The 228,172-nt window shown below is 39.7% G+C and carries 248 protein-coding genes, 15 tRNA genes, 4 other RNA genes, 8 pseudogenes, 2 riboswitches and 1 other annotated feature (2 of these 278 only partly in view); of the genes and pseudogenes, 46 read left to right on the top strand and 229 right to left on the bottom strand.

Translation table 11 applies throughout. The features are described 5' to 3' along the window. From AC6HZ4_RS14165 to AC6HZ4_RS14155, 3 genes are all read left to right on the top strand, one after another. Window positions 1-428, top strand: the end of a protein-coding gene (locus AC6HZ4_RS14165) for a LysR family transcriptional regulator (RefSeq protein WP_497490205.1). The gene continues 457 nt to the left of window position 1, outside the view; the window shows 428 of its 885 coding nt (coding positions 458-885); its start codon lies beyond the left edge, outside the window; the stop codon is at window positions 426-428. 211 nt (window positions 429-639) lie between these two features. Further along, entirely contained in the window at window positions 640-798 is a 159-nt protein-coding gene (locus AC6HZ4_RS14160) for a hypothetical protein (protein ID WP_497490204.1), read from the top strand. A gap of 138 nt (window positions 799-936) precedes the next feature. Continuing rightward, complete coding sequence (locus AC6HZ4_RS14155) at window positions 937-1,068, top strand: hypothetical protein (protein WP_497495850.1); 132 nt, start codon at window positions 937-939, stop codon at window positions 1,066-1,068. A gap of 205 nt (window positions 1,069-1,273) precedes the next feature. Here the strand turns inward: AC6HZ4_RS14155 and AC6HZ4_RS14150 are convergent, their stop codons facing one another. From AC6HZ4_RS14150 to AC6HZ4_RS14130, 5 genes are all read right to left on the bottom strand, one after another. After that, entirely contained in the window at window positions 1,274-3,439 is a 2,166-nt protein-coding gene (locus AC6HZ4_RS14150) for a type IV secretory system conjugative DNA transfer family protein (protein ID WP_497490203.1), read from the bottom strand. A gap of 100 nt (window positions 3,440-3,539) precedes the next feature. Further along, window positions 3,540-3,920 (bottom strand): hypothetical protein, encoded by a 381-nt coding sequence (locus tag AC6HZ4_RS14145; protein WP_497490202.1) that lies wholly within the window; start codon window positions 3,918-3,920, stop codon window positions 3,540-3,542. A 189-nt stretch (window positions 3,921-4,109) separates the two neighbouring features. Next, window positions 4,110-4,364: a hypothetical protein gene (locus AC6HZ4_RS14140; RefSeq protein WP_497490201.1), complete on the bottom strand. Its 255-nt coding sequence runs from the start codon at window positions 4,362-4,364 to the stop codon at window positions 4,110-4,112. Beyond that, window positions 4,352-5,305 (bottom strand): ParM/StbA family protein, encoded by a 954-nt coding sequence (locus tag AC6HZ4_RS14135; protein WP_497490200.1) that lies wholly within the window; start codon window positions 5,303-5,305, stop codon window positions 4,352-4,354. The genes AC6HZ4_RS14140 and AC6HZ4_RS14135 overlap by 13 nt, the downstream gene beginning before the upstream one ends. Beyond that, a complete protein-coding gene (locus tag AC6HZ4_RS14130) occupies window positions 5,247-5,537 on the bottom strand; it encodes a hypothetical protein (RefSeq protein ID WP_497490199.1) in 291 nt (96 codons plus the stop codon). The genes AC6HZ4_RS14135 and AC6HZ4_RS14130 overlap by 59 nt, the downstream gene beginning before the upstream one ends. Before the next feature lie 159 nt (window positions 5,538-5,696). Between AC6HZ4_RS14130 and AC6HZ4_RS14125 the strand changes: the two genes are divergently transcribed. Beyond that, complete coding sequence (locus AC6HZ4_RS14125) at window positions 5,697-5,900, top strand: helix-turn-helix transcriptional regulator (RefSeq protein ID WP_497490197.1); 204 nt, start codon at window positions 5,697-5,699, stop codon at window positions 5,898-5,900. A 17-nt stretch (window positions 5,901-5,917) separates the two neighbouring features. Here AC6HZ4_RS14125 and AC6HZ4_RS14120 read toward each other — a convergent pair whose 3' ends face one another. After that, the gene (locus AC6HZ4_RS14120; RefSeq protein WP_497490196.1) at window positions 5,918-6,274 is read right to left on the bottom strand and encodes a hypothetical protein; all 357 of its coding nucleotides are present in this window, start codon (window positions 6,272-6,274) and stop codon (window positions 5,918-5,920) included. Window positions 6,275-6,419: 145 nt separating this feature from the next. Here AC6HZ4_RS14120 and AC6HZ4_RS14115 point away from each other — a divergent pair, with 145 nt between their 5' ends. The 3 genes from AC6HZ4_RS14115 to AC6HZ4_RS14105 all read left to right on the top strand — a co-directional run bounded on the left by AC6HZ4_RS14115 (window position 6,420) and on the right by AC6HZ4_RS14105 (window position 8,809). Continuing rightward, window positions 6,420-6,776 carry a hypothetical protein gene (locus tag AC6HZ4_RS14115; protein WP_497490195.1) on the top strand — a complete coding sequence of 119 codons (357 nt, stop codon included), beginning with the start codon at window positions 6,420-6,422 and terminating at the stop codon, window positions 6,774-6,776. A 290-nt stretch (window positions 6,777-7,066) separates the two neighbouring features. Then, entirely contained in the window at window positions 7,067-8,434 is a 1,368-nt protein-coding gene (locus AC6HZ4_RS14110) for an SNIPE associated domain-containing protein (RefSeq protein WP_497490194.1), read from the top strand. Between the two features lie 69 nt (window positions 8,435-8,503). Further along, complete coding sequence (locus tag AC6HZ4_RS14105; RefSeq protein ID WP_497490193.1) at window positions 8,504-8,809, top strand: hypothetical protein; 306 nt, start codon at window positions 8,504-8,506, stop codon at window positions 8,807-8,809. Window positions 8,810-8,856: 47 nt separating this feature from the next. On the opposite strand, the gene AC6HZ4_RS14100 is transcribed toward AC6HZ4_RS14105, so the two are convergent. The 26 genes from AC6HZ4_RS14100 to AC6HZ4_RS13975 form a co-directional block, all read right to left on the bottom strand. Then, window positions 8,857-9,030: a hypothetical protein gene (locus tag AC6HZ4_RS14100; RefSeq protein ID WP_497490192.1), complete on the bottom strand. Its 174-nt coding sequence runs from the start codon at window positions 9,028-9,030 to the stop codon at window positions 8,857-8,859. Then, on the bottom strand, window positions 9,020-10,321 hold the full coding sequence (locus AC6HZ4_RS14095; RefSeq protein ID WP_497490191.1) for a hypothetical protein: 1,302 nt from the start codon (window positions 10,319-10,321) through the stop codon (window positions 9,020-9,022). Before AC6HZ4_RS14095 ends, AC6HZ4_RS14100 begins: the two co-directional genes overlap by 11 nt. Window positions 10,322-10,441: 120 nt before the next feature. Further along, window positions 10,442-11,362 (bottom strand): M15 family metallopeptidase, encoded by a 921-nt coding sequence (locus tag AC6HZ4_RS14090; protein WP_497490190.1) that lies wholly within the window; start codon window positions 11,360-11,362, stop codon window positions 10,442-10,444. After that, on the bottom strand, window positions 11,359-11,574 hold the full coding sequence (locus AC6HZ4_RS14085; protein ID WP_497490189.1) for a hypothetical protein: 216 nt from the start codon (window positions 11,572-11,574) through the stop codon (window positions 11,359-11,361). The genes AC6HZ4_RS14090 and AC6HZ4_RS14085 overlap by 4 nt, the downstream gene beginning before the upstream one ends. A gap of 17 nt (window positions 11,575-11,591) precedes the next feature. Next, on the bottom strand, window positions 11,592-11,864 hold the full coding sequence (locus tag AC6HZ4_RS14080; RefSeq protein ID WP_497490188.1) for a hemolysin XhlA family protein: 273 nt from the start codon (window positions 11,862-11,864) through the stop codon (window positions 11,592-11,594). Window positions 11,865-12,004: 140 nt separating this feature from the next. Next, window positions 12,005-12,214, bottom strand: coding sequence for a hypothetical protein (locus AC6HZ4_RS14075; protein WP_497490187.1), 210 nt, complete (start codon window positions 12,212-12,214; stop codon window positions 12,005-12,007). Window positions 12,215-12,302: 88 nt separating this feature from the next. Further along, window positions 12,303-13,658, bottom strand: a complete 1,356-nt coding sequence (locus tag AC6HZ4_RS14070; RefSeq protein ID WP_497490186.1) for a hypothetical protein — start codon at window positions 13,656-13,658, stop codon at window positions 12,303-12,305. After that, window positions 13,658-13,891 (bottom strand): hypothetical protein, encoded by a 234-nt coding sequence (locus AC6HZ4_RS14065; protein WP_497490185.1) that lies wholly within the window; start codon window positions 13,889-13,891, stop codon window positions 13,658-13,660. Before AC6HZ4_RS14065 ends, AC6HZ4_RS14070 begins: the two co-directional genes overlap by 1 nt. A 33-nt stretch (window positions 13,892-13,924) precedes the next feature. Further along, the gene (locus AC6HZ4_RS14060) at window positions 13,925-14,116 is read right to left on the bottom strand and encodes a hypothetical protein (RefSeq protein WP_497490184.1); all 192 of its coding nucleotides are present in this window, start codon (window positions 14,114-14,116) and stop codon (window positions 13,925-13,927) included. Next, complete coding sequence (locus AC6HZ4_RS14055; protein WP_497490183.1) at window positions 14,116-16,089, bottom strand: phage tail spike protein; 1,974 nt, start codon at window positions 16,087-16,089, stop codon at window positions 14,116-14,118. Before AC6HZ4_RS14055 ends, AC6HZ4_RS14060 begins: the two co-directional genes overlap by 1 nt. Window positions 16,090-16,108: 19 nt before the next feature. Further along, on the bottom strand, window positions 16,109-16,741 hold the full coding sequence (locus AC6HZ4_RS14050) for an SGNH/GDSL hydrolase family protein (RefSeq protein ID WP_497490182.1): 633 nt from the start codon (window positions 16,739-16,741) through the stop codon (window positions 16,109-16,111). Between the two features lie 13 nt (window positions 16,742-16,754). Then, window positions 16,755-17,243, bottom strand: a complete 489-nt coding sequence (locus AC6HZ4_RS14045; RefSeq protein ID WP_497490181.1) for a hypothetical protein — start codon at window positions 17,241-17,243, stop codon at window positions 16,755-16,757. A 12-nt stretch (window positions 17,244-17,255) separates the two neighbouring features. Further along, window positions 17,256-18,098 carry a phage tail domain-containing protein gene (locus AC6HZ4_RS14040; RefSeq protein WP_497490180.1) on the bottom strand — a complete coding sequence of 281 codons (843 nt, stop codon included), beginning with the start codon at window positions 18,096-18,098 and terminating at the stop codon, window positions 17,256-17,258. Then, window positions 18,095-20,812 carry a phage tail protein gene (locus tag AC6HZ4_RS14035; RefSeq protein ID WP_497490179.1) on the bottom strand — a complete coding sequence of 906 codons (2,718 nt, stop codon included), beginning with the start codon at window positions 20,810-20,812 and terminating at the stop codon, window positions 18,095-18,097. Before AC6HZ4_RS14035 ends, AC6HZ4_RS14040 begins: the two co-directional genes overlap by 4 nt. Continuing rightward, entirely contained in the window at window positions 20,813-21,133 is a 321-nt protein-coding gene (locus AC6HZ4_RS14030) for a hypothetical protein (protein ID WP_497490178.1), read from the bottom strand. 17 nt (window positions 21,134-21,150) lie between these two features. Beyond that, on the bottom strand, window positions 21,151-21,516 hold the full coding sequence (locus AC6HZ4_RS14025) for a tail assembly chaperone (RefSeq protein WP_497490177.1): 366 nt from the start codon (window positions 21,514-21,516) through the stop codon (window positions 21,151-21,153). 52 nt (window positions 21,517-21,568) lie between these two features. Further along, window positions 21,569-22,006: a phage major tail protein, TP901-1 family gene (locus tag AC6HZ4_RS14020; RefSeq protein WP_497490176.1), complete on the bottom strand. Its 438-nt coding sequence runs from the start codon at window positions 22,004-22,006 to the stop codon at window positions 21,569-21,571. A 5-nt stretch (window positions 22,007-22,011) separates the two neighbouring features. After that, entirely contained in the window at window positions 22,012-22,407 is a 396-nt protein-coding gene (locus AC6HZ4_RS14015) for a hypothetical protein (protein WP_497490175.1), read from the bottom strand. A 1-nt stretch (window position 22,408) separates the two neighbouring features. Beyond that, entirely contained in the window at window positions 22,409-22,912 is a 504-nt protein-coding gene (locus AC6HZ4_RS14010; RefSeq protein ID WP_497490173.1) for an HK97 gp10 family phage protein, read from the bottom strand. Continuing rightward, window positions 22,912-23,253, bottom strand: a complete 342-nt coding sequence (locus AC6HZ4_RS14005; RefSeq protein ID WP_497490171.1) for a DUF3599 family protein — start codon at window positions 23,251-23,253, stop codon at window positions 22,912-22,914. The genes AC6HZ4_RS14010 and AC6HZ4_RS14005 overlap by 1 nt, the downstream gene beginning before the upstream one ends. Further along, a complete protein-coding gene (gene yqbG / locus AC6HZ4_RS14000) occupies window positions 23,250-23,627 on the bottom strand; it encodes a protein YqbG (RefSeq protein WP_497490170.1) in 378 nt (125 codons plus the stop codon). Before yqbG ends, AC6HZ4_RS14005 begins: the two co-directional genes overlap by 4 nt. 5 nt (window positions 23,628-23,632) lie before the next feature. Then, window positions 23,633-23,845 carry a hypothetical protein gene (locus AC6HZ4_RS13995; protein ID WP_497490168.1) on the bottom strand — a complete coding sequence of 71 codons (213 nt, stop codon included), beginning with the start codon at window positions 23,843-23,845 and terminating at the stop codon, window positions 23,633-23,635. A gap of 13 nt (window positions 23,846-23,858) precedes the next feature. Further along, a complete protein-coding gene (locus AC6HZ4_RS13990) occupies window positions 23,859-24,776 on the bottom strand; it encodes a phage major capsid protein (RefSeq protein WP_497490167.1) in 918 nt (305 codons plus the stop codon). A gap of 20 nt (window positions 24,777-24,796) precedes the next feature. Further along, a complete protein-coding gene (locus AC6HZ4_RS13985) occupies window positions 24,797-25,987 on the bottom strand; it encodes an XkdF-like putative serine protease domain-containing protein (RefSeq protein WP_497490166.1) in 1,191 nt (396 codons plus the stop codon). Between the two features lie 15 nt (window positions 25,988-26,002). After that, complete coding sequence (locus AC6HZ4_RS13980) at window positions 26,003-26,224, bottom strand: hypothetical protein (RefSeq protein WP_497490165.1); 222 nt, start codon at window positions 26,222-26,224, stop codon at window positions 26,003-26,005. A gap of 302 nt (window positions 26,225-26,526) precedes the next feature. Then, window positions 26,527-27,468 (bottom strand): endonuclease domain-containing protein, encoded by a 942-nt coding sequence (locus AC6HZ4_RS13975; protein ID WP_497490163.1) that lies wholly within the window; start codon window positions 27,466-27,468, stop codon window positions 26,527-26,529. Between the two features lie 108 nt (window positions 27,469-27,576). Between AC6HZ4_RS13975 and AC6HZ4_RS13970 the strand changes: the two genes are divergently transcribed. Beyond that, entirely contained in the window at window positions 27,577-27,738 is a 162-nt protein-coding gene (locus AC6HZ4_RS13970) for a ribbon-helix-helix domain-containing protein (protein WP_497490162.1), read from the top strand. A gap of 15 nt (window positions 27,739-27,753) precedes the next feature. Here AC6HZ4_RS13970 and AC6HZ4_RS13965 read toward each other — a convergent pair whose 3' ends face one another. From AC6HZ4_RS13965 to AC6HZ4_RS13790, 36 genes are all read right to left on the bottom strand, one after another. Beyond that, window positions 27,754-28,668: a phage minor head protein gene (locus tag AC6HZ4_RS13965; protein WP_497490161.1), complete on the bottom strand. Its 915-nt coding sequence runs from the start codon at window positions 28,666-28,668 to the stop codon at window positions 27,754-27,756. Further along, window positions 28,655-30,130, bottom strand: a complete 1,476-nt coding sequence (locus AC6HZ4_RS13960; RefSeq protein ID WP_497490160.1) for a phage portal protein — start codon at window positions 30,128-30,130, stop codon at window positions 28,655-28,657. Before AC6HZ4_RS13960 ends, AC6HZ4_RS13965 begins: the two co-directional genes overlap by 14 nt. 11 nt (window positions 30,131-30,141) lie before the next feature. Then, window positions 30,142-31,710, bottom strand: a complete 1,569-nt coding sequence (terL, locus tag AC6HZ4_RS13955) for a phage terminase large subunit (RefSeq protein ID WP_497490159.1) — start codon at window positions 31,708-31,710, stop codon at window positions 30,142-30,144. Further along, window positions 31,697-32,329: a terminase small subunit gene (locus tag AC6HZ4_RS13950; protein ID WP_497490157.1), complete on the bottom strand. Its 633-nt coding sequence runs from the start codon at window positions 32,327-32,329 to the stop codon at window positions 31,697-31,699. The genes terL and AC6HZ4_RS13950 overlap by 14 nt, the downstream gene beginning before the upstream one ends. 310 nt (window positions 32,330-32,639) lie before the next feature. Next, complete coding sequence (locus tag AC6HZ4_RS13945) at window positions 32,640-32,915, bottom strand: ArsR/SmtB family transcription factor (RefSeq protein ID WP_497490156.1); 276 nt, start codon at window positions 32,913-32,915, stop codon at window positions 32,640-32,642. Between the two features lie 103 nt (window positions 32,916-33,018). Then, window positions 33,019-33,210 (bottom strand): hypothetical protein, encoded by a 192-nt coding sequence (locus AC6HZ4_RS13940; protein ID WP_497490155.1) that lies wholly within the window; start codon window positions 33,208-33,210, stop codon window positions 33,019-33,021. Between the two features lie 35 nt (window positions 33,211-33,245). Beyond that, window positions 33,246-33,902, bottom strand: a complete 657-nt coding sequence (locus AC6HZ4_RS13935; RefSeq protein WP_497490154.1) for a hypothetical protein — start codon at window positions 33,900-33,902, stop codon at window positions 33,246-33,248. Window positions 33,903-33,940: 38 nt separating this feature from the next. Continuing rightward, window positions 33,941-34,168 carry a hypothetical protein gene (locus AC6HZ4_RS13930; protein ID WP_497490153.1) on the bottom strand — a complete coding sequence of 76 codons (228 nt, stop codon included), beginning with the start codon at window positions 34,166-34,168 and terminating at the stop codon, window positions 33,941-33,943. Window positions 34,169-34,361: 193 nt separating this feature from the next. Beyond that, a complete protein-coding gene (locus AC6HZ4_RS13925) occupies window positions 34,362-34,532 on the bottom strand; it encodes a hypothetical protein (protein WP_497490152.1) in 171 nt (56 codons plus the stop codon). Window positions 34,533-34,535: 3 nt separating this feature from the next. After that, window positions 34,536-34,733: a hypothetical protein gene (locus AC6HZ4_RS13920; protein WP_497490150.1), complete on the bottom strand. Its 198-nt coding sequence runs from the start codon at window positions 34,731-34,733 to the stop codon at window positions 34,536-34,538. A gap of 63 nt (window positions 34,734-34,796) precedes the next feature. Then, window positions 34,797-35,885: a DNA cytosine methyltransferase gene (locus tag AC6HZ4_RS13915; RefSeq protein WP_497490148.1), complete on the bottom strand. Its 1,089-nt coding sequence runs from the start codon at window positions 35,883-35,885 to the stop codon at window positions 34,797-34,799. 37 nt (window positions 35,886-35,922) lie between these two features. Beyond that, a complete protein-coding gene (locus tag AC6HZ4_RS13910) occupies window positions 35,923-36,327 on the bottom strand; it encodes a YoqU family phage-derived protein (RefSeq protein ID WP_497490146.1) in 405 nt (134 codons plus the stop codon). A gap of 55 nt (window positions 36,328-36,382) precedes the next feature. After that, the gene (locus AC6HZ4_RS13905) at window positions 36,383-36,994 is read right to left on the bottom strand and encodes a hypothetical protein (RefSeq protein WP_497490145.1); all 612 of its coding nucleotides are present in this window, start codon (window positions 36,992-36,994) and stop codon (window positions 36,383-36,385) included. After that, entirely contained in the window at window positions 36,991-37,275 is a 285-nt protein-coding gene (locus tag AC6HZ4_RS13900) for a hypothetical protein (RefSeq protein WP_497490143.1), read from the bottom strand. The genes AC6HZ4_RS13905 and AC6HZ4_RS13900 overlap by 4 nt, the downstream gene beginning before the upstream one ends. Before the next feature lie 12 nt (window positions 37,276-37,287). Continuing rightward, window positions 37,288-37,479: a hypothetical protein gene (locus tag AC6HZ4_RS13895; RefSeq protein WP_497490142.1), complete on the bottom strand. Its 192-nt coding sequence runs from the start codon at window positions 37,477-37,479 to the stop codon at window positions 37,288-37,290. A gap of 36 nt (window positions 37,480-37,515) precedes the next feature. Then, entirely contained in the window at window positions 37,516-37,689 is a 174-nt protein-coding gene (locus AC6HZ4_RS13890) for a hypothetical protein (protein WP_497490141.1), read from the bottom strand. Window positions 37,690-37,857: 168 nt separating this feature from the next. Next, complete coding sequence (locus tag AC6HZ4_RS13885) at window positions 37,858-38,409, bottom strand: dUTP diphosphatase (protein ID WP_497490139.1); 552 nt, start codon at window positions 38,407-38,409, stop codon at window positions 37,858-37,860. Then, on the bottom strand, window positions 38,375-38,584 hold the full coding sequence (locus tag AC6HZ4_RS13880; protein ID WP_497490138.1) for a hypothetical protein: 210 nt from the start codon (window positions 38,582-38,584) through the stop codon (window positions 38,375-38,377). The genes AC6HZ4_RS13885 and AC6HZ4_RS13880 overlap by 35 nt, the downstream gene beginning before the upstream one ends. Before the next feature lie 25 nt (window positions 38,585-38,609). Then, window positions 38,610-39,275, bottom strand: a complete 666-nt coding sequence (locus AC6HZ4_RS13875) for a hypothetical protein (RefSeq protein ID WP_497490136.1) — start codon at window positions 39,273-39,275, stop codon at window positions 38,610-38,612. Then, a complete protein-coding gene (locus tag AC6HZ4_RS13870) occupies window positions 39,256-39,642 on the bottom strand; it encodes an IDEAL domain-containing protein (RefSeq protein WP_497490135.1) in 387 nt (128 codons plus the stop codon). Before AC6HZ4_RS13870 ends, AC6HZ4_RS13875 begins: the two co-directional genes overlap by 20 nt. Window positions 39,643-39,644: 2 nt before the next feature. After that, a complete protein-coding gene (locus AC6HZ4_RS13865; RefSeq protein WP_497490134.1) occupies window positions 39,645-39,890 on the bottom strand; it encodes a helix-turn-helix domain containing protein in 246 nt (81 codons plus the stop codon). Between the two features lie 172 nt (window positions 39,891-40,062). Continuing rightward, entirely contained in the window at window positions 40,063-40,965 is a 903-nt protein-coding gene (locus AC6HZ4_RS13860) for a DnaA ATPase domain-containing protein (protein ID WP_497490133.1), read from the bottom strand. Then, window positions 40,856-41,725, bottom strand: coding sequence for a DnaD domain protein (locus tag AC6HZ4_RS13855; RefSeq protein WP_497490132.1), 870 nt, complete (start codon window positions 41,723-41,725; stop codon window positions 40,856-40,858). Before AC6HZ4_RS13855 ends, AC6HZ4_RS13860 begins: the two co-directional genes overlap by 110 nt. Window positions 41,726-41,832: 107 nt before the next feature. Then, window positions 41,833-42,534, bottom strand: coding sequence for an MBL fold metallo-hydrolase (locus AC6HZ4_RS13850; RefSeq protein ID WP_497490130.1), 702 nt, complete (start codon window positions 42,532-42,534; stop codon window positions 41,833-41,835). Beyond that, window positions 42,534-43,451, bottom strand: coding sequence for a recombinase RecT (locus tag AC6HZ4_RS13845; protein WP_497490128.1), 918 nt, complete (start codon window positions 43,449-43,451; stop codon window positions 42,534-42,536). Before AC6HZ4_RS13845 ends, AC6HZ4_RS13850 begins: the two co-directional genes overlap by 1 nt. Continuing rightward, window positions 43,448-43,660 (bottom strand): hypothetical protein, encoded by a 213-nt coding sequence (locus AC6HZ4_RS13840; protein ID WP_497490127.1) that lies wholly within the window; start codon window positions 43,658-43,660, stop codon window positions 43,448-43,450. Before AC6HZ4_RS13840 ends, AC6HZ4_RS13845 begins: the two co-directional genes overlap by 4 nt. Continuing rightward, entirely contained in the window at window positions 43,660-43,836 is a 177-nt protein-coding gene (locus AC6HZ4_RS13835) for a hypothetical protein (RefSeq protein WP_497490126.1), read from the bottom strand. The genes AC6HZ4_RS13840 and AC6HZ4_RS13835 overlap by 1 nt, the downstream gene beginning before the upstream one ends. Beyond that, window positions 43,836-44,084 (bottom strand): hypothetical protein, encoded by a 249-nt coding sequence (locus AC6HZ4_RS13830; protein WP_497490124.1) that lies wholly within the window; start codon window positions 44,082-44,084, stop codon window positions 43,836-43,838. Before AC6HZ4_RS13830 ends, AC6HZ4_RS13835 begins: the two co-directional genes overlap by 1 nt. Beyond that, a complete protein-coding gene (locus tag AC6HZ4_RS13825) occupies window positions 44,081-46,081 on the bottom strand; it encodes an AAA family ATPase (RefSeq protein ID WP_497490123.1) in 2,001 nt (666 codons plus the stop codon). The genes AC6HZ4_RS13830 and AC6HZ4_RS13825 overlap by 4 nt, the downstream gene beginning before the upstream one ends. Window positions 46,082-46,156: 75 nt before the next feature. Next, window positions 46,157-46,339, bottom strand: a complete 183-nt coding sequence (locus AC6HZ4_RS13820) for a hypothetical protein (RefSeq protein ID WP_497490122.1) — start codon at window positions 46,337-46,339, stop codon at window positions 46,157-46,159. Window positions 46,340-46,354: 15 nt separating this feature from the next. Further along, window positions 46,355-46,585 carry a hypothetical protein gene (locus AC6HZ4_RS13815; protein ID WP_497490120.1) on the bottom strand — a complete coding sequence of 77 codons (231 nt, stop codon included), beginning with the start codon at window positions 46,583-46,585 and terminating at the stop codon, window positions 46,355-46,357. A 6-nt stretch (window positions 46,586-46,591) separates the two neighbouring features. Further along, window positions 46,592-46,846, bottom strand: a complete 255-nt coding sequence (locus AC6HZ4_RS13810; RefSeq protein ID WP_497490119.1) for a hypothetical protein — start codon at window positions 46,844-46,846, stop codon at window positions 46,592-46,594. Next, window positions 46,843-47,145 carry a hypothetical protein gene (locus AC6HZ4_RS13805; RefSeq protein WP_497490118.1) on the bottom strand — a complete coding sequence of 101 codons (303 nt, stop codon included), beginning with the start codon at window positions 47,143-47,145 and terminating at the stop codon, window positions 46,843-46,845. Before AC6HZ4_RS13805 ends, AC6HZ4_RS13810 begins: the two co-directional genes overlap by 4 nt. Beyond that, window positions 47,142-48,005, bottom strand: coding sequence for an ORF6N domain-containing protein (locus tag AC6HZ4_RS13800; protein WP_497490116.1), 864 nt, complete (start codon window positions 48,003-48,005; stop codon window positions 47,142-47,144). The genes AC6HZ4_RS13805 and AC6HZ4_RS13800 overlap by 4 nt, the downstream gene beginning before the upstream one ends. A 22-nt stretch (window positions 48,006-48,027) precedes the next feature. After that, window positions 48,028-48,171, bottom strand: coding sequence for a hypothetical protein (locus AC6HZ4_RS13795; protein ID WP_497490115.1), 144 nt, complete (start codon window positions 48,169-48,171; stop codon window positions 48,028-48,030). Then, window positions 48,156-48,674: a hypothetical protein gene (locus AC6HZ4_RS13790; protein ID WP_497490114.1), complete on the bottom strand. Its 519-nt coding sequence runs from the start codon at window positions 48,672-48,674 to the stop codon at window positions 48,156-48,158. Before AC6HZ4_RS13790 ends, AC6HZ4_RS13795 begins: the two co-directional genes overlap by 16 nt. 72 nt (window positions 48,675-48,746) lie before the next feature. Here AC6HZ4_RS13790 and AC6HZ4_RS13785 point away from each other — a divergent pair, with 72 nt between their 5' ends. Further along, window positions 48,747-49,130, top strand: a complete 384-nt coding sequence (locus AC6HZ4_RS13785; protein ID WP_497490113.1) for a hypothetical protein — start codon at window positions 48,747-48,749, stop codon at window positions 49,128-49,130. Here AC6HZ4_RS13785 and AC6HZ4_RS13780 read toward each other — a convergent pair. Genes AC6HZ4_RS13780 through AC6HZ4_RS13760 form a run of 5 tightly spaced genes read right to left on the bottom strand, consistent with a single transcriptional unit; the run spans window position 49,127 to window position 50,142 of the window. Then, window positions 49,127-49,378 (bottom strand): hypothetical protein, encoded by a 252-nt coding sequence (locus AC6HZ4_RS13780; protein WP_497490111.1) that lies wholly within the window; start codon window positions 49,376-49,378, stop codon window positions 49,127-49,129. The two genes, AC6HZ4_RS13785 and AC6HZ4_RS13780, sit on opposite strands and share 4 nt — an antisense overlap. 17 nt (window positions 49,379-49,395) lie before the next feature. Continuing rightward, window positions 49,396-49,575 (bottom strand): hypothetical protein, encoded by a 180-nt coding sequence (locus AC6HZ4_RS13775; protein ID WP_497490110.1) that lies wholly within the window; start codon window positions 49,573-49,575, stop codon window positions 49,396-49,398. Continuing rightward, window positions 49,556-49,747, bottom strand: a complete 192-nt coding sequence (locus AC6HZ4_RS13770; protein WP_497490109.1) for a hypothetical protein — start codon at window positions 49,745-49,747, stop codon at window positions 49,556-49,558. The genes AC6HZ4_RS13775 and AC6HZ4_RS13770 overlap by 20 nt, the downstream gene beginning before the upstream one ends. Next, on the bottom strand, window positions 49,744-49,887 hold the full coding sequence (locus tag AC6HZ4_RS13765; RefSeq protein ID WP_497490108.1) for a hypothetical protein: 144 nt from the start codon (window positions 49,885-49,887) through the stop codon (window positions 49,744-49,746). Before AC6HZ4_RS13765 ends, AC6HZ4_RS13770 begins: the two co-directional genes overlap by 4 nt. Before the next feature lie 39 nt (window positions 49,888-49,926). Beyond that, window positions 49,927-50,142 carry a helix-turn-helix transcriptional regulator gene (locus AC6HZ4_RS13760; protein WP_497490107.1) on the bottom strand — a complete coding sequence of 72 codons (216 nt, stop codon included), beginning with the start codon at window positions 50,140-50,142 and terminating at the stop codon, window positions 49,927-49,929. Window positions 50,143-50,306: 164 nt separating this feature from the next. On the opposite strand from AC6HZ4_RS13760, the gene AC6HZ4_RS13755 reads away from it, so the two are divergent. From AC6HZ4_RS13755 to AC6HZ4_RS13725, 7 genes and pseudogenes are all read left to right on the top strand, one after another. After that, the gene (locus AC6HZ4_RS13755; protein ID WP_497490106.1) at window positions 50,307-50,720 is read left to right on the top strand and encodes a helix-turn-helix domain-containing protein; all 414 of its coding nucleotides are present in this window, start codon (window positions 50,307-50,309) and stop codon (window positions 50,718-50,720) included. A gap of 339 nt (window positions 50,721-51,059) precedes the next feature. Further along, on the top strand, window positions 51,060-51,332 hold the full coding sequence (locus AC6HZ4_RS13750; RefSeq protein ID WP_497490105.1) for an excalibur calcium-binding domain-containing protein: 273 nt from the start codon (window positions 51,060-51,062) through the stop codon (window positions 51,330-51,332). Window positions 51,333-51,435: 103 nt separating this feature from the next. Further along, window positions 51,436-53,427: a DEAD/DEAH box helicase gene (locus AC6HZ4_RS13745; RefSeq protein ID WP_497490104.1), complete on the top strand. Its 1,992-nt coding sequence runs from the start codon at window positions 51,436-51,438 to the stop codon at window positions 53,425-53,427. A gap of 16 nt (window positions 53,428-53,443) precedes the next feature. Further along, a complete protein-coding gene (locus tag AC6HZ4_RS13740; protein WP_497490103.1) occupies window positions 53,444-53,773 on the top strand; it encodes a hypothetical protein in 330 nt (109 codons plus the stop codon). A gap of 104 nt (window positions 53,774-53,877) precedes the next feature. Continuing rightward, window positions 53,878-54,393, top strand: a complete 516-nt coding sequence (locus AC6HZ4_RS13735) for an ImmA/IrrE family metallo-endopeptidase (RefSeq protein WP_497490102.1) — start codon at window positions 53,878-53,880, stop codon at window positions 54,391-54,393. A 14-nt stretch (window positions 54,394-54,407) separates the two neighbouring features. Continuing rightward, window positions 54,408-55,859, top strand: a complete 1,452-nt coding sequence (locus tag AC6HZ4_RS13730) for a recombinase family protein (RefSeq protein ID WP_497490101.1) — start codon at window positions 54,408-54,410, stop codon at window positions 55,857-55,859. A 37-nt stretch (window positions 55,860-55,896) separates the two neighbouring features. Next, window positions 55,897-56,148 (top strand): annotated as a pseudogene (locus tag AC6HZ4_RS13725) (hypothetical protein); the annotation flags it as partial. A gap of 126 nt (window positions 56,149-56,274) precedes the next feature. On the opposite strand, the gene AC6HZ4_RS13720 reads toward AC6HZ4_RS13725, so the two are convergent. Both AC6HZ4_RS13720 and AC6HZ4_RS13715 read right to left on the bottom strand, forming a co-directional pair. Then, window positions 56,275-57,456: an MFS transporter gene (locus tag AC6HZ4_RS13720; protein WP_497490100.1), complete on the bottom strand. Its 1,182-nt coding sequence runs from the start codon at window positions 57,454-57,456 to the stop codon at window positions 56,275-56,277. A 258-nt stretch (window positions 57,457-57,714) separates the two neighbouring features. After that, on the bottom strand, window positions 57,715-57,867 hold the full coding sequence (locus tag AC6HZ4_RS13715; protein ID WP_497490099.1) for a hypothetical protein: 153 nt from the start codon (window positions 57,865-57,867) through the stop codon (window positions 57,715-57,717). Window positions 57,868-57,999: 132 nt separating this feature from the next. Here AC6HZ4_RS13715 and AC6HZ4_RS13710 point away from each other — a divergent pair, with 132 nt between their 5' ends. Beyond that, on the top strand, window positions 58,000-58,230 hold the full coding sequence (locus tag AC6HZ4_RS13710) for a hypothetical protein (RefSeq protein WP_497490098.1): 231 nt from the start codon (window positions 58,000-58,002) through the stop codon (window positions 58,228-58,230). Between the two features lie 245 nt (window positions 58,231-58,475). Continuing rightward, complete coding sequence (locus AC6HZ4_RS13705; RefSeq protein WP_497495716.1) at window positions 58,476-59,729, top strand: MFS transporter; 1,254 nt, start codon at window positions 58,476-58,478, stop codon at window positions 59,727-59,729. 170 nt (window positions 59,730-59,899) lie between these two features. Here AC6HZ4_RS13705 and AC6HZ4_RS13700 read toward each other — a convergent pair whose 3' ends face one another. Further along, on the bottom strand, window positions 59,900-60,433 hold the full coding sequence (locus AC6HZ4_RS13700; RefSeq protein WP_497490097.1) for a hypothetical protein: 534 nt from the start codon (window positions 60,431-60,433) through the stop codon (window positions 59,900-59,902). Between the two features lie 228 nt (window positions 60,434-60,661). Between AC6HZ4_RS13700 and AC6HZ4_RS13695 the strand changes: the two genes are divergently transcribed. Continuing rightward, window positions 60,662-61,510, top strand: coding sequence for a hypothetical protein (locus tag AC6HZ4_RS13695; protein WP_497490096.1), 849 nt, complete (start codon window positions 60,662-60,664; stop codon window positions 61,508-61,510). Between the two features lie 186 nt (window positions 61,511-61,696). Here the strand turns inward: AC6HZ4_RS13695 and AC6HZ4_RS13690 are convergent, their stop codons facing one another. Then, window positions 61,697-62,827, bottom strand: a complete 1,131-nt coding sequence (locus AC6HZ4_RS13690) for an NAD(P)/FAD-dependent oxidoreductase (protein ID WP_497495547.1) — start codon at window positions 62,825-62,827, stop codon at window positions 61,697-61,699. A 667-nt stretch (window positions 62,828-63,494) separates the two neighbouring features. On the opposite strand from AC6HZ4_RS13690, the gene AC6HZ4_RS13685 reads away from it, so the two are divergent. Further along, window positions 63,495-64,073, top strand: coding sequence for a DUF502 domain-containing protein (locus AC6HZ4_RS13685; protein WP_497495546.1), 579 nt, complete (start codon window positions 63,495-63,497; stop codon window positions 64,071-64,073). A gap of 257 nt (window positions 64,074-64,330) precedes the next feature. Beyond that, complete coding sequence (locus tag AC6HZ4_RS13680) at window positions 64,331-64,708, top strand: dUTPase (RefSeq protein ID WP_497495545.1); 378 nt, start codon at window positions 64,331-64,333, stop codon at window positions 64,706-64,708. A 149-nt stretch (window positions 64,709-64,857) separates the two neighbouring features. On the opposite strand, the gene AC6HZ4_RS13675 is transcribed toward AC6HZ4_RS13680, so the two are convergent. From AC6HZ4_RS13675 to AC6HZ4_RS13660, 4 genes are all read right to left on the bottom strand, one after another. After that, a complete protein-coding gene (locus tag AC6HZ4_RS13675) occupies window positions 64,858-65,508 on the bottom strand; it encodes a peptidylprolyl isomerase (protein WP_497495544.1) in 651 nt (216 codons plus the stop codon). Window positions 65,509-65,816: 308 nt separating this feature from the next. After that, window positions 65,817-67,136, bottom strand: coding sequence for an NAD-dependent malic enzyme (locus tag AC6HZ4_RS13670; RefSeq protein ID WP_497495543.1), 1,320 nt, complete (start codon window positions 67,134-67,136; stop codon window positions 65,817-65,819). Between the two features lie 321 nt (window positions 67,137-67,457). Next, window positions 67,458-68,909 carry an aspartate ammonia-lyase gene (gene aspA / locus AC6HZ4_RS13665; protein WP_497495542.1) on the bottom strand — a complete coding sequence of 484 codons (1,452 nt, stop codon included), beginning with the start codon at window positions 68,907-68,909 and terminating at the stop codon, window positions 67,458-67,460. Between the two features lie 26 nt (window positions 68,910-68,935). Next, the gene (locus AC6HZ4_RS13660) at window positions 68,936-69,925 is read right to left on the bottom strand and encodes an asparaginase (RefSeq protein ID WP_497495541.1); all 990 of its coding nucleotides are present in this window, start codon (window positions 69,923-69,925) and stop codon (window positions 68,936-68,938) included. Window positions 69,926-70,790: 865 nt separating this feature from the next. Here AC6HZ4_RS13660 and AC6HZ4_RS13655 point away from each other — a divergent pair. After that, window positions 70,791-71,813, top strand: coding sequence for a potassium channel family protein (locus AC6HZ4_RS13655; protein ID WP_497495540.1), 1,023 nt, complete (start codon window positions 70,791-70,793; stop codon window positions 71,811-71,813). Window positions 71,814-72,034: 221 nt separating this feature from the next. Here AC6HZ4_RS13655 and fabF read toward each other — a convergent pair whose 3' ends face one another. The 4 genes from fabF to AC6HZ4_RS13635 all read right to left on the bottom strand — a co-directional run bounded on the left by fabF (window position 72,035) and on the right by AC6HZ4_RS13635 (window position 76,062). After that, a complete protein-coding gene (gene fabF / locus AC6HZ4_RS13650) occupies window positions 72,035-73,270 on the bottom strand; it encodes a beta-ketoacyl-ACP synthase II (protein WP_497495539.1) in 1,236 nt (411 codons plus the stop codon). 26 nt (window positions 73,271-73,296) lie between these two features. Continuing rightward, window positions 73,297-74,241, bottom strand: coding sequence for a beta-ketoacyl-ACP synthase III (locus tag AC6HZ4_RS13645; protein ID WP_497495538.1), 945 nt, complete (start codon window positions 74,239-74,241; stop codon window positions 73,297-73,299). Window positions 74,242-74,489: 248 nt separating this feature from the next. Next, window positions 74,490-75,014, bottom strand: coding sequence for a type 1 glutamine amidotransferase domain-containing protein (locus tag AC6HZ4_RS13640; protein ID WP_497495537.1), 525 nt, complete (start codon window positions 75,012-75,014; stop codon window positions 74,490-74,492). A 289-nt stretch (window positions 75,015-75,303) separates the two neighbouring features. Beyond that, a complete protein-coding gene (locus AC6HZ4_RS13635) occupies window positions 75,304-76,062 on the bottom strand; it encodes an exodeoxyribonuclease III (RefSeq protein WP_497495536.1) in 759 nt (252 codons plus the stop codon). A gap of 163 nt (window positions 76,063-76,225) precedes the next feature. Here AC6HZ4_RS13635 and AC6HZ4_RS13630 point away from each other — a divergent pair, with 163 nt between their 5' ends. Together AC6HZ4_RS13630 and AC6HZ4_RS13625 are read left to right on the top strand one after the other, a co-directional pair. Beyond that, window positions 76,226-76,561: a hypothetical protein gene (locus AC6HZ4_RS13630; protein ID WP_497495535.1), complete on the top strand. Its 336-nt coding sequence runs from the start codon at window positions 76,226-76,228 to the stop codon at window positions 76,559-76,561. 153 nt (window positions 76,562-76,714) lie between these two features. Then, the gene (locus AC6HZ4_RS13625) at window positions 76,715-76,990 is read left to right on the top strand and encodes a hypothetical protein (protein ID WP_497495534.1); all 276 of its coding nucleotides are present in this window, start codon (window positions 76,715-76,717) and stop codon (window positions 76,988-76,990) included. Window positions 76,991-77,246: 256 nt separating this feature from the next. Here the strand turns inward: AC6HZ4_RS13625 and AC6HZ4_RS13620 are convergent, their stop codons facing one another. Then, on the bottom strand, window positions 77,247-77,792 hold the full coding sequence (locus AC6HZ4_RS13620) for a pyridoxamine 5'-phosphate oxidase family protein (protein WP_497495533.1): 546 nt from the start codon (window positions 77,790-77,792) through the stop codon (window positions 77,247-77,249). A gap of 156 nt (window positions 77,793-77,948) precedes the next feature. On the opposite strand from AC6HZ4_RS13620, the gene pdxR reads away from it, so the two are divergent. Then, entirely contained in the window at window positions 77,949-79,358 is a 1,410-nt protein-coding gene (pdxR, locus tag AC6HZ4_RS13615) for a MocR-like pyridoxine biosynthesis transcription factor PdxR (RefSeq protein WP_497495532.1), read from the top strand. A 123-nt stretch (window positions 79,359-79,481) separates the two neighbouring features. Here pdxR and AC6HZ4_RS13610 read toward each other — a convergent pair whose 3' ends face one another. The 14 genes from AC6HZ4_RS13610 to AC6HZ4_RS13545 all read right to left on the bottom strand — a co-directional run bounded on the left by AC6HZ4_RS13610 (window position 79,482) and on the right by AC6HZ4_RS13545 (window position 92,536). After that, window positions 79,482-80,606, bottom strand: a complete 1,125-nt coding sequence (locus tag AC6HZ4_RS13610) for a GGDEF domain-containing protein (RefSeq protein WP_497495531.1) — start codon at window positions 80,604-80,606, stop codon at window positions 79,482-79,484. 333 nt (window positions 80,607-80,939) lie between these two features. Next, the gene (locus AC6HZ4_RS13605; protein ID WP_497495530.1) at window positions 80,940-81,149 is read right to left on the bottom strand and encodes an alpha/beta-type small acid-soluble spore protein; all 210 of its coding nucleotides are present in this window, start codon (window positions 81,147-81,149) and stop codon (window positions 80,940-80,942) included. 85 nt (window positions 81,150-81,234) lie between these two features. Further along, the gene (locus tag AC6HZ4_RS13600; protein ID WP_497495529.1) at window positions 81,235-81,624 is read right to left on the bottom strand and encodes a tautomerase family protein; all 390 of its coding nucleotides are present in this window, start codon (window positions 81,622-81,624) and stop codon (window positions 81,235-81,237) included. A 14-nt stretch (window positions 81,625-81,638) separates the two neighbouring features. Next, entirely contained in the window at window positions 81,639-82,334 is a 696-nt protein-coding gene (locus AC6HZ4_RS13595; RefSeq protein ID WP_497495528.1) for an SAM-dependent methyltransferase, read from the bottom strand. A gap of 54 nt (window positions 82,335-82,388) precedes the next feature. Continuing rightward, window positions 82,389-82,636 (bottom strand) — a binding site (T-box leader). Window positions 82,637-82,805: 169 nt separating this feature from the next. Continuing rightward, window positions 82,806-83,963 carry an ABC transporter permease gene (locus AC6HZ4_RS13590; RefSeq protein ID WP_497495715.1) on the bottom strand — a complete coding sequence of 386 codons (1,158 nt, stop codon included), beginning with the start codon at window positions 83,961-83,963 and terminating at the stop codon, window positions 82,806-82,808. 10 nt (window positions 83,964-83,973) lie between these two features. Then, window positions 83,974-85,176, bottom strand: a complete 1,203-nt coding sequence (locus AC6HZ4_RS13585; protein ID WP_497495527.1) for an ABC transporter permease — start codon at window positions 85,174-85,176, stop codon at window positions 83,974-83,976. A gap of 13 nt (window positions 85,177-85,189) precedes the next feature. Then, window positions 85,190-86,122 (bottom strand): ABC transporter ATP-binding protein, encoded by a 933-nt coding sequence (locus tag AC6HZ4_RS13580; protein ID WP_497495526.1) that lies wholly within the window; start codon window positions 86,120-86,122, stop codon window positions 85,190-85,192. 138 nt (window positions 86,123-86,260) lie between these two features. Beyond that, on the bottom strand, window positions 86,261-86,923 hold the full coding sequence (locus AC6HZ4_RS13575; protein WP_497495525.1) for a response regulator: 663 nt from the start codon (window positions 86,921-86,923) through the stop codon (window positions 86,261-86,263). Next, entirely contained in the window at window positions 86,923-88,119 is a 1,197-nt protein-coding gene (locus tag AC6HZ4_RS13570; RefSeq protein ID WP_497495524.1) for a sensor histidine kinase, read from the bottom strand. The genes AC6HZ4_RS13575 and AC6HZ4_RS13570 overlap by 1 nt, the downstream gene beginning before the upstream one ends. A 228-nt stretch (window positions 88,120-88,347) precedes the next feature. After that, window positions 88,348-89,775, bottom strand: coding sequence for a PAS domain S-box protein (locus AC6HZ4_RS13565; RefSeq protein WP_497495523.1), 1,428 nt, complete (start codon window positions 89,773-89,775; stop codon window positions 88,348-88,350). A gap of 161 nt (window positions 89,776-89,936) precedes the next feature. Beyond that, on the bottom strand, window positions 89,937-90,089 hold the full coding sequence (locus AC6HZ4_RS13560; protein WP_497495522.1) for a hypothetical protein: 153 nt from the start codon (window positions 90,087-90,089) through the stop codon (window positions 89,937-89,939). Window positions 90,090-90,365: 276 nt separating this feature from the next. Further along, window positions 90,366-91,526, bottom strand: a complete 1,161-nt coding sequence (gene purT / locus AC6HZ4_RS13555) for a phosphoribosylglycinamide formyltransferase 2 (protein WP_497495521.1) — start codon at window positions 91,524-91,526, stop codon at window positions 90,366-90,368. 202 nt (window positions 91,527-91,728) lie between these two features. Beyond that, window positions 91,729-92,130 carry a secondary thiamine-phosphate synthase enzyme YjbQ gene (locus AC6HZ4_RS13550; protein WP_497495520.1) on the bottom strand — a complete coding sequence of 134 codons (402 nt, stop codon included), beginning with the start codon at window positions 92,128-92,130 and terminating at the stop codon, window positions 91,729-91,731. A 70-nt stretch (window positions 92,131-92,200) separates the two neighbouring features. After that, entirely contained in the window at window positions 92,201-92,536 is a 336-nt protein-coding gene (locus AC6HZ4_RS13545; protein WP_497495519.1) for a helix-turn-helix domain-containing protein, read from the bottom strand. A gap of 173 nt (window positions 92,537-92,709) precedes the next feature. Between AC6HZ4_RS13545 and AC6HZ4_RS13540 the strand changes: the two genes are divergently transcribed. Continuing rightward, entirely contained in the window at window positions 92,710-93,714 is a 1,005-nt protein-coding gene (locus AC6HZ4_RS13540; RefSeq protein ID WP_497495518.1) for an asparaginase, read from the top strand. A 43-nt stretch (window positions 93,715-93,757) separates the two neighbouring features. On the opposite strand, the gene AC6HZ4_RS13535 is transcribed toward AC6HZ4_RS13540, so the two are convergent. Next, complete coding sequence (locus AC6HZ4_RS13535) at window positions 93,758-94,753, bottom strand: bile acid:sodium symporter family protein (RefSeq protein ID WP_497495517.1); 996 nt, start codon at window positions 94,751-94,753, stop codon at window positions 93,758-93,760. Between the two features lie 279 nt (window positions 94,754-95,032). Between AC6HZ4_RS13535 and AC6HZ4_RS13530 the strand changes: the two genes are divergently transcribed. Beyond that, complete coding sequence (locus tag AC6HZ4_RS13530; protein WP_497495516.1) at window positions 95,033-95,188, top strand: hypothetical protein; 156 nt, start codon at window positions 95,033-95,035, stop codon at window positions 95,186-95,188. Between the two features lie 110 nt (window positions 95,189-95,298). Here the strand turns inward: AC6HZ4_RS13530 and AC6HZ4_RS13525 are convergent, their stop codons facing one another. From AC6HZ4_RS13525 to AC6HZ4_RS13510, 4 genes are all read right to left on the bottom strand, one after another. Continuing rightward, complete coding sequence (locus AC6HZ4_RS13525) at window positions 95,299-95,451, bottom strand: hypothetical protein (protein ID WP_497495515.1); 153 nt, start codon at window positions 95,449-95,451, stop codon at window positions 95,299-95,301. 99 nt (window positions 95,452-95,550) lie between these two features. Continuing rightward, the gene (locus AC6HZ4_RS13520) at window positions 95,551-96,228 is read right to left on the bottom strand and encodes an MgtC/SapB family protein (protein WP_497495714.1); all 678 of its coding nucleotides are present in this window, start codon (window positions 96,226-96,228) and stop codon (window positions 95,551-95,553) included. A gap of 229 nt (window positions 96,229-96,457) precedes the next feature. Further along, on the bottom strand, window positions 96,458-97,177 hold the full coding sequence (locus tag AC6HZ4_RS13515; protein ID WP_497495514.1) for a DsbA family oxidoreductase: 720 nt from the start codon (window positions 97,175-97,177) through the stop codon (window positions 96,458-96,460). A gap of 357 nt (window positions 97,178-97,534) precedes the next feature. Next, window positions 97,535-98,245, bottom strand: a complete 711-nt coding sequence (locus AC6HZ4_RS13510) for a hypothetical protein (protein ID WP_497495513.1) — start codon at window positions 98,243-98,245, stop codon at window positions 97,535-97,537. Between the two features lie 345 nt (window positions 98,246-98,590). Between AC6HZ4_RS13510 and AC6HZ4_RS13505 the strand changes: the two genes are divergently transcribed. Further along, window positions 98,591-99,523 (top strand): manganese-dependent inorganic pyrophosphatase, encoded by a 933-nt coding sequence (locus tag AC6HZ4_RS13505; protein WP_497495512.1) that lies wholly within the window; start codon window positions 98,591-98,593, stop codon window positions 99,521-99,523. Window positions 99,524-99,640: 117 nt separating this feature from the next. Here AC6HZ4_RS13505 and AC6HZ4_RS13500 read toward each other — a convergent pair whose 3' ends face one another. The 3 genes from AC6HZ4_RS13500 to AC6HZ4_RS13490 form a co-directional block, all read right to left on the bottom strand. Then, a complete protein-coding gene (locus tag AC6HZ4_RS13500; protein WP_497495511.1) occupies window positions 99,641-100,777 on the bottom strand; it encodes a metallophosphoesterase in 1,137 nt (378 codons plus the stop codon). A gap of 589 nt (window positions 100,778-101,366) precedes the next feature. Next, on the bottom strand, window positions 101,367-101,966 hold the full coding sequence (locus AC6HZ4_RS13495; RefSeq protein ID WP_497495510.1) for a YdcF family protein: 600 nt from the start codon (window positions 101,964-101,966) through the stop codon (window positions 101,367-101,369). Between the two features lie 106 nt (window positions 101,967-102,072). Then, a complete protein-coding gene (locus tag AC6HZ4_RS13490) occupies window positions 102,073-103,302 on the bottom strand; it encodes a hydrolase (RefSeq protein ID WP_497495509.1) in 1,230 nt (409 codons plus the stop codon). 276 nt (window positions 103,303-103,578) lie between these two features. On the opposite strand from AC6HZ4_RS13490, the gene AC6HZ4_RS13485 reads away from it, so the two are divergent. Then, window positions 103,579-104,694, top strand: coding sequence for a M20 peptidase aminoacylase family protein (locus AC6HZ4_RS13485; RefSeq protein WP_497495508.1), 1,116 nt, complete (start codon window positions 103,579-103,581; stop codon window positions 104,692-104,694). 225 nt (window positions 104,695-104,919) lie between these two features. Here AC6HZ4_RS13485 and AC6HZ4_RS13480 read toward each other — a convergent pair whose 3' ends face one another. The 5 genes from AC6HZ4_RS13480 to AC6HZ4_RS13460 all read right to left on the bottom strand — a co-directional run bounded on the left by AC6HZ4_RS13480 (window position 104,920) and on the right by AC6HZ4_RS13460 (window position 109,516). Further along, window positions 104,920-105,357 carry a TMEM164-related integral membrane acyltransferase gene (locus AC6HZ4_RS13480; protein WP_497495713.1) on the bottom strand — a complete coding sequence of 146 codons (438 nt, stop codon included), beginning with the start codon at window positions 105,355-105,357 and terminating at the stop codon, window positions 104,920-104,922. Window positions 105,358-105,597: 240 nt separating this feature from the next. Continuing rightward, complete coding sequence (locus AC6HZ4_RS13475; RefSeq protein WP_497495507.1) at window positions 105,598-106,440, bottom strand: hypothetical protein; 843 nt, start codon at window positions 106,438-106,440, stop codon at window positions 105,598-105,600. A 114-nt stretch (window positions 106,441-106,554) separates the two neighbouring features. Beyond that, a complete protein-coding gene (locus AC6HZ4_RS13470; RefSeq protein WP_497495506.1) occupies window positions 106,555-107,415 on the bottom strand; it encodes an exonuclease in 861 nt (286 codons plus the stop codon). A 279-nt stretch (window positions 107,416-107,694) separates the two neighbouring features. Continuing rightward, the gene (locus AC6HZ4_RS13465) at window positions 107,695-108,597 is read right to left on the bottom strand and encodes a DMT family transporter (protein WP_497495505.1); all 903 of its coding nucleotides are present in this window, start codon (window positions 108,595-108,597) and stop codon (window positions 107,695-107,697) included. Between the two features lie 286 nt (window positions 108,598-108,883). Next, the gene (locus AC6HZ4_RS13460; RefSeq protein ID WP_497495504.1) at window positions 108,884-109,516 is read right to left on the bottom strand and encodes a YitT family protein; all 633 of its coding nucleotides are present in this window, start codon (window positions 109,514-109,516) and stop codon (window positions 108,884-108,886) included. 165 nt (window positions 109,517-109,681) lie between these two features. Between AC6HZ4_RS13460 and AC6HZ4_RS13455 the strand changes: the two genes are divergently transcribed. Beyond that, the gene (locus AC6HZ4_RS13455; RefSeq protein ID WP_497495503.1) at window positions 109,682-110,125 is read left to right on the top strand and encodes an Lrp/AsnC family transcriptional regulator; all 444 of its coding nucleotides are present in this window, start codon (window positions 109,682-109,684) and stop codon (window positions 110,123-110,125) included. Window positions 110,126-110,291: 166 nt separating this feature from the next. Here AC6HZ4_RS13455 and AC6HZ4_RS13450 read toward each other — a convergent pair whose 3' ends face one another. The 4 genes from AC6HZ4_RS13450 to AC6HZ4_RS13435 all read right to left on the bottom strand — a co-directional run bounded on the left by AC6HZ4_RS13450 (window position 110,292) and on the right by AC6HZ4_RS13435 (window position 112,637). Continuing rightward, window positions 110,292-110,513: a hypothetical protein gene (locus AC6HZ4_RS13450; protein ID WP_497495502.1), complete on the bottom strand. Its 222-nt coding sequence runs from the start codon at window positions 110,511-110,513 to the stop codon at window positions 110,292-110,294. Between the two features lie 297 nt (window positions 110,514-110,810). Further along, window positions 110,811-111,428: a DedA family protein gene (locus AC6HZ4_RS13445; protein WP_497495501.1), complete on the bottom strand. Its 618-nt coding sequence runs from the start codon at window positions 111,426-111,428 to the stop codon at window positions 110,811-110,813. Between the two features lie 168 nt (window positions 111,429-111,596). Then, complete coding sequence (locus tag AC6HZ4_RS13440) at window positions 111,597-111,722, bottom strand: FbpB family small basic protein (protein WP_497495500.1); 126 nt, start codon at window positions 111,720-111,722, stop codon at window positions 111,597-111,599. A gap of 477 nt (window positions 111,723-112,199) precedes the next feature. Continuing rightward, window positions 112,200-112,637, bottom strand: coding sequence for a hypothetical protein (locus AC6HZ4_RS13435; RefSeq protein ID WP_497495499.1), 438 nt, complete (start codon window positions 112,635-112,637; stop codon window positions 112,200-112,202). A gap of 222 nt (window positions 112,638-112,859) precedes the next feature. On the opposite strand from AC6HZ4_RS13435, the gene AC6HZ4_RS13430 reads away from it, so the two are divergent. Further along, window positions 112,860-113,570 (top strand): YhcN/YlaJ family sporulation lipoprotein, encoded by a 711-nt coding sequence (locus tag AC6HZ4_RS13430; RefSeq protein WP_497495498.1) that lies wholly within the window; start codon window positions 112,860-112,862, stop codon window positions 113,568-113,570. A gap of 615 nt (window positions 113,571-114,185) precedes the next feature. Here the strand turns inward: AC6HZ4_RS13430 and AC6HZ4_RS13425 are convergent. Together AC6HZ4_RS13425 and AC6HZ4_RS13420 are read right to left on the bottom strand one after the other, a co-directional pair. Then, entirely contained in the window at window positions 114,186-115,688 is a 1,503-nt protein-coding gene (locus AC6HZ4_RS13425; RefSeq protein WP_497495497.1) for a malate:quinone oxidoreductase, read from the bottom strand. Window positions 115,689-116,430: 742 nt separating this feature from the next. Continuing rightward, window positions 116,431-117,321, bottom strand: coding sequence for an SDR family oxidoreductase (locus AC6HZ4_RS13420; protein ID WP_497495496.1), 891 nt, complete (start codon window positions 117,319-117,321; stop codon window positions 116,431-116,433). A 1,168-nt stretch (window positions 117,322-118,489) separates the two neighbouring features. Here AC6HZ4_RS13420 and AC6HZ4_RS13415 point away from each other — a divergent pair. After that, window positions 118,490-120,271 (top strand): GMC family oxidoreductase, encoded by a 1,782-nt coding sequence (locus AC6HZ4_RS13415; protein ID WP_497495712.1) that lies wholly within the window; start codon window positions 118,490-118,492, stop codon window positions 120,269-120,271. 1,116 nt (window positions 120,272-121,387) lie between these two features. Here AC6HZ4_RS13415 and AC6HZ4_RS13410 read toward each other — a convergent pair. Further along, entirely contained in the window at window positions 121,388-121,786 is a 399-nt protein-coding gene (locus tag AC6HZ4_RS13410) for a nuclear transport factor 2 family protein (protein WP_497495495.1), read from the bottom strand. A gap of 121 nt (window positions 121,787-121,907) precedes the next feature. Here AC6HZ4_RS13410 and AC6HZ4_RS13405 point away from each other — a divergent pair, with 121 nt between their 5' ends. The 4 genes from AC6HZ4_RS13405 (at window position 121,908) to AC6HZ4_RS13390 (ending at window position 124,050) form a co-directional block, all read left to right on the top strand. Continuing rightward, on the top strand, window positions 121,908-122,201 hold the full coding sequence (locus AC6HZ4_RS13405) for a GNAT family N-acetyltransferase (protein WP_497495494.1): 294 nt from the start codon (window positions 121,908-121,910) through the stop codon (window positions 122,199-122,201). Window positions 122,202-122,574: 373 nt separating this feature from the next. Beyond that, the gene (locus AC6HZ4_RS13400) at window positions 122,575-123,021 is read left to right on the top strand and encodes a hypothetical protein (RefSeq protein WP_497495493.1); all 447 of its coding nucleotides are present in this window, start codon (window positions 122,575-122,577) and stop codon (window positions 123,019-123,021) included. A 1-nt stretch (window position 123,022) separates the two neighbouring features. After that, complete coding sequence (locus AC6HZ4_RS13395; protein WP_497495492.1) at window positions 123,023-123,247, top strand: helix-turn-helix transcriptional regulator; 225 nt, start codon at window positions 123,023-123,025, stop codon at window positions 123,245-123,247. Window positions 123,248-123,306: 59 nt separating this feature from the next. After that, window positions 123,307-124,050, top strand: coding sequence for a DUF4386 domain-containing protein (locus AC6HZ4_RS13390; protein ID WP_497495711.1), 744 nt, complete (start codon window positions 123,307-123,309; stop codon window positions 124,048-124,050). Between the two features lie 753 nt (window positions 124,051-124,803). Here the strand turns inward: AC6HZ4_RS13390 and AC6HZ4_RS13385 are convergent. Then, on the bottom strand, window positions 124,804-125,391 hold the full coding sequence (locus AC6HZ4_RS13385) for an NAD(P)H-dependent oxidoreductase (protein WP_497495491.1): 588 nt from the start codon (window positions 125,389-125,391) through the stop codon (window positions 124,804-124,806). Window positions 125,392-125,507: 116 nt separating this feature from the next. On the opposite strand from AC6HZ4_RS13385, the gene AC6HZ4_RS13380 reads away from it, so the two are divergent. Then, a complete protein-coding gene (locus tag AC6HZ4_RS13380) occupies window positions 125,508-125,939 on the top strand; it encodes a MarR family winged helix-turn-helix transcriptional regulator (RefSeq protein ID WP_497495490.1) in 432 nt (143 codons plus the stop codon). 1,043 nt (window positions 125,940-126,982) lie between these two features. Here the strand turns inward: AC6HZ4_RS13380 and AC6HZ4_RS13375 are convergent. From AC6HZ4_RS13375 to AC6HZ4_RS13280, 20 genes are all read right to left on the bottom strand, one after another. Next, complete coding sequence (locus AC6HZ4_RS13375; protein ID WP_497495489.1) at window positions 126,983-127,585, bottom strand: response regulator; 603 nt, start codon at window positions 127,583-127,585, stop codon at window positions 126,983-126,985. Then, window positions 127,582-128,733, bottom strand: coding sequence for a sensor histidine kinase (locus AC6HZ4_RS13370; protein ID WP_497495710.1), 1,152 nt, complete (start codon window positions 128,731-128,733; stop codon window positions 127,582-127,584). Before AC6HZ4_RS13370 ends, AC6HZ4_RS13375 begins: the two co-directional genes overlap by 4 nt. 5 nt (window positions 128,734-128,738) lie before the next feature. Next, window positions 128,739-129,476, bottom strand: a complete 738-nt coding sequence (locus AC6HZ4_RS13365) for an ABC transporter permease (protein WP_497495488.1) — start codon at window positions 129,474-129,476, stop codon at window positions 128,739-128,741. Window position 129,477: 1 nt separating this feature from the next. Then, on the bottom strand, window positions 129,478-130,380 hold the full coding sequence (locus tag AC6HZ4_RS13360) for an ABC transporter ATP-binding protein (protein ID WP_497495487.1): 903 nt from the start codon (window positions 130,378-130,380) through the stop codon (window positions 129,478-129,480). Between the two features lie 325 nt (window positions 130,381-130,705). Further along, window positions 130,706-132,874: a transglycosylase domain-containing protein gene (locus AC6HZ4_RS13355; protein WP_497495709.1), complete on the bottom strand. Its 2,169-nt coding sequence runs from the start codon at window positions 132,872-132,874 to the stop codon at window positions 130,706-130,708. A 151-nt stretch (window positions 132,875-133,025) separates the two neighbouring features. After that, entirely contained in the window at window positions 133,026-133,250 is a 225-nt protein-coding gene (locus AC6HZ4_RS13350) for a hypothetical protein (RefSeq protein ID WP_497495486.1), read from the bottom strand. Between the two features lie 613 nt (window positions 133,251-133,863). Continuing rightward, entirely contained in the window at window positions 133,864-135,390 is a 1,527-nt protein-coding gene (locus AC6HZ4_RS13345) for an FAD-dependent oxidoreductase (protein WP_497495708.1), read from the bottom strand. Window positions 135,391-135,562: 172 nt separating this feature from the next. Continuing rightward, window positions 135,563-135,635: transfer RNA gene (locus AC6HZ4_RS13340), tRNA-His, on the bottom strand. A gap of 92 nt (window positions 135,636-135,727) precedes the next feature. Beyond that, window positions 135,728-135,818, bottom strand: a tRNA-Ser gene (locus AC6HZ4_RS13335). Window positions 135,819-135,824: 6 nt separating this feature from the next. Continuing rightward, window positions 135,825-135,899, bottom strand: a tRNA-Asn gene (locus AC6HZ4_RS13330). Window positions 135,900-135,905: 6 nt separating this feature from the next. After that, window positions 135,906-135,981: transfer RNA gene (locus tag AC6HZ4_RS13325), tRNA-Ala, on the bottom strand. A gap of 11 nt (window positions 135,982-135,992) precedes the next feature. Next, an RNA gene (gene ffs / locus AC6HZ4_RS13320) (signal recognition particle sRNA large type) lies at window positions 135,993-136,258 on the bottom strand. A 38-nt stretch (window positions 136,259-136,296) separates the two neighbouring features. Beyond that, window positions 136,297-136,476: non-coding RNA, 6S RNA (gene ssrS / locus AC6HZ4_RS13315), on the bottom strand. A gap of 2 nt (window positions 136,477-136,478) precedes the next feature. Beyond that, window positions 136,479-136,561 (bottom strand) — tRNA-Leu (locus AC6HZ4_RS13310). Between the two features lie 41 nt (window positions 136,562-136,602). Continuing rightward, window positions 136,603-136,678: transfer RNA gene (locus AC6HZ4_RS13305), tRNA-Thr, on the bottom strand. 872 nt (window positions 136,679-137,550) lie between these two features. After that, the gene (locus AC6HZ4_RS13300) at window positions 137,551-137,796 is read right to left on the bottom strand and encodes a hypothetical protein (RefSeq protein ID WP_497495485.1); all 246 of its coding nucleotides are present in this window, start codon (window positions 137,794-137,796) and stop codon (window positions 137,551-137,553) included. Window positions 137,797-138,509: 713 nt separating this feature from the next. Beyond that, on the bottom strand, window positions 138,510-139,727 hold the full coding sequence (sstT, locus tag AC6HZ4_RS13295; protein WP_497495484.1) for a serine/threonine transporter SstT: 1,218 nt from the start codon (window positions 139,725-139,727) through the stop codon (window positions 138,510-138,512). Window positions 139,728-140,612: 885 nt separating this feature from the next. Continuing rightward, window positions 140,613-140,867: a hypothetical protein gene (locus AC6HZ4_RS13290; RefSeq protein WP_497495483.1), complete on the bottom strand. Its 255-nt coding sequence runs from the start codon at window positions 140,865-140,867 to the stop codon at window positions 140,613-140,615. Between the two features lie 2 nt (window positions 140,868-140,869). Continuing rightward, window positions 140,870-141,019: a hypothetical protein gene (locus AC6HZ4_RS13285; RefSeq protein ID WP_497495482.1), complete on the bottom strand. Its 150-nt coding sequence runs from the start codon at window positions 141,017-141,019 to the stop codon at window positions 140,870-140,872. A 155-nt stretch (window positions 141,020-141,174) separates the two neighbouring features. Then, the gene (locus AC6HZ4_RS13280) at window positions 141,175-141,681 is read right to left on the bottom strand and encodes a CBO0543 family protein (protein ID WP_497495481.1); all 507 of its coding nucleotides are present in this window, start codon (window positions 141,679-141,681) and stop codon (window positions 141,175-141,177) included. Window positions 141,682-142,178: 497 nt separating this feature from the next. Here AC6HZ4_RS13280 and AC6HZ4_RS13275 point away from each other — a divergent pair. Next, window positions 142,179-142,398 (top strand): annotated as a pseudogene (locus tag AC6HZ4_RS13275) (NAD(P)-dependent oxidoreductase); the annotation flags it as partial. Window positions 142,399-142,803: 405 nt separating this feature from the next. Here AC6HZ4_RS13275 and AC6HZ4_RS13270 read toward each other — a convergent pair. Further along, window positions 142,804-143,076: a hypothetical protein gene (locus AC6HZ4_RS13270; RefSeq protein ID WP_497495480.1), complete on the bottom strand. Its 273-nt coding sequence runs from the start codon at window positions 143,074-143,076 to the stop codon at window positions 142,804-142,806. 201 nt (window positions 143,077-143,277) lie between these two features. Here AC6HZ4_RS13270 and AC6HZ4_RS13265 point away from each other — a divergent pair, with 201 nt between their 5' ends. Then, window positions 143,278-144,291, top strand: a complete 1,014-nt coding sequence (locus AC6HZ4_RS13265) for a DUF3231 family protein (protein WP_497495479.1) — start codon at window positions 143,278-143,280, stop codon at window positions 144,289-144,291. Window positions 144,292-144,410: 119 nt separating this feature from the next. Here AC6HZ4_RS13265 and AC6HZ4_RS13260 read toward each other — a convergent pair whose 3' ends face one another. From AC6HZ4_RS13260 to AC6HZ4_RS13215, 10 genes and pseudogenes are all read right to left on the bottom strand, one after another. Next, complete coding sequence (locus AC6HZ4_RS13260) at window positions 144,411-144,707, bottom strand: hypothetical protein (protein WP_497495478.1); 297 nt, start codon at window positions 144,705-144,707, stop codon at window positions 144,411-144,413. Between the two features lie 95 nt (window positions 144,708-144,802). After that, entirely contained in the window at window positions 144,803-145,066 is a 264-nt protein-coding gene (locus tag AC6HZ4_RS13255) for a hypothetical protein (RefSeq protein WP_497495477.1), read from the bottom strand. Window positions 145,067-145,274: 208 nt separating this feature from the next. After that, window positions 145,275-147,407, bottom strand: coding sequence for a DNA helicase RecQ (recQ, locus tag AC6HZ4_RS13250; RefSeq protein ID WP_497495476.1), 2,133 nt, complete (start codon window positions 147,405-147,407; stop codon window positions 145,275-145,277). 358 nt (window positions 147,408-147,765) lie between these two features. Further along, entirely contained in the window at window positions 147,766-147,987 is a 222-nt protein-coding gene (locus AC6HZ4_RS13245; protein WP_497495475.1) for a spore germination protein, read from the bottom strand. Window positions 147,988-148,496: 509 nt separating this feature from the next. Further along, window positions 148,497-149,213, bottom strand: a complete 717-nt coding sequence (locus tag AC6HZ4_RS13240) for an MBL fold metallo-hydrolase (protein WP_497495474.1) — start codon at window positions 149,211-149,213, stop codon at window positions 148,497-148,499. 408 nt (window positions 149,214-149,621) lie between these two features. Continuing rightward, window positions 149,622-150,179 (bottom strand): AAA family ATPase, encoded by a 558-nt coding sequence (locus AC6HZ4_RS13235; protein ID WP_497495473.1) that lies wholly within the window; start codon window positions 150,177-150,179, stop codon window positions 149,622-149,624. Window positions 150,180-150,388: 209 nt separating this feature from the next. Further along, window positions 150,389-150,586 (bottom strand): annotated as a pseudogene (locus AC6HZ4_RS13230) (hypothetical protein); the annotation flags it as partial. An 18-nt stretch (window positions 150,587-150,604) separates the two neighbouring features. Next, window positions 150,605-151,318: a vanadium-dependent haloperoxidase gene (locus tag AC6HZ4_RS13225; protein WP_497495472.1), complete on the bottom strand. Its 714-nt coding sequence runs from the start codon at window positions 151,316-151,318 to the stop codon at window positions 150,605-150,607. 190 nt (window positions 151,319-151,508) lie between these two features. Further along, window positions 151,509-151,722 (bottom strand): annotated as a pseudogene (locus AC6HZ4_RS13220) (DDE-type integrase/transposase/recombinase); the annotation flags it as partial. Between the two features lie 172 nt (window positions 151,723-151,894). Next, window positions 151,895-152,356, bottom strand: a complete 462-nt coding sequence (locus AC6HZ4_RS13215) for a DUF1259 domain-containing protein (RefSeq protein ID WP_497495471.1) — start codon at window positions 152,354-152,356, stop codon at window positions 151,895-151,897. Window positions 152,357-152,676: 320 nt separating this feature from the next. Here AC6HZ4_RS13215 and AC6HZ4_RS13210 point away from each other — a divergent pair, with 320 nt between their 5' ends. Further along, window positions 152,677-153,021, top strand: a complete 345-nt coding sequence (locus AC6HZ4_RS13210) for a four-helix bundle copper-binding protein (RefSeq protein WP_497495470.1) — start codon at window positions 152,677-152,679, stop codon at window positions 153,019-153,021. 86 nt (window positions 153,022-153,107) lie between these two features. Here AC6HZ4_RS13210 and AC6HZ4_RS13205 read toward each other — a convergent pair. From AC6HZ4_RS13205 to AC6HZ4_RS13145, 13 genes and pseudogenes are all read right to left on the bottom strand, one after another. Further along, window positions 153,108-153,401, bottom strand: a pseudogene (locus AC6HZ4_RS13205) (SCO family protein); the annotation flags it as partial. 37 nt (window positions 153,402-153,438) lie between these two features. Then, a complete protein-coding gene (locus AC6HZ4_RS13200; protein ID WP_497495469.1) occupies window positions 153,439-153,861 on the bottom strand; it encodes a DUF1801 domain-containing protein in 423 nt (140 codons plus the stop codon). Between the two features lie 211 nt (window positions 153,862-154,072). Next, window positions 154,073-156,046 carry a TRAP transporter permease gene (locus tag AC6HZ4_RS13195; RefSeq protein ID WP_497495468.1) on the bottom strand — a complete coding sequence of 658 codons (1,974 nt, stop codon included), beginning with the start codon at window positions 156,044-156,046 and terminating at the stop codon, window positions 154,073-154,075. Continuing rightward, window positions 156,039-156,548 carry a DUF1850 domain-containing protein gene (locus AC6HZ4_RS13190; protein ID WP_497495467.1) on the bottom strand — a complete coding sequence of 170 codons (510 nt, stop codon included), beginning with the start codon at window positions 156,546-156,548 and terminating at the stop codon, window positions 156,039-156,041. The genes AC6HZ4_RS13195 and AC6HZ4_RS13190 overlap by 8 nt, the downstream gene beginning before the upstream one ends. Before the next feature lie 86 nt (window positions 156,549-156,634). Beyond that, window positions 156,635-157,627 (bottom strand): TAXI family TRAP transporter solute-binding subunit, encoded by a 993-nt coding sequence (locus AC6HZ4_RS13185; RefSeq protein WP_497495466.1) that lies wholly within the window; start codon window positions 157,625-157,627, stop codon window positions 156,635-156,637. A gap of 244 nt (window positions 157,628-157,871) precedes the next feature. Then, window positions 157,872-157,952, bottom strand: a tRNA-Leu gene (locus AC6HZ4_RS13180). A gap of 5 nt (window positions 157,953-157,957) precedes the next feature. Then, window positions 157,958-158,029 (bottom strand) — tRNA-Gly (locus AC6HZ4_RS13175). A gap of 32 nt (window positions 158,030-158,061) precedes the next feature. After that, window positions 158,062-158,145: transfer RNA gene (locus tag AC6HZ4_RS13170), tRNA-Leu, on the bottom strand. Between the two features lie 85 nt (window positions 158,146-158,230). Then, window positions 158,231-158,306, bottom strand: a tRNA-Ala gene (locus tag AC6HZ4_RS13165). A gap of 11 nt (window positions 158,307-158,317) precedes the next feature. Continuing rightward, window positions 158,318-158,583: signal recognition particle sRNA large type (ffs, locus tag AC6HZ4_RS13160), an RNA gene on the bottom strand. A 38-nt stretch (window positions 158,584-158,621) separates the two neighbouring features. Then, window positions 158,622-158,801: non-coding RNA, 6S RNA (ssrS, locus tag AC6HZ4_RS13155), on the bottom strand. Between the two features lie 2 nt (window positions 158,802-158,803). Then, window positions 158,804-158,886 (bottom strand) — tRNA-Leu (locus AC6HZ4_RS13150). 41 nt (window positions 158,887-158,927) lie between these two features. Next, window positions 158,928-159,003 (bottom strand) — tRNA-Thr (locus AC6HZ4_RS13145). 780 nt (window positions 159,004-159,783) lie between these two features. Here AC6HZ4_RS13145 and AC6HZ4_RS13140 point away from each other — a divergent pair. Then, window positions 159,784-161,007 (top strand): cation:proton antiporter, encoded by a 1,224-nt coding sequence (locus tag AC6HZ4_RS13140; RefSeq protein ID WP_497495465.1) that lies wholly within the window; start codon window positions 159,784-159,786, stop codon window positions 161,005-161,007. Window positions 161,008-161,118: 111 nt separating this feature from the next. On the opposite strand, the gene AC6HZ4_RS13135 is transcribed toward AC6HZ4_RS13140, so the two are convergent. Both AC6HZ4_RS13135 and AC6HZ4_RS13130 read right to left on the bottom strand, forming a co-directional pair. Further along, window positions 161,119-164,733: a bifunctional 2',3'-cyclic-nucleotide 2'-phosphodiesterase/3'-nucleotidase gene (locus AC6HZ4_RS13135; RefSeq protein WP_497495464.1), complete on the bottom strand. Its 3,615-nt coding sequence runs from the start codon at window positions 164,731-164,733 to the stop codon at window positions 161,119-161,121. 476 nt (window positions 164,734-165,209) lie between these two features. After that, window positions 165,210-165,542, bottom strand: coding sequence for a hypothetical protein (locus tag AC6HZ4_RS13130; protein WP_497495463.1), 333 nt, complete (start codon window positions 165,540-165,542; stop codon window positions 165,210-165,212). 251 nt (window positions 165,543-165,793) lie between these two features. Here AC6HZ4_RS13130 and AC6HZ4_RS13125 point away from each other — a divergent pair, with 251 nt between their 5' ends. After that, a complete protein-coding gene (locus AC6HZ4_RS13125; RefSeq protein ID WP_497495462.1) occupies window positions 165,794-166,828 on the top strand; it encodes a hypothetical protein in 1,035 nt (344 codons plus the stop codon). A 189-nt stretch (window positions 166,829-167,017) separates the two neighbouring features. Here the strand turns inward: AC6HZ4_RS13125 and AC6HZ4_RS13120 are convergent, their stop codons facing one another. The 18 genes and pseudogenes from AC6HZ4_RS13120 to AC6HZ4_RS13035 all read right to left on the bottom strand — a co-directional run bounded on the left by AC6HZ4_RS13120 (window position 167,018) and on the right by AC6HZ4_RS13035 (window position 183,115). Then, window positions 167,018-167,629 carry a hypothetical protein gene (locus AC6HZ4_RS13120; protein WP_497495461.1) on the bottom strand — a complete coding sequence of 204 codons (612 nt, stop codon included), beginning with the start codon at window positions 167,627-167,629 and terminating at the stop codon, window positions 167,018-167,020. Between the two features lie 245 nt (window positions 167,630-167,874). After that, window positions 167,875-168,315, bottom strand: a complete 441-nt coding sequence (locus AC6HZ4_RS13115; RefSeq protein ID WP_497495460.1) for a MarR family winged helix-turn-helix transcriptional regulator — start codon at window positions 168,313-168,315, stop codon at window positions 167,875-167,877. A gap of 198 nt (window positions 168,316-168,513) precedes the next feature. Continuing rightward, a pseudogene (locus tag AC6HZ4_RS13110) lies at window positions 168,514-168,651 on the bottom strand (flavin reductase family protein); the annotation flags it as partial. A gap of 124 nt (window positions 168,652-168,775) precedes the next feature. Further along, window positions 168,776-169,723: a ring-cleaving dioxygenase gene (locus tag AC6HZ4_RS13105; protein ID WP_497495459.1), complete on the bottom strand. Its 948-nt coding sequence runs from the start codon at window positions 169,721-169,723 to the stop codon at window positions 168,776-168,778. A gap of 233 nt (window positions 169,724-169,956) precedes the next feature. Continuing rightward, the gene (locus AC6HZ4_RS13100) at window positions 169,957-170,355 is read right to left on the bottom strand and encodes a DoxX family protein (RefSeq protein WP_497495458.1); all 399 of its coding nucleotides are present in this window, start codon (window positions 170,353-170,355) and stop codon (window positions 169,957-169,959) included. Window positions 170,356-170,716: 361 nt separating this feature from the next. Beyond that, window positions 170,717-170,794 carry a hypothetical protein gene (locus AC6HZ4_RS13095; protein WP_497495707.1) on the bottom strand — a complete coding sequence of 26 codons (78 nt, stop codon included), beginning with the start codon at window positions 170,792-170,794 and terminating at the stop codon, window positions 170,717-170,719. Between the two features lie 419 nt (window positions 170,795-171,213). Beyond that, on the bottom strand, window positions 171,214-171,918 hold the full coding sequence (locus AC6HZ4_RS13090; protein ID WP_497495706.1) for a YybI family spore inner coat protein: 705 nt from the start codon (window positions 171,916-171,918) through the stop codon (window positions 171,214-171,216). Window positions 171,919-172,212: 294 nt separating this feature from the next. Then, entirely contained in the window at window positions 172,213-172,410 is a 198-nt protein-coding gene (locus AC6HZ4_RS13085; protein WP_497495457.1) for a hypothetical protein, read from the bottom strand. After that, a pseudogene (locus AC6HZ4_RS13080) lies at window positions 172,410-172,940 on the bottom strand (ABC transporter permease); the annotation flags it as partial. The gene AC6HZ4_RS13085 and the pseudogene AC6HZ4_RS13080, both read right to left, overlap by 1 nt. Beyond that, window positions 172,931-173,305 (bottom strand): ABC transporter substrate-binding protein, encoded by a 375-nt coding sequence (locus AC6HZ4_RS13075; RefSeq protein ID WP_497495456.1) that lies wholly within the window; start codon window positions 173,303-173,305, stop codon window positions 172,931-172,933. The gene AC6HZ4_RS13075 and the pseudogene AC6HZ4_RS13080, both read right to left, overlap by 10 nt. Before the next feature lie 392 nt (window positions 173,306-173,697). After that, window positions 173,698-174,003, bottom strand: a complete 306-nt coding sequence (gene cyoD, locus AC6HZ4_RS13070; RefSeq protein WP_497495455.1) for a cytochrome o ubiquinol oxidase subunit IV — start codon at window positions 174,001-174,003, stop codon at window positions 173,698-173,700. A 1-nt stretch (window position 174,004) separates the two neighbouring features. Next, window positions 174,005-174,601: a cytochrome o ubiquinol oxidase subunit III gene (cyoC, locus tag AC6HZ4_RS13065; protein ID WP_497495454.1), complete on the bottom strand. Its 597-nt coding sequence runs from the start codon at window positions 174,599-174,601 to the stop codon at window positions 174,005-174,007. Next, window positions 174,601-176,571, bottom strand: a complete 1,971-nt coding sequence (qoxB, locus tag AC6HZ4_RS13060) for a cytochrome aa3 quinol oxidase subunit I (RefSeq protein WP_497495453.1) — start codon at window positions 176,569-176,571, stop codon at window positions 174,601-174,603. The genes cyoC and qoxB overlap by 1 nt, the downstream gene beginning before the upstream one ends. Window positions 176,572-176,599: 28 nt before the next feature. Beyond that, entirely contained in the window at window positions 176,600-177,511 is a 912-nt protein-coding gene (locus AC6HZ4_RS13055; protein ID WP_497495452.1) for a ubiquinol oxidase subunit II, read from the bottom strand. Window positions 177,512-177,894: 383 nt separating this feature from the next. Further along, on the bottom strand, window positions 177,895-178,548 hold the full coding sequence (locus AC6HZ4_RS13050) for a potassium channel family protein (RefSeq protein ID WP_497495705.1): 654 nt from the start codon (window positions 178,546-178,548) through the stop codon (window positions 177,895-177,897). A gap of 49 nt (window positions 178,549-178,597) precedes the next feature. Continuing rightward, window positions 178,598-179,938, bottom strand: coding sequence for a TrkH family potassium uptake protein (locus AC6HZ4_RS13045; RefSeq protein ID WP_497495451.1), 1,341 nt, complete (start codon window positions 179,936-179,938; stop codon window positions 178,598-178,600). Window positions 179,939-180,380: 442 nt separating this feature from the next. After that, window positions 180,381-182,093, bottom strand: coding sequence for a methyl-accepting chemotaxis protein (locus AC6HZ4_RS13040; RefSeq protein WP_497495450.1), 1,713 nt, complete (start codon window positions 182,091-182,093; stop codon window positions 180,381-180,383). A gap of 320 nt (window positions 182,094-182,413) precedes the next feature. Further along, a complete protein-coding gene (locus AC6HZ4_RS13035; RefSeq protein ID WP_497495449.1) occupies window positions 182,414-183,115 on the bottom strand; it encodes a hypothetical protein in 702 nt (233 codons plus the stop codon). Between the two features lie 206 nt (window positions 183,116-183,321). Between AC6HZ4_RS13035 and AC6HZ4_RS13030 the strand changes: the two are divergent. Next, window positions 183,322-183,494, top strand: a pseudogene (locus AC6HZ4_RS13030) (asparagine synthase). A 51-nt stretch (window positions 183,495-183,545) separates the two neighbouring features. Here AC6HZ4_RS13030 and AC6HZ4_RS13025 read toward each other — a convergent pair. The 34 genes from AC6HZ4_RS13025 to pduL form a co-directional block, all read right to left on the bottom strand. Then, complete coding sequence (locus AC6HZ4_RS13025; RefSeq protein ID WP_497495448.1) at window positions 183,546-184,391, bottom strand: GHMP family kinase ATP-binding protein; 846 nt, start codon at window positions 184,389-184,391, stop codon at window positions 183,546-183,548. A gap of 30 nt (window positions 184,392-184,421) precedes the next feature. Next, window positions 184,422-185,381, bottom strand: a complete 960-nt coding sequence (gene cbiB / locus AC6HZ4_RS13020) for an adenosylcobinamide-phosphate synthase CbiB (protein WP_497495447.1) — start codon at window positions 185,379-185,381, stop codon at window positions 184,422-184,424. A 3-nt stretch (window positions 185,382-185,384) separates the two neighbouring features. Beyond that, complete coding sequence (locus AC6HZ4_RS13015; protein ID WP_497495446.1) at window positions 185,385-186,089, bottom strand: adenosylcobinamide amidohydrolase; 705 nt, start codon at window positions 186,087-186,089, stop codon at window positions 185,385-185,387. A 13-nt stretch (window positions 186,090-186,102) separates the two neighbouring features. After that, window positions 186,103-186,714 carry a histidine phosphatase family protein gene (locus AC6HZ4_RS13010; RefSeq protein WP_497495445.1) on the bottom strand — a complete coding sequence of 204 codons (612 nt, stop codon included), beginning with the start codon at window positions 186,712-186,714 and terminating at the stop codon, window positions 186,103-186,105. After that, window positions 186,711-187,454, bottom strand: coding sequence for an adenosylcobinamide-GDP ribazoletransferase (cobS, locus tag AC6HZ4_RS13005; RefSeq protein ID WP_497495444.1), 744 nt, complete (start codon window positions 187,452-187,454; stop codon window positions 186,711-186,713). The genes AC6HZ4_RS13010 and cobS overlap by 4 nt, the downstream gene beginning before the upstream one ends. Continuing rightward, a complete protein-coding gene (gene cobU, locus AC6HZ4_RS13000; protein WP_497495443.1) occupies window positions 187,451-187,990 on the bottom strand; it encodes a bifunctional adenosylcobinamide kinase/adenosylcobinamide-phosphate guanylyltransferase in 540 nt (179 codons plus the stop codon). The genes cobS and cobU overlap by 4 nt, the downstream gene beginning before the upstream one ends. 12 nt (window positions 187,991-188,002) lie before the next feature. Then, the gene (gene cobD / locus AC6HZ4_RS12995) at window positions 188,003-189,085 is read right to left on the bottom strand and encodes a threonine-phosphate decarboxylase CobD (protein ID WP_497495442.1); all 1,083 of its coding nucleotides are present in this window, start codon (window positions 189,083-189,085) and stop codon (window positions 188,003-188,005) included. Continuing rightward, a complete protein-coding gene (cobO, locus tag AC6HZ4_RS12990) occupies window positions 189,085-189,630 on the bottom strand; it encodes a cob(I)yrinic acid a,c-diamide adenosyltransferase (RefSeq protein WP_497495441.1) in 546 nt (181 codons plus the stop codon). Before cobO ends, cobD begins: the two co-directional genes overlap by 1 nt. Before the next feature lie 12 nt (window positions 189,631-189,642). Further along, a complete protein-coding gene (gene cobA / locus AC6HZ4_RS12985; RefSeq protein ID WP_497495440.1) occupies window positions 189,643-190,500 on the bottom strand; it encodes a uroporphyrinogen-III C-methyltransferase in 858 nt (285 codons plus the stop codon). 22 nt (window positions 190,501-190,522) lie between these two features. Next, complete coding sequence (cobT, locus tag AC6HZ4_RS12980) at window positions 190,523-191,563, bottom strand: nicotinate-nucleotide--dimethylbenzimidazole phosphoribosyltransferase (protein ID WP_497495439.1); 1,041 nt, start codon at window positions 191,561-191,563, stop codon at window positions 190,523-190,525. Beyond that, entirely contained in the window at window positions 191,560-193,080 is a 1,521-nt protein-coding gene (locus AC6HZ4_RS12975; RefSeq protein ID WP_497495438.1) for a cobyric acid synthase, read from the bottom strand. Before AC6HZ4_RS12975 ends, cobT begins: the two co-directional genes overlap by 4 nt. Further along, window positions 193,073-194,440 (bottom strand): cobyrinic acid a,c-diamide synthase CobB, encoded by a 1,368-nt coding sequence (locus AC6HZ4_RS12970; protein WP_497495437.1) that lies wholly within the window; start codon window positions 194,438-194,440, stop codon window positions 193,073-193,075. Before AC6HZ4_RS12970 ends, AC6HZ4_RS12975 begins: the two co-directional genes overlap by 8 nt. An 18-nt stretch (window positions 194,441-194,458) precedes the next feature. Then, window positions 194,459-195,583: a cobalt-precorrin 5A hydrolase gene (locus AC6HZ4_RS12965; protein WP_497495436.1), complete on the bottom strand. Its 1,125-nt coding sequence runs from the start codon at window positions 195,581-195,583 to the stop codon at window positions 194,459-194,461. After that, window positions 195,580-196,353, bottom strand: a complete 774-nt coding sequence (cobM, locus tag AC6HZ4_RS12960; RefSeq protein WP_497495435.1) for a precorrin-4 C(11)-methyltransferase — start codon at window positions 196,351-196,353, stop codon at window positions 195,580-195,582. The genes AC6HZ4_RS12965 and cobM overlap by 4 nt, the downstream gene beginning before the upstream one ends. Beyond that, window positions 196,350-197,051 (bottom strand): precorrin-2 C(20)-methyltransferase, encoded by a 702-nt coding sequence (gene cobI, locus AC6HZ4_RS12955; RefSeq protein WP_497495434.1) that lies wholly within the window; start codon window positions 197,049-197,051, stop codon window positions 196,350-196,352. The genes cobM and cobI overlap by 4 nt, the downstream gene beginning before the upstream one ends. Before the next feature lie 2 nt (window positions 197,052-197,053). Further along, window positions 197,054-198,256, bottom strand: coding sequence for a precorrin-6y C5,15-methyltransferase (decarboxylating) subunit CbiE (cbiE, locus tag AC6HZ4_RS12950; RefSeq protein WP_497495433.1), 1,203 nt, complete (start codon window positions 198,254-198,256; stop codon window positions 197,054-197,056). Further along, window positions 198,247-199,341, bottom strand: a complete 1,095-nt coding sequence (locus AC6HZ4_RS12945; RefSeq protein WP_497495432.1) for a cobalt-precorrin-5B (C(1))-methyltransferase — start codon at window positions 199,339-199,341, stop codon at window positions 198,247-198,249. The genes cbiE and AC6HZ4_RS12945 overlap by 10 nt, the downstream gene beginning before the upstream one ends. A gap of 3 nt (window positions 199,342-199,344) precedes the next feature. Beyond that, a complete protein-coding gene (locus AC6HZ4_RS12940) occupies window positions 199,345-199,992 on the bottom strand; it encodes a precorrin-8X methylmutase (RefSeq protein ID WP_497495431.1) in 648 nt (215 codons plus the stop codon). 24 nt (window positions 199,993-200,016) lie between these two features. After that, window positions 200,017-200,784: a precorrin-6A reductase gene (cobK, locus tag AC6HZ4_RS12935; protein WP_497495430.1), complete on the bottom strand. Its 768-nt coding sequence runs from the start codon at window positions 200,782-200,784 to the stop codon at window positions 200,017-200,019. Beyond that, the gene (locus AC6HZ4_RS12930) at window positions 200,781-201,716 is read right to left on the bottom strand and encodes a sirohydrochlorin chelatase (RefSeq protein WP_497495429.1); all 936 of its coding nucleotides are present in this window, start codon (window positions 201,714-201,716) and stop codon (window positions 200,781-200,783) included. The genes cobK and AC6HZ4_RS12930 overlap by 4 nt, the downstream gene beginning before the upstream one ends. A 37-nt stretch (window positions 201,717-201,753) precedes the next feature. Continuing rightward, window positions 201,754-203,358, bottom strand: a complete 1,605-nt coding sequence (cobJ, locus tag AC6HZ4_RS12925; protein WP_497495428.1) for a precorrin-3B C(17)-methyltransferase — start codon at window positions 203,356-203,358, stop codon at window positions 201,754-201,756. Window position 203,359: 1 nt separating this feature from the next. Beyond that, window positions 203,360-204,064, bottom strand: coding sequence for a HoxN/HupN/NixA family nickel/cobalt transporter (locus AC6HZ4_RS12920; protein ID WP_497495427.1), 705 nt, complete (start codon window positions 204,062-204,064; stop codon window positions 203,360-203,362). Next, window positions 204,065-204,448, bottom strand: a complete 384-nt coding sequence (locus AC6HZ4_RS12915) for a (2Fe-2S) ferredoxin domain-containing protein (protein WP_497495426.1) — start codon at window positions 204,446-204,448, stop codon at window positions 204,065-204,067. A 119-nt stretch (window positions 204,449-204,567) separates the two neighbouring features. Further along, window positions 204,568-204,753, bottom strand: a riboswitch (cobalamin riboswitch). A 183-nt stretch (window positions 204,754-204,936) separates the two neighbouring features. Continuing rightward, window positions 204,937-205,135: riboswitch (cobalamin riboswitch) on the bottom strand. Window positions 205,136-205,253: 118 nt separating this feature from the next. Continuing rightward, on the bottom strand, window positions 205,254-205,874 hold the full coding sequence (locus tag AC6HZ4_RS12910) for an NUDIX hydrolase (protein ID WP_497495704.1): 621 nt from the start codon (window positions 205,872-205,874) through the stop codon (window positions 205,254-205,256). Window positions 205,875-206,025: 151 nt separating this feature from the next. Further along, complete coding sequence (locus tag AC6HZ4_RS12905) at window positions 206,026-206,220, bottom strand: cold-inducible protein YdjO-related protein (RefSeq protein ID WP_497495425.1); 195 nt, start codon at window positions 206,218-206,220, stop codon at window positions 206,026-206,028. Window positions 206,221-206,329: 109 nt separating this feature from the next. Next, window positions 206,330-206,533, bottom strand: coding sequence for a cold-shock protein (locus tag AC6HZ4_RS12900; protein WP_497495424.1), 204 nt, complete (start codon window positions 206,531-206,533; stop codon window positions 206,330-206,332). Window positions 206,534-206,856: 323 nt separating this feature from the next. After that, window positions 206,857-206,929 (bottom strand) — tRNA-Ala (locus AC6HZ4_RS12895). 78 nt (window positions 206,930-207,007) lie between these two features. Then, window positions 207,008-207,079, bottom strand: a tRNA-Gly gene (locus AC6HZ4_RS12890). 8 nt (window positions 207,080-207,087) lie between these two features. Further along, window positions 207,088-207,170: transfer RNA gene (locus AC6HZ4_RS12885), tRNA-Leu, on the bottom strand. A 159-nt stretch (window positions 207,171-207,329) separates the two neighbouring features. Continuing rightward, window positions 207,330-207,923: a YhcN/YlaJ family sporulation lipoprotein gene (locus AC6HZ4_RS12880; protein ID WP_497495423.1), complete on the bottom strand. Its 594-nt coding sequence runs from the start codon at window positions 207,921-207,923 to the stop codon at window positions 207,330-207,332. A 16-nt stretch (window positions 207,924-207,939) separates the two neighbouring features. After that, window positions 207,940-209,280, bottom strand: coding sequence for a germination protein YpeB (gene ypeB / locus AC6HZ4_RS12875; RefSeq protein WP_497495422.1), 1,341 nt, complete (start codon window positions 209,278-209,280; stop codon window positions 207,940-207,942). Window positions 209,281-209,297: 17 nt separating this feature from the next. After that, window positions 209,298-210,146: a spore cortex-lytic enzyme gene (gene sleB, locus AC6HZ4_RS12870; protein ID WP_497495421.1), complete on the bottom strand. Its 849-nt coding sequence runs from the start codon at window positions 210,144-210,146 to the stop codon at window positions 209,298-209,300. A gap of 157 nt (window positions 210,147-210,303) precedes the next feature. Beyond that, a complete protein-coding gene (locus tag AC6HZ4_RS12865; RefSeq protein WP_497495703.1) occupies window positions 210,304-210,585 on the bottom strand; it encodes a DUF3889 domain-containing protein in 282 nt (93 codons plus the stop codon). A gap of 125 nt (window positions 210,586-210,710) precedes the next feature. Beyond that, the gene (pduL, locus tag AC6HZ4_RS12860) at window positions 210,711-211,280 is read right to left on the bottom strand and encodes a phosphate propanoyltransferase (protein ID WP_497495420.1); all 570 of its coding nucleotides are present in this window, start codon (window positions 211,278-211,280) and stop codon (window positions 210,711-210,713) included. Window positions 211,281-211,409: 129 nt separating this feature from the next. Between pduL and AC6HZ4_RS12855 the strand changes: the two genes are divergently transcribed. Continuing rightward, a complete protein-coding gene (locus AC6HZ4_RS12855; RefSeq protein WP_497495419.1) occupies window positions 211,410-211,676 on the top strand; it encodes a hypothetical protein in 267 nt (88 codons plus the stop codon). A gap of 344 nt (window positions 211,677-212,020) precedes the next feature. Here the strand turns inward: AC6HZ4_RS12855 and AC6HZ4_RS12850 are convergent, their stop codons facing one another. The 3 genes from AC6HZ4_RS12850 to gltB form a co-directional block, all read right to left on the bottom strand. Continuing rightward, entirely contained in the window at window positions 212,021-212,872 is an 852-nt protein-coding gene (locus AC6HZ4_RS12850; protein ID WP_497495418.1) for a patatin-like phospholipase family protein, read from the bottom strand. Window positions 212,873-213,011: 139 nt separating this feature from the next. Further along, window positions 213,012-214,493 (bottom strand): glutamate synthase small subunit, encoded by a 1,482-nt coding sequence (gltD, locus tag AC6HZ4_RS12845; protein ID WP_497495417.1) that lies wholly within the window; start codon window positions 214,491-214,493, stop codon window positions 213,012-213,014. Window positions 214,494-214,505: 12 nt separating this feature from the next. Then, entirely contained in the window at window positions 214,506-219,080 is a 4,575-nt protein-coding gene (gltB, locus tag AC6HZ4_RS12840) for a glutamate synthase large subunit (RefSeq protein WP_497495416.1), read from the bottom strand. 137 nt (window positions 219,081-219,217) lie between these two features. Between gltB and gltC the strand changes: the two genes are divergently transcribed. Further along, the gene (gene gltC, locus AC6HZ4_RS12835) at window positions 219,218-220,129 is read left to right on the top strand and encodes a glutamate biosynthesis transcriptional regulator GltC (RefSeq protein WP_497495415.1); all 912 of its coding nucleotides are present in this window, start codon (window positions 219,218-219,220) and stop codon (window positions 220,127-220,129) included. A gap of 120 nt (window positions 220,130-220,249) precedes the next feature. On the opposite strand, the gene AC6HZ4_RS12830 is transcribed toward gltC, so the two are convergent. Further along, the gene (locus AC6HZ4_RS12830) at window positions 220,250-220,765 is read right to left on the bottom strand and encodes an acyl-CoA thioesterase (RefSeq protein ID WP_497495414.1); all 516 of its coding nucleotides are present in this window, start codon (window positions 220,763-220,765) and stop codon (window positions 220,250-220,252) included. Window positions 220,766-221,106: 341 nt separating this feature from the next. On the opposite strand from AC6HZ4_RS12830, the gene AC6HZ4_RS12825 reads away from it, so the two are divergent. Then, on the top strand, window positions 221,107-222,297 hold the full coding sequence (locus AC6HZ4_RS12825) for an MFS transporter (protein ID WP_497495413.1): 1,191 nt from the start codon (window positions 221,107-221,109) through the stop codon (window positions 222,295-222,297). 135 nt (window positions 222,298-222,432) lie between these two features. Here the strand turns inward: AC6HZ4_RS12825 and lepB are convergent, their stop codons facing one another. The 6 genes from lepB to AC6HZ4_RS12795 all read right to left on the bottom strand — a co-directional run. Beyond that, a complete protein-coding gene (lepB, locus tag AC6HZ4_RS12820; RefSeq protein ID WP_497495702.1) occupies window positions 222,433-222,984 on the bottom strand; it encodes a signal peptidase I in 552 nt (183 codons plus the stop codon). A gap of 156 nt (window positions 222,985-223,140) precedes the next feature. Further along, entirely contained in the window at window positions 223,141-223,920 is a 780-nt protein-coding gene (locus tag AC6HZ4_RS12815) for an undecaprenyl-diphosphate phosphatase (RefSeq protein ID WP_497495701.1), read from the bottom strand. Between the two features lie 167 nt (window positions 223,921-224,087). Then, window positions 224,088-224,378, bottom strand: coding sequence for a hypothetical protein (locus tag AC6HZ4_RS12810; RefSeq protein WP_497495412.1), 291 nt, complete (start codon window positions 224,376-224,378; stop codon window positions 224,088-224,090). Between the two features lie 144 nt (window positions 224,379-224,522). Beyond that, window positions 224,523-226,457, bottom strand: a complete 1,935-nt coding sequence (locus AC6HZ4_RS12805) for an AMP-binding protein (protein ID WP_497495411.1) — start codon at window positions 226,455-226,457, stop codon at window positions 224,523-224,525. 46 nt (window positions 226,458-226,503) lie between these two features. Then, entirely contained in the window at window positions 226,504-228,042 is a 1,539-nt protein-coding gene (locus AC6HZ4_RS12800; RefSeq protein ID WP_497495410.1) for an acyl-CoA carboxylase subunit beta, read from the bottom strand. Between the two features lie 3 nt (window positions 228,043-228,045). Then, window positions 228,046-228,172, bottom strand: partial view of an enoyl-CoA hydratase gene (locus AC6HZ4_RS12795; protein WP_497495409.1) — the 3' portion only. 662 nt of this gene lie beyond the right edge of the window; the window shows 127 of its 789 coding nt (coding positions 663-789); its start codon lies off the right edge, out of view; it ends in the stop codon at window positions 228,046-228,048.

The raw sequence follows: 228,172 nt of genomic DNA, 5'->3' as shown, positions 1-228,172 counted from the left end.
ACTATAGCTGCAGGGGACTATTGAAACATCTATTATTTGAAGAAACAATATGCATTGCATCAAAGGAAGAGATTGATATGACAAATCTCCCTCATCTTCCTAGAATCGATTATAGAGGGGATTACTTATTAAAATCATTAATTGATAATTGGTGGGCTGAAAACTATGCGCAAGCGCCTTTTATCAGTATAGAAGTCGATCAAGTTGATACTTGTAAAGAAATGGTTATAAATGGTTTAGGCTATGGCATCTTATCCAGCAGGATACTTACCGGGATAGAGGAATTGCATAAAATTGATTTAACTGATCAAAAAGGGAATTCTATATTACGAAGAACGTGGATGTATTATCATAAGGAATCCTTAGAATGGAATGTCGTTAAGGCATTTGTCAATTTCATAGAAAATTTTAATTGGAAAGCCAATTGAATAATAGATTCTGGTGCAAAAATAATTTATAAAAAACGCAGGATATGAATTTCCTGCTAACTTACGGATTATGATGCGATGCTAAACAGTTTATTAATGAATTACTTTCGATTTTTTGGGGTGTTTATTTTCACTAGCTTGACAGACATGCAGCAATACCCAAATAGTTCTTAGAGAAATGGTCATCCTAAGGTAAAAGGAGGCTATTATTTTGAAAAATAAAACTAACGATATAGACGAAACAAGTGAAGGCTTGAACCAAATTGTTGAAATTATTAATGCCAAAGGAGATGAAGGTGAGCTTAGACAAATTGTTGGCAACACAAAAACAACATCTAATCAAGAAAAGGTAAAGCCTCAAAATAATTAGCGGGGTTGGCGATAATAATGTGTTTTGTCAACAACTGCCTCATGGGCAAAAACAATCGATGGAGACGCTAAGAATAAAACATAAAAAAGAATTTTGCAACCAAAGAAGACACCTCGCCGATAACGCAGGAGGATTTTTATGGAAGATAACATTGTGGATGCAATAAATCCAGAAATGAAGCAGCAAATTGAATATGTAATCAGCGGTATGACATTTACAAAAAACTTTCGATCTGCCACAGCAGAAGAGTGGTACGTTTTTCTTCCTTGAAACATTATGATAGACCACAAACCAATCAAGTTAAGCGTTTACAAATATTCAACACCTATGTTCTAGGACCTTTTCAATGGACGTAATGTGAATCAGAGTATATAATATTACTTAGACAACACCGCGTTGTTGCTGTTTGCGACCAACGAACAGTTAAAGAAAAGAGCGCCATCTTACGCCTGGCGCTCTTTTTGTTTGCTCATCACTATACTCTTTGACTAGGTGGGGCTGCCATATGAGCAATGAAAGGCTTCACAGTTTCTCCACCAGTCCGTAAGATGTTAATCGCATGGAATCTTTTTAAATTGAAGCAGTCTGCTAAATCGAATGGCGCAATTTCTTCCTTAAAAGCATAAAACGTTTCCTTGCTCGTCGGATACAAGTGATAATGCGGTAATGCATTCTTAATAGCTTGCTGCGCTTTTTTCGGGAGCTGCTCCCAGTAATGAAACAGCCACACAAAACCTACACGCCACTTCCGGCTTTCCACCGCCATGCTTTCCCAAAGCTTTGCACTCTTGCTGAACTGGTGTGGCTCATCAATGATGACAAAAAACGGGAATTGCTCCTCTTCCTTTCGCATCTGCATTGCAAGATTAATCTTTGTCATGAGGAGATTACCAATCAAATTAATCTGTTTCGGTGTTAATCCATCCTTTTTCGCTACATCAATCACAATAGCTTTACGCTGGCTCATAAGCTGCACGAAGTCTAAAGATACTTCACTATTAAAACAGTCCATCATGAAGGAATCACCCATAATCATATCCATACGGTTGTAAATCGGCTTCACGATCCGCATTCTCATATTCTCACTTTCTTTCGAGAACTGAAGCAAGGTCTGCTTATGGATCCCTTCCGAAAGCTTCTTTGAAACTTCTTTCAGATATTCCATATCCTCCATAATACGGAATATCTCATTCAGTTTAGGCGTCTGCATTCCCATGATAAAAGCTCGTAAATAACGTTCTGTTTGCACGCTATCTTCTAAGCTATCTTCAAAGAATGATAGTACAGCATCCGCAAGCAAACCTTTTCCGTATTCGCTGTATTGCACCTCGCACCAATCAAAAGAAGGTTTTAATTGTTTAATATTGATAATCTCCAGTTGTTCCGAATTAAGCACCTTCTGCAATTCTTGCCCAACCTCATGTTTTGCTGGATCGATGAATAGTGCTCCGAAACCATTCCGTACTGCTTCGACCATTCTATTGGCACCGAAACCTTTTGTTTTCCCTTGCCCCATGCCACCGATCGCACAGACCGGTAGGCAGGTTTCATCATCATTAGTAATTGGCATATATACTTTTTTCGACTCTCCTCGATGTGTTTGGTCTCCCAAGAGGAGACCGCCCTCAAAGAGAGCGGCAGCTGCTTCTGTTTCCTGTAGCTTGATACCTTCAATGTGATATTTTTCTTGCAAAGAAAGTGGCGGCAATACGAATAAACGAGCAATTTCAGGAATAGACATGTAATCACTAGTCATCTTAATTCCTTTTCGGCGTTCTTTCATGAGAGAGAATGTCTTTTTTGTGTTTGTGATACGGTTTATAAGCTGATTATCTCCATCAAACTCTCGAAATGCAGTCGATACAGACCGATTTAAAAGCTGCGCCTGCTTATCATCTCTTGCCTGGACTGCAATCCTAATGCTTATGTCAAATGCATCTCCTCGCGTCTTCTGCATCGTTTCAGGGCGTAAATGACCGTCCTTCAGTATCAATGCTCTCTCCCCCGCTGAAAGGTCTATTTTTTCAGGTTCTTCACCTGTTATAAGCTCTGTGACCACACCGATAGCCCCAAATACCGTATAAGCTGCCAATTTTACTCCTGTCATCACCGCTTCTTTTTTAGTGAAACGTAGACGCTGCCGTAGATGCCCTTTCTTGAAGTCTGTATAGGCTTCTGCTGCTTCCGTATACCAATCGTGATAGGCAGGTTCGCAATATACCTGCACAATAGCTTTGTCGCCTTCTTGCATAACATTGAGCACTTCTAAAAGAGAATTTAGCCAATTCGTGCGCCGATCTACCAGCGTTGCTAAGAAATAATGATGTCGTAATTCCAGAACAGATGTAAGAGATGGGTTCGTGGTATCAAGTGGATTTTCGCTAGGTTGTAAAGTGACATTTGGCCAGGACGAGTGTACTGCTTTTTGCGCAACACGCTCAGCCTCATCAGGTATTGTCAAAAAGAATTGTGTATTTTTCGGTTCGAGAATAATTTCCCATGACATGAAGTTCGGGTCCAATCTCCTCTTTTCGCGGTTGAAGCGTTCTAACATCGAGCGATACATACAGAGGGACTGTGCAAAATGTTCTACTTTCCCATTTTCTAGCCGACTGTCTGGAAGGATACGAAAGACTTTCATTTCTCATCCTCCTCGCGATCAAGGCAACCATTCGGGCAAGTCAATCCATACTCCTTAGGAATTTCGGCGCCACAATGTCCGCAAGTGAATTTTACATTACTCATTTCGCCATCATCGCCTTTCCTACTTCTACAAGGATCTGCATAATAGCTGGAGCGAATTGTAAGCCGATGTATCCGACTCCAGCCCATTTCATCATGGCTAAACCTTTGCTACGCTGCCCTAAGATAATGAGGAGAAACCCGCCACTGATCATAAGAAACGTAACCGGATAGGCAATGCCTTGCACAAGACTGATAATCGGGTCGAACGCACTGATAATGCGTGTTGTCATATCGGCAGCTGCTACAGGATGAAAACCGCCAAAAGCAAGGGAAGTTCCCAAACCTAACCCATAAAGTACAGAATTAGGTTCTTTCTCCTTTAACTTATAATCACCGCTCATAAATTCTTTGATGGAGTAACTCTCAACTTTTGCCATTCATCATCTCTCCCTTTTTCTCAAATAATAAGAACAAAACCAAGAAGGGAGCTGCGTGTATGCCACTTGTTGTAATCGGAAAAATCATGGTCGCTTCTGGAACAGGACTACTCATTTTAAAAATTATCGCTGATATTGTACGTTAAATCGATTCTGCCCTGTGTTTATACAGGGCTTTTTTTTAATTCCTTAAAACACATCAAACAGCTTATCTGTAGCGTTATCCAGTTCTTCATCTGTTTTCTGTATTTTCTCTAGTTGAATATCTTTTTGTTCCATTTCAATATCTCTAATCGACGCTGGAGATGTTTTGAACAAATACTCCCGTAGCGCCTTTCTTGTAATATCACTTACATCTAGTTTTTCAGCCTCAATTTGTTTCGGTAAAGCGTTCCTAATATCGTCATCTAAGCTTTTACGTAAGCGGAAATTTATTCTTTCCATACACGTACACCAATTTTTTCATATCCACGAACATTTCCTAACTGTGGATCGTTTAATAAAACTTTGTTAGGTACATCAATCAACTCCATAATTTTACCTGCCCACCCTCCAGTAAATAGAACGATATCAAAAGATGTATTTAAACCTTCAATCTCCCCTTGAATTTGCGTTGCTAACGAAGCAAACGCTTTATTCACCAAAGGCGTAATATCCCGTTGCTCATACTCACCTTTTAATGTACTTCGATCAATTTCATAAAGCGGTGGATTTTTCCCTAGATGCTCCTTAAGGTACTGCTGTATCAATCGATAGGCTGCTGATATTCCAAGACCATGAGGGCTACAGCTCCTGCTATCAATCTCCATCCCATTTAAAATCAGCAAATCTAATGTATAGAATCCAAGATCGACCACTAAGATTTTCTTTTTCGCTTCTTCTTTGCGAACCAGTTCCCCCTTTTCGTTCATTAAATAATCCATCGCGCTTCCTAGTGGCTGTGGAACGATTTTAAATTGACTAATAGTTGGCCGGGCGGTGCATGAGTATTCCTTCAATAATTCAATGTGATAATAATCCGATTGATTAAAGTTTCGTAGGAAAGATTCAAACCCCGCTTTTTGTTTCTGATAAAAATCGACTGGAAGTCCCGTCACTAATTTTACAGTGCCCCTGGGTGCTATAATCCCCACCGCTGTCTTGAGTAGAATTTCACTCGTCCATGTCTCTGCCTTCGCTTCTTTTGTAGATGTATAGCGAATCTCACTATGCCGTACTGCTAAATTTCCCACAAAAAATTTACGGTCAAAAATAATGTCTCCTTTTTGCTGTTGCTCCTCGAATAATTGCTTTGCCTCTCCAATTACAGAAGGTTGTCGCCAAATGCTATTCCCTTTTTTTGCTTTTATCCAACCAAAACCGATGTCTACAGCTACAATATCCATTCTCAAATGCCACCTTCCTATCTAAAATATCATTTAAACATGCAACGATATTGACAGCACGCGTCATGGTGAAATTTGGATTTTTTGAATTTCTACAAATCAATTCTGTTTCTTCTTCCAAAATACTGTACACTTCATTGATCGATTTTTCTTTTAATTGCTGTTCTACGTTATGCAACCTTTCTTTAATTTCCGCTATCCAGATTTCATAATCATAAGGATATTCTTTCATTCAGACCCTCCTTCTCTGTAGGCTTTTGCTCTTGATGGTAAAGTGTATGACATTGTATGACGCTTTTTGCCTGTACGATTCAATATTTGTTGTTTTTAGCTTGCACTTTTTTAAAGGATTAGTTATTTGTTTATGGAATTAAACAACGAGGTGATATAAATGGAATTCAAATGCCGACTAAAGGTTATTTTCGCCGAAAGAGATATAAAAATTGGGGATTTTGCAGATCAGGTTGGAATAAATCGCTCAACCATGAGTTTAATCTTAAATGGTAAAACATTACCGAATTTCACTAATGCTTATATAATCGCAAAACAGTTAGGGTTATATATCGAGGACATTTGGGTGCTGGAAGAAGAATAAAACAAAAAAACCATCACTTACTTGTGATGGTTCAATGCTTCTAATAACCGTACATAATATTGTAAATTTTCGAGTTCTCGCCGCTTTGCATATAAAAGCGGTTTTTGTTTGTTCATTTTCTTCTCTATATCTTTAATTCGTTCTTGTATATGCCCTGTGTACTCGAAGAGTTGTGCATTCCTAATTTGTTCGTTCCGTCCGTCAATAGTACCTTTCTGAAATAACTCTGATTCCGTACGTGCTAGTAGTAACTTCTCCTCCAGTAACTCATTTTGCAATGTGTAGTAAAACTCTTCTTCCCTCCGTATCTCCTGAACAATCCGTTCCAATCGTTCGGCATAGCGAGACACACTACTCTTTGCTCCTGTCTGCATAGGCTCTCCCATCCCCTTTCTTAGACATGCCCTGATAGCGGCTTCTAGCCCTATCAGCGTATGCTAAAAATAGGTTGTCAGTTGCAAGTCCTATGCAAAATGAACAAGCCTTCTGAATAAATTTAACATGAGAGGAGGCTTTCCAATGAAAAAAGATATTTTGGGCGAATACTCTGAATTAATTGACCCATCAAAAGACGAGAAAGAGTGGTATAACCCTGAACTCGTGGTTTTGAAAGAAAAGAATGGATCTATCTACTCAATTCAAGAAGTCACGAAATACTACAGCGAAAAAGCGTACTGTTATTACTATGTATTCCATTGTTTATATGGAAGAAATGCATTAAATTTTTCTTCTAGAGACTATGAGGACATCAAAAAACAAATTGATATTACTGACGAAGACTTAATTATTGACGATTTTCGACCAAGAGAGCGGGTCGTTAAGAATGTGGATTTATGGCTAGTATCCAAAAGTAGGTATCTCGATAACCGAGAATAAAGGAAACATTATATAATACCCTAGGTTTTCTTTTTTGTTATATAATGAAAAGCCCGTAGGATTCATTGTCCCACGGGCTTTCTCGTACATATATAGATATTGCACAACATCCCCACAGACGCTGCTGCGTGCTCTTAGCGCTGCTTGCGAGCGTTACGCTACAGCTTATGCGGCTAGGGGCAGAAAAATGCAAGTCAACAGGATAAATTAACAAAAAATTCTAAATTTACCCCTTTTATTCTGCTATACTTAATATTGTAACATTCATACATAATAAAGGGGGATTTAATTTGTATCAACGGAAATGGTATCTGTCTACCTGGGTAATCGCTCTATGTTTTGCTTTTTCTTTTTATGGTTTCCCTGCGATTATAGGCCTTGTTCTACTCATTCTACAGATGAAAGAGGATAAAAAGATCAAGCAAGATTGGGAAAACAGCGGGTTTGGAGATACGGTGCAAACAAGACATGAGAAAGAGCGTTTAGAGAAAGAACAAGAACGTATAAAAGCACAAGGGGTAAATGTTCAAGCTGAATTGCATGCACTCAATCAAGAAATCGCGCGGAAAAAGAATGAAATCATCGTGCTTGATGAGGAAATTCTCATGCAATCATTTGGATTTTACAAACCCAAATATGGATTTGATGCTTCAGATTTATATGAGAAAAAACTTGAGCTTGTTCGAAAAAAACAAAAGTACATGGTTAAAGAACAAATTGCAACAGATCACCGCTTAGATTGGACGATTGGTAATGATAAGAAAAAAGGCCGCGAATTTATTCTAGACACAATCAAGTTAACATTACGAGCTTTTAACAACGAATGTGACAATATCATCATGAACGTCAAATATAACAATTTATCAACTAGCGAAAAGCGTATTAACAAAGTATACGAAGATCTAAACAAATTGACTGACATGCAGCATGTTTCGATTACCAGAGAATATTTGAAGCTGAAACTGGAAGAGCTCTACCTAAAGTATGAATTTGAACAAAAGAAGCAAGAGGAAAAAGAGGAACAACAGGCTATTAAAGAACGCATGCGCGAGGAAGCAAAAGTCTTAAAAGAGCTTGAAAAAGCGCGGGAGAAAATTGAAAAAGAAGAAAAACATTTTGCACAAGCTATTGCGAACATGAATCAACAGTTGGAAAATGCTAAAGATGAAGAACGCGAAAATCTGTTGGCTAAACTAAAAGAATTAGAAGCGCAGCTCGCGGAAGTTAAACAGAATAAAGAAGATCTCCTATATCGTGAGCAAAACACACGCGCTGGTTATGTGTACGTCATTTCTAATATAGGCTCATTCGGAGAAAATGTCTACAAAATCGGCATGACACGTCGATTAGAGCCTATGGACCGTGTTAAAGAACTTGGCGACGCCTCTGTTCCGTTCACCTTCGATGTTCATGCTATGATTTTTAGCGAGGATGCTCCAACGCTTGAAAATGCATTGCATCGTTCTTTTGCTTCTAAACGCGTGAATCTTGTCAATGAACGAAAAGAGTTTTTCAAGGTTTCGTTGCAGGAAATTGAAGATGTTGTAAAACGAAGCCACAATAAGACCGTTGAATTTACAAAGTTAGCCGAGGCGGAAGAGTATAGAAAAACTCTGCAACTTCACAATCAACCGGAAAAAGTCGCTCAACCGGTTTAATAATAAGAAAGTCGCTCGATGAGCGGCTTTTTTTACAGAGATACAAAAATCTTCACATGAGGTATACATATGAGGCTAAAATTAGTCGCTCTGAGTGAGGAATCTTTTATCGATGGATGTGTAGAGGCAATTTTACAGAATAATGTAAGTCATACGCATGTCTTAGCGCGTGACGGAGAGCAATTTATGTATTTTATCACTACTGGGCCCTGCACATTCAATACAGTGATACCAGGTAAGAAGTCGCTTGAAATTGAATGCATATTTGATGCAGAAGGGGTTTTGAGCTTTCGCGAGGAATCCGATGATCCTGAGGTAGTAAGAAAAAGTTTTATTAACTTTGTAGCGATGATGAAAAGTGTTCAAGCGATATAAGAAAAACCGCCCTGAAAAGCGGTTTTTATACTTCAAACTTTATCTAATTATTTCTTTGTATTTCCAATAATCCTCTTTACAATTTTCTTACCAATTTCTTTCCCTAATCTCTCTTCTTGCTTCTTGTCTTGCAGGTAGTCTCTTTGTTTTTTTGGAATTTCAAAATAGCTTAAGCTTACATTCTTATTGTTAAATTCGGAAGACACTACGTTAATCAACATTATCTCCACCTCTCAAATAATTTTGGAAGAACAAGTAGTTCAATTCCGGTTTAAAATAATGCTTGCGCTTGATCCAGATAAATCCATCCCCTTTAGAAATAACAGCTACATCGATAGGACCGCCTACTGTCTCTGCATCAATTGTAACTTTTCTTTTGAAAGATGTTAAATTCACTAAAGCTTCCGCCATAGCGGCTAATTCTTCCTTAGGCAACACATCTACAATTTCCAATACAGGGTTTATATATTTTTCTTGTTGTATCTTACGTATTTCTTCTTGAAAGAATTCTAGTGCGGATTTGCCAATTTCTTTAATTCCAGCCTCTTGTTCAGCAGAAAATAACATATTCAGCTTATTTTCCAGTATTGAAGGGAATGTATCAAATACTTGAGACAAGATGTCTAACATGGTGTTATTCAAGTATGGATCAACACCTCTAAGAAAAGCGTCCACCATCTCTTTCTGTGCAAAAGCCCTTACTGATGACGTTGTTTTTCCGTTACCCTGCTCTGCTCCAATTAGTGTAGCTGAACTATCTTTCTTTTTTAACTTTCGGCAGAATATGCCCTCTACTTCGTATTCATATAGCGCCGGAAATATCTCACTTTCTCCGAAGCCTGCTATGACAATTCCTGTTGTGGCATCAGAGAAAAAATCCTTGGTAAATATATTCCCAGCCATCTCTTGTATCAGTTGGATCGTCTCTTCTTTCAGCGGAATGTTAATTTGGTGTTCAACGACTTTATTAATCACACTTGCGTGAGCTGTAATAAATTCTTCTATAGATTCCTCCTTAAATCCTTCTACAAATTCGATTCCATTTAAGCGTAACAAAAGGTCCTTCACTTTCTCAGCAATTAATTCTTCCACCTCATCTTCAGATGGCTCTTGCATATGGAATTTTTCGTAAATGTCCTCATTTACACTATGTAGTAACTCTGTCAAATATGTATTGAATATCCTTAGCACTAGTCGAGATTCAGACAGCGGACTAACAAACCTTGGATCGGATTTAAGAAAGTCAAAAAATTCATTACAATAATCAATTAACTCATTCCGTTTAGTGTCACCAATAACTTCTCTAAATTCTTTTATTATTGTTTCCCAAGGAACACCCATAAACTCAGCATTCCCATAAACCATGATTCCAACTGGATGACGCTTTGATAATGCAAATAATTTATTTGCTGAATTATAAACTTTTTGAGTGCCACCTGCTCCTATAGTCACTGCGCTATCTGCAGCTAAGGCTACTCCGGTCCTGTTTAAAATGCCTATTTCTGCTGTCATATATGCACCTCATTTAATATATTGAAATGTAATTTATTCAAATTTCAATTTTCGACATCTTAAACAAAATACCTTCTCGGCAATAAAAAAAACCGCCCCGAAAGGAGCGGCTTCGTTCATTTACTTCGCTTCACCAAACACATCCGTATAGCCTTTTGCACCTAAATCAATAACAAGCAGCCGCGCTTGGGCAAGTGTGACACCATCCACAACTACGCGGTACGGATCATTGTCAGATGGTCCACCATCACGAGGTGTTTTCCATTGTCCTTCTGCATTTTTAAATCCTTGTGCACCTAGTTCAATGACGAGCGCTCGTGCTTGGGCATGAGTAATTTCATCGATAACCACACGATACGGCCAATCTTCTGGCTTCGGGTTCACATCTACATACTCGGCATCTGCGGTACGATACTTTCCATCATGGCATTTGAGCATTCTCCCGCCATTTACGCACAGCTCCTCCACGATGATGAATTTATCCCCAGCATTGCTCGTTCCGGCACATACATCCCAACGTGGCGTGTCATAGTACCAAAGCCCATCCTCTTTTACAGTAAGTTTTTTCCCGACATACTCACTGTTCGGCACAAGATTCACAATAGCCGGTGTTGAAAGTACAGGCAATTTATACGGTACATTTCCGTTGTCTGTACCGTAGCCTTTATGATTCCATTGCATATGAGGCGAATCCACGAATCCTTTCCAGTCTCCACCCCATTCAAAGCCAAGTTGCTTTGCATAGTTCACAGCAGAAAGAAATGGTTCCTTTTTATATAGCGAATAGTCCGGTTTCCCGTTGACCATCGGTACAAAGTCAAATGCTTGTCCGACGATGTGATAGGACTTCAGCGTTTTCGATGCTCCTTGTGCTAAGAGCTCCTTTTGGCGTGCTAAAGTGCGGAGTGTTTCTGTTACATACACATCAATTTGACGGTCCAGACAGAATTGGTACCAAAGAAAAGCAGCCGCCCTTGTATGTGGTGCCAGCTGCATCAAACGTTCAATATTGCGCTCATGCCATTTTGGTTGCCAAGTCATTGCACATCCTCTCCTTTCCCTTTCGCTTCATGGTCTGTCCAAAATCCCAAAAGAACACCAACTGAAAATACAACTTCTTGCCAAAAGTCTAGCTCATCTTTAAAATGCAAAAGATTATAATGAGTTGCAATTAAGCCAGCCAATGAAAAAAGCGCAACTATGGTTTTCCAGTTGCGTAGCCGTTTAGCAATATTTTCTTTTGTGAGTTTCATGTTTAATTCAGCTCCTCTCACTTTAGGTAATTTAAGATACTAAATAAAATAAGGACTATCAAAGATAGTCCTGAAATTCCTAATGAAATATTTGATTTTTTATCCGCCTTTAATTCTTCTATAGCTTTTTCATTCTGTTTCGCAAGCTGTAATGCCGCATTCGCTGTATCCCCTGCTTTCGACACTTGTTCTTTTACATCTGAAAGAGCTTCTAATTTCCCATCAATACGTATAAGCCATTCCCGTACTTCTTGAATGCTGTCTCGAAAATCTTTGCTTTCGTTTGTCATGATCACCTCTCCCTTCCAAATAAAAAAGAGAGCTGTGCAGCTCCCTTCAAAAAGTATCTATGCAATAAAAAAGAGCGACCTAAGTCGCTCCTTGGATTACTACAACATGGTGTTTTCGTACGAAATACGGGACTTCCCTTCTAATCTTCGTCTTCAGCCTCATTATCGTCTTCAAAATCAAAATCTTTAATATCATCAGCGGATTTAGCAATATAACCCGGATATTTTCTCTCTATCTTTCCAGCGCAGGATGCACAGTAGAGACTACCCTCTTCTTGTTCAAAATAATATGTTTTTTCACCTGGATAGAAATCTCGACATTCACAACCGTCTCCGTTACAATAAGCCATATTTCTCATCCCCCTCGTAAATTTGTAAGCTTATCTTACCATATTTTAAAGGGGACACGATAGAAGCCGTATTTTGTTAAAAAATTATTTATGCTCTAGGGTATGAGAGACTACCCCTAAAATTAGCCCCTGCCCCACTTGCTATGCTGTTTGTAATAGGTGTTACCATTACGTCACCCGCACTGTTAATTTCTAATAGCGAACGTTCCTTATAACCAACATTGTCTTTTAGCCAAATATCATCATAAAGGTATGCAGCAGGTTTTAACCCTGTCGGCAAAGTAAACAATGTAATTCTAGTACCTGCCGTAGTACTTGGTACATTACATGAAAAACTTAGAGTTACCATGTTATTACTATCAACATTCCCTTTTAAGGTCGTCACAGTGTTAGAACCTGTATTTGTTACATCCGTTGTTCCGTATGTGCGATAGCCATCGACGAACGTCCCGAAAACACTCATTAATGATGTTGGAATGTTGTTACTTCCATCAAAAATAAACATGCCGATGGTTGGTTCTATATTGCAAAGTCGGTTAACTGTAGTATTTAGACCTTCTATATAAGTACCGCTCACTTTCACTTTACAATTAGTAATACCTGTGTCGATATAAAAAGTGGTGACTGTTGCGTTGTTAACAGTGTACCTTAAAATAATATTTGAGTGGGTAATTCTAACCAGTGCATTTGATGTTATCTTGTATGCTATCGCTATATTACTGCAATTACAATTTGTCATGACTGTTTCAGAATTGACAATCATAAACACAGTGTCCGTAAAAAAGCTGTTACATATAGAACCATTCCAACCATGAACTTCATGGAACCAGTTGACACCTGATTGATGATCGATATGCGTTTTATAGCTCACAGTGATAATATCATTGAACCAGTTATCTTGTTCGTTAATTTTTAAAGCAACACAATTTTCTGTACCCGCAAGAATGGAATTTCTTCTACATCTAATTTTCTCAAACGTAAGCTGGTTTGACGCAATCGAACCTTTTCGTACGTATATTTCCGCAACGATTGAGTTAATAGCGTTGATACTTTCAAATGTGCTATCTGTTATCGTTGACACATTTAAACCATAATTCGATTTTGCATTACCATCTAATGAAAGGTTTGCGATTTTTAACCCTGCAATACGTGTGGTGCTTTCAATTTTAATAATGGAATCCATAAGTTGTGTTGCTTTAATGGTGGCATTATTAAAATCTACTCGTATCGGGAAATCAATAGTTAAAGGTTGTGAGACACTATAAACCTTACCGTTTTCCCCAGACAAGATTTTATTATTTGCTTTACAATCAGCAATGGCATTTTGTAAAGCTACTGTATAATCCGCTTCCCCAACTGTGAAATACATGTCAGGTGTAACAAAAACTGATAGATTCCCAATTTGGTCGGAGAGTATTTTGTCTTTCGTATTTTTAAATCCCATCAGCGCAACACCTCGCCTTTATACGTGCTCGTAGCAGTGATTGTCAGCTCTTTAAAAGGTGTCGTGAATACGCCTTCGTACGATTCGCCAGCATCAAGTTCAGCTGTTTCGTCGTTAATTGTGAAACTTAAGCTCGCTGTGCCGTTGTTCACAATATTTATCCCGCGCACTGGGACATCATATGTAAATGTCTGATTCCCAGTTCCTTGAAAAAACTTATGATGATTGAGCATACTTATCCTCCTTTCAAAATAGAAAAAGAAGCGTTAATTCGCTTCTGGTGTTAGTTCATTTATTGGCTCAACCCGCTTAATATCAATCCGTGAAAAAATCATATCGCCGATTAAGACTGTATGGACATCGTTGTTATTAAGTTGTTCATTTAGCACTTCTGGTTCGTATACGTCTACAGTCAACTCGAATTCCTTACCACTATGCGTGAGCACTTTTACATTCATTAGAACGTTCCTCCGATTCTACTTTGAATAAAAAGCCGTGAAATAATATTCGCATTAATTCGAGCAAGTTCATCCGGGAAAATTTCAACTTTATGCCATTGACCTCTTCTCACTTTTCCAGAACTGTCTTTTGACAAGTACGGGATGATATTAAAGTCATTGATTGAAGTTGCTGTCAGTCCTGGAATTTCTTGACCATCCACTTTAACAACGACTGAAGAAGCTGACTCGTTTAGTTCATAAATTCCAAAATCCATCTCATGAATATGATCAGGCAGTGTAACCTGATGGGAGTGATCTGGAATTGTCACTTGATGGGTGTGAGCAGGTGTTGAAACTTGATGAGTATGAGCTGGCACACTGAATTGATGAGTATGTGCAGGAACAGTAATGTCATGAGTGTGGTTTCCATCTGCTTCAAATGTGTACATGTTTCCATCAACAGCAGACTCAACATTGATTGCCACTGCGATATTTTCCTCTTTTAAATACGTGTAATACTCTCGCTTTGTCAGAGTTGTAGGTGTTGGACTTCCCACATTAAACAACTTATGATAATGGTTTCCACCGGCAGGAGTTGAGGTTGTTGTTCCTCCTCCTGATTCAGTTGAAGTGCTCACTCCTCCTCCTGAAGAGCTTGTCTGAGTGCTTGCCCCTCCTGATGAACTTGTCGCTGTTGTCCCTCCACCACTTGTGCTTGTCGCTGTTGTTCCTCCGCCGCCTTTTGTCGCTCTCTCATAAGCTCTAAACGCCTCTGTCTCATAGGAAAGAGTCATCGTATTGATATTCACCAAGTCAGAAGGAAGGTAAAACTTAATAATAGCAGGATGGGTAGCATCGCAGTTGTCATTGTAATTATGACTATCTATGTTGGTTGCCCCCTGCGCATACGTTTCATTGATTTTCTGCCTACGTTCCAAGTCAGCTTGTGTTGTACCAAGGTCTTCAAGCAAATCTCCAATTTCTAAATTCATATCATACGGATTGCCCTTTGTGTCCGGTTTCGATTTCTTTTTCACGCGCTGGAGTTCCACTATGCCCAAATCATCATCATAAATACGTACAAGTTTGCCAACTTCATATTTTTCAAGCTTGTAGGGATCAATCAACTCATAGTCCAGTGCTTCAACAAAATAAGTTGCCTTGGGTCGCTTGTTCTTATCTAAGATTGCTTTCCCTGAATTAAAAAGGGCATCTGCATTCTCAAAGCGACGATCTACCCAAATATAAGGATGTAATCCATATTCCTCGATGAACTCTGGCTCTGCATCAATGTAAGGTAATCCTGTTGGGTTCACCTTCATGATATTCAACTGATTAACCCCTTCGCCATAACCAAGCGGATAGATACGGGTAATAATACCCGTTGGATCTTCAATTTTCTTAATCCCATTCAGGTTCTTTCGATAACGTAGCTCCCCTGTAATTTCATCCGTTACCTTCACAAGATTTAATGTCCACGGATAGGAGCTATCGTCCCATGTCCATTGATATTCTTCATCAAACGGATTTGGTACGCTGAATAAAGCAGTAATCAGGTTCTCATGCTCCCATGAATAGTGAAAGTACTTTGTGAATTCCACGGTACCAAGCTGCCAATGCGGCGTTTCCTGTTTACTCAGGATGTAGACGAGAACATCTCTGGTTACATAATTAGAAAGTTGATGATACGAAAAAAGCACGTCATCCAGCAAAGTTGCTAGTACGTGCTCACATTTGTAGGTAATCGTTTTTTCTTCTTCATTTCTAACCGTTTCAGTCGGGATGATGCGGAACAGACCGATACGTTTTTCTCCATCGAAAATTTCCACACGATCGAACGCTGAGATTTCATTATTTTTCGGATCGTCAAACGGCAGTGAAAAAGCAGCCGTCCAAATTTCGTTGAATGACTGATCATAAGGAACAGAAAAAGCATTCTCAAGGAACGCTTTCAGTTTCATATTTTTATCGTAGACTTTTATATGTTGCATGGTATCGCCTCACTTCTCATCATAGCGACCGAATGAATGCTGCGATTTTAGGTGCTATGATTTGATGCCCTAATGCATTGAGGTGCAATTTGTCTGGAGCATACAAATCTGTAATAGCAGTGCTTCGGAAGTTGATACCACTACCACTAAATAGATCAAGATGTGGAATAGAATAGTATGCAGCAACCTCTGCTTCTATCTCAGCAATTTGTGTTAAATCATATCCATCATTGCGAGGAAGCGGCAAGATGATACCTATTTTTGCGCCTGGATACTTTTCAGTGAGTCCATTATATAGCAAGTGACAAGCACCATAAAATGTAGTGCCTATACGATCTCCGAAGCTGCCGATAGGAATTTGTATGTCATTGTGCCCACCGAATACAGTAATGAGCTGAGCATTGTTGTCCATGTTAGGATAACGCTCAACAAAAGAGTCAGTTCTTCCTGAGCGTATACCATAGCTCGTACCGCCTACACCATAATTTCGGAACGTTTTAATGCCGAGTATTTCCATTACATACTCATGGTAAAACTTTGTTGTGAAGCTTGTATTTACTGTGATAGAGTCGCCTAAGCCATTCCAAATAATATCTTCAAAACCAGTAATAGGAGTATTCAGTACGTTACTTGGATTTAAACCGTTCGACATTACAAACACCTCCTTATACTGTCAGATAGATCGAGCAGTAATAACTTCTTTCAGCAGAACTTAAATTTTTAATGTACAGCCGCTCTCTCGGCGCGACTACTTTAATTTGTTCCCAGCCGCCGCGTTGCTGCGAGAACTGTGCAAACGTGTTAGCAAGTTGAAAAGCCCTATTCGTTTTCGAATACGGCTGTCGTTGTAATTCAAAATCGTGATTCGTTGAAGCACTTTCCTGCACTGCCAATGTCAGCCCTGTGTATCCGTCACAATCGACATATGTTAAACCAGGTGGATCTATTCTGACTGTTGCACCTGCTGCAACAGTAATGAGAATATCTTCAGCAACAACCTTCAAAGGATTGCGAACATATACATCTGAAGCATAACGACCATTTCCTAAGTCTGTTACCGTCTGTGGTTTATAGGAATCTCCAGAAGGTTCATATCCTTGCGGCACCGGATTACCGTTGAAGTCTGTGGTAATTGTCTTTGTATTGTATGCCATTGTTTTACCTCCTTATAAGAATTTATGGTACCAATGAAACTTAACATCTGCACCAATATCTGGAGCTTCAAAATACAAGGTATTGTCTCCCGGTATTAAATTAAAGAAGTCTCCAGTGTACTTAGAAAGTAAATTCGTTTTACCTGTCTGTGTTTCAAACTGTGCAGGGAAGGAAGGAGACAGGAACAATGTATCCTCTTCAAGCACATATTTGTATACAGTGAAAGTCTTTGAATCTATTACAATAGTCTCATTCGCTGCTGTTGTCTCATTTATTTGAATCCATTTTCTTGATTCAAGATGAGTGATTTTTACGTTAGCAAATGCACCTGTCATGGTTATTATTAGTGAAGTTTCTAAATAACTACTATTCTTCAATACAACTGATTGACCACTTACATTAAATGTAAATCCATTAATGTTATCGCCATATGCATTAAATTCTGCATACTTGTAAGGGTCATAAGCAATGAATGGAAGTCTGAACTGCGCGCCCCTTAATAACCTACTAAGTGGAATAGAACCGCTATATCTTACGCTCATCCACTTTTCTGGCTCGTCTCCGAATCTGATTTTTACAGTTCTTGGCGTTCCATCAGGATTTATTAACAGTTTAATAAGTAGCTCTGCTTTCTGTTTTAGTTCTGTATGTCCTGTTAGTCCTTTATACGTACATTGCAAAGCAAGGGGGCGGGGTTGCATATATGCGCCCATGTCCCTTGCTCCATGAATTCCAGGTATTACAATTGTCCTATCCCTTGTTGGAGGAAGGAGAGGCTCATCGGAATCAAGAGTGATTATGAGTCCTAAGTCTTGAAGTAGTACATCATCTAACCATACGTTGCTCTCACTCATCGATTTCCCCTCCTTCTCTTTGCTGATTGTGCGTATTCGTATGCCTCTCTCATCATTCTCTTCACATCATAATCGCCTTGAATCACTATGTTTGCACCTTCAAACATACGTTCAAGGTTTACAGTTTCAGAAGCAACTTGATTTCTTGCGCTGTTAGCAGGGAGGGACACTCCATACGTACCAGTAACTGCCGCAGTTTGAACATTATATCCAAGCTGAATATTCGATAAATCCGGCTTCATCCAATCTGTCATCGCTGCTACAGTTCCCATTACAGATTGCTTCATTCCTTCAATACCTTTAATCCATCCGAGAATCATGTTCTCACCAATCATGTCTCTCATCCATGTAGAAGGAGAATGAATGCCGAGCATGCTCATCATTGTCTCTTTTACTCCACCTGCAACCTCCTGAATCTTGCTGATTACCGACCCTGCCATCGAGCCGATACCGTCAATCAAACCTTGGATGATATTTACTCCAATGCTAGACAGGTCAAGACCATTTAATGGTTCCGTGATAGTGTTAATGACATCATTCGATATGGCGCTTGCCAATCCCCAAATCATTTGTAAAATACCTTCAATTAAAGCATCAAGTATTTGAACACCCGCAGCAATAATTTGAGGTAAGTTATCAATGATTGCTTCCGCAATTGTTCTAATCAGTTCGAGTGCAGCTGCAATTAATTGAGGTAACACTTGAATAATGCCATCGATCAGAGCATTTAGAATTTCAATCCCTGCAGCAATGATTTGAGGTAAATTGTCAATCAGCGCATTTACAATTGCATCAATTAACTGAATCGCCGCATCTATTAATTGAGGTAGAATCTGAATAATCCCCTCTATTAGAGACATTAAAATTTTGATTCCTGCATCTATAAGTAGAGGTAAATTTTGAACGATTAAATTGACTAATTCGGTAATAATCGTAACAGCAAGCTGAATGAGCTGAGGAAGCATTTGAATAATTCCATTTATTAATGCCACCAAAATTTGAATGCCCGCATTAATAATAAGAGGTAAATACTGAACAAATGCATTCAAAAGGAAAGTTATCAACTGCAAGACAGCATTCACAATCATAGGCAGATTTTGAACAATCCCATTTATAAGCATTGTCAGAATTTGAACTCCTGCCTGAATTAATTGCGGCAGTGCAGTGCCGATGAATGTGATGAAGTTCTGAATGATTGTATTCACGACTTCCATAATCATAGGCAAATTACTCTGTATTCCTTCCACAATTGCAGGAAGATAACGAGCAGCAGCCATAATAATTGAAGGAAGTCCGCCTAGCAAAGCTCCAATAATCATAGGTGCTATCTTTGTAAATACTTCAGCTAACCCACTAAAGTCACCACTAAATGCATCTTTAATCGCTGCTCCGAACTGCTTGAATCCTTCAATAAATTTTTGTATGAATGGTTGTAAGAATCCAAATACAGCAATTGCAGTTTCTTTGATTGCATTCCATGCGCCGATAACAGTGTTGCGGAAGGTTTCATTGGTTTTATAGAAGTAAATAAAAATTCCTATAAGAGCAAGGATTGCTGCAATAGTTAAGCCTACTGGACTAACTAAGAAAGCAAGAGCTCTTCCAAGCATTGTGGTTTTGTCTCCTGCTTTTTTCATAATATCGCCGACAACTCCAACAGCATCAGTTATTTTGAAGAATGCAGCACTCGCAACCATTGAAGCGCCCACAAACATTGTGAGAGTTGCTATTGTGCTACCGAGTGCAGGATTTGCTTGGAGTAGCCCTGCAACAAAACCTGTAATACCCTCTAATGCAGCAAGAGCAGCTTGCCCAAATGGAGCAAAAGCAAACGCAAGCTCTTTGATAATAGAAATAATGTTACCTATTACTGATAACATAACAGGACCATTTGTTTTTATATATTGTATAAACGTTTCAAATGCTGTCGATTTCCCTAAGCCTTCCGCCCATGTGGCGAAAGCTTTGCTCATATTGACTAATCCTTTTTCCATCTGTACCGCGATTGGATCAAATGCAATTATAAGAGCCATGATTCCTCTCATTACATTTCCGAATATCATTCCAAAGTTTATTGTCCTGTCATAAGCTGTCTCACCCAAAAATGTGAAAAAATCTTTAACTGGTTGTGCATTTAAACCTTGATTGAACATGTCCAACAGTTTGCTAAAAGCTGCTGCTGTTTCGCTAATTGTTGGTTTGAGTGGCTCTAATACACCTCGTAGAGCAATAAGAGAACCACTAAATATATCCAGCACAGGGTTTTCAAACTCTTTTGCAAAGCTACCCCAAAAGCTTTTAAAGTCCTGTAAATTCTTCACTGCTTCTCTTTGTTTATCACTTAAACCCGCGTAAGCTGCCTCTAACTCCTTCAAAGCCTTTTCCTTTTCTTTTTCGGTTGTCGCTTCATTGAGCTTTTTCTGCGCTTCCTCAACGCTCTTTTGTGTTTCAAATATCTTGCCGAGTGTAGGTATCGCCACAGCACCAAAAGTAGCCACTCCCGCTCCTGCTGCAGCGAATGAACCCCCTAAGGCGACTGCACTAGCTCCTAACGCTGCTATCATAGGAATAACAGAAGGGGCCATCAGTGTTCCTGCACCGATGAGCCCCCCTTTAAAGCTGCTGAATACTCCCAACTGCGTACGAACTGCAGCCATTTTTCGTGAGAAGTCCGAGATATCAGCTCCTATTCTGGCTATCATATCAAAGCCCATTTACTTCCCTCCCTTCACAGAAGAAAAATCAATTTGATTGAGCCACTCTTGCTGCTGTTTAGCTTCTTCAACTTTCTGAGCAAAAGCTCTTGCTCTGTCAGCTTCGGACATAGATGCTTTCTCTCTGTCAAAGAAATCAAGAACAGTCATGTTCTTCTTGTCACTGTGATATGCTTTTCTCATCATGAGAGCTTTCACTGCTTCAAATTCTAAATTATCAAGTCTTTTTTCTTCATTCGCCTGCATGAGAAGATAAAATTCTCTGGGAGTGTACTTCATAACTTGGTGTGGTTCCAAGTCCAGATAGCGATATCCATCCATGATTGCTTGGTCTACATCTATTCGCTTAACAACATCTCGAACTGCAGTTTTGTCTTCTCGTCCTTCATCATTTTCGCTACTGTCTTCTTGTAGAAAAAACTGTTACAAATAATGTCATTGCCGATTTTCACCATGGCATCAACATCTAACTCACCTTTTTCGAACAACATCTCAATTTCTTTTTCAATTATCTTGAGAGGAAAATTCTTTTCTGTATGAAATAGTGAAGCATAGATAATATTCACAAACGTATTTACATCACCAGTAATAGCTTTAGCCACCAAATGCAAAGCTCCACCTTCATGTAAAGCGTTCAAATGTTTAACACTGGCAAATGTAATTTTCAACTCATATTCATTTCCTTGTACTGTAAAACGTTCCATGATATCACTCCTCAGCTATAGTCAAATAAAAAAAGAGCCGAAGCTCTTTATATTAAGCAGGTGCTCCTGCTGGAATTGTTGTTAATGTTACTTCTGTTAATGTGCCATCAAGTGTAGCTTCTAAGGAATAAGTAACATACTCGCCATTTCCTTCAGATTGCTCAAACTTAGAAACAGCATATAAGCCCCATTTCGCAACTTTCGTTTTCTTATTGATGCGATAAATACGAATAAGTGTTTCATCATCCATGGCAGTTTCAATTGCATCAATGGCAGTATCTCCTTCGGTGAATACACCTTCAAGAGAGAGAGTTGTGCTGTCTGTTCCATCATAGGAAACGCCGCTGCGGTCTTTTGTTTGTAATTCAAGAAGCCCTTTTTTTCTTGCAAAGCTCCCGCCTGTTTGGTTGAAAATACGAATTAAAGCACCTGCACCATCACCATCAGGGTCGACTGCATAGATAATATCTTTACCTCTTACTTCTGGCATTCAACTCACTCCTCATAATAATTTTGTGTTTCAAATATCATCGTGATCTGTGCTGTGTAGTCAGCAATAATGTTGGTACTGATACGAGAAAAATGGAGCACCTTCCCTGTTTCTGTTCCGTCCTCATTCAATATAGGAACGCAGTACCCATTCTTTCGGATGGAATCGGCAATCTCTTCTGCTTTCAATAAAGCGGCAGTGTCGGAATACATGCGGCACAGTACACGCTGCGTGTATAAATTAGAAAAAGCGTCTTTGGAAAAGTCATCATCGTTCGTTGAAGGTGGCGGGAAGTACATAGATGGAATTTCGATGTTATCTGGAATTTTCTCTGTATAGAGCTTTACGGACCATTGCTTATAACAATACGCCTGCACAGAACCTAATAGTTGTTCTAACATCCTACCAACCCATTTCCTTCACCCATTTTTCAAACCGTCTCTCAAAAGATGCCTTAAACATGCGCTCAAGTATGACAAGTGCATTATCCCAATATGGCCTACCATCAACCCACTGCGCTTTTAGCAACATTCCTGTCTCAGCGCCTGGTGTATATCTAAAACTATCTCCTTCCCAAATGCCAGGGATCCAACGTGTTTCCCCTGTAAAATGACCCGAATTTACAAGGGATGCATACTTTAGGTTCGTTCCAATATCAAGCGTAAGACCGCCATTTGAAGTGCGCCAAATATTTTCTGCATCTCCTTTGTCAAACGACGCAAGAAGTCTGCGCGTATCTACAACTTCCATAGCAATGATTTGATCTTGAACTTCTTTCAGAAAATCTTTCCCATTCGCGTTGAGCCACATAGCAACCCTCGGTTTAAGGGTTCCTTTTGTCTTTTCTACTTTCTTCAGGAACTTTTCAAGTCCATCAACTTTTACTGTCATTCTCTCTTTTGCCATTACAGCTTCATCCTCTCTGCTTCCGCTTCGATATGATGACCACGAATTGGCAACGGATTTCGAATAACATAAGCAACACCGTTATAGATTACTTTGTCGTTATGTTTGACTGTAGAACGCGATGAAAAATGAACCATGTAGCGTTCTGTGATTTGTTGATTCGGCTCTAGCTGCACAACAGCTGCTTGCTTTCGATAAAAATAACAAGGCTCCTGCGCGATGTCAGGAGCGTTAGGATATGTGTACTTTTCTTCACCTGGCAACCCGTATTTCCCCGCCTGTGTATCCTTTTTCAAATGGAACACATCACACCGATGAATCAGCATATGATCGTAACTCATAGCGCCCTCATCCTCATCTGTACGCCATTCTTTGCCGCAGTCTGAATATGGGCTTGCAATAAAGAAGAAACATCAGGTTTTTGCAAACCGTCACGCTGGTAGGTGTAGTCACCTATCTTCTCTGACTTCATTCGCTTCATTTCGGATTCATCCGCATTCAACAGTGCATAATACTGCGCCAGCTTCTTGCAAGCGAGTTTCACTTCAGCAGGGATAGTAGAGTATTTCTCGGTATCTGTAAATCGATGGTTCACAATACTGTATATCTCCATCTCCGCTTCGAGAATGTCATCCTGCAGTAAAGCGGGGGCACGGTCTTTCACAACCGGAAACGATGTATACTGAGTTAATTCAGAAGGAGTAATCAGCGCCATGCCGATCACTCCCCTGCAGGTTCTTTATCGCCTTCTCCACCATCTGGAGGTTCAGTTACTTGTTTTTTAGGCTCCGATACTTCCTCTAAGTCTTCATAAGCTTCAAGGAGTGCATCTCGCTCTTTTGCGTTTACCTTTTGTGGCTCACCTGCATAAAAGAAACGCCCTCCACCAATGTGAAGAGCGCCTGTTTCGTGTTTCAATTGAATGTATGGCATATATGCTACCTCCTTATAGTTTCGTTCCTGTCATCCAAGCAACGGCTTCAACTTCACGCACTACGCAATCCAAGTAAGCGAACATGATGTGGTATGTCGCATCCTTAGCCGCAGCCGTTGCACCTTGTGCTGTACGGTTGTAACGAACGTCGCGTGTAAAGATTGGAACAAGGTTCGCAGCAGGAGTCAGCATAGCGAATCCCGTTTGCATTTCTGCTACTACCTCTACTGGATAGCCAGCAATACGAGTTACTTTTCCATCTACTAATGTCGCATCACCATATCCTGTTTGGCGACCGACTATCAAAGCCACAAGCTTATCATGTGTCTTTTGCGTGATAAACCAAGTAATATCTGTGCGAGATTTATATCTCTCAGGAAGCAATTGGACATGGTTCACGAAGTCCATGATAGTTGGTTCATTTGTTGTTAAATCTGTTTTGTACGTGGAGACTTTCGCTTTCTTCACAAATCCGTCAATGATGTTTAAGAATGCATCGCCGGACGCTGTGTCACCGTTGAAAACAAGGTCTTGTAAATCCACACCGAACTGTTCTTGGATCAATTGAACCACGACATTTTCAACGTTCTGGCCGCGGGAAGCCATTGCGTAGTATACATCATCATTTTGAATCCACTCATCCCAGCGCACTTTCTTAACCGCATATGGAATCTGGCGGTTCGCAACTGCACCAACACCTGTAGGCTCATCTGTTTTAGATGCAAGGCGTAACTTGCGGCGGCCAACGGAAAGGACGTCGATATTGCCCGCAGGAGCATCCTTATACATTGGACGTAGTTTTGGAAGCGTAGAAGCATTATTAATTGTATCCGTTAAAAATGCCTCAGCAGCCGCTTGTGGAAGCGGAATGTTTACATCTTTCATAACGAAGGTAGTTGAACCACCTGCAAGAATTTGTTGATTATCCATAGATATATCCTCCTCTCAAATTAGCCGAAGTAACGGCTGTACATTGGGCCTTCAGATTTATTAACTGGTGCAGGAATAGGTTCTTGCATCTGCTTGCTAATACCGCGTGCCTTCTCTACAGCTTCAAGACGAGCATTAAATGGCTCTAATGCTTTTGTCACTGCTTCTCCTACCTGTTTCAACACATCATCTTGCTGTGGTTCTGTTTGCGGCTCTGTTCCTTTTTCTAAAGCTGTTAAACGGGCGTTAACAGGCTCTAATGCTGCTTCAACAGCTTTTTGAATGTCTTCTGCTTTCATAACTTCATCTTCCTCCTTTTCATCACTCACGCGAGCTTTCAGGTTTTGTAAAGCACTGATTGCTGCATCAATGTCGTTCATGTTTTCTGTACTGATCTTGCGGCCGGCTTTTTGAATAGCAACTGGTCGTTCGCCCATTGCTTTCACAATATCCTCGGCAATCAATACTTCTTGTGCAATGTCTACAAAATCTTGTAGAGCCTCACGAATCTTATCAGCATCGGTAATTAATCCACTTGAGTTCCAGTTGTCCCAATCAAACAGAATTGAATTGAGAGCATCCTGCGCTGCCCAAAATTCACGATGTTTGCGGTTTTTGTTGTATTTATCAGCAACCGCACCTTTTTGCACTGCTGTTTTACCAGTGAAAAAGTTTTTAAGCAAATTAAAAAGCCCTGTCTCATCGTTTGTTGGAGGAGCAGGACTTACTTGCTTTTCGATTACCTCTGCTGTACCAGCAAGAGAGTAACCTGTATATTCGCCTTTTTGAATTGCTTCCCAAATTTCATCGGTAGCTTTTGTCACAAGGACCCATGTACCTTTTGTGATAACTTCGCCCGCAATCTCCATGTCAGCAGGAGCAATATAGGACTCTACTACTTCGCCCGCCCCGGCTTCAAAATCATGCTGTGTATCGATTTGACGGTACTTTGTTAAAAAGTCATGTGCCGCCTTCTCGATAGCTTCAGCAGTCGCAAAGTCTCCATGGGTATCTTCCACACCCGGCTCATATACAATTCCGTACACGAGTTGTTTCGGGTCGTTATCGTCCTTCACAATACGAACAGACTTTGTAAAAATGGGCTCTGGCTGCTGTTCAGCACTCTTCGTAAGGAAGAATTTACGCTGATTTGCAGCTTTATCTACAAAACTAACAAACTGTACATCAATGCTTTTCAGTTCTCTTGGCAATTATTTCACCTCCCCTCATTTACTGCATTTTGAATGGTAAAATATCTTATCCAATGCTGTTTTACCCAGGAACTCATCTACAGCCCCCGGCATTACTGGACCCAATGGGAATGGTTTAAGAGTAATAGCATATTCCTTCTTCTCTAACTCCTTCATCGCTTTCATAAGCTGAATGATTTCATCCGGTGTACCTTCAAAACACTGCTCAGCTTCCCCTATCCTAAATGTGTAGTACATTTCAGTTACCTCCCCAAAATAAAAAGCACCCGAATGGATACTTATCTTTTAAGATCTTGTTTAAATGTGCCGATGCCTTTCCACCATAAACATGAGCTTTTATACAACCCTAACTTATGGAGAAAATACATAGATAATCCATTTAAGTAATACTTCTTAGCCCACTTGATTTCCTTAAACCACAATAAAAGTAGTCTCATAGGTTCTTCACCATCACTTCATATTCTCTAAAGCTTCCTGCCGCAACTGCTCTTTTTCTTCCTCAAAAATAAAAACACCCAATTGGGTGTTTACGCATTATTCTAGGTATTTATTACCGTAAGTATCTTATCGACACAACCGTTTATATCATTGTTTATTTCATCTTCCCAAAGACGAATGATAGTCCATCCTTTTTTAGCGATGTCATTATTCTTACGTTCGTCCTTAGCTCTTTGCTTAGGAAGGTTATGCCAATACATTCCATCACATTCAACGATTAACTTATGCTTTGGAATACCAAAATCACAAATCCACCTACCTAGCTTATACTGGGATTCAAAAGGTATGCCAAGTTTGATTAGTTGTTCCTCTATTTTCAACTCAATCGAACTTCTTTTACCACCCTGTAATTTTGTAGTATAGGCTCCAACGCAGTTAATGGAGCAAAGTTTTCCCCATCCCATTTTTATGAGTGACGGCTTTGTTGTAAATTCAGTTCCACAAATTAAACAACTTTGTTTCACTTGATTATATAGAGGGTGTTCCTCGCCTGTTCTTTCTTTCTTTGCTAGCAGTCCGCATTCTTTTGAACAATATTTGTAAACGTCACGATTTTTATAGGATGTAGTAAAGGTTTTCTTACACCTTTGACATTGTTTTTCTACATCTTCACCTTTGTTCCATGCTGTCCGTTTAACTTCACCATTACGGATTTTCTCACAGTACTTATCATAATTAGCTCTCGCTTTTGGTGTATGCAAGTGTCGCCACAATTCGTTCTCTCTAGCTAAGACCTTAGCGGAACATTCTCTAGAACAAAATCTCCCCTGCCCTCTTTCTATTCTGGATGTATATTGGTTAAACACTCTTCCACAACACTCACATATCACATCTATATTACGCGGATTTTTAGCTCTATAATGCTTAACAGCGCAACTTTTGCTACAGCAATTCCCTGTATCCTTAAATTTAGACTTAGGAACTTCGATACTAATACCGCACCATGAGCAATTTGTATTTATTGCTGTTTTCGGTCTCGCCATTTTGTTCACCTCTTAGTTATATAACTTATATAACCATTATACCAAATGATTAGGCACTTTTCTATATAGGTTATATAACTTATAATACTTTTTAGGAGGTGTTTCATTATGGCAATTGATAAAACAAAAAATACACAAGTGCTAGTCACATTCCCTAATGAAATGTTAGAAATGATTGACGAGTATTGGCATGAAAAACGACTAAAAAATAGGACTGAAGCTATAAGAGAGCTTGTTAAGAAGGCATTAGAGCTAGAAGAACAGCGGTAAAAACTGCTGTTTTTTTTATTCCATGCTTTTTAGTGCTTCTTGTCTCAAAGCTTCCTTTTCTTTTTTAGATAGCCCTAAAATTTCTTCGTCTACTACAGGTGAGAGCACACAATGACAATTAACAGATTGCTTAGCGCTCAAAGTTATTGCCCTTGGATATAGTCCTTCCTCGCCTCCGACATCAAACATTTCCTCTACTGGAATTTCCACACCATCTAATTTAAGATGGTCTTTACGTGGATTGTTTTTTCGACTACCACTATGGCGCCACTTCTTCTTCACGACCACAGGACTTTGACTATATGCCTCGAATTGGCTAACCGATGCGGCTCTAAGCATTTCAGTGATAGCCACTGTTCTTGCCCTTTTACGATTGAATTGCGGCAAGTCTTTCAGCTTCAGTTCAATCTCAGCAATACTTTCACCATTTGCAATTCCATCTTTCAGCACCTGTTCAACCGCTTCATGTGTATTCAACTTCATGAGCTCGGCTAAGTCTGTTGCCCATGATTCAATCCACTTCACAGTACGTTCGGACAGGATATCGAACATTACATCCTTATCAATGGCCTCCATCATGACCGCTGTAAGTTCGGAAATAGTTGAGGTAAGGATAGCAATCGTTTCTTCTCCAAACTGCTCAACGAACTGATCGGCAGCAAATAAGCTGTTCGTATAATAGATAAGCAGTTCCTCGATTGTCGGTTCCTCTTCACCTTCTGCCTTCTGCACAGTGCCTTTCAAACCATTGAGGAAGTATTTCTTCTGCTCCCGCAGCAGCTTTGCAATCTTCTTTTCATAATCCTCAACATATCCAGCGACTTTATCAAGACCTGGGAAGTCAGGAATATCTTTTGTGATATCATCCTCTTCTTCAGCCTTCTGAATCCATGCATTCAAGGAAGTTAGCAACCTGTCAATCTTTCGCATGCTGCAACTCCTCCAACACATCCCGAATATCCTTCATGAGACTAACGAGATTGCTTTCCTGCGCCTTCTGAAGAGGAATAGATGTATTTGCATTCGTGCCCATAGGAACGTCGTATTTCTCGTCTTGGAATGGCTCAAGAGGCTTACCAATAACCTTCCCTGCTAAGTCGCGCGTATCATTTGGAGCAACAGAACCAATATCTTTCAACACACCTAGCATGGATACTTGATCCTCAATATCAGTTAAATCAGGAGTATTCAGTACCACTTTCGTGTATTTAAAACCGTGTGGCACAAGGAGCACATCGTTCAGCAGGAATTCAAGTGTTTCGCGTTCTGGCATGAACACTTGCTCCTCTGTGACTTCCTTAGCCGTTTTGATTGTGGCCCGATTGTAATCATTTGTTTCTCCGATATACACACCTGGAAGACGAAACGCAGAACGTACTTTGTCACGACTGCTCTTATCGTAATCTAAGAACATTGCATCCTCTTGAAGAAGGTCTGCAAGGCTTTTGATTTCAATTTTCACTTTCTTGTCGTCAGAAAGCCCAATATCGTCTGCTCCATCCGCTTCAAGAACAATGAACTTGTGAGAGTTTTCTACGCCTTCAATATTGTTCGCGTACTCTTGTAGCGCCGCTTCGCTATCTTCGGACAGCGTACCATTTGAGATTACGATAGCCGCAGGAGTATGACGACCTTGTACAAAGTACAGATAATTCAACTCATCCGCTTTTCGGCTGCCTGACATATGAATAAGATGAGATACCCAGCGTGGCACACCATATACATCATCACCAATTTTAAGATGAATGATTTCTGTTGCTTGATATTCTGCTGGCGTATCGTCTTTAAATTCACCTGTACGGCAATCCATAATGCGTGGATCACCAAACTGCTTAAACCATACAACCGGCACACCGTTATCAAGCTGCACAAAGCGGCGGAACTTCTTCCTGCGCTTTACGGTCGCACCGCCAATGATGTACTCAACATCTACAGGTTCTGTATATTTGGTCACTCGCATCGTCTCAGGCAATACATTCAGCAATTCAGCAGGTAATCCCAATCCATCACGAATCACTTCCATAAAAGCATTTCCTGACTCTTCCCTATGCTCAACGGACTGTTCAAATACTTCTTTAAGCGGTTTATCTACACTCATATACTTCAATACTGTCTGCAGCCGGTCCCATTCACTTTTCATTTCAGCGGTTTCTTTGCTATTATCGTTTTCAATGTATTGCTGAGAAAGACCAAATCCCGCTATATTCCGTTTGTAAGCATCCACACATTGCCCTAACACTGTTGACATTTCACGAAACTGACGCAGCAGAAGCATATCGTACCGCGGCTGAATAATCTCTTCATACTCGGTTTTTTGCTGCTTGGAATCCGTTTTTAAGCTGGGTAACTGTATGGTCTGTGCTTTAAACACTCGCACCTTTGCTTGTTTCACTCACTCACCCCCTAAAACAATCCTTTTCGTTTTCGTTCTTTTTTCTTTTCTTCCCCAGATGTATCGACCTGGCGTTTACCGTTTATCAATTCTGCAATTCCGGTTGTACAGTCAGGCGCATCATCATGAGCGTTTTTTCCTTCCTTCTGATAACTGTTCATAGCAGCATAGTATTCAGGCCATCTATCCTTCCAATTCACCGGAAAGTACAAATGGTTCATCACGAATGTACTGTTAGTCAGGATGCGCGCCGCTTTATTCTTGTTTTGGTGAAACCATTTAACAGCAACACTTTTCGTTTTATGTCGCTCCCAGATCAGACGTTGCACATTTCGAGCGAATCCTTTTCCTCCATTGTTGCTTTCGATAATACCGACATGTACATCATTTTCAACAAGGAAGTCTGCTGTCTGTGGCTCTGTGACTTCCATGCCTTCTTTCGTGTACAATACATCTAAGACATATCCTTCACCTTGATATACGCCTGCAACGATAGAACACAGGTAGTCATTTCCGTCATCTGCTGTATCTGTATAGTTGATAATGCGTTCAAACAGAGGATGACCGCTACTATCTTTTGGCACATCTTCATACGTTTTGAACGATTTATAGAGTTTACCTTTCACATCCACAGGACGTTGATGGTAGTTGGCTAAAAAGATAATTTCATTCATTTCTTTTTTGAAATACTCGTAGCGCTTGCGTGACAACAACTCTTCGCACAGCATTTCACCTGTTTGACTCTGCACCTCAATGTGAAGAACAAACCATTCTTTTCCATTATCACCATCAAGGATACGCCCACACAGATCTTTCTTTGCCCAGCGAGTCATATTGATAATTTCAATTGGCCGCTCTCCCGATTCTTCCAAACGACTGAGGAATGTACCTGTATACCAAATCCATTGTTTTTCAAGTGTGTTATCATTGAAGGCTTCCTCGGCGTTTTTAACTGGGTCATCAACAATGAGGATATTTCCCCCTTTACCTGTAATGGAGCCGCCAAGACCAGCGCCCTTATACGTGAAAAAGCAACCTTCTAGCGCCCACTGCCGATAAGATGCATCCCCTTTTTTGATACGAACGTCAGGGAAAATATCAGAAAACACAATATCAGTTACAGTTGCCTTTTCTGCTCCAATGCCATCACGCGTATAGCGGCTAAAATCTGTTGCTAAGTCCTCGTTATAGGACGTTGTAATGATTTTGTTTAGTTTGTCTTTGCCAAGTGCCCATTGGCAAAATAAAATAAGCGTCCGGCTTTTTCCATGACGCGGGGGCATATTAATCATAAGTTTCTGGAATACTACATCATCAGCGATTGCAGTCCAGTTGAATTCGTTCATGAACCACTGCGGCGCAATTTCTTCTGCTAATCGATGGAACCGTTCTTTTGTGAGCTCCTTGTTATATAGTGCTTGCAATGTGTGACAATACAACTTCAGGTACCAACGACCTTCTTTATAGAAGTCAGGAGCAATCGTTTTGCAATACTCCCAAAAGGACGTCTGCGACAATTCCACGCGCTTTTGGAGCAACCGACGTAACTTTTCTTCTCGCAGCTCCCTAATTGTCGTCATACTTCTTCAACGCCTTTTCAAGCTCTTCATCCGATAAACTAGAAAGATCAACTCGATGGCTCACGTTGCCACTATGTTCTACCTCCTGTTTATCAGTCCACATGATATATCGCTTACCAAGTAACTCAGCTGCTTTATTTGCATCCGATAACTTAGCTGGAATTTGCACAATCTCAGCAGTTTCCGTTTCCTCTGTATGCTTCTTACCTTTAGAATCGTACCAACTTCTACTACTTTTCAACGTAACAACAGTGTGTTCCATCTCTTGACGGCGCATAACCCTCGTTAGATATCTAAGTATTTCATCTTGCTTAGCGATGAGCTCGGATTCTTTCTCCGCCATACGTTCTTCGATATATTCCCGAACGTTAGCATTTGTTAGCAATCTACTTGCATTCGCTCTAGCTGCACCGTCACTTTTCACTTTATATCCAGCACGCAAATAAGCTTCTGTCGCATTACCAGTTTCAATGTAATAATCTGCAAATTTCTTTTGGTTTTCGGTAAGGTTCACTCCCACCACCCCTATGATAATTTCACTATATATTCCCTTTACAAAATAAAAACCGCCTGCAATAGCAAGCGGCATACATAAAAGGGGATAAAGCTTTCGCTTCATTCAGCCACCTCACATGAAGTAGCTCAACAAAACGGGAGAGGGGACAAAACTCTCCACTCAAGAAGCATTTTCCGAAGAATTTGGTTGTCGAACGATTGATCAAATTAAAGTTTTCACTGCGAACAACCAGCAGTTTCCGCTACTGCTTGTCCATGTATCGAATACACACTCTGATTATACAATTCTAGTTATGCTTGTTTCAAAAAACGTACAATTTGCCTGTTTTGCCTGTTTTGCTTGGTAAAAATAAAGAGCGAACTGCCGCAGCAATTCGCCTCTAAAGAATTTATTTATTAATAGCTAATGATACTTAAGCACTGACTAGCGTATTAAGAATACTTTCTACCCGCTTGTCGTTTACCTCATAGTAAATCTCCAAACCTTTACGTGTTCCTGAGATAACCTTAGCAGTCTTTAATTTCGCTAGATGCTGACTAACTGTACTTTGCGGCGCTTTAAGCTCCTCATAAAGAGTAGTTACATTTACGGGACCTTTTTCCATCATGAATTTTACAAGCGCGATTCGTGCAGGATGGGCTAGTACCTTTAAAAATTCCGCGCCATCATTAAATCTTTCAATATTCATTTCATTATCCCCCTTCTCCTTTTTCATCCCTATCTATTATATTATAGTAAACTTGATTAAATATTAATATAATAATATTTCCAATTAATTTCGGGATGTAAGTTCATTCATTAATCCCTAAGTTTTTGTACTCCCAAATACGATCATAAAATTCATCGTCGTAATCATTTGATAGTTCTGTGTTATGTCCAGGATGAAACTCTTTATGCCATTTTTCCGCCTGTTCCTCTGGACATTTCGCCCACATGATTTTTTCCTTACAATCATGACATGCAGATAGGTAGTAAATAGCCATATTTCACCTCATCCTCTTTCCAAATAACTTTTTGGTTAGACTTTATCTAAACTTTTATCTCGTTCCATAACCATGCGGTACACTTTCTTGTATTCCAATCTGGTCAAACGGTCTTGATCAAGTTCGTCATCACATTCCATACATCCGTGATGTAGCACCTTCCAAAGAAATTCACAACGTTCATCAGAATTAGAATCCATAGCAAGAGCTGCATCTATCTTTTCTTTAGCTTCTGTATTTAAACGATCCGTAATAAGACCTTCCATACAGTTAGGACAGATTCCATAATAGTTCACTTCAACTACCTTGTTTTGCACTAGAAATTCTCTAATTAATTTAGCCTTTTCCTCACTCCTGGCTATTCTCCACAAATTAGATACATACTCACCTACTCGATGCTTAGCCAAATATTTATCAAGTTCTAACTTCTGTTCATCTGTCAAAAATGTAATCTGCTTCAAAACTGGATAACGATGTACTCCTAACAATTCCGGATATTCCATAAATTTCATTTCTTCCGTAATTTTTCTTATGTCATAAGAAAGGGAGCGTAAATTAAAATTGCTAACTTTACTTGCTAATTCATTTAACTCATGGCGAGTGTGTTGCTTTCGTAATTCCTCAAGGTCGATTGACTGTAAAAAGCTATTAAACTCGTTATACCGCGCAACAATAGTTTCAAATGTAGTCATAGCTCTCATTCCTTTCTCAATGCGGGATCTGTAGTAAATTACTGAAATAACGAATCGTGTAACGCTTTAAGCTGACTCAAACACATAACATCAATGGTGTTATGAAGTTTCTTTCTTAATTTTTCTTCCTGTGTATCTTCCTCATTTTCTTTGAACATTACAGTACCTTCTTTTTTGCAGTCCAAACACTTTTTATAATGATTGTAAGTTTCTCTGCCGCACTCTGAACACTGATAATCTCTAGGAACAGCAACATATTTAATCATTATGCCCTCTCCATTCACTAACAAATTTGGTATCTGTTTTAATTTTTATAAAATGCCTTTCCTTTACAATGTGGTAATGCCGCTGATTTACAAAGACCTTTAAATAAACATTTCTCGCATAATTTTTGTTGTTTTTTGCGAATCCTCTTTTTCAATCAAATCCCCTCCGCTTCCTTACACAATCGGATTTGTGTTATAAATACTTTTCAATATCCTTATCCTTAACTCCATTGGATTTTAAGTATTTAATTTTTTCTTCTTCTGATAATTTCGTCCAAGGCGCTAACAATTTTTCTGTGCATTTATCGCAAACCCACTCACTGGGATTTGTTATATATTCACCACATTCAAGACAACCCGCCATTTTTCAGCCCTCCATTTCTTTTCTGTTTGAAACGAAGTATTCTCTTGCAAGGTTTTTCAACTTATCTAAATTAGAACAAAATTCTTCAAGCATTTCTTTATCATAAAAGCATTCAGCATGGTCTATATCACCAGAGATTTCATACCCTAAATCAATTATTTCTTGTCTCAATTTAAGATTGTTTTTTGTTTCGATATCCATAAATTTCTCCTTTCCCAACCAAATCAAGTTTGTATAGCGAAGGAGTGTTTTCACTCCCTCGCCTTATTGCAGCAGCTTTGCTATTTCATAGATTACATTCACCGTGACGGAATTGCCGGCCTGTTTGTAAAGTTGGCTATCCGAATTAACAGCAGCCGCCCGATCAAATGCCCAATCAGGGAAACCTTGCAATCGGAAGCACTCCCTAGGAGTTAATTTTCTGATTTGGTACCCGTTTAACATCACACCATGCCGATCTTGCGCTGTTAATGTGAACATCGGCTCCCCTTCTTCTTTAAAACGTCTGCCATTCTGCCTTTTCTCTGCTCTATCTGGCGTAAGAACCGCTTGTGCTATTTTCAACCCTTCTCCTTTGTTTGTTGTTAATGTCGGGCTTAATCCTTTGGAATCATAAACATTCCCGTTCATTCCTTTTCCAGATGGATTAACGTTTCCTTTCACTATGACATGCGGTCCTCTTCCTCCACCTTGAGCGGTGTCTATTGCTTCTGTAGCTCCGTCCGGCGAAAATGTTTGAAAACTCCTTCTAAACCCCTCTCTATGAGCAACTATTTTGATTGGTACACCAATTTCTCCATCTGCTGCTTTGATAGGAAATACTTTTCTGGCACTTGATCCTCTAAGATGTCCGATAATGAACACCCTTTCTCTATTTTGCGGGACTCCAAAGTGCTTAGAGTTAAGACAATCCCATTCCGCATCATACCCGATCTCATCCAAGGTTCTGAGGATTGTCTCGAACGTAATCCCTTTATCATGGTTAAGGAGTCCTGTGACGTTCTCAAGGAATAAATAGCGTGGTCTGACGATATTGGCGATGCGTGCGACTTCAAAGAATAAAGTCCCTCTAGTGTCATCAAACCCTCCTCGTTTTCCAGCAACTGAAAAAGCTTGGCATGGGAATCCTGCGCAGATAACGTCCACTCGTCCTCGATATGGTCGAACATCGTCATTTGTAACTGTTGTGATATCATGCGCTGTCCACTCTCCTTCTGTATTATGAATAGCTTCGTATGACTTACGAGCAAATTTATCCCATTCTACATACGCTTCACACTTATGTCCGGCCATTTCCATGCCGAGACGGAACCCCCCAATCCCGGCAAAGAAATCCCAAAATGTTAAAGTCATTTTCTCCACTCCATTTCGTTACTAAATGGATTTTTAGTTAAATATTGCGCGGTTGCAAATACCCAAGTTCAACCGCTCTTTCTCGAATAGCTTCCATATCCTCCGCAGAATATCCCCAATGAGGACAATACAGACCACCGTAACCATTTTTACCGTTTGTCATTTTTCCGGTAAGGATATATTCACTAAAATCATGGACCAAAGCCCAAAGCGTACCACCATCTGAAAAATGATAATCTCTATGACGGTTAGAAGGATAAGGATTCACCTTACCGCCCCTCTTATCACAAAACCACAAACGGTTTTTCTTCAACCCGATATAAGTAAACTGCGAAACGGTTCCGTATTCACTGTCATAAAAGAATCTTCTTCCCCTACTTGCGATTGCACGAATGATTGCATTAACTATTTCAACGCGCTCCAGCCGTTGTTGCTTCTTCATTACTCCATCCCCCTTTTCAGAATCCGACAAAACAATCATTTGGCAGAGAAGGGAGTTACCCCCTCTCTAACTCCTCTTTATAGATTTCATTCGCGAGCTTTGTAATGATAGTTCGTTTCAATTCATCCATCGTGGACCGTGATACTTCGACATGCTGCGCAATCATGTTCATCCGCACCCCGTCAAGCATGCACTCCATTACTACCTGTTGCCGCTCATCCACATCGACCTTTTTCACCGCTACATCGATTCTATCTATCTTGTTTTGCAATCGTTCTAACCGCTCCATTTGCCGTTTTAGGCGTTTTTCGTTTATGGCAGACCTTAGCCCCTTCCCCTTCGGCAAAGTCGCTTCTACACCCCACTGCGCGACCATAGACGAATCCACACCTACGTCATTAAGGTCTTTGATAATGCGCTCAACTTCTTTCTGCATCCATCGATAGTTCCGTACATCTTCCTCAGTCCGCTGGATAATATCCATGAGTTTGGAAGGATCGTGCATGGTGAGTTGTCCGCTTTTTTCCATGTATAACTTTGCTTCCCATTCCTGACAAACCGTAATTTCATGGAATTTCTTCTGATGTATCGAACAAAAGTTGCTGTCTCCCCACTTTGATCCTGGGCAGGTAATGCAAATGTCTGTTTTTTGTACTGCGTCCTTCATCGAATCACCTTCCTAACAGTAAAGCGGGGCTTTCTATCTAAGACTTGGTGCTTCCGTCTGCTATCAGCACATGGTACCCAACTGGAACGAACATGATGTATCTTTTCTTGTTCAACAAAGTAAACCTCATCTATCCACATAGCGATATTTTTCTCACGGTCTACCAGTTGCGCTAAAACTTCAGTCATTTTTCTAAAGAATTCTTTAATCTTTCTAAAGGCTTCTTTGACCCAATCTACTAATGCTTCTATAGCTTGTAGCTGCTCATCGATTAGTTCCAAGATAATCCCCCCTTACCTTTGACGAATGGCCCCTCGATGGCGGGAATAGCTTCTAGCCTGCATACAATCCAACACATCACGGCGGCTAACTTCTTTTTTAACAGGCTGGGCTTTCGCTTTGCGTTTCTTGCGCTTTACTTTTACCTCAGCAGCATCCTTCTTCCATCCCTTAAGCTTTTGTTTCTCCGTTCCCCAATCCGGCATTCTCCCATTCTCCCTTCATTCATCCACTCGAAAGGACTACTTTTTCCTTTTCATCGCTGCTTCCCATTTCCAGCGAGTGATTTGCTGTATCTGCCTTACGCATTCATACCCGCGCTTTTCTAATTCCTGAACTGCTTGTACTACTTCTTGTTGGGTGCGTCGATATATTATGATTTCTCCTTGCCTTGCTCCGTATTGTCTGATGAGCATTTGATTTTCCCCCTATCAACTTCGGTATTTCTGAGCCTCCAAGACGTTTACAATCCATTCCAAAGCGATTAGAGCAATATTTATATACAGGGCACCGTAACAAGCAAGCCATGATACGATCTTCCTCTTTCATCCATGAGGGCCGGTCGTCAGCGATAATGATGTTCATCACTTCACCCCAGTAGAACCAAACCCACCTGTTCCGCGTTCGCTGTCACTTAACTCCTCTGATTCTATAAAACTAGCTGTTTCCACCGGGGCAATCACACCTTGAGCTATCCTTTCCCCTTTACGGATGAGATAAGAACCGACTTTTGCATCTTCACAAAGCCGCGCGAACGTCTCGTTGATGTCATAGACTACATTGGAATACCCAACCTCGATGTATGAATCTCCCTCGTCTTTTACATGCACATGATTTGAGAGTTCGTTCTCGGCGTTTTCTACGATTACCCCTACCTCACCCCTATACGAACTATCTACCGTGCCTAGAATAACGCGCAAACGCGTTTTAAGTGATATCCCAGAACGTGGTCTGACTTGCAATTCATATCCTATTGGTATCTCAAATACTAAACCTGTGGGCACAACCTTTGTTTCGCCTGGCTCAATCACCATATCCTCCGCTGCAACTAAATCGAATCCTGCATCACCTTCCTTCGCATACACAGGAAGCGATACATCGTCACGCATCTTTTTCACTTTTATTTGTAATCCCATTTCCTTCTCTCCCCTCGTTCTCAATCATCCGTTGTAGCTTTGCTAACTCATTCTGATGATGTCTTTTCATTGCGCTGGCATGCGCTAACTTAGAAAGCAAAGCCTGTTCTTTCGCCGTCCAGTAACGAACATGCTCTGCTTCGTATAGCAATGCTTGTCTATTAAAATCTTCCATTACATTCCTCTCCTAGGTGCCAAGCTTATTTATCTAAACGTTGCTCAACCGGTGCAACTAACTTCAAATACTTCGTATAGATCGGTACATCCGCTTCAGCGATATAGACAGACCGCAAGTCATTAGATGCATGCTCAGCAACCGTTTGAATTCTCCCGTCATCACGTTGAACAACATCCCCTGCACGATATTCATCCACCTCACGCCCGAGCTCCGCCCACCAACGCCGTTTCTTATCTGCGGCTATTTCTTCGGCTGTAGCACGACGAACGTTATATACTTCCAAAGACACATCCATGTCACCCATGTCCCAAAACTTTCTTTGCATTGGAGCAACATTACTCACTCTGATTACCTTTTCTTGTCCCTGTCCTGAAAATTTCGCTATCCATGATTCGCCTTTGTACTCAATTACAATGAGGTCCCCGACTTTGAATTTCGGCTCAAGTAGCAGTTCCCATTCCTCATCTTCAAACCATCCTGCTTGTAACATACGGTTATCTTCATTTTTCAAAGCAATCATTCGCCGTTTATATGGAGTGTTGATATTAACAGGCGTTAAAAATTCGGAAACTACTATAATGTCAGCTTCTTTAAATCTTCTATGCCTTTTCACCTTCACGGGCAATTCAATCATCCCTTGCGCCGCTTTACGTAGCACATCCCACGGCTTATGCAGTTTCTTTTCCATCAAGCATCCCCCTTTTCAATTCTTCCGTCAGATCCAGAAACGCCGCTTCATCCCGTTCCTCTAGCGCCTTATCTATTCGCAGCTTCAACCGTAACTTGTTGCATTCCTCGAACAACTGAACCCAATCCTCGTCCGTGTAAGGCGTATACAGCTTGAGTTTTTCTTCCGTCACCCACTCTACTGTCATACCGAATTTTGGTCGCTCTTCCGATGTAACCGCATATACCGCCTCCGGCTGCCGATGTTGCACCGCTACAACCACTAAGTACGGCTGGCCCTTATCTTTCGCTTTCTTCCACTGAGAGGAGTTTTCGTCAAGCGGAACTACTTTTGTGCCGAGTTCGATTGCACCAAATTTGATTTCCATGCTTATATCACCCATCCCCATAACCCGCCTGGCCGCGGTTTGATTTTCTTTTCCTCTGCCTGATCTAATATGAGAACAGCAACCTCGTTTTGTTTTCTTTTGAGCTCCTTGGCGATGTCAGGAAGAGAAAGGCCCTCTTCCCACATCTCGCGAAACTTAAGTACTTCATCCTCATCCCACAAGAAATTCAAGTTTTCTAGCGCAATATAGGTAACTCTCCGTTCAACAGCTACGCGTGATTTGTACATCTTGCTAACTCCTGTTCCGCAGCCACCAAACGATCTTCAAACGCTGCCATCCTTTCTAAAGAGCGTGATACTCCTTCTTGAGCCACTTCGCAGGAGCAAGGAAGAAAAGTTATCATCCCTGCGCCTAGCGGCTGTATAAGTTTGCCCGTGCCATTACATCCACACATGATTATCATCCTTTCGTCCGATAGTCATCGCCTGATACCGCAACAAGATAATCCTTTGCCATCCCCTGCAGCCGGCTCCATGCTGCATACCCAATCTTTTCTGCGATTGTTTCATCATCTTCATTGGAGCTGAAGATGATTGGCTTTTTCTTACGATAACGACCGTCAATGATTTGGTAATACAGATTTTCCTTTGCTTCTGAGTGCTTTGATTTCCCAATATCATCCCAAATAAGGACATCTACTGAAATTGCATATCCGAGAAGGCGGTTCAGTTCCTCTCCATCGTCTTTCGCCATCTTTGCGGCAATGAGGTCGTCCATAAAACTTGCATCAGCAATCATCAACACACGCTTGCCTTTACCATGCTTCATAAGGTATTTCGCAGCTGCTACCTGCAGGTGTGTCTTACCTAGCCCAAAATTGTTATATTTCAGCTTCGCTTCTGCTCGCTCTTTGGGCGGAAGCTGCCGGATACGAAGCTCTCCAAACTCAGCCATAAAGCCGAGTGAATTATGCCTTGTTCCTTCAATCTCAGGGAAAGCTCGTAAATAGTCAGCCATGGTCTTATACAGCAACTGCTGCGCTGTGGTTTCTTGGATGTAGCTGTCAAACCGAGCGTTTGCAAACTCTTCTGGAATAAGAGCATTTTGCAAGCGCCGTTCTAGCATCCGTTGGTTCCGGCAATCACAAGGCTCTCCTACTTCCACGTAGTACACTTTTTCCTGACCTTCACTGTCGTATCGGATCTGCGGCTCTTTCCTGAACACAAACTCTGTATCTTTGCATTTCAGACATTTATACTCGCTTGATGAAACTTGGCATGTTTCTTCGTCTGTTTGCATATTCTTCTGCATAGCTTCGGCTCGCTGGAGAATAGCTTCCATAGCCACTCCGATGTGTTGCATTCGTTCCACCGCCTTTTCTGTTTTTAAACTGAGCATCTAAAGCCGCTATGTCCGCAATACTTTTCACGCCTGCATTTTGCCAAGGGATGAGAATACCGCGTATATAATTCCATCTTGGCGCATTCTCATCTATCGCTCGATTGATTGCTTCCTGTACAACTGCTTCTCCAAGCGTGTCCGTAAATTCGCCGAGCTCTTGTTGTGCTTTTACACTCAATGGAATTCCATTCGTTTGTAACGCTGCGTAGCAATTTTTATAAGCAACATCAATTAATTGGTGAGGCTCTATATCATCATCATTAGTAGAGTTAGTACTTAGTTCTTCAGTACTTAGTAAAAGATTAGTATTTTGTAGTGTCGGAAAATCCACTGACTGGTTTTCCACCGGGGTGGTTTTCCACATGGTGGTTTTTCCACTAGGTGGTTCTTCCACTGACTGGTTTTCTGCCGGGGTGGTTTCTAAGTTCGGTGTTTCATAAACCGCTGTTTCCCAGTGTGTGATTTTCCCAGTACTCGGATCCTGTACCGGAAACCTACGTAGATAACCAGCTTTCTTCAATTCACTCACTGCCTTGCGCGTAGTGTCCTCGCTGTCCTTTGAATGCTTGCTAAGCTCTTCAATGTAGAACGTCCAATCATCCGGCAAAGAGAGTATGTAGATTAGCAATCCTTTCGCGCGCCAACTTAATGTACTGTCTTGAATCGGTGTATTGTGGATGACTGAATAATTACTGTCTTTCTTTACTCGAAAAATTCCCATGTTGTATCACCGTCCGCATAAGAAGTACAGTTTCTGCATAACCTGTACTATCGAATATTTTTTAAGACTTCCCTTATTGCTCCCTCTCTTCCCAGAGGGAGCTTTTTCTATGGAATCCGAACCATCTTTCCTGTCAATTCCATCACTTCACGTTTGAATCGTTCCTCGTCGCTATTGCTGTCACTAAGATGTAGTAGCCATATTTCCTGTACTTGTTCCAAGTCATTAGCCAAAAGAAACTCTTTCACGTTTTCAAGGCTGAAATGTGACCGCATAAGCCGTTTCTTCATCACAGTTGGTGTTCTACCCGTTACAATATTTGCTTCCAAAATATCCATTGCGTAGTTGCACTCGACCATAATGTAATTGAGCCCCGGGAACCGGTACTTGATGTAATAGGTGTCTGTTGCGAATAAAAGCTTTTCCCCTTGTTGATTAACCATTAGAAAACCTAACGGATTCCCTGTATCATGGTTTACGTCAAACGGCAGTATCGTCCACGTACGAATTTTGAATTGCTCTAAGGGTTTAATTGTCTTTATCCTATGGTGAGTGATGCCTATAGCCTGTCTTTCTTCCTCAGATAAATAGGTATCAATTCCTGCCTTAACTACATCCCGGATTGCTCTACAATGATCTAAATGACTATGTGATACTAAGCAACCTGCAACCTGTGACATTTGAAAATCAAATCCCTTTTGAATATCACGATAGCTTATCCCGCATTCCAGCAAGAGAGGAGTACTACCGTCTGTCACCCGGTAGCAGTTCCCCTTTGAACCGGAAGCAAGGGCTGTAATCTCAATCATTAGAAACCGGGCCCGCCTGCAACGAACTCCATTTGCGTTTGTTGCGGTACTTGTTGCTGGAATTCCACTGTTTGATTGGTATTAGCTTCAATCTGCTTTGGTTCTTGTTGCTCTTCATAAGTCACATCAATAATTTCCTGATTGGCATTTTGCTGAATTTCTTCTTGTAAGCGATCTTCATCCGTTACTTCATCTTCGCGGTTGAAGCTATCCAATAACAGGCTGCTGTCATCGGAAGAATTCATGAATTTCTTACAAGCACGATTGATAACCGTTTTCTTAGCCATTTCTTGTCGGAACTCTTCATGAGTGCTTCCTACCTTTTCCTCAGTCTGTTCCTTACCCCAAAATTGCGCCTTGCTCCAAGACTTGCGAATCTCATCTATTGTCATCAACTCGCTGTACACGTTGTCTTTGTTAATAACAATGGTGCAGTATGCGCCAAGAATCTTATCTTTGTTGATATTGCCGAATTTTTGTTTGTGCTTCAGGTTGACGATCCGACCATTTTCCATTTCGTATTCCACTTCATCGCCCTCGTAAATAACAGCAGCGTCAATGCTTTTTGCACCTGTCACACGCTTCGTGACAGCCATTGTTCCGAAATAAGAGCGTTGGAACACCAATTGATTACCATATACAATGAAGTACCCTTGCTTCTTTGCCGGATTCAGCCCTTGCACTACCATGTCTAAAAGCGCATTAGCGATGCTATCCTTTGTACAAACTTCCAAAGCAGGTCTTTTATTGCGATCTAGCGTACTTTGGAGAATGAGCCATGCACTCTTCATTGCGTTTTCAGGGTTATAGCCGGCGGGGAAGTGAATCTCCCCGCGTGACTGGAATTCCTTGACCTTAGCAGCTACTACATCAATCGTATCCTTCTTAACCATCGCTAACTGATTTTGACTACTCATTTAATTCCCTCCGTTTTTTCTAATTTGTAGAATTTCTTCACTTGTACAGTTGGATAAATATTTTCATTAGCTAACGAATCATAGATAAAACCTTTAGGAAAACGTTCATTTATTACTTGCTCTATTTCCTCATCAGATGGATAACTATCATATTCTTTAGATGCAGGAATCCCGTTCACTTCAATGACAAAATAACTTTTTAACGCCATTAGATAGCCCCCTTTTCCTTGATTGGGGTTATAGTGACATGAGAATCCTCTGACATTTCGATGACATGTCTGTCTTTTGTAGTTCTAAATTTCCTAAGAGCTTCTTGAGCATCTTCTGCTTCAACTGTTACTTGCATAATGATTTGCTTGGTCTCCTCTATCACGAATGTTCTCACTAGATGTCCTCCTCCTCGTCCTCATAGACAAATTTGACTTTCTTTCCCTTGTGTTCAATTAAGAAATTTTCTAATAGGCTAGCAAATCGAGAAGCACCTACAATATCTCGTTCCAGTGTTGCATCCTCTGGACATTCATAAAGTGGGTAAGTGCTGATGCATGATTTACCGTTGATATATAATGTTTCATGACTAACTCCATCGGAGTTATAGCCAGTGACAACTTTCACTGTTACAATTTCGCTCATGCGATCACCTCGATATCAACAGGTACCAGGTCATTATCATCAATTTCGACTCTTAATGCCTTATCCGGTTCAGAAACAATGAGACTGACTGTTTGTGCTTTTGTATCGATAAGCTTCGTAACTGCTTCACTGTTATCGATAAAAATAGGAGCTGAGAAGTCATAGTGCTCAGAAAGTGTATTGATGATATCTAAGCCGATATTGATTTTTGCTGCATTGTTCAATCCGGAACCGTAAGGGACACCTTGGAAGGTTGTTTCACATACCTCAGTAAGTCCTCCATTGATTTGTGCTTCAAATAACTTGAAGCGTGCATATTTAAAGCGGCTATTGATTTTCTCTTCCAGCAAATTAACCTTCGTACGGATAAACTCTTCCGTCAGGAACAGTTCATGCTCTAGCTTTTCAAACTCCGCTGCCAATTCACGTTCCTGCTGCGTAAGTTCTTCAATCCGATTGTTGGACTGTTCCACAAGAGCAAATTTTCCGGCCTCTGCCTGTAATTGATCGCGTTTTTGTTTCAGCGAAATAATTTCCGTTTGGATATCTTGAACCGCCTGTTCAGACATATCACGAACGCTTTTCATTTCTGCTTCTATACTCTGCTTTTCTTGAAGCTTTGCAACGTATTGCGGATTATCCAAAATGTCAGTAACAAGGCTTTCTTGCTCTGTCAGTTGAGTATTTAACTTGGCAATAAGTGTTTGCTTCTCAGTAATCTGACCACTCAATTTTTCGTACTCTACTGCAAGTTTTTCATTTTCTTGAATGAGCCCTTGCTTACGTTCATTCCCTTGCTTTCCTTTGTCTTGAATTCCCTCAAGCTTCTGAGCTTTCTGTAAGTTGAATTGAGCTAGTGCTTTGCTTCTTGTTTCTTCAATTTGTTCTTCAGGTAGAGACTGACCGCATGTCGGGCACTCACAAGCATCTGTATGCTTGAATTCCTGACTGTTCACTTCATGCCATTCCTTCCTTAGCTGTACCAATTGTTCTTCGGTGCGCTGAATGTTCTCATCGTTGAATCGCTTCTGATTCTTGATGGTTTCTAACTTGGAATTAAGAATGGAAACGTTGGATTGTTCCTCTTGAATGCGAGCTTTCAACTGATACAATTTGTCCTTAGAATCAGAATCATGACCGCGCTTGATCTCAAGAAGCTGAATTTCAATTTCTTGAATAGCCTTTTGCTTATCCGCAATGGCTTTTCCGTTACGAATATTGCTAATCTGCGTCATAGCTTCGTCAATTTGAGCGTTTAAACGATTGGCTTCCGTTTCTAATGCTTGCTTGTCTAATTCATCCAACTGCGGCAAGCTACGCTGTATTTCATCGATACGAACAGGAATTTTTTCAAGCTCCTTATTGATTTCAGCACGACGAGCTGCGATAACCTTACGGTGATTTTCAATTGTGCGGCCTTGTAAGATAGCTGGAAGCTTCGCTAAAGCATTGTCACTTGCGATTACTTCTTCATCCGAAATATCCCCACAGATTTCTAAAAGTGTTTTGCGACGGTCCTGCCATTTCAATTGCTCATTGAAGAATGATGGGCTTGTTAGCAACTTAAAAATATCCTCTTTCACAATGCTATCTACTTGCTTTTGATACTCACCTTTTTTAGTTGGAACACCGTCCACATAGTAATCAGTGGTATGTCCTGTGAACTCTGCTGTTGCAGATCCGCGCTTCTTCGTCCATTTTTCAGCAAATACTTTTCGTAAAGTGATGGTCTGACCATCTAGTAAAAAGCTTCCTTCTACCTCATGTTCGAGCATATGTAGCTCTTTACCATGCACATCAAGAGTCTTTAAGGAGAAGTCCTTTTTGTTGTTAGAATCCTTATCGAACAGCAGCCAAACAAAAGCATCGAACAATGTAGTCTTACCGGTTGCGTTATCCCCGTAAACCTTAACGTTCTCGCCTTGGGCGTCTAGCGTAAATTGCTTTATCCCCTTGAAATTTTTCAAATTAAGACCAACAAGTTTTAATTGCTTCATGGTTAATCCCTCCGTTTTCGTGGTATAATGATTCAAACTGTTTTTTTCAAAGGGCTCCTGTTGCAGCAGGAGTCTTTATACTGCACATGGTTGTTCATCATGCTTTAAAGCTTCTTGCGCACGTTTCAATTCTTGTACCGCTATTTTGTAACCGAATACAACACCGAGTGTGTATGAATCTTGTGTACCTTCATTCTCCGCAATAAGTGCTTCGAGAACAGCGATTGAAGCATTAAGCGAGATTCTTGTATTTACCATGTTTCTCACCTTCTTTTATCGTTTTATCTCGTATACAATTAGCACTGAATAATCAATTTCTGCATCCCATCCGTATCGTTCAACATCAGGGAAAGAAGCTGCTCTGTATTGAATATCCCGAATCGTCACGTCAGGATTTTCCTCCATAAACTTGTTAACCTGCTCATCTATGTTTTTGTCGCCTAATGAACTAAAATGGGCAACACGCAATGACCAACCATAGTTTTCTAATCCGACTACATCCATCTTTCATTACTCTCCTTTCGTTAAAAGTTCGACTTCATCAGAAGAAAGAAAATCCCAAAAGCTACTGAACTGAAGCAAGAGATTCTTAAGTCGGTTCATATCAACGACGATATTAGAAGTCACTTCATCCGCTTCGTCGTTGTACTCTTCAACTTCCTCAAATAACGTTTGGATTTCTTCGCGTAATTTTAGAAGAGCTTTTTCTTGGTTACGTAACTTATCGAATTCTGTTAGCGGCATCGTTACAGTTGTGTCTCTCATTTGTTCCCACCCTCCTTCAAGTGATACGCCCGAATCACATCGGCATTTGCTCCAATCTCCTCCATACGATCAATCACCATTTGCACCTTTGAGCGTTCGTCTTTCAATTCATTTAGCCGTGTTTGCAAATCAATTTCACGGAGTTTCCAGTGACGAAACGCCGCATTATCATCGTTATCAATCGCCTTCCACTGATGTCCCGACACATATTCCAATTCAGCGCGAATCCTGACAGCTTCTTCGAGATGCTCTGGTAAAACCTGAGTAGAGAGTGCTGCACGTTTAAAGCTTGTTATCATGCTGTTCCCTCATTTCTGACTTGGTTATATTCAACCTGATACTTAATCGCCATTTCCTTTACAACCGCTAAATAAATCTCCAACAAGCGTTTATCCTCTTCGATCACATCAAGCTTCGACACCTTAGAAATTTTGGATTTCGCAACACCTTCAAGAGCCATCTTCTTTTGTTTATTAGTGACGCGAATACCAAGGTTTGCATTAGCTCGTTGCTCTAGCAGCTCGTAGCTTTCGTTACGGATGTTGCGATATTGTTCATATCCACCTGTTTTCAGTGCGATTTTATTAATGATTGCAGTTGTATCTTCACGCCAACCGGTTGAATTAAGTGCTACAATTTCAGTGATGCTATCGACTTTGCGTTCTGTTTCCGCTGCTTTCTGTTTCGTTTCAGCAAGTTCTTGATTTAAGCGTTTCTGTTCTAGTTCCATTTTGATTAGGATTTGTAGTTGAGGACTTAACCCCTGTAAGTCGCTTCTCATGCTGAAATAACCATCAACGAATTGGTCGTATAATTCCCACGCTGTATCGTCTTCGAGAATTTTTAATAACTTTGCATACCCTCGTTCCGATAAAATATAAACATTGTTGGATTGATTGAACGACTGCTTTGTGTAACCAAAGTCTTCATACCCTAATGGCTCAAACCCATTAGCCTTTAAATCCACAATATCAACACCGGTTTGGAACCTTTTGCGGTTATCATTAATTCTTCTGTTCACTTCTCCTAATTGTTGCTTGTGAATCTCTGCAATCTCCTTAACTAACATCGCTTTCTTACCTTCACCGAATCCTCCCTCGATTCCAGTGAATTCATAACCAGCAACATTTTGTTTTCCTAATAATTGCAATTGCTGCATTCGCTTTTCCCTCCTGTTTTCATCAAAGCGGCTTCAAATATCTCGGACGCGGCTTTTTAACCTCAACCGTTTCGCCTGTATCATTATTTGTTAAGAACTTCTTTCCTGAATGACTTTCGTGAAGTGTGTACGTTGGAATACCTTTATCCTCTAGAAACTCTTCCATAAGTCCTTTTTACCCTCAGCTCTTCGAATATCACTTACAACCGACAAGGAATTCACGATAAATTTCCCTACTTCCCGGTTCTGATAATCCCAAAGAAAATCATCAATGTTGTCTCCTATCGGATCATCTTCACCCATATCTTCAATCACTTTCTTTGTGAAGAAGTAATCCTTTACTCCGTATCGCTCTCCATCGTATTCCTTGGCTACTGGAAAAACAGTTTGAAATTCGTTTGGGGTTAATGAACTTGCTATGACTTTGATGCAATCGATAAGTTTGAATCTGCCAACAAGGTCTTCATAACCCATATTTTTTTGACGGTCGGCATTAATCATTTTCACACCGGATAGAACGATTTTTCTTGTAGTGTCTAAGTTGAATACTCCGGTTTCTTCTATTTGCTGTTCCGCTTCATTTAAAGCGTTCATGAACATTTTTGTGTAGATAGAGTGGTAATCGCGTTTGTTTTTGCGAATTCCCTGTATCACCTTGAGTTCAGGCATCCTGTTTCCTCTCTCTTTCAAGGATTTTCCTCTTTTCTGTCGAATTGTGATATTCGGAAAGGAGGTGTTAATATGGCAGACTATCCAGATGGGAGTGTCTTAGTTGAAGCCGTCTCTGGTAAATGGCACCGTCTTGCTCAAGGCAATAAGCGCGGAACCATGCTCTTAGAGTTACCAAACAAAATTTTGCTTGGAATTAATGTTTCTTCTGAAGTGATTGATGTCTTTATCCCTAATGAAGAAGGCATCTACAATACGGTTGGAGATATTTCTTTCAAAATGGAAGACGGAAAAGCTAAGGTTCATTTATTCAGCACGGCTCTAGAAGAAATTCAATTAGACACCAATGGCTCAAAAATCTTGAACAGTTTTAGCGACATTACTTCTGTCTTTGCTACGCTTAACCTAGATAAAACTAAGCAATGGCGAGAAAAGAGAATTCCAAAAGATTTTTAATCTGCCTTTGGGAACACTCTTCCCGGGAAAAATTCCATAAGATTTCTAACTGGTATTAAGCGATATCCACAGTAACCGCATAGTCTTAGGCGGTTGCTCCACCCTCTACCGCATTGGGTGCAGCCTTTTAAATCCAAATGAGCATTTTCATTTTCAGCCGTCGTTGCCGCGGCGGCTTCTTTTGCCAGCAACCTTTCCAAATTTGCAACACGCTCTTCTAATTGGGCAATTCGTTCTTGATCTGTCATTCCGATTTCTCCTCTTCTTATCTCTTTCTTAACTGCTCGATTTGCTCAAATCGCGCGAGTTTTGCTCTAAGCTGTTCATTCTCTTTCATCAATTTGTCAATGAATGTTCCAACGAATCCGATTGTGACGACTACGAGAACAAAACATGCTGCGAAAATCAACAAGTGATTCACGTTTTCAACCGTGCTTGCGTCCATGTTCCTCTTCCTCCTCTGGAATCATTAATTGCGTTTCATTCATGCCGTTAAGGATTGCCAGTAACTCTACCCGCACATCATCTTTTGAGTAATGTTGGTCATCTAATGACATAATGATTTTTGCAATTGCCAACTGCACCTCTAAACGAAATGCATACTCCTCGATGTTCACGCTTTTTCCTCCTTTTTTTTCGCACGTTCCTTAGCAATAATTCGCGGGACGGAAGTTTTCATCAGGAAGCGGATCATTGCGCGAATTGCTTCTGGACTTGGTTCATTTGCTATCGGTTGTTTTGGGATTTGATCACTCATGTTCTCACCTCACTAAAAAAACAACAAAATGTTGTGTTCTTATCCAAAAAAAATATGCTCTGGGCTTTGTCTGAATACTTTCGATATAGCTAAAGCTATTTCTAGGCTTGGAGTTCTAACCCCTTGCTCAATCATGCCATAATAACTTTCTGTGATTAGCACACCGTATTCTTTTTTGAGGATATCTACAATATCTTTTTGTAACAAACTTTTTTCCTTTCTAAGTTGAACTAACTTGGAGCGTCGTCTTGTCATTTCTCTTTAGCACCTCCCAACGTTTTGTTGTTTTTATAATACCCAACTTATTGTTGTTTGTAAACCTCTTAAAACAATTTTATGTTGTATTTATTTATTTTATTTTTAACCGCCCAACTCAAAGTTGTATAATGTATGTAAATTAAGTTAGAAAGGGAGTTATCATGCCTAACATTAAAGAGCGGCTAAAAAAACTAAGAAAGTTACATAAATTGAAACAACGAGACGTCGCTGAATATCTCGGTATTTCAGAAAGTGCTTATGGCTACTATGAACAAGGAAGGAATGAACCTTCCCTTGAAAACGTCAAAAAATTAGCTGAAAAGTATGATGTGTCAGTTGATTATTTGCTTGGAGAAACAGGTCAGGAAGGAAAATACTTAAAAAGTAGTGAACCCTACGACTCCCTCGCCGAGATCACTAATTACTTAGAAAGCCTCGGCGTGAAAAGCATGGGCTTCTTCGATATCGAAAAGTGGAAGAATCTTTCACCAGAGGATGTTGAGGACATCAAGAGGCATTTCGAGTACACGTTACATAAGGCCATGGAGCGAAAAAAGCAGCAGGAGAAGAGCTAAGTGTGAACTTCTGATACGTTATTGTATATTACATACTACATACCGATGCATGTTACATAAGGCAACGGAGCGGCAAAAGTCGCAAATTTGATTAATCATATAACAAAATTCACTGCTATTGAACCACACTTACAGACATTGAATGATGCACAGCGTTACACATCATGAATAGACATCACAAGAAAACACGCTTATTTGGCGTGTTTTTAATTCGCTAATAAATATCAGAATATTCCTTATGCTATGTATTTTCAGTCTAAACAGTATTTTAAGGGGGTGGTTACTATACAATAATTCAAATTATTACTATAGAAAAACAAAGGGAAGGAACGATTAAATATGAAGAGAAAGCTTGCAATTCTATTATCTTTAGGACTAGCTGTTGGTATCTCCGTGGGGGCTACTGAAACTACAGAAGCGGCACAACCAGCTGCCAAAACGTATAAAAACTGCACAGAATTAAATAAAGACTACAAAGGCGGCGTTGCTCGTTCCTCTTCGGTTAAAAATAAAGGCGGAAAAACAAAGTACAAGCCTTTTGTTTCAAAGGCATTATACGATGCTAATAAAAAGAGTGATCGTGATAAAGACTTGATTGCATGTGAACGATGATTAAGGTAAAACCCATAAGTTTTAGAGTTTTGGTAATACCCAACGACAAGCAGTGACAAACAAACAACACTTCTTACTACAAAATAGAAACCGGGGTGCAAATATGAGTATTTTCCAAGAAGTCAAACCTAATATTGACCATAATGATCATCTGTATCCTCCACAAATTAGTGCTTACAGAGCTGCTCTATCTCACTACCAAGAATTTCAGGAACCTAAATATCGTGAAACACTAATTGTCATGCCTACAGGATCCGGAAAAACTGGGGTCATGGCTATGCTTCCTTTTGAGTTGAGTACAGGTCGTGTCCTTATTATCACTCCAGGAAAAATTGTTAGAAAAACTGTGTTTAAAGAGTTTGATTCTTTAACGAATCCTGAGAATACATTTTGGTATAAGCGACGTGTCATTCTTGACAGAAAAAAGTTCCCTAAAAGTTATCTATATCAAGGATTTAATACAAATGATGAAAATGCAAAACAGCAAATGCTTGTAAAATTAGATATAGCTGATATTGTAATCACTAATATTCATAAAATTGTGGGTAGCAGCGAGGAGGTTAATCTTAAAGGCTTAGTCTCTCCTGACTTCTTCGATATGATAATTATCGACGAGGCACACCATGTAGCTGCGGATATGTGGCAAAAGACACTGGATTATTTCCAGGCTACTAAGGTCATAAAACTGACGGCTACCCCTTTCCGCAGTGACAACCTCAGTATCACAAGTAACGAGTATGACCCTATTTACGAATACACTTTAGCAGAGGCTATTCAAGACGGATTAGTAAAAAATGTCGTCAAGGCAGAGGACATTGCGGACGTAATGGAATTTATTGACCTGAAGACTGGCAGAAGACTTACTCTGGAACAAGCAAAGCGGGAAATGGGTAATGATTGGGTGAGTAAGTCCGTTGCTATGAGTAAAGACTCTTCTATGCAAGTAATCGCCCATACGAAAGAAGTATTGCAACTAAAACGGAAAAGTTATCCTCACCATCAAGTTCTGGCAATTACCTGTAATGATGAGCATGCACAGTCAGTTACTAGCTGGTTTGAAGAAAGTGGTCTCTCATGTACTTATGTCAGCAGCAGATTACCAGAGCAAGAAATTGAAATTAGGCTTACTGATTTTGCGAACGGAAAATATGACGTTATGGTAAGCATTCAGATGTTAGGAGAAGGTTATGATAACCCTAACATTTCTGTTGTCTCTATATTCCGTCCATTCAAGACACTTTCACCTTATGCTCAAGCAATCGGACGAGGATTAAGAAAAATATCTGCTAAAGATAGTTTTGGTATGAATAACTTTTGTAACGTAGTATATCATAAAGAATTAGGGCTTGAAGAACTTTGGAATTACTATAAAACGCAAGAAGCCTATGGAGACATCCTAAAGCAGCAAATCGTTACTATATCTGAGCAGCTTTCATTTGCTTTTGACGAACTTGGCTATGTAGAGAAACAACCTGCCGGGCGTAAATCAAATCCTTCTGACGACCTCGAACCAAATAGTGGTAAGGTCGTAAATATCGGACTTTTACGTTCTTATTCTTCTAGAGGGATGGGAAACCAAGACTCTTTTACGAAAGATGGTTATAACGATTATCTCCAAGCCACTTATGCCATTCTCAATGCGGAGGAAACAAAGTTACAGAGCAGTATTCAAAGAATGAAAGACCTTGTTTCATCAGGTATTCTAAGCGAAGAGCAAGCTCAGACGCTTATTGCACAAGAGGAAGCTAAAATTCAAGGGGAATATGATGATACCTTTAGCGCATATCACGAATTGGTTATGGGCGAACGGATGCGTTCTGATTTTATAAGTTGGATGAATTTGAAGATAGAAGAGTTTTTCAAAACATCTGTTCTCCAAAAAGAAGGATTTGATCTTTTTGAAGCAGAAGATATTACTGGAATTTCCAAAATTAATAACGTAGGATATATAGTACGGAATTTCCGGCAGGGGCTATTCCAAGAAACGCGGAAGAAAGTCAGTTCATACTTACCACAGGATTATGCCCTGGCAAAAAAGCGTTTGTTAGAGAAACTAGATTTTTACTTGAATCAATTCGGGAAAAAAGAAGAATGAAAGGAGAGTTGAAAAGTTGAAGGTGGAACAGTTGCAAGACAGCCCTACTGCTGTCTATAAAGGGTGTCGCTACATGGACATTTTGGAGCGAAACATGAAAAATGGAGGCAGCATCATTGATTTAGAGGTTTCCAATGAACAGAACGGCCTGTTAGTTGTGCGCATTACAACTAGTTATGTTGATGGTATGACAATAGTGACAGATAAAATGGTATATAGTGATGATGTTCTTTTGACTTGGGAGCTAGTTACGATGTACGGTGTACACACAATTTTTTCCAGAAAACTTCTGGATAGCTACAGTGCTAAACGGGAAAAAGAGAAAGTACAAAAAGTGAGCGCGTAGCATAAGAACCGAACAAATTTCTTAAAAGCCTCTTTGCAGGCTTTTTCTTTTTATATTAGAATAGAACATAAGTTCGTTTTATATACATCTACGAGGTGACATTCATGTTTTCGGGATATCGTACTACTCCACTTGAGGATTGGGTTATTGCTTTTTACAAACGTATTGGTATACAAAAACCTTCTGATTTACAAATTGATATCATCGCTGAACATTGTGATATCATTTTAATAATCGATGAGGCAGAATCCAGCTATATTATCACTGAGCTTTTTCAAATCATTACAGTGGATTCTCGCCTGTCACCTGAAAAACAAAAAGAAACATTCTTTCATGAGCTGTGCCATATTCTTCGCCATGAAGGGATGCAAGGAAAAATGCCTTCCCTCTTTCGCGAGTGGCAAGAATGGGATGCGGTAAATTTCACCAAATACGCGGCGATTCCAGTCCATATGCTACAATATATCCGTCTTGATCGGGACCCTATCACTGAAATGTCTAACCTATTTAAGGTAACTCCAGAATTGTGTCAAAAGAGGTTGGAACAAATTTATAACAGAATGTACATGAATAACTTTCTTTTAAAAAGTACTACCGTGAAGGAAAAGCATAAACCATGAAAGAAGGTAATGCTATGAATAGATATAAAGTTGCTGTATATGTCCGTGTCTCAACTGAAGAGCAAGCTCTAGAAGGCTACTCCATCGCAGCTCAAAAACAGCGGTTAAGCGCGTACTGCGAGTCGCAAGAATGGGAGATTGCCGGATTTTATGTAGATGAGGGTATTTCCGCCAAGGATATGAACCGTCCAGAGCTGAAACGGATGCTTAGAGATGTAGAGGAAAAGAAAGTAGACTGTATCCTTGTCTATCGGTTAGATCGTTTAACACGATCTGTACTGGATTTATATAAAATCTTAGAGATACTCGATAAATCAAACTGTAAGTTTAAGTCTGCTACGGAAGTGTACGATACAACTAGTGCAATCGGTCGCCTATTTATCACACTTGTGGCCGCTCTTGCTCAATGGGAGCGTGAAAATACAGGTGAGCGAATCCGTATGGGCCGACATGAAAAAGTGCGGCAAGGGAAATACACCAGCAACCGTCGCCCGTTTGGGTATCATCTGAATTTAGAGACTGGCGAACTTACAGAGCATGAAGAAGAAGCGCCAATCGTAAGGATGATCTACGAGCTATACAATCAAGGACACTCTGCGCCGAAAATAACCAAGCTTCTTAATGCTCAAGCAGCAGGCAAGGATAATTGGATTGTTAGCACGATCATGTATATGCTGACGAATCCTCTGTACAAGGGTGTACTCCGCTGGAATCGAAATTCAGAACAATATTTTGAAGTAGAGGATGCCGTCCCCGCTCTCATTACAAAAGAACTGTATGACCAAACGCAAAGAGTGCTTGAATCAAGAAAAGATATGCACCCGCGCAGCATTGCGTTTGACTATATTTTCAGCGGTGTTCTTAAATGTTCCAAGTGCGGATATCCCCTCGTTGGGAATTTCAATACTCACAAAAAGGAAGATGGCACGATATCAAAATATAAACATTACAGATGCCGGCGGACGAAATTCGGGTTGTGTGAAGGCGTTTATATATCTGAACATGCATTAGAAAAAGCGTTTGTTGAACATTTAGATGCCCTGCAGCTTCCTATTACAGAAAATGCCGCATCATTAGAAGAAGAAACAGATGCATCCTCACAGGATACACAAAGCAATGTAATGAAAATACAGGCAGAACTTACGGAAATCGAAAAACGGCGTAAAAAATGGCAGTATGCTTGGGCTAATGAAATGATTGGAGATGAGGATTTTTCCAAACGGATGAAGGAAGAAAGTGAGAAAGAACGCATATTAAAAGAGCGTTTAGAAGAATTTTCCCCGGCTGAAGAATCAATTGATCTAGAGAAGATGTTGAACATCATCCAAAACATCAAAAATAACTGGCAAGAAATAAATGATCGTGAGAAAAAGACACTTGTGCAAATCTTATTAAAACGGATTGTTGTGGAGCGCCGTGAAGATAAGAAAAGAGCCGTTCGCATTACCGAGATAGAATTTAACTAATTCTATCTCTTTTTTATGGTGTATTATAGCAATTCAACCCGGATTTCAAGATCCTCGAACAGGCGGGGCTGCGGGAAAAGCGATGATTCACTATAATCTTTACGGAAATAGGGATGTTTTTATCAATACAACTGTTATCCTGGATGATCCCGCCTTATATAGGTCGGACTTACACCCTCTTGTTTATGCCATCGCAAATGAACTAGTCAATCGCCTGGTTGGATATGCCGATACTCTTCTATCCGTTCACGCTGGTAAAAATTCATTTGATGCTGAATATAAACAATGAAAAGCGGTAGAGATTAGTATGAAGGAAACCTTTTTGCTTGTACGCCTTTTCCTACGACATGTAAGCGGTATCGTAATAATAGGTAAATATTTTTAGTAGAAAATAAAAGTGCATAAACTATATAGTTCATGCACTTTTATTAATATTTATATTTGTTTTTGTTTTATGAATTCCTGTGTGATTAAGGATTAAACAAAATAGAGAAAAAGCAGCTAATAATACAAATCCTAAAAAATAATTTCCACTTACATCCTTTACAAGACCTAGGACAATTGGAGGAAAGAAGCCTCCAATACCTCCGATTGCACCGACAATACCCGTTACCGCTCCGGTATTTGCTGAGGAAATCTCGGGAACCATCTTGAAAACTGCGCCATTTCCTATCCCTAACATGACAGCAATTATGGCACAACTCATACTAAACAAAGCCAAATTTTCCGTAGTAAAAGCGATAAAAATCCCACATAATAATATACTATTAAAAACAACAGTTAATAATTTTTTTGCCCCAAAGCGATCAGACAAATACCCGCCAATCGGACGGACAAGTGTAGCAAGTACAACAAATCCTGCTGCTCTTATTCCTGCAGATAAACCTGTAATGTTAAATAATTCGGATAATAAAGTAGGTAAATAACTGCTAAAGGTAACAAAGGTTCCAAAGGTTAGAAAATAAAAAATAGATAACAGCCAAGTTTCTTTAAACTTTAATACAGATAAAGACTCCTTTAATGTCTTAGTTCCGCTTGAAACCTGCATATCTTCTGTTCCAATCCAAAAGATAACGGCTGTAATCCCTATTGCACACGCTAATCCCCAAAACACCCAAGAAAGACCATAGGAAGTAAAAATCACAGGGACCAAAAAGTTTGCCACTGCTGATCCCAAATTCCCCATACCTGCAATTCCTAGAATTAGACCTTGTTTTTCCTTTGGATACCACCTGGATACGTATGTAATCGAGATGGCGAATGTTGTTCCTGCCATACCAATAAAGAAGGCCCAAAATAACAGCATTCCATAAGAATGGGTGAATCCAGCTCCGATTAGGGGTACTATAAGAAATAACATAGTTAAGACGTATATTCTTCTCCCGCCATATCGATCCGTTAAAATCCCCATGGGAATGCGCATCAAAGATCCTAACAAAACTGGAGCTGCTATGAGAATGCTTTTTTCAGTTGTACTTAGATGATACATCTGTTGAATTTTCGTAGCGATAGGTGCAAAGACCGACCAAACAGCAAATGAGATTATCATAGCTATAGTTGATAGTACTAGTATCGATGTTTTTCCTTTTACTTCCATCTTATTAACCCGCCTTGTGTGTTTATTAGATGTTCTCATGCCGATGATGTTATGTTTAATTACATAAATACGATGCTTTTTTATTTACATGAATGTATCATACTAGATTCTTCGCGAGATATGTCGTTTGTTGTCATGAAATCTAACATAATTTCTTTCTGCGTTCACTGAATCGACACAAAATACCAATCATAGGCTATTATTCATTCATCTAACAAAGAAACCACGCCGTTAAAAGCTTAGCGTGGTTTGTGTTTTTCAGTCCTTCATTTTTAAATCATCCTCGTAAGGATTAGAAACAACATTGCTGTTTTTCTTGAAGTTAACCGGTGGTAGATCCATATGATATTGTTGTTGGTTTCGTTCTCCGGGTGAGCCGAGCGGATTCTTCTGGTTTTTCTTATCTGTCATCTTGTTATGCCTCCATGTCCCATTTCTTTTTACAATTAACGTGGGGTTCCTTCTTTATTTATTATTTCATTGAAATTTTGCTTTATTCCTTACAGAATGTCCGAAATCCATAACAGCTGTGAACAACTTATTTTGAAAGAGATTGAAAATGATGAATTTGGTGAAGCTATATATACAGAAATTCATTTGCAAATGTATAAAATAAAGGGAGTGAGAGGAATGGAACAAGTTCATAAGCCTTGTCTTTGTAGTATAACTAAAGAAGAAATGGAACAACTGGTAGATCGAAATGCTTTGCATATTTGCGAATCCTGTTTAGAGGATGAAAAATTCACCTTATATTTAGACAAACTATTTCTTTGATAGGGCTCCACCGCCAAAATAAGAAAGTAATATGTCATCATGAGCAAGCTTCATCGTCAATGGAGAAGGTGACATTACTTGTATAAGCAATGCCACCTTCCATTATTTTTATGGTTTTCAAGAAAATCCTTGCCCGTTCTCCTATTCAATGTTATATTGATACCAATTTCTTCAAGTATCTCTGGTACTTTTCGACTTTTTATATTTAGGGGGATTTCTTCTTGGATACTAATTCCGTTTCTTCTATGCTTAGTCACCGCAAACCGTCTAAATTAGAGAAATATAATTATCTTTTTCTAGTACTTGTTGTATTTGGCGGATTTTTTATTTTTGGTTTCTCCGAGAATATTAAAGGCCCTGCTCTTCCTAGAATGCAATCCGAGTTCACTCTGAATGAAATGCAGCTAGGCTGGCTATTAGCGTTCAATTCTCTTGGATATCTAATTGCTTGCTCCTTCACTGGAACCTTATCAAAAAAAATTGGGGTTAAAGCAACCGGAATTATCGCATTTCTATCCATGGCCGCTTGCGGCATACTTATGTACCTGTCTATGAATTATGCTTTCCTATCCATTTCCTACTTCCTGTTGTACGTAGGAAATGGAATACTGGAAATCGCTCTAGCTATCATGGCTGCCCGTATCTTCACCAAAAATACAGGAGCTATGATGAATCTAGCTCACTTTTTTTATGGGCTAAGTTCTACTGTAGCCCCTATATGTGCGTCAGCACTTATGGGCTGGAGCATTCTTGGAAATGAGTTCGGTTGGCGCGGCATGTATCTCTCAATGTTATCCCTTTCACTATTACCTATCATCCCAGCCTTGCTTTCTAAGATACCGGGAAATGATATTCAGGAAAAGGAACGGACATCACTGAAAAAATATATACAGGATCCGGCTGCATGGATAATTATCATTATTCTCTCATTTGGTGTCGTATCAGAAATGGCGGTTGGCGGCTGGCTTGTAAACTATCTGGAGAAGGTGTATGATTGGAAAATGAATGAAGCTTCTGGTATGCTGTCACTATTTTTCGTCTTCTTCATGCTCTCCAGGCTTCTTCTGGGTCCATTAACGGACAAAATCGGATATACCATATCTATTATGGTCTTTTCTGCTTTTTCTGGTATCTGCAGCTTAGCGGCAGTCATCATCGGAGAAAAGGGAGCTATTCTATTTGCGATTGCAGGTATTGGTATTGCCCCTATTTATCCAACTGTTATGGCAATGTTAGCGAAGCGTTATCCAAAAGGAACAGATACGGCAATTACCTTTACCGTTATGCTCCTGGGTATTGCAAGCGTTGTCGGCAACCTGCTCATCGGAGCCATTATCGATTGGTTTGATCATATATTCACTTCTATTCGGGATGCAAAAACTGGACTTATCATCGGTTTGCAGGCAGGATACAGCTTTATCGCGATTCTTGCTCTTCTCTGTTCAGTTGCATGTATGGTGCTGTATATATATCTGCGAAAAAGAAATGAAGTTATATAATAAGCAAACGCCAGCCAAGCCGCTAGGGTATCCTAGCGGCTTACATGCATTTGAATTAAAATATCTAATTAATAAAAAGTGATAAAAATGACGAATTTGGACATTATTTTTAGTGTCTTGATATATTTTTATATTCTTCCCATGTGTACGTTAAGTTCTCTCTGATTCCTTTATTCCTCCCTTTTTTTCTTCTCATCATAATATCTTTCAAATGCGATAGCTCTTGTTACCTCGTCTATTAAAATTGTAAAAAACAAATTTGGAATAGCGCTTGGATCCCGTACCTGATGTTCAAGCAACTTATATTCTTGCTGCGTGTAGAGTTGTCTTTCTGTATTTTGAAGAACTTTAGAATAATATAGATTTCTAGTCGTTGTATCTAATAAAGATTGATGGGATAAGGAATGACTTTTAGAAAAACGTACAATTTTAAAATCAACTAATGTAATGAGCCCGTCTTCCTGCATCTTGAGTAATTTTCCCATAGTGGATAATTTGGAGGGAAGCCACATCGGTTGGCATTTCCACTGCAGTTCTATTGATAATCCATCCCTTGGATACACATGAGTAGATTGCAGTTCTTGTTGATTCTTAGATTGAAAAGGCCTGGAAATATATACAATATGATGAGGAAATGTTTGGAGATAACGAAATATTTCTTCACATTCATACGGACGGTCTTGATGATAAATTGGGTAATTCATTGATCGCACCCCGTTTTCATTTCTTGTGGTTATACATATATGCAGGAGGACAAAAGCAAATGAGAACAAAATAAAGAAAGAAAATCCTTTGATTCAAGCCAATATACTTCCTGATTCATATACCATTAAAAACGCAAATGAATTACAGAAGTTTAAGTAAGTAAGAAGGAGAATGGACAAGGTGTATAGTAAAAGTAATAATACCAACAACAAGGAGGGCTGAAAAATATGAATATAAGCGAAGGCATTGCAATGCTAGTAACACATTCGTTTGAGGTGAATAACACCGGCCAAACCGACCAAGGAGAAAAAATAATATTGAAAAGGGGCGAAATATACCCTCTGTTGCATTCATACGTAAGCTTACTTGATAATGGAGATGGTTCCTATACAGACGTTCCCACTTACCTTATAAATTACAAAAAGAATGGAACTTATATTCCAATTTATATCCAGGCATGCTCTGGAATAAAAATTATCAACCAAAATAAATTTGATACAGACAAATATCTTGCATTTCTAAATAACACGCATTCCGATGCTTCGAGTTATAGAAGGCTTGATCCAATTAGAAATGTACATGACATTCTGCCCATAACACCTGCTGGTGAACTGGAGTTTACCTTTGACGGGAAGACAGTTAGAGCATCTGCAAATTTCTTGCGTATTAGGCCAGCTTCCCTTTTCCCTCTCGACACTCCTATAGAAATTACAGATGGGGCTTGGAATACAAGCACGTATGCTATCAATATATCTTTTTCCCTTTACATACTAGACAGTAACGAGATCCGTATTGCATTCGAAGCGAATAGCTCCCGTGAATATTGGGATGGTAACGGTTCATATGATGACTACATAGATAAGATGAAGGAAATCATAGAGGAATATCCATATTTAGTAATGGATCACTTTCAAGATGACGCAACGCGAACACACTTTGCATTTTCTTGCCCATATAAGACAGAGACAAAGGACGAGCCATTGGAACGCGTTATAAATTGGGCATACGACATCATTAGCGATATTAGAAGTTTTACAGATAAGAGGATTATGTTCTTATTACAAGAACAGGAGTAGCTGCCCCTCTTCTCAGATTATACTCCGATTTTTTCGTGAGGCAGGCAATTGAAAATGCAAAGGAGCCCGGTATCTACCGGGCTCCTTTTAGGTCTGCATAATACTTGAAACTCAATTGCTGCAGCGGCACTTCAAATAAAGAATATTGAAATCAATGCTATACCTATTTAATCATACAAATGCTTATCATGGTGTATTAGGCTCTTGAATCGCTGCAGCTACACTATAGTGATGAAGTTCAATTTCTACCGGTTGGCCAAGAGCAAGTTTTGCAAGTTCAGAGCCTAAGTAAGGTCCTGCCGTTAACCCTGAAGCACCAAGCCCATTAGCTATCAATAATCCCTCATAACCTGGTAAGGAACCAATGACTGGAAGAAAACCTGGTGTAAACGGTCTAAACCCTACCCTTGTCTCAAGCATCGTGCTATTCGACAAACCCGGGGCAATTGACAATGCTTTATCAAAAATTTCATGCAGTCCGCCCGCTGTCACTCGGTAATCGAGTCCTGTTCCATTCTCATGTGTTGCTCCTACGATGACTCGCCCGTCCTCAAACGCGAGAATATACTGGTCATTGGGCGGCATAACAACTGGCCAATCGCTGGTATCCGTATCTGGTACGTGAAGATGCACGATTTGCGCCTTTTGATATGTCACTAAAAAATGAACACCAAGCGGCTGCAATAATTCGTTTGCCCAAGCACCGGCTGTTACGATAACTTGATCAGCTAGTAATGTCCTACCTTCTACATGAACGCCAATAACCCTTTTATCTTTATAAACTAATTCTGCATTTCCTTGAAGAATGCTGGCTCCATGTTTTCTGGCAGCATTCATAAGAGACTGACGCAGTGCCCTTCCGTTTACACGAGCTGCACCGCTTATATGAACAGAACTATATCGCTCAGATAAAGGCGGAAATAAAGTTTTAGTTTCAGCCGATGATAGTCGAGTAATTTCACCAATTTCCGGTGCATCCTGGTGCCGTTTATGTGCCCGTTCCTCCATCTTATCTAGCTTTTCATCCTCTGTATGAATACTAATGGCTCCTACTCGTTTATAACCCGTATCTGCTTCGCCATCTGCTTCTAATTGCTGAATTAGAGCAGAATAATACTTAGCCCCATTTTTCGCCAATTGATACCAGGCTTGATTGCGACGTTGCGAGAGCCAAGGACAGATAATCCCTGCTGCCGCATCAGTAGCCTGTCCTAAATCTTGGCGATCCACCACTGTCACACTTGCTCCTGCCTTTGCAAGATGGTAAGCAGTAGACGCTCCAAGAATCCCAGCTCCAACTACAATATATGTTTGCATAAAAACACCTTTTCTCTTTTGATTCTTCAATCATATATCTATTTTACCTTCTCATTACAAATAATATCATATTGAAAGCAGTTGATTTACAAAATTTTATAAGCATGTACCTCCCTATATTCAGCTCTCCTACATGTCTCTTTTTCACCCTTCACTTGTTTTATGATAAGGTGATTTTCTTTTCTCGATATATGTGTAAAACTCATTCGAATTGAATAATAGTTCTTACTTTTTTATTTTATGATTTATAGCTTTAATACAGTAATTGAAATTTCCAGCTGTGTTCCTTTTTTATTTTGTATTATGATCTCTATTAAAACACAGATGTTCTTCTAAAATTCTAGTTTTTATCCTTTTTGTGTGATTTTTTATACTAAGTTCTCTAAATGTTATAATTATTTTGATGATTGTAAAATCTTCCTCAGAATTTGTTTGGAATAATGCAGGAGAAAGAGAATCTCTGCATATCCGCCCGTGTTCAATATAGTATCTTAACGCTGTTTTCTTTATGAAAATTTCTATAAAAAGCTGCATTTTTGCATTTTAAGACATTATAAGTTACTATGATTCATAAATCCATATAAATGACTCACTTACATTTTCTTACAACACAGACAATACTATATAGAATAGGCTGTTATTTTCTTAATGAAAGAGGTGCATCTACATGAAGCGTTGGATAAAGCATTTTTTAAACGGGATTTTAACAATTGTTCCGATTCTTTTGATTGTATATGTTGTGTTTGCAACATTTACATTTTTAGATGGAATAGTAGGCAGACTTATTAAAAAGTATATAGGGGAAGCCTATGTACCGGGGATAGGAATCGTTGTTACCATAGTATTTCTTACATTTCTTGGCTGGCTGTCAACTCATTATGTGCTAAAGGGAATTTTAAGTTTGGTAGACCGTCTGCTTCGCAAGGTTCCTCTTGTAAAAATATTGTACACTTCCATCCAAGATATTCTTCAATCATTGTTAGGAGAAAAACGTTCATTTTCTAAAGTTGTACTTGTAACTATCCCAGGTACAAATATGAAGAGCCTTGGATTTGTAACATCTGAAGATCTGCATACGCTATATGAACCTTTACAAGAATATGCTGCTGTTTTCATCCCGCAGACATTCCAGGTGGCAGGGATAACGTTTCTTGTTCCGAAAAGCGATATTGAAGTACTCGATATAAAGCCAGAAGACGCAATGAAGTTCATTTTATCAGCAGGCATGACAAATCCATCTGAATGATCATGATCAAATAGACTGGACTTACGGAAATTAGTATTTGTTTCATACAAGAAATTGCAGCAATATGGAAATCTAGGAAAAAATTGAGGGTCCAAAATATAAGAATAGTTGTGTAATAATGATTACGAACTGCCATACGACTGGAAATTGATGCATTCATACCTTCTTTATTCATTTTAGGTTGTTTTATAGCGTCGAATTATTGTATGGTAAGGAAGGCATGTAAGAATGCGAGAAGTTACAGGAGGATCATAACAATGGATAAGTTAGACAAAATTTTCGCTTTGCAACAGAAACTAGATGACAAGATTATTGAAGAACGTAAAATTGACAAGAATTTAGCCGATTGGGTGTTGGGTATTACGGTTGCGATGGATTCTGAAATCGAAGAGATCCGACAGTTGTTACCGTGGAAATGGTGGAAGAATGAGAAAGAAATAGATATGGAGGAACTGCGCAAAGAGGTTATCGATCTATGGCACTTCCTGCCGAGCTTATCTATGAAGGTTGGTTTAACTGCAGAGGACGTGTATAAAATGTATATGGAAAAAAATCAGGAGAACCACGACCGTCAGGATGGCAAGAGCAGCAAGGAAGGGTATGCAGTTAAGAATACTGAATCTGTCCTTAAATAAGAAGGCAATTTTTTAGAAAATTGTTGTGATCGAAGGAAGATTCATTTATCTTCTTTCGATCACAACAAAAAGACGATTTTAACACTTTATTGAACCGAAATACATAACTAGAGATTTAACTTGTGCCGACAGGTTGTTTGTAGTATATATTATTTTATAACCTCAGGTTTATCATAATTTTCACCAAAGGTTTCAACCGTTACCTTTTTCATTTTTTGCTCATGAATCGGCTTGTCTTTACTATCTCGTTCCACATTTACGATTTCATTAACCGTATCCATCCCCTCGATTACTTTACCGAGGGCAGCATATTCACCATCAAGATGGGTTGCATTTTTTACCATAATAAAAAACTGTGATCCCGCAGAATCTGGATCATTGGATCTAGCCATCGAAATAACTCCTGTTTCATGCTTTAAATTGTTCTTAAATCCATTCGAGCTAAATTCTCCCTTAATTTTATATCCAGGACCTCCAGTGCCTATCCCTTCAGGATCTCCTCCCTGAATCATAAAGCCCGGAATAACTCGATGAAACGTTAACCCGTCATAAAATCCTTTTTGCACCAAGGAAATGAAATTTAAGACCGTATTTGGAGCGATTTCAGGATATAGCTCCAGTTTAATCTGCTTATCATTCTCCATTACAATTGTAACAATCGGATTTTTCTCAACTTTAATTTTTTTAGTATCCTGTGTCTCCGTTCCTTTTTTCTCAGCGTTTATACCACATCCCGCTAAGGCCAAAGCAAGAATTACAATGACTGCACAGAGCAAACAAATCATGTTCTTTCGCTGCATGATTACTGTCTCCTTCATAAATGTTTGATTTCGTTTCTCTTTATTATAGATGATAGAATAAAGCTTTTACAAATAGAGGCGCAGCGGATAAACAGAGCACTTACGGCTTACTGTTCCAAGTTTTTCAGACACCTTCAATCGACCAAAGATACATAAGGATGAATTGTTTCTTATAATACTTCTAACAAAAAAACCTATCACATTCTGATAGGTTTCTTCTAGTTCTATCCAGGCATGTTATAAGCCCTGTAATTAGCCTTCCTTAGACTCAGGAATAACTAAAAAACTTGAAAAATATTTCAATTACGTTATTTCACAGCCATGTAAGATGCTTTAGCAACCTCCTGAGCAACCACCTCATGAACCTTCGGATCTAACGGATGAGGTACCAGGTCGCCTGGTTGGGTGCAAGATTGAATTGCTTTAGCTGCAGCCACAAGCATTTGGTGAGTAATTTGTTTAGCTTTGGCATCTAATGCCCCCCGGAAGATGCCGGGAAATCCAAGAACATTGTTTACAGATCTTCCATCAGCCGCGTATGCCGCTCCAGCCCGCAGCGCAGCTTCTGGTTCAATCTCTGGTTTCGGATTAGACAATGCAAGAATTATTTGTCCCTGTCTCACCCACTTTTCTTGGATTAGTCCAGGAACACCCGTAGTGGCAATAACAATATCGCATTTTTCCATTAATTCTTCAAGAGAATCAACTACATTTCCGCCAAATCTCTGCAAGCGTGCTTTTGCATCCGCTGATTTATCCGCTCCAATCACATTTTTAACCCCGTAAGCCATGAACATCTGACAAATCGCTAATCCTGCTGCTCCTAATCCAATTTGTCCGACCGACGCTTCTCTTAAATCTACTCCAACACTTTTACAGGCGGAAATAGCAGCAGCAAGGGTGACAACGGCCGTACCATGTTGATCATCGTGCATTACTGGAATATCTAACTCATTTTTAAGCCGTTCCTCTATCTCAAAGCAATGCGGAGAACCAATATCCTCCAGTAAAATTCCGCCAAACCCCGGGGAAATATTTTTCACTGTACGTACAATTTCTTCAGGATCTTTCGTGTTTAAAAGGATGGGAATTCCGTTGATTCCAGCTAATTGATCAAACAGAGCCGATTTACCCTCCATAACCGGCATCCCTGCAACCGGACCTATGTCTCCAAGACCAAGAATAGCTGTCCCATCAGTCACAATAGCCACTGTCTTCCCAATACTAGTATAAACACTTGCTTTTTCGGGATCCTCCTTTATAACTTGACACACACTAGCGACTCCTGGTGTATATACACGTCTTAAATCTGCAAGAGATTGAATTTTCATTTTGCTTTTTATATGAATTTTACCGCCTTCATGGGCGCGAAGTACCTCATCTGAGATAGCATGAAGGTGGATTCCACCTTCCAAACCGCGAATAACATCTGCCAGTTCTAATAACTGCTTCTCATGTTCAACCTGAACAGTGATGTTGCGTACTGTATAATTAGGTCCGATTTGCACCGTTTCAATCTCACCTATATCCCCGCCAGCTAGTCCAATTGCGGTTGCAACCCTCCCGAGGTTTCCTGGAAAGGAAGGGGTTTCTATTCTTAACGTCCGAATGATGTTCTTACTATTCATATATGAGTGCCTCCAGATGAAATTCAACAAAATGGAAAGAGTAGAGGAGCTTCTTTACCCTTTCATCTTAGTTATTTAGAACTTAGTTTTTAAAATTAGATAATCCAAGAAAATGGATTAAATGGTTAAAGATTCCTATGCAAGTCCCCTGAATCTTGTAAATAAGTCCTTTCAAGATTACCTTTAGTGGTTTGCTGCAGTACTTCTTTGTTATTTTTAGGGCTCAAATATACTTTCCTGTATAAGCATCAATTGTGACAGATCCAATGGAAGCATATTTTCCTGATCGATATTTAGATTCTATAGAAATCCAATACATATCTATCTAATTTTTAGGTATGTTGGTTGATCCTGATTGAGAAGAGCACTTCCTGCAATTCCAGGGTTTGTCATCTCATACGGATTTAAAATTAAATCAAGCTCTTCCTCCGTTAGCACATCATATTGGAGACAAAGTTCCCGTACAGGTTTGCCTTTTAAAATAGCTTCTCGCGCAATGCGTGATACTACTTCATACCCCAAGTGTGGATTGACAGCTGTGAGGATCCCTACACTTTTTTCCACATATTCTTTCATTCGTTCCTCATTTGCCTCGATACCGCTCAAGCAATGATCTGTAAAACTTCGAAATCCATTGTTCATAATACTAATTGATTGAAGCAAGTTAAATACAAGCACAGGTTCCATCACGTTCAATTCCAGTTGTCCCGCTTCAGAGGCTAGACAAATCGTATGGTCGTTTCCGATAACCTGAAAGGCGATTTGATTGATGAGCTCTGCCATAACCGGATTGACTTTACCAGGCATGATGGAAGAACCAGGTTGACGAGCTGGCAAGGTAATTTCGCCGAATCCTGTACGCGGGCCAGATGCCATCAATCTTAAGTCATTCGCAATTTTAGACATATTCATCATGCAGACCTTCAGTGCAGCTGACACTTCTGTATAGGCGTCGGTATTTTGCGTCGCATCGACAAGATGCTCTGCTCCGATAAGCGGCAGTCCGCTAATATCCGCCAGATATTTTACGACATTTTCGATATAACGGGGATCCGCATTTAAGCCTGTCCCTACAGCTGTCGCTCCCATATTTACTTCGTATAAATGTTGACGTGTTTGTTCAATTCGCTTAATATCACGTTCCAATACACGACTGTATGCTTCAAATTCTTGACCAAGACGAATCGGTACAGCATCTTGAAGATGGGTACGTCCCATCTTTATGATATGATCGAATTGTTGAGCTTTCCTCTTGAAGACATCCAACATATCATTCATCGTATGAAGTAACTTCTCTAGTAAATTAAGAGTTGAGATATGAATAGCTGTTGGAAACACATCATTCGTAGATTGTGACATATTTACATGAGTGTTTGGGCTTAACTTTCCATATTCACCCTTGTTATGACCAAGCAGCTCAAGTGCACGGTTTGCAATAATTTCATTTGCGTTCATGTTCATCGAAGTCCCAGCGCCACCCTGAATCGGGTCGACAATAAAATACTCATGCCATTTCCCTTCCAAAATTTCATCTGAGGCCTGAACGATTACTTTTCCAATCCCCTCATATAGGCGCTTACTATCCATATTTGCTAATGCTGCTGCTTTTTTGACCATTGCCAGGGCTCTAATCATTTCTTCATGAATTCTATACCCAGTAACAGGAAAATTTTCTACAGCCCGTAATGTTTGTATTCCATAATAAACATCTGCTGGAATTTCCTTTTCACCAAGAAAATCTTTCTCGATCCTGTATGCTCTCTCACTTTTCACTATATTTCCTGCTTTCTTTATATATTTTAGAATGTAATATCATCTGCAACTGGTGTTTCCATCATTTCCTTAACCCTTTGAGGATCCTGAGTTTTCCCTAATACCCACATCAGCTTAGGAATAATTGCTTCTGTATTCATATTTCTGGAGCGAATAATGGTATCCTGATTTACTTTTCTTCCTACTTCATATATATCCATATCCTCTCCTTCCTCTAGACACTGGGTAGTAATAACAACAGATATTCCAGATTGAGTCAATTCATTTAATTTCTCCAAAATGTTTCTTCTTTGAAACGGGATACCGCCACTTCCATAACTCTCAATTACAACCCCCTGACATAAACTTTTAAACGAGTCAAAGAATTCTGGTTTTATTCCAGGATGTAACTTAACTAATGAAACATCTGTACGAAGGGAGGTATCTAACTTAATCTCTTTATTCTTTGGTGTATGAACCGGTTTATTATACTGAATATCCTTCTTGTTTATATAAGCAACGTATGGATAATTGATGCTTTCAAACGCATCATAGCTTTTTGTTCTAACTTTAATAGCCCTTGTTCCCTGAATAACCCTTCCGTCAAAAACGACATATACCCCGCCAATTTCTTCACAAGCAAATCGAAGAGCATCAGAGATATTTCTTTTAGCATCTGTTCTCTCAAAAGCAATTGGAATTTGAGACCCTGTAATTACAATTGGTTTTGTTATGTCTTGCAACATATACGAAAGCGCAGCTGAAGTATAAGCCATAGTATCAGTTCCATGAGTGATAACAAAACCGTCATAATCGTGGTAATGTTCATAGATAGCTTTTGCGATTTCGACCCAGTATTCTGGTTGCATGTTTGTACTATCGATATTCATTAATGGCTTAGTATCAATTCGACAGGGAAAATCAAGTCCCGGTAGATGGCTTAAAAGTTCCTCTGCTTTCAATTCAGGAACTAGGCCATTCTCTGCCTCTAATGAAGCGATTGTTCCGCCAGTAGTGAACAACATCAGCTTTTTCAATCTAATGCACTCCTTTAATTGTTATCTGTTTTGCTATTTAAATTTTTGTAGATTTCGAGTTGATACGTTCTCGTTTCGCGTTCATTTTGATTCTATAAAACTGTATGCTAACTTGAAACAAGATGAGTCTGGTTTTTCCTTGAAATTATGATCCATAATAACAGACGAGTATGACTCGATCTCTTTCGTTCTCGTTTCGCGGATATATCTGTATTATATCCATGAAAAATAAATAAAACAAGCAAAAAAATACTCATTTCGCGAACATTCTACTTCTATCATAATGTAGTGCACTAGAATAAAAGATCCCTGTTTCATCATTGGAATTATCTTGAATATAATGACAAAAGAGGTATACTCCCAACTAAACCGTTCTCTTTTAGCGTACAAAAAAATAATCGTCTTTCAGAGATAAAAAAATCAAGGCTTTATTCATTTCATATATATATTTTATTTTTATAAAATGATATAAAAACTGAAAGAAAGTAATGGTTTAAAGCTATTTTAAATAGCCTGAGGAAAAATGAAGGGCATTGAAGTATAAATAGGTGGAATATTTTAGATAGGAGCACTCCTAATTCTCAGTGATGTTTTATTAGTTATACGAGCATCAAAACAAAATCGTATATCTGGCGAATAAAGGGCATCATTTTATTATTGGCGGTGTAATATAATTGCTTGATAGGTTGAGTTATACACTTTATCCCATTCTCTATCGCATCTTCTTTGTAATTTTCCATACTTATAACATAGATGATTACTACTAGTTTTGAGCAACTAAAAATGAATTAGTTCATATACTAAACCTGTAAGATAGAGATATCTATAATAGAGCCTTCAGCTAATAGCAAAGGAAGTGAACAAGTTGCTTCTTCTAAAAAAACTATGGATTCGAGCAATACGATTTAATACCTGGACATTGGTATTTGCCACTATTTCCCTCATTTTATTAAGCAGCATATTTATGACTCATGTGGAGCCAGAAACCTTTCCAAGCGCCTTTGATGGTCTATGGTGGACGATGACTACTATGGCAACCGTAGGATATGGAGATTTATATCCTACTACTGTTACCGGTAAAATATTCGCTATGACTTTGTATGTTGTCGGCATCGGACTCATGACATTACTCATTGGAAAAGTTATCGATTTTTTCATGATACGAAAAAAACTCAGGGAGGAAGGCAAGTTGCAAATTAAAGATTCTAAGCATGTTATTTTAGCAGGTTGGAGTAAAAAAGCACAAATCACACTACATGAAATCCTAGCAGCCTCCGAAGAAATGGTTGTTGTGATTATTGATGAGGTCTTGGAGAGAATACCGATTCTGCATGAGCGTGTCAAATTTGTAAAAGGAGACCCCTCCTCAGAAAACTCCCTTCTTCAAGCGAACATTTTAGAATGTTCAAAAGTATTTATTTTTTCACCTGAATCTGCTGCATCCTCTAGAGAAGCTGATGGCTCAACCGTACTAACCGCTTTATCTATCGAAGGAATTGGCTCCAAAAACAATATAAATATTTACACAATTTGTGAGATTCAGGATTCTAAGCATGTACAAAGCTTTAGAAATGCAAAGGTAGAGGAATTTATTACACCTAACGATACAGCCGGCCATTTAGCTGCCCGAACGATTTTATTTAGTGGATCAAGCGAAGTAATTCGTCAACTAACAAGCAATGCAGGGTACGATTTGTACATAATAGATAAAAAACCAGCCTGGAACACATATGCAGATGCTAAAGAATATCTATCACATCATGGAGCTACACTGCTTTCTGACGGTACCGACTTTTCTATTTCCAAACGATTAGGTGACTCTATTCCAGAACAAGCAAAGCTATTTGTAGTATGTGATGAAGAAACGTATAAAAGTATATGCAAATAAGATTATTTGCTATAGCCAATGATACTTTACTACGCATTTTGAGTCGGAGACAAGGTTTCTTATAGATTTAAAAATGATTATCCACTCTTAAAAGAGGAAGTTACAGCAATGAAAAGAGCTTCCTGTTTTTTAGTATATCCTACATAAGAAAACATATTAAAAAACAAAAAACATCGGTATGAGCACCGATGTTTTTGTACTGTGGTATATATATAAACTTCTTATAGCTTTTTGAAGATTAATGTTGCATTATGGCCGCCAAAGCCCAATGAATTGGATAAAACAACATTTACGTTAGATTTCCTTGCCGCATTTGGAACATAGTCCAAATCGAGTTCTTCATCTGGTGTTTCATAATTGATCGTTGGAGGAATAATTCCTTCCTTAATCGCAAAAAGAGAAAAAATTGCCTCAATCGCTCCAGCTGCCCCTAGCAAATGTCCGGTCATCGATTTCGTTGAGCTTACAGCCAACTTATAAGCATGTTCCCCAAAAACCTCTTTAATTGCCTTTGTTTCATACAAATCATTGTAATGTGTAGACGTACCATGGGCATTAATATAATCAACTTGTTCATAAGAAATACCCGCATCTTGAATTGCTAATTTCATCGCACGTTGACCGCCTTCACCATTCGGCGCAGGAGTTGTAATATGATGCGCATCACCTGTAGCACCATACCCAACAAGCTCTCCATAAATGTTAGCACCACGTGCCATTGCATGCTCTAGCTCTTCCATAATAATGATTCCTGAACCTTCCGCAATCACAAATCCATCGCGGTTTTTATCAAAGGGACGGCTTGCCGTTTTGGGATCAGGATTCGTAGAAAGTGCTGTCATATTCGAAAATCCCGCTACTGTCATGTCTGTAATGGCTGCTTCTGTTCCACCTGCAATCATAATATCCGCATCACCATTTTGAATCACACGAAATGCATCCCCAATGGAATTTGCGCCAGAGGCGCACGCAGTAACGGAACAGTTGTTGATACCCTTTGCTCCTAATTCAATGGATACACGCCCTGAAGCCATATCTGGTATAAGCATTGGAATGATAAACGGACTTACACGTTTTGGACCTTTGTCTAAAAATCGTTTATGTTGTTCTTCAAACGCATCTAAACCGCCAATCCCAGAACCAATCCATACTCCGATACGTTCTGGATTTACATTTTCTCCAATTTGGAGTCCTGCATCTTCCACAGCCATTTTGCTCGCGGCAATCGCAAGCTGTGTAAAACGAGCCATTCTTTTTGATTCTTTGCTGTCCATAAATTCTTCTGGCACGAAGTTTTTTACTTCTCCTGCTACCTTTACATTAAACTTCTCCGTATCAATCCTAGTCATAGGAGCAATACCTGACACACCATTTTTAATATTTCCCCATGTGGTGTGAGCATCATTCCCCAAAGGCGTTATAGCCCCAACGCCTGTAATAACTACTCGTTTTTTCATATGTTGTTCCCCCTCTTTATATAAAGCTATTTACCCCACCTTAAGCATACAGCACCCCAAGTTAACCCAGCCCCAAAACCAACCATTACAACCACATCATCGTCCTGAATGAGGCCATTTTGAATTTCAGTAAACAAAGCTAACGGAATAGAGGCTGCAGAAGTATTTCCATGTTTCTTTACAGTTGTAGAAACCTTCTCATGCGCAAGACCGAGTCTTTCTCTTGCTGCATCAATAATGCGGATATTTGCTTGGTGTGGTACAAGAAAATTAACATCCTCTTTCTGGAGACCCGCCTTTTCTACAACATTCAGGCTGGATTCAGGCATTTGGCGAACAGCAAATTTAAAAACCTCTCTGCCGTTCATTTTTACAGTATTAGTTACATGATCCACTAGCAGGTGTTTTCCCCCAGCACCTTCCGCACCTAGTTCAAAAGATAAAATCCCTCTTCCTTCGGAGACTTCACTGAGTACAACAGCACCAGCACCATCACCAAATAATACACATGTATTTTTATCTGACCAATCAATAATTTTGGAGAATTTTTCACTGCCAATTACTAAAACATTTTTATACGTATTGGTTTCAATGAATTGTTGGGCGGTAACTAACGCATATACAAACCCTGAACAGGCGACACTGATATCCATCGCAGGTATATGTTTTACACCAAGAGCCTCTTGCACCATACAAGCAACAGATGGAAAAGCATAATCAGGCGTTGCTGTAGCGACTAAAATCAAATCTATATCCTCAGCATCTAAAGATGCATGTAAAAGGGCATTTTTCGCGGCAATAATTGCCATGTGAGACGTATCCATATCATCAATAGCGATTCTACGTTCTTCAATGCCTGTTCTTGTGCGGATCCACTCATCACTTGTATCCACTGTTTTTTCCAAATCATAATTTGTCACAATATTATCTGGAACATAAGCACCGACACCGATAATACCAACACATTTCATTTCATCACCCTAACTCCTTAAATTATGACCAGTTCATAATATCTACTATCTATTTGTTATTTTACAGTAAACACTTATGAAAAAAAAGGTTTAAGCAAATAAAAAAGAGAGTGAGTACAATAAAGCTGGCATTACATGCAGCGTAAGATGTTTTGATCTAAATACCCCAAAGTAAAAGAGGATTCCTTAAGGGAATCCTCAAACTATAAAACCATGTTCTCTTAAAAAGAGAAGCCCTTTCCTCTTGTTCATTGCTGAGCTAACACATCGGCAAAAACTTTTACATACTCAGGTAAATCTGGGGGACGGCGACTTGAAACAAGATGTCCATCCACCACCACAGGCTCATCAAACCATTGTGCTCCTGCATTTTCCATATCATCGCGGATACCCGGTGTGCTTGTTACTTTTTTTCCCTGCAGAATTTTTGCAGAAATCAGCACCCAGCCCGCATGGCAAATTTGACCAATTGGCTTTTTTCTTTCCTCCATATGCTGCACTAACGCAAGCACCTCAGGAAAACGGCGCAGCTTATCCGGTGCCCATCCTCCTGGTACGAGCAGTGCATCATACTCCTCAGGATTAATATCATCAAATGCAAAATCAGATTCTGCCGGAACCCCGTATTTACCTATGTACGTTTCCTTTGCCTTCTCCCCGGCAAGATGAACAATTGCACCTTCTTCTCGTAAACGAAGAATCGGATACCATAATTCTAAATCCTCACATTCATGATGCACAAGACTAATGATTTTCTTTCCCTTTAATCGCACTAACAGAACACCTCCTAATGATGTATAAACTTATTGTAATCTTTTCTTGTAGTTATGGGTAGTATGCATCTATTCCTAGAATTGAAGTTGATTACTAAGCAAAGTATAATGCATCATTACAAAATTCAACCTTATCTTACATGCGATCTTTGTTTTTGTGGATTTCAACGTAATAGAATGATAACAAACGGACTACTCCTCTAAGCTCATCCATAGTTTAAAATTATAGTTGCATTACAAATCAATGATCATCAAAAAAATATAACGTAAAAAATATTCTCTATATGTATTATGTCAATGCTATTTCTAAAGCAATCGGACAATGATCGCTCCCCAGTACATGGGAATGAATTTGTGCCTCTTTTATTATATCCTTCAGTCTTTTCGATACAATAAAATAATCAATGCGCCATCCTATATTTCTTTCCCGCACCTGATTCATATACGACCACCATGTATACGCATCTATTTTGTTTGGGTATAGAAACCTGAAAGTGTCAATAAAACCAGAATCTAATAGTGTCGTCATCTTTCCGCGCTCTTCTTCTGTAAAGCCGGAATTTCCTTTGTTGGCTCTTGGATTTTTTAAATCGATTTCATGATGGGCTACATTTAAATCCCCACATAGAACTACGGGCTTGATTTTGTCCAATTCCTGAAGATAATTACGTATCTCATCTTCCCAAGAAAGTCTAAAGTCGAGTCTGGCTAAATCTCTTTGGGAATTTGGCGTATATACATTAACCAAATAAAATTCCTCAAACTCTAGAGTAATGATTCTCCCTTCAGGTTCTTCATCCTTTATACCGATGCCATACTTTACAGATAGCGGTTTCTTCTTTGTAAATATAGCTGTACCGGAATATCCTTTTTTCATCGCATAATTCCAATATTGAAAGTAGTTTTCTAAGTCAAGCTCGATTTGTCCTGCCTGTAATTTTGTTTCTTGAATACAAAATATATCTGCATCTACCTCCTTAAAATATTCTAAAAACCCCTTGCGTACACATGCTCTAATGCCATTAACATTCCAAGAAATAAATTTCATAAATGCTAGCGTTCTCCTTGTTGACTAATTTAAAATTTTGTTCTTGCAAGCGAACTCTTGTAAGAAAAATGCAGAAGTAAAAAATAGACTATATTTCTTCCGTTCTGCATAGGATACAGCAGATTCATCTTAATTTTAATATATTTTTAGGATGGTGAGTAGGATGGATACAGTTCAAATGAGACTTCCCGGTGTTATATATGAAGTAAAGCATTATCGTTTTACCTTACTTAGCCGCATTGCAGCTGAAATAGAAATCTTAAAATTTGATGAATCCCAGTATGGTTCCTCTGCAAAGATTATAGAAACAGGTGAAGGGATTGGCGGACAAATGCTCCCCACCTTAGAAGAAGCATTGCAGGATATCGTGTCCCGTGTGGAAAACAGGCTGGAAAATACGGAGCAGATGCAACAAGCAATACAGGTGTACCAAAGTATAGGGAAGTTTCTGGATTATGTGCCGAAACATAAACTTAGAGAAAAGAATAACCAAGAGTAGCAGGCGCACCTTCAACATATGTATGCATTTTTACTAGTTTAAATATCATCAAAGCCATTTAAACTCATCTTTCTCAAAATTTTGTATGAAACCAGTTTCTTTTTACTCTTTTAAGTAGTAAAATACGCTTATAAAAATGAAGGAGCGAGAAAGATGAAATTTCCCAAAGATGTAATACTAGAATCTGTTGCTGAACGCAAAAACCATGAAAGTTACGGTCTAGAATTCATTCAGGAACTTGGAAATGATGATGCAGGATATTCTGAAATGGTAGTCATTATTTTCAAATACAAAGATAAATATTATAGTGTTGACATTCACCATATAAATGGAGAAAACAATTACGACTATTGGGGCGATGAAGTCGAGTGCCCAGAAGTAGTTCGAAAAGAGGCTATTCAATATTATTGGGAAGAAGTGAAACAATAAAGCCACCGTTTTATTAAAGAATCGCTTTCTTGTAAAAAAGGAGCGATTCTTTATTATATAGGCTCTGTTAATTAACATACAAGGTAGCAATGGCTTATTGTGAAGCGGTACTTTTACCTTACCACTCTGAATGAAAGTACTCCTACAATTTATAAGAGTAGGAGTACTTTATCAGAAATGGCCTTTATAGGAATCCAATGGATAGTCCTTGAGAAGATGTAATGCTCTTCACGCTTTCCATGTCTCCCCCTTCAGGCTATACATCCATCTTCCGCTCACGTCCGGGATAAAATTTCATCCCCTCATCCAATAGATTTTCTTTGGCGGTGAGATGCTCTACACAGATGCGGAACACTGAAACGACGCTGCCCAAGCGAGAACGATATTTTTCCACATGCTCTTTGGACAAGGGTGTTTCGAAATAACCTGGCACATATTTATCCAACAGTTGCTGCAATGCCTCTTTCGCTTCTGCCAAGTCAGTGACGCGGTCCGCTTTTCCAAAAGCCATCACACTCATGTAGGCGGTGTCTGTATGAGCTGGGACGGGGTTGGCGACTGTTCCATATTCCTCGCTTACTGTGAAGCATACGTGAGGATTCTCTTCTATCATGTCAACCTTCCGACCTGTACTAGCCCCGTGGAAATAGATCTTGCCCTGCCACCACACATAGTTTAATGGAACAACATACGGTTGTTCTCTCTGGGCCAAACCCAGGTACCCCACTCTCGCGTTTCTCAAAAAGTGATGAATCTTTTTCTCATCCCTGCACTCCAAGAAATGATAACGTATTGGCATCATATCTGTAGCCTCCTATATGCTCAGCTCTTTTTCTACTACTAGTGTAAATATTATTGTCCCTGATTGTTAGAGCCAATTTTAACATTTATAATGGGGTCAATTATAAAAATAATTGGAAAGTCCGGGGAGGTATACATGCTGGAGATTACCCTTAATTTGCGCGAGGACAGAAAAGACCCTTATTATGTACAGCTGTATCGGCATATTCGCCAAGAAATCCAGAGCGGGCGTATCCCTGCAGGAACCAGATTACCTGCCATACGACGGATATCGGAACACTTGAGTATAAGCCGAAATACGGTAGAGGCTGCCTATCTGCAGCTGGTTTCCGAAGGATATGTGGAAAGCAGGCCGCGAAGCGGATTGTATGTGCTTGAGCTTGAAGAAGATTTTTCTGTGCCAAAGGAACAGACCAAACAAAAAGACAAACGGCAGGATGCGGCAGAATCCTTAGAATCCAAGTCGTCTGACTCTCCTGCGATCCGTTGTGATTTTCGAAATGGCACGATCGATTTGAGATCTTTTCCTTTTCCCGTTTGGAACAAGATCTCCCATCAAGTCATGCAGGAATATACACGACCCTTGTCGTTATACGGTGACCCGCAGGGAGAATATGGTCTTCGCTATCATTTGGCCGGATATCTGCGCCAATCCAGAGGAGTTCATTGTTCTCCAGAACAAGTTGTCATAGGAGCAGGTACTCAACAGCTGCTACTGTTGCTTTGTCAGCTCATTGGAACCGAACAGCAGTCTGTTGCCGTGGAAGAGCCTGGCTACAATGGGGCAAAGGCGGTTTTTTCTCAGCTTAATTTTCAGATGACGCCAATTCCCTTAGAAGAAGACGGGATTAATGTGGAATACCTGAAGCAATCAGGCGCAAAGCTTGTGTATGTAACTCCCTCTCACCAGTTTCCTTTTGGCATGGTATTACCCGTACACAAACGCATGAAGCTGCTGCAGTGGGCAGCTAAACACGAGGGACTCATTATCGAAGACGATTACGACAGTGAATTTCGCTATCAGGGACGACCTATTCCCGCACTTCAAGGGCTAGATACTAAAGGCAATGTAATCTATATGGGAACCTTCTCTAAGTCCCTATTGTCAGCGATTCGCATCAGCTATATGATACTTCCCGAATCCTTGCTGCCAGCCTTTAGGAAAAAGAAAGCCTTCCTTGAACCGACAGCCTCTCTTATCCATACGCAAACACTGGAACGCTTCATGGCAGAGGGCTGGTGGGAAAAGCATCTGCGTAGAATGAAGAATGTGTACCAGAAAAAACATACTTATCTTCTATCAGCCATCAACCGCTATTTGGGAACGAGGGTAAAGGTTATTGGACAGCATTCCGGTCTGCACATCGTTCTGGAGGTGCATGATGGACGTTCTGAATCCGAGCTCATACGCAGAGCAGAAGAAAAAGGAGTAAGGGTCTATGCTACATCCCAGTATTGGCTGGGCCCCAACACCCAATCGCCTCCCCGCCTCCTTTTAGGTTTTGGGTGTCTATCAGAAAATGAACTGGAGGAAGGCATACGATTGCTGCAAGAAGCCTGGACGTGATATCTCCTGAACAGGAGCGTTACAGAAGTACTCTCTTTTTTTAGGCTTTGTTTAATCAATAATGTTGGTAATTCATCAAAGTAAAAAGGACCTATTTTTGGTCCTTTCTTGAACTTTATTTCTTTAACATTCAACTCGATTGCGGCCTTTTTGTTTCGCCTGGTATAGTGTTCTATCTGCTTCAAGAATTAGACCTTCTGAATTAGAATTTGAATGTGGGAATATTGTAGCAACCCCAACACTAACAGTAACAAATTTACTAACCTTGGATCCTATATGCGGAATGCACAACTCTTCAATGGTAGAACGTATTTTTTCTGCCACAATACAAGCACCGTTCATGTCAGTTTCTGGCAAAATAACAGCAAACTCCTCACCACCATAGCGAGCAACTAAATCTGTCAATCTCTTGACTGTCTCCTCTAGTATACTTGCTACTCGTTTTAAGCATTCGTCACCTTCCAGATGACCATAATTATCGTTAAATTCCTTAAAATAATCAATATCGAGCATAATTAGAGATAATGGTTTGTGATAGCTTACAGCCCATTCCCATTCTCGAATCAAATATTCATTAAAATAACGGCGATTCGCAATGCCAGTTAATCCGTCTTTATTCGAAAGATATTCCATCTCCTGATAAGCCTCTTGAAGACGCTGTTCAGCTATCTTGCGTTCCGTAATATCCGTTACCATTCCAAAAACATAAGACGATTCACCATTTTCATCAGGATAAAGACATGCAGTTACATTCCCCCAAGCTAATTGTCCATCCCTACGAAAATAACGCTTTTCTAATTGATAATGTTCGATTTTTCCTGCCATTAATTCCTTTAAAAGCTTCATATTTATTGCAGTATCATCTGGATGACTAAAACTGCTAAGAGTCATAGTGCATAATTCTTTCTCACTATACCCAAGCATATCTTGTAACTTTGGATTCACCATAATAGGTCTACCCTCTGTATTCAAAAGGGCCATACCAATAGGCGCTTTCTCAAATATAGCTCGAAGCTGTTCCTTACGCGTTTGTAATTCCTTGCTTTGAGCTCTATCTTTTTCTACGAGTAATTTCATTTTGTCATACTGTTTACCGTACCACCAAGCGAGCGTAAGAAGAATCGGCAACACTATAAAATCAACAGTATTAATGTATCCATCTCTAAAAAAATGAAAAGTTATAAACGAACAATTAATAATTAAAACAACAATAAACGCAGTTATTCTGCCCCTATATTTCATTTTCATCACTCTTCCTTAAAAACCGCTTAACATAGACAATTATATACTGTGATAAGGAAGAAGAACTACTTACATTTTTTAACTCTATTCTTGGACTTTAAATTGGTTTTACTCCGTTCCTCCTATATTTCCTAAATAAGAAAACAAGACATTTAGATAGTTGCTATGATATTCACATAGGTTCCCAAACTTAAGTTATCAAATAGAACAGGATGCCAGAATAAAAGAGGCGCGAAAATGAGTTAATGTAGTTACTCAAGAAAAGGATTATAAGCCCCTACTCGTTGTAGATAGAAAATCAGGTAGTTGAAGCAGGGGCTAGGAGAACTGAAGAACATCTTAGGAATATCTGTTTGCTCCACCAAGCTGCTGCTCAGCCAATGCTACCAAACGCTTTGTAATTTCTCCACCCACAGACCCGTTCGCACGTGAAGTTGTATCAGGGCCGAGTGTGACGCCAAATTCCTGTGCAATTTCGTATTTCATTTGGTCAAGAGCTGCTTCTGCACTTCCTACTAATACTTCGTTGTTATTGTTTCTGCGTGCCATACTATATCACCTCCATTTGTAGTTGTAGCATTCACAAACATTTCAATATTTATGTATAAATTAAAATAAAATAAGCTTTTAAAACTTAGACATCAACTTTATAAGTTAGTGTTAATTCATCCCCGGGCAATCCCCTTATTCCCCAATTATGTCTTGGAGTCTCAAAAATAGTTATTTCAACATCCTGCGGGGATATGCTTAATTCACTATGTATCCGTTCAAATAGCAGCTTTATCAATCGCTTTTTAGCCTTAACCGTTCTACCTTCAAAAATACTAATCTCAATGACCGTATATGCTTCTGTTCTTCCACCTGCAAAGTAAAAATCCTCGTTATCCAGTGAAAAAAATCGTTGAAATCTCTTGTCAGCCGGATACTCCAATGCATCCATTACGCACGAATGTATAATATTCGATAGTGTCTCTTTAATTATATTTAACCTTTCTTTAATGCCATAAATTTTAATTTGTGCCATTTCCATCCCCTCACTTAACTTTGATTCTTAATGATTAACATAGAATTGGCATTTGCTTGAAATTCATATGAGGTATGTACCTCTTCAACATGAAATCCTTTTTTATCCAAGTAATCCATTACATGATCCAAATGTGCATAACGTTTTCCTTCCAAGTCTACCAATGGAAAAATCCGAATCTCTTCTTTAGCTGCCCTCAATAATTCATTTAATGTTTTAATGTGAAACTCATAATCTAACCGGTCCGCATATGTGAATAAGAAGTGTGCAGACAGAATTATGTCAAATTCCTTATCTTTGAAAGGCAATTCGGGTAAAGCAGCTGGAACGTAACGCTCATTGTTTTCTCTCATATCATTTGCACAATCATGTAAAGCGCTTAATCGATGTTTCTTCAAATCTTCTATATCTTTAAAATAATCCCATTTATAGTTATCCTTAACTTTTTCCATACTCTCCATAGCATGTTCAACATCCCGAAGCCCTTTGTTTTTTAGGTCTGCTCCTTGATGATAATAAGCAATATCACATGCAGTTATGTCTAAGCCTTTTTGGTTACCAATGGCAGTAAAGGAACACGCTCCTGCTGGACAATCCAGTATTTTCTTACCTTCGAGTTCATCTGCTGTAATAGAAAACATATCTAAATATTCTTCAAATGTCCTACCGATAAATACGACTCTTGCCAAATCTAATCCGACTTTACCCATGGTTAAACAACTCCTTAAACATGTTTTTATATAAAAAAAGGGTTTCCCATCCTAAAAAAGGACGGGAAACCCGTGGTGCCACCTTTATTCGTTTACTAAATAAACGCACTTACTGTACAGAAACAATATAAAATTGTTCGATACATTGTCCCTTTTATCGGTGAGACTTTCCGCCATGACCTACTAATCATTCAGTCTGGTTGCTCAGAAGCCCATTCAACAAAATTCCCACACTGATTCTCACCAACCATCAGCTCTCTGAAGTGTTCCTAATGTCTACTCCTCTTCATCATCGCATCGTTTATTTACTTGTTTAATTTTCCATATTATATTATTTATTCAGATAATTATCAACCTATATTTTCCATATCATATTAGATTAACTCGATTCACTAGTATAGAAAACGGCACCGTAGTAACCCCTATTGTATCAAGCATTTACGAGCTTCGCTGCCTTTTATAGCTCTCCCCCTACTTATAACGGATCCGAGTCAGTCCAATGCCAAAGAAAACAATAGCAAAAATAAGTAAAACTCCTGTGTATGACATAACATCTACAATAGATCCACCTTTTGCAATTAACTCTGTAAACCCTCGCATAGCCCATGTTTGCGGGACGAAATCTGCCATTCTTTGCATGAATTGCGGCTCAATTTCAAGAGGCCAATATACACCGCCAATCATACAGGTAGAAACAACAAGTAAATTACCGAGAGACGATTGTTGTTCCGCTGTTTTAACAATTCCTGCCACAAGAAGCGCCAGTCCGATAATAGCCAAAAGCATTGCCGAAACGAGGATCAGCAAACCAAGCATATCTCCCCACTGTACGCGAAAAAAACAATTTGTAAATAGCATCAACAAACCGAATTGCAGCCAGCCGAGCAGGAAGAACGAAAGAAGATACCCACTTAATACTTGCGACCTTGAAGCTGGAGCTGATAGCATCCGATACCATATCCCCGTTCTCTGCGCATCTAAGATAGCACCAGTTGCACTCATCATAACAATCATAACGAACATAATGGAAAAGCCAGACGCCCGTTCTGCCACATTACTCATTCCTGCCTGTGTTTGATTATCAATTATAGTTTCCTTCTGCAAGGAAATTGGAACTGCGGAGGCTTCCTGGTCAATCTTCCTGTACATACCTTCCCAGGGCTCCCCGCTGTGCTCGCTCCAGGAAACGGACGCTTTCACTTCTGTGTTAATCTTTTTAAGTGTATTAGCTAGGAGCTGCTTTACTACTGCTCCCGTTGTAAAATCTGGGTTATGTAAAAAAACAATCTCCGTTTTCTCCCCAGTAATGATGCGGCTCTGAAATCCTTTTGGGATCTTGATAATACCCGAAGCCTTTTTGTCTTGTACTTGGTTCTTCGCTGTAGACATGGAGGCTGTTTGAAAAGCTAGGCCCGTTTCATGCTTCAGTTGATCAGCATATGCTTGTGATAGTACGGTTTCATCTTCATCTACGAGCATTAGCTTAACCTTAATATCGCTCGAGCCGTCCAACAAATTACCGAACAGCAGCGTAAAAACAATGGGCATGCCAAACATTAGCAGATAGCTTTGAGGCTTTTGCAGCAGACGCTTTAATTCACACATACAAATCGCTAGTATTTGTCTCATCATTTTCCCCCTATCTTACCTTCAAGCGCATTGTTCCGACTGTCACTGATATAAGACCAATCGCTATCAAAACCAGTACTGCTGGCAGAAGCGAGATCCAAGTTGTTCCCCCCATAATGTCAAGAAAGCTTGTAAGCGCCCATTTATTAGGAGTTATATTCGCTATATTGCGCAGTGTCTCAGGAAAAGCATAGATCGGGAGCATCGACCCGCCAAGTAAAGATAGCAGCTGTATCCCAATACCGCCAATGATATCTGCAGTTTTTTCATTTTGGATAGTCGCAGCAATGATCATAGATAAACCAGATACACAAATACTATAAGCAATACCGACAGTTAACAACTGTCCAATATTATCCCCCCAGTTAACGCCAAATGCGTAATGGGTCGCACTAATAAAAATCAAAAACTGAACAAACGCAAACAACAGTGTCCCGAAAAATTTCCCCAATAATATAGATACAGTACGTGTTGGTGTGCTTAATAAACGGGCTAAGGTCTCTATTGACCGTTCATGCACAATCATCTTTGCTCCAACCGTTGCATTGAATAAAAGAAACATTACGCCCATGCCAGCAGCATAATACTGCTTGGAGGATACAGTCTTATTTCCGATCGTACCTTCCTTAATGGCGAAATTTGATTCCTGCTGTACCTCCTTACGAATTTTATTAGAAAAGGCGTTCATATCCATTTTTATGGTTGATGCTGGCGTTGATTGGGTCAAATCTGTTACAACCATCTGAATGGAAATGGTTGTTGTTTTCAATTCGTTAGAAAAGGCTAAGATAATATTTTCAATAATGGAGGAACGAACTGCTTTAGCAGGATCTGTAAGCAGCGTTGGTTCCTTCAAAATTCCCGCCCTAAGATCTGCACTCCACCCTGGCGGGATGATTAATCCTACATCTGCCTTGCCGCTCTTTACTAACCGCACAGCCTCCTCCTTTGAGGAAACCTCCTTTACCTGAACCACATTCTTAAAGCTGCTTCCAGCTAACACATCATTTTTCAGCATAACAGCCGCAGCATCAGAGTCGGCTTGATAATAAGCAAGCACCGTGGTTGGGAGATTTTCATTGTTCATGGTTCCACTAAGTGCGGATCCAAGAATAGCTGTTAATACAAGCGGCATGAGAATCATCATCATGAATCCGCGGCGATCACGCATCCGAATCTTAAAATCCTTCCATGCGATAAGTAAGCTTTTCATCCCTTCCTCCCCCTCAATTGCGTAGTGAGCGACCGGTTAATTGTAAAAACAATGTTTCTAGATTGGGGTCCTTTACTTCCAGAGCCAGCACCTGTAAATCGTGTTGTATTGTACAAGCGGTAATATCACTAATTGCCTGTTTACTCGCGACAAAAATATCAATAATACTCTCATCCTGCTGTATCATTAGGCGTTCCACAAATGGCAACTCTTTTAAATGGGTTAGAAATGCTTCATTCCATTTGTTGAGCTTCAGTTTAATGACGGTACCATCAACAAGACGGCTGCACAAATCTTCCTTTGTTCCAATAGCAATAAGCTTTCCGTGGTCAACAACCGCAATACGCTTACACAAATACTCAACCTCCTCCATGTAGTGGCTTGTATAGATAATCGTCATCCCTTTCTCGTTCAAGCTTTTGATCATTTCAAGGATATGATTGCGAGATTGAGGATCAATACCGACAGTTGGTTCATCCATAATCAATAGCTCAGGATCGTGCATTAAAGCTGCACCGATATTAATACGGCGCTTCATTCCTCCAGAGAAGGTTTCGATTCTGTCACGTGCCCGTTCCTGTAGTCCGACATATTGAAGAATTTCCTCTGCTTTACGTCTTGCTTCACTTCTCTTTAAACCATACATACTACCCCAAAAGATAAGATTATCCCGCGCGGACATTGTTGGATACAAAGCAATATCCTGCGGTACAATTCCAATCTTTCTCTTTGCTTCCATCGAATGTTTCTTAATAGATAGACCACCAATCCGTACCTCTCCACGATCACACGGAACAAGGCCGCAAATCATTGAAATTGTAGTAGACTTTCCAGCACCGTTCGGTCCAAGTAAACCGAACGATTCCCCCTTCTCCACTGTAAAAGAAACTCCGCGTACTACATCTTTTTTGCCGAACGATTTTGTAATGTTTTGAACATCCAGCATATAAAAACAGCTCCTTCTTTTGATCTTACTAACAGTGTATTAAAAAAGAATATTTTCCCCATCGTACCTACGATAGAATTTGCACATGAAAAAAAGCAGCTAACAAAGCTGCTTTTTTGTATCGGTATATGCCAAAAGTCATAGGAACTTTGTAATATGGTAACGAACAGCAAAAACAGCAGCTTGTGTACGATCGCGAAGCTCCAATTTGCTAATAATATTGGAAACATGATTTTTGACCGTCCCCTCCGTAATATAAAGCTCAGCAGCAATTTCACGATTGCTAAGACCCCTTCCAAGCTGTTGCAGCACCTCATATTCCCGTTCTGTCAGTTGCTCTACTGTTTTTGGAATCCCTTGATCCTGAGAATCAGGATTCTTCGTCCTTTTTAGTTCCTTTAGCACCTGCACTGTAACATCCTGAGGTAAAACGACTCCCCCAGATTGAACAGTAAGAATAGCCTGAACAATTGCCTCTGTTGGCATATCCTTTAGTAAATATCCGGCCGCTCCATTTTCCAGCGCTTCGAAAATAAGTTCGCTATCTTTAAATGTCGTAAGCATAAGTACCTTCGCTTTAGGCATATGTTCACGAAGCAGCCTTGTTCCTTCCACCCCGTTTGTACCTGGCATACGGATATCCATTAAGATAATATCAGGTTCTAGCTGTTTAGCGTGCTCAAAGGCCTCTTTTCCGTCGTTGGCAGTGCCCACGACCTCTAATTCCGACCGTAAATTCAGCAGCATTGCTAACCCATCACGTACCAGAGGCTGATCATCAACCACCATAACTTTAATCATTACCTATTCCCCCTGATCATCCATTTCTTTTCCTCTAAGGGAAACTCCACCCTTACTTGAAATCCTGTGCCTTTCTTACTTTGAAACGAAATATCACCCCCATGCTCCTCAACACGTTCTTTCATATTCACCAAACCAAAGCCAAGATGAATATGCCCCGCTCCTGTCCCGTTATCCTCAATTGAGACAATCACCTTTTGCTCCATACAGGCTAAAGCTACAACACACCGTGAGGCACCTCCATGTTTTTTTGCATTTGTCAACGACTCCTGTACAATCCGAGCAAGCGTTGGGTGAAGCGATATCGGTATGCAGGTTGGATCTCCCTTTAGCTCAAATTTTATTTCCATATTTGTCGTATTGGAAAAGTCCTCCAACAACGTCCTGAGAACAGATACAAGATGCTGGGATTCTGCCTCCTCCTCTTTTAAAGTTCGAACGGAGAGTCTTACTTCCTGCAAGGAATTTCGTGCAAGGCCATAGCATGTTTGCAGTGTTTGTTCAGCTTGTTTCGGACTATGCTTTAACAATTCTTGCGCCAGCTGAATCTGCACAAGAAGAGCTGTTATATTGTGACCGACTGTATCATGAATCTCACGGGCAATATGGTTGCGTTCACGTATAACGGTTAATGCCTCTACCTCCTTGGCATATAGGCGCAGCTGTTCATGTGCTTCTTGCAACGATATATGCGACTCATTTAATCTCTCATACTGTTGATCTACCGTTTGTCTAGCGAGCATGAGTTTACGAATGAGACTTCCAACAAGTGCTTGGAAGAACACAAACATAAAACTTATAATATTCTCCGCCGCATCTACTCCCTGAAAAAAAATATATGTATAAAGCAGAACCCCACTCCAACAGACAAAAAACCATACAGAAAAGCCGATGGTGATCACCCGTTTCTCTGTATATAAAAATAGGGTAAGAGCATGTACGCCAAATAGGATTAGATACAGTGTACCGGGGGCGAATAAAAAACCCAAGCTTGCCGCAGCGGCACTATCAACAAAGAGCAGCATAAGCAATTGCCAAGGCTTACAACGCTCCGACATAATATAAAAATGATTCAGGGTATACAGCAGCATAACCGCACCGACAAAAATCCTTGTTCCTGTTTCCTTATCTGGTATGTGTACGTAATACGTGTAGGAAATCAGCAGCAGCATAAATAATCGTGTCATCTTTAACATGGTGTCCCCTCACTTTCCCTTCCAACTCCTGCAATGCCGCGCATCCAGAAAACAGTCAAAGCCCACCAAGAACCATTTCTGCGCTTGGTGGGCTTTACGATTACATAGAACAAACATTGAATTTACTAGTATTATATACTAAATATCCTTGTTTACAACCATATATCCAGAATTTCCCCTTTATTTTTTGTTATATTCATTTGCAGCGCTTGTAATCCGTTTCCATGATCAGACTGGATTCTCTCTAAAATCTTTCTCGTCAATATTTTTTACAGCTAATGAATTAACAGGTATATGTATATTAATTGTCGTACCTTTGCCGACTTGGCTTAAAATATCTACTGTTCCCCCGTGAGATTCAATAATTTTCAAGGTAGTCATCATCCCTAACCCAGTTCCTTTATCCTTTGTTGTATAAAATGGCAGTCCGATTTTTGGGAGTAATTCTTCCGGGATTCCACAACCTTGGTCGATAACTTGGATAAATACACTATCTTTAGAATCGTTGTGCAGGTTGATTTTTATCTTTCCTCCATCAGGCATAGATTCAATGGCATTTTTTATGAGATTGATAAAGACTTGTTTAAGCTGGTTTCCAATACAATTCACAAGAGGCAGTTCATCCGAATTAACATAAATATCAATCTTATTCATGAGAGCTTGAGAACGAATAAGGATAACAACATTCTCTATCATTTCTTTTATATTCTCAAAGTGAAACTGATGGACTTGCGGTTTAGCTAGCAGGAGCAGCTCCCCTGTAATCGTTTCAATTCGAGTAATTTCATCTAACATAATTCGAAAGTAATTTTGTAAATCATCTGTAGTTGAGGTTTTCATTAATTGCAAGAAACCTTTCAGCGATGTAAGAGGGTTTCGTATTTCATGCGCAATGGAAGCGGAAAGCTCTCCAACAGCCGAAAGCTTCTCAGACCGAAGCAGTCTTTCTTCCGTTTGTTTCTGCATTGTGATATCTTTCGCAATTCCATATACACCGACAATCTCTCCATCTACTATAATTGGCATGTTTGTTACATTCACATGAACGACATGCCCATCCTTATGCAGTGCTTTTGCTTCATAATTTTGAGTTATACCGCTGGCAGCTTTTTTATAATGTTGAACGGTCCGTTCTAGATCATCTTGATTAACCAGTGGCACAAACGACAGTTGTAACAATTCTTCTTCGGTATAGCCAAACATTTTTTCTGTTTTTGAGTTCACACTTAAATAGTTTCCATTTAAATCAAAGGAATAAACAGCATCAGGGTTTTGTTCAAACAACGATTTGTAATGCTGCTCATGTTGTTTCAGCATCTTCTTTTTTTCTGTAATATCCTTAAAAAATACAGAAAGACCATTTGGTGAAGGATACGCTCGTACATCAAACCATGTATCAAGCGGTGGAAAATACGCATCAAATGTAACAGATATTTGTTCTGCGAGAGCTTTATGGTACTGTTTATAGAACTGTAAGTTAACGGCTTCCGGGAACTCTTCCCATATATTCTTGCCGATTAAATCATCACGATTACAAAACAAAAGATGACTTGCCTCTTCATTCATGTAGGTAAAGCGCCAACTTTCATCTAGCGCAAAGAAACCATCGGTGATTCTATCTAGGACCTCTATTGCGTTTACTTGCAAAATTTTCATAAGAAATCATCACCCCTACAAATATGATAGATATATGTCATATTCCATTTATTGTAAGGGAATTCCTTCTTTACAAATACTAATTAACCAACCTGAAATATTTTAGTAACAAAGCCTGCCCAAGCGCATACCGAATGCTGAGAGGGTTTTAATTCTTACTTTTACTGTTTAAAGTAAGGAAAATAAGGGATTGGGACCGTGCTTTTTATATCTGGCTTTATAACAATTTGCTTTCCATTCTTTGTTGCATTTATTTGCAAGGATAAGGAACCGCTTCCATCATAATACAGCGGTTTCTCTGCTGCATTATCCAAATAATCACCTCCTATCTTATTTTAGATATTAAAAGGAATCTTTTATACGCTATATTCTATAATTCTATTTAAAATATCATACTACCTTTTTATAAAGTAATAATATTACAGCAAATTTCAAAATTAACATGGGTAGATAGATTTTAAAAAAACTCAATATCTGGTCTAGTTTATTTAATTTTGGTGCAGTTAAATTGCTATCCAATCGTCTTGATAGAATGAATAACAATAAAAAAACCTGCCTCGTACTCATATAAAGGCAGGTTTTTTATACTTTTATGCTTTTTGTATATTTAAGTGGTCTAGTGCTAGCTTAGCATTCTCTCTCGCTTTTTCTACTGTATCAGCGGTCGACAAGGTTACAGCAACTCGGCGTCCTACCTTTGTTACTGGTTTTCCGAATACACGAACTTGTGTGTTCGGCACAGCTAATGCTTCGCCCAATCCACTAATTATGTACTCATTCAATTCATCAGTTGATTTTAACGGACGGCTCGCCCCAGGTGTTACAAGAGTAATCTCAGGAATAGGGAATCCTAAAATCGCTCGAACATGCAATGCAAACTCTGATAAATTTTGCGTAACGAGTGTAACAAGGCCTGTATCATGCGGACGCGGAGACACTTCGCTAAAATACACCTTTTCTCCGGACAGGAAGAGCTCCACGCCAAATAGTCCATAGCCTCCAAGCTCCTCTGTAATCGTTTGAGCAATTCTCTTTGCTTCTTGCACTTGCTGCTCTGTCATATGATGAGGCTGCCAGGATTCGATATAGTCTCCATCCTTTTGTATATGACCGATTGGAGCACAAAATAATGTTCCATTCACCGCGCGTACAGTAAGAAGAGTGATTTCTGAATCAAATCGGATGAACTCTTCGATAATGACTCTTCCCTTTTGCACCCGGCCTCCTTCCATAGCTATTTTCCAGCATTCCTCTAATTGTTCTTCAGAACGACATACACTTTGTCCTTTTCCTGAAGAGCTCATAAGAGGCTTAATAACGCACGGAAACCCGATTTCTTTGGCAGCCTGTACAAATTCTTCATATGTATCAGCAAATTGATATTTTGCTGTCGGAAGCTGCAGCGTTTCAGCAGCTAACCGACGAATCCCTTCACGGTCCATCGTGAGTTTAGCTGCACGTGCAGTAGGAATTACACGAAATCCTTCCTCTTCTAACTTGATTAGTTCAGATGTAGCGATAGCCTCGATTTCCGGTACAATTAAATCTGGCTGCTCCTTTTCAACAATCTCTCTAACCCGCTCTGCATCCAGCATGTCAATGACATAGCTTCGATGTGCTACCTGCATAGCCGGAGCATGCTCATATCGATCAACAGCAATCGTCTCAACACCAAGACGCTGCGCTTCAATTACAACCTCTTTCCCTAACTCACCTGATCCTAACAATAAAATCTTCTTCGATTGATACATATGATTGCTCCTTCCTTATCTCTTCATAGTTATTATAAACGAACTATCAGAAAATAAGAATAATTTTTATTCGTTTTTTCAGGTTATATATAAGGTTAGAAATTGTTTTCCTGCAAAATCATTTGATAATTAACGAACGATAAATAAAAACCTATGTATATTTACATGCATTTTGGGAATGAAACGTGATGTTATACTACCTCTAGTCTCGTATCTCTTTTATATAAAACGTGCGTTGCCGCGGCCCATCAAACTCACAAAAATAAACCCCTTGCCAGGTTCCAAGCAGAAGCTTCCCATTTGTGACAATCACATGCTGTGACGCACCAACTGTACTCGCCTTCATATGCGCCGCTGTATTTCCTTCTGCATGGCAATCTAGCGAATGATGCCACGGATACACTTCATCAAAGCGGCGGATCATATCTCGTTTCACATCAGGATCCGCGTTCTCGTTAATTGTAATCCCCGCCGTTGTATGCGGACAATATATGATTACCGCACCTTCATTAAGATGCCGTTCAGTTATAAACGATTGAACGACATGGGTAATTTCGATCATTTCATCTCGTTTTGATGTACGCAATGTGAATTTTTTAAGCATATTTCCTTCTCCTTACATTTCTTCGCACATAGTTTTAGCATGAAAAGTCGGTTATTCCGGTTATATACCATCATTGGGAATCGATATCCCGTTTATACCTAATAAAAGCTATAAAATCACGTATTTCTTCGGGTGTTAACGGATGCTGATCAAGAGTAATGTTCTGATTAGTTGATTTTAACAGTGACGTAAGTTCTAACTGAACTATGTTATGATCGGATCGAGCTAGGATATAGTCCACCGTTGTATTAAATAAATCCGCCATTTGACATAAAGCATGTAGCGGCGGTTCCCTATATCCAGACTCATAACCGGCATACGTGCTTTTGGCAATTCCAAGACGGTCCGCTGTTTCTTGCATAGACCAATTTCTGCTTTTTCTGAGATCTGCCAAACGTTTTAGCATGATTTTCCTACTTTCTACATTAATTTTTCATGATTATAACATGCAAGGGAACAATAAGAAAGATAGATGTACGCACTTTGAATACAACAGTTGCCTTTTTAGCTCTTTTAATTTTATAATATTTCATACAAATACGCAAAATGCGCACAACAATATAAATAGGGGGGTTAACAATGAAGAAATTACTCTTACTTGCAACGGGAGGAACAATTGCATCTGTAGAAAGCAATGAGGGACTGGCTCCAGGAATGTCCGCTGAGGAACTGCTGTATCATTTTAAAAATACTCCTCAAACTATAGAGGTAGATTGTAAAATCCTAATGAATCGCGACAGCACAAATATGCAGCCTGAGCATTGGATTCAAATTGCACAAGCCGTTGCAGATCATTATGAGCAATACGACGGATTTGTAATTACACATGGGACGGATACGCTAGGCTACACTTCTGCTGCATTATCTTATATGCTGAAAAATTTACAAAAACCCGTTGTTATCACAGGTTCACAGGTTCCGATTAGCTTTAAGAAAACGGATGCGAAAAAGAATGTTGCAGATGCGCTTCGATTTGCGAGCGAAGACATTGGCGGTGTTTTTGTAGTATTCGACAGCCGTGTTATTCTTGGAACAAGAGCTGTAAAAATGAGAACGAAGAGCTATGATGCTTTTGAAAGCATTAATCATCCATATGTCGCATATATAAGCGGAAATGATGTTGCATACAGCTGGAAACCCGCACAAACTCAAAGCCCGTTTGCACTTGATGCTAGCCTTTGTCCCGATGTATTTTTGATGAAATTATATCCCGGAATGAAGCCGGAGGTGTTTGATTTTATCAAAAAGACGTACAAGGGCGTTATTATCGAGAGCTTTGGAAACGGGGGATTACCATTTGAAGAAAGAAGCTTACTGCCAAAAATAAAGGATTTGATAGAAGCTGGTGTTTCAATCGTAATTACAACGCAATGCTTAGAAGAAGGCGAAGATCTATACCTATATGAGGTAGGAAGAAAGGTAGCCCAATATAATGTCATCCTATCAGGAGATATGAATACAGAAGCAATTGTCACAAAGCTTATGTGGACACTTGGAAAAGCAATGGAAATAGCAGACGTGAAACAAATCATGGAGTCTCCAATCGCTTGGGATCGCTCCATCGATTCTGAAAAAGAAGAGTAAAAAAACAAAACAGGGAGCGTAGTTATACTCCCTGTTTTGTTTTTTACTGTTGCAGCTGTTTTTTGGGTACATATTCCGTTACTATGCTATTTTGATCATTCTTTTTCGTATAAATTTTATGAAGCATATAACCATATAAGGAAGCTAGTACCTGCTGAAACAACATACCAATGACAACCGGTACAGCCACAGGAGACGGGAAATACGATACAGCCAAAACAGCACCTGCACTAATATTCCTCATACCGCCAGTAAATACAAGCGTCACAGTGTCATCTCGTCCCCACTTAAAAAGACTGCTAGTTAACCAAGAAAATAAATAGCCTGATGAAGCAATACTAAACACAACAATAGCAATTAAAATGAGCTTACCATCTATATGAGATAGATGCGGAGCAATAATAGAGCTATTAATCATCACAACGGCAGCCAAGCCGATTTTAGAAAAAGGAGCTAATCTTGTTCCTAAGGTTTCTTTTATTCTGCCCGCAGTGAGCTCATTCAAAAACATCCCCAAAATAGAAGGAATCACTACCATTCCGAATAACCCTTTCATCATTCCCAAAACATCCATTACGATTTTCTCTCCGACAAACAGCGAGAGGCTGTATGGCACAATAAAAGGAGAAAGGAATGTATCAATTAAAATAATAGAAAGAGCTAGGGCTATGTTCCCTTTATAAATAGAAACCCAAATAAAGCTTGTAATTCCTGTTGGGATCATGACAGCTAAAATAAGCCCTGTAACGGTAAACATATCATTACTGAAAATAAGATGACCCAATCCCCAAGCCCAAGCAGGCATAATGATGTGTAAAATGAGAAGTGCTGTTAGCATAGGCAAAGGGTGAGAAACCGCTCGCCGAAGAGATTTAAAATTGGAGCTTAAGCTTCCAGCAAAAGTCATAAAGGCGAAAATCCACGGAACTAAATCTGAATAAGACTTAAAACTATCCGTCAACAACACCCCTGTTACTACACTGATTGGAGTAATGGCCGGCATACACTTTTCCAACTGCCGGTTTATTTTTTGCAGCATCTCCCTTTTCACTCCTATTGATTATTCTATTTGTATGTATATAAAGACTGCATGTTTTCAACTGTTGTATTATACCACAGTTATGCTAAAACATTTGAGAATATCGTGTAAGCCTTTAAACTATTTTACAAAAAAGATAACAAAGCTGTATTCATAAAATAACCTTCTGCACTAATGAAAAGCCCTGAACAATCCATACTATAAAGTGTAAGCAAAGCTTTCGGAATAGATTGGTTCCCATTTGCTTGCGACAGCTTTGAACAGGAGGTGAAATTACTCATGGCAAATAAGTATTTTCAAAAAGGAAAAATCAACCAAAATGCGGATGCGACATCTAGTTCTAAATATGAATTTTCCACAGAGACCGATCCGAAGTCATCTCTGAAAGCTGCTGGGAATACAACTAAAAAACAAAATGCTAATAAACAGCAATAGTGTAGTGTATAGTTGCAGAAAACAGCCAACATACATGTAAGAGATAAAATGTATCTTGCAACGTAACATGAAAAATCCCCGCTTTACAGTGCGGGGATTTTCAATACATATTATCCTTGCTGTTTTCCAGCATTTTTATGATTTGGTGTATCCTGATATTTTTGCTTTCCGTTATTGGTAGCTTGTGCACTAAACTCTCTGGAATACTCTGTGTTGAGATTTGCATGAATTCGATCATTCTTAGATGCTTTATCTTTTCCCATGTTTCAGCCTCCTGCGAAATATTGAAGAGAGACGGATATGGCTCCCTTCTCCTTGCTCTTCGCTCATAGTTTGACCGCAAACATGAAAATCATACTGGTTTATCTGCTTTCAACATCCACTGAAACAACTTCGTTCAATTCCTTCAAGGAGCTGTATATATCTGTTGTATATAGAGTTTCAGCAGCGAGAATAACCATTTCTAATTGCCGCTGTCCTTCCTTTATATCCTTCACTTTAACCCGTTTCACTTGAATCTGCATTTTCTTAATTTGTTTAAAAATTTCGTTTAAATCTTGACTCTCTTTTACAATCAGTTTAATAGACAAATCCTTCTGTCTTAAAGAACTAGGGCCGATTCGCTTGATAACAAACGGAAGTACATTAATTGCAAGGATAATGAGTATCATGGCCACGACCGCTTCTAAATAAAAACCTGCTCCTACGGCAATTCCTAAAGCTGAGGCCGCCCAAACCATGGAAGCAGTCGTCAAACCTGAAATTACATCATTGCTCCTCCTTAAAATAACACCTGCCCCTAAGAAACCGACACCGCTGACAATTTGTGCAGCAAGACGCATTGGATCCATATTCGTATGCCCTGGCAAAGAGTATTTCTCAACCGATTCAATCGAAACGATTGTGATCAAACAGCTTGCCACAGAAATGACCATGCTCGTCTTTACTCCAAGCGGTTTATTCTTTAACTGCCTGTCAAGACCGATGAGTAAACCAAGAAAAAGGGAAATAAATAGTTTTGCAAAAAATGGTAGAGTCATCATCAGTCCTCCTTGTCTTCGAATCACTTCTATGGTTAATTTATTCCTTATAATACCATAGAAAATGAAACGTGTGTAACAAAAGAACAAGAAATCAACCAAAAAAAGGAAGACTCCAGTTGTATTTAGCAACAGGAATCTTCTCTTTATCAGATAAGAAAGTATACCTTTTTGCGGGGGTGCTGTCTCCACAGGGAGCAGGGCAGACTGTGTCCACTCTTCTTATTTTCTAGTTTGTATCTCTTTCGCTGCTTGGTGCACAAGCTGTGTCAGTACATCCATCACCCGCTGCATCGTGCAAGATTGTAAGAGGCTGCTCTTCGCTCCAAGCTTTTTCTAATGCTGATAGAAAAACTTCACTTGATTGTGCACCAGAAATTGCATATTTTTGGTTTATTACAAAAAATGGAACACCCTGGATACCAATCGCTCTCGCTTCTTGCTCATCATTGCGTACTTCCTTTGTATACTCCTCTCCAGCTAACATCTTAGCTGCAGCATTTACATCTAAACCAATTTCTTTTGCCAAGGCTACTAATGTTTCAGGATTGCCGATATGTTCTGAATCAGTAAAATGAGCCTGTAATAGCCGTTCTGTCATTTCATGCATCTTTCCATGATGAGCTGCGAAATACATAAGACGGTGTGCATCAAACGTGTTTGTTGGAACCATTGTGTCAAAGTGAAAGGTCAATCCAATCGCTGCCGCTTGCTGCGCAACGTTATTTGTCATTGCTCGTGCTTGTTCATAGCTCATCCCGTATTTTGCAGCAAGCATTTCGTACTCATTTTGCTTACTATCACGGTCAGCATATGGATCAAGCTCAAAGCTGCGGTAGATCACCTCTACATGATTTTTATGCGGGAATTTTGCCAGTGCTTCCTCAAAACGGCGTTTTCCGATATAACAAAATGGACATACAAAATCTGACCAAATATCAACTCTCATTGTATAACCTCCATGTCAAAAAGAATCCTTACCTATCATATCATGTTCATTTCTAAAACGATATGTTCCACGCTTTAAACACCAAATAAAGAAAACTCGCCGATTGGCGAGCCGTTAGGCGAAGACAGAGGCGTAGTTGCACTGATATTTTACCCCTAAAATTTCCCACTATATCAAATTTGCTTCTAGCCGGAAATTTATACTTTCTTAAAGCACAAAAAAGCCGCGCAACATGCGCAGCTAGTATAAAAGAATTCCCTCTATTCCTCCCTCCATTTTTTCTTTCATCTATGAAAGATCGTCTACAGATCTTATTGCCTAATAAAAGATGAGTTCCCTCCTTAAATAGATTATGGTTTATTTCGATATGCTAGGCTCTGCCCTCGGGAGCGGAAAATTCCAATCACCTGGACCGAGAAAGCGTAAAGAAACCGTACCGAGCCAGACATCCCTTTCGAATGACCTCATCTTAAGTACCCTAATTGGAGTATCCTTAATCTTTTCACGAACTGCATATATGTTATTTGGCTTCTTCTTATGATCTACTCGGACAATTCTTGCAACAGTTCGTTTCACAGCTCTTTCTTTCCCTCTTCGACTTCCTTTCTCGCCCGTCTTCGGAACAATAAACAATAGCTGTTCTGTTACTTTTATCTTCTCCGGCTTTTTGCGCTTCACTTTACGCCGCACTGTCGCTGCCTTCTCTTTTTCTTTGTGCACGAGAATGTATTCATAGGCATGGTCCGTTTCTCTTCGAATGATAGAAAGCATCGGCGTTATCACGCACTCTAATTCTTCTCCTGCTGCTGTCGCATTTATTGGCGAAGGAGGTTTTAGCTTCAAAACCTGAGGGGCTGACTTCCCTTCCTTCTTAGCAACAAAGCTAGATTGCAGCAGTGCAACCGTCCCTACAAAGCTGAATTCCTGTAGTTCACCCTGCTCGTCTAACAGTACACGCAACAGCGGCTCCCTTACGGTTGCTCCATCAGCAATTTTTGCTTTTAAACCAGAAAAGCTAACAAAGATGCAAGTGTGATTTTCTTCTAGTTGCGTTCTCACCACTCCCATGCTATCCCCACCTTCTCCGGACACTTACAGGTACCTCTCACCTGTAACTACTATTTCCTCATATCATCCTGTATTCCTTCTGTTATATGCACACTTCCTCTCGTCATCTTTCTATCAATACCGAGCCCCCTCTTCTTTTATCGAACAATTACTAGTAAACTCCCTATCGAAATAATTGGATTGCCGATGTATTTTGTAAAATGATTAAAATTACTTTTAAAAAAGGATATTTCATCACATAACAATATTTAGGGGTAAAATATGCTAGAAATGTGCTAAAATAGGTTTTGGTGCGGAGGACTAAATCCTTCCGTGAGATTTTTACAGTGATAAAGGAGAGTAACAATGGAAAAAGTACTTGTTTTCGGACACAAAAACCCAGACACAGATTCAATTTGTTCCGCAATCGCTTATGCAGCATTAAAGAAAGAGCTTGGTGTGGATGCAGAGCCAATCCGTTTAGGCAGTGTAAACAACGAAACACAATTTGCTTTAGACTATTTCAAAGCAGAAGCGCCTCGTTTAGTAGAAAAGGTTGCGGCTGAAGTAAACAACGTGATCTTGGTAGACCATAACGAACGCCAGCAAAGTGCAGATGATATCGATCAAGTTCGTGTATTAGAGGTTATCGACCATCACCGTATTGCGAACTTTGAAACAAGCGACCCATTATACTACCGCGCAGAGCCTGTTGGCTGCACAGCAACAATTTTGAATAAAATGTACAAAGAGCGCGGCGTAGAAATTTCCAAACAGGTGGCAGGTCTTATGCTATCCGCTATTATTTCTGACTCTTTACTATTTAAATCTCCAACATGCACAGAGGAAGATGTAGCAGCAGCTCGCGAGCTTGCTGAAATTGCAGGTGTAGATGCAGAGAAGTATGGATTAGACATGCTAAAAGCAGGCGCTGATTTAAGCGATAAAACTGTTGAGCAATTAATTTCCCTTGATGCAAAAGAATTCCAGATGGGTAACTACAAGGTAGAAATCGCACAGGTTAACGCAGTTGACACAAATGATGTTCTTTCCAAGCAAGCAGAAATCGAAGCAGTGTTGAATCGCGTAATTGAAGAAAAAGGATTAGATTTATTCCTATTCGTCGTGACTGATATTTTAACAAACGATTCTGTTGGCTTAGCTCTTGGACGTGCAGCAAATGCAGTAGAAAAAGCATACAACGTAACACTTACAAACAATACAGCTGTCTTGAAGGGCGTTGTATCACGTAAAAAGCAAATTGTTCCTGTTTTAACAGATACATTCAGCGTGCTGTAATGTATTAAATAAAAAGGCCGCTCCGTTTATCATACATACTTGGAGCGGCTTTTTACATGTTAGGAAAAAAAGTGTAGCTACGCCTCTGTCTTCGCCTAACGGCGGGTTTTCTTTATGCTATGCACGAAAGCGTACAATAAGTTCAATAATTTCGCAGCGGCTAGCAAGCCGAATTGGCGGACCCCATGTACCAAAACCGGAAGAAACAACAACATGCATCTTATCCTTTAACATATATCCCCAGTCCAGCTCGAATATTCTGCCTGTAATCCAGTGATTAGGAGCAAACTGCCCGCGATGCGTATGACCGCATAACAGTAGATCAACACCAGCGGCAGCTGCTTTATCAAAGTGATAAGGCTGATGATCCATCATAATGATTGGCCGTGCTGCATTTAAATCTTGGAGTAACTCCTGTACACTCATTCGACCGACAGGATCCATCGTTTCGGCTGTTTTATCCTTCCTTCCTGCCAAATAAAAGGAATTATGAATAAGTACTGACTCATCCTTTAAAACGCGAATGCCAATTGCATTCATTTGCTGTACATACTCCTCTACATGACCGCCATAATAGTCATGATTACCAAGCACAGCATATACGCCAAACGGTGCTTGCAGCTGCTTCATAACCTTGGACATTTCTTTTCGCATAAATGGCTCAATTACATCGTCGATCACGTCCCCAGGAAGAAGTACTAAGTCAGGCCGCATATCGTTGACCTGTTCAACAAGTCGAGTTAAATGGCGGTTTTCTACTATATTCCCCAAATGAAGATCTGATGCAACAGCAATTCGCAGCTCCCGTAAATCTCCCGCCGGCTTATCAATCTGAATCTCATATGTGCGTACAATGGGTGACCATGCATTCCAGGATCCCCAAATCAGTAACGCAGCTAGAAGAAGCAAGACTGTGCTTGTAAGAAGCGGCATATATGCTGCCGCTTGAACACCTGCGATTCTCGAAAACCATGCAACGAGGTCTGCTAAAGGTAAAAGAATGATTGCAAACTCCATTACCGCAAAATAGTAGGAGCCAATAAGCTGCATGAGTCTTCGAATCGGCCCTGGCAGCAATTTCATTCTTCCGAACAGGTAAGAGAAGGCAATCACGAAAAATATCAGCCAGTATACAGTATAAGAGACATCAGGTAAAAAATGTGATAAAACGAGCGATCCATGCCAGCCGATGTAAACATTTACCATAAGATATATTGATAATATAAGAGTAAACATTATAATTGCTTTATACATGATTTGTATCCTTTCCATAAAAAGATGTCTGGACAGCTTTCATTACTCTTCTTAATTGAACAGCTTGCGCAGAATCTTTTGTTTTCATCCCCCGATTTCCCTATCTTTACTGAACCTGTCCACTGTACAGGAAAAATTCCCGCTAGGATAAGGAGCCCCCGGAGTAACACGTAAGAGTGCAGTTGTTCACCTCTTAGCTGTTTTCTTTGAGCTTATCTATTCCATGCACATACAACGTTACTGTGGCATATCATGCTGATAATGATATTGCTAAGGAGGTCTGCAGAAATGACCGTATCAAATAATTCATGCGATAACAATTATTCTGAAGAATTCTTGTTAGTTATTATCATTCTACTATTTGTATTATTCGCTGTATCTGAGATCTATCATTTAGTGTCTTATACCGTAACTAATGCACTTTATACTGTATCCCCTAACACGATTCGATAAAAGATCGCATTATATTATTTCTTCGTTAAAGCTTTTTATATGAGTAAGACTATATTACATTTTATACACTATATAAACAGAAAACGAGGTACAGGCTACAGCCACTAGCATTTTATACATGTACGTTAGCAAAATATCATATCCACCCTTCGAGGAAGTATTTTGTTAGCGCCGCATATTCACGAACATATGATTTGATGAGTACTTTTCTTGGTGTACGCGCGCTTAAACCTTGAACAGACAATCCTTCTTTCTTCGCAACTGATACTGCCCGATACATATGATAATCGTTGGTAACAAGCAGGCCTATCTTGGCGTTTGCAGGGATAAGAGACTTCGAAAAAGCAATATTTTCTTTTGTATTCGTTGACTCATTTTCTATGAAAATACGCTTCTCGGAAATTCCCCGTTTAATAAGTTCACGCTTCATTACCTCGGCCTCAGACATATCCTCCCCATTCCCTTTTCCACCTGAAACAATTGCGATCGTGTGCGAATTATCTTCTAAATACTGCGCTGCCCTATCAATGCGATAACGCAGTGACAACGAGGGGACTTCTCCTTTTACACGCGCACCCAGCACTATGATATAATCGGCGTGAGATGGCGACTTCATATGACCATATTGATACATAAATGTATGTAGAGTCATGATGTACACAATCATCAGACTTATTGTAATAGCTGAGTATCTAAATAATTTCTTTTGTAACCACATAAACTTCTCCTTCTTCATGCTTGTACAACTACCCCCAGCATAACTCATCACTGGATTTGATAAGCTCCCCTTGAAGAAGGCACATAGTGCTCCCTTCTATTCGGAAGGCACGAACTCTTTAAGTTCACTTGACTTCCTCAGTTCTTTCATACCGAGAATCAAGAAAATCTACAATATGAATGAGATGCCCTTCAATTGTCGATGGCGTTACACATGCACCCCATTCCAGCTTATCATGGTGGCATAAAATATTGTGCATCAGATGATGTATATCGGTAATTGGAAGTGAAATATGCTCCGTCTCCAGCATCTTTACTAGCAGCATTGTCCCATAGGGAATATGACCAACATACATGCCGATTGGATCCATAGAAATACCGGTCGGCTTTCTTTCTGAAAGGGCTGACAAATCCGCTGTTGGAAAGAGAAAGTGAAAATCATCGTATCCTTTTCCTGCATGATGATATTCAAGCAATTTGCCGATATCATGATAAAAAATAGAACAAAGCAAGCGTGAATAATTCGGTTTCTCCTCTTTATACTTCATCATGCTGTAAAAATGATTATATACATGGTCAATCGCATCCCTCCAAACGAGGTTTCTCACATTCCCGCCTGGATTGTCCGACATATAATCCTTCCGAAGCTCATTTTTATACTCTCGTTCAATAACAGCAATGAGATCCAGAACACCTTTATATGGATTGGTAGACTTTACAATATATCGAGCCAAGCGCATTAATCCCACCGTATGCTTCAATAATCCGCCTAAGTATGCATGGTGATGACCTTTTGCAGCCGGACGCACTGAAAAATCGTTCCAAAACCGTTTCATCGCTGAAAGCACAAGAGTCCGATAGGGATCTTCTGTTTCCTGTATGTAGCAATATAGCTCTACAATGAAGTCCTCTATGTTTTGCTGTGTAGCCGGAATAAGAGAAAATGGGTTCACATGTCCGCTTACCGGAATAAGCTGATCAATTGTAATACTTTTAAATCCTTGGTATTCCTCTACCTTCCCAGATATTTCGAAGACAGCGTATTCTTCTAGAAGCGGTACATGTGCAGCCACTGATCCATCATTATCCCACATTTTCGTATTTATCGTACATATGTTATTGCTAAAACGAATTTTTAAATATGGTTTATCGGTTTTAGTCCGTTCCACGGAGTGATCTACATATAAAAAGCGAGCACTGTTTATACGAGTACCTGCCTGCGCGTGTTCAATGTCAAATGTTTCTGATCCGTTTACAAGCCTAGGCGCAGGAAATTCTCTTAAAATCTCTTGCTTCTCAGCATCGGAGATTTGTATAGCAACTGGTACATCGCCGTAAAAATATGATTGAGCCAATAGCTTTCCCTCCTCTATTATCTTTCAAAAATATTTCTCCCTCTACTTTATCACGAAATGGTCTCTTCTGAAAATTTGATAGAGAGTTAAGTATTTATTTGTGGCATTCAAATACGGTATGTGAAATTACAATCACTTTCTTACATTCTTAGGGTATCCCTTCTTGTTTATACTCCTTATTTTTCATCATTGTTCCCTGCAAAAACATTAGCATTCCTATTTTTTGTTATAGCCTTATATAATAAATGTATCAATGGATATATTGGAGGGATGAAAATGAAGCGCCATATCCAACAACTCAAACCATTACTGCACACTGTATTTACTCATTTACATAACAATCCTGAGGTAAGCTGGCAGGAATATAACACAACTTTATACATTGAGAAATTTTTAAAGGAGCAGGGCTTCTCGGTTCAAACATTTTCCGATTGTCCCGGTTTAATTTCCGAAATCGGTAATGGTGATGTTTGCGTTATGCTGCGCGCTGATATGGATGCACTTTGGCAGGAGGTTGATGGCGAATTTCGTGCCAACCATTCATGCGGACATGATGCGCATATGACCATTGTCCTAGGAGCTATGCTTCTTTTACAAAAGCTTGGTGTCCCAGGCAAAGTAAAGTTTTTATTTCAGCCTGCGGAAGAAAAAGGGTCCGGTGCTTTAAAGATGCTGGAGAAAAACGTATTGGATGACGTTGATTTTTTATACGGTGTCCATCTAAGACCCATTCAGGAATTGCAGGATGGTGAAGCCTCGCCGGCTATTTATCACGGAGCTGCCGCATTTTTAGAGGGAGCCATTCGTGGAGAAGACGCACACGGTGCACGCCCTCACCTTGGACAAAATGCAATTGAAGTTGGTGCTTCGATTATAAATGAGATAAAAGGCATTCATTTAAATCCGATGGTTCCATATACAGCAAAAATGACAAAGTTTCATGCAGGTGGAGACTCAACCAATATTATTCCTGGAACAGCCTCCTTCTCGATTGATGTTAGATCGCAAACAAATGAAATCATGAAAGAACTACTCCAGAAAATTCATTCGATAACAGAAACCGTTTCCATGTTGTATGGAGTCAAAATAACATTAGAAACGAAGGCAGCCATGGTCGCGGCTGAAGTCAATGAGGATGCCATGCGCTTTATGGAAAAAGCAATCGTTGATACTCTTGGCAAACAACGAACAAAAACTGCTGTAGTGACTTCAGGAGGAGAAGACTTTCATTTTTATACATTCCATAAACCGCGCATAAAAGCTACTATGCTTGGGCTTGGCTGTGGACTAAAACCAGGGTTGCATCACCCTCATATGGCTTTTAATCATGACGCTATCTATACAGGGATTGAAATCTTGACAAAAGCAGTGCTGCATACCTTAGAGCTGTGATGTATTTAATTGAGCCTAGAATTACCATGCAAAATGGGATAATAACGGTGTCAAATGAACTGGAAATTAGTTATCAGCCGAATAGAAGCAACATTCACAGTTTTCCATATGTAAGTTAATCTAGAGAAAGAGAGGAGATTTAAGCCTCCCTTTCTCTGGACCTCTCTCTTCCTTTCCCGCGAAAAGGAAGCCATAAAAGAAAGAACATGACGAGAGTTACTCCTTCTAAGGATACAAGATACCATGGATATGGGCCCAGTATGTCCAACAATGATTGACTCGGGGCTTATGCATCAAAAACATATAATTTCCACCTGTTAGACGGTTTACCACAAAAGCGATCCCTGCTGCTATATGCAGAAAAACGTACGCTTTCCAAATAGAACGGCCATATACTATGTATTGCTTTGCAAATACAAAGAAAGCAATAACCCAAATAACAATAGAGTGCACGAAAAAGAAATGAAAAAAACGAAAATGCGGAAATGAAAAGGACAAAGCAGGAGTAAGAATGGCCTGCAGCTCTCCGCCTATGCCATTGAAATAAAGAATCTCAAATAATAAAAAGCGTTTTGTGCACAAAAGCAGAATGCATATGTACACATTTATATTGCACAATTCAAGCGGCAGGGATGTGCTAAGTTTCCACGACTTAGCACAGATGAGTCAGCTATGATACCCTATTTCAAATACAACTAGCAACAGGAGTGCGATACGGATGAAAACAGCCTCATGCCGACGGAAAAATGAACGGTATATAAAGATTACTGCAAGACCAACTAATAATACTCCTATCATTATGATATGCTCAAAGGAATAGGCTTCAAAACGGTTATGATGATTCGCTGAAAAAAAGATACTTCTCCCTCCTTTGCTTATGGGTACACGATTAACCACACAGAATTATTTTGTAAAATTTTCCAAAAAGGCTGTTGAATCAATTCTCCACCGGTCTGCTATACTATCCCGCCGCATAATAAAACGAACGTTTTTTTTGCTCTTCCCTTCCCCTCTCAAGTATAAATCAGCTTTTAATGGTATCTCCATATACAGCAGTTCACTTGTGTTCTTTGGAGAACGTAAAGGCTGATTTGCAAACCTGATGGACTCAATCTGTGAAACAATAGGATACAGCTTGTTTGCCTTACCTGGGTTTGTAATGACCATATCCAACATAGTCGCATCCTGCTGATTCACAGCAACCGTAAACGTGTTCACTACTTGATAAGGATCTGCATACCGCAAATACTCTTCCAGTTTCCCTGCCGCCTTCAAAATCATCATTTCATGAGATATATCAGCGCGGCCAGATCTGTGCGTCGTGCTTCCAGCAAAATGAATGCAAAAGTGTCCTGGAAAGCCATTTATAAGAGCCCCCGCGCCATGCGGCATTCCATGCATAGAAGCCGCAATCATTTGATCATGAGATAAAACAATGATTGCTCTCCGTTTCCAGCTCCATTTGCCGTTATAAATTTTTTTCATAATTTTTGTATCTGCTCTCGTTAAAGGCTGTACGTCAGCATGCTTATTTCCAGCTCTTCTCTGAACCCGGAACTGCAGTCCTGTCTCCACGTCTATAACTGTAAATTTCGATTTGTTCGGCAACACTTGATTTACTTCTTTCCACGGAAGCATTTCAACTTTGAAGCTAATTGGTGCATGTTCATCCTCAAGCTTAGCAGCTGCTGCAGATTGGATCATACAGAAAAAAAGAAAAAATATGATGGTCTTTGTTGTCTTCATTGTCTTTCCCTCTCTCCAACCATATTCTTTCTTACATTTCCCGAAAAACGTATATTTATGATAATGACAAACCCTTCAGTTTACATAATATTTTTATGGTTATTATCACAAAATTTATATCGGCTTTTGATCCATTCCATCACTTTGCTTTTTCATTGCATTCAATGCGTGAAGCTGTTGTTTTGCTTTGCGCAAGGCCGTTTTAAAATACCCTTTCAGCTGCTGCAAAGCTGTATCGTCAAAATCATGTTGATCAAGCGCATTTTCCCATGTACGGCTCTTTATAAATAACTCCCATGTTAATGAGGAATGCTCACCCTTCCTCAGTTCCTTAAACACCCACCGGGTCATTTTCTTTCTTCCTTTATCTGTAAGCTTCCCCTCCTCAAAAAGCAAAGACTCGCCCTGCCTCCTGTATGAACCATATAAGTCTTTTTCCATGGCTACCTTTAGAAAAATACTTGCGGTATTTTTCGCATCATCGAACGCGCGATGCTGCTCCCCCTCCCACTGTAAAGCAAGCTTCTCAACCGCCAGCTTTAGACTTGGTTGATTGGGAAATAACTCCTCATAGGCATAAAAGACAAACTTCTGCAAATCAAATCGTTTACTTTTCTCTAAATTCGGACATTCTACACCGTGCATCGTACAGTCATCCTTCAAAAAGGAATAATCCTCCTTCCCCCACGTTACAAGCATATAATTTTCTCCAACAAACTCCCGAAATCGTTCAATAGCTTGGGGAAATCGTTCTGCTTCCTTTATATCCCGCTTTGTAATTCCTGTTAGTTTTGTTGTATGTCGAGAGAGAGAGGATTTCGGCTTTACAAGAGAAGAAAAGCTATCTACAACGTGCATCGTACACGCTTCAATTTTAATCGCACCTATATCCACAATTTCTGCCGGGATATCCGACTGATACGGCCTAAAATTCCGTTCAATATCAAAAACAATGTAATAATCAGGCTTATACATATGACGTACCTCTTCTTTATCTTTTTTTTCATTATATCGTTTATTTTTTTCATGTGCAGAACGTTTATGAAGGTTAAAGAGGTTTATATGTTGAATATTTCTTTATTTTTTATACGAATATAAAGCTAAAACATCATTTCAAATTGTTTTTACAATTACAAAAAGATGCTGAAGCAATAGACGAGCTGCTTTTTCCTGATTTCCATAGAAAAACAGTCTCACATCACATGAGACTGTTTTTAATTAACGCACTTAAATTTATAACAATCCATCAGCAAATCAACGATGCTCTGCCTCGTTAGTCTGGATTATCTTCTGATGCTTTACAAACCATAAACCAACAAAAATGATACTCCCTCCAACTATCTGTTGAAAATAAATATGTTCATTTGCCCATATAGCAGCAAATAAAACCGCCGCTAAGGGAGTCACATACATATATACCATTGTATTTGTTGCTCCAATTTTTTGGACTCCTACATACCATGTGACAAGCCCAAAGATTGTGACAAAAAAGATAGAATACGATAATGATAGCCAAGTTGTAAGCTTTAAGTTAAAAGAAAGAGATACCAGATTCGAACTGCTTAACAGAAGTAATGGAAAGGCTCCAATCATAGCTGACCATGCTGTCACCCTTAAAGCTGAGTACTTATTTATTAATGGATTCGCCAAAATAGGATACAACCCCCAGCTAACAGATGCAAGAATCCCAATGATAGTACCTATCACTACATTCTTTTGATGGCCAGATGGATCTTGAACAAGCAACACAAGCGCAGCTCCTATAAATGCTATAAGGGAACCTATCAGCTTTTGGATCGAAAATTTCTCCTGTCTCACTAACAAAGAGAAGACCGTTGTAAAAATAGGTGATAGCGAAATTAAAAGCGAAGCATTCGTCGCAGAAATATATTTAATGGTTTCCATAAATAATGTCTGATAGAGAGTAATTCCCACTATACTCACTATAACTAAGCGCCCCAAGTCTTCCTGTTTAATAAAAATAGAACGTTCTATCCCTAATGTAATCAGCAGTAATAACGGAGCAGCTACTATCATCCGGATTGCAGTAAAATCGATAGAAGTTAATTCTGTTAACCCATACTTCCCAATCGTATAGTTAATGCCCCAAATTATGACAACACCTAGTAATAAGAGTTCAATTATCCACCGTTTCATTTCTATTCTCCCTGCATCTTCGATTTTCATGGATCCTTTGTAAGGGACAAACTACAATAAAGCCATTCTTCTAGTCCCCTTCATAAAACACTCCTCTGTTTTAAACAATTTAATTATGTTTATAGTTATTATAATAAAATAAAAAACACTTCTTGTATTCATCCAATTAAACGATTATATCATAATCCAATTATCAAATACCCCATTATGTTAATTTCGATTGAGCATGATAATACAAAAAAGCAGGCTTCTCCCGCTCCAAGGCGGAGAGAAGCCTGCTTTTTTATTAATTGACTTTGACCGTTGTCTTGACTGAATATTGTTTTACATTGCTATGGAGTTTAACAGTCTGATTGCTGACTGCAATCTTGCTTTTAAAATAGCTAATGATACTAGAAGTAATTGCAATAGACAAAATAGACAGCAATCCCTGCATCACTCCTATAGAATACAATCCGAAGCATACAACAAGAAAATCAAATATAAAATTAAGCGTTCCTGGATTCCAATTGAATTTTTTTTGCAGAATAAGAGCAAGAATATTCGTACCCCCAAGCGAAGTACGGTTCATAAATAATATTGATAATCCAACTCCGATAATTGCACCTCCCGCCACGGCACCAACAGACATAGGAATAGAAAAGGCAGGAAGCAACCGGTCTAGTCCTGTCATAAAAGACAACAATGTAACAGAAAAAAGGGTAGATAGAGTAAAGCTCCAACCCATCATTTTAACCGCCAACACATAAAACGGAATATTAATGAGAAAAAACACCGCACCAAAAGGAATATTTGAAATATAGCTCAAAATCAACGAGAGTCCCGCAGTTCCTCCTGTCATAACATGAGCATGTTGTAGAATAATTGTTCCGATGCTCGTAAGGAAGCACCCTAGTAATATGTGGAATAATCTCTTCATAATCTTCTCCTTACCAAACAGCTTCAGCATATGTAAATGTTCTATTTACATGATACAATCTGAATTGTAAGCTTTATATGCAAAAATAAACATTTTTCCCCCTTTACGCTTTACATATTGAACACATTTTATTAAAAAATCCTTCACTATGAGAGGTGCATAACTATGGATCAAATTGATATTGATTTACTTCATCTTTTACAGGAAAATGCGCGTATGACTGTTAGCGAACTTTCAAAAAAATTGTCTCTAAGCCGCCCAAGCATTACTGAACGCTTGCTTAGGCTCCAAGAACGAGGAGTAATTGAAGGCTTCTCCGCAAGAGTATCTCCAGCTGCGGTAGGAAGAGATACGCTCTTAATTATCCAAATCAGCGATCTTAAAGTCTCTGTAACTGAGTTTGAGAAAATGATTGCCGAGGATTTGGATATTATTGAATGCCATCGTGTAACTGGTCATATCGGATATTTTATGAAGGCTGCTGTATCAGGGATGGACGGCTTACGTTTACTTGTAGATCGATTAATGCCTTATGGTAACTTATATACCTCAGTTGTCTTAACCTCTCCCGTAACGTTTCGTCCTATCTTGCCTAATTCAGAAACCTAAAAGACAAGCCATACATAGCTCATTTTTAATAGTAATACTCTGAGCATAAATCACATTGGCAGCAGACTTTACATAGCATCAAACTAATTTGATACTATAAACATTCGATTACAGTGATGTAACAAACAAAACAACACAGAGGTTACTCTCCTCTGTGTTGTTTTGTTTATTCAAGCATTACCCCTGCTTTATAATCTGTCATAAAAGCTTCTACTGCTTCCTCTAATTCCCCGTTTGCCTCAGGAACTTGTACAATGAGTTCTTTTTTCTCATTAACAGGTACTACCGTCACATTCCTAAAGCGGTTAATTTCCAACTGAACCTTTAAATCCTCTGCAAGCTGATCTGCTTCCATTTTGTCATTAAGAAAATAAACCAAATTTCTCATCAAGTTTCCATCCCTTCCAACATTCTGCAAAGGTTAGTTTTTCTCAAAGTCCCCAATGCTATAAGCAATAGCAAAAAATTTCGAGAATGTTGAAAGAAAGACTTAAAAATATTAACATGACAATGATCTCTTCCGTGACGAATATAACTTTATACACTTTTACCAACTAGAGACGTTTGTAAAATTTTTTAATACATACAATCCAGTACGTGAAATTAAACACGCGCTATTTATGAAGCACTGTACACAAAAAGAGCTATAAGGCTTATCCCCCTATAGCTCCGATAGATTATATGGTCATTTCATTTCCGCTGCTTTCCTTTTTCTTAGCGCCATTACTACAAATAAAAGAAAAAGGCACCCCAATCCTACGTAGATTATATTCGAGTATATATCCATGTAACCTACAATACTCTCCCAAGATCCTCCCACTGCGGCACCTAGATTCACAAGAATCACATTCCAGATAAGTGTTCCAAGTGTTGTCAGCAGTAAGAAAACACCGAAGTTCATACGTGCCATGCCGGCTGGGATGGAAATCAAGCTTCTTACTAATGGGATAAGCCGACAAAAAAACACAGTCCATACCCCATATTTCGTAAACCAAGCATTTGCCTTATGAATATCCTTTCTCGTCAAGCGCAGAATAAATCCCCATTTATCAACAATCTTCTCTAGCCTATTTACATCTATAAGTAAACCTATACCATATAAAATAACAGCTCCACCAACAGAACCAAGCGTCGCAAACAGGACAACTCCCGTTACACTTAATTTTGTCGTAGTGGTCATAAATCCTCCAAACGTCAAAATCACTTCGGAGGGGATAGGGGGAAATATATTCTCCAATGCAATTAATAAAAGAATCCCCATATATCCGAATTGTTCTATTATATTTGTAATCCAGTTCTCCACTATTATATGCTCCTTATCGCTACACTTAGAAAATGATTTATGGATGAAGTCGTTAGCATAATTCGTCTAAGTGAAAGACAGCTAACAGTCCTTCAAATCCCCTTAAAAGCAGTAATTCATTCCCAACTATTTCCTAACAAAATGGAGTTCACTTCATGTAATATAATCCTATTTAGCGTTTAGATATTTTTCATCAATACGTTTTTCGATTTTCTCAAGTTGTATCTTATCCTTCAAAAGCTCCTCTTTATTTTTTCTGATTAACTCCGATAAAGGTATTTTAATTTTTTTCATAGTTCTATCTCCCATCATTATAAACTGTTTTACATTTGGCTGTATCCGTCTGCTCCGTACAGCTCGCTTAGATAAAAACTCCAAATATACTAGGTTCTCTTGGTCTTATAATAAGAGCTTACTGTCTATTGTTTATATACCCACCTCCAATTGTAAGAAGCCAAACAAAAAACCTTTACCGCATTTGGCAAAGGTTTTTTACACACACATATGAAAGACCCTTACCAAAAAAAGCAAAGGTCTTGCTAACAACATTATGTTGCCAACAAAGCCGGGAGCGGTAAAGCTCCGAAATGACGACTTTGTTGTAAAAGCTACTCCCCTTTAGGAGATTTATTCGACTATTTGAAATAATCATAATATATTTTTCATTCTTCTGTCAATGATTTTTGCCATGTAACTCCGTATCATTTTGATACATTCCATGCTCTTATATCAAAAATGTAACTGGAAGCTAGCAGGATATCTTCTGCCTTTTTAGGATTGAAGCTGCTTTAAAAACATTTTCAAATCGTCTTGCACCTTTTTGATTAAATCCTGAATTTTTGCTATATCAAGCTGCGGCTTTCCTGTCTCAGCAATGAGAGGATATAAATTCGCTTCAATTTTGTTATACTGATCTGGATATGCATCCTCTACCTCATCCTCAAACAAATCCCATTTTTTAGCGATTTCTTTTCCGAACTTATTAATTATTTCTTGTTGAGATGAGGTTTTCAAATAATCCTCCAGCTTTTGAACCTCCTGCAGCACACTATTCACTCCCGTTTTGAGATCAGGCTGCATCTGATTTACGGATTGAGCCTCCTCCTTCGGTGCTTGTGCTCCCTCTCCTCTTTCAGAAGCACTGCAGCCAGTAATAGCCAGAACTCCAGCAAGAACAACCAAAGACAACCATTTGTGATTGTATTTCATGACAAAACCTCCTTTTCAATGTCAGTTTTGTCCAAATTATTCCATTCTAATACTTTTTGTATTATAGATTCTGTTAGTATTCCATGATCCCACCTCGCTCATTCACTCCAAAACATCAAGATCTTTTCAATATTCCTAATTTTTGCTTTCCGTTTACTTCGAATAGTTCTCTTTAAAGTAGCCAACCTATTCTTGTATTGCTAACTTTAAGGAGTGACCATAATGAATAAGAAGTGTATAACTTTAGCTTTAGCCACTTTCCTCTCAGGTTTAGCCGGCTGTGGAGGAGATCTGGATAATAATGCAGCAAATAACAGAAATGGCAACGTCCAAATGCACAAAGTTGGAACCAATAATCAAAATGGTACTATTGGAAATAATGCTAACCAAAATTTAAGAGTTTCAATTAATGCAGCCAATCATGTTGAACGCTTGAAGGAAGTCGATGAGGCACAGGTAATTATAAGAGATAATGATGCATATGTAGCTGTAAGACTTGAAAATGGCAGAAATGGCACAGGTGCAGGATATAACGCTGGTACAGGCACTGCTAACACTGGAACTGGCACTACTGGAACTGGTGCAGGCTACGATACTGGTACAGGCACTACTAACACTAGAACTGGTGTAGGATATGGCACTGGTAGAGGCTACGGTACTGGTACAGGATATGACGCTGGTACAGGCACTACTAACACTGGCACAGGTACTACTGGCCTAGGCAGAACGAGAGATGGACGAGTTTCTTCTGCCTTAGAACGAAAAATAGCTAATCAGGTACGAGCAGCTGATAGGGATATTCGCAACGTATATGTATCAGTTAATCCAACTTTTTTCGGACAAATGACAAACTATACAAACAACATTCGTGACGGACGAGACAGAAATGGTCTTTTTGAAGATTTTACTGATATGGTACGTAGGTTTTTTTAAATAAAAGCACTATGTGAAAAAAGCTACCGATTTTTTGGGTAGCTTTTTACTTTATATGGTACTAGCTAAATATCCCTCAAAAAATATAAACTTACAAATTTTTATGGAGAAAATTTAACCATACCTATTCATTTCGAGTTTACATAATCTCTCATTCTCAGCAGTTACTTTGACATTCAAACATGACAACAGCAAGAGATCTCTCCCACCCTTGCCGTTGTTATCATACATACAGGATTTTATACATCTCCGTCAAAGTATGTAAGCTCACTCAATACAACAAAAAATAATGTAATAAAGAACTAAGAAACTACTAGCTTAGCATACGAGAATTCTACTCTTTCTTTAACGAAAACACAATAGGTTTTATGTGGATGCCCTCAAATAAAAAAGCTAAGCATAGACAGCATGATAAATTCAATGCTTAGCCTCCTCATTAATTCGCTATTAATCATTCAACAGTCAACATTCGTTCTGTTAATAGGTATAAACCCAACCTAAAATCTATTTCAATCGCATTACGTACTTCCCATGTACCTCAAGCATTTCTGCCCGTCTAAAAACCAACCAATGTTGTTCTATAGAAAAATTATAGGACTGGTTTCCCACAAAGAATTAACTATAGACCAGTTCTTTTTGGCTTAGACCAAGCGTCTGCGCTGTTGAGGTATGAATTTCTTGGAAAAGCTCTGGGTTTTCCACTAGTGACACGCCATAAGAAGGAATCATTTCTTTGATTTTCGGTTCCCACTCTTTCATATGTTGCGGGAAGCATTTTTCTAATACCTCAAGCATAACGTGAACGGCAGTAGAAGCACCCGGAGAAGCGCCGAGCAATGCAGCTATCGAGCCATCAGCGGCACTAACAACTTCCGTACCAAATTGAAGTGTTCCTTTACCGCCGGCCTCAGTATCTTTGATAACCTGCACACGTTGGCCCGCTACCACTATATCCCAATCCTCGCTTTTGGCATTCGGAATAAACTCGCGTAATTCTTCCATGCGCTTTTCATTCGACAACATAACTTGCTGGATCAAATATTTTGTCAATGCCATCTCTTTTACGCCTGCCGCCAACATGGTGAAGACATTATTCAGTTTTACGGAACCTATCAAATCAAAATTTGAACCAGTTTTTAAGAACTTCGGCGAGAAGCCGGCAAATGGTCCAAACAGCAATGCTTTTTTGTTGTCGATATATCTTGTATCAAGATGCGGAACAGACATTGGAGGAGCACCAACCTTAGCTTTACCGTATACTTTTGCATGATGCTGCGCTACAACTTCCGGATTGTTACATACCATAAATAGTCCGCTTACCGGGAATCCTCCAATATGTTTTGACTCAGGAATACCGGTTTTTTGCAGTAAAGGCAGGCTTCCGCCCCCGCCGCCGATAAAGACGAATTTTGCAGTATGGTATTCGATTTTACCGCTATCGATATCATGCACTTTTAATTCCCAAGAGCCGTCGCTAGTACGTTTAATATCCTCAACACTATGTTTGTAGTTTATCTCGACGTTTTTACTCTTTAAGTGGTCAAACAACATGCGTGTTAAAGCACCAAAGTTGACATCCGTTCCAGAGTCGATTTTTGTTGCCGCTATCGGTTCATTCGATGTACGGCCTTCCATGATAAGCGGAATCCATTCCTTCAGCTTTTCAGGGTCATCGGAAAATTCCATCCCTTGAAACAGGGGATTGTTTGCCAGTGCTTCAAAACGTTTTTTCAAAAACGTTACATTTTTTTCCCCTTGTACTAAACTCATATGAGGCAATGGCATGATAAAGTCCTGCGGATTACGTATCAGATTGCTGTTTACAAGATAAGACCAAAACTGTCTTGAAAGCTGAAACTGTTCATTAATTTTTATCGCTTTGCTAATATCTATGGATCCGTCAGATTTTTCGGATGTATAGTTAAGCTCGCACAGTGCCGCATGCCCCGTACCAGCATTATTCCATTCGTTAGAGCTTTCTTCTCCTGCGTTTGCGAGTTTCTCAAACACTTTGATTTCCCATTCCGGTGCTAACTCTTTCAGTAATGATCCCAAAGTCGCGCTCATGACTCCGGCACCAATTAAGATAACGTCTGTTTTTTTCTGTATGTTACTCATTATACCCTTCCTCATCCCCTATATTTGTAAAAAAGAGTAGGTGCTCCTGCTTAGGTGTCACAAAAAGCAAGGCGCCAACTAGGAATACACCTTTTCTGTCTCAATTATAACCATATCATAGTCTATTATAATTATTTATAGATTAACATATCTACTATTATCTGATAATTATAAACTATTTAAAGCTGGTAAAAAAGTGAGAAGTCCTTCCACAAGGCCCTAGGAACACACAAAAACCAAGGCCTTAACTCGCTTCTTGCAAGGGTTAAGGCTTTGGTTTGCCGTTACCAGTGAACCGGCACCCTCTAATTTTCGCCGTTACTTGCGGCATGGTTCAGTTCGATTGATTCGAAATATCGGCCCACTATGCTGCTTATGCAACATGTTAACTGCTGTTTCGGGTAATAGGTAAAAATCAGCCTAGAAAACCAAACTTTTTGTCATAAAAAAAAGCCATGCGGCTCAAGCACTCGTCTCATGGACATCTTCGTTTCCATAGCTGCTCACTACAAAATAACGAGATAATTTCCGCATAGATACGAACCCAATACAGAATACTTCCTGACAAACTCCTTTTGGATTTGCTTTCCTTCCCTATCTCAGTTAGAATTTCTACCGCCTTACTAAGCACTGACTCCCCAAGCTTTCGGTGGTCAAACTCGAAAGGCAGCATAATCCCCACTTTTTTGCGTCCAACTTATTAATCCAAATCCAAAGCTTTTGTCATCCTTTTCCGGTGCCTTTAACTGCTTGTTCTCATCCCCCCATTGACATGGATTATTTGACCAGTGACATAACTCGAATCATCACTGGCTAAGTACACATACGCCGGGGCAAGTTCATATGGCTGACCAGCTCGCTTCATTGGTGTCCCATACCCAAAACTCATCATTTGTTCAGCAGGAAAACTTGAAGGTATGATTGGTGTCCAAATTGGCCCTGGTGAAACACCATTTACACGAATTCCATCATTAATTAAGTCAAGGGCTAGTGATCGAGTAAATGTAATAATGGCTCCCTTTGATGTAGAGTAATCAAGATTTCCCTGCTGTCCTTCATATGCGGATGCTGATCCCGTATTTATAATGGAACTACCTGGTTTTAAATAAGGTAAAGCGGCCTTCGTTGAATAAAAAAACGAAAAAACATTAGATTGAAAAACTCGTAGAAGTTGTTCACTGGTAATTTCCGTTATTCGTTCTTTTGGAAAAGATTCCGCACAGTTATTTACGATAATATCCACTTTACCAAACGCATGTAAGGTTTGCTGGACCACTTGATGGCTTGTTTTTTCTTGTCCTAAATCTCCAGCAATGACAAGGCACTGTTGTCCTAGTTGCTCAACACGCTGTTTCGTTTCTAATGCATCAATATGCTCATTTAAATATGCAATAACAATATTTGCCCCTTCCTTAGCAAATGCATACGCAACTGCTCTTCCAATTCCGCTATCTCCACCTGAAATGATTGCTACTTTTCCCTGTAATTTGCCTGTTGCTCGATAGGTGCCGATTTCTGAAATAGGTCTTGGTACCATTAACCATTCAAACCCTGGATGAAATGGCTGATGTTGAGGAGGGAATTGAACAGGTATCTCTTCTGTTCTTATTATTACGTATTGTTGCTGTTTCATTTTTCTTCTCCTCTCAAGGTCTTCTTTGTTAACTTATGCCTAGAAAGGGAGTTTAGTTCATCCTCCTTAATTTAATAATTTAGTTATTCATACAGCCTAATACCTGTCAAAAGCGAAGGATGAATATACAACATCGTTATTGTACTAACCTGTATGCTGATATTTTGGTTGACGAACCAAAAATATTTTAGCACCACGGGGGGGTTTTTAATACCACGTTGGAGGCTCTTTGGAACCCTAGGCTAGGCCTAGGGTTTTCTTTTCTATAAAGAAAAGTCCATGTGGCTTAAAAAACTTGCCGCATGGACTGCTTTGTTTCATAGTTGCTTTATACAAAATAATGAGAGATTTTTCGCAGAGATACGAAATCAATACAATATGCTTCCTGACAAACTCCTTTGTCTAATCCTGCTCCCTGGCTCAATTACCCTTTCAATGTCATTACCATTAGAGTTTAATATCAAAATTTAATTGTCCATATAGTTCCCACTTTAGTGTCCAAAGTCCACCCAGAAGGATTAAAGTACTGGGAAATATCTGCACTACCCATGTACTAGTACTTAATATTAAGATCACTACAACTTCTTTTTTATCATCATTATTAAGGTCTATCACATGTAATTCTGGTTTCCGTTCTTCTGTCATTGCATAATGAAGCTGTTCGTTAATATGTCATCGTATATCCTCCCTCCTTCGGTGGGCACCGAATAATTCGCAAATGAATATTATGTATGTCGGTGTGCCCTCAAACAACCTACAGTCTCCCAAGCCTAATATCAGTACAATTTAACAGTATCTATCCAAGCAAAGGCAAAATGACTTATATTCTATAGTCGCAGTGTTAGGATTTCAATCTTTCCATTCCAAATATAAATGATTCTTTATCCCTTATCTCTTACTGATTTTTCTTAATCACAAAGATAAGACAGCTGCTTAAACCCTTTCTTTCAATTACTCTGCTTATAGCATCTTCTCTATGAGCAAGAGTCTTTGTTGTAAACTTTACGTAATCATGTCAATTGTTAACTTCTTTTTTTAGTTGTAAATACGATACATGAAATTATCCCTTGTCGAAATATCATTTAAAATGAAGTAAGGCCGCACTTCACCTCCAGTGGCAAATTTTGGGTTGTTGAATACCGTATAGGGAAAAAAGAGAGAGGGAGTGATCAAAATAAACGAGTATTACAGAAAGTATTTGGAGAATAATCTTTCAACACAAAATTTTTTTGACTATATCGTGATTGGTGCTGGAACTGCCGGGGGAGTAGTTGCCAAAGAATTAACCGACGATAAATATACTTCTGTACTAGTCCTTGAAGCAGGAACGAATATGACAAACAATAGTCCTTCTCTTGAGACAGCAGCAGCTTTAGCTAATGATAATAAACTTTCCTTTAACACCCTTTCAAAAACAGAGCAAAATATTGGACGTCAGCTTAAATTATGGGGCGGAAGAGTAATCGGAGGAAGCTCACAACATAATTTCATGGGTGCAGTACGTGGAAGTCGCAATCTTTATGATGAATGGGCAGATCTCGTCGGAAATCAATGGAGTTACAAGAATATTCGTTCCCTATTTAAACGAAATGAAACCTACACAGGAAAGACAGAAAACCCGAACGAACGGGGAATAAACGGTCCCATTTTTGTTAGGCAACAAATTATTCCAAGGAATGGACTTATCTATACTTTAGCAGAAGCAACATCAGAGGTTTTGGGCATCCCAATTGTCGAAGATTATAATACAGGCATAAGAGATTGTACATTTTTCAAATCACAATTTATCCAACAAGAAGTTGATGGGATGTTTGTCCGTTCATCTACTGCAACCGGATACCTGAATGAAAATATCGTAACACAAGGAAATGAGTTCCATCCAGATGAGTTTGGAATTGGGCGGAGAAAGTTGATCATTTTCACAAAAACAACAGTGAACAAAATCCTATTTAAACAGAAAGAAGGGGTTAACATCGCTGTTGGTGTTGAATATGTCAAGGACGGAGTGTCACAAAGATCTTTTGCTCGAAAAGGAATTATTGTCTCCGCTGGTATTTTCTCATCGGTCATTCTACAACGTTCAGGAATTGGAAGATCAGCTGATTTAGCTAAAGCGGGTATATCAACAGTAGTAGAGAGTCCAAATGTTGGCCGCAATTTTCAAACTCACTATTATGTTGCAATGGGAGTAGAGATAGAAACAAACCGACTGCTTCAGGTATTGTCTGCTGACCCTAATGAGCCAGTTGCACTAGGTGCTTTTAGAAAGGAAGAAGGACCTGGTCGTCGACTTCAATTATTAGGTGTTCCAATACCCTTGTTTCTCCCAAGTCAAGATGTGCTTATTAACAATTGGGGATTTAACCCCAAAAAACCAAGAAATATCATGAGTATTGCGATTGTCGACGTTAATCCCAAAAGTAAGGGTACGATTATGGTTGCACATAGTGATCCTGAAGCTTATCCGTCGATTAACTTTAATCCTCTTGAAAATCCTGATGACTTAAACTTTATGGTGGATCAATATATTGAGACTTTCAATATTATAATGAAGGCTCGTGAACTAGATCCGGAGGGTATTTATAAAATTGTATATCCTTCTGAAAATATATTCAATTTGGCAAGTGAGAGAGAAAAGCGAAACCTGCTTGCTAATTATGTCGAGGCTTCTTATACGAATTTCGCTCATTTTGGAGGACAATGTAAAATGGGGAGGAATATTCAAGAAGGAGTTGTTGATGGATTTTTGAATGTTTTTGGTACTAAAAATCTTAAAGTGGCTGATCTTTCCATTGCTCCTATTTTGCCAGATGGTAACACTTCCATCCCTGCTCAAATGATCGGTTTAAATGCAGTACGATTTATTCGAGAGGATTGTTCTACGTATGTAATGAATAATCGAGAACTTAGATATTATGAAGTTTTGTCGGAATTTAAATCTAGAATATAATCCTCAACACATCCTACTATACTCACTACACCCTACGGGAAAGTCCATAAAATCAGGCTTTTTCATATGAAAGCTTTTATAGTTCTGTAACCGCCAGCGTTTTGACAAAGCAGGATTCGTAGTTCCGCGGACCTAGTCAGAACCATACGCTTCCCTCTTGAGAAACAGGAGGGCTTTTCCTATTCTATTTAAAGAATCATTGTTCGTAAAAACCTGAAATAATGAATAGCCATTTGATATATGCAATGCTGCAATCAGGGAATGTCTACTCCTTCTAATTTGATTTGTAATTTGATTTGAGCTTATTACTTAAACTATATCAGAACATAGTAGCTTTTTCTTTTAAAAATATTAGTTATTCAACAATCTGTAATAAATATAAAACAACCTAGTCTCCCTGCTCCAATGTTACTCATTCAACATGTCAACATCTGTTCGAGTAATAGATAAAAACCAATATAAATTCCCTATATCTTCCTGACACTTAATCCCACTACTACTAAGGACTGCAGTATCCGTGAAAACCAATCCCTGTTGTTCTATGGAAAAGCTGCGCTGCTAATCTCCCATAAATGAAAAAGCTAAGCATAAAGCACCTTTATGATCTATGCTTAGCAATCTTCTATATCCAATGTCACTCCGTTCAACATTTGTTTGGTTAATAGGTAAAAAGCAACCTGGAAAATCTGACTTTTTGCCATAAGAAAAATCCATGCGGCTCAAGAACTTGCCGCATGGATCACCTGGTTTACATAGTTGTTCACTACAAAATAACGAAATCAATACAGAGTGCTTCGAGACAAACTCCCTTGTTGGTTTCCATGCCCTGTCACATCAATAATCTACGAGATGTCCCTCTACTATTTTTAAATTTCACATTATATCTAGAGTAACAAAGAAAAATTATAGTCTTAATAAAAAAGTTGCTATAACATCCGAAAGCGGAAGTTTCAGGTTTTTATTTTTAAGTTTCTTAGTTTCTTGTTCAACTAAAGCTTATCCTTAGTTAAATAATAAATTATTGTTTTATTAATTCACTCCAAGTAATTTATCCACATAGAATTTGTGATTATTTTCCGTGAAAATTAGTATTTTCAGCAAGTTCATTTTAGTACGTTAAAACATGCCATTCTCGTTAGGGGAATTCTCTGGTATGGGTTGACCTAAATCCCATAATTCAACAATACGCTCATCTTGGAAGCGGAAGATATGGACAACAGCCCCCCCAAGGTCTTCTGGATTCTGTTTCACATGGGAATGAACCGCAACGATATCTCTCTCTTGGATAACACGTTTGACCTCAAGTATCTTTTGAGGGTTTTTTGCTGCATTCTCTTCCATCGCGAGCATAAGTGACTCTGCATCGCCACGAAAAAAGGGATTGTGGTGGCAAAAGCCAGGTCCTATGTGATTCAGGTATGCTTCGCGAACTTTCCCCGATGCTACGAGTTGTAGAAACGATACTGCCTTCTCTTTAAGGGAGAGGGTCGCTTCAAACTGCTGTTCCTTATTCATCCCAATCATCCTTTCATTTCAAAAGTTTTACTGTTTTTGAAATTTTAAGGTAAATACGAATCTATGTCAATTATTGGAGCCATGACTTCATCTTATAGAATTACAGGGTTGAGGAAGTTTGATGGAATACGGCTTGTCAACAAAAAAGTCATTCTTAAATATAACTGCTTGGGACAAAGATAAACTCGTGGGAATTGCTCGAACAATTACCGACTTTGTCTATGTTTGTTACCTTTCAGAATTATCCGTAGACCAAGACTACCAAAAACAAGGAATTGGCACAGAATTAATTCTTCTACTACATGAATGCTTAGGAGAAGGTGTTGCAATTGCCTTAATATCAGAGGATACTACAATCGAATATTACCCTCGACATGGTTTTGAAAGCACAGATAAGGGATTCTACATTGCTTAGCCTTCTCCTTACTCCAATGTTACTCAGCCTACACGTCAACATCTGTTCGGGTAATAGGTAAAAACCAACCTAAAATCTGTTCAAGCTACCTTAAGCACCTCCCATGTGCCACAAGCATTTCTGCACTCCTAAAAACCAACCATTGTTTGGTCTGCTTTTTGTTGATGCTTTGCAGCTCAGATATCGATTATACGGTCGTTCGTTTCTTAAATTCCCTAACCCGTTGTGTCTCCAGAAGGCCGGAACACTGCCCTTTTAGGCGGTTTCCGAAATATTGAAAGTAATATATAGTTGACTTTATGTAAAGTTTATATTACATTGTGTATACCAGACTTAACCTGGTATAAAATGGAACATACGGGAGGTGTAAATCATGACCTATCAAGAAAAGAAAAGCATCGTATCGTTGATCAGCACCATACTCATTTTCGTATCTTATTGCTTGTACATGTACCCGCAGTACCCGGAAGGGGGGCTGGAGTCGGCCGAAACCTTTCGCTATTGGGGTTCCTTCGTCCTCATCTTGACTTTGGTTTCAATAGTCTCGCACATCATTATCAGCATTATTTTTAACATCGTCTTTAGAATTACTACCAAAGAAAAGGAACCAAAATTCGCGGATGAACTGGATAAATTAATTGACCTGAAAGCAAACCGAAATTCTTTTTTTGTGTTTATCATCGGCTTTCTTCTTGCAATGGGATCGCTGATCATCTATCAGCCGTCACAGGTGATGTTCATTATCCTGATCACTTCAGGATTTATTTCCGATGTGACCGGCTCCGTTACGAAACTTTATCACTATAGGAGAGGAGTCTAATATGGGCAAAAATCTTGTCGGCAATCACATTCGCAAATTACGATTCAACCATGATGAAATGACCCAGCAGCAATTGGCTGACAAGGTAGGCGTAACAAGACAAACAATCATGGCTCTTGAAAAGGGAAACTATTCCCCATCTCTAGAACTGGCTTTTCGCATTGCTCGCGCCTTTAACTTACCGTTGGAAGAGGTATTCTTTTATGGGGACAATACAAAGCTGTAAGAACGATGATTGTTTTTGCTTTACCGTTTTTGAATTTATTAAAAGAAGGGGATAAAAAAATGAATTCAAACAAAAAAGCTGCAAAAATTGTAGGGGTGCTTTTTATACTTGCGGCTGTTACGGCGGTAGCAGGTCTTAATTTATACAATCCTATCCTAAAAGGTCCCGATTACCTGATTAAAGGTTCAGAACACGCCAACCAGGTGATACTGGGAGCGCTTATGGAGTTAATTCTTGTCGTTTCAGCAGTTGGTACTGCAACTACAATGTTTCCCATTTTAAGAAAGTATAATGAAACTATAGCTCTTTGGCATGTTTGCTTCAGGTTTCTTGAAGCAATTATAATTACTGTTGGTGTAATCAGTGTACTGTCCCTATTGACCTTAAGTAGGGAATTTGTAGCAGCAGGAGCCCCGGATACTGCATCTTTTCAAACTTCAGCTATAATATTAAAAGCAATCCATGCTTGGACATTTATGCTTGGTCCCCTTTTCATGCTAGGTATAAATACGATGATGTACAGTTATATATTTTATAAATCCAAACTCGTACCGAGGTTTATATCAACCTTGGGTATGACAGGGGCAACGACTGTTTTTATTTGTGCCTTGTTAGTCATGTTCGGTGTCATTCAACAAATTTCTGTTTGGGGTGGTATTATGGCGCTGCCAGTAGCAGCTAATGAAATGATTTTAGCCGTATGGCTCCTCGTTAAAGGATTCAATGAATCTGCACTTGCTTCCCTGTCTGAAAAAAGAAAGCGACGAGATATTAGCACACACCTAATTAATGCGGATTCTTAAAAATCGATTTGTTGCAGTGCGCGGGGGATGACTTAGTAAGATGGATTTCTACCATGAAAATAAACTCCTCTAACTTCGAAAAAAAGACAAAACCAAAGAAGACCCATCTGATTCGTTAAAAAAATAGAGAGAGCCACAATTCATGAATCTATGGATTGGATTGACTGAATTAAAAACCAGTATGGACAGTTCAGTATATTTTCATTCTCTGTGGTGAAGCGCTGATTTTTGCGCTTCATGGAAGGCTAACGGGGGCTTTAATGAAAAAAGCAATAATAATTAATAAGCCACAATATACAAGATTTTATGCAGAGCTTGTGCATTGTGGCTTATTTTCAATCCAAAAAATATACTGCCGTAAACGACATTTCTTAATTGCCAAATACAATTCAAATATCCTCCGTTTAGCACAAGAAAAGTTCATATATGTATTAACTCATCTTCAATCATTAATTCAATTCTCTGTTTTGCAGCATATTTCCACCTTGTATGTTGCTCTTTCAACATGCAACACCTGTTTATCTCTTCACCTTACTTTATCTAACTCTTGAAAAGTAGAGGGGAAACAATAATCCCTTGACTTTGTTTATAAACTCATTATCATCTATCCACTTCTAAAGGTTATTTTAAATCGAATCCTGCTTCGCAATGGCATGGTAGAGTTCAACTTTACTTAAGCATATTATTCAAGGTTTCGCCGTCATTTTATGATAGGGTTCTCCGTGACATATGTAAATGAGGTATCGAGTTATCTTAGCGGTCTAGTCTTTTAAAATACTTAAAGATCTTTTCTAGTTTTTTCATTTGGTTTCCTTTTGGACTTTCCATATTCCCAAATTCAAAGAACTTCACTTTCTTGATTCCCACAAAATTAAATAAGGCTCTTTTCATTAGAATTTTATGTGCATTATTCAACCAAAAAAATGGATAATGCGTAGGACCCTTCATGGTAGATATACATATAACGGACTTTCCTTTCAATAGCCCTTCCGGGAAATATCCCTTCTTATCTTTATAGGCAAAATTGGAAGCGAACAATTGATCAATATATCCCAAAAGCATCGCGGGAGGTCTTCCCCACCAAATAGGATAGATAAAAACAATCTTGTCAGCCCATGTAATTTGTTGTCTATATTTTTCAATATTAGGATCAGTATGCATATCACGTCTTCGTTTTTGCTCATTAAACACTAGAAGTGGGTTAAAACCCTCATCATATAAATCTAAGATCTGTAACTCTTTAATATTGGGATTCTGTTTACTGCCTCTGATAACGTTTTGTAAAAATGCATAATTTAAACTATTATGGTTGGGATAAGTATAAATGATTAACAGTTTCATAAGGCACCTCTTAATTATCAATTGATAACTAAATTGTAGCATCCTCAAACTTAATTATCAATTGATAATTGTATTTTGATAACCATTTTGTTATCTTGTCTTTAAGAGGTGAGAGAATGGATAAAAAAGAACTTTTTTACAAACTCGTATCATTTACAACTTCTGTTCATCGTGTAACAAATGAATTAACGAAAAATGCAAAGCCAAATTCAATCTCGCAAGTTCAATATAACATTCTTGAATTTATTGCAGTTAGTCAACCTGTCACTCCTAGTGAAATAAACGATTGTCTAAATATGTCTATGTCAAATACTAGTCGTGAGCTTAGCAAGTTAAGTGAGAAAAAATTAATTAAGAAGATAATTGATAGCAAAGATCGCCGAAAACAATATATTCACCTATCGCAAGATGGGGAAGTTGTAATGAATGAAGCATTTGCTACAATTGAAACCCGTTTTCTAAATCGAATACAAAATGCTTCTAAAGAAGATTTAGAAGAGATTGAACATGCAATCTATACTCTTCAAAAAAAATTATTTCATCCATAAACATAAGTTAACTATCAACACTTCATCGATTAAAAGATGGTTATACAATACCAATTAACTTTCAATCGATGAAGCTAAATAGTTTATTTATCATCCTTGTTTAAAAATCTAATTTTTTTATATTACTATTAAGGAGTGCCTTTCAACGTGAAAAGCGTTCCTTTATACTAATTAATTACCTCATTATACTTATGATAAGGTTCAGTCCGATTAATCTAAAACGCCTTGCGAGCTGCTGATGTTGCTCATTCAACATGTCAACATCTGTTCGGGTAATAGGTATTACCTATTCAACACTATCTTGCCTGTAGCTTTTTTATCAACTCTATTATCTTTTCATAAGTCCTCTGTACCATTAAACTTGTATTGTAATTTATGAGTTTTGATTTGTACATTGTTCGTCATCCATCTAATGGAGCTATTGATTAAAATAGCATCGTATACACCCCCGATGGGCACCGAAGGATTAATAAATAAATTGTTTATATAACTGCATGCCTCTCGAAAAAATAGAAATGTACAACCTCCTAAAAGTAAAAACTAATAATTAATATTCAAAAAATACAAAAAGCGCATTATTATATAGTAACAGTAGCAAAATCTTAATCTCCACGTTCCGTAAGCGAGCTGCAGTAAAACTATAAGTTCCTCTGCATTTAGTAGCTATCATCCACTGGAACCATCTTCATTTATACCAATTCACAAAAATTCCAGAAAATGAATTTTACTGGTTCGCAACGAAATGCTTACGTTTTTCCTACCAAAAAAGAGGTATGTTCAGAGCATTTTTTAAAGCTATTAACTTTGGAATCCGCCGACAAAACACGAATTATAGAAGATAAAAAGCAAAAACAGCCCTGGTGGAGTCAGTGCGACATAAGAGCTGTACTTGCAAAAGATATTGAAAATGAAACTAATCGAAGAAATTGAAATTCGAAATGAGTACCTGCTAAGCGGGATCCATAAAACCTATCAATTACCCCAGGCAGACCACCCTAAATGTCCACAGGCGGTAATGTACCTCAAAGGGAGTACTACATCCATTAGATCCAGCCTTTTTTCTCGGCGATACTGACGGCTTCCATTCGGTTTTTGGCATCGAGTTTGCGAATGATTTCCGAGATGTAGTTGCGGACAGTACCGGATGATAGATAGAGTTCGGAAGTGATTTCTTTGGTGGTTTTCCCCAAAGCAGCCGCTCGCAAGATTTCTTGTTCTCTTGATGTGAGTGGATTTTCTTCGCGAATGACTTCGAAGGTTAGCTCGGGACTGAACACTCTTTTTCCCGCCATTACCTTACGAATCGCATCTGCGAGCTCGTCAATCTCTCCATCCTTGAGAAGGTAACCATGGACACCGATTTTCAACGCCCGTTCAAAATAACCAGGTCGGGCGAAGGTGGTTAAAATAATGACCTTGCTTGGAGCGGAATTCCGTGCTAATTCCTCTGCCACTTCTAGACCATTCTTCACCGGCATTTCAATATCCATTAAACAGACATCTGGCTCTAGCGCGAGAATTGAAGCAAGTGCCTCTTCCCCATTCATCGCTTGACCGATTAATTTCATATCTTCCTCTAAGTCCAATAACGAGCCTAGTGCACCTAATAACATTCGTTGATCTTCAGCAATAAACAGTCGAATCATATGACGACACCTCCCCTTCCAGCTTTTTTAATAACTGGCACAGTCATTTCCAAAGTAGCACCGTTATGATTAGAAAGCGCCAGCGTCCCTTCAATAAGGGCAAGCCGTTCCTCTATCCCCTTCAGACCATTTCCATACAGCTTTTTCTTTTCTATTCCCATGCCATCATCGCGAACGACAATCTTTATTTTTTCAGTATCCTGAAAAATAGAAATCGAACAGTGTGTCGCCCTACTGTGTTTGACGACATTTGTTGCTGCTTCGCGGATACACATACTCAAAATATTTTGGGTAAACGGCGAAATCTCCGAAAAATCAATATCGCCATCGTATTGATAGGTAATCCCTGCAGCCTGTAAAATTTGCTGAACCTGCAACACTTCCTCTGCAATCATCGCTGCACGCATATCGGTTACAAGTTCACGAACCTGCTTTAATGCAGCCCGAGAGGTAATCTCCATTTCCTTTGCTTCAAGTCTCGCCCGTTCCGTGTCAATCGCGGTTAACCGTTGGACAAGTTGACTTTTTAACGTAAGTAGCGATAATGTGTGACCAAGTGTATCATGAAGGTCACGAGCTATCCTCACCCGCTCCTCGCGCTTCACTAATTCCTTAATCTGCTGATTGGCTTGATCAAGCTGCTTCTCCAATTCCAGCCTTCTATTCATCGAACGAATCCCAAAAGGGGAAATCAGCATAATGATCAAGAAAGGAACAAAATACAGCAATTCCGCAGTGGTGAACCACATCCTCGTCCGAACAACATGGTAGATAAAAGGAACGATTTCAATAATAGCTAAACAGACAAGCCAGCGAAAAAATATTGGTTTCTCTCGACTCCATCCAATAAAATTTGCTGGGAAAAACCCTAAAAATATATAATTCAGATGATAAAACATTGTAAAAATAAATACGATTGCCGACTGTAGCGCTAACCAATATGAAAATCCTTTTTTTCCAATGTAAAAATATAGCTGACGATATGTCACCAAGAAAAGCAGCAGCATTCCAATGCCAATGATTTGTTTAAATCCTGTTTCCTTCGTTAAATAATAGGCGGGAAACAACGTGTAAAATAAAAAGATATAAGGAAAGAAGCCAACTTGTCTCGGAAAAATTGAGATTGGCTTCCCGTTGAAATGGAACATAGTTATCACACTGCCTCTTGTTTTCTTCTAATATACTTTGATAATAGCATGAACAAGACAAAATAGGCGACTAAAATCAGAATATTCTTCCCATCCGGCATTCCGCCTCTAATAATTTCCCATGCACCGTTACCAAAGTTGTAAGATGGCAGCCATTTTCCGATTGTTTGCATCGTTTTTGGCATAATCTCAAACGGCATCCACATTCCGCCTGCCACCGCCAATACCATATACACTAAATTGCTAATACCTGCTGCAGTTTCTACCTTTTTCATCATGCCGACTAACGTTCCAATTGCCAGGAAAGGCAGCGAACCAAATAATATCCATAAACCACTGAGAATCCATTCAGTTGCGGTAAGTGAAACGTCATTGATAAGAGCACCTGCGACAAAAATAACAGTAATCGAAAGTACATGAATCACACATTGAGCCGTCATTTGCGCAGCAAAGTAAACAGTATCAGAAAGTGGCGTAACTCTTATAAATGTTGACCATCCTTGGGCACGTTCCTGAACCATTCGGATCCCGAGTGTCATAATTGCTGAGCCCATCACGCTAAATGTTGTCATTGACATTAAATAATGCGCCTGCCACTGGGTTTTATCCTCGGCATTTGTATTCACCACATTAGTGAAAATATAATAGGAGATAATCGGCATTAACAGTGACCAAAAGACATAGTAACGATTTCGTAGCATCTTAATAATTTCCGCCTTACACTGCAGTTTTAATATTTTCACCTTATATAACCTCCTTATGTCCACTAGTCAGCTGCTCAAACGCCTCTTCTAGCTTTCCACCTTCAATTTGAATCTCATGTGCACCGATTTTTTCTTGGAAAAGCAGCTCAAGTACCTTATCTGTATTACTGGCTTGAATGTAAACTCGATCATTTTTTCGAAAAATATCATGGATTTCTGGATGAAGATACAAATTTTCAAGTGATATTTCAGGATTGACCTTAAAGGAAACAGACTGCTTCGAAATTCTCGATTTGATCTGTTCAGGCGTTCCGTCAGCTACAATAACGCCATCTTTAAAAAGTAAGATTCGTTGTGCCGCATCATCGGCTTCTTGCAGATAATGGGTTGAAAAAATGATGGTTTTTCCTTGGTTTGCAAGCACCTTGACCGTATGCCAAAAGCGATTTCTTGATGTAATGTCCATCCCGACAGTTGGTTCATCAAAAATGATTAACTCTGGGTTCCCCGCGAGTGCTAAGGCAAAGCTAAGTCTTCGCTTCTGTCCGCCGGATAACTTTTCTGCCATCGTTTTTAAATCCTTTTCCGTGAGGCCTGTTAGGGTTACTAATTCTTGAAGCGCTAACGGATTGGGATAATAACCTCGGGTCAGTTCGAGAATTTCCCGTACCTTTAATCCAGGCATCACGCTGACTTCCTGCAGCATCACACCAATTTTCTCTCGTGCCTTCTTTTCACGAGGCTGGTGATTGAACAGTTTTACATCACCTGCTGTTGGGTTGAGGAGTCCTAAAATCATTGAGATTGTCGTCGTCTTTCCCGCTCCATTCGGGCCAAGAATTGCGACCACCTCCCCCTTTCCAATCGAAAAAGATACCTTATTAACAGCATTTTTATTTTGAAATGACTTCGTCACGTTTGTTAGGCTTACAACTTTGTTCATTTATCCAACACCTCCTAGATTCTTGATTTCATTGTATAATCTGAGGGTGGTAAATTTTAGTAAGCTATGTCATGAATTTCAGGTGACAAATGTCATATTATGCTGGGCAATTAGGATTTGAATTTTTACATTTTAAATGCACATAACTTAAGTGTTTTCATTGCCTGCTAATCTTTGATAATTACAAAATTATGTAGCACAGCAAAAAAGGAACCGTAACATTGGTTCCTTTTTTGCTGATTATACTGATTTTGATGTGTATGATTATAATCTATCATTTTAAAAGCGCTATACTACTATAAGCTATCCTTTTCCTATACTTATTCTAATGATGCTTACCTTTATCCTTTTTACCTTTATCCTTCTTATCTTTATGTCCGCCCTGGCCTGAGTTTTCGCTATTATTTCCTTTATTACTGACTTGTGCTGCTGGCGATACAGTTGCCGGCGGTGCAGCTACTGGTGGTACAACGTCAGGACTAACCCCCTTAATGTATAGCTCATTATTTAGTGCGTATACACTGCTTGGTTGTTGGAATCTGGATGTATCTGTCCCAAATGTTTGCATCATCGCTTTAAAAATAAGTTGTGAGATTTTTGTAGTATCTCCAAGCATATAATTATCAGGACCATTCTTCGCATAGCCGGTCCAAACGGCCATTGTATATTGTGGCGTATAACCGGCAAACCAACTATCATTTGTCGCTTTAAATGGATACCCAAATTGATTGAGCACCTTTTCATCAAAGTTCGTTGTTCCTGTTTTTCCTGCAATGTCGAGACCTGGTACATTAGCTGTTGTACCCGTTCCGTTAGAGGCATTTACTACACCACGAAGCATATCAGTAATCATATATGCTGTATAGTCCTTCATAACACGTTCACTTTTCGGCTTAAAGCTTATTTCCCTGCCATCTGGAAAAACAACTTTTGTAACGAAATGAGGCTTTGTATACACACCATCGTTTGCAAATGCACCATATGCTCCTGCCATTTCAAGAGGAGACACAGGGTTACTTCCGATTGCGTAAGATTCATAAACTATATTATTTGGGAATGTAATCCCAAGTGACTGTGCAAACTCTTTTGCTTTATCCAAACCGACTTCTTGTACTGTTTTTAAAGCTGGAATGTTACGTGACTCTACTAAAGCGTTTCGTATAGACATAGAGCCTTTGTACTCAGTATAAGCATTCCGAATGGGTGTCCCATTCGAGTATTGATACGGTTCATCTACAACCTGATGGTATGTCGACCATTTCAAGTTTTCAATCACTGGACCATAATCAAAGATTGGTTTAAATGTTGACCCCGGTTGACGCTTTAGATCAATCGCAAAATTACTCCCTCGGAATGTTGCTTTATATTCATTACGACCACTTCCAATAGCACGTATTTCACCTGTCTTTGAATCCATAAACGTGAAAGCTGCTTGAAAACGATCATTCGGGTAACTCACGATATCTTGTGTATTCATGATTTGATCGGCATATTGTTGAGCCTTAGGATCAAGGGTCATATAAATTTGCAAACCATCTGTACCGATATTGACGTCTTTCAATTTGCCTTCAACTTCTTTCGTTGCAGCATCCAAAAACACTTCATATGGCATACCCTCTTGATTAGTTTTCGGAACAAGGTCTTTCGTTACTGGAACCTTTATCGCGTCCTGCATTTGTCGTTTTGTAATATATCCTTGTCTATGCATGGAAATCAAGACAAGATTACGGCGTTTTGTAGCTGCTTCTACGTTTTCTTGTTTGGAAGGATCATAGTTATTTGGACTTTGCGGCAACCCAGCTAACATGGCAGCCTGTGAAAGCGTCAATTTTTTCAAATCATTTGATTCAATACCATAGTAATTTTTCGCTGCGGCAGCAACTCCGTAAGAACGGTTCCCTAAGTTAATTTTGTTTAAATACATGATTAAAATATCATGCTTAGAATATTTTTGCTCCAGCTTATACGCTAAATACCATTCCTGTATTTTTCGTTTTAATGTTTTTTGAGGAGACAAAAATGAGTTTTTGATCACTTGTTGTGTAATCGTACTTCCGCCTTGTGACCCGAAGCCCCCAGTTAAATTTTCAAAAACGGCTTTACCAGTCCGTTTTATGTCAATGCCATGGTGTTTATAAAAACGGGCATCTTCAGTAGCAATAAATGCCAGCTCCAACACTTTTGGAACTTGATCGTAGGTAATCTTTGTTCGTCTTTCCTTTCCATATTCGTAGATAAAATCCCCATCTTTATCATAAAACTTCGTCGATAGCGGGTCCGCTAATTTTGAAGCATCTATTTTAGGAGCATCCTTAATCATATAAAAGAAAATAGCAATCCCTGCTCCCGTCGAAAAGATACCCATCAGCAAACACGCAAGTAAAATCTTTTTCAAGAGCGATCCTTTTTTAATGGACTTTTTATTGCCAAGTTGTGTTTGCTTATCTTTCTCTACTTGTTTTCGTTCCTCACGAGAATGATACGTTCCTGACATAATTCTTTTCTCTATTTGTTTTCGTTCTTCACGAGAACGATACGTTTCTGACATGATTCCTCTCTCCTGCGTTTGATCTACTTATGAAGAAGAACTATGTTAAGTAATTCCTTTTGTTAACTTACTATCTATTAAATTATAGACATTATTATTATCTTTGAATTAATACTTTCTCTTTTATAACGCGTACATAGCGTACTAAAGAGGAGTTTATAATAGAATCTTCTTTCTGATTTTCCACAATAAAAAACGGGTTGTGTTCCAGCCTTTCTAATACTTCTTGTACAACATCTTCCCTGTTTACATCTAACCCTTTTATTATTGTTTCCCTTTTAATATCATCGTCCAAAGTATAGCAAACAGTAAATTCCTTCAAGTTCCATCTTCCTTTTTCGTAAAATTTATCTCCTGCATAAGCATGCAATTAACGTTCAGTTTTGTCTTTTATAGACGTTATACACGAAACAAGTATCCATATTGATAAAATTAAAGACAGCATTCCTACTATTTTTTTGATATAAACATATGTGTCATCTATAAATATTTCATAAATACCATAGATAAAGCCGGAAAAGATAACTATAAAATCATGTATAGAAATTCTCATTGCTCCCACTCCCTTGTACCTTCCATTTACATATATTCGCAAGAAGGTTTATTTTTTAGGGGGTCGGATAAAACTCCCAAAAACTTTTTATGGATTCCCTAACAATGTGGTTTATCCCTTGAACAAAAAGACAGTGGATATAACATCAGTTTCTTTTTGTATACCCTGTACACGTAAGGCTAAGATAATTTCTTATTCCTAGCAGTTACTTTGACATTCAAACACAAAAACGGCAAAGAGTCTCCCTCCTCGCCGTTTTTATCATACATCTAGAATTTTCTACATCCCCGTCACAATAACATTTTACGAGGAATTTATTTACAGCATCTTTCCCGCTATCATCCTTGCAAGGTTAATGATAACTATCCCTAAACATCAAGAGCTATTCTGCTTCTATTCTTTTCAAAGGCTTTTCTGCTGGTCCTTCTATTACATCACCATCTATAGAAAATCTTGAACCATGACAAGGACAATCCCATGTTCGATCTCCATTATTCCACTCAAGTTCACACCCCATATGGGTACAGCTAGTATCGACGATATGTAAGCTTCCTTTCTCATCTCTGTATGCACCAGCCCTTCTCCCATTTACATTCACAACAGCACCTTCATCAATATTTACATCCTCAAGGGTTCTATAGATAATCCCCATTTTCCCGCCAATTAGGTGTTTAGCTACATCCGCATTTGTTTTGATAAAGTTTTTAATACTTGGATTAGCGTGAAATCTTAAAGGACTATACAACTCGGTGTAGGGATTCTCCTTCTCTATAATTAAATCCCTTAATAATAAAGCAGCTGCGGTTCCATTTGTCATCCCCCATTTTCTATATCCTGTTGCAACAAAAATGTTAGATTGACCGGCTGAGAGACGACCGATGTAAGGTATTTTATCCAAGGTAATTAAATCTTGGGCAGACCATCTGTAAGGGATTTCTTTTATACCAAAGATCTCCTCCCCAAAAGCCTCCAAAGCTTCATAATGCTTAATCGTGCATATTCCCTGACCTGTTTTATGACTTTCTCCCCCGACCAAGATAAGTTTTTCCCCATTAACAGTTGTATAACGAAGTGAACGTTTCGGGGAATCGGCACTCAAGTACATTCCGCCAGGGTAGTCCTTTTCTGCCTTCATTCCGAGTACATAGGATCTTTCTGCATACATGCGCGCAAAATAAAAGTTAGGCATGTCATAAAAAGGAAAGTGGGAGCATGATACAACATTTCTGCATGTAACACGATACCCATCCCTTGTTATAACTTTTGAGCGATCTCCTTTCTCAATATTTACTGCTGTTGTATTTTCATAAATCATACCCTCGCTTTTGACAAAAGATTGAATAAGATGAAGCAAAAATTTTAACGGATGGAATTGTGCCTGTTGTTTCATAACAATTGCCGCTTTCACCTGTAAGGGGATAGGAATACTTTCTACATATTGGCTGTTGATTCCCAGCTTCTTGTAAGCTTCATATTCATGATGTATTTTACTGATAGAAGAATCCGTATCTGCATAGATATAAGCATCCTCTTCAGTAAAGTCACACTCGATGCTATGCTCTTTAACCATATTTTTAATAAAAAGTAATGCTTCGTTGTTGGCCTCATAGTAAAGTTTAGCTTTTTCTTCCCCTAAATGATTAATAAATTCATCATAAATCAGGTCATGTTGTGCAGTGATTTTTGCAGTAGTGTGGCCAGTAGTACCATTTAAAATTGTACTAGCATCTAAAAGGGCTACTTGTAACCCTTCTTGTACAAGCAAGTAAGCAGTTATAATTCCAGAAATGCCTCCTCCCACTATTGCTACATCCACTTCAATATCCTTATCAAGCTTTGGAAAGGACGGAAATTCTAAAAAATCTCTCCAATAAGGTTCTGGGAATTGAGGCATTTTACTCTTTTCTATTTTATGTTCAGTCATAAAATGCACCTCCATCTATCGCTCTATTTGATACATAATTTATCCAGTATATTAAATATAAATACATCTATTGTCATATTTGCTTGCATTCCCCATTAATTTTCAGAAAAAACAAAAAAAGCGTCCCTGCTGAAGCAGAAACGCTGAAAACATTGAGGGCGATTGATGGGAATCGAACCCACGAGTGTCGGAGCCACAATCCGATGCGTTAACCACTTCGCCACAACCGCCATAAAAATAAAACTTCATCTATATAATAAGGCATTTAAAAAATACTCTTCTTTTTTAGATAATAAAACTCGCTTTTACACACGGTGGAGAATGGCGGAGAGCGAGGGATTCGAACCCTCGATACGCTTGTGACGTATACACGATTTCCAATCGTGCTCCTTCGGCCTCTCGGACAGCTCTCCATTTTATGGCTCCGCAAGTAGGATTCGAACCTACGACCTATCGGTTAACAGCCGATTGCTCTACCGCTGAGCTATTGCGGAATACTATGGTGGAGCCTAGCGGGATCGAACCGCTGACCTCCTGCGTGCAAAGCAGGCGCTCTCCCAGCTGAGCTAAGGCCCCAAAAGATAAAACCGTGAACCTTTCATTGATATGACGACATAAGTGGTACTCATACAGCCAGTTCGTTCAGAGCTGCCCTTCGACACACAGAACATTCCACTTATGGCTGCTCCGTTCCCGGCCTGACCAGGTTCATGGGTTTCTGTTGCGAGGACTCCGAAGGTCAACACCGCTTATATAAGGCAAACCTTACATCCATCATACCGCTGAAAGGAATTCAGCCTCGCTAGAGCGGATTGCGAGTTACAGGGCACCGCTATCTCCCCGCCTATCACGGTATGTATTTTTAGTTGAATCGATATGTCGTTTTAAAGGTACATCCCCACGTATGCCGTTTCCCACTCTGTTTTGGAACCCGCTCTCGCAGGTGGGTTTCCGCGCATCGACCTTCCTGCAATCCTGAACAAGCAGGCATGGCATCAGGCAACAAATTAGGAATCCCGTTCAAATTGTACGGTTCAAAACAAAATGGTATCACGAACATTGCAGGACATGAATGCGATCGAGAGGACTTGAACCTCCACGAGATTGCTCTCACTAGGCCCTCAACCTAGCGCGTCTGCCGTTCCGCCACGGTCGCATCATACAAGATATTATGTTCCTCATACGTGTAACATAGAATGGTGCCGGCTAGAGGACTTGAACCCCCAACCTACTGATTACAAGTCAGTTGCTCTGCCAATTGAGCTAAGCCGGCGTAATATATTTGTATGCCCAGACAATAGCTTTTGTTTGTCGTCCTCATTTCAGAAAGCTTACGCAAGATGCAGCTCAATGAGTACGCTGAAGTAATTCCTTCGAAGCATATTCGATCGTGCTCTGCCAATTGAGCTAAACCGGCAGATATACAAGGCATTTCGTTCATTGCTTAATCAGTATACAACAAACATTTAGGTTTTTAAATATACTTTTACGATGTATTTGTTGCCAACTTTACCAACGTAACTGAAACATACGCAACACTATAAACTGTTATTATGCAGAAAAGCATTACAAATCCTATGATTAATCTCCTCATTAATTCACTGTTAGCCATTCAACCAGACAACATAACTACGATTAATTAGGTATAAAATAACTTGAATTCTCTAGAATCTCCTACTGCCTCTCCCGATTGCTACCAAGGGCTACAGCATTCCTAAAAACCAATCATTGTTGTTCTATAGAAAAGTTATAGGGCTAGTTTCTCATCAATAGGAAAACTGCATATAACTAATTGAGAATCCTATAGTAAATATCAGCTATAAAAAGAAGGTGCGGGAATTCCCATACCTTCTTTACTCATATCCTGCTCCGTATTACTTTCATTGCAAATGATGTATTGAAAATAAGCATTCCTGTCATTAAGGAGACTGCTTAGGCTGCACTCCATTTTTCTCCAGTTCCGAGGTGTCCAAAGTATGGGTTTCATTAAGCATAGTTACATCATTTTCAGTCGTCTCATCCCGAAACTATATATAGTTTCGCCCGTCACTCGACCAGATAAAACCTTTTCCCGCTATGTAATCAGCCAGCTCTTGACGATTCCGAAAACCCGCCTGTTTCACAATTACTCTCGGATCAGGCTCTCTATTCTATTCCTCTAGATGGTTGCTGCAAATCCCTAAGATGACCGATGTATTCGTGTAATTTACTTTCTTCGTAATCGTTTAATTCCCGCATCGGAATAACTTGCTGTGTTTGAGGGTCTAAACCTCTTACTTCTGCTACAAGCATCTCTTCCTTGTAAATATTATAGATATCTTCTTTGCTTGTATTGTTATGCTTCTCAGCTCGGTACATGGAGAATGCTTTACTATCTCTTCTTTCTGTCATATAAACACCTGCTTCATTTTGAATTTCAATTTAATTTCCCTTAAATTTTTATCTTTATTCATCAGAGCATTGCAGTATATTTCATATCCATCATTTAAATATGCCCAACCCAAAAAATCATACAAGGATTAGAAAAGAATACTACTCAGCTTCATGAACAGCGAGAGCTCTTATGAAAGCAGGAGGAATTTCAAACAGAGTTTCCACACTAGACAAACAACCGGATTTTTTGTTCATGACGATTTTTATTCCATGCCGCTGCTTTTACCAACATTTAACCTTTTTACTGAAGCACCAGCAATCCCTTCAATAGAGCGCTTTCAGAACATGACATATACAATAGTTATCGGAATGATTGAAATAGCTGTTGCAGCAAATAAAACGCCATAATCTGTTAAATATTGACCAGTAAATACCGCTAAATCTATGGATATTTTTTGTCATACAACAAATAATAGTTATGTACTTTCAATCCTGTTAACGAAGGAAGCATCTTGGGATTACTTAAATCCCTCCAAATTCATTATACTGTATCAACTCCATAAGCTCGAGATGTAGAAGGCACAACGGTTCTAGGTAAAGTTAAAGAACCTGACTCCGGTTGAGTACCGTCGTCAGGCTGCTTAAACAATGTGATAGAATATAGAGCTTTTTTCAGTGTCTGCTTGACAGAGACAATATCAGGTCTCTTCTTTATGATGCTTTGTGGATATCTATTTTTTCCCTTCTTTACGCCACTCTTTAAATTCAGCTGCTGCTGTGAAAAGTACGTCTGTGGATGAGTTAAGTGCCGTTTCAAAAGAGTCTTGTAAAACACCTATGATAAAGCCTACTCCAACTACCTGCATAGCAACATCAGCTGGGATTCCAAATAAGCTGCATGCTAGGGGAATCAGTAATAAAGATCCACCAGCAACCCCTGAAGCACCGCAAGCACATATAGCTGACAGTACGCTGAGGATGATTGCTGTAGGGAGGTCCACTTGAATGCCAAGTGTATGAACCGCTGCAAGTGTCAAAACAGAAATAGTAACAGCGGCACCGGCCATATTAATAGTTGCACCTAATGGAATGGATACTGAATAACTATCCTTATCCAAGCCTAGATTTTCACATAATCTCATATTTACAGGAATATTTGAAGCTGAGCTGCGTGTAAAGAATGCTGTAATGCCGCTTTCCTTTAAGCACTTAAAAACAAGCGGGTAAGGGTTTTGTCTTATAACTACGAACACAATGATTGGATTGACAATCAGTGCCACAAAGACCATACAACCAATTAAAACGGCAAGTAATTTCCCATAGCTTAGTAACGACTCAATTCCATTTGCAGTAATAGACTCAAATACTAGACCCATGATTCCTAATGGCGCACACTTAATAACCCATGCAACCATTTTGGATACAGCATCTGAAAAATTAGAAATCATCGTTTTTGTCGTATCAGGGGCGTTTCTTAAAGCCAAACCAAGGAGTATCGCCCAAGCTAAAATACCGATATAGTTCGCATTATAAATTGCTTTAACAGGATTATCAACAACGTTCAGCAATAATGATTTGAGAACCTCTACAACACCGCCTGGAGGTGTCAAACCCTCAGCGCCCTTTGCAAGTGTTAAGCTTACAGGAAAAATAAAACTTACAATAACGGCGATTAATCCAGCTAAAAAGGTTCCTAAAAGGTATAGGACGATAATGGATTTCATATTCGTTTGGTGACCACTCTTGTGTTGGGCAATGGCCGACATAACCAAGAAGAGTACCAACACAGGTGCAATTGCTTTCAAAGCACCTACAAATAAAGAGCCTAAAATCACAACAGGTTTTGCTGCTTCTGGGATCGTTACAGCCAGGATAATACCAATAATTAAACCTACAATTATTTGTTTTACCAGACTCAATTGACTCCACTTTTTCAGTATACTTTTCATAAGTATTCCCCCGCTAATTTAAGATAAAATTGTAACATTGCTAATATCGAGCTAGCCATTTCTCATAACCCTGCGATAGAATTAAGTCGATTACAAATGAATATGATTGAATAATAGATAGCTTTTATTAGATATGCACCAATCCCAATCCTAGAGTTTGGCTTTTGATTTTCTTCTTCCGTGCTCTTTCAGAGTCTCTTCAAAGGTTCCTCTAATAGAGATCAGTAGAGTGATTAATTTCTTCGGTAAATGGTCATTTTCATCACATTCCAATCCATAAAGACAACTGTCTTTCTAATAAATAGTATTATAATAATTTTTTTGATATATTACACTATTATTATCTTCATTAAAAAATGTTGTAATTATTAAAACATTCACATAATAACAAAACAATACGTATCGACAATCTCTTTGCAAGCAATTGCCATTCTACAATAATTTATAACTCCCGGGAACATATAACAACTCCACAGAAAGAAATATGCTGATGCAAACAGTATTTTTGTTCTTATCTTCACTTCCCCTGAATAAATTATTAGTAAGACAGGGAGATTGAGAAACCTCCAGCGGTATAAATTAGCTGAGGAGGTTGACTATGAAACCAAACCGAACAGGAAATGAGCATAATGAATGCCAGGAACGTTCTAGGAAGGCTAAGCATATGAAATATAACCGAAAAATACGCACGATGATTCAATAGAGCGAAGAATTGCAGAGAAAAAGCCACCTTCATTTAGAGGTGGCTCTTCTTTTTAGCTTCTAGATAAATAAATAGCCTTCTCCATAAGGGATAGCTATGTAGCTTACTATTGCTGCCTTCTCTTCTGAGTAACGAACAGCAATCTACATAACTAATGTGCTAGGTGTAGATAAAATGTAAAATCACTCAAAGCTGCAGATTCTCCAAACTTGCCTTCCGACAATCTCGTCCCGTTTAACATGTAAATCTTTCGCTGTTTGTAAGTTACACAATGTAATAATCCCATCCTGATTAATAAATACGATATGATGGGGAACAAGATCTAAAATAGGTAAAAGAAAAGCTTCTATTGTTTCAAATGGAGCTTCTATTTCTGAAATAATTTCCAAGTCATTTTCACCATTATGATCAAAGGGAATATTATACATATTCCCCATTATTAGAGCTTCTTTTCCTTTTTCATGTGCACCCCACTGATTGAATCCTTATATATAAAAGAAAAAGGAAGCGAAGCTGTCATTCTCTTATATAATGCTAACTCTTTCTTCAACGACAACATTTCATTTCTCAGCTGTTCATTCTCTTTCATGAAAATTCTCCTTCAGTCTTTAGACAGATGAAACATCGACACTTCGGACAATCACAATTGAATTTATAATGTAGAATGTTTGACATTTCTAACAATGATTTGCCCTTTATATTGTTATAATCTTCTATAAGGATACTTAATATTACATTTTAAACTTACTTTACATATCCGAAAACATTCAAGTAGAACAAGGTAAAGAATATGGATAAGACAATTGCCCATAGCGGCTTTTTATGATGAAGCCATAGCATTAGGAACATAGTGACATCAAAAAATACTGTCCATCCCAAATTCCAGCCATGATAATAGTTAACATGATTGAACCTAAGCAGCACCACTTCCCCTAAAATAAAAAGTGCCACCCAGTTCAAAATATAAAAACCTTTTTTTCCAAATCGCCCTTCAGGAAAATTAGACAAATAAATAAAAGTAGCCAATGTATTTATGATTAATATATGCCACAAAACAATTCCTGTATGGCTATTAAAGAAAAAATCATGCGAACTGAATTTCCATAAATGAAATTTGCTTAAAGCAAAAAATTCGTATAGAAGGTTTGAAGCAACAATATAAATAATCGTTGGATAATAATGTTGCCATTCTTTCCAATTTGCCCATCTCAAAGAAGCTAGTATTAGTAATAGTCCAATCGTAAAATGCAAACTCTATTTCATCCTTCCCCTAGTACACCATGTAAAATATTATCTAGCTTATTGTTTATATTTTTTTCAACCGGTTGATAAAATCACTTTACTTTACTATTCAATAGTATTAATACTATAGAAGCACTGGCGATCATTTCATACAAATTATTATTTAAGTATACTATTAATTTCGAAATAGATTATAACAAATGGAAAACGTTTTCCAATTTCATTTCACATAATTGTAAAAATATTGGATTTTTTTACCTAGTTATGAAAGAGCTTATTATGTTTCTGAACTAAGACCCCTGCAAACATCACAAAAGAGCGTCCTTAACGGATGTGAGTTCTGTTTTTTCAAATTCTTCTGTAAGTGTCATGACCTTGAACATTCGACAGTATATTTTAGTTGTAACGAGGAAATCAGGTGGTGTTGTTCTGGCTCATTTCCATATTCACCTATTTATCTGGGCAGAATATACTAATCTGAAAAAGAGGCCGAGAGGTGACCTAGCATGAATCCGAAATATCCTTATTATGGTTCAGAAATAAAGTGTAAGGAGATTCCTTTGACTTTTCCGCCACAGCAGCAATACAGGCAGCCGGGACTTGAATACTTGATGGTGCCTCGTCCGATTTATGATAACCCAAACTACATCGGTACCGGCAAACTGAAGGGACAAAGCGGCTATCATCAGCGGCGGGGACAGCAGCATCGGAAGGGCGGTTCCTATATAACGGGACAAACAATTCATGTAAATGGCGGTCAAATGGTTACGACATGAGGAGAGACTGTTAAAGCAGTAAATCAGTTCGTGATAGACTAGGAATCAGGTGCAGGAGGCGGACTTTTAATACTATTATGCTTTTGATTATCTTAGCTTAGTAATTAATACTAACCGCCTCTTTTTTGATTGACGAGTTTTGATAGGTCATAACGATTAGTTGCGCCAAAAATACGTTTTGTCATAATTGTACCCTCTTCCCATACAGCTCGATTATCGTTTTCCCAATCTTGTTCTAAGATTTGGCTTAATGCCCCTCCTTCTGTTTTGGCCTTGCATAATATAAGGAGTTCAATAAAAAAGGGCAATCCCCCAAACGAAGAATTGACCCTTGTAATGCTGACTCCCTACTGTCTTAGAGTTTATGTATTGCTTCAATAATCTCTTGGGTTAACTTAAAAATCTCTCCTGCCTTAGATATAGCCGCTGTATAATCATCACCTTGAATGAAAGTCACACCATCCTGCATAAATACCTCAATCTCTGCTTGGCTTTTTGGCATGGAGTTAATAATATCTATAATCTTATCTCCATAATCAAAAAATAACCTAATAGCTTGAGCTTCAGGGCTATCCTGTTCTATTTTCTGTCCTCCAACAACACTAATACTGTTTGCAATTAATGTCATAGCATGACCTCCAAACATTAGAATATCTCTCTAATTCTACATGTATAGAGCTTTCCCCTTCCTTATTTTCTATCTTTAGCCACCTCCCTCCTTGCTTTCTGCTCCCATCCCGCAACAGATCATTTATATATACAACATACATATTAATAGTAAAAAACAGGTAAAATACAGATTAGTTACTGCATACAGGAGGACACTAAAATGGAATCAGACAAACAGGTTAAGTTAACAGCAACAGAAATAAATTTCCTTTGGGCTACATACATGAGTGATAGTGCAACCATTTGTATTTTAAGTTACTTCTTACATAAAGTTGAGGACAAAGAAATAAAACCTGTAATAGAGTATGCTTTACAGTTAGCTAAAACCCATGTACAAAAGATAACTGAAATTTTTAAAGAGGAACATTATACAGTTCCATATGGCTTTAAAATAGAAGAAGATGTTGATCTATCTGCACCTAGATTATATTCTGACAGTTATTTTTTGAATTACATATATCTATTTTCAAGAATTGGAATCAGGACTCACAGTATGAGTTTGTCTCTTGTCGTAAGAAAAGATTGTACAAACTTTTTTAAAGAATGTGTTTCAGAAACAATCAAACTCTTTGAAATGTCAAAGGATGTCTTATTATCAAAAGGTCTATTCATTAGATCACCACATCTACCTGAAATGGAAGGTGTTGACTTTGTTGAACGACAGAGCTTTCTAGTGGATCTCTTAGGAGAAAAAAGACCTCTAACAGCACCAGAGATTACTCAACTTCATACTAACTTTCAAAGAAATGCTTTAGGAGCTGCTACTTTAATTGGATTTAGTCAAGTTGCAAAATCAAAGGATGTTACACAATATTTAATCAGAGGGAAAGAGCTTGCAGAAAAGTATTGTGAGCTATTTGGAACAAAATTAAAAGATGATGATCTGCCTGTGCCAATGACATGGAATTCAGAGGTAACTGACAGTACTCAACATGTTTTTTCTGATAAGTTAATGATGTTTATGACAAGTGTGCTAACAGCTATAGGGATTGAGCTCTATGGATACAGTATTGCAACTAGTACTAGAGCAGATTTAGGAGTTATGTATAACAAAATATTATTGGGGACACAGAAATATGGAGTAGAAGGAACAAATATCATGATTGAAAATGGATGGTTAGAACAACCTCCTACAGCGCCTGATAGAAATGCATTAACTAAAAAGAATAACTGAATTCTAAAGAAAATTATAGCCCTACTGTATAACACAGTAAGGCTATTTTTCAGCTTCTGACCACCCCTTTTCCATACTTATCTTTCTTTAAAGACATTATGGTCTAGTAAACAGCTATATCAATTAACTCCCCTACTTGCCGCCTCGACCTCAAGTACATCAGATAATAAGCATTTAACCTTAGAAGGATCTATGTAGCATATATCAGAGATAACATCTGTAAGACCCTTATCATTCATAATCTCCTTATCTCCTCTAAATAATTGCCTCATAACCTCCTGAATATCAGCAGTATTTATTTCCTCTACCCTGAGCTGACTGAGGAATTTACTGAGGATTATCATTATTACCCTTTCCTCTGTTGAATAAGGTTTATTTCTATCTCTATACATATCTTTATTTAGATCCTTTTTCATGCTGCTCCTCCATTTTGTTTTAGCTGTAGTATCTCCAAAAATACCTCCAAAAACAAAAGAAAAAGAGGCTTTACTCAGCCTCTTTTTCTTTTGTTTTACGAACAGCCTCCGCCATCCCCTCCACTAAATCCCCCACTATCTCCTCCGCAAAATCCTCCAGAATCTGATGACCCGCAATCTGAGTGGGAAGAATCAGAAGTTATAAAAACTGAACCATTGTGGATATACCCATTACTATCAATATCATTTTTCTTTAAAGCATTTGTACTATATCTATGTCTGTTTACATCTATTCTCAATACAGAACTGACTAAAAATAATGCAAAGCAGATTACAAAAAATACTATAAACAATGTCATAAAAACAACCTCCTTTTCACATAATATTCTAATACAATAGCTTAATTTCCTTTAACTAGCGAACCTTTTTTTTAATTACTAAAAAAGATAAAATAAAAAGAGGCAGCATTAGACAGCCTCTTTAAAATCATCTGATAACAACCTTAAGGTCAGCAAAGACAGGAAATTCCCCATGCTATTTCGTGCTAAATCTTCCGCAGTTCTAGGTTTACCTCACATGTATATCTGACGCTGCCTTTACCAATGCAGCTTTAATCATAAAATAGCTGATTTCAGATGGCAGCTCGTCCTTAATAACTCTTAGCTTCTCCGTACCTACACGCAATGCCGCCTCTTGAATGAGCGCCTCCTGCTCCGGTGTCAAAATATCCTCCCACGCCACCGGCAGCCCTTCCTCCAAACATTGCACAATATGATTCTCAATTGTGATGCGGGATAACTGGCGCTCAGCAGCAATCTCCTGCATACTTTTCCCCTGCTGATACAACTCGTACGTCGTCAAATGCGACGGCTGTTTCGCCGCCTTTCCTTTCGGCCGCTCCTGTACTTCCACAGCTGGAGCGTAGGACGGATTGCTTTCCAAATACTCCGCGATGATCTGCAAAAAGCGCGCTCCGTACCTCTCCTGCTTCGTTGCGCCAATTCCTTTGACGCCAAGCAGCGCTTCTTTTGTTTGCGGCAGCTTCGCACACAAATCGCGCAGCGTCTCGTCCGACACGATAACAAACGGCGGCACCTGTTCCTCGGCAGCGATTTCTTTACGCACTTGCCGCAATGCTGTAAACAGCGCATCATCGGACACAACGCGCGTCACCTCCATCGCCTCCTTGCGCATCACGCGCTCCTTCCCGACAAGCACCTCCCGCCCCCGGTTCGTCACATACAGTACTGGATACTGCCCGCCGGCCGTTCCCGCATATTGCTCCGAAACGAGAAAATCAATAAAATCTGTAATGTCCTTTGCGCTTTTATGCTTCAAAAGTCCGTAGGTGGACAGTTTATCGAGCCGCAGCTCCTGCAGTTTTTTATTCAGTGACCCGGCCAGCACCTGGCTGATCATCGTCTTGCCGAACCGCTCGCCCGCGCGGATGATGCACGATAGCACCATTTGCGCCTCCGTCGTCACATCAACCGCCGTCCGCTGATCGGTGCAATTGCCGCAGCGGCCGCACGGACCAGCCGGTTCCTCACCGAAATACTGCAGGATAAATGACTGCAGGCAGCCTTCCGTATAGCAATAATCCTTTACCTGAAGCAGCTTGTAAAGCTCCTGATTTTTCAACGCCTCTTCTGCATGTGACTGCTCCACGAGATAGCGCTGCAGTTGAATGTCCTGCGCCGCATAAAACAGCACACACTCGCTGTCTAATCCATCGCGCCCGGCCCGGCCGGCTTCCTGATAGTAGCTTTCCATATTTTTTGGTAATTGGTAATGAATCACAAAACGTACATTACTTTTATTGATACCCATTCCGAATGCATTCGTCGCCACCATCACGGTCACGTCGTCCTGTAAAAAAAGATCCTGCTGCCGCGTGCGCTCGCTGTCGCTCATGCCCGCATGGTATTTGGCCGCGGCAATGCCCTGCTTTTCCAGATGCTCCTGCAATTGATCCACATCTTTTCGGGTGGCTGCATACACAATGCCAGCCTCTCCCTTGTTCTGTTTTACGTACTGCGTTACATATGCCAGCCTGTCCTGCCCCTTTACAACTTTAAAGGACAAGTTCGGCCGCCCGAATCCCGTCACAATCGTGTTATGCATTGGAATGCCGAGCAAAAAGCAAATATCCTCCTTAACTTGCGGCGTTGCCGTTGCCGTCAGCGCCAGCATTACGGGGTCGCCTGGAATATACTCCATCAATTCTTTAATCCGCAAATAGCTCGGCCTGAAATCATGCCCCCACTGCGAAATACAGTGCGCTTCATCCACTGCCACTAGGGACACAGGCATATCCTGCAGCAAATCTAAAAACTGTGGTGCATCCATCCGCTCCGGCGCTATGTATAAGATTTTGTATGCCCCCTGCCGCAAGCCCCATAAGCGTTCACGTACCTCAGATGCACTGAGCGTACTGTTGAGGAAGGTCGCCGGAATGCCAACCCGCTCCAGACTGTCCACTTGGTCCTTCATTAAAGAGATAAGCGGCGAAATGACGAGGGTAATGCCGGGAAGAAGAAGCGCGGGGATTTGATAGCAAATGGATTTACCGCCGCCTGTCGGCATAATGCCGGCGGTGTTTTGTCCGGCGAGAACGCTTTGAATGATTTGCTCTTGACCAGGGCGGAAGTTGTCGTAGCCAAAGTGCTGTTTTAAGTATTGCTTTGCTTGAGTGAGCATGGGGTGCCTCCTTTCGTTTTTACAGATTCTATTATAGCATTTGGGAGGGGGCTGCAGCTTCGCGCAGGTTCCCTTTTTGCAGAAAATTCGTGTAACACACTAAAAGTATTAGTAAGCATTATTAGTGCTGCTGAGGAATTGATAAGTTTGATAAATTGGTCTTTCAGAAAAATTCAAAATCTCTACATTTTTTAATTTTACATCCATCGTATCGAGTTATCTTATTCAACTAACTGTTCGTTAGTTGAATAAGATATACTGTATACCTTATACATGTCCAGTTAACATGATCACTCATTATTGGCAGACAAGCCAAAACGGTTGCTGTTGATGGACGTCACATATAATCAAAAAATACTCATAGAGTAAATGTTTTGTTTTGATCAAATGTATCAGCATCTACTACATTTGTTTCACTAACACCATTAAATGTGCTTATAGAGAATCCGGTATTTGCTGATCCAGATCCATGATGGCTCTTTTCATTTGTTCTCGGTGTTATCTCATAAGTATCTCCTATGTTAAAAGAACCAGTGACTCCAATTCTGCCTATTACAATTCCTTGAACAGTTGAAGGCATTGTTTCACCTGCTTTCCTAATACTTTTTTGTTCCACCAACCAAAGTTAAAGACTCTTTAATATACTGAAGGTTACAATCTTAATGTATAACATCTGTAAAATTTTGGTGATACCTTTTTCTTCCTCTTTTATTAACATGTTTTTACATTCTTTACTTCCTACTTGCATACGGTATACATGTGAGGTTGACATAATCCGTCATTCTCAGCAGTTACTTTGACTTTCAAACACACCGACGGCAAGGTGTTTCCTATCCTCGCCCTTTTTATCCTATATACAAGATTTCATACATCTCCGTCACATCAAGTTGGTTGGCTAGCCCATAACCAAAGCATTATGGGTTCAAAGTCATAACTATCTCCTTTATTAAAAATCTTTGTTAATCACCAAAAGATTAAGGACCCCTTTTTGGGATCCTTTTCTAGTTTCTTATTAAACTAAGTACCCATCACTTGAATAAAAGTTTATTTTACACTATAAGTCGTACTATGCAGCATCAGTTACATTGGTTACTTTACCAATAAGTCCTCAAGTTGTTTTCTCTCTTTAATATTACATAAACCTCCGTGATAACAAATCACTGTTTCAATATCGAGATCTAAAAATTTTTCTAGAGAGTTTATTGCGGTTTTCATATCCAATGTCGTTTGTGGAACAGGTCCCCGTAACACACTATCAACTACTATCATAGCATCACCCGCAACAAGAGTTTTACTTTGCTTTAAATAGAGACTAATATGTCCAGGAGTGTGACCTGGTGTAAAGATTACTTGAATGCCACCACAATATGAAAGTTCTTGACCGTCTTCTAATGTCTTATCTACCTTTGATTTTGGAGGATTTTTGTATAAGAATTGCATTTGTTCTGGTAAGGATGCCCATTGTTCCTTACTCATTTTATTCGGGTCTGTTTTAATAAGAGGTAACGTCCCTTCAATATATGGTTTATCATACACATGTGCATACACTTCAATGTCATTATTCGATTGGTTTAGAATTTCAGGAAGAGAACCTATGTGGTCTAAATCTTGATGAGTTAGAATTACTGCTTTCAATTTATCAAAGGATACTCCTGCTTCACTCATGGCAAGACGTATTTGCTCCAATTGTCCAGGCATACCAGTATCAATTAAAACAGCCATTTCATTATCCCATATCAGTGTTGGGTTTAATCTGAAACCCTGAATTTTTAATTCTAACATCGCTAATCCTGTAGATATTTTCATTTCATCTCCTCCTTTTTTAAGTATTACATGAATAATTTATCATCAAAGGAGGTTTTCTATCAATAGTTAAATAATAAATCATAACACGAATAAAATATTTTGTCAATAATTTTATTGGTATTTAGTTAATTATTTATTACAACTAACCCGTTCCATTCGTTGAAGAAGGAAGTAATTCCTTCTAGAAATGGTAAGTTGCTAGATTATAGAACAATTGTTCATTTCATTCAAATATCAACAGAGATATTTAACAGAGCCCATTAAAAAATACAAGTTTATTATGTATCTTAATCTTTAATAATTATTAATATTTGAAAAAGGTTGCCGTAGCGATCCCTGTTCTTCAACTCTCGCTCACGTCATTGAACAAACACAAACGGAATCTTATATCATCTATTCTTCCAAGCGTTATAATTGAAACTTTTCTTTAATAATTTTAGCGACTTCTTCTGCCTCCAAATTTACATTGTTTATTTTTATATAGTTTTCCTTTTTGATTTCTCCCTCTACAGAATTTAACCTATGCTGTTCCATTGTTGTTTTTAAATTGTATTCTGATTGTTCAATATTTCTTTTTGTAGGCTTATGCTCTAGCCTATGAGGAGTTCTATTACGCTTAAGCCTTTCTCCTAAATCAGCTTCCAATTCAACGAAATAAACGGTGCCACCCTTGGACTCAAAAATATTACAAGCTGTTTGGACAAAATCCCAATCTGCTTGTTGATCAAATGCCCATACGTAAGTAAAAATTAGTCCATATAAATCACTTTTAGACACCGCCTCAAATATCTCTTGACGAAATAAATCCGTTAACCTCCATGTTTCAGCACTAAAGCCAAAATAAGGATAAAGCAATTCAATAGTCATATGGTTATGAAAAAGTTTTAATTCTGTTATTTTTGCTAATTCTTGTCCAACGGTCATTTTTCCAACTGCCTGCGGTCCAAATATTAAAACAAATCTCATAAATCCTCCCAAATAATAAAACCTTTTTATTAAAACCTAATTCTTTTTATTTATTCTAATTCCTTCTTCAGCCAACCCGCTCGTTCGCTCAAACAGAAAAAACGATCTTCCTTATTGAAGAATCTCAGCTATACAAGAATACGTACTGCCTAGGAACAGAAATGTATCAGGCTTATTAAAATTAATGTATATATGTGAACGTTGGCACCTCAATTTAATTTAGAAGTCTGATTTCCTTTATTATGGCTCCCCTTTATAAACAGTCTCTTAAAATCCATTTGGGAAAGTAATACACCTAACAAAATCATAACTGAGCCCACATACCCTTTTGTTGTAAATATTCCATTTGCAAAAACAAACGCAAATAATGCTGCAAAAACCGGTTCTAATGAAAAAATGAGACTTGTAAATGAAGTTTTACACTATTAAAAGGTAGTTGGACTTTGCGCCCTCAAAAACTTTACAACGATCTCCCCAATTTGTCTGCCTAATCTTACGCCTTCCTCGTTGTCTACTTTAAAATGGACGCCAGCGTACAAACGGGATTGAGCACTTTCTTCCATTACTTGTTTAATTCTAAATGCTTCCTGTGGAAAGAAATAACTTAATATCACCTCTGCACATCCCGCAATAGTAGCGTGTGCAGAAGGGTATGATGGAAAACGAGGGGTAAGCAGCACCGTAGATAGGTTTCTGTCATATTGATTTGGGCGTGCCACATCCCAAAGATATTTAAAAAACCATGTTATAACAAACACATCATTGATAGCAGCGTGGAAATATCCTAGAACTTGGGCCGTTTTTGGTGATCCTAGTCTGTACTTTTCAGCTAAATGGAAAATCATATAAGTTACTTTCTCAGTTACTTCACCCGTGCCCCAATATTGTGCAATTTGTATCTGTTGAGGAGTCAATGATTTTAAGGTTTGCTCTACAATAAATAGTTCTGTTTCCCAATTAATATCATTAGGATTTGTAATTCTCCAATTGATACGCTGATGAAAGCGATCTAAGAAGTTATGATCCTCCCCTCTTAAAATAAAAAACATCGGCCAATACCCTGCTTCCGGAGAACCTTTAGGCGGGATTTGCTCTCCTTGGTAAGGATGCTTTGTCCATCTTCTGTAACTTGTTCGCATAAACTTCCCCCCTATAAAATGTTCTTCTTGTTCCTTATGACTAAAAATAATAGAATATGACAATATCTTACTCTCTATAATATTCAAAAGAGAAAATCCTTGAAGTATAAATGAGGGCGCTGAAAAAGGATTCTAGCGCAAAAATCATTTGATAGGGACATAGAACCTACATGGACTGTTCAATGACAGATTATGATGCAACTCCAAACAACTTATGTGTGAATCCAACTTCATTTTTGGCAGACTTCACCTGTGGGTGAAGTGGTCCTTTTTTCAGCATATGCCTGGCTTCAACGCTACTCAATATAGCAGTAGCTGTTTCATACGGACTTGAATCCCAACATAGAATGTACACGTTTCTTAATAAAACGGTGATCTTGTTCCACTATATTATTGAGATATCTATATTCATTATATAGAAGGGTATGTTGTATTTGAAAATGGACATAGACATCATGTTAAAGGAGTAGACCAACCTGCTCCAGGAAATAAATAAGAATTCTAATTTATAATATACAAAAAGAAAACATCAGAGGAAAAATCCCTCTGATGTAAAACTTGTCCCTAGTAATTTGATTACGCTTTTAATACTCTAAATGCGTCCCTTACTTTTTGGGCAAAAACTAATGGTGGTTCAACGGATTCAAAGTGCATATACATGGCCCGCGGTTCTTCAAATAACCAGTGATTATGAATAGATGTAACTAAAATATCCCTTTTTCGAAGTTCAGTTAATAATGGATTAACCTCTTCCTGTAACAGAACTGTTTCCCCTAAATTTAATGCATTGCCTCTGCTATCCACGCCCTCAAACGTAAAAAATTGAGGATTAACTAACGGAGATTTTGTTGGGCGTCCAAGAATAGTGAATGGAATATTACGAAATTTTTGTACCAAGCATACCCCCTCTGGAGTAACCATTCCAGATCCACCTAAGATTCTTGCAAATTCATTACATAATTGTGCTCTGGATGGGCGGTTAGAACTGTTTGAATAACGATTATCGTCTCCTGAATACTGACGACTATTTGAGTACATAAAAAACCTTCTTTCTATACATGTTAGAGCTATTCAGCTCATTTTCGCTAATAGAATATTCAGATTGCAGGAGATAAGCTTGGACTATGTACTTACTGCTAATGTCCAATTTTTATTATCCGGTGACTTCTTTCAGAGAGTTCATAAAAAGTAGGTAATTCCTAATAAATTTCATTACAAGAGAAGCGCATTCAAGAAGTGAAATTCTCTTTTGCATTTGGTATTTACCTTTGGAGCCCCTAAATAAAGGTCTAACCATATTGCAGTAAACATACCTTGTTATTGGTTTTCCCATAACCAGCAACAGGAGGAGTGTATAAATGGAATATAGACCCGATACTCAACAAATGCATGCAAAAACCATGAAATCTCTTCAAGACTGTGCCATGATGTGTGAACAAATGTGTACGCTATTACTTGAAAAGCCAGATGTTGCATCTCGGAAAATGCAACTCCAGTTATTGCGTGACTGCGCAGACATTTGTGAGCTATGTATGAAATACATGTCCCGTCAGAGTATGTATGTAAAATCTCTCTGTCATTTTTGTTCATATGTGTGTGAAGCGTGTGGAAACGAATGTTTGAAACATGCTGATCATGAATCAAGAATGTGCGGTCAAATGTGTTTGGAGTGTGCAAAAGATTGCCGTAATTTTGCGATGTAAGATAAAGTGAACTAAGAAAGAGCTGGCCTTATACCAGCTCTTTCTTCAGTCTATATCCTCAAGCTTTGACGATTGCTAAAGCGTTCTTATTGAATCCTTTTGATATCTCCGAGAATCTCTTCGTAAGGAGTATTTTGAAGACCTGAGTAGCTTTTTACCACAATTCCATTCTGGTCTACCAGATAAAATCTTGTTCCATGAATAACTTGGTCTGAATTTTGCGGTTTATCGATAAGTGTTTTGAAATTTTTCCTGCCAAATGCATTAATCTCTTCTTGTGTGTAGCCAGTAAGAAAGTGCCACTTAGATTCATCCATATCGTAACAGCTCATAAATTCCTTGAGTTTCGAAGGGGTATCTACTGTGGGATCTACACTAAATTTATCTTAATTTAATTCATCACCTTCTTTAAACACTTTAATGATTCGGATAGGTTTCCTTCAAAAATCTTACAGATTGGATAATTAACGCTTTTAAAACATCCACATCAATATCTGCTACTTTGTTGATGTACACACATGCTTTTCCTGTCGTATGTTTTCCAAAGTCCTTTAACAATTCCTCTCGTTTTGTGTCACCCGTTGCAAAATACAAACTGATTTTTGCTTTTCGCGGTGAAAAGCCAACTAGTGGAGCATCGCCTTCGTGACCGGATTCATATTTATAATGATATGTACCAAATCCAATAATACTCGGTCCCCACATCTTTGCTTCATACCCTGTCGTTTCAGTAAAAATATCTAATAGTTTGTATGCATCTTGCCGTTTTTTAAGGCTTTCGATATTTTCAATAAACTCAATAACACTACTGTCAGTTTCTTTTGTTTTCAGCTCGTACATAATTAAAATCTCTCCTTTTCTTAAGAATAGGCTTAAATGTCTGAGGATAGGGGGAATTAACTCTACTAAAGCTTCTACATTAAAAGCTTTCTTCCTTCTACAACGAAACCGCTGAAATAAAACATAAAAAAACCCGAATAAAGGACTGTTACTAAGCATCCGTTATTCAGGATATAGTTCATAACAAAGAGAATCAATTTTTTCTTTATCATTATTGTTCTAACGTGTTCGTTTTATTTTTTATATCACGTTTCCAAGTAAATTGTAATGTTAGTAAGGCAATAAAAGCAGTTAAACCAGCAAAATCAGATATACCTTCAGGATAAATCAGCAGCACCCCTGCCACGAGAGCAATGATTCTTTCTAACCAGTGCATTTTGCGCATCCAATAACCAATAACTCCAGCTCCAATAGCTATCATGCCTGTTAGAGAAGTAACCAGTACCCAAATTAATTCTAACCATGTTGTATCAATCATAAGCAGCTGTGGAGATAACACAAAGATATATGGAATAATAAAGGCGGCAATAGCAAGCTTTGCCGAATTGATTCCCGTTCGTAACGGCTCTCCTTCAGCAACACCTGCTGCAGCAAAAGCAGCCAGCGCTACAGGCGGTGTGATATCGGCAATTATTCCAAAATAAAATACAAACAAATGGGCAGATAAAGCTGGTACACCTAACAGTATGATTGCTGGAGCAGCAATTGTTGATGTAATAACATAGTTGGCTGTTGTTGGTGATCCCATTCCTAATATGAGTGAGGCAACCATTGTAAGCAGTAATGTTGGAATTAAGGCTCCTCCAGCTAAATCAAGCAAGCCATTTACAAGCTTTAAACCTAACCCGGTTTTTGTGACAATTCCAACGATAATTCCAGCTGCTGCGGTTGCTGCAGCAACTCCTAATGCAGATCTGGCACCATCTACTAAAGCAGCAATAAATCGTTTAGGACCCATTCTTGTTTCTTTATTAATAACCCCAGCAATCATCGCTATTAAAATAGCGTATAGGGCAGCGTGTGATACAATAATGCCAGACATTAAGAGCACGATAATTGCAGCAATTGGCAATAACAAGTACATTTTCTGAAGTACTTCTTTGCGATCTGGCATTTCTTCTTCTGATAAGCCGCGTAAACCAACACGCTTTGCTTCAAAGTGCGTCATAATCCAAATTCCTGCAAAATAAAGAATAGCTGGAATTGCGGCCGCTTTGGCAATATCCCAATATGTAATCCCGTTACCGATAAATTCAACCATTAAGAACGCAGCTGCCCCCATAATTGGCGGCATTAATTGCCCTCCGGTCGATGCCGCTGCTTCAACTGCACCAGCAAATTCTTTACGATATCCAAGTTTTTTCATCATCGGAATTGTAAACGCTCCAGATGTTACAACATTAGCAACTGAACTGCCGCTTATTGTCCCTTGAAGAGCACTTGAAAAAATAGCAACTTTCGCCGGGCCGCCAATTCTTCTGCCGGCAATCATAACAGATAAATCATTAAAATATTGTCCGACTCCCGTTTTGTCTAAAAAAGCCCCGAGTAAGAGAAACAGGAAAATAAATGTCGAAGAAACAGCCAATGGTGTTCCTAATATTCCTTCAGTTGTAAAAAACATCGTTTGTACTAATCTTTCTAAAGTTAGACCTCGATGTGAAAGAAATCCCGGCATATACTGTCCATATACACCATAGAGCAAGAAAAGAACAGCGATAATCATAATTGGCAAGCCTACTGCACGTCTTGTTGCTTCGAGGACCAGTAAGATCGCGATTAATCCAACTACAAAATCAAATGATGACAATCTCCCGACACTCATAACTAAATCGTTAAAGAATAATGGCCAATAGGCGCCAACACCGATACTGAGAAGAGCTAATATGCCATCATACCAGGCAATTTGGAATTTTCCTTTTTGCCGTTTTTTTCGGTTTGCAGGAAAAAGCAAGAAAATTAATGATAGTGCAAAGCCTAAATGAACCGTTCTTTGAATTTGAGCAGTAAATACTCCAAAAATGGCTGTATAAAGTTGGAATAGCGAAAATGCTAACAAACCCAAGAAAGCAATCCAACCAAGAATTCCGGTTAATTTCCTCGTCCCGGCTTCAGGATCATACTTTTCTAAAAGCGCCTGTTGCTCTGCTTCATTCAGAACCTTTCCTTCCTCTTTTTCAACCATCAATATTCACTCCTTTCAACTGCTCCATTAATGAAATTTTTTTTGCTGCTATTCTTACCCATGTTCCCGGTTTTATAAATTTCGATAATGGATATGTATCCCCTTTATAGATTAGACGATGGTTTGCTCTTACTTGTCCAATCCGCAAATCAATAAATGAAAAATCCCGATTCATATTTCGTATATGATATGTACCATTTTTCACTTCAAATACTTCATTTCCTTCTGCAGCTGATGGCATGCCTACAGCAAAATCCTCATACGAAAGCTCTGTTTGAATAATGCGGTTTTGTGATAAGTGATACGTTTCAACCACTTCTGAAAGATGGATGGAGTGTGTGTACTGGATTTGAAAGGAATTATCTTCTTTAAGAGTTAGATACGCGAGTAAATCGTCCTGATCTTGATAGGTAAAAGCGATGATTTCTTTATAAGGAAAGAATACCGCAAAAGCAATGATCGTAAGCAGAGGCATACAAATGGCTAAAAACTTTCTTTGCATTTATATCCTCCCTTCATTATTCCTATCATATTTAAAATATGATATTCGGCAGACCGCAACAGCAGTCTACCGAATATATGGGTTGTTTATTTAGAAATACCTTTTTCTTTAAAGTATTTTGCAGCTCCTGGATGAAGTTCCATGTCACCTAAACCTTCAAGTGCTGTTTCCGGTTTAATGAAAGCTCCTTTAGCATGTGTAATTTGGTCTGTGTTATCAAATAAAGCTTTTGTCATTTCATAAACTAAATCTTCACTAAGATCTGAAGTTACTACCAGCATCGCTTTAACTGCAACTGTTTTTACATCAGAGGCAATTTTGTAAGTACCACTTGAAACAGTAGCTTCTGAATAATGTGGATATTTTTTAACTAATGCTTTGATTTTGTCATCAGAAATTGGCACAATCACTACATTTTCTTGTGCAGAAAGGGCCTCTACCGCAGCAGTTGGTGTTCCAGCTGTTATAAATGCAGCGTCAATGCTCCCTGCTTGGATTCCATCTGTCGATTCATCAAAAGATAGGTTTTGAGCTTTAATATCTTTAACCGATAGTCCATAGATCTCTAGAATTTGCATGGCATTAATATAAGCTCCTGATCCAGGCGCACCTATGGAAACTGATTTACCTTTTAAGTCTTCAACAGAAGTAATTCCACTTTTTGCAGTTGTCACAAGTTGAACAGTTTCAGGATACAATGAACCGATTGCCTGAACATTGTCAATTGGCTTTCCATCGAACATTTCTTTTCCTTCGATTGCATATGCTGTAATATCAGTTTGCGAGAAAGCCATTTCAGCTTCCCCTAATCTTAAAGTTTCCATATTCTCAGCAGATGCTCCAGATGTTTGTGCTGTAATATTTGCATCTGTTTTACTAGAAATGATATTAGCAATTTGTCCACCAAGTGGATAATATGTACCGCCAGTTCCACCAGTTAATAAACTTAAGTTTTTGCTATTACTGTTTCCTTCGCTGTCTCCGCCAGATACACTTTTATTACCGCCGCTACAAGCAGCAATAACCATTGTTAGTGACAGAATTAAAACAAGCAACAAGCAACTGCGATACTTTTTCATGGATTTATCCCCCTTTTTTCTTTTTATGTGCAATATGCACGATTTTATATTATCATATAAAATACCATAATTGTTAATTTTTTCAATTTTACTGTGAAGAACTACAAAAATGCTTGATAGATTACTAATCTAAACTGATTTTTTCCATTATTTATCAGTAGTATCCAACTAGTAAAAACAAAAAGAGCCAACACCTTGAATGTCTCAAAGCATTGACTTATAAGAGTTTTTTCCTTTAGTTTGATACCGGTGGTCGGGGTCGAACCGACACTCCAGAGGAACACGATTTTGAGTCGTGCGCGTCTGCCAATTCCGCCACACCGGCATAAGAGCGGAAGACGGGATTCGAACCCGCGACCCCAACCTTGGCAAGGTTGTATTCTACCACTGAACTACTTCCGCATGCAAACACTGCAATCCTATACAATTATAAATGGTGCGGGTGAAGGGACTCGAACCCCCACGCCAAAGGCGCCAGATCCTAAGTCTGGTGCGTCTGCCAATTCCGCCACACCCGCAAATATGATTGGTAAAATCTTCTCCAATTCACTCATTCTTTTAGGGTAAAATCGTTGCTATTTACTTTAGTAACAGTACATACTATGGTGGAGCCTAGCGGGATCGAACCGCTGACCTCCTGCGTGCAAAGCAGGCGCTCTCCCAGCTGAGCTAAGGCCCCAAAAGATAAAACCGTGAACCTTTCATTGATATGACGACATAAGTGGTACTCATACAGCCAGCTCGTTCAGAGCTGCCCTTCGACACACAGAACATTCCACTTATGGCTGCTCCGTTCCCGGCCTGACCAGGTTCATGGGTTTCTGTTGCGAGGACTCCGAAGGTCAACACCGCTTATATAAGGCAAACCTTACATCCATCATACCTCTGAAAGGAATTCAGCCTCGCTAGAGCGGATTGCGAGTTACAGGGCACCGCTATCTCCCCGCCTATCACGGTATGTATTTTTAGTTGAATCGATATGTCGTTTTAAAAGTACATCCCCACGTATGCCGTTTCCCACTCTGTTTTGGAACCCGCTCTCGCAGGTAGGTTTCCGCGTATCGACCTTCCTGCAATCCTGAACAAGCAGGCATGGCATCAGGCAACAAATTAGGAATCCCGTTCAAATTGTACGGTTCAAAACAAAATGGTATCACGAACATTGCAGGACATGAATGCGATCGAGAGGACTTGAACCTCCACGAGATTGCTCTCACTAGGCCCTCAACCTAGCGCGTCTGCCGTTCCGCCACGGTCGCATCATACAAGATATTATGTTCCTCATACGTGTAACATAGAATGGTGCCGGCTAGAGGACTTGAACCCCCAACCTACTGATTACAAGTCAGTTGCTCTGCCAATTGAGCTAAGCCGGCGTAATATATTTGTATGCCCAGACAATAGCTTTTGTTTGTCGTCCTCATTCCAGAAAGCTTACGCAAGATGCAGCTCAATGAGTACGCTGAAGTAATTCCTTCGAAGCATATTCGATCGTGCTCTGCCAATTGAGCTAAGCCGGCAGATATACAAGGCATTTCGTTCATTGCTTAATCAGTATACAACAAACATTTAGGTTTTTAAATATACTTTTACGATGTAGTTGTTACCAACTTTACCAACGTAACTAGTCCCAGTATCCACAACCACACGCCCGTTACATATGCAGCAGACATAGACTATACGTAAATAAGGCATCTAGCCACGGAAGTCTCTCCCATCCTTAGTAGCTATAGGAAAGGTGAGAAGAAACGAGCCTAATAAAATAATAAGAGCAAACCCTGCCGTCAAGGATCCACGGTATACACTCGTCTTGTTTGATTACAACTTCTCTTTGATATTAAGATTCATTCCGAATCATTTAACAAATAGACACTCTACACTTTTTAAACATTCATTTCTGAGATAGTATTTTTCATTTTGCCGTGAATTAAAACTTGTTCTGTTTATCGAATATATCATTATTCCCTATATAATAAATACCATTAAAACGCCAAAATACTAGTGAGAAGAGCAAATGTATCAAAAATATCTACCATACTTTCTCACCTTTTCCAATTAAATTGTCCTTAAGGGAATTTATTATTACATCCGTCGGGGGTAATCTAAGGTTATTAAAAATAATGCACTGAAAGGAGCATAAAATGGAAGCTGACGTTATGAACATTGTTCAACGCGAATTATATATGATCACTATGGTCTTTCTTTTTGGATTAGTGGCCATGAAAGTAGCGGAACGGATTAAAATTCCTGATGTAGCTCTGTTTATGATCGTGGGAATACTTCTAGGCCCCTCTGTCTTCGATTTAATTACAGTGCCAAATGATTCAGTTTCGTATCAATTTATTATCGTGTTAGGGTCTATATTGATTCTATTTGAAGGAGGAAGAGCCATTCGTTTTTCTATACTGAAAAAGGTTTGGATTACTATTTCTCTCCTCTCTATACTAGGTGTAATCATTACAGCTGTGGTTGTAGCCATTACCGCTTTTTATTTACTACATATGCCCATTTTATATGCCCTTTTGCTCGCTTCTGTTATTGCATCTACAGACCCTGCAACTTTAATTCCTGTATTTAAGCAAATTACCATCCGGGAAAAAGTAAGACAAACTGTCGAAAGTGAGTCAGCTTTTAATGATGCAACAGGTTCCATTTTGGCATTTACCATACTCGGTGTTATTCTCGGGCAAACGCACTTGTCTGTTTCCGCCAGCCTATGGAGCTTCTTCCGTGAAGCTGGAGGCGGGATTTTAGCTGGAACAATCATTGGTTTTATCGGTGTGTTGTTGACCTCAGAACACAAATGGGGTCTTTTAAGAAAATACAGCACAGTAGTCAGCCTAGTTGTAGCGATTAGCGCTTATTTAGCAGCAGGATTTATTCATGCCAGCGGCTTTATGGCTACCTTCACGGCAGGCCTTATCTTAGGCAATCCACAATTGTTTCGTTTTCGTGTATCAGAAGAAACCAATTCCACGGTCTTTAACTTTTCAGAAACATTAACTTTAATTATGAGGACTCTTATTTTTATGTTGCTGGGGACCCAAGTGGATTTTCGTATTCTGAGCGAGTTTTGGGTGCAGGGAATTTTGATTGTCCTTGTCTTCATGTTTATTGCACGGCCTCTTGCTGTCCTTTTATGTACCTTGCCTGATCGAAAGGCAAAATGGAAATGGAATGAAATTGTGTTTATGTTTTGGGTTCGTGAAACAGGCGTCATCCCTGCAGCTCTTTCCGGGATGATTGTTGCAGCAGGGGTCGATTATGCGAGCGAAATTACTTCCGTCACGTTTATCGCTATATTAGTAACTATTCTTATCCAAGCGAGTACCACGGGTTATGTCGCTAAAAGGTTGGGAATTACTCTAGAAGCTGCATAGAAAGTTACTTCCAAGTGTTAGCTAAGAGGGAGAAAAATGCAAAGATGACAGTAAATAAAACGGCTTGATTTAGGAATACCTAAATCAAGCCGCTTATTCAGCTGTTAGATTTTATTGAGCTGCAGCTAATGGTACTAATTGTTTAATACGGCCTTCTGCTTTATATTCGAACGGTTTTGGCAGTGATTTTACATAATCTACAGTAGCCTGCAGATCTTCTGGGCCCACCTCTAAATCTGTCGCAAGATCTTTAATACCGTATTTGGCATTTCCATACATGTAGTTGTTTACAACAACAGTATATTCTTTATTCTTATCAATCCTAGTACCATCAGGCAGGAAGATGTCTACGACTTTACCTGTCTTACCGTCCCATGCGTATTTAAATCCGGCAACATGAAAGTCTAAATTATATTGTTTTGTTCCATCTGCCGCAGTATACACTGATATTTGATTATTTAAAACAGTTTCCAAATCTGAACCGCTAAGCTTCACTTTATTTAACACATTACCAAAAGGCTGGATAGAGAACAGATCACCGAATGTTACTTTGCCGGCATTAAGATTTGCCCGGACACCGCCGCCATTCATTAAGGCAAAGTCAGAATCCATTTTGGCCTTCATTCCGTCAGCAATTAAGTTTCCTAATGCAGAATCACCTGTTGAAGCGTTAGGATATCCTTTGTCTAACGTTGTTTTAGACTCCCCGACCTCTTCTGCTTTAATCGGCGCTACTTTATCTTCATACTTCTGCATAATAGCTGAAACTTCAGCATCCGGAATATAATCTTTTTGATATACCGTTACGATCTCTGCTTTCTTGTCAACAATGTCCCCTGTTACCGGGTCAATTTCAACATCCACATCGGAAAAAGCTGAGCCATAGGAATAAGCCTGAACTATAAGCTTATTATCCACTACTTTATTAACCCCAACATGGTTGTGGGCAGCGAAAATAACGTCTACCTCATCATCTGTATTTTCAGCAATTTTTGAAGCATCAAATGAATCTGTATTACCTGTCTGTGTAGTTGGATTATGTGCCAGAATCACAATGGCTTTAACACCTTGTTTTTTTAATTCAGCAGTATATTTGTTGATAGCTTCGGCTTCATCAGTAATTTGAAGGTTTTCATTTCCTTTAGTCACAATCATACTAGGAGTTTCTTGAGTTACTACACCGATAAATCCAATCTTTTTACCGCCTATTTCTTTGATTGCATAGGGTTCAGTAATTAACTTACCAGTGGATTTATCAAAAGCATTTGCTGCTACTACCGGGAAATCCATCCCTTTATAGCCTGGATTACCTTTTGGATGGTCACCGCCATGGATCATACGCTGTAATTCAGCAATTCCTTCATCAAATTCATGGTTACCGAGTGTACCAACATCAAAGTGCATTGCATTCATTACTTCTACCGTCGGTTCATCCTGGAAAAGAGCTGAAATAAGCGGGCTGCCGCCTATCATATCACCAGCATGAACTAAGAGTGTGTGAGGATTTGTTGCTTTACGAAGTTTCATAGCAGCTGCCGTGTACTTCATATTACCAGCCAATTGTGTTCCGACTTTTGTACTGGTATCAAGCTGGCCATGCAAATCATTTAAGCCTAGTAATTGTACTTTTATTGGACTTAAATTTAATTTAAAAATCCCAAAACCATTGTCATCAGTTTTATTAGTATAAGAAATATTACTATCTTGTTTAATATAGGCTTCTGCTTTTGGAGATGTAGTGAACGTAACATTTACATCGCCATCAATTGGAGCAATCGACCAATTGTTATCAGCAGTAGGAACAATTTCTTTATTTTCAGAAATATAATCCATTAAAATTTGACGGTTCTCATCAGCAGAGTCAACTACTAGCTCACTTCCTTTTACACCTGGAAAGTTACCTCCACCGCCTGCTCGGTAGTTGTTTGTCACAACGATAAAGTCTTGATTTGGATCCACTGGTTTACCATTGTAAGTAAGGTTAATAACACGGTTTGAATCTGGATTAATTAGTTTTCCAGTTGCATCGTATTTTGCTGGTTTAGTTACGTCGATTTGATAATTTACCCCGTCAATTACATCAAAATTATAAACAGGAAATGCTGGGTTTAAAAGGGGTTGCTCTTCCGTTTTTCCAGGGTCAATCTGATTGAATTTCCCTGCAGTCATTTCTAGCCATTCTTTAACAACTGAGCCCTTCACCTTAATGGCTTTTAAGGTGTTATCATAAAGATATAAATCACCAGCGCTTCGGATTGTTAAATCACCTTTTTTAATTTCTGTGTATTCAGCTACTCCATTGCGTCCAGCCTTGAATGGAGCTCCAACCGAAAGGATCGGCACATCTTTATACTCAGGCTTACTTTGTGCAATGTATTTTTCAACATACCATTTTTGTGCATTCGTCACTACTTGAATAGAAGGATCATCCTGAACTAATGAAAAATAGCTGTGAATATCATCAGTGGTTTTACCAATTGGTGTGTTAACATAGTTAATGGTTGCATCATGATCGGCTTTCAAAAGATCGGAAATGAACTTATCAGGTTGTACAGTGCTCTCTGTTATTGTCTTACCAGTAGCGGAATCTTTAATATCCCTATAGGTCTCACGAGTAGAGGATTGAGAATTAACTACTAGCCATTTGCCTTTTTCTTTCTTAAGCTGTAAATCTATTATTCCTAAAGATCCGCCGCCATAGCCTGCTTGTACTGCTGGCACACCGTTAATTGTTCCTTTTGTGTTATCCACCCCTGGTAAAGGCTTTTTGTCTGCACCTAAAAATAATCCATCAAGAGCTGCCTCCGTTTTAGCAGGGAACAACTTATGTGTATGTGAAAATGTTATTGCATCAATTCCAGGTACTTCACTTAATGAGTATATGACATCTTCCGTGTTGGCCTTATCGCCGCTGAATCCGGAATGTGTCATTGCTATTACAATATCTGCCCCTTCCTCTCTCATTTGAGGGATGAATTTTTTGGCAGTTTCAACAATATTTTTAGCTATTACCTTACCATCAAGATTGGCCTTATCCCACTCAGTGATTTGAGGAGGAACGAATCCGATATAACCAATTTTTATCTTATGCTTTTTACCACTCTCATCGATTACCGATTTCTCGACAATTCGATAGGGAGTGAATTTATTTTTATCATTATTTGGATTATTATCATGGTCATCTACATACACATTAGCATTTACAACTTGGAAGTTTGCATCATCATAGACTTCATCTAAAAACTCTAATCCATAGTTGAATTCATGGTTCCCTAGTGCAGCCATATCATACTCCATTAGATTCATGGCTTTAATGGCAGGGTGGTATTCACCATCTTTTAATGGATTGATTTTTGCTTTATAAGTTCCAAGAGGAGTTCCTTGGATTAAGTCTCCGTTGTCAACTAAAACACTATTCTTTACTTCTTGTCTTGCTTGTTTTACAAGTGTAGCTGTTTTAGCTAGTCCAACTTTTTCATAAGCTGCATCCTTATAATAGTCATAGGGTAATAGATTTGTATGAATATCTGTAGTTTCCATGAGTCGTAAATTCACAAGGTTTTTACCTGATTTATTGATTTTGTTAGCTAGAACGTTTACTGGTGTATTGTAATTTTGCTGTTCTGCTGCGTTAACTTGTGATGAAAAGAGAGGAACTGAAATAAGGGATAAGGCTAGAGAAGCTGAAAGAACATTTTTCGGACTCAGGCTGTTTCTTTTTTTCATGCCAAATTCACCTTTCTTGTGAAAATAGTATTTTTGACCAACATAATAAATTGTCTGTTAATAGTTTAACAAACCTTTGTTTGATTCAGGTATCTATTTTATTAATTTAATGTAAAGTTAACAAATAGAAATAAAACTGTTTTTCTTCTATTATTTATTGATAAAGGATCTACATACTTTAGGTCTTATTTTTTGTAGTCAAGTCTTTTGGGTTTAATTCAGTACATGAAATTTAAAATCTTTTGAAATATCCTTCGCTATTCATACTGGATAATTTCAAGCTAGTCATCTCCAAAAGCCTCGCGGGATTTACACATCCGTATTTAAAAATTTAATCATAAAAGTTCCAGATTGTAACCAAAACCTCCTTTTAGATTAGAAAGTTTTGGTTACAAGAATTTTTCTTTTAACAAACCATTTCCATAGCATCATGTAAATCAATTGCCGCCTGGTTCTTCACCTGATCCATCTTAGTATCAATATGGAGGTCTTGGTCCACCCATACCGCCGCCACTCCAACTGCCGCCGCCGCCACTCCAACTGCCGCCGCCACCGCTCCAACTGCCGCCGCCACCGCTCCAGTAGCCACCGCCGCCCCATGGAGGTCTTGGCCCGCTCCAGCCGCCGCCACCCCAGTAGCCACCGCCGCCCCATGGAGGTCTTGGTCCGCTCCAGCCGCCGCCACCCCAGTAGCCACCGCCGCCCCATGGAGGTCTTGGTCCGCTCCAGCCGCCGCCACTCCAGTAACCGCCGCTACCCCAATATGGATAACGATTATCTTGATTTTGAAATTGGTTAATATAGTCCATTTCTTATCTCCTCTCCGATATATAATCGGTTAATGCATTCATCTTAATTTATGTGCATATTTCTTTACTGGATTGGACTCTTAATGTATTACAAACTTTTTTAAAACGATTATATCCCCTAACTTTCTATGTCAGTTCGTTTCAATCGTGTTCTCTGCACATACATCCACATGTTAAGACATAAGATTGAACAACGTGCGCCAAAAGATTAGTGAAACTGTATACACAGTCTAAAGGAGAAATGTAATGTTATGAATAAGATGAATAGAAACATTCGAACTTACACATTGAAGGATGCTTTCAATAGATGGATTGATTTAATTTTAGTAGATGGATCTTCTTGTAGATTGTATTTATTACATTACGATCAAATGTATATAGGAGGTTACGTATCACGCCGCTGTTTTCGTACTCTTACTTGGTCACAGCTGTTTCCAAATGATGATTTACAGCAATATCATTATGCAAAACAATATTGCATGAACAACTGGGTAAGAATCGTCTTGTCAAATGGACAATCTTTGCATTTCTACCTAAACTATGTAGATGAAAACTGTATAGGAGGCTATTTCAGGAAGGAGACATTGCAAGGTATTGACTTCTCTTTCATTACATATCAGTTGTTTTTCGAGGAATATGATAGTAGATTTCATCCATTGTTAATACCTAAAAACAAACAGATTCCAACTGAAGAAAAAGAATACCGCATTGAAGTCGTCAAACGAGCGGAGCCAATCCTTGTAAAACGGCTCCAAACACGCGCATCATTAGCTCAAAAAGGAAAAATACCAGATAAAAACAAAATGCCTAGAATAGACATAAAAGATCTGCAATATCTTTCAGAAAAACAGTTAGAGCTTTACAAGGAATTTTTTGCAGAGCCCGATAACGGTTTTAACTACCAGAAAACCAATACATATTTTGAGTTTTTTTCTAATGGAGAATTAGCAGGAACAAACTATCCAGGCAAAGGTCAACCTGATTCAGCTGACTACTTTATATTTGCTGAATTTGCACTTCATGCTCTTGAATGCGGGATAGATAAAGAAATTTGGAGTGAATTATTAAGAACTTTTGTGCAAACTCAAGAAATATTTATTCGGGTTTATCATCCTGAAGGAATAAGTACACCAAAACTATTTGATTATAAATATTCTAACTTTAAATATTATAGACAATTTTCTGAAGCCGAGAAGAAAAAACTGAAAGCCAAGTATAGTAATTTTTCAAGACTTGAACTAGAACAAAAGTATGTCGAAAATCTTAGAAAAGCACAATTCTTATAAAACTTGTTACTATATATTGATCCATTTCATAACCCTCCACTCTTGCGTAACAAGGGTTTTTTAGAACACAAAAAGGGAGCACCCCTCCAAATCCTTGTATGATGGTAGTTCCTACACCAACACATAAACAAAAAAAGAGGTTGACTCCCCGGCGACAAGAAAGTCTATCTGATATATTTCTCATTCACATTATCTTTCTTTATCGTAAACAGATGAAGTCTTCCTTAAAACTAGTTTGTTCAAACCTTTTAATCCAGATATACTTACTATTATCCATATCCAGCTATATAAAAAAGAAAAGGAGAGGACACCAAGTGTAACCTTTATATCAAATGTAGATGTAACAGAAGGTCCTAGAATAGGAAACCTGAATCCATGCAACAAAATCATAATCCCCAACGTTAAAGAGACAGCTGCAAAGGAGGCTACAAGCAACCCTCTTCTAAAAACCCTTAAACCTACCCCTAAACTAATACCCAATAATCCTGTTGTAAACGGGAAAATAATTAGTTCGCTCGGCTGTATAATGGCTAACAAAAAAATCGTTAACCAATACGTCACGAACCCGATACGAATGGACATGACAGCAGCAATCACAATAGGCCAAGTTGTTAGCATGCTCAGTACATAACCAAACCCTACTACTACCCCAGCGGATTGAAATACGGTTGCTAATGCTCCTAAAACAGCTCCCAAAACAATCTTTGTGGTTTTAGAATAGCTGTCAATCGCAACAGCATAATCTTTAAAGTTGTTATTCCAACATGTACCTAATACATGCTTTAACAGTGTTTTCATCATCTATCCCCCCTTAAGAGATAAATGCTCAAAGAGATGGGTTTAGACCATGTTCTTTACTGAGGGACTGCCTCTCTTTTTAAATATTTTCCTTACAAATGTTTGCATTTTACTTGCTACCCTATACCGCATGGGTATTTTCCCTCAATGCTTTAAACAAGACAAAAAGACCGTATTAGAAAACGATTCGGCCTTTTTATAATCTAGATTTAAATGAAAAATTTCCTTAAAACTCCATATATAAGGTTCTACATAGCAGAGGCAGGAATTCCTAATTTTTTCAATGATATAATAAGCTGTTTCTTCTCCTCCTCATTTAGAGGAGAAAATAACTGTTGAACAAATGAGGAATGTTCCGGGAATACTTGATCCATGAACTGCTTGCCTTCTGAAGTAAGCGTTGCATAGATTACGCGACGATCGCTTTCGCAGCGTTTTCTTTTTAGGTATCCAATTTTCTCTAATTTATCTACTACATAGGTAATACTTCCGCTCGTGATTAAGATTTTTTCCCCAATCCTCTGAATGGGTTGTTCCCCCTTGTGATACAGGAGTTCCAACACGGCAAACTGAGTGATATTTAATCCGTATTTTTGAACATCCTTTTCAAGGATACTTACAATAGAACGATAACTTCTTGATAATACAACGAGAGCTTTTAAAGATAATTGCTGATCGCTTTCTTCCATGAAATTTCACCCTTTAATTACCTTATCTTGAATTAAAGATAATTTAACATGGTTTTGTTTTCATTGTCAATCCTTCTATTTCTGCACCCTATTTTTCATAGATCCTGATAGGCATACTTTCCTTTACACTCGCATAGGTCTTTTAAACCGAAAGCCTTATAGCTCATATAAGAATTCTATATCGACTGACGAGAATTAAGCAAAGGGAAGAACTCCATACAATGTGCCTTCCTGAGAAAGCGTCGTAACAACCGCTACAGGTCTTGGAATAATACTTCCTGTTAAAAATTTATAGTTTTCGCGTTCCGGCAATTCGAAAGGATCTACAGATTTCATCTTTGTTCCTCCTTTATGAAACATGCTCGGTATACCGCTCAGCAGCTGCAAGTACTTCCGTTCGGGTTAAACTTGATCATTCTGCTCTCAATACATGTCAGCTTCGCGCCATCTTCTTCTAACTTTATTGCTTCTTATTTAATTCTCGCACCTCAAATGGCAACAATGCTTTCTCAATTGTATTACGGTGGATTTCATACCGTTTTGGCAGCATTAATTTTTCTCCCATCGTTGCTTCAGACTCATCATGAGCAAATCCCGGCGGATCAGTAGCAATTTCAAACAAAATTTCCCCGTGCTCCCTGAAATAAATAGCATTAAAATAGCTCCTATCCTGAACAGGGGTAACTCCGTATCCATGACCGGCTACATGTCTTTGCCAATCTAATTGATCCACATCATCTTCAGCACGCCAAGCAATGTGATGAACTGTTCCAACACCCATTGAGCCTCTGCTGAGAGGAGTAAGCTTTATATCAATTATATTGCCAATATCACCTGTTGACTGAAAACGAACAAGATCTCCTTCTTGACCTATTTTTTCAAGACCCATCACATGTTCCAGCAAATGGGAAGTACTTTCCGGTTTGCTTGACAACAATGTTGCTCCTCCAAATCCTTTAATCGCAACCTCTGGCGTAACACCGCCAAAACTCCACTCGCTATTTTTTCCTTCTTCACGTTCTACGATCTCTAAGTGTAGTCCATGAGGGTCGTCAAATTCTACATATTGCTCGCCGAATCGTTCAAGTTTTGTGTAAGGAACATTAAATGCTTCTAATCGTTTTTCCCAAAAAGACATCGCACCTTTAGGCACTACGAAGGAGGTAACCCCCACTTGACCGCTGCCAATTTTCCCGCTGCGTGCACCTGGCCAAGGGAAAAATGTCATAATTGTTCCAGGCCTCCCGCCATCATCACCGAAATAGAGGTGATACGTACCTGGATCGTCAAAATTTACTGTTTGTTTGACAAGACGCAGCCCTAAAACTCCTGCATAGAAGTCTACATTTTCCTGCGGATGACCAACAATCGCTGTAATATGATGAATTCCCATCGTTTTCTTTGTCATTTTATTTACTCCTTTATTAATTTGTGTAATTACAAATACAATTTATTCTAGCCGATAGTCATTAAGAAAATTATTTACAACCCTTCGTTCTTTTGCTAGTTGTTCAAATTCTCCTATTTCTATTTTCTCTTATATCAACAAACATCCTAAATAAAGATACATTTACGTAACTAAACTGCGGTATTCTCTTTATAACCCTCAAAATTTCTTGAAGATTATGGATACTGTATGGTTTAGAATAAAAAAGTATCTAATGCGTATTGACCTGGTCCAATTAAAGCAACGCCAATCACTACAACAATCAATATCAGATTATATTCATATCCATTTTGTGTGGACCAATAACCGTTAGGGCCGTGTACCTTTGCAATCGCCATTACCATTGTACCAGCTATCAAAAGAGCCGCTAGCGGAGTTAACAAACCAAAGGCAAATAGCATTCCCCCGATTAACTCACTCATGCCGGCAAGAAAAGCCATTTGTACACCTGGCTTGATCCCGATAGAGTCCATCCATCCTCCTGTTCCTTTCAGGCCGTATCCTCCCAGCCACCCAAATAGCTTTTGTACTCCATGCCCCATAAATGTAACTCCAACCACTACACGAATTAGCAATAAACCAAGACTCATCATAATAAAACCTCCACATTATCTTTAATTAATTAATCTTGAATTCAAGATTTATACCAAAAAAATTTTTTCCTACTATATACAAGATATACAAGTAAATTTTAGTTTCCAATATTCTACTTACACATAAATTTTTAAATTGGCCAATTTGCTTACTGAAAATTAAAAACTCTAAAGATAACCTACTCTCATTTCCTTACTTTTCTACATGTAAAAATTAAGTAAAATCTTCAAATCAATTATCTTGAATTCAAGGTAATTATAGAGCGTAGTAGCTTGTGTTGTCAACACTGTTTCTACATATTTTATGAATGTCAGCAAAAAAGAGTGTTCAATCTTCCTTGAACACTCCTTGCTTAATGCTTCATTCCGAAAAATACGGATTCAAGTGAATAAGTACCTCTTTAATATTATCGTGCTTATTCATTAAAGCCTTTTTGATTTCCTTTCCTAAATCATGTCCCTCTTTAATTGTTTTAAAGTGATCAATTTTCCTACCGTCAAAATAATATTACTAATCACACTAATCCAAGCTACCTTTTTGGCAACGGTCTCTCGTACATTCCCCATGTATTCACCTATCGCTAATCATTTTTATGCCTTTGCATAGTATCACACGGAAATCGAGCAGGTCTAGAGAAACAGAGTAGCCTAAGGTGAACTTTTTTACAGAAAAGAAAGAATATGATAGTAATCCAAGTTTCAAAATTAAACATATGTATGAAAAGAGAAGACCGCTAAGTAAATGGCCTTCTCTTTCTTTTTGAAAAATTTTTTATTTCTAGAATAACTAATAGAGGTTGATATAATGATTTATCCCTAACCAAGCACGCATTAATGGCAAATCCATGATTCCAGCAGTTATATTTCTCCGCCAAAAATAGCTACATTCTGCCAGTCAGGACCAAATACCTGTCCGTTCCATTTCAATACGGTCTGCACATATCCAAGTCCGTCCGCATTATACCTGCCAGCTATCCTCTGATGCGCTTCGAGTTCATAAGTGCCGTCCCTATTAAAATCAATCGGATATAAACCGGACAAAGGATTTACCCAGCCTTTTATCGGTGCCTTCAAAATACCATTCTGAGTATAAATTTCAGATAAATACTCCTTACCCTTGTAAGTAAGTTCAAGAATATACTTTTCTTTTAGGTTATAACTGATCACCGCTGCTTTGTATTGATTTTCATAAGTCACATCGTACTTATTGTTTTCATTGAATGAATCAGAATCAAAGATCTGCCTCATTTGACCGTTAATATAAGAAAATACATACGTATAAATAGTACCGGCACTTCCTCCGGTATCAATGACCACTAAAATATCATCCACCTTGTTGCCTGTAAAATCCCCAAGAAAGAGTGTTGGATTGTATCCGCCGTTATCCTTCAATGGAATTTGCTGATAGTGATTTGTTCCCCCATTCCGGACAACAAGAGTTATATTTTTCCAAAAAGGGCTATCAGGAGTTTTATTTGCAGTAAGAATGATATTGTCAATTATACCGTCCCCGTCAATATCTCCCTGCTTTGCAGTCACTATTGAAGGCCTGTTCATATTCATTTCTCTTGAAGGAACAGGTTGGAGCTGCGCCTGTATTTTCAGCAGCTCAGGCTTTGAAGGGTAGGGATTTGGGAACGACAAGGCATTATTAATCGTTTGCAGTGCTTCGTTTGTTAATCCTGCTCTTGCTTGTGCATCAGCCAAATAGTACCAATAATAAGGGTGATTCGTTTCTTGTATTTTTGTGTGGTAGTAATGGATCGCTTTTCTGAGATAATACGTGTCCATATTCAGCCCACCTGTCTCTTTATTCTCCATATTGATTATATGTAGAAATTCGCGGGCATATGATATTTAGATAGTTTTAAGATTTTCATATTCTACATTTGAAAATAGCGTTCGATTTAATTTTGGAATGTACATGGCTAAAAATACGGAACGCCCTAAACTAAATACAACGAAAGTTAGCCATTCCCCTTCATGAATCGAAAGACTAATGTTATTAATAGCTCGATGTTTTATCGTAAGATCAGTAATCGTTAAGGTTGACATTAGATTCCTCCTTTCTGATTTTTCACGTCAAAACGGTCTCTTAAGAAATCTCCTAACAGATTAGAAATGAGCACGACAATCATGATAGCTGCTCCAGGTATGACCATTAAATGAGGTGCATTATAAAAAAACGCTTTGCCTTCATTTAGCATAGCTCCCCATTCCGGGGCAGGCGGTTGAGCTCCTAATCCAATATAAGAAAGGGAAGCGATCATTAAGATAACCTTTCCAACATCTAACGTAGCCAGTACCATCACATTTCCTGCTACATGTGGAATCATATGTCTTCGCAGAATTTGGATGGAGCTAAGTCCATTAATCTTCGCCATCGCAATATAATCTTTTTGTTTCTCAGACAAAACAGTACTTCGAGCTAACCTGGCATAACCAATCCATTTTACAACAACGATTGCAAATACTAGATTGAACATTCCTGGGCCCAACAAGCCGCTTAGGATAATTGCTACAATATAGTCTGGGAAGGCCATAACAGCATCAACAATCCTCATGAAAAATCGATCTATTCTGCCAATGGAAGCTCTGGTCGGTAAGAATACGTTAATAAATGAAGGGAAAGCGGTTTTCCGTCCTTTATTGCCTTTCCATCTTTTATTTCATATCCTGCTGCTTTTAAATATTTCTTAGCAATATCTAGACCAAATTGTTTTTTTTCATAAGAAGGAGCAAAAGGAAACTCCGGCAAGAATGGACCTGCTGCGACTGTAGCTTGCCCTGCCATAATACTCTCCGCTGCTTCTTTTCGATCAATAAGGGCATCGAAAGCTTTTCTCACATTTGAATCCGCTAAAGCTTCTTTACTGGTATTGTACATTACGAGATGAGTTCGTAAGCTTGGGACTACATCGGTTACAATGGTACTATGAATACCAAGCATTAACTGAGTTTTAATTTTTTAGCAGGCATGCATCCCTCTCTCAAATAGAAATAATTACGATTTACATTGTACAACAATTTTCTTAGTAATGAATACCAAGCGCTAACTGAGTTTTAATAGATATGTACCCCGTAAATAGAAATCATTACGATTTATATTGTATAATAATCTTCTAAAAATGTATATCTTAATGCCAATAAAAATAAATTAATGTTTTTAATAGCATAACTATATGTTTAGACATAGATGTGATCCTGCCGCGATATAGAAAGATTTTTCTGCGGGTAACCGTTGGAGCTCTAATACAGAAATAGGGATAGTGCACCTGCACCATCCCTATTTTTATCTAAATTCAAAAACATTAATATATCTATCTAGCTTCACCAGTACAATCACTGCACTTGTGAGTTAAATGACATAATCCACATAGAGCCTGCTACAATGGTGAAAACTATAACGGCGCCAAGAATTAAAGCCATCGCATGATAGCGGGGCTTTTCCCCATCCTTCACATGCATAAAGAAAAAGAGCTGCACACAAAGCTGAAGAACCGCCATCGCTAATATTGAAAAGATTAGAGCTCCTTTACTCAGTACATGATTTAATACAAGCAGTAAAGGAATAATTGTTAGTACGATGGAGATAATAAATCCAAGCACATATGTTTTTTCCGAGCCGTGATTGTTGTGCTGAGACATATTACATCACCCCCATTAAATATACGACAGTATAAAGAAAAATCCATACAGCATCAAGAAAGTGCCAATATAACCCTACAATAAACACTTTGTGTTTTGTAACAGCATTGATTCCATGCTTACAAATTTGGATCATAATCGCAATCATCCAGATGAGACCGAATGAAACGTGAAGACCGTGTGTGCCTACTAACGTAAAGAATGAGGAAAGGAAAGCATTTGTAGAAATGCTTGCCCCTTCCGAAACCATTTTGGCAAACTCATTGATTTCTAATCCAACAAAGGATAGACCAAGAAGCACTGTAATGAGCAGCCAACCCATTAACGGCTTCATTTTTCCTTTATTCATCGCCAATAATGCTAATCCACTTGTAAAGCTGCTCGTTAATAGAATAAATGTCTCTATTGTAAATCCAGACACTTCAAACAGCTCGCGTCCTGTTAAATGACCATCAGTATGAGTATACAGCACAGCATATGTTGCAAATAAAGTACCAAACAAAATACAGTCTGTTACGAGAAAAATCCAAAATCCTAATGTTGTCATCTCATGTTCATTATGACCATGATGTTCCGTATGAGAAACTGTATGTTCCATTACATTGCCCTCCCTAATGAGGCTTCAGTTCGTTTCACTTCATCAATTGGAATGTAGTAATCCTTGTCATATTGGAAAGAGCGAGCCAGTAAACAAATTCCAACACCTATTAATCCAGCTATCCCCATCCAAGACCAATTAAAGGTAAGCCCGAATCCAGCAACAAACCAGCATACTGCCATAATAAATGGAATACCGGAGTTTTTCGGCATATGAATCGGTTCTAAAGTACGAGATTCCTTTTTCGCCCCTGATTTTTTCATTTCTTCTTTCATCGCCCACCAAGCATCGTTCTCGCTTACATGTGGAATAACAGCAAAATTATACAGTGGAGCTGGAGATGGAATCGACCATTCCAATGTACGCGCATCCCACGGATCTCCTGTTACATCACGTTCTCCATGTTTGATACTGTAAATAATTTGCCATCCTTGGAAAATGAATCCAACCCCCATAAGGAAAGCACCGATTGTTGAAATAAGGTTAAGCGGCGCCCAGCCCATGTCCCATCCATATGTGTACACACGGCGAGTCATTCCCATGAATCCTAATGCGTATTGTGGCATGAAGCATACATAGAAACCAATATTCCATAGCCAGAAAGCCCATTTTCCTAATCGATCATTCAGCTTAAATCCAAACATTTTTGGCCACCAATAATATAATCCAGCTACATAGCCAAAGACAACACCGCCAATTAATACTTGATGGAAGTGAGCAATTAAGAAATAACTGTTATGATATTGATAGTCTGCTGGCGCGACTGCAAGCATAACGCCGGTTGCTCCGCCAACAAGGAAACACGGAACGAAGGCAAGCGTCCATAGCATAGGCTGCGTCATCCGAATACGTCCGCGGAACATTGTAAATAGCCAGTTGAATACTTTTACCCCTGTCGGAATCCCGATAGCCATTGTTGTAATTGCGAAGAATGCATTTACATCCGCGCCTGCACCCATCGTAAAGAAGTGATGCACCCATGTGAAGTAGGAAAAGACACTAATAATCATCATAGAAAATACCATGGATTTATAGCCGAAAATTTTCTTTTTCGAAAAAGTACTTACAATTTCAGAATAAATACCGAATGCTGGAAGTACTACGATATATACTTCTGGGTGTCCCCACATCCAAATCAAGTTGACATACATCATTGGATTTCCGCCGCCTGTAGCTGTGAAAAAGTGAGCACCAAAGAAACGGTCAACAAACAATAAAGCAAGAGAAACAGTTAACACTGGAAAAGCAAAAATGATTGTAATACAGCTTGAAAGCACAGACCATGTAAACAATGGCATTTTCATTAATTTCATACCTGGAGCGCGCATTTTTAAGATCGTTACGATAAAGTTAATTCCCGTTGCCAAACTTCCGATCCCGGAAATTTGAATACCCCAAATATAGAAGTTCTGTCCAGGCCCTGGACTGCCAGACAGTTCAGACAGCGGCGGATAACTAAGCCATCCCGCATCAGGAGATCCACCTATTACAAAGGATAAATTGAAAAGCATTGCTCCAAAGAAAAAGAGCCAAAAGCTGACAGCGTTTAAATATGGATACGCTACATCTCGCGCCCCAATTTGCAGCGGCACAACAATATTAAATAAACCAAACATAAATGGCATAGCCATAAATAAAATCATAATTGTTCCATGCGTTGTGAAAATCTCATTGTAATGTTGCGATTCTAAAAATTCAACATTCGGAAAAGCTAATTGCAGACGCATTAATAGAGCATCCACCCCTCCTCTAAAAAGCATAAGGAGCGATGATAATATATACATAATTCCAATTTTTTTATGGTCAACGGTTGTCAGCCATTCACGCCATAACCAGCCCCACTTTTTAAAATGCGTAAGAACAAATATAATGCTAAGAGTAACGAGAACAATAGCAACATCCGCTCCATAAATCATTGGATCTCCGGTTACAAAAAATTCGGAAGCAAAATCCTTCAATTTATCTAACATCTATTTTTCCTCCTTCCATTCGCTTTGTTTATTTAGCATGCATACTGTGCATATCAGTCATATCAGTTTGTTCCATATGTTGTTTCATATATTTCCCACCATTTCTATCGACCACTTCATTGAACAGATTTGCTGGATAAGATGAGAAGTCCATTTTATCAGCCAGTCCTTTTTCCGCTAGTTTGTTATAGCCGTCCTTTGTTAAGGCTGGTGCTGTTTGTTTAATCTTCTTCGCCCACGCGTCAAACTCTGCCTGCGATTTGGCAACTATTTGAAATTGCATATGTGCAAATCCTTCACCAGTAAAGTTAGCACCTGACCCAAAATATGTTCCCGGTTTGTCAGCTTGCAGCCATAGTTTCATAGCCATTCCCGGCATTGTGTATACCTGTCCAGCTAACTGCGGCACCCAAAATGAGTTCATAGGAGCATCAGCCGTTAATACGAACTGAACAGGTACTCCCGCAGGAATTTCGGCATAGTTAACAGTTGCAATATTCTGATCAGGATATTGGAACAGCCATTTCCAATCTAGGGAAGTAACTTGAATTGTAATTGGTTTAACATCACTTGCAGGCGGTTTTTGTAACGCATAGGTTGTCTTTGCTGTATAAAAACCAAGGACACCAATAATGATAATCGGAATACCCCACCACACGATTTCAAGTATTTTGCTGTCGTCCCAATTCGGTGTATAGGGAGCTTTGTTACCAGGCTTGTCTCTATACCGATACACGATATAAATAAAGACCGCTAAAACAGGTATAACGACTACAGCACAAAGAATGGCGGATAACACGATTAAGTCATATTCCTGTTGCGCAACCGGACCTTGCGGCTTGAGAACGATGTAGCGCTCGGCACATCCTGATAATAATACGGCGGATATTACCGCCAAAAGGGAAAGCCTAAAAAAATGAAACAGCTTTCGATTTTTCACTTAGTGCATCTCCTTTCAAAACTCAGTTGCCAATTTTGATTTTTTGTATTACCACTTTCAACAATGTAATCATAGTGTTTTAGCGTTTAATTCGTCTGTGACGTGCGTCACAATAAAGGGAGAATTCATAAACCCTCCATATTTTCGACATAAACTATACATTGTTTTTTCATACTTTTGCCCAATCATCCTATTGCCAAGCTTTTTATCAACCATTTCTCCATCTTAAGAGGATTTTGATATCTCCCCTTCCATAACGGCATAAAAAAAAGGACATATGCTTTGAGATTAAGCACATGTCCTTCTATCTCTAAAAACTATTCTCCTTATACATCATTCAGAAACAACTAACTATAACAATTTATCACCAAACATACATTGTTTCACTCAAGATTCGCAAAACGGTGTAAGTCTTTATTTTCTCCGATCATAACCAAAACGTCTCCTTTTTGAATCAACTCATCTGGAGAAGGAGAAATATTAACGTTCCCATTGTTATTAATAGCAATTACAGTTAAATTAAATTTTGCTCTAATATTTAATTCTTTGAGACTTTTCCCTGCCATATTGGAAGGCACCTTGATTTCTTCTATGCTATAATCTTTCGCAAGTTCAATGAAATTCAGAACATTCGGCAGCATAAGCTGGTGGGCCACACGCTCTCCCATATCCCACTCAGGAAATACAACCTGGTCAGCTCCCACTTTTTTTAATACTTCCCCATGGCGTTTATTCAAGGCCTTGGCTACAATCTTCTTAATTCCTAATTCTTTTAATAAAAGGACTGTTAAAATACTCGCTTGCATATCATTTCCAATCGCTACAATGACTGTGTCGAAATTCCGGATACCGATTGCTTTTAAAGCTACTTCATCCGTTGAATCTGCAATAACTGCATGTGTAGCAGAATCAATAAATTCATTTACACGCTCTTCATTAGCATCGATTGCCAACACTTCATTTCCTGCTTCTAACAAAGTACTCACAATCCCCGAACCAAATCTTCCCAGACCAATAACGGCGTATTGTTTGTTTATCTGTTTGTTCATCTTCACATCGCTCCTCTAAGGTTGTATGCAGGGGACATTATCCAATCATGATTTTTCCTTTTGGATACTTGAACGGATCTGACTGTCTTCGGAGTGTAACAGCAAAAGCAATGGTTAATGGGCCTACCCTTCCCGCAAACATTGTTAGTATAATCATTATTTTTCCAAACGGCGATAATTCAGGCGTTAGCCCCATAGAGAGCCCGACCGTTGCGAAAGCAGAAGTTGCTTCAAACAGAATCATCAAGAAATCTTTTCCTCGTTCTGTAATCGTTAATAGCATGGTAACCGTCATGACAAGGAGAAGACCGCTTAATGTAACAGTAAGCGCCTTATAAATCGTATCATATGGAATTCTTCTTTGGAAAAACACGACATCTTCTTTCCCTTTTATCTGTGACCATACTGCTCCTAATAAAGTGGCAAATGTAGTTGTTTTAATTCCCCCGCCTGTAGACCCAGAGGAGGCTCCAATAAACATCAGAATAATAATAAGGAACAGAGTCGGCTGTGTTAAATCAGGGATATTGAGTGTGTTGGACCCTGCTGTTCTCGGCGTAACAGCTTGGAACAAAGACCCTAGAATTTTACCAGACATGGATAACGGCTGTAATGTTTTGGGATTATTAAATTCCAGCAAGAAAATAATGACAGTCCCTAACACCACTAATAGAAAACTTGTAAAGAAAACAACTTTCGTATGTAAAGAAAAACGGCGAGTTTGCCTGTATTCGTACACTTCATTCATCACGATAAAGCCAATTCCCCCTAGTGTGATCAGTATACAAACCACTAATGTGACAAGGGGATCTTCTACATAACCGGTCAAGCTTCTAAATTCCCCCATTAAATCAAATCCTGCATTATTAAAATTTGAAATAGCATGGAATATTCCATAATAAATCGCTTGGGAAAGCGGCATATCAAACGCGAAGCGAATGGCTAATAAAATCCCGCCAATCAGCTCAATTACAAGTGTAAAAATGAGAATTCTTTTTACTAAGAGGACAATACCCGCAACAGATAAGTTATTTAAGGCTTCTTGTAATAACAACCGCTCCTTCAGAGAAATTCTCTTCCCCAAAAGAAACGCAAAAAAGGTCGCAAACGTCATAAATCCTAAACCGCCTACTTGAATCAGGGACAAAATAACCAATTGTCCAAACAACGTAAATGTCGTTCCGGTATCCACAACCACAAGTCCTGTTACGCATGTAGCAGATGTAGATGTAAATAATGCATCTAACCACGGAAGCCCTCCCCCATCCTTAGTAGCTATAGGAAGGGTGAGAAGAAACGCGCCCAATAAAATAATAAGAGCAAATCCTGCCACCAATACCTTAGGAGGATCCAAGGAATATATCGGTTTTTTTTTCATTACAACTTCTCCTTACTTAGATATTGAGATTCATTCGGAATCAAACAATGGTTTATTCCAATGATATCTTCACTTTACCAAAAGATTCAATAAATGGACAATCTACACTTTTTAAACATTCATTTCTGAGATAGTATTTTTCATTTCTTCCTGAATTAAACCGTGTTCTGTTTGTTAAACACGGCAATTTCTCCTAATTATTTTCACAGTAAATCCTCTTCCGTTAAATTGTAAATTTCTTACTTTTCATTCACCCCCTCCAACAAAAAGAAGTATTGCACAGGATGGATACCTTCCAAATCAAACAGCATTTCTTTTACGTACGATACTCATTATGAAGAAAGGATAGTGTATTTGCTACGGATCTATCATCTAAAAAAATAACTAATTAAGCTAGAAAGTTAAAAAAAAAAGAGGGAGCACCCTCTTTTCTGTATGTTGTTTAGACTTTAAACTGGAGAGCCATTTCTTGTAACGCTTCTGCCATCTTTCCGAGTTCGTGTGCAGAATTTGCAACTTCTCCTGTTGAAGACAACTGCTCTTGAAGCGAGCTGGCTACTTGCTGAACACTTTCTAGTACAGCTCTCATGCTATTTTCCATTTCTACAACTGATGTAGTGACCTGTCCGGAGCTGGCAGCCATTTCTTCAGATGAACGGGAAATCTTTTGAATTTCATGAACAACACTTTCAACACCTGATACAATGTTGTTAAATGCTACTCCCGCTTCTTGTACAATAGTGGTACCTTGTTCTACATCATGATTTCCCTTTTCCATTTTCTCTACAGCGAGTGCAGTTTCAGCTTGAATTTGGTGAATCATTGCTGTGATATTTTCTGTTGCCTGCTTAGATTGCTCGGCCAGCTTGCGCACTTCATCAGCTACAACGGAAAAACCACGGCCAGATTCGCCGGCACGAGCAGCTTCTATAGCCGCATTCAAAGCTAGCAGATTTGTTTGATCCGCAATGGAGGTGATCACATTTACAACCGTACCCACTTCTTTTGATGTTTCACCTAACTGTCTCATGATGGAGGCAGATTCGCCGACAGAAAATTGAATTTGCTGCATTTGGTTCACTGCTTTTTGCACAGTAGCATTTCCTTTCTCTGCTTCTGTTGCTACTGCACTAGATGTTTCTGATACAGAAGAAGCTGATTGAGCGATTTTTCCAATTCCAATACTTATATTTTCGACTGCATGTACGTTTTCTTTAATATCTGCCAATTGCTTGTCAGAATGGCTCGCGACCTCTTGCATAGCTAACGAGATGGTTTGGGAGGCTGCCTCAGTCTCTTCACTGGAAGCTGACAGTTCTTCAGCATTTGCAGCCAAATTGACAGAGCTTTCGCTTACCTGCTTTATAGCTCCTTGAAGCGCTGCCATCATGTTGTTGAAATCGGCTGTAAGCATTCCTATTTCATCCTGTGACTCGTATGTTCCACGAACAGTCAAGTCCCCATCTTTTGCTTCTCTCATTAACGTCTGTATCTTCTTTAACGGCTGTGTAATTGTACGTGTGACAGCAATAATGAGCGCAACGCAGAAGAGAAGAGCGATAATTGTAGTAATAATAAATGTTGTGATTGCATGTTTGCTTTGCTCTGCAGCATCTGTATATGATGTTTTTGCTTTTGCCTCATTGCTCTGCACCCAATCATTTAAAAGGCTATTTAATTGATCTGCTTTTTCCTTTTGAGACTCAACATATATTTTATAAGCTTCTTGGTTCTTATTTTGCATAGCAAGATCTAATACCTTTGTTCTTTCTGTTCTGTATTCTTGTAATAACTCCCTGTATGTCGCCAACCGCTCCTTTTCGTTTTCCGATAAATTACGTTTCTCTAGCTGTTGAAGTAAGTCAAGAACCTTCGTGCCTTTATCGTCAATACTATTTAGCAATTCTTTATTCATAGCCTCGTCTTGCGTTACCATCAATTCCATTAAAGATGCTTGATTTTCTTTTGTCATAACACGTATCTCATTTAAAAGATTGCTCAAAATCAAATCTCTTTCATAAATAAGCTGTGCCTGTTGCTTTGCTTGTTGCATGGATTTGAAGCTTTGATACCCTTCTATTCCGAGTATTAAGCAAACTGCAGCTAGCAGTAACAGCATTTTATTAAAAACTTTAAGATTGACAAAATACTTCATACTCTTTCCCCCGTTTTTTATTAAAAATCATTAAACTAGATATAATTATATACAGTTTAATAATTTTTAATAGTGAATTGAACAAAATATCTGACAAGTAAATCTTTCTAATTAATAATGATATCTTGAGTGGAATCTACTCCCCTCTATTAGCTTTTAAGGCGCTCGCATAAAATAATCCGCTTCGCTTGCAATATGGTCTACAAGTAACAGAAAAAGAAGCTAGTACAATGCCAGCTCAACATTGCTAAATCTTGTGCGTAATGCACTGCTATATAATAAAATAAGACCGCTCCAGGCGGAACGGTCTTAACTTACATTCAGTGTTCATAGTCCATTTCAGTTAAAGAGTCCATATGGCTTGCAATCATCGCAATAATCGTACTCGCTTCTTCTTTACTGAAAATAAAATTCGTTTCATCCTCAATCAAATCGCGGTCAGCTGTTATTAAACGGTTTACGCGGCGGAGCACTCCATCCCCTGTTTCTTCTACAATCCCAAATTGATACGTAATCTCCACATCATCCTCATGAGCATAAGCAGTTACCTCAGGGGTTGTCCACCTTACATCAATTTCCTCATACATCTCAGCATCTATTTCCTCATACATGTCCGTTTCATCTTCTATTCTGTCTTCATCATCGTCCATCTCATACTCTTCATCCATGTCATCATCTTCCATAACCATGTACTCATCTGTATCCATATCATTGTTTACGTACTGATGAAAACTTTCATGAACAGCATCGACAATGTCTTCTATATCCTGTAAAATCATTCTGGATGGCTGATCAAATTCCATATCCAGCGATTCTATATAAAATTCCTCGTTATATGGGTCGAAGAAAAGAGTGCAAAAATATTCTCGCTCGTTATCCTCCAGTTCAACGAAAAACTCAATTCTTGGGTGTTTCGCACCTCTGTCAATTGTCATATGACCAACTTGGTCGTACTTATCGCAAATGGACTCCAAATAATCCTGCAGTTCTCCGGTAACTCGGTCAAACCATTCTAATGACATATGGCATCCCTTCCTTTCGAGGTCATCGATTTTATTATTTCCTGCTCTCTGCTTCTCGGCGCTTCCAATTTAATCTATATATTCCCTATAAGCAAAATTGCTTCCAATAACAAGCACTTATGTTTTTTGGAAATAAACAAAAAATAACTTCGGTATCCACGCATACGTACCGTATATTCGTTGATTACGACGAGGAGGGAAATACCTTGAACATTCGAGAGGGTTTAATTCCAACTGTACTAGGTACAGCCGTTTCCGCTACCGGTTATGCATTCAAGCAAAATCGAAAGTAAGTTCTATGGTTGCAAACACTGTATTTGGATTTGGACTCGCTCACGTTGTACTAGGGGTTATTGACCTTGTAGAGCATCGTCGATAAATAAACAGAACGAGCGCTGCACATACGCTCGTCCTCCTTGGATTCCTTATATCATGAAAATTGCAGTATATTGGTTTCCTTTAAGAAGCACAGCTCCTGCTTAATTTCTAGAGAAACCGCTTGGATATCAGGCATCTGTGCGTTTAGCAAAATCCCGGCCACAGTCCCGCTGTGAGCGACCACTACACCTCCGTTATATAGTTTAGCGAGCTTCTCTAGTTCATCAAAGTGCGGCTTTGCTAATATGCACTGATTAATGCGGGCGCTTATTGTTGCAGCTTCACAAAGATAAGAAAAGTTTTGGTCTTTTATTCCTTCTTTTACAAGCTCATATGCTTGCTGGAATTTTTCCTTATGCTTTTTGCTATATCCCTTCGTTTTTTGATTAAATTCCACTGTATCAACACTTCCTCCTACATCGAAACCAATCAGAGTAAAAGGAGGGAACGAATCAAATGCTTCAATTAACTGCCCATTTAGATAATCATAAGCAACTACTCCTTCATACATTATGCCATCCGTAGGCTCAATTTCCACAGCTATGCTCGAAATAAGTTCTTCTGTTACGGGAAGGGAACAGCTGTCAGACACCGCTCGTATCGCTGCTATAATATCAGCAGAACTGCTGGCCATTCCTTTTCCGGTTGGAATATTCGATTGAATATACAAATAACCTCCTATCTTGATACCGAAGTACCTCAAAAGCTTTTTGCACGCAATCCTAGCCTTTTGTCTTGCTGGTGCGCTCACAATATCAGCGGCATTTGGGTCGGGCACAAACAAAGCATTGCTTTTTAAAGCCCCAACAGGCAGCGTAATTAAAAAAGGCCGTTCGTTTATAACACCTTGTACAAGTTCACCAAACGTACCACTGCAACTCCCACTCCCTACCTTCATATAGCTAAACTCCTGCTCCTTCTTTTTCATTTATAATACAAGTAACACTCCAATGATACATAAAGCAGCTACAAATATCGTTGCCGTCCTATTCATAATCTGAATGGCGAGAATAATATCATGTTTTTGTATCCGTCTAAGCGGCTCCCCCATTTTAGCCCGATTGGAGGGGATTCCTTGGTAAAAGTTTGTGCCTCCAAGCTGAATGCCTAGTGCTCCAGCAACGGCTGCCTCTGGAATCCCGCTATTTGGACTTGGATGAAGCTTCGCATCCCGACGAATTGCTGTCCATGCGCGCTGCGTGTCTAACCTCATTAGGAAACAGACTATCATAATAAATAAACCTGTCAAACGAGCAGGTATATAATTCAACACATCGTCCATTCTCGCTGAAGCCCAGCCAAGGTTTCGATATGCTTCATTTTTATATCCCACCATGGAATCAAGCGTATTGACAGCTCTGTATGCCATAGCAAGCGGTGCTCCGCCAATAAACGCGAAAAATAAAGGGGAAATAATGGCATCTACAATATTTTCGGCTACAGTTTCTACGGCACCGCGTGAAATTTCACTTTCATCCAATTCGGCAGTATCTCGTCCTACAATCATTCCTAGGCTGCGCCGAGCTTTTTGAAAATCACTATTTTGCAAGTGACGATAGACTTCCATTGCCGCATCTCCCAGACCTTTCACAGCGATCGTCGTAGACACAATCCAAACCTCTGCCGCAAACGCAAGCCAATCGTTCCATAAACGAAGAACATCGAGCAGTAATGTAACAACGAAAAAGGATCCTCCCGCAATAAGAAGGGGGAACAAAAGCCCAGCTAGCTTGAGCATTCGCTCCTGCATAACCATCCTCCTTATAATCCTTTCTAATAAGGCTATACACTTCCCAATCAAAACAACTGGATGAGGAAATGTACGTGGATCTCCAACGAGACGATCCACAATATAAGCGAGCCCAATATATATACAACTTGCAAACATTTTCTATCTCCCTCCTAAATTATGAACCGTCTCGTATAATCCATTATATACAAGACGACCGATTGCATTTCCGATTGTAGTAGCCACACCGGCAAATTGATGAACAGGATACTCCTGCCTGTTTTGACTGACAGCTATCACAATCGCATCGGTTGTCGTACCAGTTGCAAACTCTCCTGATTCGTCCATAACATGTAAATCCTGCAACGCAGCAGCCTTTGCTTCCGTCGCTGTAATGATCGCATTTACCATCGCAGACGGAGTTAAGCAGCTGTCAATAAATAAAAATGTATTAATCGTCCCGCATTGGTACGCTGGAAACGTTCGCCTCCTTTTCCCCGCTCTAGCACGGTTTCCAATCCCTGCTGTTACGCAGCAAACAATCCGAAATCCGTCTCCGCTCTCCTCCTGCACGGAGGCAAGATGAATTCTCGCTGCTGTTTGCAAGGCTACTACTGCTTCTGGATCGTATCCCCATTCTTCTACCTGCTGCTTCATATGCCCAGTCGGATCCACTGCGCTGTAGTTAAGCGGAACCTGCCAATTCACAAAATGGCTTGCTTTCCCGAAACCTCCTCTATGTACTGCACTACTAATTGTTTCTAATAAAAACGGAAAAGGAATCAACAAATGATCCCCTTTTTTGTATATATATAATTCTGGCCACACACTTGAAGCATAGTAATCATTATGTTGAAATGGCTGCACCTGCTATCCTCCATCATTTATTCCATGTGATTCTATCTAGTATTTTATGAAAGTTGCTATCATGTTCAAGCTCTAGCACAATACCGCCGCCATGATTGACACCTTCCGTATTCCAAAACTCTTGTATATCTTTCATAATCCACTTCGCCAAAACCCAGCGGATCGGCCCCCCGTGGCTCATAATGAGAAGCGTCTCATCTTCCTTCCCATGAAGTAATACAGAAGATAGCCAAGCATCTACCCGATTTCCAAGCTGCTGCAGCGTCTCACCGTTTGGAGGAGCAATATGAAAGGGATTTTGTATCCATTTTTCCAACAGTACTCGTTCGTGAATGCTGCCGTATGTTTCACATTCCCAATCTCCAAAGTGCAGTTCTCGCAACGCAATTACAGAAACAGGCTGCATCTGCAAGTAGCTTCCGATAATTTCCGCACTTTCTCTCGTCCTAGACAGGTCACTGCAGTATATACGGGTGATTTCCTGGCCGTATGCCCGTTTAATATGCGCTGCCAAACGGTGAATTTGCTGACGGCCATTTTCATTTAATTGTGCATCAAAGTGACCGAGGTAACGGCGAGCGATATTTTCATCTGTTTCCCCATGTCTCGCAAATATGATTTTCATGGAAACAACCTCCATATGGCAATAGCGAGAAAAAGCGATACAGCTTCACACCACTCGACAATGGCCCCGTAGCAATCTCCCGTAAGCATCTGTAATTTCCGATAAATGTTTGCGATAAATCCAGCACAAAGTATGATTGTACATAGAAATACAAAAATCCCTTTTACACCTAACGTTACATAGGTAAGACTAACAATCCATACAAAATGAAACAAAAGAACAGGAAGTGTAATAGCTTCCCGCAATCCCGCTCCTAAACCGCCTTCCTTTCGATATGGCCAAAGCTTAATCGCACCAATCAGGATCAATCGCGCATACAACGGAGAAGCAATCAAAACAAAAAAAAGACCTTCCTGAAAAAGCTCGTGTGCAGCTATGAATTTTCCGCCAATCAAACAAATGGCCGCAATAACCCCCATTGCACCAACGCGGCTATCCTTCATAATTTCAAGCATCTGCTCTTTGCTTCGATTGCTGCCAAGTCCGTCAGCTAAATCCATCCATCCGTCTATATGCAGTCCTCCAGTAATCCAAATCCATATAAGTACGATAAAAAAGACCGAAACAGAAGAAGGGAACACTTGCTTAAGTCCAATTGCCGTAACATATAACAGTCCTCCGATAATAAGACCGATGAACGGAAAATGGATAGAGCTCTTCTGCCAGTCCCGCTCCGTAACATGTACGGCAGGAACAGGGATTCTTGTTAAAAACATAAGTGCGCTTAAAAATGCCCTCATCCTTTTAACCTCAACGGAATGCCTGATAATACAGCATACACCTCATCTGCCTGCTGCGCTGCCAGCTGATTGACTTCCCCGAGCATATCTTGAAACAAACGGCCTAGCGGCGACATTGCAACTCCGCCAAGTCCGACTTCACTCGATACTGCAATGACATGCTGCTTTGACTGCTTTATACGTTTCAGCCATTCCCCAGCTTCCTCTCGTATACGTTCCTTATGGAATGGCTGCTTATATTCATTTTCCGGGATTTGCATGCATCGATTAGCAAGCCAAGTTGCTAGGCAGTCTACTAAAACTACCTGATATTCACAAAGGACTTTGGCCGGAATAATCAGATTGTCAGAGTCTTCCCATACTCCCCAATGCTTAGGGCGCCGCTCTTTATGCGCATCGATACGAATCTTCATTTCTTCGTCCGTTACCACTCCAAATGCCGCATAGAGAACAGAATCTGATTCCATAGCAGCAAGCCGCTCGGCAAATGCACTTTTCCCGCAGCGCACGCCCCCTGTAATAAAGACGAAACCCATACACCGTTCCTCCTACAAAATTTCTTTCAAGACACGCAAAAGCTGATCATTTTCTTCCTTCATACGAACAGCAATTCGAAAGTCATGTTCTGTTAAGCCGGGATACATCGCGCAAGATCGAATTAAAATCCCTCTTCTCCCCATATCCCATTGCACATCAGCGGCAGTTTTTCCGTTTTGAAGACGCACTAGTAAAAAATTTGCTTGCCCTGGAAATACAAATAACCCCAGTTCCTCAAGCTGATGCTTCAAATACTCCCTTTGCTTGCGTACAAGCTGAATCGTCATCTCTTCATATATATGTTCTTCCAAGCAAGCTTCGCCAGCAATGAGAGCTAACTGATTCACGCTCCACGTCACTTGCTTGCCCTTCATCTGCTTGATTAGCTCCGGCTGCGCGATTGCATAGCCGAGTCTGAGTCCAGGAATAGCATAAAACTTTGTCATAGAGCGAATAAGAATCACATGCTTGTATTCACCTAAATTCGGCAGCAATGTTACTTGTTCGCTATGGGGGAGAAAGTCAAGAAATGCCTCATCCACAACAAGGTATGTATTTGTCTTCGCTGCCTGCTCAGCAATTTGAACTAGCTCTTCCCTTGTGTACACAACACCAGTCGGATTGTTCGGGTGACCGATAAATACAATGTCAGCCTCACTAAGCAATTGGAATAAATCAGGGAAATGAGGCTTATAATCATGTTCCCATCTCCCCTCGCACGAAATAACTTGTGCACCAAATGCTGCTGCTAGCTGAGCGTATTCAGAAAAACACGGGTTCACAACCCCAACTGTTTTAGGCTGCAGGGCAAGAAGAACAAGAGCCATACATTCTGCAGCACCATTTCCAATTACAAGATGTCCAGATGGAATATGCAGCTTCTTAGCAAGCTTTTCTTTCAGAAGTCTTTGAGATGGATCTGGATAATGAACGATTGTAGAGAGCTGATTGTGCAGCAACTCCTTTACACGCAATGGCGGTCCAAGCGGGTTAATATTGGCACTAAAATCAAGAAACGAACCATCGTCCATCCCGAATATACTCGCTGCCGTAAGCATATCTCCGCCATGTCCATGAGCTTCAATCCATGCCATTACCATTCAATCCCTTTCACAGCCGGAACACCATCATCGTAGTAGTGCTTAATAGGTTTCATTTCTGTTACCAGATCGGCAAGCTCCTTAATTTCATCCTTGGCAGAACGTCCCGTAATCACAAGATGCATAGAAACTGGACGATTTTTGATAAGATGCTCCACCTCTGCCAGCGGGAGCACGTCTTCAACTGGAAATCCAGTAATCGCAAGGGCGTTGTTTAATTCATCTAAAATCACCACATCATATCCACCTGAGAAAACCTTTTCCTTCGTAAATTCCCATGCTTGCCGCAATGCTTCCCGGTGCTCCTCTGGTGTTTTCGTCCAAGTAAAACCAATCCCTGTTTGATGCATTTCAATGCCAATTTGCTGAAACATCTTTTTTTCACCAGACATCCTATCAGGAGATTTAATAAACTGGATCATTAGCACGCGCTTTCCCTGCCCAGTTGCACGAATGGCAAGACCGAGAGCTGCAGTTGTTTTTCCTTTTCCATCACCTGTGTATACGAGCGTCAGCCCACGCTGCTTTTGAGAACTCATTTTTCCTCCCCCTTACATACTCGCTGTTTTTTCCTCAAAGGAGGTTCGTGCAGATGATTTCCCAACTTTTAATGCTTCTTCCGCTAAACCACCCATAAACAAATCACCGTTATTTGCACTGCTTTCTTCGAACCATTTTAATCTGCTTCTTAACTGCACAACATTTCCTACAAGAACAATAGCAGGATGCGTAATCTGAGCTGCTTCCGCCTTATCCTCAATTGTCTCCAACGTCCCTGTTACAGTCCTTTGTTTTTCCGTTGTTCCCCACTCAATGAGCGCAGCTGCCGTATCCGGGTGTTTACCATGCTCGATTAACTTTCGGCAAATATATCTTAAATTACCTACCCCCATATAAAAGGCAATGGTATCGATCCCTTGTGCAAGGGCTGCCCAATTGAGATGGTCTTCTCCTTTTTCAGATCGGCCATGTCCCGTTACAATCGCGAAGGAGGAAGCATAATCCCGATGAGTAACAGGAATACCGGCATACGCAGGTGCCGCGATTCCTGATGTAATACCAGGTACAATTTCATATGGAATTCCTGCCTGCACCAACACCTCGGCCTCCTCACCAACACGCCCGAACACACATGGATCTCCGCCCTTTAAACGTGTTACAGTCTTTCCTTGCAATGCCTTTTCAACAAGTAATTCATTGATTTTCTCCTGCACTATCTCATGCTTTCCTGGCATCTTACCGCAAAAAATCAGCTCTGCCTCTTTCTTTGCATATTGTAGAAGCTGTTCGTTGCTTAATCTATCGTATAAGATTACATCTGCCTTTTGAATGCATTCCATCCCATACACTGTAATGAGCTTAGGGTCACCAGGCCCTGCTCCGACAAGATATACCGTCCCTTTTTCCATTATGTATCAACCCCCTTTGTATTTATTTTCGATTGGACACACCTGCCGAATCGAACGTTGCCATTTCTTTAAGCATAAGAGATGCCGATTGTAAAATAGGGAACGCAACAGCCGCACCACTGGCTTCTCCTAAACGAAGCCCTAAATCTAGAATCGGTGTTTTTCCTAGCAACTGCACCGCTGTTTCATGCCCAATTTCAGCAGAACGATGTCCAATTAACATATAATCCGCTGCATCCTGACACATTTCCTGCGCCAATAAAGCAGCTGTCGTGCAAATAAAACCGTCAATCAGAATAGGAATACGATGCGCAGCGGCAGCAAGTATCGCACCCGTTATAGCGGCAATTTCCAATCCTCCAATCTTCGCAAGTATATCGATTGGGTCATTTCGGTTTGGCTTTCGTGCTTCGATTGCTCGTTCAATGACCCTCTGCTTATGAAGAATCATCTCCTGTCCAATTCCTGTTCCGCGGCCAACTAGATCGGCAACAACCTTTCCGCTTAATACAGCCACAATTGCGCTGCTTGCTGTCGTATTGCCGATCCCCATTTCTCCTAGAATGAGACATTTAGCGCCGCGGCCAATCATCGCTTCCCCTCGCTCATATCCAATCGCCAGCGTCTGTTCTACTTCTTCTCGGCTCATTGCATCTAGCTCGCAAAAGTTTGCGGTACCATATCGGACCTTTTTATGAATAACACCATCAGCAGATATATCTGCAGCAACTCCAACATCTACAACCTCAAGCATCGCGCCTATTTGTCTACTGAACACATTAATAGCCGCACCGCCGTTCAAAAAATTCATTACCATCTGCGCAGTTACCTCTTGCGGAAAAGCAGAAACACCTTCTTTTACAATACCGTGATCTGCAGCAAATATAATGACTCCCGGAGGCGTAACAAGAGGAAAATCCTCCCCTGTTATTTCCGCGAGCTGCATCGCTATTTCTTCTAATCTTCCAAGGCTTCCTTGCGGCTTTGTTAACGTATCAATATAAGCTTGCACACGGCGGCCTTTTTCTTTGTCTACAGGCTGAATGCGAGTTGTAACATTCATCGCACCTTGATCCCCTTTCGTTGGAACTCCTCCATTTTCTGTTCAATCACATCGATTTGGACATGCTTTCTAACATGTTCAGCCAATCGATCAAAAGCTTCTTCACGGATCCTATTAAAAGAAACACGCTCATATATTGGCGATAGCCCTTTCCTCCCACGAATATGATTTAAAAGCAGCTCCCGAAACGCATCGTTATGAAATATACCGTGAAAGTATGTGCCCATCACTTGCTCATCTGAACTCTTGCAGCCTTCCTGCCCGTTTGCTTTTTGAATGAGCGGTTCAACGATACCATGTATTCGTGACTCACCCATATGAATCTCGTAGCCTGTTACACTCATTTCTTCATTATAAAGCTTCAAAATACCCTGTGACAGTATCGTTGTTTTTTCCTTTGTAATAGTTGTAGAAAGAGGCAGCAGGCCAAGGCCTTCTGTATAGAGCTCTGGTGACTCTACAGCAAACGGATCATGAATATGCTGCCCAAGCATTTGATACCCGCCGCAAATACCGAAAATCATGGATTGCTTTCTTTTATATAAAGCCTTTATTTTATCCGCAATACCGTTGTCTTGCATAAACAAAAAATCTTCAATTGTATTTTTGCTGCCCGGCAAAATGATAAGGTCAGGCTCTCCTAGCTGATCTGCTCTTGTTACAAAACGAACATCACAATCGGGCTCTATAAAAAACGGATCGATATCCGTAAAATTTGATATTTTCGGATATTGAATAACAGCAATATCCAGTTCCTTGTCGGTATTACGCATCGCTGTATACTGATGTAAAATGACAGAGTCCTCTGCATCTATATTTAAATGATGCAAATACGGAACAACACCAAGTACGGGCTTTCCTGTATACTCTTCGAACCACTTAAGCCCGGGCTCTAAAAGACTGATATCCCCCCGAAACTTATTGATAATTACACCGATTACACGGTCGCGGTCCTGCGGCTCAAGAAGCTGAAGCGTGCCTACTAAGCTTGCAAAGACCCCTCCCTTTTCAATATCTCCAATCAACACAACAGGAGCATTCGCCATGCGGGCAATACGCATATTCACCATTTCTCTATCATTTAAATTGACTTCTGCAGGACTGCCTGCACCTTCGATGACAATTCGCTCATAAGAATTAGAAAGAACAGACAGGGATTCTTGAATGAGCTGTAATCCAGTTTCAAAAAATTCCGATCTATAATTGGCGGCTTTCATATTTTTATAAGGCTTTCCATGTACAACAATCTGCGATTCATTATCACGGGTCGGCTTAATTAAAATTGGGTTCATATGTGTTGTTGCCATAATTCTAGCTGCCTCAGCCTGTACTCCCTGCGCTCTCCCAATTTCCTTTCCGTCCACCGTAATATAAGAATTCAAGGCCATATTTTGTGATTTAAATGGAACTGTTTTAAAACCGTCCTGGTAAAAAATACGACAAAATGCTGTTACAATCGCACTTTTCCCCGCATCCGAATGCGTGCCTTGAAACATAATCGGAAGAGCTTTATTCATATTGCATCTCCTTGCATTGCCGAATCCAATTTTCAACCATTTGCGGGCAAGATCCGAAATGAAAATGCGTGTATCCGGCAATTAAATTCCCTTTCATATACCCTTCCATTTTCTTGCCGCGCATACCTGTTGTTTCATATGCATGCGGAATATCTCCTTTTGGATGAAATACAGAGTAGTGAAACTCATGCCCTTTTGCCTGTACGCCGCCATCAAGCAAAAAGTTCCCTTCTGCTCCCGCAATTGTACGATATCCAAGGGCTGCTAATTTATTTTGCATTTTCACACTTCCGGGAATGATACCAATCATTTCATGTCTTTTCCCATTTGTTTCCTCGATTGCTTCTGTTAGAAACATAAAACCGCCGCACTCCGCTAAAGTAGGAAGACCATTTTCAATAGCTGTCCGTATCGACTGCTTTACTGCCGCTTGTTCTGCAAGTTCCTCCGCGAATTCCTCTGGAAATCCTCCTCCAATATATAAGCCATGTACAGCAGCAGGAAGAACCTCCCCCTTAAGCGGTGAAAATTCCACCAACTCTGCTCCATATGCTTGCAGGAGCTCAAGGTTTTCTTTATAGTAAAAATTAAAAGCTGCATCCTTTGCAATTGCAATGCGTACACTTTGCGGTGCTTTCCTTTGGAACTGCATTTCCTGAATGTGCAACCGGGGTGCTTTTGCCAGCTCATATAGCTTTTCTATATCAATAGTCTCTGATACAAGGTCCCCTAATCTATGAAAAAACGAATCCAGTTCTCCGCGCTCTACGGACGGAACAAGTCCGAGATGACGCTCTGGAATGGTCAGCTCTTCATCCCTTTTTAAATAACCGACAACCGGGATGCCGCACTCCTGCTCAATTGCTGCTTGTACCAATCGAAAATGCCCTTCGCTGCCAACACGGTTTGCGATGACACCCACAATATTTGGTCCTTCCGCAAAGCATTGAAATCCCTTCACGATTGCGGCTGCACTGCGCGCCATACTGGCACAATTTACAATAAGAATGACTGGGCTTTTCGTAATCATACTAATTTCCGCTGTTGTCCCAGCATTACTCGTTGGACTTTTCCCATCAAAAAAGCCCATTACTCCTTCAATAATAGAAATATCTGCTCCTTCACTGCCTCTTTGTACAATTTCTTGTACCATTTCATGAGAAAGCATCCAACTATCCACATTACGAGACGGTCTTCCTGTTACAGCAGTATGATAGGTAGGATCAATATAGTCTGGTCCGCATTTAAACCCTTGTACTGCGAAACCCTTTTTTTGAAATGCTGCCATAAGCCCAATCGTAAGCGTTGTTTTTCCGACGCCGCTTCCCGTTCCCGCAATGACGAGCCTGCGATTTTCCATACTCTTTCCTCCCCCGGCTTAATGCGGCACTACCGCAACAGAAATCGTAACATTTCCTGACTTCTTCTTTACGAGCTCAAGCTTTTCCGCGCCACTGTATAAAAGAGCAGCCGGTTCACTGACTCCGTAAGCTCCCGTATATTGAAATACCGTATGTGAGGGCTGTTGCATAGGAACGGCATTTAATTGTTCAGGAGAGTAATAGATAAACTCCCAATCATATTTCTTTATAACATCTAGCAGCCCCTGCTCATCCTTCTTTAAATCAATTGTACAAACAGCCTTTACACTTTTCATGGAAAAATTCAGTTCATGCAGCGTCGCATGAATAACTTCCTCAATCTCCGCGGCTGATGTACCGCGATTACATCCTATTCCAAGTACAATGACCTTTGGGCGATATAGTACGCCATTATGTAAAATTCTAGATTCTTCTTTTGATAGATTTCGATGTGTAACAACAAGTGCAGCAGCCGGGTCTTGTGCAAGCGCCTCATTAATTGAGGAATACACACGGATATGCGGCGGCAATGGTCTATCATACTGCCACCATGTCTTCTCACCTGATTCCTGCACAACGGCAACCGGCTCTTCATTGACAACCGCAGCGCTAACGGGAGTCAGCTTTTCAGCAGATTCCCAAACCCAGCCAAACCGTTTACCGAATAAGTCAACAGCAATTGTTTGCTGTACGTCAGAAGCTGTCGTCACGACAGGGCGTGCCCCTAATATAGCCGCGACTTCTTTTGTTAGTTCGTTTGCCCCACCTATATGCCCGGACAATACACTAATTACATGCTCGGCTTTATCATCAATCACAACGACAGCAGGATCTGTCTTTTTATCCCGCAGGAGAGGAGCGATCATCCGAACAACTGCCCCAAGAGAAATAATAATAATAAGCCCTTTGTAAGATTGAAATAAAGACGGCAGCAACAAACGAACGCTTCCCGTAAACAGCTGAATTCCCTTCTCCTGTTCATCTCCCTGCTCAAACTTGCTCATATAATATAAATCCGCATTTTGGAAAGAACGCTCGAGTTCTCTTGCAACTTGTACTCCATGCTTTGTAATAGCGACTATCGCATAATCACCGCGTTGTTGAATTTCAGGCATTTGTTCCTCTTGCAAAGTGAGAATCATGCCTCCACCCCCCGGCGAAATCCGTGCGTAAATGTTTGGTCATAGAGCTTCGAGCGGTAATTTTTATCATGAATATTCTCATCAAGCGCCCAGCCTGCTAAAATCATCGCTTGCTTACGAATGCCGTTTTGGCGCATTGCTTCGTCTAAATTTTCAATTGTCGTACGAACAATTTTTTGATCAGGCCATGTCGCCTTATACACAACCGCAACAGGCGTATCTGGGGCCCATCCCGCCTCTATTAGCTCTTTTACAACTTTTTTTGTTAATGTGGCACTTAAGAAAAGAGCAATTGTACAGTGATGCTTTGCCAAATCCTTTAGCTTCTCAAATTCAGGAACCGGCGTACGTCCCTCAGCTCTTGTTAAAATAACGGTTTGTGTTAAATCAGGAATCGTCAATTCTGCTTGCGCTGCAGCAGCTGCTGCAAATACGGAACTTACACCCGGTACAATTTCGACATCAATGCCCTGCTGTTTTAACAAAACCATTTGCTCCATAATGGCCCCATACACAGCGGGATCTCCTGTATGGACACGTACAACCTTTTTACCTTGGCGAATTCGGTCGACCATAATGTCTACCATTTCTTCTAAATGCATTCCGGCTGTTTTGAGTATCTCTGCGCCCTGCTTTGATTTCTGAATTAATGCTTCATTCACAAGAGAGTCTGCATATAAGACAACATCCGCTTCTTCTAGGAGCTTTAATCCTTTTACTGTAATTAAATCCGGGTCTCCGGGACCAGCACCAATAATATAAAGCTTCATTTTCTCACCACCATTAATGTTAAATATTCCAACTCTGCACCTTGCAATTCATCTGCTTTCCAAATAATTTCTTCATCTGACGTAACCTTTGTTACAACAGATGCTTTTGACAGTAAGTTTAGCTCCTTGAGTACAGCAATCATTAAGTCGATTACCTTCGCAACCTTAATAAAAATAACACAATCATGCTCCTGAATTGCTCTCTTCATCGCCTCGTAGTCATCACGCGCTGGAATAATAGCAACATGCTCATCACCATCCGCGAGTGGAATCCCAAGCCTCGAAGCCGCCCCGTTCATGGATGAAATACCAGGCACAACCTCAATCGCTGCCTCGGGATAGCGCTCCTGCATGAGACGCATCATATGTATGAATGTACTATATAAAAGAGGATCTCCTTCTGTCACAAACGCAACGTCCTTCCCCTCTTGCAGCTTCTCCCAAACACTCTCAACCGTTTCGCTCCATTTGCTTTCCAAGATAGCAGGATCCTTCGTCATCGGAAACACAAGCCCGAGCATTTCTTTCTCTCCTGGCTGTACATACACATCAATAATTTTTTGAGCATAGCTTTTGCTTCCTTTTTGTTTTTTCGGGTATGCAATGACGTGGGACTCCTTCAGTTTCCGGAACGCCTTCACCGTCAGTAATTCTGGATCTCCAGGACCGACGCCGAGACCATATAATGTACCGATCATATTTATTCCCCTTCCTTACGCTTTGCAGCAATGATGTAAATTGGATTGAGCGCATCAAAGCGTGTTAAGTTTAAAATTGGCTTGCTTCTTGAGACTTGTGCGAGTGTAATGTCGACCTGAAAACCGAGCCTCTTAAAAATGGTTGTTGCTTCCGCTAAATTTTCAATTGTTACTGCATTTAAAACAATGGTTCCATTCGCTTTTAGGCGACTGCAGCAAATAGAAAGAATGTCCTCCATTCCTCCTGCCGTACCACCGATGAAAACCGCATCAGGATCCGGAAACTCCTCGAGCCGCTCTGGAGCTTTACCATGAACGGCTGTAAAATCAGTGCGAAATTTCTTCATATTTTCTAAGCAATTTTCTAAATCCGCTTCATTTTTTTCAATGGCAAATACCTGACCTTCACGGGCAATTTTTGCAGCTTCAATCGCCATAGAGCCGGTACATGTACCGATATCCCAAACGGTGCTGCTTTCCTTTAACCGCATCGCGCTCAAGCTCAGGGTTCGAATTTCTTTTTTTGTAATTAAACCCTTGTCCGGCTTCCGCTGAAAAAATTCTTCATCCTCAATGCCGATCGACCATGATGGGCTCTCCGCTATTTTTTTCAATATCACAACATTCAGAGGCGAGAATTCTGCCTTCTCCATTTCCTCAAGAGAAAACCAACGGCACCGCTCCTGCTCCCCGCCAAGATTCTCTCCAACAAATGCCTTATATTCTGTTATCCCAAATGATAACAAATACGATGCAATCCGATTTGGAGAATGTTCCGCATCAGTTAAAAGCACGATTTTCTCCTTGCCATCAATTTTTTGTGCCAATCCTTTCATGCTTCTTCCATGCACGCTCGTTACATATGCATCGTGCCACCGCTCACCTATTTTAGCAAACGCAAATTGAATCGAACTTACATACGGATATACCTCAATATCTAGCTTACTTGCCAAATAACTACCGATACCGTAAAACAATGGGTCTCCCGACGCTAACACGACAGCGCTTCTCTCCTCCCCCTTTAAACGCTCAACTAAATAGGAAAGCTTGCCGTCAATCACAATTTTTTCTCCTGCGTAATCTGGAAAAAATGAAAGCTGACGTTTCCCTCCTATTAGCACTTCACTCTCTCTAATCCATGTTTCATATATGGGGAGTAAGCTTTGCTTTCCATCATCACCGATTCCAATCAATTTCAATCCCATCTGTTCCGCACCGCCATTCCTAAAAATTCCCCTTTCATCGTATACAAAGATGTGTCTACTTCTGCTCCTCCGTCTATCTCCTTTAAAGCTGCATGACAGCAGTACATACAAAGCGTTTCAAAAAACTTCAGATTTCCTTGCGCTTGCATCATCTCTCCCACCTGTGAAGCAGTGTTCGCTTGTCGAACGTTCTCTACTAATTCTTCAGAAGCTCCTGATTCTTCAGCCATATGGGCTAAAAAAGCAAAATCAACAGGAGCACTTTTGGAATGCACCATCATAATGCCTTGTGCAACCTTTGAGAACTTCCCCATCATTCCGACCATAGAAATCTTCTTCACGCCCTGTTTTTTACATTGCTTTAACGTAAATCCTACGAAATCTCCCATCTCAATAAACGCTTCCTCTGGTAAGAAAGGAAATTGCTGCATTGCACACTTTTCACTTCTTCCCCCGGTTGTGATTACAATGTGCTCGCAGCCGCTTGCCCGTGCTACGCGAATGGCCTGCACAATGCTCGCCTTATAAGCAGCACTAGAGAAAGGAACAACAATGCCGCGCGTTCCTAAAATAGAAATTCCGCCAATTATTCCAAGGCGTCCATTTAATGTCTTTTTTGCGATTTCTTCTCCGTCTGGCACAGAAATGATAATTCGTATTCCCTTATCCACATGATGATTCCGTAACACTTCTTCTGCTGTTTCATGTATCATTTTACGCGGTACAGGATTGATTGCTGCTTCCCCAACAGCAACAGGAAGCCCTTCCTTCGTAACACGCCCAACACCAATTCCACCATCTAACACAATGCCGCTTTGCTCTCGCCATGTAACAGTTGCCAGGATAGCAGCTCCATGCGTAGCATCCGGGTCGTCGCCGCCGTCCTTTATCACCTTTGCCGTTACAGAGCCATCAATCATGTCACAGCTTTCAATTGAAAAGGTAGCAAACCTTCCAACAGGTAAGTAAATAGTAGACTCTGATTGCACTTCTCCAGTAATAAGTGCAATCAGAGCAGCCTTCGTCGCAGCAGTAGCACACGCACCTGTCGTATACCCTTCCCTCAGCTTGGTTTCCTTTTCCATGTGTCACACCTTGTCTGCAAGAATAGAAATTGCATTTAACGCTGCAACTGTAACAGTACTGCCGCCCTTCCTTCCGATATTAGTAATAAACGGAACGTCGAGCTTCGCCAACTCTTCCTTAGACTCCGCTGCCGATACAAATCCCACAGGCATTCCAATAATTAATCCAGGCTTTGCTTCTCCTTCCTTGATTAAACGAATGAGTTCTAATAGTGCAGTCGGGGCATTACCAATTGCATAAATACCGCCATCAGCCTCTTTAATTGCTTTTCTCATGGAGATAATTGCACGTGTCGTGTTTAACCGTTTTGCTTCCTGCATGACATCCGGATCAGAAATGTAGACCTTAATTTCTCCGCCATGTTTCTCAATTCTTGTTTTATTTGCACCGCTTTGAATCATTTGTACATCTGCTACAACTTTTTTACCGCTTCGAATTGCTTGTATGCCTGCTTCAATCGCTTTTGGGTGAAATAACATGCTTTTCCCTAATTCAAAATCGGCGGAAGCATGAATAACACGCTGTACAACACGGTATTGTTCGGGTGTAAAGGGATGTTCCCCAATTTCCTCATCAATCATTTGAAAGCTTGTTTCCTCGATTTGCTCCGGCTGTACAGTAATAGGCTTAAACTCTGTTAAAAAATCCATCTATCTTCACTCCTTCTTCTATTCTCATAGACTAGCTCTTTGTAAAGCCTGTATAACATCTGAAAAATTGGAATACACTGTTCCGTAATCAATCACTGGACGTCCGATTAAAATAATATCGATCCCAAGCTCCTTTGCCGCCTCTACCTTTTCATCAACTGAACCGACGCGTCCGCTTTCCTTCGTGATCATAACGGTTACGCCGTATTGTCTGTAAAGTGCCTTATCAAACTCCTTTGTAAACGGTCCTTGAATAGCAACAATATTTTTTTGAGGGAGGCCAAGCCGCTCGCATTTTTCCATATTATCAACACGGGGAAGCATACGTGCAATCAGTCTCGTATCCGGCTCTTCTAGCAATCTCTTTGTAAAAATTTCAAGCGTTTTGCTGCCGGTTGTCAGCATAATAACACCTTTCTTCTCGGCAGCTGCTTCAGCTGCAGCCTCATAGCTATCTACAATCATCATGTTTTCGTATACAAATGTTTGAGAATCACGTTCGTAGCGAATATAGGGCACTCTGCAGCGCTTTGCGGCACTTATTGCATTTTTAGAGGCTTCTTCCGCAAATGGATGACTCGCATCTACAACAACAGAAAATCCATTTTCATGAATGAAGCTTGCCATTTCTTCATCGGTCAAACGTCCCGTACGTACATTCAATCCTGAGTTATGTAACTCCAAGGCTGCATTTTCGGTTACGACTGTCGCAAGAACATCGTAGCCAGTCTGCTGAATCTCTAAAGCAAGTGCACGGGCATCACTCGTTCCTGCTAGCAAAAATACCTTCATCGCACTCCCGCCTTTTCGTCCGTGTCATGATGGTGGTCATGATCATGGTCATGATGGTGGTGATCATGGTCGTGATGGTGGTGATCATGATGATGGTGATCATGGTCGTGATGATGGTGATGATGCATATGTTCCATTACACCAAGACGATATTGACATGTATCACAGTTCATTTTCACTTCATCCTGCAGCGCCTCTTGCGCACGATCTTTTAAAATCGTTTGTAATCTAGAATGGAAGCCAAAATATCCAGCTAATTGAAATTCAATGTCTGGGTATTGAAGACGGAATTGATCTGTCATCTCTTCTAACCGCTTAATTAACACACCTGTAAATAGAAAATAAGGTAGAATAATAATTTTCTTTGCACCAAGCTTGATACAACGTGCGACACCCTCATCTGTAAGAGGGCTTGTAACACCGATAAATGCCGGCTCTACTAATTTGTAGTTCGTTTTTTCCCATAGCAATCTAGCAATCTTATATAATTCACTGTTTGCATCTGGATCGCTGCCGCCTCTTCCAAGAAGTATAACAGCCGTATCTTCTGGCGGTTCTTCTATATGCTCGCCGATCTCCTGCAGCCTTGTTTTTAAGATTTCAAACGTTTCCTCATGAATTCCGATTGGTCTGCCATATGTAAATTGAATATCCGGATATTTTTTCTTTGCTGCATCAATTGCTGCTGGAATATGGATTTTCGAATGCCCAGCTGGAAGCAGCATAATTGGAATGAGGATCACATGCTCTGCGCCTTTCTCTACACATGTATCAATCCCTTGACTTATTGTCGGCCGCTCAAATTCTAAAAAGCATGTTTCAATTAATAACGAATTATCTAGGCTGGATTTCATATTTTCAATAAATTGCCTTACCTGTTTATTTCCTTCTGGATCCCTGCTGCCATGTCCAACAAATAAAACTGCTTGCATCTTATTTCCTCCTATAATAGAAAAGATTTCATTTCTGTTAATCCCCGCATGCAGCCGGCTCTACCTGCAGCTTTGGCGCAACGTCCTCATGTTGAAATCCTTGCAGATTTTTTTTACGCTTAAAAAATTTAAAGAAACGCTCATTTGGATATCCTGTCTCTTTATATTCATGAACAATATTTTCCACTATACTTACAAGCTGGTCTGTCGGAATCCCCTCCGCAACTGGTTGACCAGGATGCGCATTTCGTCCTATCGTTTTTCCTCCTAAAAATAGATCAAACGCACCTTTACGATACACAATGCCAATATCCTCCTGCACCGCTCCGTAACACGCCATCGCGCAGCCATTAAAACCAATTTTCAGCTCCTTTGGAAGTTCCATACCGCCTAAGCTCTCTTGCAGCGCTTCAGCGTACGGAATGGAATCCTTCTTCTCTCCGTCACAAAAATCACATGCTTTTACTGTCGCTACTTCGCCGACTGGAGAAAGCACCAACCCTCTAGCAGTAAGCTTTTCTATTAAAGACTGCGGATTATCGGTTGGAACCTGAAGCTTGACATAGTGATCAGGCGTATATGTAATGCTTCCTTCCTCCCCCGCAGCTTCGGCAATTGCAATCATTTGTGCTGGGGTAAATGTTTTGTTAGCAACACCCGGGCTAACTGCAACCTCAAAAATAGAGAGAACTGCTTGCGGTAGGAAAGAATTTCCTGCCATATTTTCTCCACCCGTAATGGCTAGGAGGGCCTGTTCAGCTATTTCTCTTGATGAGATAGCTTGCGTTGTTTGTTCCTGCCTTGCCGCAATCGTTTGTTCCAACGCCCACGGCTCCGCTTCCTTTTGTAAACGCTGATGCGGCTTTAAAGGCTGCTCTGTTTTTCCTAATGTATATTTCCGTTGATATCCGCGCGGTGTAATCATCAAACCTTCGTATAAAAACGTTGAAGAGTTTCCAATCACAACAGTTGTAAGCATCCCGATATCATGCTCCAGCATTTCCTTTAAATTTGTAATCGTAACCTCCTGACGATCACGATAGGCACTTTTTACTAATCCAACCGGAGTCTCCGGGGAACGATGCTGAAGTAAAATTCTTTGCGCTTCTACAATTTGTCTCGTTCTTCTTCCGCTTTTCGGATTATAGAGCGCAATCACAAAGTCTGCTGCAGCTGCAGCCTCAATTCGTTTTTCAATGATGCTCCATGGCGTTAAATGATCACTCAAGCTAATGGTACACGCATCATGCATTACAGGAGCTCCTAATAAGGAAGCGCAAGAATTGATAGCCGAAATCCCCGGCACCACTTCAACCTCGACACCTGTTTCTCTCTTCCACCCCTTTTCAATCAACACCTCATATACAAGGCCTGCCATTCCGTATACACCTGCATCACCGCTTGAGATAACGGCAACCTTTTTGCCCTGCTCAGCCAGCTTCACCGCTTCTTGTGCCCGGCTTACCTCCTCCGTCATACCAGTGCTGACAATTTGCTGCCCTGTTAATAATCCCTTAATCAGGTCTACGTATGTTTTGTAGCCAATAATAACATCACTTTCCTGTAATGCTTCTCTTGCCCGTTCTGTAATATGTTCAAAGCTTCCCGGACCAAAGCCAATTACAAGCAATTTTCCTTTCATCTTAAGCGCCTCCCTTCCAGCATTCTAGCAACATAAAAACCCCTAGCCCTAGACTATACATCCCTGTAATTGAGCCAAGTGCAAGAAAAAGAATTCTTCGAAGTCTAGCCTTCATAAACCCCCAAGACAGACAAAATGTGATACATATGGTGGAAACAAGCAGTCCAATCACAAAAAGAATGAGTTGCATCGTGGCAGCTAATGTGCTGTTCAGATCAACCGCATGTGAAATGAGAGCAATTTGCGTAGGGCTCTCTACTCCAATTCCATGAATAATCCCTATTAAGAAAGCACTCGCAATCCCAAAGGAAACAGGATGTACTCTCTTTTGTTGTTTGTCCCTTCCAAAAAGACTTGCTATATACTCATATACAATTTGTATGCGGCTTTTATGCTCATACTCTTTTTTTTGCCGGAAAATCGAATGCAAGATTACGATCCCTAAAATAAGAAGTGTTATCCCTACTCCCGCTTCCATCCACTGGCGGACAGCAGATGAGAAAGTTAAGCCGATAAAAATAGATAGTAATCCAATAACAAACACAATAAAACCATGTCCGAAAGCATACATAATTCCAAGAGAAAGTCGTCTTCTCTTTTCAGTTTCGCTGCCTACCATATCCGCAATTGCAGCCACATGATCTCCGTCCATTCCATGCCGAATTCCTATAAAAATCGCTAGCATAGCAAAAGTAATTGCTTCCATTTAGAACTTCTCCTTTACGGGCTTTGATACCCCAACAATACAATCTGTTTGCTCTGGTGCGACAAAACCAGCATCGCTATATTCGTATATGACCGCATCCTCTATAACCTGTCCTCCAGCTAAATGCTGCCGCACAATCTCCGTACCGAACTCCGGCGTAACAGCCTTATACCAGGTTCCTTCTGGATACACAATCATCACACAAGCATCCTTGCATCGTCCGTTACAGCGCGTTCTCGTTGTATGTACAACAGAATCTAAATCTAAATAGGCAATCTCATCGCGAACCGCCTTTGTAACCTCCTCTCCTCCCTTTCTCATACAACTGCTCCCGTTACAAATTAGTACATGATGCTTTGTTCCTCGTAGGTTCCAAGTTGTCATCCTAATCCCTCCTATTATCCTAATAAAATAAAATGCACCTCTATCGAATAGAGGTGCAGAATATACGCATAACAAAAATGCCGCGATATTGCACTTCCCCTATAAGCCCGTAGGTTTCGTGAAACAAATGAATATAGGTAGGTCTCCTGACTTCGGATCTTTGCTTTCTTGCGTCTTCCCGATCAGACTCAGTGACATATGTGCAAGAAAACTCCCCTATACAGTGGCGGGTACCGTGACGGATTTTAACCGTTCTTCCCTTTTAAGCACAACACGCGCTGTGCACCCAATTCAAATCATATGCAATTTTCTTCTTTCCAAAAATACAATTTAAGGAAAATGATCCTTAACGATAAGGAACAGAAATTAATCAAAATGCAAAAAATCCGCTCAGTGGAATTTGAGCGGATGAAATAGACATAAAAGGGCAAATAGATATGAATCCCTTTGTCATCATCGCTTCCCATTCTCCATCCCCGAAGAAATTGAAACTTTATAAGATTAAGACAGGTCTCCTGGCTTGTGTATCATTCTACTTTGAGCCCTTCCCATATAAGCTGCCTCTTACAAAAGCATTCTTATACAGTGGTCTGCTCATTTCGTTCACACTTACAGTTGCGGGGACAGCTCCGGATTCTCACCGAATTCCCTTTTAAGCTTTATAGCATCTTATCCTACTGATTGATAACATAATATGTAATTTTCTAACAATTAGAACCCTGAATATTTCTTATCATATGATAGATGAAATATATCAAGTTTTCAACAAATAATTAAAAAAATTTTCAAAATTACAGACTCTCAATCACTTCCCATCTAATATTTCTAAGAAATGTGCAAGAATTCTAGCAGTCAATCCCCAAATCACCCGATCCTCGTAATAATAAAAATACTCATCCAGGCCTCGCACCTGCCAGTTATAATTTTTACCTCCGACAATTGCATCAAAAGGAAACCCCTCTTCAGGCTCTATTTTAAAATAAAGCTTATAGATTTCGGGCTGCATATTCCGCAAATGGTGTAAAGGAACTGTAAAAACCTCTTCAACCTCTGAAGGATTAGGCTGTAGCTGTTCCGTATTCTCAAGGAATCCTACATATGGATAAATGATTGTCCCAAAAGGAGAAACCATATAATCTAAAGGGAATAAATTAGTGATACATTCCAAATTTATTCCAAGCTCCTCTGACGTTTCGCGTATTGCCGTATATTCCGCATCCCGATCAGTTCGATCCATTTTTCCTCCTGGAAAACAAATTTCCCCAGGCTGCCTTCGTAATTGGAGAGACCGAACCTCAAATAGAACGTGAATTTCATTTCCTTTCTTAATGAGCGGCAAGAGAACCGCAAACTTTGAAAAATCTTCATTCCCTAAGACATCTGGAACACGATTTTGCAGCTTTTTTACTACTCTTTCTACTTCCATCATCTCACCCCGTATTCTGTTTGATCTCTCTGTGTTATGATTCTCTCTCCCTCTCTTCACTTCCTTGATAAAAGAAAGAATAGACTAAAAACCTAAATAAAATAAAAAGCCAAGCTGTAATGAAGACATAGCTTAGCTTTTTTATTAAATATTAATCAGGTAACGTATATAGCAGGCGCTCGCCGCTTTTCATCTTCATTCCGCATAACGGACAATCAGGATTGTCACCAAATGAAAAATTTTTTCTCATCCACCCTATACAATCGTCTGATTCACATTCCCACACTGCAACAGGTACTTGCTCCCGCTCCTGTTGAAAAACCTCTTTCTTTTTACCCCAATTCATAGTTTGCTGCCTCCTTTAAAAGATGAAATAGACTATTGCTTAGTCCTGCGGGAAGCAGGGACAAAAAAGGCTGCTAACGTTACCTGTTAACAGCCTTTTTAGATGTCAATTATAGCTTTACAACATTTTTCGCTTGAGGTCCACGATCGCCTTGTTCGATTTCGAAGCTTACTTCTTGACCCTCTTCAAGCGTTTTAAAGCCTTCGCCTTGAATAGCAGAGAAATGCACAAATACATCGTTTCCGTCCGGGACTTCAATAAATCCGAAACCCTTCTCGCTATTAAACCATTTTACTTTACCTGTTGCTTGCATTATATTGTTCCTCCTTGACAGATAAATATAATATGCTGTTCTTATTTTTCCCATAAAAAAATAAAGAATTCACACATTATAAAACATCATAGGTAATTCATATCATCCTCTGACGCTTGATAATATGTGAATTGGGGTGGGATCACTTATACGCATGCATTTACATTATATACCAAATCAAACGCATACGCAATACAAACTAACACACGCCTTACATAGTAAGAAAGCCCTTTCGCAGCATGTGAAAGGGCTTTCTTACAGTAATAATGATACTAGAAAAACACAGAAGCAATCATTCAAATTACTCCATACGCAAAATAAAATGGAGCCTAGCGGGATCGAACCGCTGACCTCCTGCGTGCAAAGCAGGCGCTCTCCCAGCTGAGCTAAGGCCCCTTGATATAAAAAATGTTTAAAACCTAACTCTTTAGTCCAAGACAAAGAAATTTCATCATTTAAGCTTGTATGGAAAAAAGCGGAAGACGGGATTCGAACCCGCGACCCCAACCTTGGCAAGGTTGTATTCTACCACTGAACTACTTCCGCATATTAGATGCGGTCGGCGAGACTCGAACTCGCACGGGCTATGCCCGCCACCCCCTCAAGATGGTGCGTCTACCTATTCCGCCACGACCGCATATCGTACCTTCTAAACAACTTACTATTCCATATTCTAATCGAAGGTTTCATTCTCGACACTTATATATTCTATCTAAAATATCATTAAACGTCAATATAGCTTTGTTAAAAATGTTTTTATATTTTTCAGGTAAAACGAAGAGTAAATCTCCTCGTTTTACCTCATATTCATATGATGATTGGACTGGTCATTTTGTTCGTTCTTTAATTTCTCCTGTTCACCCTTTTGCAGTTGATCATCATTTTGTCTTGTAGAACGAACATTCTTGTTTTCAAATGTATCGTTTGGAACCTGCGGCATCACGCGCCCAACAATCGCTGCCAACTCCTCCATTACTCCTGTTGGTTTTCCTCTTTTAAGCTGTCTTCCCATTTCTCTCAATCGTTCATATGTATCAGGATCTGCTACAACAACTGCATTTACTCCATTCGGATCATGCTTCAAGCTTTCCGCTACTGAATACTTAATCGTTTCTACCCTTGAACGATCTAAATTTGCATCTACATCAATACCTACAACTGCATACGGACCGATAACAACAGCTGTTGCATCCTTAACGCTCGGGATACTTTCAGCTAAGCCTGTTAAATGCTCAGCTGCCTTTTCACTTGAGCGATATTTCCCGTTATGTGTTGCCGTATTTTGTACAGAAACTTGAGTTCTTTCCTTGTAATCACTAGCATGGTGATCAGCTTTTGCACAGCTTGTCAAAAAGAAAAGAAACACAAATAGATAGACAATGCTTCTCATGCTCTTCATCTCCTTCTCACTCATACACTGGCTCCACATTTTGCAATTTCTTTACCTTTTCCTCTGTGCCGCTTTGTGCATTGATAAAGATTTGATACGTGTCTTTGCCATATACACCTAAAAATTCGTAGCATAGCACTTCTTTCTTAGCATCGCTCACAATGATCGCCTGCCGTTCCTCCATCACCTTTACATTTTTGCTAATGTGCTTTCTTGCCTCTTCTACAGATATAGCAGGTTTTGGAATACTGCGTTTCTTATATGATGATAAATAGTCTTTTGCTGAAAAACCAACAACTCCGCCATTATCAAGAGCAACCTTCATTTGAATGGACTCTGGATAAATTCTGACTCCGTTTACATTTGTAACATATGTAAACATACCGATCGAGTCATACTGCGCGCTGTCATATAGCTCCATGTTCTCAAATTTATGTTCCTTTAAAAATCGAAGACCTTTTGCTGCAGCATCATTTAGGCTTATTTTTTGCTCTCGAATCTCCCGATTGTTCATAATCCAAATTGGATATCCCCCTTTTTTGGTAATATCCATATATATCACGCTATTTGTCTCTGGCTGCTGAATGGAGACGCTGTAGAAACGATTATTCGCCCCTTTCCCGCTTTGCTCGACAGAAATTTGTTCCGTTCCCTTAAGCCCAAGAAAGCTCCTGGCAATTTTCTTTGCCTCCTCCTTCGAAATCGCTCCGCCCTCTAAACGAAAAAATCCTTTTTTCTCGTTTTCCATACTTGTAGCCGTTGGACTGAAGTCTGTTTCGGCGTAAGACTCTACATTTTTTTCTACCGTTTTCAAACCATCAATAATGGTGTTGTCTAGAGGCTTCTTATCCGCAGCAAGAGCAAGCTCTACATCCATCCATCGTAAATTATTCTTTAATACGAGGCGCTGTACGCTTCGCAGCTCATTTTGAATATCTCCCGCTTGTTTATACAACTGCTCAAGCAATGCATATTCTTTCTCGCTAAGCGGTTCTTTCTCCAGATCACGAATAGCTGTTTGATAACTAAATTCACCAATTTGAGATAAAAAATCCTCGGTTTTGTTAAATGGCAGCAATGTAAGCGGTAGTTGCCCAACATCATTATGGGCATTTGAAGTAAGGCGCCATACTTCCGCAAGAGCCGGAGAAAGTGACGTACGCGAGTTCATAGCGAGAGTAGCACCGATTTTGTCATGCAACAAATCCACTTCATATGTCAAATCATTAAAAGCACGCTGGTAGTTATTCTCCGCACGAATCAGTACAGCATTCTTTTCTTGATGTTCCCGATATCCCCAATAAGCAGTACTAACAGCACCGATTGATAAAATCATAATAAGTAATGCTCTAAACATCTTTTATCCCCTCCAGTCTATCGGCAAAAAATATGCTTGCCAATTTTTTTAATCTGAGGACGGCTCCAAATCCACTTACTTGTTGCAGTAGCTGGATTAAAATAATATAACGCTCCATCGGTCGGATCCCATCCATTAATCGCATCCAACACCGCTTTTTTTGCTGTTTCGTTCGGTGTCAGCCAAATTTGTCCATCAGCAACAGCCGTAAAGGCAAGCGGTTCAAAAATGACACCATAGACTGTATTTGGAAAAGATGGACTGCTCACTCGATTCAAAATTACTGCAGCTACTGCAACCTGCCCGATATACGGTTCACCGCGTGACTCTCCATATACTGCGTTAGCGATCCATTGAATATCATTTTGTGAAAATCCACTTGGAACATTAGATGCAGTCGCCTTAGCGGGTTGATTATTGGAATTTGAGGATTGTTTTGCAGTATTTTTCGTTTGCCCCCCATTACTCTTCACTTGCTGCTCAAACGGCTTTCCGCCATAGTGTGTAAATTCATTTCCTTTTCGTATTTGTTCTTTTACGAATTGCTCATTATACTTAGATGCTTTTGTAAGCTTTTGCTTCGTTGTTTCTCCTGCTATACCATCAACAGGCAACCCAAACTTCGATTGGAAATTGCGAACAGCCCAATATGTATTCCAGCCAAAAGCACCGTCAATCTTACCGCTATAAAATCCGATATATTGCAGACGTGCCTGCAATTCAATCACATCATCTCCAACAGCCCCCCTTTGAATCACTTGACCTGAGAAAGCCTTTGCTTCCTTTTCATGAACGCTGCTTACTAAAACAAAAGCAAGAAGGAACAAACAAATAAGCTGCGGCTTGAAGAAAGCTTTAGCGAACATATAGAAACCCCCCTAGGTAAATCGATGTTTATAACTATTTTCTTGTAAAGGATGCTATTTTATGTAAAAAATGAAGGAAAATCCACAACATGGAGTATTTTCTTACAGATATTACGGTAAATGAAATTAAAAAATCTAAGAAACAAACAGATAGTTGCTATCTGTTTGTTTCTTTAAAGGTAACATGTAGAACTTTTTCCGTTCGAACCTCAAATTCTATATCAATAAACACACCATATTCATGCCCGTTCTCTCTTAACCATAATTTAAACTTTTCTATCGCTACACCAGGTTCTTTCGTTTCCCGGCCAATATGAAGATAATCAATAATATCTGCCTTGGGGTATCGCTCTTTCGTTTTTTGCATAGCCAAAAGGCCCCATTTTGCATAAGACGGAACTTCTTGATTTTCATATAAATCTGCAGCTTCGTATCGAATAGGTAAAGTAAAAGCAACAGTGAAGCAGAGGAAACAACAAATGAATATCCGTATCACAAGACCCTCCTCCCTCCTCTAAAAAAAGAGCCTGTTGCTTGTTTGGCAAAAGGCCCCCTACACCGCAGCTACACGATTAATTCAACCGTATCTCCAGATTTTAAACCAGCAGCATTCGCTTCGTCCGTATCAATATGCATATCAAGAGCATATGTATCCTTCACTCGAATCAATACCTGATTAAAAATAAGTCCTCTTTCTCCTAAAACCTTCACGCTCACGTATTGTCCATCTCTCACACCAAAAGCTGCTGCATCATCAGTCGTCATATGAATATGGCGCTCTGCTATAATGACGCCGTTTTCAATATTGATTTCTCCCTTTGGACCAATAATGGTAATGCCTGGTGTTCCTTCAATATTACCTGATGAACGGATTGGGGCCTTCACCCCAAGAGCAAACGAATCCGTCTTTGAGATTTCAACCTGTGTTAGGCTGCGAATCGGACCTAGAATACGGACATGCTGAATTTCCGATTTCTGTGTACGAATCGTGACCGTTTCTTCTGCTGCGAATTCTCCAGGCTGCGATAATTCCTTTAAAACCTTTAATTCATAGCCTTCTCCAAACAATTGCTCTACGTGCTCTTTTTTCAAGTGAATATGACGATTTGACACGCCTATCGGAATTTGCTTCATATATCTGCCTCCTGCTATTTTGTTATACATAGATAGTTTCCCCATTTTCCAAAAACCATGACAAAGAAACAAGCCATTTTTGCTGGACGAGCATTATATAAGTAATGAGGAAAAAAGGAGGAAATTCTATTGGACGTATCTATTCCAAGACCGACAGATTTGGTGCTTCTTACTTTTGAAAGAAACCCTTTAGATCCAAGCTCAGGATTTACAATCACAGATGCCCGCGTGATCGGGAGTGCACAGCCTTGTTTCGGGGTGATTAGACCAGGCGGCTCGCTTCGCGAAGCGGTTAGCTGTCTGAAGAAATATGGCTTTGAAGTCGAATGCAAAGGAAGCTCTACTAGCGTGAGCGGATTTATCCTGCTTCAACGTTTCGACTCCTCTAATGATTAACGAAGGAAATATACGATACATTCAAGATCAAGGAGCCTTTGGGTTCCTTTTTTGCGTGAAAAGAACTTAATACAAAGCAGTCTGTATCCTATTACTTTTTCAATCATTCTCAGCTCTAAAAAAGAAGGCTCTTTTCTAAACAATTATTGTTATAGAAATAAAAAAATGTGTTTCGATACAAGCAAGAGGTTATTCGCTTCTTGCAACCGACCTCTCATTCTGACTTCCTCTCTCTCCACAGTACTGTATACGTACTGCTGGGCAAGAGGAAAAAGCAACAATATCTGCGAAAACAGCCAAAAAGAAACACTCCTATGATATAGAAGTGTTTCAATATCCACGTATTATTTATATGCCCAACGCTGTATGCCATCCTCATGCCTTTTTGCATCCTGATAGCCTAGTTCATACAAATCGACCAGCCTTTTCTCATTTCGCTCAATTCGACTAACAGGTAAGGTGACACTCGGCTGAATAAGGTAGCAGTTCCCTGTCGTCCGCTCAGAATCAAGAAGCGATAGCGTTTTATTATACAACGCATACTGTTCGCTTAGCAGCAAAGCAATCTTTGGATATTTTCGGTACATCATCCGTACAAGGGAAGACAGCTTACTAGGCGGCTTATAATAACCAGACGGTCTGGTCATAATAACAATATTTCTATGAAATCCATCCTGCTTCGCTTTTTGAAGCGGAATCGGATCTACGATCGCCCCGTCAAGTAATCGTCTGCCATCATATTCAACAGGAGGGGCAATAAAGGGAATTGAGCTAGAAGCCCGAATAATGGTAAGCATATCAGCGCCATGCTCCTGTTTATTATAATATACTGCTTCTCCAGTCTCACAATCGGTCGTCCCTACGATGAACTGTTCACTCTCATTTAAAAATGTCTCAAAGTCAAACGGAATGATTTTATTTGGAATTTCGTCAAATAAAAAATCCATGCCAAACAGCTGCCGCTTCAGAAGTAAATTGCGTAGCGACAAGTAACGAGGATCCTTTACAAGTCCTGTATTGACTTTCTTATTCCTGCCCTGTTGTCTGGACAAATAGGAGGCTGCCATACAAGCACCTGCGGAAACGCCAATTACATACGGAAAAAAGAGATTTCGCTCCATAAAATATTCTAATACTCCCGCAGTATATAGCCCTCTCATTCCTCCGCCTTCTAAAACTAATCCGATGTCTTTCATGATAAACCCTCTTTATGTGTGATTCTTTTTTAGTGTACAGGAAGAAAAGAACGAAGACTAGTATTTTGAAGGATAAATAAAAAAGCTAACCGTCTTGTATATAGAGACGGTTAGCTTTTTCTTATCTATGTTTCTGATACTATGGTAAATTAGAAGCTCCCATTAAATAACGGTCTACTTCACGTGCAGCTTCGCGGCCTTCATGAATTGCCCAAACGATTAAGCTTTGGCCTCTTCTTGCGTCTCCAGCAGCAAATACACCCTCAACAGATGTCGTATATTTACCATAAGCTGCTTTTACTTTGCTTCCATTTTTCTCAACTTGGAATTGGTCAAGTACCTTTTGCTCTGTTCCTTCAAAACCGATTGCAATAAATACTAATTGTGCCGGCCAAACCTTTTCAGTTCCAGGAATTTGGTTGAATACAACGTTTCCGTTCTCATCCTTTGTTTTTTCCATTTGGATTGTGTGAAGCTCCTTCACGCGACCTTGCTCGTCACCAACGATTTTTGTTGTTTGAATGCAATATACGCGAGGGTCAGATCCGAACTTTGCTTCTGCTTCTTCATATGCATATTCCACAGTAAATGTTAACGGATATTCTGGCCATGGATTATCGTAAGCACGATCCTCTGGAAGCTCTGGGTGCTTACCAAATTGTACTACGCTGCGGCAATTTTGTCTAAGTGCTGTCGCAACACAGTCAGCTCCTGTGTCACCGCCACCTATTACGATAACGTCTTTTCCTTCTGCATCAATGAACTGTCCATCTGCAAAGTTGGAGTCAAGCAAGCTTTTTGTAGCAAGCGTTAAGTAATCCATCGCAAAATGGATTCCTTCAAGCTCACGTCCCTCCATTACAAGGTCACGCTGCTTTTGCGCTCCTGTACAAAGGATAACGGAATCAAAATCTGCTTTCAATTGCTCAGCTGTAATATCTTTTCCGATTTCTGTATTTGTAACAAATTGAATACCTTCTTCTGCAAGCAGTTTCACACGGCGTTCAACAACTTCTTTTTCCAATTTCATGCTTGGAATTCCATACATCAACAAGCCGCCAATTCGATCTGCGCGCTCAAATACTGTAACAGAATGACCTGCTTGATTCAATTGGTCAGCAGCCGCAAGACCAGCTGGACCTGAACCAACGATCGCTACCTTTTTCCCTGTGCGGCTTTTTGGAATACGCGGCGTCATCCAGCCTTCTTCAAATCCTTTATCGATAATCGCTCGCTCAATGTTTTTAATTCCTACTGCTGGATCTGCGATTGATACTGTACATGATCCTTCACAAGGTGCAGGACATACACGTCCTGTAAACTCAGGGAAGTTATTTGTTTTCAGCAAGCGATCCAATGCTTCTTGCCAGCGACCGCGATACACAAGATCATTCCACTCTGGAATAAGGTTGTGTACCGGGCATCCGGACGTTAATCCACGAATCTCCGTACCCATTTGGCAGAAAGGAGTCCCGCAGTCCATGCAGCGGGCTCCTTGTATTTTTAATGATTCGTCAGATAATCTGACAGAAAATTCTTTCCAGTCTTGAATACGGGCAAGAGGATCACGTTCTTGTGCTTCTTCCCGTGCATATTCTATAAATCCGGTTGCTTTTCCCATGACCGATCCTCCTTACACCAAAACCGTTTTCTTTGTTTGCTCTGCAGTTTTCGTTTGACCGGTGATAACTTCAAACGCTGCTTGTGCCGCTTCTTCTTCACTCATTCCTGTAGCTTTTAGCTCTTCGATTGTTTCAATTACACGTTTGTAATCGCTCGGAATAACCTTCACGAAGGAAGCCACCGCTTCGTTCCAATTCGCCAATACGTATGCAGCCTTAGAACTTGCTGTATATTCATAATGATTTACAATTAAATCTTTTAATTCTTTTACGTCCGCTTCGCTTACTACGTCCTCAAGAAGTACCATTTCTTTGTTGCAAGAAGCAGCAAATGCTTCTTTATCCTCTGTTAACACGTAAGCAATACCGCCAGACATACCTGCCGCAAAGTTTTTACCTACAGAACCGAGGATTACAACACGTCCGCCTGTCATATATTCACAGCCGTGGTCGCCGACACCTTCAACAACAACGTTCACGCCGCTGTTACGAACTGCGAAACGTTCCCCTGCTTTTCCGTTAATATAAGCTTCTCCGGATGTAGCACCATAAAACGCTACGTTTCCTGCAATAACATTATCTTCAGCAGCAAAGCTTGCCCCTGCATGTGGGCGAACGATAATTTTACCGCCAGATAAACCTTTTCCTACATAGTCATTTGCATCGCCTTCTAAATGAAGCGTAATTCCCTTCGGAACGAATGCACCAAAGCTTTGGCCTGCAGAGCCTGTAAAGTTCAATGTAATCGTATCTTCCGGTAATCCTTCTTCACCGTAGCGCTTCGTTACTTCGCTGCCAAGAATTGTTCCAGCAACACGGTTTGTATTGCCAATGGAGACAGAAATCTCAACAGGTTCCTTCTCGTTCAATGCTTTTTCAGCTAACGGAAGAATTTGAAGCATGTCGAGCGATTGCTCTAACTTATGCTGCTGCGGGCGCTTGAATGTGCGTGACGCACCTTCTGCAACTTCCGGTTGGTAAAGCATTGGAGATAAGTCTAAGTGTTTCGCTTTCCAGTGGGAAGCAGCACGCTCGCTTACTGTTAACACGTCTGTTCTTCCTACCATTTCATCAAGTGTTCTGAATCCAAGCTCAGCCATTAGCTCACGTACCTCTTGTGCAACAAACATCATATAGTTTACTACATCATCAGGGTTTCCTGTGAACTTCTTACGAAGCTCTGGGTTTTGCGTCGCTACACCGACTGGACATGTATCCTTATGACATACACGCATCATAACGCATCCTAATACAACGAGAGGAGCCGTTGCAAAGCCGAACTCTTCCGCTCCAAGAAGCGCTGCAAGTACTACATCACGACCTGTCATTAATTTTCCGTCTGTTTCCAAAATTACACGATCACGTAATTCGTTGATCAATAATGTTTGATGTGTTTCTGCTAATCCAAGCTCCCATGGCATACCTGCATGCTTAACACTTGTACGTGGAGAAGCACCTGTTCCGCCTTCATAACCGCTGATTACAATAACATCAGCTACACCTTTTGCTACGCCGGCAGCAATCGTTCCAACTCCTGCTTTGGATACAAGCTTTACGCTAATGCGTGCTGCAGGGTTTGCATTTTTCGCATCGTGAATCAACTGCGCCAAGTCTTCAATTGAGTAAATATCATGATGAGGTGGAGGTGAAATTAAGCCTACACCTGGTGTTGCACCGCGAACGTCAGCAATCCAAGGATATACCTTTTGACCTGGAAGCTGTCCGCCTTCACCCGGTTTTGCACCTTGCGCCATTTTCAACTGAATTTCGTCTGCATTTACTAAATAGTGGCTTGTTACACCAAAACGACCGGAAGCAATTTGCTTGATTGCACTGCGGCGGAAGTCACCATTTGCATCAGGAACATAACGGGCTGGATTTTCTCCACCTTCTCCGCTGTTGCTGCGCGCACCAAGTCTGTTCATCGCGATTGCAAGAGCTTCATGAGACTCTTCGCTTAGAGCACCGTATGACATTGCTCCTGTTTTAAAGCGGCGTACAATTGACTCAGCAGATTCAACCTCTTCTAATGGAATCGCTTGTCGCCCTTCTTTGAATGTGAACAAGTTACGTAAGAACGCCATTTGTTCTTCGTTAGCTAATTCAGAATATTTCTTGAATAACTCGTAATCACCCGTACGACAGGCCTTTTGCAGTGTATGAATCGTTCCTGGGTTGAAAGCATGGTGCTCTCCATTTTTACGCCATTGGAAGTCGCTTCCTGCTTCTAATGTTTTTTCTTCATAAACAGACTCTTGGAACGCTTTTTCATGACGCATAAACGTCTCTTTCTCAATTACATCTAGGTCAATACCATCAATTTGAGAAGCCGTTCCTTTGAAGTATTTATTAATTACAGATTTCCCGATACCAATTGCTTCAAAGATTTGTGCGCCGCGATAGCTTTGTACAGTAGAAATACCCATTTTGGACATTACTTTTACAACGCCTTCTGTCGCAGCAACAAGGAAGCTCTTCTCTGCTTGTTCTTGGCTAACGGAAAGAACCTCATCTTGAATTAAATGCTTGATTGTTTCAAATACTAGGTATGGATAAATTGCATCCACGCCGTAACCAAGCAGCATCGCAAAATGGTGAACTTCTCTTGCTTCACCTGTTTCAACAATTAAACTTACCTTTGTACGTGTACCTTTATCCACTAAATAATGATGTAATCCGCTTACCGCAAGAAGTGATGGAATTGCTGCATTCTCTTTGTCTACACCACGGTCAGATAACACAAGTAAGCTTGCACCAGATTCAATTGCTTCGTCTGCTGCAGCAAACAGGTTTTGCATCGCCTGTTCTAAGTTGCTTTGGAACAGAATAGATAGTATAGCCGATTGGAATTCTGGATATGGATTATTGCAAATACGTTCGAAATCTCCTTCAGATAAAATCGGGCTTTCTAAACGAATGCGTCTTGCTACCTTCTCATCTGGATGCAATAAGTTACCTTCTGCTCCTAAGAACGTTAAAGATGATGTCACTGCATGCTCACGAATCGCATCAATTGGCGGATTCGTAACTTGCGCAAAGGATTGCTTAAAGTAATTGAACAATAATTGTGATTGATTGGACAATACAGCAAGCGGTGCATCATTACCCATGGAAATAATAGGGTCTTTTCCTTCTTGCACCATAGGTACGATATTTTTCATTACTTCTTCATACGTATAGCCAAACGCCTTTTGAAGGCTTAATAAGTTTAAGTCAGACGCCTCTTCCTTTGGTACTGCAGGCAATTGCTCAACCTTTACCATTTGTTCTTCTACCCATCTGCGGTAAGGTTTTTCTGTTGCCATTTGCATCTTAATTTCTTCATCAGAAATGATGCGGCCTTCTTCTAAGTCAACCAACAACATCTTACCTGGGCTTAAACGATCTTTGTATGCTACGTTCTCTGGTTCTACGTCAATAACGCCTACTTCAGAGGACAAGATGATATAATCGTCCTTCGTTACGTAGTAACGTGCCGGGCGAAGTCCATTCCGGTCAAGAATCGCACCGATTTGTTTTCCATCTGTAAAGGAAATCGCAGTAGGACCATCCCATGGCTCCATTAAACTGCTGTGGTACTCATAAAAGCCTTTTTTATCTTCGTTCATTTGCTCATCATGAATCCAAGGCTCTGGAATCATCATCATCGCCGCTTGCACAGGCGTTCTGCCCGCTAACACGAAGAACTCGAAGCTGTTATCCAACATAGAGGAGTCGCTTCCGTTTGTGTCGATTACAGGTACTACCTTGCTCAGCTCTTCACCAAATGCTTCAGAAACAAATTGCTTTTCTCTCGCCTTCATCCAGTTTACATTTCCGCGAAGCGTATTGATTTCACCGTTATGGATTAAATAGCGGTTTGGATGCGCACGCTCCCAGCTTGGGAATGTGTTTGTACTAAAACGGGAGTGCACTAGTGAAAATGCAGATTCAAAGCGCTCATCCTGCAGGTCTAAATAAAAAGCTCGAAGCTGTTCTGGTGTTAAAAGTCCTTTATACACGATTGTGCGACTTGAAAAGCTCGGAATATAAAGACCGATTTCCTCGTTGTTCGCAATATTTTCAAGTTGTTTACGAATAATGTATAGCTTACGTTCAAATGCTGCTGTATCAACTAAGTCATCACTCGCGCCAATGATTACTTGTTGGATGTATGGCTGGCTTTCTCTCCCTGCTTTACCGATTGCATTCGGGTTAACAGGAACCGTTCTCCATCCAAGCAAAGTTTGGCCTTCTGCTGTAATGATTTCTTGTAATGTATTTTGGTAAAATTGACGTGCTGTTTCGTCCTGCGGGAAGAAAATCATCCCTACGCCGTAGCGTCCTGGCTCAGGCAGGGCAATCGTCTCAGCACATACCGCTTTTAAGTATTCATGAGGAATTTGCAGCATAATACCAGCGCCGTCTCCTGTTTCCGGGTCGCTGCCTTGTCCGCCACGATGCTCCATTTGACAAAGCATGTGCAGTCCTTTTTCAACAATTTCATGTGAAGCTTTACCTTTTATATGAGCATACATACCGATTCCGCAAGCATCATGCTCGAAATCCGGATGATATAATCCTTGTGGTTGAAAGTTTCTCTCCATTCCGATGTCCCCCTTCTCTACCGCTCTAGTCTCTGTCTATTGCATTCAATAGGTACATTGTAAGTTCCATTATCGATATAAACAATATATAATTAAGATAATATTCATCTCATTTTGATATGAAAGGGGAAACAACATTGGAATTGCGGCAATTAAAATATTTTGTAGAAGTTGCAAAACGAGAGCATATGTCTGAAGCAGCCGATTCGTTACACGTTGCACAATCCGCTGTGAGTCGACAAATTTCCAATTTAGAGGAAGAGCTCGGAATTCGATTACTCAAGAGAGAGGGGCGAAATATTAAACTTACACCTGTTGGTAAATTATTTGCGGAGCACGCAGTGATCGCTTTAAAAGCCATCGACAATGCCAAGCAGCAAATTGACGAGTACTTAGATCCGGAGCGAGGCACAATCCGCGTAGGATTCCCCTCCAGTCTAGCCAGCCACATACTTCCCGGGGTCATTTCGGCATTTAAAAAGGCGTATCCGAATGTCAGCTTTCACCTGCGGCAAGGCTCGAACCATTTCCTTATGAATGCTATCAAGCAAAGCGACATTGATTTAGCATTTATTGGCCCGGTACCGACACGCGATCCTGATTTACGGGTAGACGTTCTTTTCAAGGAGAAAATTGTTGCCCTGCTCCCCGATACACACCCTTTAGCATCGCAGACCCATATTTCCCTTCGACTGCTTGCAAATGATTCCTTTATCTTTTTCCCCAAGGGATTCATCCTCCGTAAGCTGGCAGTAGACGCTTGTTTGCGGGCTGGATTCCATCCATCTGTTCCATTTGAGGGAGAAGACCTGGATGCAATTAAAGGTTTAGTTTCTGCGGGAATTGGTGTTACATTACTTCCTGAGGTTACGCTCTATGAGACGCTCCCCAAAAATACGGTAAGAATACAAATTCACGATCCAGAGGTCACGCGGAAGGTAGGTTTAATTTCCCCGCAGCACCGAGAACTTGCCCCGTCTGAAAAATTGTTTTACGACTTTGTTAAAGACTATTTTGAGAAGCTTACTCAGTATCAGTTTTTGGATTAGCCTAAAAGACCAATGCTTAAGATCTTTAATATTTATTATAAAACAAACTGAACCCCTTGTTTTAGTCAAAACGTAGCAATAGACACCGGACAGAATGCCTGGTGTTCTATTGCTACCTTTTTATGCTTCCCATGGCTTTGTTGTTTTCATAAAAGCAGCCAATTCCTTACTATGCTTTTTTCGTTCCTTCCGCATTTTTGTACGCTCCGGGGCTGTTCGATGTAAATACATCTCTTCTTCTGTTTCTGGTAAAACCGACGGAATCGTTACGGGCCTTCCTTGTTCATCTAATGCAACAAAGGTTAAAAATGCAGTAGCTGCAATCTTCCTTTCCCCTGTCAGCAGATTCTCTGCTGTCACCTTGACGAACACCTCCATAGACGTTCTTCCTGTATACGTGACGTATGATTCTAAGCATACTGAATCGGACTGCGTAATCGGGTGTAAAAAATCAACGGAATCTGTTGAGGCTGTCACAGTTGATTTTCGGGCATGGCGAGAGGCTGAAATTGAAGCTATATCATCAATCCAACTCATTAATTTACCTCCAAACAACGTTTGATGGTTGTTTGTATCATTTGGGAATACACGACTTGTTTTAACTGCTCTGCTCTCTTTACATGTGATTGGTTCCATTTCTCCACCTCTTTGTTATGTAGCTTTCCGTTTACATATCGCTTATCTGTACCGCGGCAGCTTTATGTCCAAACAGCTTAATAAAACTATCCTATAATGCTTGCCATCATACAGCAATCCTACATTATACTCAAGTTTTTTCGCCTTCTTCATACATCATTTTTACAGTCCTAAAGATAAGACTCTCTAAAACATAGGACATTCCATATAAGAAAAAGTCGTTTTTATCTAAGTTATTCCGCTTTCCTCTCTTTTTCTTACCTTGTTTGCTATGTAAACTAATGATGGATTGCAGGTCGGTTTTGTAAAAGGATTTGTCCTGCGGAAAGAGGGGAAGCGAAATGAAACTACAATCGCATATGAAAAAGCTACTCATCATGTCGGGGTGTGCGATGATTATTTTTTCCTATATTGGTATATTTGTTAACTTATACATTTGGGAAAAAAACCATGAAATTTTTGATGTAGCCTGGTATAACCTATGGCTATTTCTTGCTTTTTTTGCAGCCTATGCATTGGCAACAAAACAGCTAATACTGCGCTCTATTCGTTTCATTATTCGTATTAGCGCATGTTCAGGAGCCATTTCGTTCTTGCTTCTTTCACTGCTTCATCTTGACAATGAACGGATTTCCATTATGTTGTATGCGTTGCCAATGGGAATTACTATGGGTATGTACTGGGGCGGCATGAATATTACACTATCTATATTTGGGAAAGGAAAAGAATTTGAAACCTTTTACTCCATGATTGCTGTAATCGGTCAAATAATCTCCATTACAGTACCGCTCTTATCGGCACTCGTCATTCATTTTGTCGGTTATATAGGTTCCTTCTTATTGATGCTTGTCTTTGTAATATTAAAGTTCATTATAACCTTTTATATACCTGACTTTTCGCTCCAGAGAACAGACGAGCACTTGTCCTTTAAAGAAATGATTTCATGGAAGCTAATCCGCACACGGAACTTAAGGACTTCATTGACAGCAAGCTTTTTTCACGGTGTATTGATGACCTTTCAAGGAATGTTTGTGTTGCTGTATACGTTTCAAGTAACTGAGAATAAATGGCTCATTGCTTTATTAAATATTGTGTATACACTTTCCTCCGTGTTGGCTCTAAAATGGTTTCAGCAAAAGCAAGGAGTTTCCTACAAAAACTGGATATTAATTGGAGTCACACTCACGTCCATTGGCTTTGGCTGCGCATTGCTAGGGCAACCTATTTGGCTTATTTTATCAAATATATGTACAACATTTGGTCTATTTTATGTAAATACGGTTATATTTTCGCAGCAATTGGCAGCCCTGGAAAATGAGAGCATCCCAATAAAAGCAAGCTTTTTGCTTTGGCGTGAATGGGCATTCAGCCTATCACGTTACGTTATCTTTAGTCTTGCTTTATTCATTGATGGAAAAGGGGTATTCTTTTATAGTATCCTGCTATTTGTTATCATTTGCAGCTTTGTTATTCCCTTTATCTTTCCAGAAAGAACCGAGCGGGTTGTCTTATCGAATTCAAAGTCCTCATAGAGAAAAGCAGATACAGAGCCAAAAAGTTATACTTTCGTACCAAAAAGGGTGTTTCAACTTTTGAAACACCCTTTCTCGCCTTAAAAACAATGTAAAACAAAACAGAAGCAGCATCTGCATGACTGGATGCTTGCGTTACTTCGTCCAGGAAATTTCTAAAACCTTTTTTCCAAGCACATGGTCTAAAGGAACATAGCCAATATGCCGGCTATCACGGCTATTATTCCGGTTATCTCCCATCACGAAAACACAGCCTTCTGGCACTACCCATTTTTCGTTAACCCCAGCGTACATAGCTTCTTTAATATACGGTTCATCTAACGCTTGTCCATTTCGATATAGCTTGTTTTGCCTGATCTCAATTTCATCGCCCGGCTTGCCTATTACACGTTTCACATAAAGAGAATGACCCTCTTCTCCTGCAGCTAAAAACTGCAGCAATGGATTTTCCAGAAAATCATCCTTAAATGTACGCTCTCTGCCTACGCGACTATCGATAATCACAATGTCACCGTACTCAGGCTCGCGCGAAAAAGTGTGCGGCAGCTTGGAGACGATAATTCGCTCCTGATCTGCCAAGGTAGGATCCATAGAGTGGCCCTCTACCTTATAGGGTTGAACGACAAAAACACTTACCGCTATAGCCAGCACCAAAGCGACCGCAAAAGAGCTGATCCAGCTCCACATCTCTCGTATCACATTCTTCTTCAACTCTCTATCCATCCTCGCTCTTTTATGGTATGTAAAAAGATTATCATGGTAAAAGCCGCCGTGACAACCTTTATATGGGGCATATACATAAAATGAGAAAAATTTTAGAAATACAAAGCAGACATACTCCATTTAGAATATGCCTGTGAGTTGCAGCACAAGTATTAATCCCCCGAGTCCCCACACATAATACGCAAATATTTTTAAAGAATGATGCTTTAAATACGAAATCATCCACGAAACTGCGATATAACCGAAAAAGGCTGCAGAGAGTGCGCCAACAGCGAGAGAGGTGCTTGAAATTGTCTCAGCCTTTCCTTGGAACACATCAACAGATTGCAGCACAATTCCTCCAACAATCGCTGGTGTTGACAAAAGGAAGGAAAAATAAGCAGCCGTTTCCCGATCAAGCTTTCTCCAAAGAGCCGCTGCAATTGTCATACCCGAACGAGAAATTGCTGGAAAAATTGCAAATGCTTGAAAAGAGCCAATAAACAAAGCATCCTGATATGTAAGATCTTCCATTTTCTTTTTTCCATTTTTCCCTCTTTCCGCTAGGTATAAAAAAAAGCCGGTCGCTACAAACTCCCATCCGATTGTAATGCCTGTTTTGGAAATTTCCTCAAAGAAATCCTTAAACAACAAACCAATGACTACTGCCGGAATTGTCCCCACTATTAATAAATAGGTAAGCTTACTGAAAGGATTTTGTAATATCTTGATAAATTCGTGCTTGTAGTAAACAAAAACGGCTATTAATGTCCCAATATGAAGCATTGTATCTAAAAATAGGCCAGCTTCATCCAATCCAAACAGATGGCGCCCTAAATATAAATGCCCTGTGCTGCTAATGGGTAAAAATTCCGTTAACCCTTGAATAATTCCAAGTAAAAATGCTTCCAGCCAGCTCATATCGTACCCTCTTCCTCTACAATTTGGTTCCTTTGCTTGTACAGTATATGCAGCTTGCGTATACTGCATGTTCAACATTTTATAACCAGCAAAGGAAATACAGCCTCTGCTTCTAAACAAAAAAACCCTGCTAATGCAAGGGTTTATTCATAAAAGTCGATATGCAGTTAGTGAAAGGCCTGTTGAATAGATTCTTCCACACCTTGTTCAATCTCTTCATATTGATCGAGCGCGGCCTTAAATAATTCCTTTGTTGTAATGTGTTCCACTTCTTCGCCGTCTATATAAGAATACAGTACGTACAGCTCGTTATTGTCAGCTTTGCTACTGATAGCATTTGCATCGACGTCCTTACCGACTTCCCAAATCCTTTTTTTATAGCCATGACAAAGATGAAGTGTGTGCACAATAACGGTGTTAGACATTTTGCTGCCAAACCACCTATCCCAAAGTCCCAATTAAGAATCCCCCTCTTATTTCTTACTCCTATCTTATTCTTATCATCTCATATCATTCCACTGACGGAAATATCTTTTTGCAAATATATGTGAAGGAATTTGTAAATACAAAAGAAAGCCAGCCCCCCTTTTTTGCCCCTATTCTTACCTTTGTGATGCCAGGGCTTGAATAGCCACAACAATCTCAGGGTTCACAAGGGCAGACAAATCTCCGGGATCCTTTCCTAAAAATGCTGCTTTAATAACGCGCCGCATCACTTTTGCATTACGTGTTTTTGGCAAATCAGCAATACAATGAATAGCTTTTGGGCAAAGTGCCTTACCAATATGGGTGCTGATAAGAGACATAAGCTCTTCCTGTAGTTCCCCTGTGTAAGAAACTCCTTCGCGCAGCACTACAAAGCAATGACTCACTTCTCCCTTCCTTTCATCTGGTACCCCAATTGCTGCCGCCTCTACTACATCGGCGTGCTGCACGAGAATGGACTCATACTCCGCTGGTCCGATTCGTTTTCCAGCGATATTCAGCGTATCATCCGAACGACCGGTAATGATATACTGTGCTCCGTCATACTTTACCCAGTCCCCATGTACCCATTTATTTTCGTACCGAGACCAATACGTACGAATATACCGCTCATCATCTTCCCAAAAGCTCTTTGTCATGCCTACCCACGGCTTTTCCAGACAAAGCTCCCCCACCTCACCGACAAGCGGGCGACCTTCTCCGTCTAATACAACAGCTGCCATTCCGGGGAGAGGCGAGTTAAAGCTGATTGGTGCAATCGGTTTTACAAGAACATTGCCGAAAATACCGCCAGAGATTTCCGTTCCGCCAGAATAATTACAAATCGGAATCTTCCCTTTTCCAACAGTATAAAATAACCAAAGCCAAGGAGCTGTATTCCACGGTTCTCCTGTAGAAGCGATTACCTGCAAGCTTGCTAGAGAATGCTTCACGACCCATTTATCTCCCTTTGCCATAAGAGAGCGGATTAACGTGGGAGAAATACCTAAATGCGTAATTTGATAGCGGTCTGTCATTCCCCATAGGCGATCTGCCGGAGCATCCGGCACTCCATCGTACATCACCATTGTCGCCCCATTTATAAGTGAACCAAACAGCAGAAAAGGCCCCATCATCCATCCCATATCTGTTACCCACATGAGACGATCTCTTTTTTGAACATTCATGCCAAATGCAGCATCAAAGGAAGCCTTTAACGGAAATCCTGTATGTGTATGCACAGTCCCTTTCGGTTTACCGGTTGTGCCTGATGTATAAATAAGCATAAGCGGATCATCGCTCTTCATCTCAAGCGGCTTACGTAAAGGCTTTGCGTTCTCTAATTGATCCCATAATAGATCATAGCTTTTGGGCGCAAACACATTACCTGCATACCGAACAACAACAACCTTCTCTACAGTCGCACATTGCTCACAAACACGATCCACCTCATCCTTTAATGCAACCACTTTTCCTCGCCGCATAAAGCCATCTACTGTTACAATCATCTTCGACTTTGATGCCTGTACGCGTGCCGCTGCTGCCGTCGCCGCAAATCCCGAGAAAATCGGAGACACAATTGCCCCAATTTTCATAGCTGCCAACATCACAACAGCTGTTTCTGGAATCATCGGCATGTAAATGGTAATACGATCTCCCTTTTGAATTCCTTGCTGCTGCAGGCCGCCGGCAACGCAGCTCACCCATTCATTCAGCTCCTCATATGTAACAGTCCTACTCGCCCCGCCTTCCCCTTCCCAAATGATCGCAGGTTCTGTTCTCATTCCTTCTTCTTTTACCCAGCGTTCGAGTGCAGATGCTATAACATTACACGTACCGTTTACATACCAGTTTGGGAATGGGATGCCGTTTTCTAAATTCAGCACCTCGGTATAAGGTTTCATCCACTGGTAACCGACCGCACGCTCCGCTTCCTCCCAAAACCAAGAAATATCCTCAATCGATTTTTTATAAAATGCCTCATAATCAGTAAATCCAAGTGAAGTCATCCATTGGTGTAAACGAGTGGATGTCTTATATTCTTCTGCCGGGAACCAAACAGCTTTATCCATCCTTCTTCCTCCCTTTTGAAAAAGCAAGTCCTGAGAAAGGACTTGCTTACACTGGATATACCGGATGCTTACGTTCTGTAAATACTTGATATTTGCTCCTATATACATCCAAACGGCGAATAAGCTCTTCACGCAGCTGATTGGGATGCACAATACTGTCAATGACCAGCTCGGATGCCAAATGATAAATATCAATATCTTTTTTATACTCTTCTCGTTTTGCTTCAACAAAGGCTGCTCGTTCTTCCTCTCGAAGAGCAGCAATCTTATTTGCATATACAGCGTTCACAGCAGCTTCCGGCCCCATTACGGCAATAGATGCTGTCGGAAGAGCCAAACAGCAATCTGGCTCAAATGCAGGACCCGCCATCGCATACAAGCCCGCTCCATATGCTTTACGGACAATGACTGAAATTTTTGGCACTGTTGCCTCGCTCATAGCGGCAATCATTTTTGCACCGTGACGGATAATACCAGCTCTCTCCACCTTTGTGCCAATCATAAAGCCCGGTACATCAGCCAGAAATAAAAGAGGTATATGAAATGCATCGCAAAGCGTAATAAATTTAGCGGCCTTATCTGCAGAATCTTGAAATAGCACGCCCCCCTTTATGCGAGGCTGATTCGCCACAATCCCGATTGGGTTTCCATTAATTCGTGCTAAACCTGTGATAAGCTCCTGCGCAAACAGCTTTTTGATTTCAAAAAATGTATCTTCATCTATAATACGGTGAATGAGGTCCATCATATTGAAGGGAGCATTTTGGTTTTGCGGAATGATTTGTTCAAGAGTTTTTTCAAACACTTTCGAATCCCGGGGAGATGCTGATGGTGCCGTTTCTAAATAATTACTTGGGAAATACGTAACATACTGGCGAGCGAGTGATAGTGCTTCTTCTTCCGTTTTGCATAACACATCACCGCAGCCAGACACGGAGCAGTGCATACGTGCACCTCCCATTTCTTCAAGCGTTACTTTTTCACCGATAACCATTTCAGCCATACGCGGAGATCCAAGGTACATCGATGCATTGCCTTCGACCATCATGACAACATCGCAGAACGCAGGGATATATGCGCCTCCTGCTGCAGATGGACCAAATAACAAGCAAACTTGCGGCACTTTGCCTGATAGCTTTACCTGATTGTAGAAAATGCGTCCTGCACCGCGCCTGCCAGGGAACATCTCGACTTGATCCGTAATACGTGCCCCCGCAGAATCAACTAAATAAAAAAGCGGCACTCGCAGCTTCTCCGCTGTTTCTTGAATGCGCAAGATTTTTTCCACTGTGCGCGCTCCCCAAGAACCTGCTTTTACAGTGGAGTCGTTTGCCATCACACAAACAGTACGACCATGAATTTTTCCAATCGCCGTGACAACACCGTCTGCTGGAAGATCTCCGCTATCGCAGTTCGCAAACATCGCATCTTCTGTAAAATCTTGATCATCAAACAATAACGCAAGACGATCGCGAACAAACAGCTTTCCCTTCGCCTTATTTTGTTCATGATACTTGCTTGCACCGCCTTGCTTCGTTTTCTCTATTCGTTCTTCCAACGACATTTGCTTTTGCTGCTCCAGCATGTTCTACTCCCCCTTATACACCGGTTTTCGCTTCTCCTTAAATGCCTGCAGCCCCTCCACTCGATCCTTTGTTCCAATTACTTCTTCATACGCCTCTCGTTCCATTTCCAATCCAGACTGTAAATCCGTT

The sequence above is a fragment of the Ectobacillus sp. OTK genome (genome assembly GCF_059698935.1).
This window is presented reverse-complemented; position numbering and strand designations above follow the sequence as displayed.

Bases quoted from the DNA above. Each gene is read 5' to 3' on its own strand.
- AC6HZ4_RS14055 (WP_497490183.1), bottom strand. From the start codon at position 16,089: ATGCAACATATAAAAGTCTACGATAAAAATATGAAACTGAAAGCGTTC.
- AC6HZ4_RS13040 (WP_497495450.1), bottom strand. From the start codon at position 182,093: ATGAAGTATTTTGTCAATCTTAAAGTTTTTAATAAAATGCTGTTACTG.
- AC6HZ4_RS14005 (WP_497490171.1), bottom strand. From the start codon at position 23,253: ATGAGTTACGATCATATGCTGATTCATCGGTGTGATGTGTTCCATTTG.
- AC6HZ4_RS13130 (WP_497495463.1), bottom strand. From the start codon at position 165,542: ATGGACTATATTAACCAATTTCAAAATCAAGATAATCGTTATCCATAT.
- AC6HZ4_RS13820 (WP_497490122.1), bottom strand. From the start codon at position 46,339: ATGGTAAATACAAGAATCTCGCTTAATGCTTCAATCGCTGTTCTCGAA.
- AC6HZ4_RS13225 (WP_497495472.1), bottom strand. From the start codon at position 151,318: ATGCGAACAAGTTACAGAAGATGGACAAAGCATCCTTACCAAGGAGAG.
- AC6HZ4_RS13120 (WP_497495461.1), bottom strand. From the start codon at position 167,629: ATGATGAAAACACTGTTAAAGCATGTATTAGGTACATGTTGGAATAAC.
- AC6HZ4_RS13935 (WP_497490154.1), bottom strand. From the start codon at position 33,902: ATGACTACATTTGAAACTATTGTTGCGCGGTATAACGAGTTTAATAGC.
- AC6HZ4_RS13520 (WP_497495714.1), bottom strand. From the start codon at position 96,228: ATGACTCTACCATTTTTTGCAAAACTATTTATTTCCCTTTTTCTTGGT.
- AC6HZ4_RS13690 (WP_497495547.1), bottom strand. From the start codon at position 62,827: ATGCAAACATATATTGTAGTTGGAGCTGGGATTCTTGGAGCGTCTACT.
- AC6HZ4_RS13190 (WP_497495467.1), bottom strand. From the start codon at position 156,548: ATGCAAAGAAAGTTTTTAGCCATTTGTATGCCTCTGCTTACGATCATT.
- AC6HZ4_RS13990 (WP_497490167.1), bottom strand. From the start codon at position 24,776: ATGGATAATCAACAAATTCTTGCAGGTGGTTCAACTACCTTCGTTATG.
- sleB (WP_497495421.1), bottom strand. From the start codon at position 210,146: ATGTTCGCTAAAGCTTTCTTCAAGCCGCAGCTTATTTGTTTGTTCCTT.
- AC6HZ4_RS13750 (WP_497490105.1), top strand. From the start codon at position 51,060: ATGAAGAGAAAGCTTGCAATTCTATTATCTTTAGGACTAGCTGTTGGT.
- AC6HZ4_RS13460 (WP_497495504.1), bottom strand. From the start codon at position 109,516: ATGAAGAGATTATTCCACATATTACTAGGGTGCTTCCTTACGAGCATC.
- AC6HZ4_RS13680 (WP_497495545.1), top strand. From the start codon at position 64,331: ATGGATAAGTTAGACAAAATTTTCGCTTTGCAACAGAAACTAGATGAC.
- AC6HZ4_RS13105 (WP_497495459.1), bottom strand. From the start codon at position 169,723: ATGACAAAGAAAACGATGGGAATTCATCATATTACAGCGATTGTTGGT.
- AC6HZ4_RS13455 (WP_497495503.1), top strand. From the start codon at position 109,682: ATGGATCAAATTGATATTGATTTACTTCATCTTTTACAGGAAAATGCG.
- AC6HZ4_RS13585 (WP_497495527.1), bottom strand. From the start codon at position 85,176: ATGAAAAGCTTACTTATCGCATGGAAGGATTTTAAGATTCGGATGCGT.
- AC6HZ4_RS13135 (WP_497495464.1), bottom strand. From the start codon at position 164,733: ATGAAAAAAAGAAACAGCCTGAGTCCGAAAAATGTTCTTTCAGCTTCT.
- AC6HZ4_RS13395 (WP_497495492.1), top strand. From the start codon at position 123,023: ATGGGCAAAAATCTTGTCGGCAATCACATTCGCAAATTACGATTCAAC.
- AC6HZ4_RS13675 (WP_497495544.1), bottom strand. From the start codon at position 65,508: ATGCAGCGAAAGAACATGATTTGTTTGCTCTGTGCAGTCATTGTAATT.
- AC6HZ4_RS14090 (WP_497490190.1), bottom strand. From the start codon at position 11,362: ATGACTTGGCAACCAAAATGGCATGAGCGCAATATTGAACGTTTGATG.
- AC6HZ4_RS13215 (WP_497495471.1), bottom strand. From the start codon at position 152,356: ATGTACTCAAATAGTCGTCAGTATTCAGGAGACGATAATCGTTATTCA.
- AC6HZ4_RS13435 (WP_497495499.1), bottom strand. From the start codon at position 112,637: ATGAAATACAATCACAAATGGTTGTCTTTGGTTGTTCTTGCTGGAGTT.
- AC6HZ4_RS13430 (WP_497495498.1), top strand. From the start codon at position 112,860: ATGAATAAGAAGTGTATAACTTTAGCTTTAGCCACTTTCCTCTCAGGT.
- AC6HZ4_RS14045 (WP_497490181.1), bottom strand. From the start codon at position 17,243: ATGGCATACAATACAAAGACAATTACCACAGACTTCAACGGTAATCCG.
- AC6HZ4_RS12915 (WP_497495426.1), bottom strand. From the start codon at position 204,448: ATGACAACTTGGAACCTACGAGGAACAAAGCATCATGTACTAATTTGT.
- fabF (WP_497495539.1), bottom strand. From the start codon at position 73,270: ATGAAAAAACGAGTAGTTATTACAGGCGTTGGGGCTATAACGCCTTTG.
- AC6HZ4_RS14125 (WP_497490197.1), top strand. From the start codon at position 5,697: ATGGAATTCAAATGCCGACTAAAGGTTATTTTCGCCGAAAGAGATATA.
- AC6HZ4_RS13895 (WP_497490142.1), bottom strand. From the start codon at position 37,479: ATGCCGGATTGGGGAACGGAGAAACAAAAGCTTAAGGGATGGAAGAAG.
- AC6HZ4_RS12905 (WP_497495425.1), bottom strand. From the start codon at position 206,220: ATGAATTGGGGTAAAAAGAAAGAGGTTTTTCAACAGGAGCGGGAGCAA.
- gltD (WP_497495417.1), bottom strand. From the start codon at position 214,493: ATGGGAAAAGCAACCGGATTTATAGAATATGCACGGGAAGAAGCACAA.
- terL (WP_497490159.1), bottom strand. From the start codon at position 31,710: ATGACGACAATTAGGGAGCTGCGAGAAGAAAAGTTACGTCGGTTGCTC.
- AC6HZ4_RS13830 (WP_497490124.1), bottom strand. From the start codon at position 44,084: ATGAGCGAAATTGTAACAGTGAAAGTTGTCACTGGCTATAACTCCGAT.
- AC6HZ4_RS12945 (WP_497495432.1), bottom strand. From the start codon at position 199,341: ATGGAAAAGGAAACCAAGCTGAGGGAAGGGTATACGACAGGTGCGTGT.
- AC6HZ4_RS13290 (WP_497495483.1), bottom strand. From the start codon at position 140,867: ATGGGGAATATGTATAATATTCCCTTTGATCATAATGGTGAAAATGAC.
- AC6HZ4_RS13090 (WP_497495706.1), bottom strand. From the start codon at position 171,918: ATGAATATGAACAGGCCTTCAATAGTGACTGCAAAGCAGGGAGATATT.
- AC6HZ4_RS14145 (WP_497490202.1), bottom strand. From the start codon at position 3,920: ATGGCAAAAGTTGAGAGTTACTCCATCAAAGAATTTATGAGCGGTGAT.
- AC6HZ4_RS12830 (WP_497495414.1), bottom strand. From the start codon at position 220,765: ATGGAACCAATCACATGTAAAGAGAGCAGAGCAGTTAAAACAAGTCGT.
- AC6HZ4_RS13200 (WP_497495469.1), bottom strand. From the start codon at position 153,861: ATGTACGAGCTGAAAACAAAAGAAACTGACAGTAGTGTTATTGAGTTT.
- AC6HZ4_RS13975 (WP_497490163.1), bottom strand. From the start codon at position 27,468: ATGGCGAGACCGAAAACAGCAATAAATACAAATTGCTCATGGTGCGGT.
- AC6HZ4_RS13265 (WP_497495479.1), top strand. From the start codon at position 143,278: ATGGAATCAGACAAACAGGTTAAGTTAACAGCAACAGAAATAAATTTC.
- AC6HZ4_RS13670 (WP_497495543.1), bottom strand. From the start codon at position 67,136: ATGAATAGTAAGAACATCATTCGGACGTTAAGAATAGAAACCCCTTCC.
- AC6HZ4_RS12910 (WP_497495704.1), bottom strand. From the start codon at position 205,874: ATGGAAGTAGAAAGAGTAGTAAAAAAGCTGCAAAATCGTGTTCCAGAT.
- AC6HZ4_RS13475 (WP_497495507.1), bottom strand. From the start codon at position 106,440: ATGAAGACAACAAAGACCATCATATTTTTTCTTTTTTTCTGTATGATC.
- AC6HZ4_RS13920 (WP_497490150.1), bottom strand. From the start codon at position 34,733: ATGGATATCGAAACAAAAAACAATCTTAAATTGAGACAAGAAATAATT.
- AC6HZ4_RS13405 (WP_497495494.1), top strand. From the start codon at position 121,908: ATGGAATACGGCTTGTCAACAAAAAAGTCATTCTTAAATATAACTGCT.
- AC6HZ4_RS12800 (WP_497495410.1), bottom strand. From the start codon at position 228,042: ATGCTGGAGCAGCAAAAGCAAATGTCGTTGGAAGAACGAATAGAGAAA.
- AC6HZ4_RS13910 (WP_497490146.1), bottom strand. From the start codon at position 36,327: ATGAAGAAGCAACAACGGCTGGAGCGCGTTGAAATAGTTAATGCAATC.
- AC6HZ4_RS13565 (WP_497495523.1), bottom strand. From the start codon at position 89,775: ATGAAAATTTTGCAAGTAAACGCAATAGAGGTCCTAGATAGAATCACC.
- AC6HZ4_RS13240 (WP_497495474.1), bottom strand. From the start codon at position 149,213: ATGAAAATATCTACAGGATTAGCGATGTTAGAATTAAAAATTCAGGGT.
- AC6HZ4_RS13925 (WP_497490152.1), bottom strand. From the start codon at position 34,532: ATGGCGGGTTGTCTTGAATGTGGTGAATATATAACAAATCCCAGTGAG.
- AC6HZ4_RS14100 (WP_497490192.1), bottom strand. From the start codon at position 9,030: ATGTTGATTAACGTAGTGTCTTCCGAATTTAACAATAAGAATGTAAGC.
- AC6HZ4_RS13915 (WP_497490148.1), bottom strand. From the start codon at position 35,885: ATGACTTTAACATTTTGGGATTTCTTTGCCGGGATTGGGGGGTTCCGT.
- AC6HZ4_RS14135 (WP_497490200.1), bottom strand. From the start codon at position 5,305: ATGGATATTGTAGCTGTAGACATCGGTTTTGGTTGGATAAAAGCAAAA.
- AC6HZ4_RS13140 (WP_497495465.1), top strand. From the start codon at position 159,784: ATGAACATTGTTCAACGCGAATTATATATGATCACTATGGTCTTTCTT.
- AC6HZ4_RS14080 (WP_497490188.1), bottom strand. From the start codon at position 11,864: ATGACAAACGAAAGCAAAGATTTTCGAGACAGCATTCAAGAAGTACGG.
- cobT (WP_497495439.1), bottom strand. From the start codon at position 191,563: ATGAATGTTACAACTCGCATTCAGCCTGTAGACAAAGAAAAAGGCCGC.
- AC6HZ4_RS13970 (WP_497490162.1), top strand. From the start codon at position 27,577: ATGGCAATTGATAAAACAAAAAATACACAAGTGCTAGTCACATTCCCT.
- cyoD (WP_497495455.1), bottom strand. From the start codon at position 174,003: ATGTCTCAGCACAACAATCACGGCTCGGAAAAAACATATGTGCTTGGA.
- AC6HZ4_RS13995 (WP_497490168.1), bottom strand. From the start codon at position 23,845: ATGCCATACATTCAATTGAAACACGAAACAGGCGCTCTTCACATTGGT.
- AC6HZ4_RS13535 (WP_497495517.1), bottom strand. From the start codon at position 94,753: ATGCTGCAAAAAATAAACCGGCAGTTGGAAAAGTGTATGCCGGCCATT.
- AC6HZ4_RS13700 (WP_497490097.1), bottom strand. From the start codon at position 60,433: ATGAATTACCCAATTTATCATCAAGACCGTCCGTATGAATGTGAAGAA.
- AC6HZ4_RS13880 (WP_497490138.1), bottom strand. From the start codon at position 38,584: ATGGAAGATTTTAATAGACAAGCATTGCTATACGAAGCAGAGCATGTT.
- cbiB (WP_497495447.1), bottom strand. From the start codon at position 185,381: ATGTTTGCAAGTTGTATATATATTGGGCTCGCTTATATTGTGGATCGT.
- AC6HZ4_RS13855 (WP_497490132.1), bottom strand. From the start codon at position 41,725: ATGGGAATTTTTCGAGTAAAGAAAGACAGTAATTATTCAGTCATCCAC.
- AC6HZ4_RS13500 (WP_497495511.1), bottom strand. From the start codon at position 100,777: ATGTATAAAGCAATTATAATGTTTACTCTTATATTATCAATATATCTT.
- AC6HZ4_RS13790 (WP_497490114.1), bottom strand. From the start codon at position 48,674: ATGCCTGAACTCAAGGTGATACAGGGAATTCGCAAAAACAAACGCGAT.
- AC6HZ4_RS12940 (WP_497495431.1), bottom strand. From the start codon at position 199,992: ATGGATTTTTTAACAGAGTTTAAGCCTATTACTGTACAGCCGGAGCAA.
- AC6HZ4_RS13795 (WP_497490115.1), bottom strand. From the start codon at position 48,171: ATGGAAGAGTTTCTAGAGGATAAAGGTATTCCAACGTACACACTTCAC.
- AC6HZ4_RS14060 (WP_497490184.1), bottom strand. From the start codon at position 14,116: ATGAATGTAAAAGTGCTCACGCATAGTGGTAAGGAATTCGAGTTGACT.
- AC6HZ4_RS13775 (WP_497490110.1), bottom strand. From the start codon at position 49,575: ATGGACGCAAGCACGGTTGAAAACGTGAATCACTTGTTGATTTTCGCA.
- AC6HZ4_RS14030 (WP_497490178.1), bottom strand. From the start codon at position 21,133: ATGGATGGATATCGCTATCTGGACTTGGAACCACACCAAGTTATGAAG.
- AC6HZ4_RS13545 (WP_497495519.1), bottom strand. From the start codon at position 92,536: ATGCTAAAACGTTTGGCAGATCTCAGAAAAAGCAGAAATTGGTCTATG.
- AC6HZ4_RS12815 (WP_497495701.1), bottom strand. From the start codon at position 223,920: ATGAGCTGGCTGGAAGCATTTTTACTTGGAATTATTCAAGGGTTAACG.
- sstT (WP_497495484.1), bottom strand. From the start codon at position 139,727: ATGAAAAGTATACTGAAAAAGTGGAGTCAATTGAGTCTGGTAAAACAA.
- AC6HZ4_RS13595 (WP_497495528.1), bottom strand. From the start codon at position 82,334: ATGGGTAAAGTCGGATTAGATTTGGCAAGAGTCGTATTTATCGGTAGG.
- AC6HZ4_RS13860 (WP_497490133.1), bottom strand. From the start codon at position 40,965: ATGCAACACATCGGAGTGGCTATGGAAGCTATTCTCCAGCGAGCCGAA.
- AC6HZ4_RS13550 (WP_497495520.1), bottom strand. From the start codon at position 92,130: ATGCTTAAAAAATTCACATTGCGTACATCAAAACGAGATGAAATGATC.
- AC6HZ4_RS14010 (WP_497490173.1), bottom strand. From the start codon at position 22,912: ATGGCAAAAGAGAGAATGACAGTAAAAGTTGATGGACTTGAAAAGTTC.
- AC6HZ4_RS14105 (WP_497490193.1), top strand. From the start codon at position 8,504: ATGAGGCTAAAATTAGTCGCTCTGAGTGAGGAATCTTTTATCGATGGA.
- AC6HZ4_RS14015 (WP_497490175.1), bottom strand. From the start codon at position 22,407: ATGTTAGAACAACTATTAGGTTCTGTGCAGGCGTATTGTTATAAGCAA.
- AC6HZ4_RS13385 (WP_497495491.1), bottom strand. From the start codon at position 125,391: ATGAAACTGTTAATCATTTATACTTATCCCAACCATAATAGTTTAAAT.
- AC6HZ4_RS13360 (WP_497495487.1), bottom strand. From the start codon at position 130,380: ATGAACAAAGTTGTAAGCCTAACAAACGTGACGAAGTCATTTCAAAAT.
- AC6HZ4_RS13765 (WP_497490108.1), bottom strand. From the start codon at position 49,887: ATGAGTGATCAAATCCCAAAACAACCGATAGCAAATGAACCAAGTCCA.
- AC6HZ4_RS12900 (WP_497495424.1), bottom strand. From the start codon at position 206,533: ATGCAAGCAACAGGTAAAGTAAAATGGTTTAATAGCGAGAAGGGTTTC.
- yqbG (WP_497490170.1), bottom strand. From the start codon at position 23,627: ATGGCGCTGATTACTCCTTCTGAATTAACTCAGTATACATCGTTTCCG.
- AC6HZ4_RS12965 (WP_497495436.1), bottom strand. From the start codon at position 195,583: ATGATTCTCACTTTGCAAGAGGAACAAATGCCTGAAATTCAACAACGC.
- AC6HZ4_RS13570 (WP_497495524.1), bottom strand. From the start codon at position 88,119: ATGTTAAAGATGACACGATTATTTATGCTGCTGCTGATTTCCTACACG.
- AC6HZ4_RS13965 (WP_497490161.1), bottom strand. From the start codon at position 28,668: ATGCGAAAGATTGACAGGTTGCTAACTTCCTTGAATGCATGGATTCAG.
- AC6HZ4_RS13300 (WP_497495485.1), bottom strand. From the start codon at position 137,796: ATGACAGAAAGAAGAGATAGTAAAGCATTCTCCATGTACCGAGCTGAG.
- AC6HZ4_RS13805 (WP_497490118.1), bottom strand. From the start codon at position 47,145: ATGATAACAAGCTTTAAACGTGCAGCACTCTCTACTCAGGTTTTACCA.
- AC6HZ4_RS13580 (WP_497495526.1), bottom strand. From the start codon at position 86,122: ATGCTGGATGTTCAAAACATTACAAAATCGTTCGGCAAAAAAGATGTA.
- AC6HZ4_RS12850 (WP_497495418.1), bottom strand. From the start codon at position 212,872: ATGAAAGACATCGGATTAGTTTTAGAAGGCGGAGGAATGAGAGGGCTA.
- AC6HZ4_RS14115 (WP_497490195.1), top strand. From the start codon at position 6,420: ATGAAAAAAGATATTTTGGGCGAATACTCTGAATTAATTGACCCATCA.
- AC6HZ4_RS13720 (WP_497490100.1), bottom strand. From the start codon at position 57,456: ATGGAAGTAAAAGGAAAAACATCGATACTAGTACTATCAACTATAGCT.
- AC6HZ4_RS14150 (WP_497490203.1), bottom strand. From the start codon at position 3,439: ATGAAAGTCTTTCGTATCCTTCCAGACAGTCGGCTAGAAAATGGGAAA.
- AC6HZ4_RS13355 (WP_497495709.1), bottom strand. From the start codon at position 132,874: ATGTCAGGAACGTATCATTCTCGTGAGGAACGAAAACAAGTAGAGAAA.
- AC6HZ4_RS13875 (WP_497490136.1), bottom strand. From the start codon at position 39,275: ATGGAAAAGAAACTGCATAAGCCGTGGGATGTGCTACGTAAAGCGGCG.
- AC6HZ4_RS13195 (WP_497495468.1), bottom strand. From the start codon at position 156,046: ATGGTTGAAAAAGAGGAAGGAAAGGTTCTGAATGAAGCAGAGCAACAG.
- cyoC (WP_497495454.1), bottom strand. From the start codon at position 174,601: ATGGAACATACAGTTTCTCATACGGAACATCATGGTCATAATGAACAT.
- AC6HZ4_RS13630 (WP_497495535.1), top strand. From the start codon at position 76,226: ATGGATACAGTTCAAATGAGACTTCCCGGTGTTATATATGAAGTAAAG.
- AC6HZ4_RS13590 (WP_497495715.1), bottom strand. From the start codon at position 83,963: ATGAGACAAATACTAGCGATTTGTATGTGTGAATTAAAGCGTCTGCTG.
- cobI (WP_497495434.1), bottom strand. From the start codon at position 197,051: ATGATCGGTACATTATATGGTCTCGGCGTCGGTCCTGGAGATCCAGAA.
- AC6HZ4_RS13380 (WP_497495490.1), top strand. From the start codon at position 125,508: ATGGATAAAAAAGAACTTTTTTACAAACTCGTATCATTTACAACTTCT.
- cobS (WP_497495444.1), bottom strand. From the start codon at position 187,454: ATGAGGGCATTTTTAAGCGCACTTATGTTTTTAACAAGAATCCCTGTT.
- AC6HZ4_RS13850 (WP_497490130.1), bottom strand. From the start codon at position 42,534: ATGATTGAGATTACAGCCCTTGCTTCCGGTTCAAAGGGGAACTGCTAC.
- AC6HZ4_RS13905 (WP_497490145.1), bottom strand. From the start codon at position 36,994: ATGAAGGACGCAGTACAAAAAACAGACATTTGCATTACCTGCCCAGGA.
- AC6HZ4_RS13515 (WP_497495514.1), bottom strand. From the start codon at position 97,177: ATGAGAGTTGATATTTGGTCAGATTTTGTATGTCCATTTTGTTATATC.
- AC6HZ4_RS14085 (WP_497490189.1), bottom strand. From the start codon at position 11,574: ATGAAACTCACAAAAGAAAATATTGCTAAACGGCTACGCAACTGGAAA.
- AC6HZ4_RS13075 (WP_497495456.1), bottom strand. From the start codon at position 173,305: ATGCTTGGTATTCATAGTACCATTGTAACCGATGTAGTCCCAAGCTTA.
- AC6HZ4_RS12930 (WP_497495429.1), bottom strand. From the start codon at position 201,716: ATGCAAGCAGTTTTATTTGTTGGACATGGCAGCAGGGATCCAGAAGGA.
- AC6HZ4_RS13635 (WP_497495536.1), bottom strand. From the start codon at position 76,062: ATGAAATTTATTTCTTGGAATGTTAATGGCATTAGAGCATGTGTACGC.
- AC6HZ4_RS13440 (WP_497495500.1), bottom strand. From the start codon at position 111,722: ATGAAAAAAATTAAAATACCTTTATCGGAGTTAATCAGAAAAAATAAA.
- AC6HZ4_RS13235 (WP_497495473.1), bottom strand. From the start codon at position 150,179: ATGAGATTTGTTTTAATATTTGGACCGCAGGCAGTTGGAAAAATGACC.
- AC6HZ4_RS13600 (WP_497495529.1), bottom strand. From the start codon at position 81,624: ATGGCACAAATTAAAATTTATGGCATTAAAGAAAGGTTAAATATAATT.
- AC6HZ4_RS13945 (WP_497490156.1), bottom strand. From the start codon at position 32,915: ATGAATATTGAAAGATTTAATGATGGCGCGGAATTTTTAAAGGTACTA.
- gltB (WP_497495416.1), bottom strand. From the start codon at position 219,080: ATGGAGAGAAACTTTCAACCACAAGGATTATATCATCCGGATTTCGAG.
- AC6HZ4_RS13745 (WP_497490104.1), top strand. From the start codon at position 51,436: ATGAGTATTTTCCAAGAAGTCAAACCTAATATTGACCATAATGATCAT.
- AC6HZ4_RS13245 (WP_497495475.1), bottom strand. From the start codon at position 147,987: ATGCCTTCAACTGTTCAAGGAATTGTAATAGGCAGAATTGGAGTCACT.
- AC6HZ4_RS13100 (WP_497495458.1), bottom strand. From the start codon at position 170,355: ATGATGAGTCTTGGTTTATTGCTAATTCGTGTAGTGGTTGGAGTTACA.
- AC6HZ4_RS13930 (WP_497490153.1), bottom strand. From the start codon at position 34,168: ATGATTAAATATGTTGCTGTTCCTAGAGATTATCAGTGTTCAGAGTGC.
- AC6HZ4_RS13420 (WP_497495496.1), bottom strand. From the start codon at position 117,321: ATGAAACAGCAACAATACGTAATAATAAGAACAGAAGAGATACCTGTT.
- AC6HZ4_RS14065 (WP_497490185.1), bottom strand. From the start codon at position 13,891: ATGCTCAATCATCATAAGTTTTTTCAAGGAACTGGGAATCAGACATTT.
- AC6HZ4_RS13840 (WP_497490127.1), bottom strand. From the start codon at position 43,660: ATGGCGTTAAAAAGTTATTTTGTCATTGAAGTGAACGGGATTCCTGCA.
- AC6HZ4_RS13370 (WP_497495710.1), bottom strand. From the start codon at position 128,733: ATGTTCCATTTCAACGGGAAGCCAATCTCAATTTTTCCGAGACAAGTT.
- AC6HZ4_RS13505 (WP_497495512.1), top strand. From the start codon at position 98,591: ATGGAAAAAGTACTTGTTTTCGGACACAAAAACCCAGACACAGATTCA.
- AC6HZ4_RS13285 (WP_497495482.1), bottom strand. From the start codon at position 141,019: ATGAAAGAGAATGAACAGCTGAGAAATGAAATGTTGTCGTTGAAGAAA.
- cobD (WP_497495442.1), bottom strand. From the start codon at position 189,085: ATGGCATGGATTGAAGCTCATGGACATGGCGGAGATATGCTTACGGCA.
- AC6HZ4_RS12880 (WP_497495423.1), bottom strand. From the start codon at position 207,923: ATGAGAAGCATTGTCTATCTATTTGTGTTTCTTTTCTTTTTGACAAGC.
- cobM (WP_497495435.1), bottom strand. From the start codon at position 196,353: ATGAAGCTTTATATTATTGGTGCTGGTCCCGGAGACCCGGATTTAATT.
- AC6HZ4_RS13685 (WP_497495546.1), top strand. From the start codon at position 63,495: ATGAAGCGTTGGATAAAGCATTTTTTAAACGGGATTTTAACAATTGTT.
- AC6HZ4_RS13575 (WP_497495525.1), bottom strand. From the start codon at position 86,923: ATGATTAAAGTTATGGTGGTTGATGATCAGCCTCTGGTACGTGATGGG.
- AC6HZ4_RS14095 (WP_497490191.1), bottom strand. From the start codon at position 10,321: ATGACAGCAGAAATAGGCATTTTAAACAGGACCGGAGTAGCCTTAGCT.
- AC6HZ4_RS13620 (WP_497495533.1), bottom strand. From the start codon at position 77,792: ATGATGCCAATACGTTATCATTTCTTGGAGTGCAGGGATGAGAAAAAG.
- qoxB (WP_497495453.1), bottom strand. From the start codon at position 176,571: ATGTTAGATAAATTGAAGGATTTTGCTTCCGAATTTTTTGTAACCGGA.
- AC6HZ4_RS13115 (WP_497495460.1), bottom strand. From the start codon at position 168,315: ATGGAAGAAAGCGATCAGCAATTATCTTTAAAAGCTCTCGTTGTATTA.
- AC6HZ4_RS13950 (WP_497490157.1), bottom strand. From the start codon at position 32,329: ATGAAGCGAAAGCTTTATCCCCTTTTATGTATGCCGCTTGCTATTGCA.
- AC6HZ4_RS14025 (WP_497490177.1), bottom strand. From the start codon at position 21,516: ATGGAACGTTTTACAGTACAAGGAAATGAATATGAGTTGAAAATTACA.
- AC6HZ4_RS13785 (WP_497490113.1), top strand. From the start codon at position 48,747: ATGGCAGACTATCCAGATGGGAGTGTCTTAGTTGAAGCCGTCTCTGGT.
- AC6HZ4_RS13940 (WP_497490155.1), bottom strand. From the start codon at position 33,210: ATGGCTATTTACTACCTATCTGCATGTCATGATTGTAAGGAAAAAATC.
- AC6HZ4_RS12805 (WP_497495411.1), bottom strand. From the start codon at position 226,457: ATGGATAAAGCTGTTTGGTTCCCGGCAGAAGAATATAAGACATCCACT.
- AC6HZ4_RS14040 (WP_497490180.1), bottom strand. From the start codon at position 18,098: ATGAGTGAGAGCAACGTATGGTTAGATGATGTACTACTTCAAGACTTA.
- AC6HZ4_RS13780 (WP_497490111.1), bottom strand. From the start codon at position 49,378: ATGACAGATCAAGAACGAATTGCCCAATTAGAAGAGCGTGTTGCAAAT.
- AC6HZ4_RS13465 (WP_497495505.1), bottom strand. From the start codon at position 108,597: ATGAAACGGTGGATAATTGAACTCTTATTACTAGGTGTTGTCATAATT.
- AC6HZ4_RS13825 (WP_497490123.1), bottom strand. From the start codon at position 46,081: ATGAAGCAATTAAAACTTGTTGGTCTTAATTTGAAAAATTTCAAGGGG.
- cbiE (WP_497495433.1), bottom strand. From the start codon at position 198,256: ATGGGATTGAAATTGATTGGAATCGGTGATGATGGAAAGCAAAGCTTA.
- AC6HZ4_RS13450 (WP_497495502.1), bottom strand. From the start codon at position 110,513: ATGAGAAATTTGGTTTATTTTCTTAATGACAAAATGGAAGCAGATCAG.
- AC6HZ4_RS13495 (WP_497495510.1), bottom strand. From the start codon at position 101,966: ATGAAGAAGGAGAAGTTTATGTGGTTACAAAAGAAATTATTTAGATAC.
- AC6HZ4_RS13760 (WP_497490107.1), bottom strand. From the start codon at position 50,142: ATGACAAGACGACGCTCCAAGTTAGTTCAACTTAGAAAGGAAAAAAGT.
- AC6HZ4_RS13045 (WP_497495451.1), bottom strand. From the start codon at position 179,938: ATGAAAAAAAAACCGATATATTCCTTGGATCCTCCTAAGGTATTGGTG.
- AC6HZ4_RS13510 (WP_497495513.1), bottom strand. From the start codon at position 98,245: ATGGGAGTGGTGAGAACGCAACTAGAAGAAAATCACACTTGCATCTTT.
- AC6HZ4_RS13865 (WP_497490134.1), bottom strand. From the start codon at position 39,890: ATGTACAAATCACGCGTAGCTGTTGAACGGAGAGTTACCTATATTGCG.
- AC6HZ4_RS13255 (WP_497495477.1), bottom strand. From the start codon at position 145,066: ATGACATTGTTTATAGTATTTTTTGTAATCTGCTTTGCATTATTTTTA.
- AC6HZ4_RS13540 (WP_497495518.1), top strand. From the start codon at position 92,710: ATGAAGAAATTACTCTTACTTGCAACGGGAGGAACAATTGCATCTGTA.
- AC6HZ4_RS14140 (WP_497490201.1), bottom strand. From the start codon at position 4,364: ATGGAAAGAATAAATTTCCGCTTACGTAAAAGCTTAGATGACGATATT.
- cobJ (WP_497495428.1), bottom strand. From the start codon at position 203,358: ATGAAAGGAAAATTGCTTGTAATTGGCTTTGGTCCGGGAAGCTTTGAA.
- AC6HZ4_RS13125 (WP_497495462.1), top strand. From the start codon at position 165,794: ATGAATAAGATGAATAGAAACATTCGAACTTACACATTGAAGGATGCT.
- AC6HZ4_RS13705 (WP_497495716.1), top strand. From the start codon at position 58,476: ATGCTTAGTCACCGCAAACCGTCTAAATTAGAGAAATATAATTATCTT.
- AC6HZ4_RS13810 (WP_497490119.1), bottom strand. From the start codon at position 46,846: ATGAGAGACACAACTGTAACGATGCCGCTAACAGAATTCGATAAGTTA.
- AC6HZ4_RS13260 (WP_497495478.1), bottom strand. From the start codon at position 144,707: ATGAAAAAGGATCTAAATAAAGATATGTATAGAGATAGAAATAAACCT.
- AC6HZ4_RS14130 (WP_497490199.1), bottom strand. From the start codon at position 5,537: ATGAAAGAATATCCTTATGATTATGAAATCTGGATAGCGGAAATTAAA.
- AC6HZ4_RS12975 (WP_497495438.1), bottom strand. From the start codon at position 193,080: ATGAATAAAGCTCTTCCGATTATGTTTCAAGGCACGCATTCGGATGCG.
- cobA (WP_497495440.1), bottom strand. From the start codon at position 190,500: ATGGAAAAAGGGACGGTATATCTTGTCGGAGCAGGGCCTGGTGACCCT.
- AC6HZ4_RS13625 (WP_497495534.1), top strand. From the start codon at position 76,715: ATGAAATTTCCCAAAGATGTAATACTAGAATCTGTTGCTGAACGCAAA.
- AC6HZ4_RS14035 (WP_497490179.1), bottom strand. From the start codon at position 20,812: ATGGGCTTTGATATGATAGCCAGAATAGGAGCTGATATCTCGGACTTC.
- AC6HZ4_RS13735 (WP_497490102.1), top strand. From the start codon at position 53,878: ATGTTTTCGGGATATCGTACTACTCCACTTGAGGATTGGGTTATTGCT.
- AC6HZ4_RS13035 (WP_497495449.1), bottom strand. From the start codon at position 183,115: ATGTCATTAGAATGGTTTGACCGAGTTACCGGAGAACTGCAGGATTAT.
- AC6HZ4_RS14120 (WP_497490196.1), bottom strand. From the start codon at position 6,274: ATGCAGACAGGAGCAAAGAGTAGTGTGTCTCGCTATGCCGAACGATTG.
- AC6HZ4_RS13085 (WP_497495457.1), bottom strand. From the start codon at position 172,410: ATGTCAACCTTAACGATTACTGATCTTACGATAAAACATCGAGCTATT.
- AC6HZ4_RS13870 (WP_497490135.1), bottom strand. From the start codon at position 39,642: ATGGAAATCAAATTTGGTGCAATCGAACTCGGCACAAAAGTAGTTCCG.
- AC6HZ4_RS13715 (WP_497490099.1), bottom strand. From the start codon at position 57,867: ATGACAGATAAGAAAAACCAGAAGAATCCGCTCGGCTCACCCGGAGAA.
- AC6HZ4_RS13375 (WP_497495489.1), bottom strand. From the start codon at position 127,585: ATGATTCGACTGTTTATTGCTGAAGATCAACGAATGTTATTAGGTGCA.
- AC6HZ4_RS13010 (WP_497495445.1), bottom strand. From the start codon at position 186,714: ATGAAAATCATATTTGCGAGACATGGGGAAACAGATGAAAATATCGCT.
- AC6HZ4_RS12970 (WP_497495437.1), bottom strand. From the start codon at position 194,440: ATGGAAAATCGCAGGCTCGTCATTGCGGGAACGGGAAGCGGCGTCGGA.
- ypeB (WP_497495422.1), bottom strand. From the start codon at position 209,280: ATGTTTAGAGCATTACTTATTATGATTTTATCAATCGGTGCTGTTAGT.
- AC6HZ4_RS13530 (WP_497495516.1), top strand. From the start codon at position 95,033: ATGGCAAATAAGTATTTTCAAAAAGGAAAAATCAACCAAAATGCGGAT.
- AC6HZ4_RS13980 (WP_497490165.1), bottom strand. From the start codon at position 26,224: ATGTACTACACATTTAGGATAGGGGAAGCTGAGCAGTGTTTTGAAGGT.
- AC6HZ4_RS13470 (WP_497495506.1), bottom strand. From the start codon at position 107,415: ATGTATAAGCCTGATTATTACATTGTTTTTGATATTGAACGGAATTTT.
- pduL (WP_497495420.1), bottom strand. From the start codon at position 211,280: ATGAAGCAAATTCCGATAGGCGTGTCAAATCGTCATATTCACTTGAAA.
- AC6HZ4_RS13390 (WP_497495711.1), top strand. From the start codon at position 123,307: ATGAATTCAAACAAAAAAGCTGCAAAAATTGTAGGGGTGCTTTTTATA.
- AC6HZ4_RS14070 (WP_497490186.1), bottom strand. From the start codon at position 13,658: ATGGGATTTAAAAATACGAAAGACAAAATACTCTCCGACCAAATTGGG.
- AC6HZ4_RS13400 (WP_497495493.1), top strand. From the start codon at position 122,575: ATGACCTATCAAGAAAAGAAAAGCATCGTATCGTTGATCAGCACCATA.
- cobO (WP_497495441.1), bottom strand. From the start codon at position 189,630: ATGAGTTCTCAAAAGCAGCGTGGGCTGACGCTCGTATACACAGGTGAT.
- AC6HZ4_RS12920 (WP_497495427.1), bottom strand. From the start codon at position 204,064: ATGGAAGCAATTACTTTTGCTATGCTAGCGATTTTTATAGGAATTCGG.
- AC6HZ4_RS13210 (WP_497495470.1), top strand. From the start codon at position 152,677: ATGGAATATAGACCCGATACTCAACAAATGCATGCAAAAACCATGAAA.
- AC6HZ4_RS13605 (WP_497495530.1), bottom strand. From the start codon at position 81,149: ATGGCACGCAGAAACAATAACAACGAAGTATTAGTAGGAAGTGCAGAA.
- AC6HZ4_RS13610 (WP_497495531.1), bottom strand. From the start codon at position 80,606: ATGAAAATGAAATATAGGGGCAGAATAACTGCGTTTATTGTTGTTTTA.
- AC6HZ4_RS13645 (WP_497495538.1), bottom strand. From the start codon at position 74,241: ATGAAATGTGTTGGTATTATCGGTGTCGGTGCTTATGTTCCAGATAAT.
- AC6HZ4_RS12825 (WP_497495413.1), top strand. From the start codon at position 221,107: ATGAAACTACAATCGCATATGAAAAAGCTACTCATCATGTCGGGGTGT.
- AC6HZ4_RS13730 (WP_497490101.1), top strand. From the start codon at position 54,408: ATGAATAGATATAAAGTTGCTGTATATGTCCGTGTCTCAACTGAAGAG.
- AC6HZ4_RS13815 (WP_497490120.1), bottom strand. From the start codon at position 46,585: ATGGATGTAGTCGGATTAGAAAACTATGGTTGGTCATTGCGTGTTGCC.
- AC6HZ4_RS13755 (WP_497490106.1), top strand. From the start codon at position 50,307: ATGCCTAACATTAAAGAGCGGCTAAAAAAACTAAGAAAGTTACATAAA.
- AC6HZ4_RS13695 (WP_497490096.1), top strand. From the start codon at position 60,662: ATGAATATAAGCGAAGGCATTGCAATGCTAGTAACACATTCGTTTGAG.
- recQ (WP_497495476.1), bottom strand. From the start codon at position 147,407: ATGCTCACTCAAGCAAAGCAATACTTAAAACAGCACTTTGGCTACGAC.
- AC6HZ4_RS13890 (WP_497490141.1), bottom strand. From the start codon at position 37,689: ATGCTCATCAGACAATACGGAGCAAGGCAAGGAGAAATCATAATATAT.
- AC6HZ4_RS13270 (WP_497495480.1), bottom strand. From the start codon at position 143,076: ATGACATTAATTGCAAACAGTATTAGTGTTGTTGGAGGACAGAAAATA.
- AC6HZ4_RS13885 (WP_497490139.1), bottom strand. From the start codon at position 38,409: ATGGGATTACAAATAAAAGTGAAAAAGATGCGTGACGATGTATCGCTT.
- AC6HZ4_RS13485 (WP_497495508.1), top strand. From the start codon at position 103,579: ATGAAGCGCCATATCCAACAACTCAAACCATTACTGCACACTGTATTT.
- AC6HZ4_RS13410 (WP_497495495.1), bottom strand. From the start codon at position 121,786: ATGAATAAGGAACAGCAGTTTGAAGCGACCCTCTCCCTTAAAGAGAAG.
- AC6HZ4_RS13425 (WP_497495497.1), bottom strand. From the start codon at position 115,688: ATGAGTAACATACAGAAAAAAACAGACGTTATCTTAATTGGTGCCGGA.
- AC6HZ4_RS13185 (WP_497495466.1), bottom strand. From the start codon at position 157,627: ATGAAAAAGTATCGCAGTTGCTTGTTGCTTGTTTTAATTCTGTCACTA.
- AC6HZ4_RS13800 (WP_497490116.1), bottom strand. From the start codon at position 48,005: ATGCAGCAATTGCAATTATTAGGAAAACAAAATGTTGCTGGTTATGAA.
- AC6HZ4_RS13025 (WP_497495448.1), bottom strand. From the start codon at position 184,391: ATGAAGGTAGGGAGTGGGAGTTGCAGTGGTACGTTTGGTGAACTTGTA.
- AC6HZ4_RS13845 (WP_497490128.1), bottom strand. From the start codon at position 43,451: ATGAGTAGTCAAAATCAGTTAGCGATGGTTAAGAAGGATACGATTGAT.
- AC6HZ4_RS14155 (WP_497495850.1), top strand. From the start codon at position 937: ATGGAAGATAACATTGTGGATGCAATAAATCCAGAAATGAAGCAGCAA.
- AC6HZ4_RS14050 (WP_497490182.1), bottom strand. From the start codon at position 16,741: ATGTCGAACGGTTTAAATCCAAGTAACGTACTGAATACTCCTATTACT.
- AC6HZ4_RS13525 (WP_497495515.1), bottom strand. From the start codon at position 95,451: ATGGGAAAAGATAAAGCATCTAAGAATGATCGAATTCATGCAAATCTC.
- cobU (WP_497495443.1), bottom strand. From the start codon at position 187,990: ATGGGTTTCGTCTTTATTACAGGGGGCGTGCGCTGCGGGAAAAGTGCA.
- cobK (WP_497495430.1), bottom strand. From the start codon at position 200,784: ATGAAGGTATTTTTGCTAGCAGGAACGAGTGATGCCCGTGCACTTGCT.
- purT (WP_497495521.1), bottom strand. From the start codon at position 91,526: ATGTATCAATCGAAGAAGATTTTATTGTTAGGATCAGGTGAGTTAGGG.
- lepB (WP_497495702.1), bottom strand. From the start codon at position 222,984: ATGTGGAGCTGGATCAGCTCTTTTGCGGTCGCTTTGGTGCTGGCTATA.
- AC6HZ4_RS14075 (WP_497490187.1), bottom strand. From the start codon at position 12,214: ATGGCTTATTGTAACGGAGACGGTTGTGAATGTCGAGATTTCTATCCA.
- AC6HZ4_RS14020 (WP_497490176.1), bottom strand. From the start codon at position 22,006: ATGCCAGAAGTAAGAGGTAAAGATATTATCTATGCAGTCGACCCTGAT.